General features: G+C 63.1%; 166 protein-coding genes, 3 tRNA genes, 2 rRNA genes and 1 other RNA gene (2 of these 172 cut by a window edge). 84 read left to right on the top strand and 88 right to left on the bottom strand.

Annotated features, from left to right (window positions below; translation table 11 throughout):
- The 4 genes from P7228_RS03740 to P7228_RS03725 form a co-directional block, all read left to right on the top strand.
- A 23S ribosomal RNA gene (locus P7228_RS03740) occupies positions 1-2,382 on the top strand; it begins 406 nt to the left of the window's first position.
- 133 nt (positions 2,383-2,515) lie between these two features.
- Positions 2,516-2,630 (top strand): 5S ribosomal RNA (rrf, locus tag P7228_RS03735).
- Between the two features lie 102 nt (positions 2,631-2,732).
- Positions 2,733-2,809 (top strand) — tRNA-Met (locus P7228_RS03730).
- 193 nt (positions 2,810-3,002) lie between these two features.
- Positions 3,003-4,946 (top strand): S1 family serine peptidase, encoded by a 1,944-nt coding sequence (locus P7228_RS03725; protein ID WP_278016877.1) that lies wholly within the window; start codon positions 3,003-3,005, stop codon positions 4,944-4,946.
- Positions 4,947-4,988: 42 nt separating this feature from the next.
- Here P7228_RS03725 and P7228_RS03720 read toward each other — a convergent pair whose 3' ends face one another.
- The 10 genes from P7228_RS03720 to P7228_RS03675 all read right to left on the bottom strand — a co-directional run bounded on the left by P7228_RS03720 (position 4,989) and on the right by P7228_RS03675 (position 17,599).
- Positions 4,989-5,240 (bottom strand): hypothetical protein, encoded by a 252-nt coding sequence (locus tag P7228_RS03720; protein WP_278016876.1) that lies wholly within the window; start codon positions 5,238-5,240, stop codon positions 4,989-4,991.
- A 78-nt stretch (positions 5,241-5,318) separates the two neighbouring features.
- On the bottom strand, positions 5,319-7,256 hold the full coding sequence (locus P7228_RS03715; RefSeq protein ID WP_278016875.1) for a TIR domain-containing protein: 1,938 nt from the start codon (positions 7,254-7,256) through the stop codon (positions 5,319-5,321).
- A gap of 259 nt (positions 7,257-7,515) precedes the next feature.
- Positions 7,516-9,330 (bottom strand): methyl-accepting chemotaxis protein, encoded by a 1,815-nt coding sequence (locus tag P7228_RS03710; protein WP_278016874.1) that lies wholly within the window; start codon positions 9,328-9,330, stop codon positions 7,516-7,518.
- Positions 9,327-10,775: a putative bifunctional diguanylate cyclase/phosphodiesterase gene (locus P7228_RS03705; RefSeq protein WP_278016873.1), complete on the bottom strand. Its 1,449-nt coding sequence runs from the start codon at positions 10,773-10,775 to the stop codon at positions 9,327-9,329. Before P7228_RS03705 ends, P7228_RS03710 begins: the two co-directional genes overlap by 4 nt.
- 204 nt (positions 10,776-10,979) lie before the next feature.
- Positions 10,980-11,831 carry a CheR family methyltransferase gene (locus tag P7228_RS03700; protein ID WP_278016872.1) on the bottom strand — a complete coding sequence of 284 codons (852 nt, stop codon included), beginning with the start codon at positions 11,829-11,831 and terminating at the stop codon, positions 10,980-10,982.
- Entirely contained in the window at positions 11,822-12,934 is a 1,113-nt protein-coding gene (cheB, locus tag P7228_RS03695; protein ID WP_278016871.1) for a chemotaxis-specific protein-glutamate methyltransferase CheB, read from the bottom strand. Before cheB ends, P7228_RS03700 begins: the two co-directional genes overlap by 10 nt.
- Before the next feature lie 11 nt (positions 12,935-12,945).
- Positions 12,946-13,311, bottom strand: coding sequence for a response regulator (locus tag P7228_RS03690; protein WP_278017701.1), 366 nt, complete (start codon positions 13,309-13,311; stop codon positions 12,946-12,948).
- A 53-nt stretch (positions 13,312-13,364) separates the two neighbouring features.
- A complete protein-coding gene (locus P7228_RS03685) occupies positions 13,365-13,805 on the bottom strand; it encodes a chemotaxis protein CheW (RefSeq protein ID WP_278016870.1) in 441 nt (146 codons plus the stop codon).
- Positions 13,802-16,183, bottom strand: coding sequence for a chemotaxis protein CheA (locus tag P7228_RS03680; RefSeq protein WP_278016869.1), 2,382 nt, complete (start codon positions 16,181-16,183; stop codon positions 13,802-13,804). The genes P7228_RS03685 and P7228_RS03680 overlap by 4 nt, the downstream gene beginning before the upstream one ends.
- Before the next feature lie 72 nt (positions 16,184-16,255).
- The gene (locus P7228_RS03675) at positions 16,256-17,599 is read right to left on the bottom strand and encodes an MATE family efflux transporter (RefSeq protein ID WP_278016868.1); all 1,344 of its coding nucleotides are present in this window, start codon (positions 17,597-17,599) and stop codon (positions 16,256-16,258) included.
- A gap of 147 nt (positions 17,600-17,746) precedes the next feature.
- Here P7228_RS03675 and P7228_RS03670 point away from each other — a divergent pair, with 147 nt between their 5' ends.
- Together P7228_RS03670 and P7228_RS03665 are read left to right on the top strand one after the other, a co-directional pair.
- The gene (locus P7228_RS03670) at positions 17,747-18,511 is read left to right on the top strand and encodes a class II aldolase/adducin family protein (RefSeq protein WP_278016867.1); all 765 of its coding nucleotides are present in this window, start codon (positions 17,747-17,749) and stop codon (positions 18,509-18,511) included.
- 38 nt (positions 18,512-18,549) lie between these two features.
- Positions 18,550-19,119, top strand: coding sequence for a (2Fe-2S)-binding protein (locus tag P7228_RS03665; protein WP_278016866.1), 570 nt, complete (start codon positions 18,550-18,552; stop codon positions 19,117-19,119).
- A 3-nt stretch (positions 19,120-19,122) separates the two neighbouring features.
- On the opposite strand, the gene P7228_RS03660 is transcribed toward P7228_RS03665, so the two are convergent.
- Positions 19,123-21,207: a TonB-dependent receptor gene (locus P7228_RS03660; RefSeq protein ID WP_278016865.1), complete on the bottom strand. Its 2,085-nt coding sequence runs from the start codon at positions 21,205-21,207 to the stop codon at positions 19,123-19,125.
- A gap of 166 nt (positions 21,208-21,373) precedes the next feature.
- Between P7228_RS03660 and P7228_RS03655 the strand changes: the two genes are divergently transcribed.
- Positions 21,374-21,718, top strand: coding sequence for an arsenate reductase family protein (locus tag P7228_RS03655; protein WP_278016864.1), 345 nt, complete (start codon positions 21,374-21,376; stop codon positions 21,716-21,718).
- A gap of 9 nt (positions 21,719-21,727) precedes the next feature.
- Here the strand turns inward: P7228_RS03655 and P7228_RS03650 are convergent, their stop codons facing one another.
- Positions 21,728-23,122, bottom strand: a complete 1,395-nt coding sequence (locus P7228_RS03650; RefSeq protein WP_278016863.1) for an MFS transporter — start codon at positions 23,120-23,122, stop codon at positions 21,728-21,730.
- A 115-nt stretch (positions 23,123-23,237) separates the two neighbouring features.
- Here P7228_RS03650 and P7228_RS03645 point away from each other — a divergent pair, with 115 nt between their 5' ends.
- The gene (locus P7228_RS03645; RefSeq protein WP_278016862.1) at positions 23,238-23,888 is read left to right on the top strand and encodes a class I SAM-dependent methyltransferase; all 651 of its coding nucleotides are present in this window, start codon (positions 23,238-23,240) and stop codon (positions 23,886-23,888) included.
- A 4-nt stretch (positions 23,889-23,892) separates the two neighbouring features.
- On the opposite strand, the gene P7228_RS03640 is transcribed toward P7228_RS03645, so the two are convergent.
- On the bottom strand, positions 23,893-24,720 hold the full coding sequence (locus P7228_RS03640; RefSeq protein WP_278016861.1) for a glycerophosphoryl diester phosphodiesterase membrane domain-containing protein: 828 nt from the start codon (positions 24,718-24,720) through the stop codon (positions 23,893-23,895).
- A gap of 73 nt (positions 24,721-24,793) precedes the next feature.
- On the opposite strand from P7228_RS03640, the gene lipB reads away from it, so the two are divergent.
- Both lipB and P7228_RS03630 read left to right on the top strand, forming a co-directional pair.
- Complete coding sequence (gene lipB / locus P7228_RS03635; protein ID WP_278016860.1) at positions 24,794-25,465, top strand: lipoyl(octanoyl) transferase LipB; 672 nt, start codon at positions 24,794-24,796, stop codon at positions 25,463-25,465.
- Complete coding sequence (locus tag P7228_RS03630) at positions 25,462-25,773, top strand: hypothetical protein (RefSeq protein ID WP_278016859.1); 312 nt, start codon at positions 25,462-25,464, stop codon at positions 25,771-25,773. The genes lipB and P7228_RS03630 overlap by 4 nt, the downstream gene beginning before the upstream one ends.
- A 13-nt stretch (positions 25,774-25,786) precedes the next feature.
- Here the strand turns inward: P7228_RS03630 and P7228_RS03625 are convergent, their stop codons facing one another.
- A complete protein-coding gene (locus tag P7228_RS03625; protein WP_278016858.1) occupies positions 25,787-26,890 on the bottom strand; it encodes an alkene reductase in 1,104 nt (367 codons plus the stop codon).
- A 67-nt stretch (positions 26,891-26,957) separates the two neighbouring features.
- Between P7228_RS03625 and P7228_RS03620 the strand changes: the two genes are divergently transcribed.
- Positions 26,958-27,860, top strand: coding sequence for a DMT family transporter (locus P7228_RS03620; protein WP_278016857.1), 903 nt, complete (start codon positions 26,958-26,960; stop codon positions 27,858-27,860).
- Positions 27,861-27,872: 12 nt separating this feature from the next.
- On the opposite strand, the gene P7228_RS03615 is transcribed toward P7228_RS03620, so the two are convergent.
- The 3 genes from P7228_RS03615 to P7228_RS03605 all read right to left on the bottom strand — a co-directional run bounded on the left by P7228_RS03615 (position 27,873) and on the right by P7228_RS03605 (position 31,101).
- Complete coding sequence (locus P7228_RS03615; protein ID WP_278016856.1) at positions 27,873-29,207, bottom strand: DUF2254 domain-containing protein; 1,335 nt, start codon at positions 29,205-29,207, stop codon at positions 27,873-27,875.
- A gap of 37 nt (positions 29,208-29,244) precedes the next feature.
- Positions 29,245-30,231 (bottom strand): quinolinate synthase NadA, encoded by a 987-nt coding sequence (gene nadA, locus P7228_RS03610; RefSeq protein ID WP_278016855.1) that lies wholly within the window; start codon positions 30,229-30,231, stop codon positions 29,245-29,247.
- A gap of 96 nt (positions 30,232-30,327) precedes the next feature.
- Positions 30,328-31,101 (bottom strand): hypothetical protein, encoded by a 774-nt coding sequence (locus P7228_RS03605; protein WP_278016854.1) that lies wholly within the window; start codon positions 31,099-31,101, stop codon positions 30,328-30,330.
- A 150-nt stretch (positions 31,102-31,251) separates the two neighbouring features.
- Between P7228_RS03605 and P7228_RS03600 the strand changes: the two genes are divergently transcribed.
- Positions 31,252-32,868: a class I adenylate-forming enzyme family protein gene (locus P7228_RS03600; RefSeq protein WP_278016853.1), complete on the top strand. Its 1,617-nt coding sequence runs from the start codon at positions 31,252-31,254 to the stop codon at positions 32,866-32,868.
- Here P7228_RS03600 and P7228_RS03595 read toward each other — a convergent pair.
- Positions 32,865-33,551, bottom strand: a complete 687-nt coding sequence (locus tag P7228_RS03595) for a DUF4230 domain-containing protein (RefSeq protein WP_278016852.1) — start codon at positions 33,549-33,551, stop codon at positions 32,865-32,867. The genes P7228_RS03600 and P7228_RS03595 overlap by 4 nt on opposite strands.
- Positions 33,536-34,405, bottom strand: a complete 870-nt coding sequence (locus P7228_RS03590) for an MBL fold metallo-hydrolase (RefSeq protein WP_430732497.1) — start codon at positions 34,403-34,405, stop codon at positions 33,536-33,538. The genes P7228_RS03595 and P7228_RS03590 overlap by 16 nt, the downstream gene beginning before the upstream one ends.
- Before the next feature lie 68 nt (positions 34,406-34,473).
- On the opposite strand from P7228_RS03590, the gene glpK reads away from it, so the two are divergent.
- A complete protein-coding gene (gene glpK / locus P7228_RS03585; RefSeq protein WP_278016850.1) occupies positions 34,474-35,955 on the top strand; it encodes a glycerol kinase GlpK in 1,482 nt (493 codons plus the stop codon).
- A 2-nt stretch (positions 35,956-35,957) separates the two neighbouring features.
- Here the strand turns inward: glpK and P7228_RS03580 are convergent, their stop codons facing one another.
- Positions 35,958-36,449 carry a DUF1465 family protein gene (locus P7228_RS03580; RefSeq protein WP_278016849.1) on the bottom strand — a complete coding sequence of 164 codons (492 nt, stop codon included), beginning with the start codon at positions 36,447-36,449 and terminating at the stop codon, positions 35,958-35,960.
- A gap of 117 nt (positions 36,450-36,566) precedes the next feature.
- Positions 36,567-36,764 carry a YdcH family protein gene (locus P7228_RS03575; protein WP_278016848.1) on the bottom strand — a complete coding sequence of 66 codons (198 nt, stop codon included), beginning with the start codon at positions 36,762-36,764 and terminating at the stop codon, positions 36,567-36,569.
- A gap of 171 nt (positions 36,765-36,935) precedes the next feature.
- On the opposite strand from P7228_RS03575, the gene P7228_RS03570 reads away from it, so the two are divergent.
- The 5 genes from P7228_RS03570 to tilS all read left to right on the top strand — a co-directional run bounded on the left by P7228_RS03570 (position 36,936) and on the right by tilS (position 42,541).
- A complete protein-coding gene (locus P7228_RS03570; RefSeq protein ID WP_278016847.1) occupies positions 36,936-37,091 on the top strand; it encodes a YdcH family protein in 156 nt (51 codons plus the stop codon).
- 113 nt (positions 37,092-37,204) lie between these two features.
- The gene (gene ptsP, locus P7228_RS03565) at positions 37,205-39,475 is read left to right on the top strand and encodes a phosphoenolpyruvate--protein phosphotransferase (protein WP_278016846.1); all 2,271 of its coding nucleotides are present in this window, start codon (positions 37,205-37,207) and stop codon (positions 39,473-39,475) included.
- Positions 39,476-39,616: 141 nt separating this feature from the next.
- Positions 39,617-40,462, top strand: a complete 846-nt coding sequence (locus tag P7228_RS03560; protein WP_278016845.1) for a helix-turn-helix domain-containing protein — start codon at positions 39,617-39,619, stop codon at positions 40,460-40,462.
- 161 nt (positions 40,463-40,623) lie between these two features.
- On the top strand, positions 40,624-41,580 hold the full coding sequence (locus tag P7228_RS03555) for a tetratricopeptide repeat protein (protein ID WP_278016844.1): 957 nt from the start codon (positions 40,624-40,626) through the stop codon (positions 41,578-41,580).
- Positions 41,581-41,704: 124 nt separating this feature from the next.
- Complete coding sequence (tilS, locus tag P7228_RS03550) at positions 41,705-42,541, top strand: tRNA lysidine(34) synthetase TilS (RefSeq protein WP_347402853.1); 837 nt, start codon at positions 41,705-41,707, stop codon at positions 42,539-42,541.
- Positions 42,542-42,573: 32 nt separating this feature from the next.
- Here the strand turns inward: tilS and P7228_RS03545 are convergent, their stop codons facing one another.
- The 12 genes from P7228_RS03545 to serS form a co-directional block, all read right to left on the bottom strand.
- The gene (locus tag P7228_RS03545; RefSeq protein ID WP_278016843.1) at positions 42,574-43,302 is read right to left on the bottom strand and encodes a L,D-transpeptidase family protein; all 729 of its coding nucleotides are present in this window, start codon (positions 43,300-43,302) and stop codon (positions 42,574-42,576) included.
- 111 nt (positions 43,303-43,413) lie between these two features.
- Complete coding sequence (locus P7228_RS03540) at positions 43,414-46,191, bottom strand: phosphoenolpyruvate carboxylase (protein ID WP_278016842.1); 2,778 nt, start codon at positions 46,189-46,191, stop codon at positions 43,414-43,416.
- Positions 46,191-46,802, bottom strand: a complete 612-nt coding sequence (eda, locus tag P7228_RS03535; protein ID WP_278016841.1) for a bifunctional 4-hydroxy-2-oxoglutarate aldolase/2-dehydro-3-deoxy-phosphogluconate aldolase — start codon at positions 46,800-46,802, stop codon at positions 46,191-46,193. The genes P7228_RS03540 and eda overlap by 1 nt, the downstream gene beginning before the upstream one ends.
- A complete protein-coding gene (gene glk / locus P7228_RS03530) occupies positions 46,799-47,788 on the bottom strand; it encodes a glucokinase (RefSeq protein WP_278016840.1) in 990 nt (329 codons plus the stop codon). The genes eda and glk overlap by 4 nt, the downstream gene beginning before the upstream one ends.
- On the bottom strand, positions 47,785-49,596 hold the full coding sequence (edd, locus tag P7228_RS03525) for a phosphogluconate dehydratase (RefSeq protein WP_278016839.1): 1,812 nt from the start codon (positions 49,594-49,596) through the stop codon (positions 47,785-47,787). The genes glk and edd overlap by 4 nt, the downstream gene beginning before the upstream one ends.
- Entirely contained in the window at positions 49,589-51,031 is a 1,443-nt protein-coding gene (gene zwf, locus P7228_RS03520) for a glucose-6-phosphate dehydrogenase (protein ID WP_278016838.1), read from the bottom strand. Before zwf ends, edd begins: the two co-directional genes overlap by 8 nt.
- Before the next feature lie 142 nt (positions 51,032-51,173).
- A complete protein-coding gene (locus P7228_RS03515) occupies positions 51,174-51,971 on the bottom strand; it encodes a transglutaminase-like domain-containing protein (RefSeq protein WP_278016837.1) in 798 nt (265 codons plus the stop codon).
- A gap of 44 nt (positions 51,972-52,015) precedes the next feature.
- Positions 52,016-52,432, bottom strand: coding sequence for a secondary thiamine-phosphate synthase enzyme YjbQ (locus tag P7228_RS03510; protein WP_278016836.1), 417 nt, complete (start codon positions 52,430-52,432; stop codon positions 52,016-52,018).
- Positions 52,429-53,805, bottom strand: coding sequence for a 30S ribosomal protein S12 methylthiotransferase RimO (rimO, locus tag P7228_RS03505; protein WP_278016835.1), 1,377 nt, complete (start codon positions 53,803-53,805; stop codon positions 52,429-52,431). Before rimO ends, P7228_RS03510 begins: the two co-directional genes overlap by 4 nt.
- An 87-nt stretch (positions 53,806-53,892) precedes the next feature.
- Positions 53,893-54,993: a potassium channel family protein gene (locus P7228_RS03500; RefSeq protein WP_430732496.1), complete on the bottom strand. Its 1,101-nt coding sequence runs from the start codon at positions 54,991-54,993 to the stop codon at positions 53,893-53,895.
- Between the two features lie 13 nt (positions 54,994-55,006).
- On the bottom strand, positions 55,007-55,771 hold the full coding sequence (surE, locus tag P7228_RS03495) for a 5'/3'-nucleotidase SurE (RefSeq protein ID WP_278017698.1): 765 nt from the start codon (positions 55,769-55,771) through the stop codon (positions 55,007-55,009).
- Entirely contained in the window at positions 55,771-57,051 is a 1,281-nt protein-coding gene (gene serS / locus P7228_RS03490) for a serine--tRNA ligase (protein ID WP_278016834.1), read from the bottom strand. Before serS ends, surE begins: the two co-directional genes overlap by 1 nt.
- A gap of 149 nt (positions 57,052-57,200) precedes the next feature.
- Here serS and P7228_RS03485 point away from each other — a divergent pair, with 149 nt between their 5' ends.
- The 4 genes from P7228_RS03485 (at position 57,201) to P7228_RS03470 (ending at position 62,710) form a co-directional block, all read left to right on the top strand.
- Positions 57,201-58,508 (top strand): sulfotransferase family protein, encoded by a 1,308-nt coding sequence (locus P7228_RS03485; RefSeq protein ID WP_278016833.1) that lies wholly within the window; start codon positions 57,201-57,203, stop codon positions 58,506-58,508.
- Positions 58,509-58,578: 70 nt separating this feature from the next.
- The gene (locus P7228_RS03480) at positions 58,579-58,848 is read left to right on the top strand and encodes a hypothetical protein (protein ID WP_278016832.1); all 270 of its coding nucleotides are present in this window, start codon (positions 58,579-58,581) and stop codon (positions 58,846-58,848) included.
- A 186-nt stretch (positions 58,849-59,034) separates the two neighbouring features.
- Complete coding sequence (locus P7228_RS03475) at positions 59,035-61,197, top strand: RNA degradosome polyphosphate kinase (protein WP_278016831.1); 2,163 nt, start codon at positions 59,035-59,037, stop codon at positions 61,195-61,197.
- Between the two features lie 13 nt (positions 61,198-61,210).
- Positions 61,211-62,710 (top strand): Ppx/GppA family phosphatase, encoded by a 1,500-nt coding sequence (locus P7228_RS03470; RefSeq protein ID WP_278016830.1) that lies wholly within the window; start codon positions 61,211-61,213, stop codon positions 62,708-62,710.
- Between the two features lie 9 nt (positions 62,711-62,719).
- Here P7228_RS03470 and P7228_RS03465 read toward each other — a convergent pair.
- A tRNA-Val gene (locus tag P7228_RS03465) sits at positions 62,720-62,794 on the bottom strand.
- A gap of 178 nt (positions 62,795-62,972) precedes the next feature.
- Positions 62,973-65,321: a TonB-dependent receptor gene (locus P7228_RS03460; protein ID WP_278016829.1), complete on the bottom strand. Its 2,349-nt coding sequence runs from the start codon at positions 65,319-65,321 to the stop codon at positions 62,973-62,975.
- 120 nt (positions 65,322-65,441) lie between these two features.
- Here P7228_RS03460 and P7228_RS03455 point away from each other — a divergent pair, with 120 nt between their 5' ends.
- Positions 65,442-66,059 carry a TetR/AcrR family transcriptional regulator gene (locus P7228_RS03455; RefSeq protein WP_278016828.1) on the top strand — a complete coding sequence of 206 codons (618 nt, stop codon included), beginning with the start codon at positions 65,442-65,444 and terminating at the stop codon, positions 66,057-66,059.
- Between the two features lie 7 nt (positions 66,060-66,066).
- On the opposite strand, the gene sppA is transcribed toward P7228_RS03455, so the two are convergent.
- The gene (sppA, locus tag P7228_RS03450; RefSeq protein WP_278016827.1) at positions 66,067-67,959 is read right to left on the bottom strand and encodes a signal peptide peptidase SppA; all 1,893 of its coding nucleotides are present in this window, start codon (positions 67,957-67,959) and stop codon (positions 66,067-66,069) included.
- 120 nt (positions 67,960-68,079) lie between these two features.
- Here sppA and P7228_RS03445 point away from each other — a divergent pair, with 120 nt between their 5' ends.
- The 3 genes from P7228_RS03445 (at position 68,080) to P7228_RS03435 (ending at position 71,223) form a co-directional block, all read left to right on the top strand.
- The gene (locus P7228_RS03445; protein ID WP_278016826.1) at positions 68,080-69,096 is read left to right on the top strand and encodes an aspartate carbamoyltransferase catalytic subunit; all 1,017 of its coding nucleotides are present in this window, start codon (positions 68,080-68,082) and stop codon (positions 69,094-69,096) included.
- Positions 69,093-70,322, top strand: coding sequence for a dihydroorotase (locus P7228_RS03440; RefSeq protein WP_278016825.1), 1,230 nt, complete (start codon positions 69,093-69,095; stop codon positions 70,320-70,322). Before P7228_RS03445 ends, P7228_RS03440 begins: the two co-directional genes overlap by 4 nt.
- Before the next feature lie 82 nt (positions 70,323-70,404).
- Positions 70,405-71,223 (top strand): hypothetical protein, encoded by an 819-nt coding sequence (locus tag P7228_RS03435; protein ID WP_278016824.1) that lies wholly within the window; start codon positions 70,405-70,407, stop codon positions 71,221-71,223.
- Between the two features lie 58 nt (positions 71,224-71,281).
- Here the strand turns inward: P7228_RS03435 and P7228_RS03430 are convergent, their stop codons facing one another.
- The 3 genes from P7228_RS03430 to P7228_RS03420 are packed head-to-tail and all read right to left on the bottom strand — an operon-like array spanning position 71,282 to position 73,884.
- Positions 71,282-72,610 carry an SPOR domain-containing protein gene (locus P7228_RS03430; RefSeq protein WP_278016823.1) on the bottom strand — a complete coding sequence of 443 codons (1,329 nt, stop codon included), beginning with the start codon at positions 72,608-72,610 and terminating at the stop codon, positions 71,282-71,284.
- 32 nt (positions 72,611-72,642) lie between these two features.
- Positions 72,643-73,140 carry a hypothetical protein gene (locus tag P7228_RS03425; RefSeq protein ID WP_278016822.1) on the bottom strand — a complete coding sequence of 166 codons (498 nt, stop codon included), beginning with the start codon at positions 73,138-73,140 and terminating at the stop codon, positions 72,643-72,645.
- Positions 73,141-73,167: 27 nt separating this feature from the next.
- Positions 73,168-73,884 (bottom strand): ParA family protein, encoded by a 717-nt coding sequence (locus tag P7228_RS03420; protein ID WP_278016821.1) that lies wholly within the window; start codon positions 73,882-73,884, stop codon positions 73,168-73,170.
- Between the two features lie 200 nt (positions 73,885-74,084).
- On the opposite strand from P7228_RS03420, the gene P7228_RS03415 reads away from it, so the two are divergent.
- The 5 genes from P7228_RS03415 (at position 74,085) to P7228_RS03395 (ending at position 78,004) form a co-directional block, all read left to right on the top strand.
- Entirely contained in the window at positions 74,085-75,137 is a 1,053-nt protein-coding gene (locus P7228_RS03415) for an SPOR domain-containing protein (protein WP_347402852.1), read from the top strand.
- A 40-nt stretch (positions 75,138-75,177) separates the two neighbouring features.
- Positions 75,178-76,488 carry a DUF418 domain-containing protein gene (locus P7228_RS03410; RefSeq protein ID WP_278016820.1) on the top strand — a complete coding sequence of 437 codons (1,311 nt, stop codon included), beginning with the start codon at positions 75,178-75,180 and terminating at the stop codon, positions 76,486-76,488.
- Positions 76,489-76,556: 68 nt separating this feature from the next.
- Entirely contained in the window at positions 76,557-76,745 is a 189-nt protein-coding gene (locus P7228_RS03405; RefSeq protein WP_278016819.1) for a (2Fe-2S)-binding protein, read from the top strand.
- A gap of 136 nt (positions 76,746-76,881) precedes the next feature.
- Positions 76,882-77,370, top strand: a complete 489-nt coding sequence (gene bfr / locus P7228_RS03400; protein ID WP_278016818.1) for a bacterioferritin — start codon at positions 76,882-76,884, stop codon at positions 77,368-77,370.
- A 166-nt stretch (positions 77,371-77,536) separates the two neighbouring features.
- The gene (locus P7228_RS03395) at positions 77,537-78,004 is read left to right on the top strand and encodes a hypothetical protein (protein ID WP_278016817.1); all 468 of its coding nucleotides are present in this window, start codon (positions 77,537-77,539) and stop codon (positions 78,002-78,004) included.
- Between the two features lie 62 nt (positions 78,005-78,066).
- Here P7228_RS03395 and P7228_RS03390 read toward each other — a convergent pair whose 3' ends face one another.
- The 3 genes from P7228_RS03390 to P7228_RS03380 are packed head-to-tail and all read right to left on the bottom strand — an operon-like array spanning position 78,067 to position 80,293.
- On the bottom strand, positions 78,067-78,561 hold the full coding sequence (locus tag P7228_RS03390; protein ID WP_278016816.1) for a DUF2721 domain-containing protein: 495 nt from the start codon (positions 78,559-78,561) through the stop codon (positions 78,067-78,069).
- Positions 78,562-78,563: 2 nt separating this feature from the next.
- Positions 78,564-79,955: a ribosome biogenesis GTPase Der gene (gene der / locus P7228_RS03385; protein WP_278017696.1), complete on the bottom strand. Its 1,392-nt coding sequence runs from the start codon at positions 79,953-79,955 to the stop codon at positions 78,564-78,566.
- A 53-nt stretch (positions 79,956-80,008) separates the two neighbouring features.
- Positions 80,009-80,293, bottom strand: coding sequence for a DUF3297 family protein (locus tag P7228_RS03380; RefSeq protein WP_278016815.1), 285 nt, complete (start codon positions 80,291-80,293; stop codon positions 80,009-80,011).
- 129 nt (positions 80,294-80,422) lie between these two features.
- On the opposite strand from P7228_RS03380, the gene P7228_RS03375 reads away from it, so the two are divergent.
- Positions 80,423-80,507, top strand: a tRNA-Leu gene (locus tag P7228_RS03375).
- 72 nt (positions 80,508-80,579) lie between these two features.
- Entirely contained in the window at positions 80,580-82,172 is a 1,593-nt protein-coding gene (gene tig / locus P7228_RS03370) for a trigger factor (protein ID WP_278016814.1), read from the top strand.
- Between the two features lie 18 nt (positions 82,173-82,190).
- On the opposite strand, the gene P7228_RS03365 is transcribed toward tig, so the two are convergent.
- The 3 genes from P7228_RS03365 to P7228_RS03355 all read right to left on the bottom strand — a co-directional run bounded on the left by P7228_RS03365 (position 82,191) and on the right by P7228_RS03355 (position 86,621).
- Complete coding sequence (locus P7228_RS03365) at positions 82,191-83,690, bottom strand: amidase (RefSeq protein ID WP_278016813.1); 1,500 nt, start codon at positions 83,688-83,690, stop codon at positions 82,191-82,193.
- Positions 83,691-83,731: 41 nt separating this feature from the next.
- Complete coding sequence (locus P7228_RS03360) at positions 83,732-85,846, bottom strand: TonB-dependent receptor plug domain-containing protein (RefSeq protein WP_278016812.1); 2,115 nt, start codon at positions 85,844-85,846, stop codon at positions 83,732-83,734.
- Between the two features lie 157 nt (positions 85,847-86,003).
- A complete protein-coding gene (locus tag P7228_RS03355) occupies positions 86,004-86,621 on the bottom strand; it encodes an ATP-dependent Clp protease proteolytic subunit (RefSeq protein ID WP_278016811.1) in 618 nt (205 codons plus the stop codon).
- 133 nt (positions 86,622-86,754) lie between these two features.
- On the opposite strand from P7228_RS03355, the gene P7228_RS03350 reads away from it, so the two are divergent.
- The 3 genes from P7228_RS03350 to P7228_RS03340 all read left to right on the top strand — a co-directional run bounded on the left by P7228_RS03350 (position 86,755) and on the right by P7228_RS03340 (position 89,710).
- Entirely contained in the window at positions 86,755-87,429 is a 675-nt protein-coding gene (locus P7228_RS03350) for an ATP-dependent Clp protease proteolytic subunit (RefSeq protein WP_278016810.1), read from the top strand.
- Positions 87,430-87,609: 180 nt separating this feature from the next.
- Positions 87,610-88,881 (top strand): ATP-dependent Clp protease ATP-binding subunit ClpX, encoded by a 1,272-nt coding sequence (gene clpX / locus P7228_RS03345; protein ID WP_278016809.1) that lies wholly within the window; start codon positions 87,610-87,612, stop codon positions 88,879-88,881.
- 136 nt (positions 88,882-89,017) lie between these two features.
- Positions 89,018-89,710, top strand: coding sequence for an aspartate/glutamate racemase family protein (locus P7228_RS03340; protein WP_278016808.1), 693 nt, complete (start codon positions 89,018-89,020; stop codon positions 89,708-89,710).
- Positions 89,711-89,806: 96 nt separating this feature from the next.
- On the opposite strand, the gene P7228_RS03335 is transcribed toward P7228_RS03340, so the two are convergent.
- From P7228_RS03335 to mtgA, 6 genes are all read right to left on the bottom strand, one after another.
- Positions 89,807-90,379, bottom strand: coding sequence for a fasciclin domain-containing protein (locus tag P7228_RS03335; RefSeq protein WP_278016807.1), 573 nt, complete (start codon positions 90,377-90,379; stop codon positions 89,807-89,809).
- An 89-nt stretch (positions 90,380-90,468) separates the two neighbouring features.
- On the bottom strand, positions 90,469-91,206 hold the full coding sequence (locus P7228_RS03330) for an anti-sigma factor (protein ID WP_278016806.1): 738 nt from the start codon (positions 91,204-91,206) through the stop codon (positions 90,469-90,471).
- Positions 91,203-91,772 carry a sigma-70 family RNA polymerase sigma factor gene (locus P7228_RS03325; RefSeq protein WP_278016805.1) on the bottom strand — a complete coding sequence of 190 codons (570 nt, stop codon included), beginning with the start codon at positions 91,770-91,772 and terminating at the stop codon, positions 91,203-91,205. The genes P7228_RS03330 and P7228_RS03325 overlap by 4 nt, the downstream gene beginning before the upstream one ends.
- A gap of 3 nt (positions 91,773-91,775) precedes the next feature.
- Positions 91,776-92,267 (bottom strand): GFA family protein, encoded by a 492-nt coding sequence (locus P7228_RS03320; protein WP_278016804.1) that lies wholly within the window; start codon positions 92,265-92,267, stop codon positions 91,776-91,778.
- 24 nt (positions 92,268-92,291) lie between these two features.
- Complete coding sequence (locus P7228_RS03315) at positions 92,292-93,248, bottom strand: cation diffusion facilitator family transporter (protein WP_430732495.1); 957 nt, start codon at positions 93,246-93,248, stop codon at positions 92,292-92,294.
- A gap of 210 nt (positions 93,249-93,458) precedes the next feature.
- Entirely contained in the window at positions 93,459-94,130 is a 672-nt protein-coding gene (gene mtgA, locus P7228_RS03310; protein ID WP_278016802.1) for a monofunctional biosynthetic peptidoglycan transglycosylase, read from the bottom strand.
- A 92-nt stretch (positions 94,131-94,222) separates the two neighbouring features.
- On the opposite strand from mtgA, the gene P7228_RS03305 reads away from it, so the two are divergent.
- The gene (locus P7228_RS03305) at positions 94,223-94,495 is read left to right on the top strand and encodes a DUF4242 domain-containing protein (protein WP_278016801.1); all 273 of its coding nucleotides are present in this window, start codon (positions 94,223-94,225) and stop codon (positions 94,493-94,495) included.
- Between the two features lie 66 nt (positions 94,496-94,561).
- On the opposite strand, the gene rpoH is transcribed toward P7228_RS03305, so the two are convergent.
- Both rpoH and P7228_RS03295 read right to left on the bottom strand, forming a co-directional pair.
- Positions 94,562-95,521, bottom strand: a complete 960-nt coding sequence (rpoH, locus tag P7228_RS03300) for an RNA polymerase sigma factor RpoH (protein WP_278016800.1) — start codon at positions 95,519-95,521, stop codon at positions 94,562-94,564.
- 68 nt (positions 95,522-95,589) lie between these two features.
- Positions 95,590-96,534 (bottom strand): RluA family pseudouridine synthase, encoded by a 945-nt coding sequence (locus P7228_RS03295; RefSeq protein ID WP_278016799.1) that lies wholly within the window; start codon positions 96,532-96,534, stop codon positions 95,590-95,592.
- Positions 96,535-96,550: 16 nt separating this feature from the next.
- On the opposite strand from P7228_RS03295, the gene P7228_RS03290 reads away from it, so the two are divergent.
- From P7228_RS03290 to rnpB, 5 genes are all read left to right on the top strand, one after another.
- Positions 96,551-96,946: a M67 family metallopeptidase gene (locus P7228_RS03290; RefSeq protein ID WP_278016798.1), complete on the top strand. Its 396-nt coding sequence runs from the start codon at positions 96,551-96,553 to the stop codon at positions 96,944-96,946.
- A 129-nt stretch (positions 96,947-97,075) separates the two neighbouring features.
- On the top strand, positions 97,076-97,735 hold the full coding sequence (locus P7228_RS03285) for a histidine phosphotransferase family protein (protein ID WP_278016797.1): 660 nt from the start codon (positions 97,076-97,078) through the stop codon (positions 97,733-97,735).
- A 70-nt stretch (positions 97,736-97,805) separates the two neighbouring features.
- Positions 97,806-98,444: an N-acetylmuramoyl-L-alanine amidase gene (locus tag P7228_RS03280; protein ID WP_430732511.1), complete on the top strand. Its 639-nt coding sequence runs from the start codon at positions 97,806-97,808 to the stop codon at positions 98,442-98,444.
- Positions 98,445-98,515: 71 nt separating this feature from the next.
- Positions 98,516-99,235, top strand: coding sequence for an aquaporin Z (gene aqpZ, locus P7228_RS03275; protein WP_278016795.1), 720 nt, complete (start codon positions 98,516-98,518; stop codon positions 99,233-99,235).
- A 46-nt stretch (positions 99,236-99,281) separates the two neighbouring features.
- Positions 99,282-99,690: RNase P RNA component class A (rnpB, locus tag P7228_RS03270), an RNA gene on the top strand.
- A 67-nt stretch (positions 99,691-99,757) separates the two neighbouring features.
- Here rnpB and P7228_RS03265 read toward each other — a convergent pair.
- The 3 genes from P7228_RS03265 to P7228_RS03255 form a co-directional block, all read right to left on the bottom strand.
- A complete protein-coding gene (locus P7228_RS03265; RefSeq protein WP_278016794.1) occupies positions 99,758-103,120 on the bottom strand; it encodes an autotransporter domain-containing protein in 3,363 nt (1,120 codons plus the stop codon).
- A gap of 362 nt (positions 103,121-103,482) precedes the next feature.
- A complete protein-coding gene (locus P7228_RS03260) occupies positions 103,483-104,793 on the bottom strand; it encodes a UDP-glucose dehydrogenase family protein (RefSeq protein WP_278016793.1) in 1,311 nt (436 codons plus the stop codon).
- Entirely contained in the window at positions 104,790-105,599 is an 810-nt protein-coding gene (locus P7228_RS03255) for a metallophosphoesterase family protein (RefSeq protein ID WP_347402851.1), read from the bottom strand. Before P7228_RS03255 ends, P7228_RS03260 begins: the two co-directional genes overlap by 4 nt.
- A gap of 261 nt (positions 105,600-105,860) precedes the next feature.
- On the opposite strand from P7228_RS03255, the gene P7228_RS03250 reads away from it, so the two are divergent.
- On the top strand, positions 105,861-106,700 hold the full coding sequence (locus P7228_RS03250) for a TorF family putative porin (protein WP_278016792.1): 840 nt from the start codon (positions 105,861-105,863) through the stop codon (positions 106,698-106,700).
- A 57-nt stretch (positions 106,701-106,757) separates the two neighbouring features.
- Here P7228_RS03250 and P7228_RS03245 read toward each other — a convergent pair whose 3' ends face one another.
- On the bottom strand, positions 106,758-107,513 hold the full coding sequence (locus P7228_RS03245) for an SIMPL domain-containing protein (RefSeq protein WP_278016791.1): 756 nt from the start codon (positions 107,511-107,513) through the stop codon (positions 106,758-106,760).
- An 80-nt stretch (positions 107,514-107,593) separates the two neighbouring features.
- On the opposite strand from P7228_RS03245, the gene P7228_RS03240 reads away from it, so the two are divergent.
- The gene (locus P7228_RS03240; RefSeq protein WP_278016790.1) at positions 107,594-108,031 is read left to right on the top strand and encodes a VOC family protein; all 438 of its coding nucleotides are present in this window, start codon (positions 107,594-107,596) and stop codon (positions 108,029-108,031) included.
- Between the two features lie 9 nt (positions 108,032-108,040).
- Here the strand turns inward: P7228_RS03240 and nhaA are convergent, their stop codons facing one another.
- The gene (gene nhaA / locus P7228_RS03235) at positions 108,041-109,258 is read right to left on the bottom strand and encodes a Na+/H+ antiporter NhaA (protein WP_278016789.1); all 1,218 of its coding nucleotides are present in this window, start codon (positions 109,256-109,258) and stop codon (positions 108,041-108,043) included.
- An 89-nt stretch (positions 109,259-109,347) separates the two neighbouring features.
- Between nhaA and P7228_RS03230 the strand changes: the two genes are divergently transcribed.
- The 5 genes from P7228_RS03230 (at position 109,348) to P7228_RS03210 (ending at position 115,526) form a co-directional block, all read left to right on the top strand.
- Positions 109,348-110,754, top strand: coding sequence for a glycosyl transferase family protein (locus tag P7228_RS03230; protein WP_278016788.1), 1,407 nt, complete (start codon positions 109,348-109,350; stop codon positions 110,752-110,754).
- Positions 110,755-111,122: 368 nt separating this feature from the next.
- Positions 111,123-111,932 (top strand): hypothetical protein, encoded by an 810-nt coding sequence (locus P7228_RS03225; protein WP_278016787.1) that lies wholly within the window; start codon positions 111,123-111,125, stop codon positions 111,930-111,932.
- Positions 111,933-111,999: 67 nt separating this feature from the next.
- Positions 112,000-112,911, top strand: coding sequence for a sulfite exporter TauE/SafE family protein (locus tag P7228_RS03220; RefSeq protein ID WP_278016786.1), 912 nt, complete (start codon positions 112,000-112,002; stop codon positions 112,909-112,911).
- Complete coding sequence (locus P7228_RS03215) at positions 112,908-113,672, top strand: TIGR02186 family protein (RefSeq protein WP_278016785.1); 765 nt, start codon at positions 112,908-112,910, stop codon at positions 113,670-113,672. Before P7228_RS03220 ends, P7228_RS03215 begins: the two co-directional genes overlap by 4 nt.
- A 99-nt stretch (positions 113,673-113,771) precedes the next feature.
- Positions 113,772-115,526 carry an ATP-binding protein gene (locus P7228_RS03210; RefSeq protein ID WP_278016784.1) on the top strand — a complete coding sequence of 585 codons (1,755 nt, stop codon included), beginning with the start codon at positions 113,772-113,774 and terminating at the stop codon, positions 115,524-115,526.
- Here the strand turns inward: P7228_RS03210 and P7228_RS03205 are convergent, their stop codons facing one another.
- Both P7228_RS03205 and P7228_RS03200 read right to left on the bottom strand, forming a co-directional pair.
- Complete coding sequence (locus tag P7228_RS03205) at positions 115,527-116,264, bottom strand: 7-carboxy-7-deazaguanine synthase QueE (protein WP_278016783.1); 738 nt, start codon at positions 116,262-116,264, stop codon at positions 115,527-115,529.
- A gap of 168 nt (positions 116,265-116,432) precedes the next feature.
- Positions 116,433-119,165, bottom strand: coding sequence for a valine--tRNA ligase (locus P7228_RS03200; RefSeq protein ID WP_278016782.1), 2,733 nt, complete (start codon positions 119,163-119,165; stop codon positions 116,433-116,435).
- A 164-nt stretch (positions 119,166-119,329) separates the two neighbouring features.
- Here P7228_RS03200 and P7228_RS03195 point away from each other — a divergent pair, with 164 nt between their 5' ends.
- Genes P7228_RS03195 through P7228_RS03180 form a run of 4 tightly spaced genes read left to right on the top strand, consistent with a single transcriptional unit; the run spans position 119,330 to position 122,862 of the window.
- Positions 119,330-120,442 carry an MlaE family ABC transporter permease gene (locus tag P7228_RS03195; protein ID WP_278016781.1) on the top strand — a complete coding sequence of 371 codons (1,113 nt, stop codon included), beginning with the start codon at positions 119,330-119,332 and terminating at the stop codon, positions 120,440-120,442.
- The gene (locus P7228_RS03190; protein ID WP_278016780.1) at positions 120,439-121,293 is read left to right on the top strand and encodes an ABC transporter ATP-binding protein; all 855 of its coding nucleotides are present in this window, start codon (positions 120,439-120,441) and stop codon (positions 121,291-121,293) included. Before P7228_RS03195 ends, P7228_RS03190 begins: the two co-directional genes overlap by 4 nt.
- A 10-nt stretch (positions 121,294-121,303) precedes the next feature.
- A complete protein-coding gene (locus P7228_RS03185) occupies positions 121,304-122,251 on the top strand; it encodes an MlaD family protein (protein WP_278016779.1) in 948 nt (315 codons plus the stop codon).
- 11 nt (positions 122,252-122,262) lie between these two features.
- Positions 122,263-122,862, top strand: coding sequence for an ABC-type transport auxiliary lipoprotein family protein (locus P7228_RS03180; RefSeq protein ID WP_278016778.1), 600 nt, complete (start codon positions 122,263-122,265; stop codon positions 122,860-122,862).
- Positions 122,863-122,872: 10 nt separating this feature from the next.
- Here the strand turns inward: P7228_RS03180 and P7228_RS03175 are convergent, their stop codons facing one another.
- Genes P7228_RS03175 through crcB form a run of 6 tightly spaced genes read right to left on the bottom strand, consistent with a single transcriptional unit; the run spans position 122,873 to position 126,593 of the window.
- A complete protein-coding gene (locus tag P7228_RS03175; protein ID WP_278016777.1) occupies positions 122,873-123,568 on the bottom strand; it encodes an ATP12 family chaperone protein in 696 nt (231 codons plus the stop codon).
- Positions 123,565-123,783, bottom strand: a complete 219-nt coding sequence (locus P7228_RS03170; protein ID WP_278016776.1) for a hypothetical protein — start codon at positions 123,781-123,783, stop codon at positions 123,565-123,567. The genes P7228_RS03175 and P7228_RS03170 overlap by 4 nt, the downstream gene beginning before the upstream one ends.
- Entirely contained in the window at positions 123,780-124,427 is a 648-nt protein-coding gene (locus tag P7228_RS03165; protein WP_278016775.1) for an HAD-IA family hydrolase, read from the bottom strand. The genes P7228_RS03170 and P7228_RS03165 overlap by 4 nt, the downstream gene beginning before the upstream one ends.
- The gene (locus P7228_RS03160) at positions 124,424-125,026 is read right to left on the bottom strand and encodes an FMN-binding negative transcriptional regulator (RefSeq protein ID WP_278016774.1); all 603 of its coding nucleotides are present in this window, start codon (positions 125,024-125,026) and stop codon (positions 124,424-124,426) included. Before P7228_RS03160 ends, P7228_RS03165 begins: the two co-directional genes overlap by 4 nt.
- Complete coding sequence (locus P7228_RS03155; protein ID WP_278016773.1) at positions 125,026-126,186, bottom strand: RluA family pseudouridine synthase; 1,161 nt, start codon at positions 126,184-126,186, stop codon at positions 125,026-125,028. Before P7228_RS03155 ends, P7228_RS03160 begins: the two co-directional genes overlap by 1 nt.
- On the bottom strand, positions 126,183-126,593 hold the full coding sequence (crcB, locus tag P7228_RS03150; RefSeq protein ID WP_278016772.1) for a fluoride efflux transporter CrcB: 411 nt from the start codon (positions 126,591-126,593) through the stop codon (positions 126,183-126,185). The genes P7228_RS03155 and crcB overlap by 4 nt, the downstream gene beginning before the upstream one ends.
- Before the next feature lie 227 nt (positions 126,594-126,820).
- Here crcB and rpsU point away from each other — a divergent pair, with 227 nt between their 5' ends.
- The 4 genes from rpsU (at position 126,821) to gatA (ending at position 129,577) form a co-directional block, all read left to right on the top strand.
- Positions 126,821-127,027, top strand: coding sequence for a 30S ribosomal protein S21 (rpsU, locus tag P7228_RS03145; RefSeq protein ID WP_066772550.1), 207 nt, complete (start codon positions 126,821-126,823; stop codon positions 127,025-127,027).
- Between the two features lie 114 nt (positions 127,028-127,141).
- Positions 127,142-127,711: an FKBP-type peptidyl-prolyl cis-trans isomerase gene (locus P7228_RS03140; protein ID WP_278016771.1), complete on the top strand. Its 570-nt coding sequence runs from the start codon at positions 127,142-127,144 to the stop codon at positions 127,709-127,711.
- 82 nt (positions 127,712-127,793) lie between these two features.
- Positions 127,794-128,096 (top strand): Asp-tRNA(Asn)/Glu-tRNA(Gln) amidotransferase subunit GatC, encoded by a 303-nt coding sequence (gene gatC, locus P7228_RS03135; protein ID WP_278016770.1) that lies wholly within the window; start codon positions 127,794-127,796, stop codon positions 128,094-128,096.
- Positions 128,096-129,577, top strand: coding sequence for an Asp-tRNA(Asn)/Glu-tRNA(Gln) amidotransferase subunit GatA (gene gatA, locus P7228_RS03130; RefSeq protein ID WP_278016769.1), 1,482 nt, complete (start codon positions 128,096-128,098; stop codon positions 129,575-129,577). Before gatC ends, gatA begins: the two co-directional genes overlap by 1 nt.
- Positions 129,578-129,603: 26 nt before the next feature.
- On the opposite strand, the gene P7228_RS03125 is transcribed toward gatA, so the two are convergent.
- Positions 129,604-130,290 (bottom strand): class I SAM-dependent methyltransferase, encoded by a 687-nt coding sequence (locus P7228_RS03125; protein WP_278016768.1) that lies wholly within the window; start codon positions 130,288-130,290, stop codon positions 129,604-129,606.
- Positions 130,233-131,276 (bottom strand): acyltransferase family protein, encoded by a 1,044-nt coding sequence (locus tag P7228_RS03120; protein ID WP_278016767.1) that lies wholly within the window; start codon positions 131,274-131,276, stop codon positions 130,233-130,235. The genes P7228_RS03125 and P7228_RS03120 overlap by 58 nt, the downstream gene beginning before the upstream one ends.
- A 114-nt stretch (positions 131,277-131,390) precedes the next feature.
- Between P7228_RS03120 and gatB the strand changes: the two genes are divergently transcribed.
- The 6 genes from gatB (at position 131,391) to P7228_RS03090 (ending at position 137,098) form a co-directional block, all read left to right on the top strand.
- Positions 131,391-132,887 (top strand): Asp-tRNA(Asn)/Glu-tRNA(Gln) amidotransferase subunit GatB, encoded by a 1,497-nt coding sequence (gatB, locus tag P7228_RS03115; protein ID WP_278016766.1) that lies wholly within the window; start codon positions 131,391-131,393, stop codon positions 132,885-132,887.
- Positions 132,888-132,900: 13 nt separating this feature from the next.
- Positions 132,901-133,365 (top strand): tRNA (cytidine(34)-2'-O)-methyltransferase, encoded by a 465-nt coding sequence (locus P7228_RS03110; RefSeq protein ID WP_278016765.1) that lies wholly within the window; start codon positions 132,901-132,903, stop codon positions 133,363-133,365.
- A gap of 127 nt (positions 133,366-133,492) precedes the next feature.
- A complete protein-coding gene (locus P7228_RS03105; RefSeq protein WP_278016764.1) occupies positions 133,493-134,335 on the top strand; it encodes a hypothetical protein in 843 nt (280 codons plus the stop codon).
- Positions 134,332-135,534, top strand: coding sequence for a M48 family metallopeptidase (locus P7228_RS03100; protein WP_278016763.1), 1,203 nt, complete (start codon positions 134,332-134,334; stop codon positions 135,532-135,534). Before P7228_RS03105 ends, P7228_RS03100 begins: the two co-directional genes overlap by 4 nt.
- Positions 135,531-136,130: a hypothetical protein gene (locus tag P7228_RS03095; protein ID WP_278016762.1), complete on the top strand. Its 600-nt coding sequence runs from the start codon at positions 135,531-135,533 to the stop codon at positions 136,128-136,130. Before P7228_RS03100 ends, P7228_RS03095 begins: the two co-directional genes overlap by 4 nt.
- A 101-nt stretch (positions 136,131-136,231) precedes the next feature.
- A complete protein-coding gene (locus P7228_RS03090; RefSeq protein WP_278016761.1) occupies positions 136,232-137,098 on the top strand; it encodes a hypothetical protein in 867 nt (288 codons plus the stop codon).
- Between the two features lie 81 nt (positions 137,099-137,179).
- Here the strand turns inward: P7228_RS03090 and P7228_RS03085 are convergent, their stop codons facing one another.
- From P7228_RS03085 to P7228_RS03075, 3 genes are read right to left on the bottom strand one after another with little or no spacing between them, the layout of a single operon-like run.
- Positions 137,180-137,485: a hypothetical protein gene (locus tag P7228_RS03085; RefSeq protein WP_278016760.1), complete on the bottom strand. Its 306-nt coding sequence runs from the start codon at positions 137,483-137,485 to the stop codon at positions 137,180-137,182.
- Positions 137,486-137,523: 38 nt separating this feature from the next.
- Positions 137,524-140,421 (bottom strand): M16 family metallopeptidase, encoded by a 2,898-nt coding sequence (locus P7228_RS03080; RefSeq protein ID WP_278016759.1) that lies wholly within the window; start codon positions 140,419-140,421, stop codon positions 137,524-137,526.
- Between the two features lie 49 nt (positions 140,422-140,470).
- A complete protein-coding gene (locus P7228_RS03075; protein ID WP_278016758.1) occupies positions 140,471-142,672 on the bottom strand; it encodes an acylase in 2,202 nt (733 codons plus the stop codon).
- Between the two features lie 160 nt (positions 142,673-142,832).
- On the opposite strand from P7228_RS03075, the gene P7228_RS03070 reads away from it, so the two are divergent.
- The 3 genes from P7228_RS03070 (at position 142,833) to clpB (ending at position 148,605) form a co-directional block, all read left to right on the top strand.
- Positions 142,833-144,344, top strand: a complete 1,512-nt coding sequence (locus P7228_RS03070; protein WP_278016757.1) for a leucyl aminopeptidase family protein — start codon at positions 142,833-142,835, stop codon at positions 144,342-144,344.
- Between the two features lie 97 nt (positions 144,345-144,441).
- Positions 144,442-145,890: an ATP-binding protein gene (locus tag P7228_RS03065; RefSeq protein ID WP_278016756.1), complete on the top strand. Its 1,449-nt coding sequence runs from the start codon at positions 144,442-144,444 to the stop codon at positions 145,888-145,890.
- A 138-nt stretch (positions 145,891-146,028) separates the two neighbouring features.
- The gene (gene clpB / locus P7228_RS03060) at positions 146,029-148,605 is read left to right on the top strand and encodes an ATP-dependent chaperone ClpB (RefSeq protein ID WP_278016755.1); all 2,577 of its coding nucleotides are present in this window, start codon (positions 146,029-146,031) and stop codon (positions 148,603-148,605) included.
- 73 nt (positions 148,606-148,678) lie between these two features.
- Here clpB and P7228_RS03055 read toward each other — a convergent pair whose 3' ends face one another.
- The 4 genes from P7228_RS03055 to P7228_RS03040 all read right to left on the bottom strand — a co-directional run bounded on the left by P7228_RS03055 (position 148,679) and on the right by P7228_RS03040 (position 160,682).
- Positions 148,679-151,708, bottom strand: coding sequence for a TonB-dependent receptor plug domain-containing protein (locus P7228_RS03055; RefSeq protein WP_278016754.1), 3,030 nt, complete (start codon positions 151,706-151,708; stop codon positions 148,679-148,681).
- 273 nt (positions 151,709-151,981) lie between these two features.
- Positions 151,982-154,024, bottom strand: a complete 2,043-nt coding sequence (locus P7228_RS03050) for a sulfotransferase (RefSeq protein WP_278016753.1) — start codon at positions 154,022-154,024, stop codon at positions 151,982-151,984.
- 101 nt (positions 154,025-154,125) lie between these two features.
- Entirely contained in the window at positions 154,126-157,269 is a 3,144-nt protein-coding gene (locus P7228_RS03045) for a TonB-dependent receptor domain-containing protein (protein WP_278016752.1), read from the bottom strand.
- 398 nt (positions 157,270-157,667) lie between these two features.
- Positions 157,668-160,682: a TonB-dependent receptor domain-containing protein gene (locus P7228_RS03040; protein ID WP_278016751.1), complete on the bottom strand. Its 3,015-nt coding sequence runs from the start codon at positions 160,680-160,682 to the stop codon at positions 157,668-157,670.
- Between the two features lie 378 nt (positions 160,683-161,060).
- Here P7228_RS03040 and P7228_RS03035 point away from each other — a divergent pair, with 378 nt between their 5' ends.
- The 3 genes from P7228_RS03035 to P7228_RS03025 all read left to right on the top strand — a co-directional run bounded on the left by P7228_RS03035 (position 161,061) and on the right by P7228_RS03025 (position 163,780).
- Positions 161,061-161,600: a hypothetical protein gene (locus tag P7228_RS03035; protein ID WP_278016750.1), complete on the top strand. Its 540-nt coding sequence runs from the start codon at positions 161,061-161,063 to the stop codon at positions 161,598-161,600.
- Positions 161,601-161,791: 191 nt separating this feature from the next.
- Entirely contained in the window at positions 161,792-162,964 is a 1,173-nt protein-coding gene (locus P7228_RS03030) for an acetyl-CoA C-acetyltransferase (RefSeq protein ID WP_278016749.1), read from the top strand.
- A gap of 30 nt (positions 162,965-162,994) precedes the next feature.
- On the top strand, positions 162,995-163,780 hold the full coding sequence (locus tag P7228_RS03025; protein ID WP_278016748.1) for an SDR family NAD(P)-dependent oxidoreductase: 786 nt from the start codon (positions 162,995-162,997) through the stop codon (positions 163,778-163,780).
- A gap of 63 nt (positions 163,781-163,843) precedes the next feature.
- Here P7228_RS03025 and P7228_RS03020 read toward each other — a convergent pair whose 3' ends face one another.
- From P7228_RS03020 to P7228_RS03010, 3 genes are read right to left on the bottom strand one after another with little or no spacing between them, the layout of a single operon-like run.
- On the bottom strand, positions 163,844-164,284 hold the full coding sequence (locus P7228_RS03020) for an SRPBCC domain-containing protein (RefSeq protein ID WP_278016747.1): 441 nt from the start codon (positions 164,282-164,284) through the stop codon (positions 163,844-163,846).
- A complete protein-coding gene (locus P7228_RS03015) occupies positions 164,281-165,174 on the bottom strand; it encodes an alpha/beta hydrolase (protein ID WP_278016746.1) in 894 nt (297 codons plus the stop codon). Before P7228_RS03015 ends, P7228_RS03020 begins: the two co-directional genes overlap by 4 nt.
- 5 nt (positions 165,175-165,179) lie before the next feature.
- On the bottom strand, positions 165,180-165,725 hold the full coding sequence (locus P7228_RS03010) for a hypothetical protein (protein WP_278016745.1): 546 nt from the start codon (positions 165,723-165,725) through the stop codon (positions 165,180-165,182).
- Positions 165,726-165,839: 114 nt separating this feature from the next.
- Here P7228_RS03010 and P7228_RS03005 point away from each other — a divergent pair, with 114 nt between their 5' ends.
- The 3 genes from P7228_RS03005 (at position 165,840) to P7228_RS02995 (ending at position 168,179) form a co-directional block, all read left to right on the top strand.
- Positions 165,840-166,424, top strand: a complete 585-nt coding sequence (locus tag P7228_RS03005) for a TetR/AcrR family transcriptional regulator (RefSeq protein ID WP_278016744.1) — start codon at positions 165,840-165,842, stop codon at positions 166,422-166,424.
- A gap of 353 nt (positions 166,425-166,777) precedes the next feature.
- Positions 166,778-167,650 (top strand): crotonase/enoyl-CoA hydratase family protein, encoded by an 873-nt coding sequence (locus P7228_RS03000; RefSeq protein ID WP_278016743.1) that lies wholly within the window; start codon positions 166,778-166,780, stop codon positions 167,648-167,650.
- Positions 167,651-167,702: 52 nt separating this feature from the next.
- A complete protein-coding gene (locus P7228_RS02995; RefSeq protein ID WP_278016742.1) occupies positions 167,703-168,179 on the top strand; it encodes a MarR family winged helix-turn-helix transcriptional regulator in 477 nt (158 codons plus the stop codon).
- Positions 168,180-168,214: 35 nt separating this feature from the next.
- On the opposite strand, the gene P7228_RS02990 is transcribed toward P7228_RS02995, so the two are convergent.
- The 7 genes from P7228_RS02990 to P7228_RS02960 all read right to left on the bottom strand — a co-directional run bounded on the left by P7228_RS02990 (position 168,215) and on the right by P7228_RS02960 (position 175,619).
- Positions 168,215-169,222, bottom strand: a complete 1,008-nt coding sequence (locus tag P7228_RS02990; RefSeq protein WP_278016741.1) for a type II secretion system F family protein — start codon at positions 169,220-169,222, stop codon at positions 168,215-168,217.
- A 17-nt stretch (positions 169,223-169,239) separates the two neighbouring features.
- Positions 169,240-170,211, bottom strand: a complete 972-nt coding sequence (locus P7228_RS02985) for a type II secretion system F family protein (protein WP_278016740.1) — start codon at positions 170,209-170,211, stop codon at positions 169,240-169,242.
- Between the two features lie 94 nt (positions 170,212-170,305).
- Positions 170,306-171,592, bottom strand: coding sequence for a pilus assembly protein CpaE (locus tag P7228_RS02980; protein WP_278016739.1), 1,287 nt, complete (start codon positions 171,590-171,592; stop codon positions 170,306-170,308).
- A 22-nt stretch (positions 171,593-171,614) separates the two neighbouring features.
- A complete protein-coding gene (locus P7228_RS02975; RefSeq protein WP_278016738.1) occupies positions 171,615-172,229 on the bottom strand; it encodes a CpaD family pilus assembly protein in 615 nt (204 codons plus the stop codon).
- An 18-nt stretch (positions 172,230-172,247) separates the two neighbouring features.
- Entirely contained in the window at positions 172,248-173,840 is a 1,593-nt protein-coding gene (locus P7228_RS02970; RefSeq protein WP_278016737.1) for a type II and III secretion system protein family protein, read from the bottom strand.
- Positions 173,841-173,900: 60 nt separating this feature from the next.
- A complete protein-coding gene (gene cpaB / locus P7228_RS02965) occupies positions 173,901-175,040 on the bottom strand; it encodes a Flp pilus assembly protein CpaB (RefSeq protein WP_278016736.1) in 1,140 nt (379 codons plus the stop codon).
- A gap of 87 nt (positions 175,041-175,127) precedes the next feature.
- Positions 175,128-175,619 carry an A24 family peptidase gene (locus tag P7228_RS02960; protein ID WP_278016735.1) on the bottom strand — a complete coding sequence of 164 codons (492 nt, stop codon included), beginning with the start codon at positions 175,617-175,619 and terminating at the stop codon, positions 175,128-175,130.
- A gap of 19 nt (positions 175,620-175,638) precedes the next feature.
- Between P7228_RS02960 and P7228_RS02955 the strand changes: the two genes are divergently transcribed.
- From P7228_RS02955 to P7228_RS02945, 3 genes are all read left to right on the top strand, one after another.
- Positions 175,639-176,682, top strand: a complete 1,044-nt coding sequence (locus tag P7228_RS02955) for an alpha/beta fold hydrolase (protein WP_278016734.1) — start codon at positions 175,639-175,641, stop codon at positions 176,680-176,682.
- Positions 176,679-177,773, top strand: a complete 1,095-nt coding sequence (locus P7228_RS02950; protein ID WP_278016733.1) for an NAD(P)/FAD-dependent oxidoreductase — start codon at positions 176,679-176,681, stop codon at positions 177,771-177,773. The genes P7228_RS02955 and P7228_RS02950 overlap by 4 nt, the downstream gene beginning before the upstream one ends.
- Before the next feature lie 73 nt (positions 177,774-177,846).
- The gene (locus P7228_RS02945) at positions 177,847-178,020 is read left to right on the top strand and encodes a YegP family protein (RefSeq protein ID WP_278016732.1); all 174 of its coding nucleotides are present in this window, start codon (positions 177,847-177,849) and stop codon (positions 178,018-178,020) included.
- Positions 178,021-178,046: 26 nt separating this feature from the next.
- On the opposite strand, the gene rnhA is transcribed toward P7228_RS02945, so the two are convergent.
- From rnhA to ispH, 3 genes are read right to left on the bottom strand one after another with little or no spacing between them, the layout of a single operon-like run.
- Positions 178,047-178,490, bottom strand: coding sequence for a ribonuclease HI (rnhA, locus tag P7228_RS02940; RefSeq protein ID WP_278017694.1), 444 nt, complete (start codon positions 178,488-178,490; stop codon positions 178,047-178,049).
- Between the two features lie 17 nt (positions 178,491-178,507).
- Entirely contained in the window at positions 178,508-179,488 is a 981-nt protein-coding gene (gene thrB, locus P7228_RS02935) for a homoserine kinase (protein WP_278016731.1), read from the bottom strand.
- A gap of 14 nt (positions 179,489-179,502) precedes the next feature.
- Positions 179,503-180,495 (bottom strand): 4-hydroxy-3-methylbut-2-enyl diphosphate reductase, encoded by a 993-nt coding sequence (gene ispH, locus P7228_RS02930; RefSeq protein ID WP_278016730.1) that lies wholly within the window; start codon positions 180,493-180,495, stop codon positions 179,503-179,505.
- Between the two features lie 89 nt (positions 180,496-180,584).
- Here ispH and P7228_RS02925 point away from each other — a divergent pair, with 89 nt between their 5' ends.
- From P7228_RS02925 to tatC, 9 genes are all read left to right on the top strand, one after another.
- A complete protein-coding gene (locus P7228_RS02925; protein ID WP_278016729.1) occupies positions 180,585-181,235 on the top strand; it encodes a hypothetical protein in 651 nt (216 codons plus the stop codon).
- Between the two features lie 62 nt (positions 181,236-181,297).
- Positions 181,298-183,043 (top strand): arginine--tRNA ligase, encoded by a 1,746-nt coding sequence (gene argS, locus P7228_RS02920; RefSeq protein ID WP_278016728.1) that lies wholly within the window; start codon positions 181,298-181,300, stop codon positions 183,041-183,043.
- Between the two features lie 2 nt (positions 183,044-183,045).
- Positions 183,046-183,735, top strand: coding sequence for an SPOR domain-containing protein (locus P7228_RS02915; protein ID WP_278016727.1), 690 nt, complete (start codon positions 183,046-183,048; stop codon positions 183,733-183,735).
- A 108-nt stretch (positions 183,736-183,843) separates the two neighbouring features.
- Positions 183,844-184,863 (top strand): beta-N-acetylhexosaminidase, encoded by a 1,020-nt coding sequence (gene nagZ / locus P7228_RS02910; RefSeq protein ID WP_278016726.1) that lies wholly within the window; start codon positions 183,844-183,846, stop codon positions 184,861-184,863.
- Entirely contained in the window at positions 184,860-185,675 is an 816-nt protein-coding gene (locus P7228_RS02905) for a segregation and condensation protein A (RefSeq protein ID WP_278016725.1), read from the top strand. Before nagZ ends, P7228_RS02905 begins: the two co-directional genes overlap by 4 nt.
- Complete coding sequence (gene scpB / locus P7228_RS02900) at positions 185,672-186,352, top strand: SMC-Scp complex subunit ScpB (protein WP_278016724.1); 681 nt, start codon at positions 185,672-185,674, stop codon at positions 186,350-186,352. The genes P7228_RS02905 and scpB overlap by 4 nt, the downstream gene beginning before the upstream one ends.
- 59 nt (positions 186,353-186,411) lie before the next feature.
- Complete coding sequence (gene tatA, locus P7228_RS02895) at positions 186,412-186,663, top strand: twin-arginine translocase TatA/TatE family subunit (RefSeq protein ID WP_278016723.1); 252 nt, start codon at positions 186,412-186,414, stop codon at positions 186,661-186,663.
- Between the two features lie 24 nt (positions 186,664-186,687).
- On the top strand, positions 186,688-187,137 hold the full coding sequence (gene tatB / locus P7228_RS02890; protein ID WP_278016722.1) for a Sec-independent protein translocase protein TatB: 450 nt from the start codon (positions 186,688-186,690) through the stop codon (positions 187,135-187,137).
- A gap of 6 nt (positions 187,138-187,143) precedes the next feature.
- Positions 187,144-187,179, top strand: partial view of a twin-arginine translocase subunit TatC gene (gene tatC, locus P7228_RS02885; RefSeq protein ID WP_278016721.1) — the beginning only. It continues 789 nt past the right edge of the window; 36 of the gene's 825 nt are visible here — the first part of the coding sequence; its start codon is at positions 187,144-187,146; the stop codon falls past the right edge of the window.

Raw genomic sequence — 187,179 nt, 5'->3', positions numbered from 1 at the left:
GGGACACGTGAAATCCTGTCTGAACATGGGGGGACCACCCTCCAAGCCTAAATACTCGTACATGACCGATAGCGAACACAGTACCGTGAGGGAAAGGTGAAAAGCACCCCGATTAGGGGAGTGAAACAGTACCTGAAACCGGATGCTTACAAGCAGTTGGAGCCCCATAGGGGGTGACAGCGTACCTCTTGCATAATGGGTCAGTGACTTAATCTAGCATGCGAGCTTAAGCCGTTAGGTGTAGGCGAAGCGAAAGCGAGTCTGAATAGGGCGACTGAGTATGTTGGATTAGACCCGAACCCCGGCGATCTAGGCATGGCCAGGTTGAAGGTGCGGTAACACGCACTGGAGGACCGAACCGGTGAATGTTGAAAAATTCTCGGATGAGCTGTGTTTAGGGGTGAAAGGCCAATCAAGCCGGGAAATAGCTGGTTCTCCGCGAAATCTATTGAGGTAGAGCGTCGGATGTATGCCGATGGGGGTAGAGCACTGGATGGGCTAGGGCTGCGCGAGCGGTACCAAACCTAACCAAACTCCGAATACCATCGAGTCTTATCCGGCAGACAGACGGCGGGTGCTAAGGTCCGTCGTCAAAAGGGAAACAGCCCTAACCTACAGCTAAGGTCCCCAAGTCATATCTAAGTGGGAAAGCATGTGGGAATCCCAAAACAACCAGGAGGTTGGCTTAGAAGCAGCCATCCTTTAAAGAAAGCGTAACAGCTCACTGGTCTAAATAAGGGTTCCTGCGGCGAAGATGTAACGGGGCTAAAGATATGCACCGAAGCTTAGGGTTGCAGTTTACTGCAGCGGTAGCGGAGCGTTCCGTAAGCGAGTGAAGGCGAAGGGTAACCGACGCTGGACGTATCGGAAGTGCGAATGCTGACATGAGTAGCGACAAAGAGGGTGAGATGCCCTCTCGCCGAAAGACCAAGGGTTCCTGCGCAACGCTAATCGGCGCAGGGTGAGCCGGCCCCTAAGACGAGCCCGAAGGGGGTAGTCGATGGGAACCACGTTAATATTCGTGGGCCTGGAGATGTGTGACGGATCGTGGAAGTTGTTCGACCTTATTGGATTGGTCGGGCAGCCAAGCGGTTCCAGGAAATAGCCTCTCCGTATAGACCGTACCCGAAACCGACACAGGTGGTCAGGTAGAGTATACCAAGGCGCTTGAGAGAAGTATCCTGAAGGAACTCGGCAAATTGCCTCCGTACCTTCGGAAGAAGGAGGCCCCATCTTAAGGCAACTTTTGGTGGGGGGCACAGGCCAGGGGGTAGCGACTGTTTAGCAAAAACACAGGACTCTGCTAAGTCGGCTTCAAGACGACGTATAGGGTCTGACGCCTGCCCGGTGCTCGAAGGTTAAGAGGAGGAGTGCAAGCTCCGAATTGAAGCCCGAGTAAACGGCGGCCGTAACTATAACGGTCCTAAGGTAGCGAAATTCCTTGTCGGGTAAGTTCCGACCTGCACGAATGGCGTAACGACTTCCCCACTGTCTCCAGGATATGCTCAGCGAAATTGAATTCTCCGTGAAGATGCGGAGTACCCGCGGTTAGACGGAAAGACCCCGTGCACCTTTACTGCAGCTTCAGAGTGGCATTAGGAAAGAGTTGTGTAGCATAGGTGGGAGGCTTTGAATCTTGGGCGCCAGTCCAAGGGGAGCCATAGGTGAAATACCACCCTGCTGTTTTCTGATGTCTAACCAACTACCGTTATCCGGTAGTGGGACCCTCTGTGGCGGGTAGTTTGACTGGGGCGGTCGCCTCCTAAAGAGTAACGGAGGCGCGCGATGGTAGGCTCAGGCCGGTTGGAAACCGGCTGCGAGAGTGCAATGGCATAAGCCTGCCTGACTGCGAGACTGACGAGTCGAGCAGAGACGAAAGTCGGTCATAGTGATCCGGTGGTCCCTCGTGGAAGGGCCATCGCTCAACGGATAAAAGGTACGCCGGGGATAACAGGCTGATGATTCCCAAGAGCTCATATCGACGGAATCGTTTGGCACCTCGATGTCGGCTCATCACATCCTGGGGCTGGAGCAGGTCCCAAGGGTTTGGCTGTTCGCCAATTAAAGTGGTACGTGAGCTGGGTTCAGAACGTCGCGAGACAGTTTGGTCCCTATCTGCCGTGGGCGTCGATTGTTGAGAGGAGTTGCCCCTAGTACGAGAGGACCGGGGTGAACATACCTCTGGTGTACCTGTCATCGCGCCAGCGGTGCCGCAGGGTAGCTATGTATGGACGGGATAACCGCTGAAAGCATCTAAGCGGGAAGCCTCCCTCAAGATAAGCAATCTTCGAACCGTCGTAGACCACGACGTTGATAGGCTGGGTGTGGAAGTGCAGTAATGCATGGAGCTAACCAGTCCTAATAGTTCTGATCGCGCTTGATGAATCCCACCATCAACGACAGTCCTGGAAACAGGCTGGCGTTGAGGAGGAATGACCTCATGCCAGATCTAGCCCACTCTCTCGCAAGAGAGACAAGGTGCATCGATTTAAACCCGCATCCGCCTGCTTCATTGCTTGGTGGCCATAGCGTCTGTGACCCACCCGATCCCATCTCGAACTCGGCCGTGAAACCAGACCGCGCCGATGGTACTAGTGCCTAAGCACTGGAAGAGTAGGTCGCCGCCAGGCATTGCAGCCGGCGGGTGCGCGGAAAAACCCATTCACAAGTCGAAGGGCTGACCCACCAGGGCGGCCCTTTTGGCGTCTCTACGGGACGCTACATAACGGTGCCGCGGGGTGGAGCAGTCCGGTAGCTCGTCAGGCTCATAACCTGAAGGTCGTTGGTTCAAATCCAACCCCCGCAACCACCGAATTTCGAACCGCCTAGCCGCAAGGTCAGGCGGTTTTTTCGTTTCACCATGAGCTTGATCGGCCAGCATCCTCACCGGTCTTCCGCAGTTCGGATTGGCGCTGGAACGTGGTATCACCCGATGCGAGCGTTGGTTTGTGCGTGGGGAGGCGCAGATGGAGCGACAGGATCGGGCTCATACAGCAACCCGGATGGCCACGGGCCTGCTTGCCCTACTGGCGCCGATCCTCGTCTCGCCAGCTGTCGCGCAGGTCCATACACCGGCCGAGGTTCCTTCAAGTCACACGCAAGTGGTGTCCGAGGCGCCGACCACGGCAACAGCTTCCGAGAATCCACCGTACGAACCGGTTTATCACGCGACGCTGCTGCGGCTCTCCCCCGAAATCGGCGAGCGGCGCGCGGAGATTGCGGAGTTCGTCGCCACGATGAAGGGTTGGGCGATCGGCGAACCTGCCGAGTACGAGATCACGCCCAATCCCGAGTTCTTTCAGGACCTGATGTTCGTCCGGATCAAACGGGCCGAAAATGATCCTGTCGCGGCGCGGCAATATCGAACCTTTGTACGCGAGGCGATGGATATCGCCGATATCCTCGACTTCCATTCCGGCCCAAATCGTGGCGAGTTCGCGTGGTCGAGCAACGTACCCTATCCGGTCGACCTGGGCGCAGCAGACGGGGCGGAGCTGTTCGGCCGGATGGCGGCGGCGATGGCACCGGTCGCGCGTCGAAGCGCCTTGCTGAACATAGCGCGAAACAGCGCTCGTGAGCCGCCCGTGACTTGCATTTCCAACGAGGCATCGTCCCCGGGCTGGTGCCCGATGCCGGCAACGTCCGATTGGTCGGCGCTCAGCGCTCACCGTCCGCTTCATATCCAGGTCAAGTTACGCGGTGACAGCGTCGGCGAGTTCACTACCGTGGCAATCGCGCCTGACGGCAGTATCCGCCCGGTGCTCGGCATGCAGGGCGGGCTGTTCCAGGCGGGGACCTATGACAATGGCGATCCCATCATAGAAACCAGCGCGAGCAACAGTTCCGCCGCTGGGGCGCTGGGCGAGCCCGGGATCTATCATTTCATCAGTTTCGTGTCGGCCACGCCCATCGATCCCCGCATCTGGTCGATCCAGCCGCAGCAGTCCATTCCCGCCGACATGTGTCAGACACTCGAGGAGCGGTTGCTCTGCGACGCCATGCAGGGCGAGTTCGATACCAAGAGATATACCGGGTTCGGGATCGCGCTCGATCGCGTGATGCTGAGCGAGCCGGTCTTGCCCGTGGCCCGGATGGTCGGCGGGCAGGTCGCCGGTCGCGCTGATGGCAAGTGGCAGGCCCAGTTGTTCCTGCCCGATGTGGGGCCGCCGCTGGAAACCTCTGGCCGGCCCGGTGTCGGGCGCATCCAGCGGCTCAATTTCGAGAAAGCGCACAAGTGCGGGGGATCCTATATCGCGCCGGGGATCATCCTGACCGCGGCCCATTGCGTTTCGACGCGGGCGCTTAACGATCTCCAGGTCCGGCTTGGAACGCTCGACATCGCGAATGGCGGGAGCAACTTCCCGATCGAATCGATCGTCATTCACGAGGGATATGGCAAGGCCGAGGACAATGCCGACATTGCGATCATTCGAATCCGCACCGATGCCCGGCTCGATCGCCTGCAGAACAAGGGCATGCTGGGGACCATCGCACTGGCGCCGCAAGGCCGGGCGAGGCTGGCGGAGAACACGCCGCTCATGGTCACCGGCTGGGGCTTCACCGGGGCAACCGAGGAGGGCACCAACCCCTTGCTCGACATCCATAACCGGACGCAGCGCAATTCCCAGGACCTCATGAAGCTGACCATCGCCTCGCTCGATCCGGGGACCTGCGCGCGCTATCGCCAATTCTCTTCCTACAATCCGCAAGACATCATCTGTGCCCGGTCGCCCATCGCGGGGCGCGACGCCTGCTACGGTGATAGTGGTGGGCCCTTGTCCCGTCAGGCGGGGCGCAGCCGACAACTGGTCGGGATTGTTGCTGCGGGCATCGGTTGTGCGCAAAGCAATTACCCGGGCGTCTACACCCGGGTTGCCAGCTATCGTGAATGGATCGACCGCGCGATCAGCGCATCGAGGGTGAGGGGGATCCACCGGATACCGTAGATCCCCCGATCACTATCGATTGAGCGACTGCGTCAGTAGCGCTTATTGCGCGATTTCGTCGGGTCCGGTGCGTTCGTCTGGACCAGTGCGTTCCCTCTCGCTCTGCATCGGATCGGCGGCTTCGGCGGCCGAATCTTCCGTCGCAGGTTCATCTGTCGCTTCAGGCTCGGCAGGAGCCGGGTCGGTGTCGGCTGCCGGTGGAGCCTCGTCCTCCTTTGCTTCTTCGTTGGTGCATCCCGCCAATGCCAGCCCGCTTACCAAGCATGCGGCGATCGCTGCCTTTCCAAATTTCATTGCACTACTCCCTCTGTTGCAAGAGCTTCTGCAGACCCCTTTTTCGCAGTCCGGTTGGCCCGAACCTGCGCCTGACTATCAAACAAATCCCATTCGTGCGACCAAATCGCGAAAGGCACTCGTGCGCTCCAGCGGCTTGAGCAAGGGATCGCGATACAGTTGCACCAGCCCGCTGTCGCGCAGGCGCCAGGCTGCGGCGAGCGCGGCGAGCGCTTCCTCGATCCGGCCCCATTGCGCGTAGATCTGCGCATATTGGTAATTGCTCTTGTCGCCCTGTACCTGCTGGAGTTCTTCGAGGTAGCTTTCCGCCTTGGCCTGATTGTCGAGCAGGTGTTCGACGATGGCCCCGCCCGTCAGGCGCCAGACGGGGAAGGATTCCGCCTCGAAATCGGCCTTCGCGCCCTCAAGATCGCCCAGCATCAGCTTGGTCGATCCGACGAAATAGTGATAGCTCGACAGGTTCTCCTGGATCCCCTGCGCCTGTTCGAACGCGGCCAGCGCTTCGTTGTAACTGCCTGCGTCGTAGGCGATGTTGCCCTTGTTGCGGAAAGTTCGGGCGTTGAGCGGGTCGAGCCCGCTGGCGGCTTCGATCGCTGCGCTTGCCTTGGCATCTTCCCCGATGCGGGCCTGGAAACTGGCATAGCGGCTCAAGATGTCGGCATCGCCCTTGCCCAGTTCGTAGGCGTCCTCGTAGGGCTTGCGTGCCGAGCGCATGTCGAGCCGGCCCATGACGATGGCGTAGCCCTTGACCAGATGGGCATCGGCGAACTTGGGAGCGATCCCGGCGGCCGTGTCGGCGGCAGCGATCGCCGTGTCGTAGAGCCCTTTGCGCTCTTCCGGACCGGCGTAGAGGTTTCCGATCAGCGTGAGCACGCGCCCTTTGGCAGCATGCGCCGCCGCATATTGTGGATCGATGCTGATGGCTTCGTCGAACTTGGCCAGTGCCTGGCGGTCGGTCGATTCATCGGTCCCGGAATCGTAGAGCTCCAGCCCCCTCAGATAGGCATCATAGGCGGCTATGCTCGTGGTGCCGCCGACCTGGCCGTTCGCATTCGCGCCGCTATCGTCCATCTGCGCGGACAACTGCCTGACCACCGAGCTGGCGATGGCGCCCTGAATGGCAAAGATATCGTCGAGTTCCTGTTCGTAGGTCTCGGTCCAGGGACTGAACCCGGTCTTGCCGTCGGTCAGTTCGGCCACCACGCGCACGCGGTCGCCGGCAATTCTCACGTTCCCGCCGAGCAGGTATGCGACACCCAATGCACGGCAAATCGACTTTGCATCCTCTTCGGTTTCGGTGAAGCTGTTGGACGAGACCTGCGCCGCCACCCGCAGCAACGGGTTGCGCGCGAGTTGCGCCCTTACTTCCGCGGCGAGACCATCGGCAAAGATCGCCTGTTCCTCATCCACTCCGATCCGGGCGAAGGGCAACACCGCGATACTGTTGCTCACCGTATTCCCGCCAAAGAGGCCGAGCTTCCACCCGGCCAGTCCGACAGCCGCCACCCCTAGCGTCGCACCGCCGACGATCGCGGCGCGGCGATCGACCGTGATCTTGCGCCGGGGCGTGGCCGCCGCACCGAGGGACGCTGCTCCTGCCCCTTCCGCAAGCACTTCGTCTGCCTCGTCGCCGCCTTTCGAAATCCCGTGCAGCCTCTCAAGCGCCCTGACGAGTTCGATGAAGGCGGGGTGCGAGGTATCGTTGCCGGCCCGCGAGACGTCGAGGAATTGCACTTGCCGAAAGCCCAGCGGGGGTTCGGTGCCGTCGATGGAAACCGGGATGAGGCGTTCCTTGTCGCGCCCCCAGGTCGCCTCGTCCTTCACCCAGTGCGACTTGATGGAGCTGGCCGACCACAGCACCACGACCGCCTTTGCCTGCTGCAGCTTTTCTTCGGTTATGTCGCCGAAGCGGGCCCCTCCGCCGATGAGTCCATCCCACCAGACGTTGAAACCGGCTTGCCGAATGATGGCAATAATCTCTTCTGCACGACCACGGTCGGCGTGCGTATAACTCAAGAAGACGGTCTGAAGGCCTGCCGTCTGCGGCTTGTCTGGCGTGTCGCCGACCTCCATACTTCCCCCTACAGAGGCTGATCGGAGCGTGAAGTCTATCCTTCCGCAACCCATCTGTCGAATGCCGTTTTGATTCAGCGACAAGGCCGCGATCACGATGGGGTAGGGCGGCCTGTCGGCAGCCTATCGGCGGCCGGCGCGAGTTGGCACGGATCCGATCGACCGATCGGATCCGTCGCAGCTATTCATCATGGGAAGTGCGTTAGCCGCGCCGCAGCGAGCCGAGGAAGTCCTGCATCTGCGAACGCAGCGTCGAGGCCTGACCTTCGAGTTCGGTTGCCGAGGAGAGCACCTGGGCAGCGGCGGCACCGGTCGAAAGCGACAGCTCGCGCACGTCGTCGATATGGCTCGATACCTTGTCGGTGCTGCGTGCCGCGAGATCGATACTGCGGGCAAGGTCCTGGCCCGCAACCGATTGCTGATCGACCGCGGATGCGATCGACACCGCCGTCGATTCGAGTTGCTGGATCTGGTCGACGATGGTGCGCAGCGCTCCCACGCTGGCCCCGGTTGAATCCTGCATGGCGCGGATCTGCTCGGCGACCTGCTCGGTCGCACGGCTGGTCTGCATCGCCAATTCCTTGACCTCGGAAGCCACAACCGCGAATCCGCGGCCTGCCTCGCCACCACGCGCTGCCTCGATCGAGGCGTTGAGCGCGAGCAGGTTGGTGCGCTGAGCGATGGTCTGGATCAGCTCGACGATCTGGCCGACCTGGTCGGCCGAGGATGACAATGCCGAAATGGTCGTGTCCGCCTCTGTTGCCGAGAGCGTAGCCTTGCGCGCCAGTTCGGCCGACGATGCGGCCTGCCGGCTGATCTCGCCGATCGACATGGCAAATTCATCGCTCGCCGCTGCCGCCGAGGTCGCGCCCGCATTGGCTTCTTCCATCGACCTGGCGACTTCCGCCGTCTGGCGGGTCGACTCTTCGGCCGAGGTCGCCATGCCGGTGGCCGTCATCTGCAACTGGCTCGACGCTGCGGCCACGCCGCCCACGACATCGCCCACGGTGCGTTCGAATTGCTCGGCAAGGTCCATCAGGATCCGCCGCCGCTCGGCCTCGCGTTCTTCGTGCGCCTTGAGATCGCCCTGGGCCACTTCGGCGCGTTCTTCGGCCCATTTTTCGAGCCGGATATTCGCGCGCTTGAACAGCTCAAGCGCCTTGAGCATCTCGCCGATCTCGTCCTTGCGCTCGATCCCCTCGATCTCGAAGTGACGGTCGCCCTGGGCCAGCCGGGTCATGCCAGCAGTGATCTCGCCGATCTTCTTGAGCAGGTTGCCGCCGATGTAGCGAAGGCTGAAGAACATGATGGCCGCGACCAGGATGGTAAGGACCAGCAGGATGTTCACCATGTTGAAGAAGTAAGCGAGCCCGGCCTGTTCGTCGGAATCGACCAGGGCACGCAAGTCCGTTTCGAACTGGTCTACCTCGACGAAGAGGGCGTCACCCCGCTCCGACAATTCGTAGGCCAGCGAGACGCTGCGCTCATCGCGACCGTTGGTGTCAAGATTGGCGCGCAATTCCTCGAACTTGGCGTTGTAGGCCTGGACGTCGGTCCGCAAAGTGTCGATATCTTCCGAGAATTGCGGGGCAAATCGATCGATCGTGCGCTCGATGCTTTCGATTTCCGTGGTGACGTCCGCCTGGGTCGCTCTGACGCGTTCGAGTGCGGCCTGTTCGCTGCCGAGGATATAACGAACGGTGTTGTACCGAAGCGAACCCCATTCGCCCTTGAGGTCGGCGGCGCTGATCACGGTGTTCTTGAGCTCGCCGTTGACCGTGGTCTTGCCATAGAGGCTCGACAGTCCGACTGCGACGATAATGCCCATCAGCACGAAGGTGCCCAGCAGGCTGGTCAGGATCGTGCGCATCTTGCCTGCAAGCGACAGGTCCTGGAACCAGTTGCTGACAAGATGCCATGGCGCAGACGACTTCACGGCATCACCGGGTGCTTGCGCATCGGCCTGGCCGTCGACTTCGAACTGCAGCTGGTTGGCAATATCTTCGATCGCACTCATGCGGCATTCCCCCGGCCCGCCCGCTGGCGGCCCATCATGTCATTCTGGGCACCGATCAGTGCCTCTACTTCGCCAAAGGGCATCGCCTTGTAGAAAAGCCAGCCCTGGATCTGGTCGCAGCCCGCGGTTCGCACCAGCGTAGCCTGATCTTCCGTCTCGACGCCTTCAGCGGTGACGCCCATCTTGAGCGCGCGGGCCATGGCAATGCTCGACAGCATCATGGCGCGCGATCCATCGTCCATCCCCGCTTGCACGACGAGCGAGCGGTCGAGCTTGAGTTTCTCGAAACGGAACTGGCGCAGGAATCCGATCGATGCGTAACCGGTCCCAAAGTCGTCGAGCGAGACATTGACGCCGAACTCGCGGATCACGTTGAGGCTACGCTCTGCGACCACAGGGTCGAGCACGAGGCAGGTTTCCGTCACCTCGAGATCGAGGCGATGCGGCGGGAAGTTGGTCTCTTCGAGGATGTAGCCGAGCTGCACCGGGAATTCGGGATTCCGCAACTGGGCCGCCGAGATGTTTACTGACAGCGTGATGTCGCCCCAGGCCATGGCATCGGTACAGGCGCGGCGCAGAACCCACAGGCCGATGGCATTGATCAGCCCCGATTCCTCGGCGACGGGAATGAAGATGTTGGGCCCGATCGGCTCGCCATCCGGGCGATCCCAGCGCAGGAGAGCTTCGACAGCCACGATCTTGTGCGTGTCCGCGTCAACCAGCGGCTGGTAGAATACCCTGAACTCCTCGTTCGCCAGGGCTGAACGCAACTCGTTGTCGAGCTCGCGCACAGCCTCGCGGTCGCGATCGAAATCCTCGCTGAACCAGGTGCAACGCATCCGGCCGCCACGCTTCGAGGCATACATGGCGACGTCGCTGCGACGGAGCAGTTCGGACGAGGAAATCCCGTCGCGCCCGGAACTGCGCGACAGCCCGATGCTGACTCCGACAGCGATGCTGCGTTCTTCCATGCTGATGGGCTTGGAAAGCTGTTCGATGATCTTGCGGCAGATGCTTTCGACGATGGTCCCGGCAACGGGGCCTACCTTCATGATCGCGAATTCGTCTCCGCCAAGGCGATAGCAGTGCGCTTCCTGGCCGCACAGTTCCTTCAGGATCTTGGCGCACGCATCGATCAACTGGTCGCCGAACAGATGCCCGAAGTGATCGTTGACCTGCTTGAAACTGTCGAGATCAAGCAGCGCCAGGGCGACTTCCTCGCCCGGCGTGGCATGTTCGGAGAAATCGGTATGAAGTGCGCGGCGGTTGGGAAGGCCAGTCAGCGAGTCCACCAGGCCGGCAGTCTTGGCCTCGCGGATATCTTCGACACCGGCGCGGCCCAGGCCGAAGATGGTTGCCGCATACAGTAGCACGCCAGCGATGATCATCGGCTGGGGCGAGACAACGCGGGTCGTGTCGCTGATCCAGACGGCAAGCGCAAACAAGCCGAATATGACCGTTAGAATAGCCAACGGGGCAACCACCAACGATGCCGATGTCAATTGTGAAGGCGCCTGCCTTTGAGCCACAAATTCCCCCCGTTGAACGCGCAAATTTACCTTCTGTAGAGCGGCATAACCGGCATTCGCTAAGGAAGGGTAAACCCAATCTTTACCTTCATCCGCGCCGCTCTGCCGCCCTTCCCGGCGCTACCCGGCCAGCGCCTGCTGGACGCTGCGCATCGCCGAAACCGGCTCGTAGATACTTGGCCTGCGGGCCGCGGATTCGAACATTTGGGTCTGCCCGACCACGGTTTCGCCGGCGCCCAGCATCAGGAAGCCGTCCGGGGCCAAGGCCTGGTGCAGTCGGTCGAATGCCTGGGTACGGGTCGGACCGTCGAAATACAGCAGGACATTGCGACACAGGATCAGGTCGAACGGCTGGCGACAGGGCGCCGGATCGAGGATGTTGTGCTGCTGGAACCGCACGATCGATCGGGTCGACGAATGCATCTGCCATCCGGAGGCGGTCTCATCGAAATAGTTCAGCATCTGCGACACACTGAGCCCGCGCTGGACCTCGAACTGGCTGTAGTGCCCACTGCGCGCGACGCTGATGGCCTTCTGCGAAATATCGGTGCCGAGAATGTCGATCGACCAGCCTTCCCATTGGGCCGCCTGCTCGGCGAACTGGATTGCCAGCGAATGGGCTTCTTGCCCGGTCGAACATCCGGCACACCAGATCTGCAGCCGCCGCTTGGCCGAACGTCGCTCGGCCAGGATCGGGAAGATTTCAGCGGGCAGTTGATCGAAGGTCGGCTTGTCGCGGAAGAAATAGGTCTCGTTGTTGAGCAACGCCTCGACCACATCCTGCACCAGCTGCGTTTCGCCGGGCATGGTGAGCAGGCACACGAGCTGATCGACATTGGTTATCCCGCGCTCGCGGAAGATGCTCGAAAGCGAGGTTCCGATACGCCAGCGGCGTCCTTCTGTCAGTTGCTGCCCGGTCCGGGCGGCGAGCAGTTCGGCGATGATCTGGTAGGAGGCTTCGCTTATTTCCACGCGTCGACTCCCGTCTCGGCCAGGATCGACTGGACCAGCTGTTCGGGCGGTTGAATGACGCTGGCGAGACCAGCCTTGGCGACCGCGCCGGGCATTCCCCACACGGCCGAACTGTCCTTGTCCTGCGCGAGCACGGTCCCGCCGCGCTCGACCAGTCGGGCAGCGCCGATCACGCCATCGCGCCCCATTCCCGACAGGATCACGGCCAGCGCATGCCCATCGACAGCATCAGCGAGGCTTTCGAGCATCGGATCGACAGACGGTCGGCATCCGCTGGGTGCAGGCGCGGAGGAGATGGCCGTCACCAGCGCTGCGGTGCGCCGCTCGACGATCATGTGTCCGATGCCGCTCGCCAGCATGATCTCGCCGGTGCCGATTTCGGCTCCGTCTTCAGCGATCACGGTCTTGCGGGCCGAAACGAGTTCGAGCTGGCGCGCAAAGACCGGGATGAACGCTGCCGGAAGGTGCTGCGTCACGAGGATAGGCAGGTCGAAGCTGCGGGGCAGGGCGCGCAACAGGATGTTGAGCGCGTGAATGCCGCCGGTCGACGCCCCGATCGCGACCACTTCGGGGCGCTTGTGGCGGTGCGTGCGTACCGGCCGCGCAGTGGGCTTGCCGCCGTCGGGTTCGGCTGCAAACCTAGCCGCCGGATCGCGTCCGCCGAGCGCCCTGATCTTGCCGAGCAGGGCAGCGCGGTAGCCTTCGTCGAAGCCGCCCGGTCGCGGCTTGGGCATGGTATCGGCTGCGCCCATGGACAGGGCCGCCATGGTGTGTTCGGCGCCATCCTCGGTCAGCGAGGAAACCACCAGGACCTGCGCGGTCTGGGCCTTTTCCAGGATCTTGGGCAGGGCCTCCAGCCCGCCCATTCCGGGCATCTCTAGGTCGAGCAGGATCACGTCCACCGGCAGGCTCGAGAGCTTGGCGATGGCGCGCTCGGCATTGCTCACCGTCGCGGCCACGGTCAAGTCGCGGTCGGCCTCGACCATCCGCGCAAAGACTGTGCGAACGGTGATCGAATCGTCGATGATCATGACCCGGATAGGGCCGTTGGCATCCCTGCCGCCTTTCGGCGTTGCTTTGCCGGAGCCCTCGCGCGGTTCCATGTGCGCGACCCTTAGGCGAAGCCGACGAGCTGTAGCTTTATCTGCAAAGTCTCGTGATCGAACGGCTTCATGACGTATTCGTCGGCGCCGGCGTCGATCGCCTCGCGAATATGCGCGACATCGTTCTCGGTCGTGCAGAACACCACCTTGGGCTTGTCCCCGCCAGGCCGCTGGCGCAGCTGGATGATGAACTCGATGCCGGTCATGACAGGCATGTTCCAGTCGAGCAGGATTACATCGGGCATGGATTCTTCGCAGCGTTCCAGCCCGTCCTGCCCGTGCTCGGCTTCAGCGACCTCAAACCCCAGGGTTTCGAGAATATGTCTCGAAACCTTTCGGATGACCCGCGAATCATCGACTATCAGACACGTTTTCATTTCGACCCCTGTCATTTTGTCATTTCCTGTAAAGAAGAGCCGTAACCAAGCGATTAAGCCGCCCGCTGGTCTTCCATCGGTGATCCCATCAAGGCTTTGAAATCGAACAGTAACGCGGGGCCCTCGGCCGTCTCTATCAGGCCCTTGGAAACACCCTTCCACCTCTCGCCATAGCCGCCCAGCACTTCTTCGGCGTCGCTGATGGCTTCGGCGACATCTTCGACCTGGTCGACGAGGAGCGCGTAATTGTGGCCTGCGATGTGGACGATCGGCGCGCGGATATCGGTCGCAAAATCGGCCGGATCGAACCCGATCGCCTGGCGGCAATCGACCACGGTCAGGGCCTGGCTGCGCAGGGTGGTGAGCCCGGCAATATGCTCAGGAGCGCGCGGGATCGGCGTGATCGTGCCGACCTCGATTACCGAGTGCACGTCGTTTGCGCCGAGCGCGCAGCGGCGACCGGCGATATGCACGATGAGCAGAAGTTCGTTCATGCTGCCACTCCCTTGCGGAATTGGCTGAGCGCCTTCAGCAGCCCGTCGCGATCGTAGCGATAGATCGAGGCCGCGCGCTCATTCTCGGGCACCTCGCTGTCGGGTAGGCTGCGCAGGCGAATTGTCGGAACCGCAGGCTCGCCGCTCGAATCCTCAAAATCGCGGTCGATCGTGATGACGACATCGCTCTTGTCGGCGGAAGCTTCGGCAATCGTATAACCGGCATTGACTAGCAGCGGGCCGAGGATCCGGCGCGCCCAGGGATCGTCGGGCAACAGACACGTAATCGAGGCGGATTTCTTTGGTGCGACACCGTGGCGCGCGAACAGCTTGTGGCCGTCGATAAGCGCGATCGATTCGCTTTCGTGCAGGGTAACGGCCTGGACGAAGGATGCGTCATCGACCGCCACCAGATCGCCTTCGAGGAGAACCGCGTCGTCCACTTCACTTACGGCGTAGAGCAGGTCGCAAGCGCCATCGGACAGCCGCAGCATGCGCAGCTTGTCCCCGGCCGGCATCTCGTCCGGCAGGCCGATCAACGGCAAGATCTGTTCGTCGACGACAACGCGATCGACTTCGCCCGAGCGATCGACGGCTTCCGGTCGGACCGTCTCGATCCGGTGGACCAGTGCGAGCGCAATGGCCTGTTTCCGGCCGTTGAGGCCGATGAAGGTCATTGCGCGGACGCCCTTGGCGACTTCATGTTCTTCGGACTGCTCGATCTGGCGGTTCTTCAGGCTCCGCACATCCGAGACGAGCCCGCGGTTGTAAGCGATAAGCGGGATGTCCAGCAGCAGGACCGGGCTACCATCGTCGAGGAGCGTCGAACCGCCATAGAGGTCGGTGGCCATCACCGCCGGCGGGAGCGGTTTCACCACCAGGTCGGCGATGCCGTGAATCTTGTCGACCGCGAGTGCGATCATGTCGCCACTGGCGAGCCGGATGAGGACCATCGAACGCTTGGTCGGGTCGATCCGATCCTCGAGGCCGAGCACTTCGGCCAAGGAAAGGCAGGGTGTGCGACGCCCGCGGAAGTCGATCAGGATCGAACCGCCGACCTTGGAGTATTCGATGCCATTGCTGCCGAAATGGACGATCTCCTCGACATAGGATTGCGGGATGGCAAAGCGCTGTCCCGAAACTTCTACCGTGAGGCCGGAGATGATGCTGAGGGTCAGCGGAATCTGGAGATAGAAATAGGTCCCTTCGCCCTCGTTGGTCGAAACCCGGATCGAGCCGCCGATCTTCTCAAGGTTCTCGCGCACGACGTCGAGGCCGACGCCGCGGCCAGATACCGCGCTCACGGTCTCGGCGGTCGACAGGCCGGGTTCGAAGATGAACTGGAGGATTTCGTCGCGGCTCGCCCGCTCACGCTCCTCAGCGCTCAGCAGCCCGACCGCCACCGCCTTGGCCGCGATCTTCTTCTCGTCGAGGCCGCGACCATCGTCGCTGATGACGATGGAAATCTTGTTGCCGGATTGGCGTGCTGCGATGCCAAGAATCCCCATCTCGCGCTTGCCGGCCTTGAGCCGCTCGGCTGGAGGTTCGATGCCATGATCGATCGCGTTGCGAATGATGTGGATCATCGGATCGCGGATCATCTCGACCATTTCACGGTCGATCTCGACGTCACCGCCTTCGAGGTCGATCAGGACCTGCTTGCCGAGCTCTGCGGAAAGGTCGCGGACCAGCCGCGGGAACGCGCCGAACAGCAGTTCGATGCGCTGCATGCGCATGCGTGTGACCGCCTCGCGCACATCATTGAGGATCGAGGTCAGCCGTTCGAACGGACCGTCGATAGTCGGCTGGGTCCCCGCCGCACGGAGGCGATGAGCGAGGTCGTTCCGCGCGAGGACAATGTCGGAAACGCCGCTCATCACGCGGTCGAGCAGGTCGACCGGCAGGCGGATGGTGCGTGGCGCGCCGTTGCCGGCGTCGGCCTTGCGGTCGCCTGGCTTGGCCGGATCCTGGGGATCGGCGGCCGAGACGTCGGCTTCGACGAGATCGGTCTCCCCCGCATCCAGCGCGGCGATCAGGCTATCGTCGCCGCCTTCGGGGAATTCCTCACCAGCTTCGATGGCGTCGGCCATCTGTCCGATACGATCGATTATGGCGAGGACGGCGGTCACCAGCGGGGCGTCGGGCGCGCGGCGACCCGCCCGCACTTCGGCGAGCGCGTCTTCCGCGGCATGGCTGAGTTTCTCCAGGCGGGGAAAGTCGAAGAAGCCGCAATTGCCCTTCACAGTATGGACAAAGCGGAAAATCGCATCGAGGCGCGCGCGATCCGCCGGATTTGCTTCCCAGGCGATCAGTTCGCCTTCGCTAGCCTCCAGCATCTCTTTGGTTTCTGCGACGAAATCCGCCAGCAGGTCGTCCATCGATCACCGCCCCCAATAGGTTGAGGACCCTCTATGACCGAAGATGGTTAACGAATGATCACCCCTGTAAAATCAGGCTTTCGGATCTCGCTTGAGCACGCGCCACACGATCACCGATGCCAGTGCGCCGCCAGCGAGGTTGGCGGCCAGTTCCGCCGCGAAGATCGCATCGGAACCCCATTGCCCGCGAAGCACAATGGCAATCGGCATCATCACGAGGAAGACGCGGGCGAAGCTTTGCATCAGCGCGAACTTGGCCTTGTCGACCGCGTTCAGTGCGCCATTGGCGACGATCAGCAGGCCGAACCCGGCATAGCCCCAGGCCGCGATCGAAAGATAGCGGGCGAACTGCTGCATGACGGCGGGGTCTTCCGTGAACAGGTCCGCGAACCAGCCACCGCCGAATGACAGGATGGCCGCGATGACAAGGCCATATCCGAGGCAGAATATCCCGGCGAGCAGCATGGCCTCGCGCGATCGTTCGGGCTTTCGCGCGCCCCAGTTCTGCCCGACGATCGCCCCAATGGCGCCCGACAGGGCGAGGAGTGGCACGACGGCAAAGCTCTGAATCCGCCCTGCCGCACCGAAGCCGGCCACCGCCGCTTCGCCCTCGCTTGCAAGCAGGGCGGTCAGGACGGCCAGCCCGATGGGATTGATCGAGTTCGAAACCGCGGCAGGCGCGGCAACCTTGATGATGGCGAACAACGGCTCGGCTGGGTGGCAATTGCGCAACTTCGCCAGGCCAAGTTCGAGCGGCGCACGCCGGACCAGGCGCAACCCCACGAGGATGCCGAGCGCCCAGCCGATCAGCGTGGCATAGGCGGCCCCGACGATGCCCAGTCCCTCGAAGCCGAATGCGCCGGTGATCAGGATGGGGTCGAGCACCCAGTTGGCCGCCGAATAGGTGATCGAGACCAGCGAGGTCTTGCGCGCCTCGCCCTGGCCGCGCAGCACCCCGTTGATCCCCATGATCGTCATTTGCAGCGGATAGCCCAGGGCAAAGGGCCGCATGTAGGTCTGGATGATGGCCTGGAGATCGTCCGGCGCCTGCATCAGGCGGAACAGGGGGCCCAGCAGCGCGAACAGTGCCAGTCCCACCACAATGCCGCTGATCACCGCAAATATCAGCCCCAGCGTGCCGCGCCGCTCGGCTTTCTCATCATCGCCCTCGCCGAGCGCACGCGCAACCACCGAGTTGATCCCGACCATGATCCCGACGCCCATGCTGCCGAGCGCGATGGTCACGGGAAAGACGAAGGAAATAGCTGCAAGTTCGGCGCTGCCGAGCTGGCCGATGAAATAGGCATCGACGAGGCCGATGGACATGATCGCCGCGACGCCAACGATCATGGGAAGTGTTTGCGACACCAGGTGGGAGCGGATCGACCCGCGCGTTAGTTTGGCGTTTTCGCTCATTTGCGCGAGGCCGTAAGCACGCCATGCCAAAGCGCAAGTAAAATGACCGCTGGTGCCGGTACGCAGCGCGCGCCGCTACAGCCTTGTGTGGTGGGGCGTCCCCGTGCGATAGGTTTCATAAAGCAAGGAATCGATGAGGAGAGCGCCATGGCGACCCAGTTGAAACCCAATGTCGAATGCAGCAGCGAAGAGTGGCAGGCCCGTCTCGATCTCGCCGCATGCTATCGCATCTTCGACCATCTCGGTTGGGGCGAGAGCATCTACAACCATATTTCGGTGGCAGTGCCGGGAGAGGCAGACACCTTTCTGATCAATCCGTTCGGATTGCTTTATGACGAGGTGACCGCGTCGAACCTCGTCAAGATCGATGTCGAAGGCAACAATGTCGGCCAGTCGCAGTACATGGTGAACAAAGCGGGCTTCACCCAGCATGCCTACTTCCACAAGCATCTGGGCGAGAAGGCGACCGCCATCTGCCACGTGCACACCACCGCGACCATGGCGGTGTGCAGCCACAAGGGCGGGCTGCTGCCGACCAATTTCTATGCCTGCAATTTCCAGGGCCAGATCGGCTATCACGATTTCGAAGGCGTAACGGTCCGTCCCGAAGAGGGCGAGCGGTTGGTCGAGAACCTCGGCGACCATTCGATCCTCATGCTGCGCAACCACGGACCGGTGGTGATGGACCGGACCATTCCGGGCATGTTCGTGAAGATGTGGGCACTGCAACGCGCGTGCGAAATCCAGGTCGCGACGCTGAGCCAGGGCGAGGCCAATGTGATCTCGCAGGAAGTCGTCGACGTCCACCAGCGCGACCTCTCGGTCATGGCATCGCAGGGCGGAGCAGGCGTGTTCGATTTCGAAGCGTGGAAACGCCGCATCGACAAGATCGATTCGAGCTGGCGCAACTGATAGGCACACAGCGGAACTGAAGTAGGAGCCGCGCGCCGATGTCGCGCATGACCGTAAACGACCGTCCGGTCCAGTTCGATATGGACCCGGAAACCCCGCTCTTGTGGGCGCTGCGCGATGCAGCGAACCTCACCGGGACGAAGTATGGCTGCGGCAATGGCGACTGCCACGCATGCACCGTGATCGTCGATGGCGCTGCGCTGCGCGCCTGCCTGATCACCATCGCCGAGGCCGAGGGTCGCTTCATCACCACGATCGAGGGCCTGTCGAACGATCGCTCGCATGCGGTCCAGCAGGCGATGGTGGCCGAGCAGGCGATCCAGTGCGGGTTCTGCACGCCGGGCATCGTCATGGCGGCGGCTGCGCTGCTTCAGCGCAATAGCGCGCCGAGCGAGGCCGAGATCAAGGCGGCGCTTCCCAATATCTGCCGCTGCGGGGTCTATCCGCGGCTCGTTCGCGCCGTGCAGCGAGCCGGACGGGTGGCGCGGCGGAGCGAGACGATTAGTGCCGCTCCCGCCCCCGGCATCAGTGCCGAGGACGCAGCGCGCGCCGTACCGGCGATGCGGCCGCTCCCCCGCGACGATGCGCCGGGGAGCGAGCCGGACTAGGCATCACAGCTTGAGGCGGACACCCACGCGGGCGCTGAACGGGTCGCCCGGCTGGATGTTGTTGTCGCCGTGCGCGCTGGGATAGTAGTTCTCGTCGAACAGGTTCTCGATGTTGAGTTGCAGCGACAGCCGCTCGCTCACGTCGTAGAAGAGGGCCGCATCGACGCGGACGTAATCGGGCAGGGTCACATTCTGCGAGAAGCTCGCGAACTGCTCGCCCTGGTAGAGCAAGCCCAGCCCGAGGCCGAAGGCTTCGGTCAGGTCATATCGCGTCCAGGCGCTGAACTGGTGCCGCGGCAACTGCTGCAGGCGCGTGCCGGCGCTGGCGAAGTCGCTGTCGGAAGTCACTTTGCCGTCGAGATAGGTGTAGCCGATATTGGCGTGCCACTGCGGGGTAATCTCGCCAGCCAGGTTGAATTCGAACCCTTCGACGCGGCTCTCGCCGGTCAGCACGGTTTCGAAGGTAACCGGATCGTCGGCCTTGGTGTTCGTACGATCGAGCCGGAAGATTGCGGCGGTCAGGAACAGGTCCCGGGCCGGTGCCCACTTAAGGCCGAGCTCGTAATTGGTGAACTTCTCCGGTTCGAACGCCGAATCGCCAGGCGACAGCAGCAGGAACTGGTCCCCGGCCTGCGGCAGGAAGCTTTCGGCGTAGCTGGCGTAAACCGAGAGTGCCGGCGATGCCTTGACCACGGCACCGAAGCGCGGGCTCACCATCTCGTCGACGCGGTCGCCGGTAACGCCGTTGAGCACGTTGACCGTGTCGAGATCGAAGCGTTCCCACCGCAAGCCAGCGATCAGTTCGAGATGCTCGCCGATTTCGATCTGGTCCTGGATGTATGCAGACAGGACGGTAAGATTGCTATCGCGTTCGCGCGAAAGCGCCCCGAGCGTGGCGGTCGGATAGGCGAATTCCTCGGTCAGCGGGACGCTGGTTTCACTAAGCACGATGTTGAAGCGCCCGTTCCTGGTATCCTGGTCGAGCGCCTCGACACCTGCCAGAAGCTTGTGCCCGATTCCGCCGGTCGCGGCCTGCCACACCAGGTTTGCCTGGCCGATCAGGTTCTGGCGCTCGGTGAAATCGGCATAGCCGCTGAGCGAGACGTTCACCCCATCGGTGCCGTTGGGTAGCGCGTTGGCATAATACTTGTCGTAATCGGCATACTGGACCGAGGCGTTTGCCGAGAGCGAGTCGGAGAATTCATGCTCCAGCCGCGCGCGGGCGATGTGTACTTCGGCGGTCGCTTCGTTGAACCCAGGGACGCCGAAAAAGGTGCTGTCGAAGCCGCGCAGCGGGCCGCCATTGAGGCTCGGCAGGCCGCGGTCTGTGACGCGCTTGTCGTCATCATAGGAATAGGTCGCGATCAGGCGAGTCGCCTCGCCAAGTTCAACCGTCGCGGTGGGCGAAAAGCCGATGAAACGTCCGTCGTAAGTGTCGCGGTCGTTGTTGAACTCCTCATATACCGCGTTGATGCGCAGCGCCGCGGGCTCGGAAAGCCTGGTGTTGACGTCGCCGGCAATGGCGAAGGCGCCAAAGCTGTCGACCGAAGCGTCGAACTCGGCCGAGAAGCCATTGAGCCGGGCGGTCTTGCTCACGCGGTTGACCACCCCGCCACCGCCGCCGCGCCCGAAGATCAGCGCGTTGGCGCCCTTGAGGACCTCGACGCGCTCGACATTGTAGAGCGGCCGGTAATACTGCGCATCGTCGCGCAGACCGTCGAGATAGAAATCGGCCGTGGTTTCCTGGCCGCGCACGAAGATCTCGTCGCGATGCCCTTCGCCGGTTTCGATGCTGATGCCAGGGACATAGCGGAGCGCCTCGCCAAGTTGGCGGATCGACTGGTCTTCAAGCTGGTCTGCGGTCACGAAGGTGATGGTCTGCGGAACCTCGATCAGCGGGGTGGGAGTCTTGGTCCCGCTCGACCCGTCATCCTCGCCATAGCCCTGCCGCTCACCGGTTACGATAATGTCGCTGGGCAGGTAATCGCGATCCTCCGCGGCGGCTGCGGCATTCGCGCTGGCGACGGAGGGGACGAGGAACAGCGCAGCGGAAGAGAGGAGGGCTGCGCGACGGAAAACAGATGTCATGAAGTCACTTTCTTGCGAATCATTCTCGATTGGGATTGATGCGCTATTGAGAATAAGTCGCAATTGCAAGCGCTCGATCACGCTTGGCGGAAAAATCGATCATTGCTAGTCGCGCAGCCAAGGCAGGCGATTATGCAGGCCGGATCAAACTGCAGGAGATTCGAGAGTGAAAGCGACTATCTGGCACAATCCCAAATGTGGAACCTCGCGCAAGACGCTCGCCATCCTCGAGAACCTCTCCTCGGTCGAAGTCAGCGTCATCGAATATCTCCAGGACCCGCCAAGCCGTGAGAAACTCGAGCAGCTCTACCGTGATGCGGCGATTACGCCGCAACAGGGCCTGCGCACGCGCGGCACAGATGCGGTCGAGCGCGGATTGCCGGACGCCGATGCGGACACGGTGATCGCTGCGATGGCGGCCGACCCGATCCTGATCGAACGACCGTTGGTGGAAACCGACAAGGGCGTGCGGCTCTGCCGACCGCAGGACAAGGTGCTCGAAATCCTCTGACGCAACGGGCTAGCGCCGCTCGCGCGTGAGTTCCTCGTCGGGCGTCAGCTGCTTCCAGCCGAGAACGAATACGGCGAGGCACAGCGCCACGATTGTGGCGAAACCGATCACCTCGTGGTGGCCGTAGAGCCAGACCCCGATTGCTGGCGCCACGACATAGGCCGCGCCATTGACAGAGGCGACGATCCCGCCGACTTGGCCCTGCTCCACGCGCGTGACCGCCAAGGACGAACCCGCCGTGAAGCCAGGACGGTAGAGGCCGAAGCCGAGCGAGGCGATGGCGAAGCCCACCGCAATTGCGTGCAGGTCGCGAGCCACGGCGAAGGTGACAGTGCCCAGCGCAGCAAGGGCAACGCCCCACATGGTCGAAGATCGTGGGCCGAGCTTGAGCATGGGAATAAGGCCCCACTGCGCCAGCAGGGTGGCAATGGCCCCCGACATCAGCACGATGCCGATTGGGCCGGTCCCCGCACTTGGATCGCCCCTTAGCCCAAGCCGATCGAGAATGAAGAAGCCGATTATGCCGAGCATCGCGGCTTGGGCATGGCCGCCCAACAGGCCGGCGACCAGCCATGGACGCAGTCGCCGGTCGCGCCAGCTGAGGTCGGGTATGTGATCGGCGGGAGCCGACATGCCGCCCTGCAGGCCCTCACGCGGATCCACTTCCTCATCGTCTTCGTCCCGGCGCATGCGCGAGTTCGAACTGGCGCTGAAGGGCGCCGCGACGACATCGCCACGCGCGGCGAAGCTTGGGTCGTCGTCCGGCAGACGAAAGCGCAAGGCCACGAGAACGATCACCGCGATCATCGCGAAGGCGAAGAAAGGCCCGACCAGCCCAGTCGCCGGGAATATCAGCAGCGGAGCAAGCGCCGGGCCAATCACAGTGCCGAGGCCAAAGCTCGATGCGATCAATGCCAGCGCCTGGGTGCGCTCGCTGCGCGGTGTGCGGCTGGCGACATAGGCCTGGACCGCCGGCGGCGCGGCAGAACCGAAACCACCATAGAGACTGCGGGCCGCGGCGAAGAACAGCAATGTCGCGGCAGCGGAAATCAGCCCGTGCAGTCCGAACCAAAGCACCAACCCGCACAGGGTCATCGACGCGATGAAGCCGACCAGTCCCACCGCCATCATCGACTTGCGGCCCCTCCGATCCGACCGCCTCGCCCAGATCGGTGCGCAGATGACCCACAGCAGCGCCGACCAGGTATAGGCGAGGCTGATCCAGACGTCCGCGACCCCCAACTCGGTGCCGATCGAGGGCATGACCGACTGCATGGCGGTGTTGCCGGCTGCCGTGACGAGCATGACGAGAAACAGCAATACCATGCGCCCGCGCGAGATCGCGCGGCGGGGCGCGTGTACGAGAGGCGTGGGCAAAGGCGAATTCGGATCGGCTTCCGACATGACCTTCCTGCCGCTAGGCCAGCGCGAGCGCGCTTGCAATGCGGGGCCGCATCTGCGAGGTGCGCCAATTGCGCGCAGAGCCTGCGCCACCGATCAATCGGAGACAGTCAAACCCATGGAATCAGACGGAATCGCCCTCGGGTCGCGCGGCGGATTACGCGATCGGCTGGCACTCTACGGGGCTCAATGTTCGGTCTTCTTCCGCGGGTTCCTCGAACACCCGCGCATGGTCGGCTCGATCATTCCGTCCTCGCGCTTCACCGTGCGCAGCATGCTGGCGCCGGTCGACTGGGGCAGTTGCCGCCTGTTCGTGGAATATGGCCCAGGCATCGGCACCTTCTGCCGCCCCGTGCTGGAAAAGCTGCGCGGCGATGGAATGCTGATCGTGATCGACACCAACCCGATCTATATCGAGTATTTGCAGAAGACGATCCGCGACAAGCGGTTCCGAGCGGTGCTCGGCTCGGCTGCGGACGTCGAACAGATCGTGCGCGATCACGGTTTCGATCACGCCGATTACGTGCTGTCGGGCTTGCCTTTCTCTACGCTGCCCGCCGGCGTTGCCCCCGCGATCGCCGCCGCAACTCACCGGGTCCTGCGCCCCGGCGGAGCCTTCCTCGTCTATCAGTTCACTGCGGCTTGCCGCGAGTACATGCGCCCGCATTTCGCCCGGATCGATGCCGGGTTCGAGTGGCTCAACATACTGCCCTGCAAGCTCTTCTGGGGATGGAAGACGGCTGACGAAGGCGAGCCGGTCGCAGCCTGACGCCCTATTCGAAGGTCTCGCTCAAATTGGCGGGATTGTCGCCCGCCAATTGCTGGTGCATCGCGACCACGATCCCCGAGACCAGCATGGCGACCAGGCCGCCGACGATCCCGTTCACGATGCCCATGACGAGCAGCGATCCGGTCGAAGTCGCGGCCATCGCGCCCATCAGGCTCATCACGCCGAAGACCAGCATCGCGATCACGAAATAGGCCACGATCAAGAGTGCCCAGAACCCGAGGATCGACCACTGGCTGGGGTGGGTGATCTGCCACGACCGCTTCATCGCCGTAATCGGATTGAGCGTGTCTTCGAGCATGACGACCGGCATCACGACGCAGAAACGTGTCATGAGAAAGAGCGCCACGAAGAGAACACCAATCATCGTCAGCACCGCACCGAGCGGCCCGATCAGCGTCCCCAGCAATGCCAGCGGGACGGCGATGACCAATGCCAGGATGGCATAGGCAATCATGAACAGGATCAGGGTGCCGATCATGGTTGGGAGCGATTTTGCACCCTGCGCCAAGGCCTCCCCCACGGTCGGGCGCGCCTTGCCCATCAGGGCGACCATCGCGAGATAGCCGACAAACTGGAAGATCATGGCGAGCGCGGACCAGCCGAATATCTTGCCCATCATCCCTTCCATCATGGCAGCCATCTTTTCCGGATCGGCTGTGGGATCCATGAAGGCCGCCATATCGGGCACCGCGAGGTAGATCACGACGGCAGGCAGGAACAGGAAAACACCTGCGACCACCGCCAGCAGGCTGAAATTCGCGCCGACGAGCGAAGTCGCCTTCGACCATGTCGCATTCATGTTGAAAGCCATTCGCGTCCCCCGTCCTACCGGCAATTCGATTATGCCTCTTGATAAGCGCGTTCATTGTCCCCACGCAATCGCCATGTCAGGCGAAGCCACAACTGAGATCGAATGGAGGCGCGAATACAATCGCGTCGGTTATCGCGATGCCCTGGCCGAGATGGAGCGGCGCAATGCGGCCATCTCTGCGGGAGACGAACGCGAACTGATCTGGCTGCTCGAACATCCGCCGGTCTACACCGCGGGAACCAGCGCGGCGTCGGACGAGTTGCTCGACCCGCGGTTCGAGGTGATCGAGGCGGGGCGCGGCGGTCGCTACACCTATCACGGACCCGGACAGCGGGTCGGCTATGTGCTGCTCGACCTCAACCGGCGCGGCAAGGACGTGCGCTGCTTCGTCCATTCGATCGAGCAATGGGTGATCGCCACGCTCGCCGACTTCGGCGTCGAGAGCTGGGCAGCCGATGGTCGGGTAGGCATCTGGTGCAAGGATGTAGACGGTAGTGAGGCTAAGATAGGCGCAATCGGGGTTCGTGTACGCCGCTGGGTGACGATGCATGGTTTCTCGGTAAACCTCGCGCCCGATCTCTCCCATTTCGGGGGCATCGTGCCTTGCGGGATCGAGGAATTCGGCATTACCAGCCTCGCCAAGCTGGGCCTCGACATTTCGCCCGAACAATGGGACGAGGCGCTGATCGGCAAGGCCGATGATTTTTTCGCCATGCTCGCGAAGGAGAAGGGAACTTGCGGATGAATCCTGTCGCCGTTGGCGGCCTGTCGTTGGCACTGCTGCTGGCCGCCTGCGGAAGCGAAGCCGATGTGGCGCGCGAATCCGGCGACGCGAAGGAAGCCGAGGGCGAGATCCTCGGCGGCGCGATCAGCGACGACATGCTGCCGCTCGACAAGCTCAAGTCGCAATCGCCTCCGCTCAAACAGGAGCTTGCCGCCGGAGGCGATGCCGCGCCTGCCAGCGAGGGCGAGGATACTGACGCGGCCGAGGACGCGCCAGCCGAGGACGCCGAATCGGATCCTGACGCCGAGGCACCAGCCGACGAGGGCTAATCCCCGGTTCGGCTCAGGCGGCCTTCTCTTCCTCCATGGTCGGATAATCGATGTAGCCTGCCGGACCCGGCAGGTACCAGCTTTTGGGTATGTTGGTGTTCGGCGCCCATCCCGCCCCAACGCGGATGCGTTCGGCCAGGTCGGGGTTCGAGATATAGGGGCGACCGAAGCTGACTGCATCGCAGCGCCCGGCCTCGATATCGGCAACCGCCGTGGCGGCATCATAGTCCGAATTCAGGATCAGCGGGCCCGAGTAGATCTGACGGATCATCGGGCTTTGCTTGGGCACATCGGTCGCACCAAATGTGCCATCGGGACCGGCCTCGCGCAGTTCGAGGAAACCGAGGCCGAGTTCCTCGATCACGCGCGCGGCGGCACCGAAGGTCGCGGCCGGGTCGCTGTCATCGCACCCCTGCGTTTCGCCATTGGGCGACAGGCGGATGCCGACGCGATCCGCGCCCCACACATCGATCAGCGCTTCGAGCACTTCGCGCATGAAGCGGGTCCGGTTTTCGGGGCTTCCGCCATATTCGTCATCGCGCAGATTGGTGCTGTCGCGCAGGAACTGGTCGACCAGATAGCCATTCGCGCCGTGCAACTGGACGCCGTCGAAGCCCGCCTTCTTCGCGTTCTCGGCAGCGCGGCGATAGTCTTCGACCACGCGCGGAATCTCGTCCTTGTCCAGTCCACGCGCCGGTTCGTGCGGCTTGCGGCCATTCGGAGTGTGGGCATGATCGGGTGCCTTGGTGGCGCTGGCCGATACGGGCGGTTCGCCGCCCAGGAAGTCCGGATGGACCAGCCGGCCCATGTGCCACAATTGCAGTACGATCTTGCCGCCAGCCTCGTGCACGGCTTCGGTCGTGAGCTTCCAGCCTTCAGTCTGCGCGTCGCTCCACACACCTGGAGCCGCAAACCAGCCCGAGCCTTCGACACTGATCCCGGTCGCTTCGCTGATGATCAGGCCGGCACCGGAACGCTGTCCGTAATAGGTCGCCATCATCTCGTTCGGGATAGATCCCGGCTGGGTCGAGCGACCGCGCGTAAGCGGTGCCATGAAAATACGGTTCTTCGCCTCGATCGCACCGAGCTTGAGCGGCTGGAACAGCGTGTCATGCATGGGCAAATATTCCCCTGTTGCCTCGTTTGATCTTCGCACTTGGGGATTTGGTGGCTAGGGCGCAACCATGGAAAAAGAGGGGGATCAAAAAGCGGATCTTTCTGCGCCGCGGAGCTGGCTGCTGCTCGCGGCGCTCCTGACAGGCAATGCCGCGCTCGCGCTGGGACCATGGTTCGTGCGGCTGGCAGACACCGGCCCGGTATCTGCGGCCTTCTGGCGGCTTTTCCTGGCGCTACCGTTCCTTGCCCTGTTCGCCAGATTCTCAGGTCAGGCGCTGACCGGGATCCCCCGCCGCACGCTAATGTTTGTCGCGATCGGAGCGCTGGCGTTCGGGCTCGATCTGGCCAGCTGGCATGTCGGGATCGGGTTCACGCGGCTCAGCAATGCGACGCTGTTCGGCAATGCCGGATCGATCATCCTGCTGTTCTGGGGCTTCTTCGTCGCTCGAATGCTGCCCAAGGGCAAGGAATGGCTGGCGATCCTGTTTGCGCTTTCGGGTGCCGGGATCCTGTTGGGGCGCAGCCTCGAAATTTCCTTCGCCTCGCTTGTCGGCGACCTGTTCTGCCTAACGGCTGGCGTGCTTTACGCGGTCTATCTCATCACCTTGCAGGATGCGCGGCGCGGGATCGGCTCGTGGAGCCTGCTGACCTGGGTGAGCATCTTCGCCAGCCCTGTCATTCTCGCTCTCGCCATCGCGCTGGGGGAACCGGTCTGGCCGACCGACTGGACTCCGATCCTGATCCTGTTCGTCACCAGCCAACTCATCGGCCAGGGATTGATGGTGTTCTCGCTGCGCCATTTCCCGCCGCTGGTGATCGGCATGGCGCTGCTTACCCAACCGGCGATCGGGGCGCTGGTCGGCTATCTCGTCTTCGGCGAGATCCTGGTGCCGCTCGACATCGTCGGCATGGTGCTGCTCGGCAGCGCGCTGGTCGTGTCGCGCACTGCGACGCCGCGCGTCAGGGCCTGACCGCCGGGAAGATCATTGCGCTGACGCGTCGTCCCAGAAATCGCGTCCGAACTTGCGCGCATGGTCCTCGAACCGGGTAAGGTCGGGGCCGACCAACACGGTGCGTGCCTGCGCCACCAGCAACTCGCCCTCGCGCCGCAATATGCCCTGACGCAGGTTGTCGCCGATCGGCGTGGCGGCATTGGCAAGAGTGTCGAGCATGACCTCGGCGGCGATGGGTGACGTCGCCACCGCGCTGCGGATCGAGCCGAAGCCGCGATCGACATAGTGCTGGAAATCGTCGGGCAGTGGGATCACCGGGCAATCGTCTGCATCTTCCCCGCAGATATCCTTCCGCAGGTCGCGGCGGCCGATCTCGGAGGTGGCGGCGCCGAGCCAATGCAAGGCGGTGATCGCGGTGAAGGGATCGTTGATGCCGGGGGACAGGGCGCGCAGGCCGATCTCGACCAGCTCGTCGATCAGGAATTGCGGATCCTGCTCGGGCGTGCGCGACGGGCCGAGCGTGAAGCACTTGCGTACGCGGTCTTCGATAGTGTCAGGCGCGCACCCTTCGACTTCCATCAGCGTGAGGTCCCGGTGCAGGAAATCGCCGGTCCGCACCTTGAGCGAGAAGATACAGCCGCAATCGCGCGCGATCTTCGCGAGGTCCTCGAAATCGATCATCTGGACATAGCCGGTACCCCAGGCTTTGAGCGGTTCGCCACCTGGCTGGTCGAGCGCTTCGGAAAAACGGTCCTCAATCGGGTAGGTTTTGCGGATCGCCCCCAGCAGGCGTTCGCCGATACCTTCGAGCACCTTGTTGATACGGATCGAGGAGGGGATGTGATTGAGGAAAAACACCAGCACCGCCACGCACACCGCCATCAAAAGATAGGCGACGAGCAGTGAAAGCTGGGGCGTGAAGCCGGGCAGGGCAGTTGCCGCGGCATCGGCGCCTGATGCGGGCGTTTCGTCCTCGGCACGCACGCTGCGCAACACGATCAGGGCATAAACGAAGCTGCCGATGAAGGTCGCCAGGCTGAACTGGTTGCCGCGATCCTCCATGAAGTTGGTGAGCAGGCGCGGGCCGTAATTGCCGCTGGCATAGGCGACCGCTGCGATGGTGATCGAGAACACGGTCGAGGCGACCCCGATCATGCTGCCGGCCATTACGGTGAGCATGTCGGCCGCGCCCTTGGGCCGGGCAGGCACCAGCCAATCGACGTCGTTGACCCACTCGGCCGATCCCGACCGGTCGAGCCAGATCATGGTGAAGGCGAGGAGCGCCGCTATCAGCGAGAACAGCGCCGGATAGAACCAGTAGTTGGCGTTGAGGCGCGCCCAGAGAAACTTAATTTCAGCGGTCATCCAGGGCTAAACGCGCGGATGCGGGGTTGGTTGCGAGTCAAACCTTGCCCAGGTCGCCCTTGCCAATCGTGCCGCTGGCCATCTCCAGCATGCGGTCTAGGCTCTGCTTGGCCTTGAGGCGCAGTCCCTCCTCGATCTCGATCCGCGGCTCGAGGTCGCGCAGCGCGGCGTAGAGCTTCTCCATCGTGTTGAGCGCCATGTAGGGGCAGATGTTGCAGCTGCAGTTGCCGTCCGCTCCCGGCGCACCGATGAAGTTCTTCTCCGGCAGCGCCTTTTCCATCTGGTGGATGATGTGCGGCTCGGTCGCGACGATCAGCGTGTCGCCTTCGAAAGTCTTGGCGAATTGCAGGATGCCGCTGGTCGAGCCGACATAGTCGGCATGGTCGACGATGGTCGGCGGGCATTCGGGATGCGCCGCGATGGGCGCACCCGGATACTGTTCCTTGAGCTTGAGCAGCTCGGTCTCGCTGAAAGCCTCGTGCACGATGCACACGCCGGGCCACAGCAGCATTTCGCGGTCGAATTTGCGGCTGAGATAGCCGCCGAGGTGCCGGTCGGGGCCGAAGATGATCTTTTGGTCCTTGGGGATCTGCTGCAGGATCGTTTCCGCGCTCGAACTGGTGACGATCACGTCGCTGAGCGCTTTCACCTCGGTCGAACAGTTGATGTAGGTCAGCGCGATGTGATCGGGGTGCGCCTCGCGGAATGCCTTGAACTTATCGGGTGGGCACGAATCCTCGAGTGAGCAGCCCGCGTCCATGTCGGGCAGGACCACGATCTTTTCAGGGCTGAGGATCTTGGCCGTATCGGCCATGAACTTGACCCCGCAAAAGGCGATGACATCGGCGTCAGTTTCCGCCGCCATCTGGCTGAGTTGGAGCGAATCCCCCACGAAATCGGCGATGTCCTGGATATCGGGCGTCTGGTAGTAATGCGCCAGGATCACCGCGTTGCGCTCCTTGCGCAGGCGATCGATCTCGGCGAGCAGGTCCTCGCCGGTGGGGATTTTGGTCTCGACGCTCATTCACATTTTCCCGTCAGCTTATGGGGATTTGCACCCCTCTATAGAACCAACACATGGGAAGGCGAGTGCGTTCCGTCAAACAGTCGGTGCGCCGGATCACATGCTGAAGCCGGGCGGCAGGAAGGCCTCCATCGGTCGTTCGGCTCCTGGCGTGCCGGCGATCACCTGTTCGGTGAGTGAGATTCCGAGCGGGCTGTAAGCGATAAGGTCGGCAATGATCTGTCCACCAAGGATAAGCCCTACGCCCCAGAACCAGGCGGGGTGGATCTTGCCGCTCCGGCGGTAATCGGCAATCATCCCAATTACAGGGAACAGTATCGTCACCAGCACCATGATCCGCCACGCATGCGGAATTAGCAGTGGCATCGGCAGGAGGCGCCCGAGACCCGGTCCGGTGAGGATGGCCATGGCGCAAAACATCAGGCGGCGGTGCCAGCCCGAATAGCGCCGCGCGCGCAGGGCGGCGAGGCCCAGCCCGCCAAAGATCAGCAGTTGCAATGTGTTGCTTATCATGAATTCGTTGACGTCGAAGAAGAACGGTCCTCCGGTCCGGCGCATGACCACGAACATGATCGTAAAGCCCATCACCACCATCAGCGGAATCCAGAGATAGGCGATCTGGCCAAGCCGTTTGTGCAGCGCGATATTGCCCCCGGCGATGAAAGTGTTCTGGGCAAGGTAGATTCCGACCCAGGCGAAGAACACCATCCCGTGGACGTGGAATTGCCATGGCACGGCGAAGGTCGAACGGCCCATCGCCAGATTGACCACGAAGCCCGCCGTTATGATGGTGCACATGACCCAGGCCATGATGCGGAAAAAGCGCGTGTCGTCGGTCGCGCTATGCGGTTTCTCAGCCATCGTGGCCATCTGCTTGTCTCCTCCCCCCAAAGTTCCAAGCGACCGGATTTTCTCTTTCGGCGAAAATACTTGCGCACCTAATCAGCGTCAATCGCCCTGTCGCGCTCGTCCTATTGTATGGAAACGACATGCGTAAACTGTCGCGCGGGAGAGGCAGTAATGTATGACGTTCAACTGAGCGAAGCGCATTTTGCGGCTCAGTCCGGCACGCCCCTACGCGAATTGACCATCGGCGGCTTGCTGCGCCAGCAGGCGCAGGAGCGCGGCGATCAGCTCGCGCTGCGCGAACTCTGTCCCGATGGCACCATGGGCCGCGAGTGGTCCTTCACCGAGCTGCTGGCCGATTGCGAGAAGCTCGGCCGCGCGCTGGCCTCGCGCCATGCGCCCGGCGCGCGGATCGCGATCTATGCGATGAATTGCCCCGAGTGGGTGCTGACGCAATTCGGCGCCGCGCTGGCCGGCTTGACGGTGGTGACGGTCAATCCCGCCTATATCGCCAAGGAACTGCGCTACGTGCTCAAACAGTCCGGAGCGGTGGCGATCTACCACGGCAACCAGGCCCGCGGGACACCGCTGGCGCCGGTGGTGGCCGAGGCTTGCGCGGATCTGCCGCAGGTCGCGACAAGGATGGATTTCACGGTCCTCAACGATCTTTTCGCCGGCCACGAAGCGGGCGAACTCGCGGAGCTCGACCCGCACGGCGTGCTCCAGATCCAGTATACCTCGGGCACGACCGGATTTCCCAAGGGAGTCCAGATCCGTCACTGGTCGGTGCTGCAGAACAACACCGACATGATGCGGCGCTGGGGCTGCGAGCCGGGCGACGCCAATCTGACCCCCACGCCCCTGTTCCACGCCGGGTCCTCGTGCTTCCTGTTCGGCTGTCTGGGAATGGGCATGACTTTCATCCCGATGCCGCATTTCGATCCCGCCATGCAGATCGAGACGATCGAGCGCGAGAAGGTGCAATATACCGGTGGCGTTCCCACCATGCTGACGATGATCGTCGACGAGCTGGAGCGCAATCCGCGCGACGTCTCCTCGGTCCGTGCGCTGATGTCGGGGGCGGCGATGGTCGCACCGGAACTGGCGCGCAAGGCCGAAAGGCTGTTCGGCGCCCCGCTGGTCGTGATCTACGGCCAGACGGAAAGCGCAGTCGCAATCACGCTCGGCCAATTGACCGACAGCGATCCAGACCGCCGCGAGACGATCGGCCAGCCCATGCCGCACCTGGAGGTTTCGATCCGGAGCGTCGACGACAATTCGACTTGCGCAGTGGGCGAGCAGGGCGAGATCTGCGCGCGCGGTTACAACATCATGATCGGCTACAACGACAATGCCGAAGCGACCGCACAGACCATCGACTCCGACGGCTGGCTCCACACCGGCGATCTCGGCACGATGGACGAGCGGGGCTATGTGAAGATCACCGGGCGGGTGAAGGAAATGATCATTCGCGGCGGCGAGAACCTGTTTCCGGCCGAAATCGAAAACGCCATGCTCGAACACCCAGCCGTGTTCGAAGTCGCTGTGGTGGGCATTCCCGACGAGAAATGGGGCGAGATCGTCGCCTGCTTCATGCGGAAGGCCGAAGGGCATGAGCGTCCCGACGAAGCCGAGCTGAGGGCGTTCATCCGCGAGCGTCTATCGCCGCAAAAGACCCCGAGCATCTGGATCTGGGTCGAGCAATATCCGATGACCGGATCGGGCAAGATCCAGAAGTTCGCACTGCGAAACGCCTATTTGTCGGGCAAGTACGAGGAAGAACCCGCCTAGTTCGGGGCGGCTTGACCTTCGAACATCACTTCAACCTTGGCATCGTCAAACCCTGCCACCTGGAGCGGGATGGCGAGGTTCTGGCGCACCGCCTCCTTGGCCGCCACCCGCGCCAGGCCCAGCACCTCCGGGTTCTTGGCGAAGGCGCTCGCCCGCTCTTCAGCGATCTTGGAATTGTTGCGCGACAGGTCGGCACTCGCGTCGCGCGTGACATAGGTGCCTTCGGTAAAGACCCGCGCCTTCGCCTCGTCGAGATTGGGGCGCGAAATGCGCAGCGGGGGCAGGGTGACCTGCAGCGTGTCGCTGGCCTCGTCCCAGGCGAACCGGTCGCGATCCATGCTCGCCAGGTCGAGCCGGTATTCGACTGTCGCGGGAATTATCGCTGCCTGGCGCGACTTAAGCAGGTCAAACCCGGCGATGCCGCGCGTATCGACGCTTTCGGCGACCACTTCGAACCGCGACGAGAAAACGGTCAGTGAGTTCTGCTTCTGAAAGGCCAGCATGGCGCTGCCGACCGGATCTCCTTCCTCCTGTTCGAAGAAGGCCTTCCAGCCCAGCCATGCGGTTGCAGCGATCAGCAGGATGACGATCAGCCACGGCACCGCCTGGACGCGCGCGAGCGACTGTTCACGATGGACTTCAGGTTGAACCGTCGGTTCGCGGGTTTTCAGATCGTCTTCCATACATGTTCAGAACGAGCGACCAGCCCGCGGCGTTCCAAATCGATCAAATGCGCTTCGACGCTCATCTGCGCGGCCTTGTTGAGGCGCGGGTCGAGCCCCTTGTACATCTCGGGGATGAAATCGGGGATCGGTCGTGCGCGTTCGCCCAGCAAGCGCAGGATCTGGTTCTCGCGCTGGCGACGATGGCCGATCATCCCGCGAACGAGTTGCTGCGGCTTGGTGATCGGTTCGCCATGGGCGGAATAATAGACCGTGTCCCCGCGCGATTGCAGGCGTTCGAGGCTCTTCATGTAGTGGCCCATGTCACCGTCGGGTGGGATCACCACGCTGGTGGACCAGCCCATGACGTGATCGCCGGTGAAGAGCGCGCCGCTCTCCTCGAGCGCGAAACACAAGTGGTTCGAGGTGTGCCCGGGCGTATGGACTGCGCGCAGTGTCCAGCCGGGCCCGGTCATTGCCTCCCCGTCCTCGAGCACGCGATCGGGCGCATAGGTCGGATCGAACGCCTCGTCCGAGCGCGGCAGGTCGCTCTCGATGACCAGGGGTGCACAGCCGACGATCGGCGCGCCGGTGCGTTCGGCCAGTGGCGCGGCGGCGGGCGAATGGTCGCGGTGGGTGTGCGTACACATTATCGCGGTGACTTGGGCATCGCCTACCGCCGCAAGGATCGCTTCGATGTGCGCCTCGTCGGCGGGTCCGGGATCGATCACTGCGACCTTGTCCTCCGCCCCGACGATGTAGGTTTGCGTTCCGGTGAAAGTATAGGGCGAAGGATTGGGCGCGAGGACGCGCCGCACCAGCGGCTCGAGCTGCTCGGCAATGCCGGTGGGCCAGGGTTCGGGAGGCAGGGCCATGACTTGCATATGGAGATGAAGCTGGCAGAAGTCACGCCTGCGCCTTTTCCAGGCCAAGAGGAGAGAGAATGTCCGAACTTATCCTGGTCCTCGACGAGGGAACGACCTCGACGCGCGCGATGTTGTTCGGGCTCGACGGGAAATTCCACGGCAGTGCGCAGCAGGAAATCACCCAGCATTACCCCAAGGCGGGCTGGGTCGAACACGACGCCGGCGAGATCTGGGAACGGACGCTCGCCTGCGCGCGGGAGGTGGTCGAGCAAGCCGGGGGCGCCGACCGGATAGCCTGCATCGGCATCACCAATCAGCGTGAAACCGTGGTCGCCTGGGACAGAAATACCGGTATGCCGCTCGCCCGAGCGATCGTTTGGCAGGATCGCCGGACCGCGGAGTTTTGCGCCCAGTTGCGGGATGACGGACACGAGGACGATGTCCAGCGCCGCACCGGCTTGCTTCTCGACCCCTATTTCTCCGGTACGAAAATGCGCTGGCTGCTCGACAACGAACCTGCCGTCCGCAGTGCAGCGAAGGCCGGAACGTTGGCCTTCGGAACGATCGAGAGCTGGCTGACCTACAAGCTGACCGGCGGCCCGGATTCAGGAGCGCACGTCACTGATGCCAGCAACGCCAGCCGCACCTTGCTGCTGGAACTGGGCGGGGCCGATTTCGACGATGGGCTTTGCGAACTGCTCGGCGTGCCGCGAGCGGCGCTGCCGCGGGTGATCGATAATGCCGGCGAACTCGGCGTGGCGAGGGAGGACATGCTCGGGGCCGCGATCCCCATCACCGGTATGGCGGGCGACCAGCAGGCGGCGACCATCGGCCAGGCCTGCCTTACGCCGGGCGAGACCAAGGCGACTTACGGCACCGGTGCGTTCGTCCTTACCAACAAGGGCGGCGAAATTCCCACTTCCGACAACCGGCTGCTCGGCACGGTGCTCTACCAGCTTGCGGGCGCGCGGACTTACGCGATCGAAGGCTCGGTGTTCGTCGCGGGCAGCCTTGTTCAATGGCTCAGGGACTCGCTCGGGATCGTCGAGGTCGCCTCGCAGACCGAGGAACTCGCGCGCTCGGTCGAAGACACCGGCGGCGTCACCATCGTCCCGGCGCTTGCAGGGCTAGGGGCGCCGCATTGGAACGCGGAAGCGCGCGGGGTCATCACCGGGCTAAGCTTCCACAGCGGCAAGGCGGAACTCGCGCGCGCGGCGCTGGAGGCAATGGCGCATCAGACGCACGATTTGGCGACAGCCTTTGCCGCCGACGGCGCCCGCTGGGAAACGCTCAAGATCGACGGCGGGATGAGCGCCAACGACTGGATGGCGCAAGACCTCGCCGATGTTCTCAACCTGCCGGTCGAGCGCCCCGAGTTCGTCGAGACGACAGCACTGGGCGCGGCGATGCTGGCGGCGGTCGGGGCGGGACTGCATCCCGATCTCGCAACTGCAGGCAAGGAGATGCGCGGCACATTGAGCCGGTTCTCTCCGAACATGGAGGACGGGGTGCGGCAGGAACGGCTGGCGCGCTGGCGCAAGGCGCTCAGCGCAGCATAGCGCTATCCGCCGAGGCGGTGTTCCCCGGCGCGCACTTCGCGCGCCATCATCTCGCGCCCGATCCGCTCGTGCAGCTTGCGCACGGTCGGCTGCACTTCGAAGCCGTCGCGCCATGCCTTGTCGAGCCGCGCAATCCGGCTGTGCAGCCGGACTGTCTCGTCGATCAGTTCGCGGGTCGGGATCTCGAGCAGGGCGAGATCCTCGGCGCGCGACGGGCGATCTTCCGGCAGGCGGCTGTGCTTGCGCAATTGGGTCTCGGTCAATTCACCCGAGAAATAGGCCCGCTGGTTGAGCAGCCAGGCCAGCACATGCATCATGCGCGTGGTCGCCTTGAGCCCTTCGCTCGAGAGCGCGAGGCGCAGCAGATCGCTCGCTTCCGGGTCGACCTCGTGCATCCCGAGCGCGAAGACGGCGCGAACTTCGTCCGCGAGCATCAGCGCTTCGGTGTAAAGCGTCTCGATAATCGGACGCGACAGGTCGCTCGAATGTGACATCGGTGTAAAATCGCTACGCCTGCGACATGAACCGCGCCAGTACGGCAACCATATTTTCCTTCGCTAAAACAAAGTCGTCCCGACCTGGCACAGAATTCGCCAGCGGCGCCCGGCCGCCTAGGCGATAATATCGGGCAGAAGGCTGTCCTCGATCAGCGAAATCTGGTCCTTGAGTCGCAATTTGCGCTTCTTGAGCCGGGCGATCTGGAGCTGGTCGGTCGACCCCGCTTCGGTCAGCGCGGCAATTGCGGCGTCGAGGTCGCGATGCTCTGTTCGAAGCAATTCCAACCGCTTACGCAGCTCTTCTTCACTCACCTCGGGTGGTCCTCGCTATGCCATTTGCCGCGTAATGGAACGCAGGCGTCGATTCACTAGCTGCAAATCTCTTTACCTCAATAGGGTTGATGTGTTTTGATGACAATTCGCGGTTCGTCCGCGTTGGACGAGTCGCTTCTCGGGGGTCGCAACCTCGCAAGGAGAACGCTTATGGCATCGTCCCACGTCACCGCGCTGCAGTCCAAACATGCCGGCCTCGAAGCTCAGCTTCGCCTGGAAATGGCCCGCCCTGCGCCTGACGCTGCGATGATTCAAATGCTCAAGAAGCGCAAGCTGCGAATTAAGGAAGAACTCGCCCAAGCCTGAGCGAGGCGAACCCTATCGCTTGAGCGGCGCGGCCTTCGCGGCCGCGCTATTGGGCTGCACCGGATGCAGTTCCATTTTGCATTTACATGTCTGTGCTATAGGCGAATGACGTGATGTCCGCCGCCGCCTCCGCTCGCCAGATTCTCACCCGCCTGCACGAAGTGATGGCGTCGCGCATGCACGCCCAGGGCAAGCTCGACCGCGTGGTCGAGATCATCGGGGAGAGCCTCGATAGCGAGGTTTGCTCGATCTACCTCCTGCGCGAAGGCATGCTGGAACTTTTCGCTACGCGCGGCCTCAACCAGAGCGCCGTTCACGTCACCCGCATGGCGATCGGCGAAGGCCTTACCGGGACGATTGCGCAGAACGTCGAGACGTTGAACCTGGCCGAGGCGAAGGCGCATCCCGACTTCCAGTATCGGCCTGAAACGGGCGAGGACAAGTTTCACTCCTTCGCCGGCGTGCCGATCGTCTATCGCGAGCGCGCGGTCGGCGCGCTCAACGTCCAGCACGTCGAGCCGCGCCGCTACGAGGATATCGAGATCGAGGCGCTGCAGACCACCGCGATGGTGCTGAGCGAACTGATCGCCAATGCCGGCCTGATCGACGAGGAAGAGGCGGGCAGCCTGTCCGAGGGGCTGTCGGGCACCCAGACGGTGGAAGGGCTTACGCTGGTCAAGGGGCTGGCCGCCGGGCACGCCGTGTTTCACCAGCCACGGGTCGAGATCGTCCAGGTCATGGCCGAGGACATCGAAGCCGAACGCCAGCGGGTCTACCGCGCCTTCGACAAGATGCGCGAGCAGATCGACAACATGGCGAACCAGGCCGAGTTCGGCGGGGGCGGCGAGCACGAGGAGGTGCTCGAGACCTACAAGATGTTCGCCTATGACGAAGGGTGGTCGCGCCGCATCAACGAGGCGATCGACAGCGGTCTGACGGCCGAGGCGGCGATCGAGCGGGTCCAGCAACGCACTCGAATGCGCATGCGTGAAATCGACGATCCGCTGCTGGCCGATCGGATGCACGATCTCGAGGACCTGGCGAACCGCCTGCTGCGGATCGTTTCGGGCCAGCTCGGCACCGCCGCGACCCAGGGATTGCGGCGCGACACGATCCTCATCGCCAAGAATCTCGGACCGGCCGAATTGCTCGAATACGACCGGCGCAAGCTCAAAGGCGTGATCCTGGAGGAAGGTTCGCTCACCGCGCATGTGGTGATTGTCGCGCGGGCGATGGGCGTCCCCGTGCTGGGCCGGGCGCGCGGCATTCGCGGCATGGTGCGCGAGGGCGACGAGATCCTGCTCGACGCCGATCGCGCAACCGCGACGATGCGCCCTTCGGGGCAAGTCGCCGAAGCGTTCGACACGCGCTTCGCCAAGTCGCGCGAGAAACAGGCCGCCTATGCCGAATTGCGCGATGTCGAGCCCTTCACCCGCTGCGGTACGCGCATCCAGGTGATGATGAATGCCGGGCTGCGCGACGACATGAGCTCGCTCGCCATGACAGGGGCCGACGGGGTCGGGCTGTTCCGGACCGAATTCCAGTTTCTCGTATCGGCCACCATGCCCCAGCGCGAGCGCCAGACCCGGCTCTATCGCGATGTGCTCGAGGCAGCGGGCGACAAGCCGGTTATCTTCCGAACGGTCGATATCGGGGGCGACAAGGCCGTCCCTTACCTGCGCGAGGAGAATGCCGAGTTCGACGAGAACCCGGCAATGGGCTGGCGGGCCCTGCGCCTGGCGCTAGAGCGCGAGGGTCTGCTCAAGGCCCAGGCCCGCTCGCTTCTCGAGGCGTCGGCGGGACGTCCGCTCTATGTCATGTTCCCGATGGTGTCCGAGCCGTGGGAGTTCGATGCTGCGAAGCTGGTGTTCGTCGAACAGCTGGAGTTCCTCAAGAAGCAGAAAAAGCTGCTGCCGGATGCGATCTATTACGGCGCCATGCTCGAAGTGCCTGCCCTGGCCGAGGTGCTAGATGATCTGATCCCCCGGCTCAGCTTTCTCTCGGTCGGGACCAATGACCTGACGCAGTTCCTGTTTGCTGCCGATCGCGCCAACCCCAAGCTGGCCGAGCGCTACGACTGGCTCAGCCATTCGATCCTGCGCTTCCTGCGACGGATCTGCCAGGCGACCGTCGGGCAGGACGTCGATCTGGGGATTTGCGGCGAGATGGGCGGTCGCCGGCTCGAAGCGCTTGCCTTGCTCGGCATAGGTTTCCGCCGCTTCTCGATCACGCCGGCCGCAGTCGGTCCTATCAAGGAATTGATCCGCAAGGTCGACCTCAAGGAAATTTCGGAAGCGATGAACGATTGGCTGCTCGATCCGAGCATTTCGATCCGCACGGAGCTTGAAGCATGGGCGCGCGAACGCGGCATGGATCTCGACTAACTCACGCTAACGCCGCATTTCTGCCGCGCGTGCGGCGCGGCTCGTCGAATTGCGGAGGTTCCACGGAGTCGCACCGCTTGACAGTCAGAGGCGCTCATTATCTTGTGCGCCGCAACAATAAACGGTCGCTAGGTCGGGGTCATGGAACAAGAAGATATGGGTGAAGCCGCTACGCAGCAGCGTAGCGGCGTGGGTGATACGTTGCGCAAGGCGCGCGAGGCACAGGGGTTGACGTTGGCCCAGGTGGCCTCGGATTCGCGCATTCCCATAAGGCACCTCGAACTTATCGAAAGCGGAAGGTTCTCTGACTTGCCGGCGCGTACCTACGCGATCGGATTTTCGCGGACCTATGCCAAGCTTGTCGGCCTCGACGACAGAGAGATCGCGGATTTGGTTCGCGGCGAGTTGTCGATGGAAAGCGGGCTCGATCGCGGCGACCGCGTCTCCAGCTTCGAACCGGGCGATCCTGCCAAGGTTCCGTCGGCGGGCCTCGCCTGGGCGGGCGGCATTGCCGCGATTCTGCTGATCGGCGGCGCGATCGCCTTCTATTCCTCCTATTATGCCGCTGGCACCGGCCCCGATCCGCTCCAGCCCGCTCAGAGCGAGATGCTCGCGGGCGAGAATGGTCCGGCTGGCGCGACCGCTGCCGCTGCCCAGGGGCCGGCACAGTCGGTCGTCAAGCGCGACGGGCAGGTCGTGTTCACCGCGCTCGAGGACGGGGTGTGGGTCCGCTTCTACGACGCCAACGGCGCCAAGCTGCTCGAAAAGCAGATGGCCTCGGGCGAGCGGTTCGAGATTCCGGCCGATGCGCAAGAACCCCGGATTAACACCGGGCGGCCCGATGCCTTCGCCATCACGATCGGCGGTCAGCAGGTTCCCAAACTGGCCGATCAACCGATGGTGATCGGTGATGCCCCAGTTTCGGCTGCTGCGTTGCTGGCGCGGGCCGAGACTTCGGCCAATCCCTCGCCGACCGCACTAAACTAGAATTTACGCGGATAAGGCCGGGCGCACGCTCGACTTGGAGCGCGCGCTTGGGCAATCATTCGCCCCGCGTTCAGCCACGCACCCATAGTCCAGTTGCTCAATTGCAAGGCTGGACGTGGTTTTGCGTCGCCGAACGATGAAGTTTGAGGAGCGTAAGCAAGATGCCATCCCCTATCGTCCGTCTGTTTGCCCCGGCGCTCGCCGCCAGCGTGGTACTGACCAGTCCGATCCCGGCTGCGGCGCAGGACCGCGAGAGCGAGGCTCGGCTGCGCAAGATCGAGGCCGAAGTTCGCGCACTGCAACGCAAGGTGTTTCCGGGCGGCGACGGCAAGTTCTTCCAGCCCGAGATCGATGCGGGCCAGCAGTCCTCGACCACTTCGACGACGTCGCCTCCGTCGACCACGGCCGTGACCGACATCCTTGCGCGGCTCGACGCGATCGAGGGCCAGCTGCAGCAGCTCACGGCACGGTCCGAAGAGAACACCAATGCGATTTCTCAGCTTGGCACCCGGCTTGCGGCGCTGGAAGGTCCCGCACCCGAGCCGATTGCGCCTGCCGGGCCGAGCGCCGCCGAGTCCAATCTCAGTGCGATGACGGGCGGAGCCTCGCAGGTTGCGACGACGCCAGCGGCGGCAGCGACGAGGCCGGCGGCCAAGCCCGCCGAAGCCGCAGGGCCCAGCGCCGAACGGCTGGCCGCGGTGCAGGCGATCCTGAAGCCGCAATCCGACGACGCGGGCGACGATGAGTATTCCTATGGCTTCCGCCTGTGGGATGCCGGCTTCTACCCGGAGGCGCGCCAGCAGCTGTCGATATTCCTCGAGAAATATCCCGGCCACCCGATGGCAACCTATGGCCGCAACCTGATGGGCCGCGCCTATCTCGACGATGGTAATCCGCGCGAGGCGGCGCCGTGGTTCCTCAAGAACTATCAGACCGACAAGGAAGGCCGCCGTGCTGGCGACAGCCTGCTCTTCCTGGCGGAATCGATGATCGCGCTGAAAGACACCAATCGCGCCTGCATCGCGTTGGCGGAGTTTGGCGAAACCTATCCGGCGCTTGCGACAGGCCGCCTGAAGGACCAGTATGAGGCAAACCGCCGCAAGGTGAATTGCAGCTGAGAGGCCCGGCCCCATTGATAGGACAATCGATCCCGAACTGATCGAGCGATTTCGCAGCGGGCTCGACCGGCTCGTCCCTGCGAATGCGCGGCTGGGGGTAGCGGTCTCGGGTGGCCCCGACAGCTTGGCCCTGCTGTTGCTTGCCCACGCCGCGCGTCCGGGATCACTTGAAGCGGCCACCGTCGATCACGGCTTGCGCCCCGAAAGCGCGGATGAGGCGCGAATGGTTGCGGATCTTTGCGCAGAAATCGGCGTCCCGCACGCAATACTGCGCGTTGAGGTCGCTGAGGGCAATCTCCAGGCCAATGCCCGCGCCGCGCGCTACGCGGCCTTGGGCCGATGGATGGACGATCACGCTCTCGATGCCTTGCTGACGGCCCATCACGCCGACGATCAGGCCGAGACGCTAGTGATGCGGCTCAATCGGGGAAGCGGTTTGGCCGGGCTCGCAGGCGTGCGCGCACTGGGCGAGATTCCTGGCCATGGAGGCATACTCGCCCGGCCCCTGCTCGATTGGCGCAAGGCAGAGTTGGAGCGACTGGTGAGCGCTGCCGGAATTGCGGCGGTTCTCGACCCCTCCAACGAGAACGACGAATTCGATCGCGTGCGCATGCGAAAGGCGCTGGCCGAAGCCGACTGGCTCGACCAGCTTGCGTTGGCACGCAGCGCCTCGCACCTCTCCGATGCGCTGGCGGCGCTGGAGCGGTATGCCACTGATGAATGGGAAAATTGCGTCGAGCAGGGGACGGACGGGATCGTCTACCGGCCTGCCGCGCCGCGAATGGTGCGCCTGATGGTGCTGCAGCGCGCATTCGCAGAGCTAGGCGGTGAGCCGCGCGGCGGCGCGCTGTCCGAATTGCTCGATGCGCTCGAAGCGGGGCGTGGCGGAAATCTTGCCGGCATTCTGGCGACTGCGGAAAAAACGGGATGGGTGCTGCGGCGCGAACCCCCAAGGCGTTAGCCTGCCAACGCGCCGCAGCCCTCCCTGCGGGCCTAGATGATCTTGTCCCCCAGACTCATCATCTTGCCGCGCGTAATCACTACCTTGTCACCCTTGCGTGCGGTGTCGAACAGCCGCGAGGCGAACTCGTCCGGCACTGCGATACAGCCGTGGCTGGCATAGCCGTTGAGGATCTGCGAGCCGCCGTGGATGGCAATGCCGTCCCAGGTCAGGCGCAGCGTCCAGGGCATGGGCGCATTGTCGTATTTCTCGGAAACGTTGTGCCGCTCCTTGGTCAGGATGGGAAAGGTGCCGAGCGGGGTCGGATGCTCGTCGGTGCCGAGCAGGACGGCGGTTGCCCCGATCTCGTAACCGTCGCGGAAAACCGACAGGACGCGAGCGTCGAGGTCGACCGTCATGACCAGCTTGCCTGGCGGCACGCCTTCCTCGTCCCAGAACCATTCACCGTACTTGATCGGCCCGTCGATCGGGAGGATCCGCTTGATAACGAAGCGATCGTCGTTCTTCTTGCTAGCGGGCGCGGGCTTCGGTTCGGGTTGTTCGGGGACCGGCTGAACCACCGCTTCGCTGACCATCTCGGGCTCGGCGGCAGCGGTGGGCGATTCGTCGACTGAAGATAGAGCGAGCGCTTGCGGATCGACGGCGATAACGCCGTCTTCCATGGTTTCGGCATCCGATTGGGCTCCGGCCATCGACCCGCCGCCGACCAGGAGAAGTGCGGCGGCGAGAAGGGCTCGGGAAGAGGTGGGTACCAAAACCATGAACATGCTTATGCCGTAAAACGCGGTGAGTCGCCAGTTCGCTAACGCCCGCGTCCCTTGGCGAGACGCGTTCGTGACAAAAGTTAACACGCGGATTTTACGAGTTTTACCCTAGCCGTGGGCGCCGAACTCGTTGGCAATGGCGGTCGAAAGCCGCAGGACGAGACCGTAGGCGCGTTCGATCGGATCGATGAAGTCGCGCTGGATCGCGGTGTAGCCCTCTCCGTCGCCATCGGGGTAGTCGCTTGGCGCGTCGACCGCGAAGTCGGTGATCTGCGGGTAATTGGTCGGATAGGCCCGACGCATCTGCGCCAGCGCGTCCTCGACCCTCAGGCTGAACACCATTTCGAGTACGTCGTCGCGGCTGATGTCGTTGGCGCGACTGAAAGTCGGGATCGACACGGCCTTGATGAACATATGTTGCAGCAGCGCCAGCCGCAGTGCCTGGGCCGCGCCGATCGTGCGGCGGATGTTCTCGCGATCCTCAAGCGGGTTCTCATTCGGAATGAGCGCGAGCAGCCGGTGAAGCTTGAGCGCGTCGACCCTTAGGCGCGAGGCGAGGCGGCGGAAAACGCCGGTGCGGTCGTCCTTGGTGAGATACTCTGCCAGCACCTCGCAGGCATCGGAGAGGTGGCTTTCGGTCCCGCGATAGGGTCGGCTCGCCCAATAGGCGCTGTTGAACAGTTCGCCATAGGCCGCGACCGTCTTGATGCTGGCCAGCGCGTTCGAACTGCGCGCGAGGCGCAGCAATTGCAGCCCGCGCTCGCTTTCCATCAGCAAGGCGGCGACTTCCTCGTAATTGCCGTCGGCGGCGCTGCCGATCCCGGCAATGACGTTCACCGGATAGCCGAGCTGCTGGAGGATGGCGTTGTGCGGAATCGCGCGAATCTGCCGCAGGCTCATGTCCCGGTCGGCGGAAAGGTCGCTCTGGCGGCGCGAAACGCGGCTGCCGGTCGAATTGAGCAATCCGAGACCAAAAGCCGTCACCGCGCGCGAGTAGGTCTTGCTTTCGAGGTGCTCGCGCTGGTGCGCACGGATCGCGCGGTAGAAGTCGAGGCTGATGTCGGTGCGGCGGTAGAACGGATCGACCGGGGCGTTGATATCGGTTTCGGCCGGGCGGTGCTCGACGATGCGGCCGAGCGTCGCGCGCGCGAGTTCGGGCGTCGCGAAGAACAGATAGCCGTCGCCGCCCTGGAAGCTGACCTCTGGCTCGAGCCTGATCCCGGCCCGGGCGAAGCGACGCTTGGCCCAGGAACTGAGCGGCCAGGTCAAGCGGTCGGCGAAACTGTCGGGATGGGCGCCGCGGCCCATGCTCTCGCCGTGGGTGTTGAAGATCAGTGCGGCGACGTCGGTCAGGCCGTTGGTCTCCATCGCCTCGCTGAGACGCCCCTGCAGGCGCTCGATTGCAAGGCTCGCTGGGATCTGCCCGACGAACCGGCCCGCATCGGAAAAGCCGGTCTGGATGCACAGCCGGCCGCGCAACCGGGCGTAGTGCTGGTAGGCTTCCTCCGCCAGCAGCGCGTCGAGAAACCGGCCGCCATGTTCGAGCGCGCTTTCGGTCTCGAACAGCGGCGAGACGTCGACCTTGTCCTCGATCCCGAACAGCTTGGCGAAATAGAGCGCGGCGAGAATGGTCGAGGGCTGCTCGCACTCGGCAATCAGCATGCGGATCGGTGCGTCGGCATCCACATGCGCGAGGATCTGCGCCATCGCCAGGAACTGGCGGATCGCGGTCGAGCTCTCGATCGCCAAGGCGGCGAAGTTGCTGCGCAGCGGCTTCACCCGGGCGAGCAGTTCGCGTAGCGTTGCCATGGCGCCCTTGCTCGACAGATCGAGCGCATTGTCGGGGTCGATCCGGCGGCGGATAGCGTTGTGGAGCTGGCTGGAATTCACCCGGAAGTGGATCCAGCCCATGCCGAGGCCGTCGGCGCGCATAGCGGCGGCGAGGGTCTTCAACTTGATCGCGCGCTCGGTCGCAGCTTCGCGCGCCTCGCTCTCGAGTGCGTCGATCAGCGGCGTGAGGCTCAACAATTTGTGCGGGTCGTCGGCGGTCAGGCGATTGGCCGCTTCCGACATGGCCTCGGGTACGGTCAGGTCTTCGCCGAAGTCAGCGGCGCGCGACCTGGCATAGGCGAGGGCGGGGCGCAGGACATCGAGGAGCGCGTGATCGGCGTCGATTGCCTCGAGACTGGCGGTATAGTGTTCGAGCCGTTCGGCCTTTTCGCCGAGCCGGAAGCCGATTGAATCGTACCACTTGATATCGGTCCGCCCGTCCATGTCGTATCCGACCCAGCTGGCGAAGCGGAACGGCAGGGGCTGGATTGCATGCCACTCGTCAGGCCATTTGCCTGCTGCATGCGCCAGCGCCTCGGCGACGATCCCATCGCGCGCTATCTGCGCGTGCGAGATGGCGCGCATCGCCCGCGCATGCTCGTATTCGAGCGTCACCTGCGGACGGCTGGCCCCGGTAATGCACACCTCTGCGCCGATATCGTCCTGCTTGCTGGCAGCCTGCGCAACCGCATTGGACTGATCGGGCGTGAGCAGGAAAGTGGGGTGCGCGGTGAACACGGCGTGGAGTTGCGGGCGTTCCCACTGCGCCTTGAACTCGGCGATATCGTCCGCCTGAAACGTGTCTTCGAGGGCTGCGCTGTTGGTTGCCGGATCGACCGGGGCGACGAGGCGGCGCAACCGCTTCGAGCGGCTTTGCATGCTTTCGCATTCGAGTTCGGACACCAGCCCTTCGAGCGCGTTCAGATCGATCTCGCCCGCTTCCAAGGCGCGCGATAGGTCGAGACCCAATTGGAACACCGGATTGAACAGCGGGGTTTCGCGCGTGCGTTGGTGCAGCTCGCCCAGCCGTTCGATCAATCCGGATACATCTTCCATCAACGCAGCTCCATCGCCTCGCGCGCCAGCCGTTCCACTTCGGCGGTATCGGGCGCGCCGCGCGGGGCGACCCAGCTGCCGCCTACACACAGGACGGGATCGAAAGCCAGCCATTCCGCCGCATTGTCGGGGCCGATTCCGCCGGTCGGGCAGAACAGGCACTGGCCGAAAGGCGCGGCCAAAGCCTTGAGCGCCGGGAGCCCGCCCGCGGCCATGGCCGGGAAGAACTTGAAGTGTGTCAGGCCCAGGTCGAGGCCGCGCATGATGTCGCCGGCATTGGCGATGCCGGGCAGAAAGGGAATGCCAGCGCCGATCGCCGCCTTGCCGAGTGGCTCGGTCAGGCCCGGCGAGACGATGAACTCGCTCCCCGCGTTTATTGCTGCGTTGAGCTCTGTCTCATTGGTCACGGTTCCCGCACCGACGATGGCACCGTCTACTTCGGACATTGCGCGGATCGCGTCGAGTGCGGCAGGCGTGCGCAGGGTGACCTCCAGTACGCGCAGGCCGCCTGCCACCAGCGCCTTGGCCAGCGGCACCGCATGTTCGACTTCATCGACCACGATTACCGGGATGACCGGCGCGGTGCGCATGATGGAACCAATATCGCTCATGACAAATGCTCTCTGGCAAAGGCAGCCGCTGCACCGAACAGGCCGGGTTGCGGGTGCGTGATAAGTTTGACCGGGATCGAGGCCATTAGCTGCTCGTAGCGGCCCTTGTGACGGAATCGCTCGGCAAAGCCCGACCGCGGCAGGATGTCGCGCAGGCGGTAGCCGAGGCCGCCAGCTATCGCGACGCCGCCGAAGCCGCCCTGTACGAGCGCGATATCGCCAGCGACGCTGCCCAGCGAAAGGCAGAACCGGTCGACCGCAGCGGCGGCGAGGCTGTCTTCGCCCGCCATGCCGCGGGTCCAGATCTCGACATCGTCGATCTCGGGCAGCGCACGCTTTTCCATCGCGCCGAGCGCCTGGTAGATCTCGACGATGCCGGGGCCGGACACCACGCGCTCGGCGGAAACGCGATTATGCCGCTTGCGCAGCCGCGCGAGGATCAGGTCGTCGATCGAATCGACTGGCGCGAAATCGACATGGCCGCCCTCGGTCGCCTGCACGTGATAGTGGTCGGCACTGCGGCGGAGATGGGCCACGCCGAGCCCGGTGCCCGGGCCGATCACGCTGAGCGTGCCGGTCGCCGCCAGCGGCTGGTCCGGGCCGGTCAGATGCAGGAACTGCTCCTCGGGAGCGCGCGCGACGGCATGCGCCACCGCCTCGAAATCATTGACGATCGAATAGCGCGTTACGCCCAGCTTCTCTTTCACCAGCGACGGGCGAATGACCCACGGATTGTTGGTGAAGCGGATGACCTCGCCGGTAATCGGACCCGCGATCGCGAGCGACACGGCATCGGGGATCGAGCCCCCCTTTTGCGCGCGAAAGTCCTCCCACGCGGTCTGGAAGCTCGCATGATCGTCGGTGTGGAGCGTGATCGGGTCTTCGACCGTGATCGTGCCGTCTTGCCCGACCGTGGCGAGAGCGAAACGCGCGTGGGTGCCGCCGATATCGACGCTGACCAGTTCGGTCGCGCTTGCCTGCGTCACAGCCCCGCTGCAGCGAGCATCGCGCTGCCCCCTTGTTCCGCGCCGTCCGCGCCAAGGCGGAACATGGCGAATAGTTCGCGTCCGACACCCAGCTCGGCGCGCGGATCGGGCGCGGCCTCGCGGCTGTCGAGATCGGCCGTTGTCGATAGCTCGCCGGTGCTGGCGCAGAGCTTCACCACGTCGCCGTCGCGCAGCTTGGCGAGCGGACCGCCGCCGAGGGCCTCGGGCGTCACATGGATCGCCGCCGGAACCTTGCCCGATGCGCCCGACATGCGGCCGTCGGTCACCAGCGCGACGCGATAGCCGCGATCCTGCAGCACGCCCAAGGGCGGGGTGAGCTTGTGCAATTCGGGCATGCCGTTGGCGCGCGGACCCTGGAAGCGGACCACGACAATGACGTCGCGGTCCAGTTCGCCCGCCTTGAAGGCCGCGGCGACCGAGGGTTGGTCCTCGAACACACGACAGGGAGCCTCGATCGTCCAGCGTTCCTGATCGACCGCGGAGCTCTTGAAGCAGCCACGCCCGAGATTGCCCTGGACAAGGCGCATGCCGCCGTCGGGTTGGAACGGCGCAGAGGCCGGACGCAGCATCTCTCGGTCGCCGCTCTCGCCCACGTCGCGCCAGACCAGCGCTTCGTCGTTGCCCAGTCCCGGCTCGCGGGCATAGTCGGCAAGATCGCCCTCGCTCACCGTCGCAATATCGTGGTGGGCGAGGCCCTCGTCGAGCAAGGTGCCGATCACGTAGCCCATGCCGCCCGCATCGTGGAAATGGTTCACATCGCCCGAACCATTGGGATAGACCCGCGCCACCAGCGGCACGGCGGAGGACAGCTCCGAAAGATCGTCCCAATCGAAAATCACGCCTGCTGCGCGCGCCATGGCCGGGATGTGGATGGCGTGATTGGTCGATCCGCCGGTCGCCAGCAGGCCGATTGCGGCGTTGACGATCGCCTTCTCGTCGACGCATTTCGCCATGGTCTTTTCGCGCGTGCTTGCAAGCTCGGCGAGCCGATGCACTGCCTTGCGGTCGAGCGCCTGGCGCAGCTTGGTGCCGGGCTGGATGAAGGCGCTGCCCGGAATGTGCAGCCCCATCATCTCCATCATCATCTGGTTGGAATTGGCAGTGCCGTAAAAGGTGCAGGTGCCGGGCGAGTGATAGCTGCCCATCTCGCTTGCGAGCAGTTCGTCGCGGCCCACCTTGCCCTCGGCGTAGAGCTGCCGCGTGCGCTGCTTTTCCTTGTTGGCGATCCCGCTCGGCATCGGGCCCGAGGGCACAAAGACGCAGGGGAGGTGGCCGAAGCGCAGCGCGCCGATCACCAGGCCGGGGACGATCTTGTCGCAGATGCCCAGCGCCGCGACGCCATCGTACATGGCATGGCTCAACGCGACCCCGGTCGAGAGCGCGATCACGTCGCGGCTGAACAGCGACAACTCCATCCCGTCTTCGCCCTGCGTCACGCCGTCGCACATGGCAGGGGTGGCGCCCGCAACCTGGGCGGTGGCGCCGACTTCGCGGGCATAGATCTTCATCCGCTCGGGGTAACGGCCATAGGGCTGATGCGCCGAGAGCATGTCGTTGTAGGCGCTGACGATCCCGATATTGGGCCCGCGAGCGGCCTTGAGCGCTTCCTGGTCCTCGGTCGCACCGGCAAAGGCATGCGCGAGGTTGGAACAGGATACCTGGCTGCGATCGGGCGCCCGGTCGGCCTCGCGCTCCATCAGTTCGAGATAGGCGCTGCGGCTGGCGCGCGACCGCTCGATCACGCGCTGCGTCACGCGATGAATGGTGTCGTTCAGCGGCTTACTCATCGTGCCAGCTCACTCCATCGCGTTCGGCCAGCGCGATTGCCGCACTCGGCCCCCAGGTGCCGGAGGTGTAGGTCTTGGGCTTGAGCTCCTCCTCGGCCCATTCTTCGCGGATCGCATCGATCCAGTGCCATTGCGCCTCGACCTCGTCGCGGCGCAAGAACAGCGTCTGGTCGCCTTCGATGAGGTCGAGCAGCAGGCGTTCGTAGGCGATCCGGCGCACCGCGCCCGAGAAGGCATCGGGCATGGCGATGTCGAGCGGGACCTGGCGCAGGCGGATGCCCTCGCGGTCCAGCCCCGGCACTTTCGACATCAGCGAGAGCGTGATGTTCTCTTCGGGCTGGATGCCGATGACGAGCCGGTTGGGCTGCATCGTCGCACCCTTGCCGGCGAAGATCGAATGCGGGACGCAGCGGAACTGGACGACGATTTCGGTCACGCGTTCGGGCAGGCGCTTGCCGGTGCGCAGGTAGAAGGGCACGCCCTTCCAGCGCCAGTTGTCGACATGACCCTTGATCGCGACAAAGGTTTCGGTGTTCGAATCCTTGCCCAATTCATCGTCGTAGCCGGGCACGGCCTCGCCCTTGATCGCTCCTGCGCGATACTGACCGGTGACGGTATCTCCCTTGGCCACCCGGCGCAGCGCGCGCAGCACCTTGACCTTCTCGTCGCGCACTGCAGTGGAATCGAAGCTTGTCGGCGGCTCCATCGCAACCAGCGCGAGCAGCTGGAGCATGTGGTTCTGGACCATGTCGCGCAGTGCGCCGGCGTCGTCGTAAAAGGCTACGCGGCCTTCGAGGCCGACCGTCTCGGCGACGGTGATCTGGACGTGGTCGATGTAGTTGCAGTTCCAGATCGGCTCGAACAGGACATTGGCAAAGCGCAAGGCCAGCAGGTTCTGGACAGTCTCCTTGCCCAGGTAGTGGTCGATCCGGAAAATCCGGTCCTCTGGAAAGGCCGCGGCAACCGCGTCGTTGATCTCGCAGCTGGAGCCTAGATCGGTACCGAGCGGCTTTTCGAGGCACATGCGGACGTTGGGTCCGTCAAGCCCGGCGTGCTGTAGGCCCTTGATGGTCGGGCCGAACAGGCTGGGCGCGGTAGAGAGGAAGATCGCCACGCCATGGTTCGGATCGCCGACCTTGGCGGCCAGCTCCTCATAACCCTCCAGCGTGGTCGCATCGAGCTGCTGGTAGGACAGGCGATTGAGGAAATCGGCCATGCCACAGCGGCGATCCTTGGGGAGGAATTTCTCCAGCGCCTCGCGCGCAAAATTGCGGAACTCGCTATCGCTCAATTGCGAGCGTGCCGTGCCGACAATCTTGAGGTCATCGTGCAGCAGGTCGTCCGCATCGAGCGCGCAGAGCGACGGCAGCAGCATGCGCTGCGACAGGTCGCCGGTGGCCCCGAACAACAGCAGGCGGTCAGCGGTAAAGCTCATGGCGCTTTGGCCCTCTCCTATTTTCGCCAGCGCTGGAGGACGGTTGCGGCCGGTCCGGCTGGCGAGCCTTGCCTATCAGCGCCCGCGTGCGCCCGCCATACCCGCCGACGGGCTGCATAGCTATTCATATGGCTTTCGGCGGCTAGGTGGCCTCGACCGAGACGCTGGAACGGAGAAAATTGTTGGCGCCGAAGCTTGTCAGGAAGCTGACATCGGCGGCATCGCGCCCGATGCCGATCTTCACCGTCTGGGCAGGCTCGGCCATGCCCGTCGCATCGACCAGGTGCCATGCGCCGCCGCCTGGCGTCGTGGGATCGTTGAGAAATACCTCGGCAATTGCGTGGAAGTCGGGTGGTTCCACGCCAGGGGCGTAGCAGGCGACATAGCGCGCCGGGATAGTCGAGGCGCGCGCCAGCGTGACCAGGACGTGGGCATAATCGCGGCAAATGCCGCGCCGCCCAATGAAGCTTTCGACCGCGCCGGTACGCGCATCCGAAGTGCCCGGCTGGTAGGTGAAGTGGCTCGCGATCCATTCGCGGATCGCGGCGACGCGCTCGCCCCCGGTGGTGCCGCCGAATTCGGCTTCGACGAAGGGCTGGAACTGGTCGGCAGGGCAATAGCGGCTGTCGAACAGATACTGCACCGCTTCGCCCGGCATGTCGTGCGGCGCCAACATCTCGAGCGAGGCGATCTCGGGCAGCAATCGCTCGGGTTCGACCTCGGCGCGATAATCGACCTCGAACAGCCCTTCCGCGCGGATCCAGATACGTTCGCCAATGTCATCCTGCGCTGGAACCCGCGCGCAATGCTCGGCCTCGCTCAGTATCGTATCGGATGAGAGGATACGCTGCTCGGGTATCTTCGCCGCTTCGAACTGCAGCAACACGTCGGTCGGCCGGTCGAGTTCGAAGGCGAAACTTGATTTTATGGTTATGGGCATTGCCCTACCAACGGCAGGGCGCGCGATTGTTCCCGGGACGGCGGTTATTCGCCGATCAGATGCAGCGCAACTTCGCGCGTGTGCGGGCGGGTGCGATGCTCGACCAGGTAGAGACCCTGCCAGGTACCCAAGAGCATTCGACCGCCAGCGACCGGGACCGAGAGGTTGGCCCCGGTCAGGGCGGATTTGAGATGGGCGGGCATGTCGTCGGGCCCTTCGTCGTCATGCTCGTAATGTGATCCTTGCGGTGCCATTGCATCGAGCCAGCGCACCATGTCGCGCTTGACGGCAGGTGCCGCATTCTCGTTGATCATCAGACTGGCTGAGGTGTGCCGGCACAGAGCCGTCAGCAGGCCTTCGCCAATGCCCGTTTCCGCGATCCAGTCTGCAACGCCTTGCGTAACTTCGACGAGGCCCGGGCCCTCCGTTCGAAGGCTGAGGATCGTCGTCGCCTGCCTCATCCCGCTTCGATCACGCCGAACAGGTCGTGGGCATCGGCATCCTCGATTGCGACGTCGACGATATCGCCCTCGGCCAGATTTTCCGGGACATTGCGCAGGTAGACCGCACCGTCGATCTCGGGAGCATCGGCCTGGCTGCGACCGGTCGCGCCGATGTCGCCGTCCTCGTCCGGCTTGCCGACTTCGTCGATGATCACCGGGATGGTGGAGCCCACTTTCTTCGCGAGCTTCGCGGCGCTGATCCGCTCGGTCACTTCCATGACGCGTGCATAACGCTCCTCCTTGACCTCTTCCGGGACCGGATCGGGCAGGGCGTTGGCCTGCGCGCCTTCGACCGGTTCGAAGCGGAAGGCACCGACACGGTCGAGTTGCGCTTCCTCGAGCCAGTCCAGCAGATAGCTGAAATCATCCTCGGTCTCGCCGGGGAAGCCGACCACGAAGCTCGAACGCACTGCGATTTCGGGGCAGGTCTCGCGCCAGCTCCTGAGCCGGTCGAGTACCTTGGCCTCGTTCGCCGGTCGCTTCATGGCGCGCAGCACGGCGGGTGAAGCATGCTGGAATGGGATATCGAGATAGGGCGTCAACAAGCCCTCCGCCATCAGCGGGATCACCGCATCGACATGCGGATAGGGATAGACGTAGTGCAGGCGCACCCACGGTACCTTGCCTTCTGGCGTGCGGAGCTGACCCAGCTCACGCGCCAGGTCGGTCATATGCGCGCGGACCGCATGGCCCTTCCACTCGCGTTCCTCATGCCGGATATCGACGCCATAGGCGCTGGTGTCCTGGCTGATGACGAGCAGTTCCTTCGTGCCCGCAGCGACCAGTTTTTCCGCTTCGCGCAGGACTGCATCGACCCGGCGGCTGGCCAGCTTGCCGCGCAACTGCGGAATGATGCAGAAGGCGCAGGAGTGATTGCAACCCTCTGAAATCTTGAGGTAGCTGTAATGTCGCGGCGTAAGTTTGACGTCAGGCTGCGGGATCAGGTCGACAAACGGGCCTTGGCTCGGCGGTGCGTGCAGGTGCACCGCTTCCACCACCTGCTCGTACTGGTGAGCGCCGGTTACGGCGAGCACAGCCGGATGAGCCGCACGGATTGCATCGGCCTCTTCGCCCATGCAGCCAGTCACGATTACGCGGCCGTTCTCTGCAATGGCTTCGCCAATCGCGGCGAGGCTTTCTTCCTTGGCGCTGTCGAGGAAGCCGCAGGTATTGACCAGTACGACGTCTGCACCGGCGTAATCGGGGCTCATCGCATAGCCATCGGCGCGCAGCCGGGTGAGGATACGCTCGCTATCGACCAGCGCCTTTGGGCAGCCAAGACTGACCATGCCGACCTTCTTCTGGTCGGGGAGTTTCGTGGTGGTGTTCATGCCAATTAATCCAGGATCGGGCGGCCCTCTACACCCGCCGCACCGATTAGGCCAGTGCGAGCTTCGCCCGGAGAATGGAGCGGAACGTCAAGGCTCGCGGCTGTGTCCGTCCCCGCGGGAGCTGCCACTCTCGGTCGGGACGATCTCGACCACGATGTCGCCTGGCTGCAGCGTCTCGCACTCGTCCTCCCAGAATCCGAGCACCTTGCCGCCGCGATAGACCCTGAGGCCGCGACCGCCCGACTTGAGCGAAGTGATCGAGCAGCCGCATTCCTCCTCGGTGATTTCGCGCTCGACCAGTTGAACCCGACCGGTGACCGAAGCCAGGTCCGCGAGATAATCGGCGATATGCGCGCCCTTGGCGCTGCCGGCGAGCAGCAGCCCGGTGAAGCGCACCGGATTGATCACATTGTTGGCACCGGCCTGGCGAGCGAGAAACTCGTTGTCGTCGGCGCGCACGACGACGCTGATCGGGACATCGGGCGCGAGGTGCCGCACGGTCAGGACGATGAGGATCGAGGTGTCGTCGCGACCGGCCGAAACCAGCACGTTCTTGGCCTCGCGGATCCGAACCGCCTCGAGCGTCGAGTCGCGCGTCGCATCGGCGGCAATGACATTGCAGCCCAGCGCCTCGGCTTCGGCGAGCCGTTCGTCGCTCGGATCGACCACGACGATACAGCTCGGATCGGTCCCGCGCTCGATCAGTTCCTGGACGCTTTCCGAACCGGACACGCCGTAACCCAGCACCACGATATGGTCGGTGAGGTTTCCCTGGATGCGTGCCATGCGCCACTTCTCCCAGCTGCGTTTGATGATGAAATTATAGGCCGTTCCGACGAAAATGAAGAATACGGCGAAACGGATGGGCGTCACGATGACCGCTTCGACCAGCCGCGCGCGGTCGCTGATCGGCGCAATGTCGCCGAAGCCCGTCGTCGTAATCGAGATCATGGTGAAGTAGACGACGTCGAGGAAGCTGACCTCGCCGTCGAGATTGTCGATCAGTCCTTCGCGGTCCCACCAGTGGACCATGATGACGATGAAGATCAGCAGCAGTGCGAGGCCGAGCCTGATCCCCAGGTCGCCCCAGACCGGTATGCGCACGGCGCGGCGCAGGGGCTTGAATCGCGGCCCGCGAAAACGCTTCGGTGGGCGACTGGGCGCGATGCGGTCGACTTGATCGGTCACAAGCGCCTGTTTGTCATTGCTTTATGCGTTGGGCAAGCGCGGCCATCGACGCCTCGTGCGTCAGATCGAGCTGCAGTGGCGTGATCGAGATGTGGTTGTCGGCGATCGCCTCGAGGTCGGTTCCATGGTCGGGCGTATGCTCGATCGCATCGAGACCGAACCAATAATAACGGCCACCGCGCGGGTCGCGCGCCTCGACCACCGAGGCGCGGGCGTAATCGTGGAAGCCCTGGCGGACGACCCGCATGCCTGCGACCCGGTCGGCATCGAGGGCCGGGAAATTGACGCTCACCAGCGTGCGGGGCTGGCGCGGCGTATCCAGCAAGGGCTCGATCACTTTCCGGCCCCAATGACGCGCGGCCGAAAACCGATCGCCCGATGGCGGGCGTTCCTGGGTCATCACCTGGCTCAGCGCGATCGAGCGGATGCCCGCAAGTGCGCCCTCCATTGCGGCGGAAACCGTGCCCGAATAGGTGATGTCGTCGCCGAGGTTGGCACCCGCATTCACGCCCGAAAGCACCAGGTCGGGCGGGTTGTCCATCACCTGCTTGAGCCCCATCGAGACTGCATCGGTCGGCGTGCCGGTGACTGAAAAACGGCGCTCGCCGTGCTTGCGCAGCCGCACCGGCATGGCCAGCGTCAACGAGTGGCCCGCTCCGGTCTGGTTATCCGAAGGGGCGCAGACCCACACATCGTCCGAGAACTCGCGCGCGATGGCTTCGAGAACCTCGAGCCCGGGGGCATGGATGCCGTCGTCGTTGGTGACGAGAATGCGCATCACGCAGCAGGCATTAGGCGCGAAATCCCGCCCATGTAGCCGAGCAGCGCCTCGGGCACATCGACGCTGCCGTCTTCCAGCTGATAGTTCTCCAGCACCGCCACCAGCGTGCGCCCGACCGCCAGGCCCGATCCGTTGAGGGTATGGACGAAGGCGGTCTTCTTCTCGCCCTCCGGCCGGTAACGCGAATTCATCCGCCGGGCCTGGAAGTCGCCGGTGTTCGAGCAGGAGCTGATCTCGCGATAGGCGCCCTGTCCCGGCAGCCAGACTTCGAGGTCGTAGGTCTTGCGAGCGCCAAAGCCCATGTCGCCGGTACACAGCAATACCTTGCGATAGGGCAGGCCGAGCGCCTGCAGGATGCCTTCGGCGCAAGCGGTCATGCGCTCGTGTTCGGCCTCGCTGTCTTCGGGGCGCGTGATCGAAACCAGTTCGACCTTCTCGAACTGGTGCTGGCGGATGAAGCCGCGGGTGTCCTTGCCCGCCGCGCCTGCTTCGCTGCGGAAGCAAGGGGTCAGCGCCGTCAGCCGGATCGGCAGAATGTCGTTGTCGATTATCTGTCCCATCACCGAAGCCGTCAGGCTGACTTCCGAAGTCGGGATAAGCCAGCGTCCGTCGGTCGTGCGGAAACTATCTTCCGCAAACTTGGGCAGCTTGTCGGTACCATACATGGCGGCATCATTGACGAGTACCGGCGGATTGCACTCGGTATAGCCGTTCTCGCCCGTCTGGCGGTCGAGCATGAACTGCGCGAGAGCGCGGTGAAGCCGCGCCATGCCGCCGCGCAGGAAGGTGAAGCGAGCGCCCGAGATATTGGCCCCGGTCTCGAAATCCATGCCCAGCGCCGGGCCAATGTCGGCGTGTTCCTTCGGCTCGAAGGCAAAGCTGCGCTTCTCGCCCCAGGTGGATACTTCGACATTGTCGTCTTCGTCCTCACCGACCGGAACATCCTCTGCGGGCAGGTTGGGGATGACGGCGAGCAGGTCTTCGAGCTGCCTGTCGGCGGCACGCGCGGTCTCTTCCAGTGCGGGAAGAATTTCCTTGAGTTCACCCACCTCAGCCTTGAGCGCCTCGGCGGTCTCCGTGTCGCCCCTGCCCATGGCCTGGCCGATCAGTTTCGAGGCTTCGTTGCGGCGGTTCTGCGCCTCCTGCAGACGTGTCGCGGAGGCCCGGCGAACCTCGTCGGCCGAGATCAATTCGGCCGCCATCGGCTCTGCCCCGCGCTTCGCCAGCGCGGCGTCGAAAGCTTCGGGATTATCCCTGATTGTGCGGATGTCGTGCATGGCAAGCGCCTATGCCCGCTCGCCGTTTCAATTGCCAGTAGCCAGGAACAGAAATCCCATCCAAGCCTTGCATGATGGCGCCTGACAGGTAAACAGGCGCGAGGCCGCGGGCAAAAACCGCCATAAATGAAAGGCTTGGGGGCAGGGCATTGGCAAGTATTGCAGCACAGCCTCCCGCTCGAACTCCGTTCGTTTCATTCGTCGACGGGGCGATCCGCGCCGGGCGAAGGGTTGGGCTGGTCGATCCTGCCATTCTCGACAAGCAATCGCTGCTCGAATCGGCGGTCGCGGCAACCGGTCTCGACGATTTCGGCGATCGCTGGTTCGAGCGCCCGATGGATGTCCTGCTCGACAGCATTCGCGAGGAGGCGCGGCTCAACGCGGCGGGCGATTTCTCTGCTGCGAAACAGTTCCATCATGTGCTGCGCGACCGGCTGCACACCCAGATGTGGTTCAAACGCCACCCCGAGATTCTCGAGCGCGCCATCGCCCGGCCGGTGGTGATCGTCGGACCGATGCGGTCGGGCACGACGCGACTCCATCGGCTGCTGGCGAGCGATCGCCGCTTCAGCCACATGCGCAGCTTCGAGACGATCAGCCCGGTGCCGCGGCCCGGTTTCGAAGAGGTCATGGCAGGGCGGACAAGGGATTTTCGCCCGGTGCTGGCAAGCCGGATCATGAAGGTCGCCCGACTCGCCAATCCGCGCACCCTCTCAATCCATCCTACCGGCCCTTATGAGCCTGAAGAAGAACTCGGCCTGCTCGTGGCGAGCATGTGGGGCATGAAACACGAGGCGCAGTGGCACGTACCGAGCTATGCGCGCTGGAGTGAAGGCGAGGACGCGACGCCGGCCTATGAGCATCTCGCCAATCTCCTGCGCCTGGTCGGCTGGTCGCAGCAGGTCTCCTCCATTCGTCCGTGGATCCTCAAGACGCCGCAGCACATGATGGACCTGCCGGCCTTGCTGAAGGTGTTCCCCGACGCGCGCCTGATCTTCACCCATCGCGATCCGCAGGCGGTCGTCGGCAGCGCTGCCTCGCTCGCCTGGAACCAGACGATCCTCTATTCCGACAACGTCTCCCCGCAGCGGATCGGCAGGGAGTGGCTGACGAAGACCGAAACCATGATAGCGCGCATGCGCAAGGCGCGCGATGCCATACCGGCCGAGCGCATGATCGATGTCCAGTATGAGGAGATGGAACGCGACTGGAGCGGCACGATGGAACGGGTCTATGGTTTCCTCGGCCTCGACATGGAGCCCGCCCTGGCAGGGATGGAAAGCTATCTCGACCAGGCCAAGGCGCTCAAACGAACGCCGCATCGCTATAGCCTTGAGCAGTTCGGGCTGAGCCAGGGGGAAGTCTCGGAACGGCTCGGCGATTACGTCCGGGCATATGAAATCCCGAGCGAAGCCGATTTGGGCCATCTCGCCGCGCGGCGCCGAGGCGTGCGCTAGCTGCGCCGTTTGCACCGACGCCACGGAACCAGATCACGGCCAATCCGTTGATCTCCCAAAGGAGATTACGATGATTGGCAAGATTATCGGCGCCGGAATGGGCGCCAAGGCGGCAGAGCATACGAGCAAGATCGGCGGCCCGCTGGGCGCCGTGCTTGGTGCGACGGCTCCCGTCCTGCTGCGCCGGATGAGCATTCCGGCGATGATCGCGATTGGCGCAGGCGGCTACCTCGTCAAGAAGCTGATCGACAAGCAGGAAGAAGAGAAGGCTGCGCCCGCCAAGAAAACAGCTACCAAGCGCAAACCGCCACGCACGTCGAAGGCACCTGCTGCAGCCTGACCTGGCTGTTCAAAATTCCCCTCCAAGCGGGGGCGAGCGCCTGCACCCTCCCATGAGAGTGCAGGCGTTTTTCGTATCCGGCTCGATTCCTTGGGCAAAATGCTTACATTCGGGGCTAGCCACGCTGTAATCCAGCCGTAACAGGGGCGAGCCATGCGCAATTCCCATCTCCGGAAACCACCCAGGATGACGATTGTGCACGATTCCGACGATATGCCGAGCGACCTGACGTCGGCGCCCGAACGCTACGTCAATCGCGAATTGTCCTGGCTTTCCTTCAATCGCCGGGTCCTCGCCGAGGCGGAGAACCTGCGTTATCCGCTGCTCGAGCGTCTGCGGTTCCTGTCGATTTCGGCCAGCAATCTCGACGAGTTCACGATGATCCGCATCGCGGGGCTCGAAGGCCAGGCGAGCCGGGGGATCGAGACCACGGCGATCGACGGTACTTCCCCGCGCCAACAGCTGGATGCCATCCGCGACGACCTGCTGGTGATCGAAGCGCGCCAGCAGGAGGCACTGGAGACGCTGCGCGAGCTACTGTTTCGCGAGGGCGTCCGGATTGCCAATATCGACCAGCTCGATAATGCCGAAATCGACTGGCTGCGCGAATATTTCGCCACCGAGATCGTGCCGCTGATTACCCCGCAGGCGATCGATCCGTCGCACCCCTTCCCCTTTGTCGCCAACATGGGGATGGGGGCGATTTTCCGGCTCAAGCGCGGCAAGCGCAAGGGCGATCTCGTCGAAATGGTGCTCATCCCCAGCGGCGTACCGCGGTTCGTCCGCGTACCCGGGGATCCGGTCGCCTATGTCGCGATCGAGCAGCTCATCACTCGCTTTGCCGACGTGCTCTTCCCCGGCTTCAAGATCCTCGGCGACGGGCTCTTCCGCGTATTGCGCGACAGCGACATCGAAGTGGAAGAAGAGGCCGAGGACCTCGTCCGTTTCTTCCGCACCGCGATCCAGCGCCGCCGACGGGGGCGGGCCGTCCTCCTCGAACTCGACAGCGATTGCGATGCAGCCGCCGAAGCATTGCTGCGTGAGCAATTCGACGTCGATCCGGCGATGATCGTCAAGACCGAGGGTATGCTGAGCCTGCGGCACCTTGATTCAATCTGCAACGAGCCGCGCCCCGACCTCAAGTTCGCGCCGTTCGATCCGCGCTATCCCGAACGCATCCTGGCGCATGACGGCGACTGCTTTTCCGCAATTCGCGAGAAGGACATCGTGATCCATCACCCCTACGAAAGCTTCGAGGTGGTGGTCGACTTCCTTCATCAGGCGGCCAATGATCCGGCGGTAGTCTCGATCAAGCAGACGCTCTACCGTGCGGGAGACCAGTCGCCGGTTATCGCGGCGCTGATTGAGGGGGCGCAGAACGGCAAGGCCGTTACGGCGGTGGTCGAGCTCAAGGCGCGCTTCGACGAGGAGCGCAATATCCATTGGGCAAGCGAGCTTGAACGCGCAGGCGTGCAGGTGATCTACGGCTTCACCGACCTCAAGACCCACGCCAAGGTCAGCCTGATCGTGCGCCGCGAGGAAGAGGGCTATCGCACGTATTGCCACTTCGGTACCGGGAACTACCACCCGGTCAACGCGCGCATCTACACCGACCTCAGCTTCTTTACTGCCGATCCGGCATTGGGGCGCGATGCGGCCAAGCTGTTCAACTATGTCACCGGATACGTCGAACCGAGCACGCTTGAAGCGCTGGCGATTTCGCCGCTCGGCTTGCGCGAACGCCTGGAGCAATTGATCGATCGTGAGATGGCCAATGTCGCTGAAGGCAAGCCAGCGGGGATTTGGTGCAAGCTCAATGCGATTACCGACCGGCGCATGATCGACAAGCTCTACGAGGCGAGCGACGCCGGAGTGCCGATCTACATGATCGTGCGCGGAATCTGCTCGCTGCGGGCGGGCGTGCCGGGCCTGTCGGAGAACATCCGTGTCAAATCGGTGATCGGGCGGTTCCTCGAACACGGCCGCATCTGGGCCTTTGCCAATGGCCACGAATTGCCTAGCCGCAAGGCGGAAGTCTACCTGACCAGCGCCGACGCCATGTCGCGCAACCTCGACCGGCGGGTCGAGGTGCTGGTACCGATCACCAACAAGACCGTGCATGATCAGGTGCTCGGCCAGGTACTGCTCGCCAGCATCCTCGATACCGAACAAAGCTGGGCACTGGGGCCGGACGGCGAGTATTATCGCATGCGCGTGGGTGAAGGCGGGTTCAATTGTCACGAATACTTCATGAGCAACCCGTCGCTCTCGGGGCGCGGATCGGCCCTCAAGAGCCAGGAGGTGCCGCATCTGTCGCTGGGCGGTGCGGCGCAGGGGAAACCTTCTTAGTGGGCCCTGCGCTTTGAACGGCAGGACGCGTCAGACGCGCCGGGCGGTGATCGACATTGGCTCGAACACGGTCCGTCTCGTGATCTACGAGGGGCCGCAGCGCGCGCCCGAAGTCTTCTGGAACGAGAAGGTTGCAGCGCGCTTGGGGCAGAACCTCTCGACCACCGGGGAAATCCCGGAGGCTGCCGCAGAGGAGGCGCTCGGCGCGCTCGCTCGCTATGAACTCATCATCCGCGACCTTGGTGTCGAGGACGTCCAGACTGTCGCGACCGCCGCCGCGCGCGAAGCGACGAATGGTGCCGAGTTTCTCGGCAGAGTGGCCGCGCTCGGCCTTGAGCCGCGCCTGCTTGCCGGCGAGGAAGAAGCGCGGTTTTCGGCGATGGGCGCCATCGGGGCCTTTCCCGGCGCGCATGGCGTGGTAGCCGACCTTGGCGGTGGCAGTCTGGAACTCGTCTCGATCGCCGACGGCGATAGCCATCACGGATCGAGCCTGCCACTCGGCACCCTGCGATTACCGGCGCTGCGCAAGAAGAAGGGTTTCGGCAAGAGCATCCGCAAGGCCTTCGCCTCGGTTGGTTGGGCCCATGCGCATGAAGGCCCGCTCTACATGGTGGGAGGCACCTGGCGCGCACTTGCTCGGTTTGCGATGAACCGGATCGACTATCCGCTGACCGATCCGCATGGCTTCGAGCTCGAAGTCGACGAGGCGATGGAACTGTGCGGCAAGCTCGCCCGCGCCAAGCCGGAAAAGCTGGCGAGCATGGGCGGGATCACCCCGATGCGCGCCGGATACCTGCCAGACGCCGGCGCACTGCTCAAGGTGATGCTGGACGAATTCCAGCCGGAGAAGCTGGTGTTCTCGTCCTGGGGTATTCGCGAGGGCTTGTTGTTCGACCGGCTCGATCCATTGCGCAAGACGCAGGATCCCTTGCTGGCAGGCGTCAATGCTTTCTGTGAGATCCGCGAAGCGACGATCACCCATGCAACGCGGGTCGCCGGGTGGACCGTGGAAATCGCCGGGGGGCCGAGCGGTGGTAACGGGACAAGCAATGGCAACGAGCGGCTGCGTCTGGCTGCGGCACAGCTTGCCAATGCGTTGCAACGGGTTGAACCCAACCTGCGCATCAACCACGCCACCGAATGGGCGCTCGACAAGCGCTGGATCAATTGCGACGCCCGCGACCGGGCAATGATATGCGCGGCGCTGTTCGGCAGTCTGGGCCGCACCGCATTGCCCGACAGTTTCCGTCGCCTTGCCGAAGATGATGACTTGCGCCGGGGGATCGCTTGGGGCCTTGGCATCCGTCTTGCGCGGCGAATGAGTGCGGGAGCGCGCGAATCCATCGCAATGAGTTCGCTCAGCCGCAAGAAGAACAAGCTGGTGCTGACGCTCGAACCCAGTCGCGCCGCTCTGGCGCATTATCCGTTGACGTTCGACCTCGAAGTGCTCGCCAACTGGCTCGACCTCAAGCCGGAAATCAAGATCGGGGAAGTGGCTCCGGCGGAGATCTAAACGGGAGAATGGTGGGCGCGGCAAGGATTGAACTTGCGACCCCACCCGTGTGAAGGGTGTGCTCTACCACTGAGCTACGCGCCCGTCCGGTCGTCTAGGCGGCCCTTGGCCTGCCGGACAGGGGCGCGCAATTGCCACGGGTACTGCCGCTTGGCAAGTGCCGACTTTGGCCGAAACCGGATTACGCAAATGAAACGGCCGGGGCCGGGCGCTGGCCCTTGCACACCGACCGTTTCAGGCGCTGACCCCTGGGAGGAGCGGGTCAGTATTCGATGGTTGCGGTCAGGAATACCTGCCGTGGATTGCCGTAGAACGCGGTCAGCGTTCCTTCCGGGCCAAGCGTCGGGATCGGCTGGCCATTGGCGCCGGGAATGATGGCACCCGTCGTCGGATTGGTGGCGACGAAGGTGTAGCCGCTGGTCTTGTATTCCTTGTCGAACAGGTTCTTGCCGTAGAGACCAATCGACCAACGGTTGCCCGGCGCCTTGTAGATCACGCTGGCATCGACCAGCGCATAGCCATCCTGGTCGATATAGGGATTGGGAATCTCGAATTGGTAGGTCTTGCTGCGGTAGCTGACGCCGGTGCCCAGGTAGAGATCGCCCTCGCCGACGGGGAGAGTGTAGCTGAGATTGGCCGACCCGGTGAATTCCGGGGTGTTCTGGACCTCGCGAAACTCGGCGACGTCGGTCGGGGTGTTGCCGATATTGGTGATGTACTCGTCATACTCGGCGTCGATCCAGCCTGCCGAAAGCGCGAGGTTGAAGCCGCTGCCGAGCCGGACATTACCTTCGAATTCGAGGCCCTTGAAGGTCGCCTTGCCTGCATTCGAGACCACGCCGCAGAAGGTCGGCAGACCGCCGACGGTGCAGGCGACCGAACCCGGAATCTGGACGTCGGTGTAGTCGGCATAGAAGGCAGCCAGCGCGAGATTGACCGCGCCGCCGGCAAGCGAAGCCTTGTAGCCCAGCTCGTAGCTGTCGACCTCTTCGGGTCGGAAGCTGAGGAAGGCAGAGACTTCCGCATCAGAGCGGCTGCCATTGCCGTCGAGATCGGGGGCATTGGCACCGACCCCGCGGGGGTCGAAGCCACCGCCCTTGAAGCCCTTGGAATAGCTGGCGTAGATATTGTGATCGGGCGTCGGCATGAAGCTGACCGAGGCGCGTGGCGTGAATTTCTTGAACTCGCGGCTACCTGAGAAATCGGTGCTCGGCGCGCCGAAGGGAACGCCGGCGCCACCGAAGATTGGTGACCCGCCGCCGAGATAGTTCTGGCGCAGGATCGAGGCGGAACGCTCGTCCCAGGTGTAGCGCCCGCCGACCGAGAGCGAGATCTGCTCAGTCACGTCGAAGGTGAAGTCTCCGAAAACGGCATAGGTTTCGGTATCGACATCGGCTTCGGTGAAGGCGGTCAGTCCGGGGAACGTAGTGAAGATCCGGACGTCGAACAGCGTGTCCGCCTTGGCGTCGAGGTAATAGAACCCGACCAGGCCGCTGAACGCGCCGCCATCGTCCCACAGCAGCTGCACTTCCTGGCTCAGCTGCTCGTTGAAGTAGCTCCCCGGAACATCGAGATCGACCGCCGGCAGCGCGTCGAAGTCGATCGGCGTATCGGTGCTGTCCTTGCGGAAGGCCGAGATCGACCTCAGCGTGAGGGCATCGGACAGTTCGATCTCAGCGTTCATCATCACGCCATAGGCTTCGACTTCCTGTTCCGGATCGTTCAGCCCACCGCGCGTGTCGAAGACGTTGTCTAGCACAGGGGCTCCCGAGACGAGGCCGGGTATCAGGCGGTGGCCGCCTCGCGGATTGCTTTTGTCCTTGGTGTAGTCGCCCTGGATGCGCAGGAATACCGGCTCGCCATAACCGCCCATTTCGAGGCTCGCACGGCCGGCCCAGATATCCTTGTTGTAGTTCTCAATTCCCAGCGTGAGATTGTCGCCAAAGCCGCCGCGCGAAAGGCGGGCGAGAGAACCGCCGACACGGACGAGATCACCCAGGGGCGCACCGACCGTCACGACCCCTTCGGCCTGGTCGTAGGTGCCGTAGGTAGCACGTGCCTTGAGATAGAAGTCCTGCGGCAGACGCTTGGTCACGTATTTGACCGCGCCGCCGATCGTGTTGCGACCGTATAGCGTCCCCTGCGGGCCGCGCAGGACTTCGATCCGTTCGACGTCGTAGATGTCGAGGACGGCCGCCTGCGGTCGATTGAGATAAACGTCGTCGAGGTAGATGCCGACGCCTTGCTCGAAGCCGGAAACGGGATCCTGCTGCCCGATCCCGCGAATGAAGGCGGAGAGCGTCGAGTTAGTCGCGCGCGAGCTCTCCAGCGTGACGTTGGGCGCGAAATTGCCGACATCGGTGAGATCGAGCGCCCCCTGGTTCGCCAGTTGCTCGCCCGAGATAGCGGTGACAGCGATCGGAACATCGATGGCGCGCTCTTCGCGGCGGCGGGCAGTCACGACGATGACGTTGCCATTGGCCTCCCCTTCCACGCCGGTGCCCGCGTTGTCTTGCGCGGCGACGCCCGACGGCGCGAGTGCGATTGCCAGCGCTGCACCGGCGCAGCCGGTCAACCAAGCGTGAGTAGGAATTCGAGCCGAACAAGCCATCAAACACTCTCCCTGAGTCCAAGTCCGGTCTCCAATATTGAAAGTTGAACCAACTTTCAAGTTCAGACTTGCGCGGCGTGATCGCACCGCTTAGTTTCCGGGGCGGGGGAGAGAATTTCGATGGACCAGCCAGCTGCTGCGAGCGACAAGACACCGCGCACTTCGCGCGGACGACGCACCCTGCGCAAACTGCTCGATGCGGCGGCGGTGGAATTCGGTGAAAAGGGGTTTCACGAGGCTTCGATCAGCTCGATTACCGGGCGCGCCAATGTCGCGCTGGGCACGTTTTACACCTATTTCGACAGCAAGGACGCGCTGTTCCGGGCCCTCGTTGCGGATATGAGCGAGGCGGTGAAGGCCAGCGCGCGCGAGGCCATCCACGAAGGCATGGGGGCGTTGGAGGTCGAGCGCGCGGCCCTGGCCGACTTTCTCAAGTTTGCGCGCGAACATCGCGAGATCTACCGGATCATCGATGAAGCGGAATTCGTCGATCCCGCCAGCTATCGCCGCCACTACGAAACTATTGCCGATCGCTTTGTCGAACGCCTCAAGGGTGGTGGCAACAGTGGCGAGCTGCGCGGCGGGCTGGGCGAGGTGCACGCCTGGGCCCTGATGGGAATGAACGTTTTTGTTGGCCTCCGCTACGCCGTATGGGGCGAAGGCCGGGAGGACCTCGACAGGATTGCCGAGGAGGTCAACCTCTTGATTGCGCGCGGCATCGAAGCCACAGAGGGCTAAGCGCGGGCTATTTGGCGAAGAAGCCCAGCACGCTCTCCAACCAGCTCGACCCGACGCCTCCTTGCGCAGGGGCGGCCACGCGACCGGACTTCGGGCATTCGAGACAATAGGCTTGCACCCCGCGCGCGCCAAGCAGTCGGTCGAGATCGAGCGCCAGTCGCGCCGAAAATTCCTGCTGGCCCTGGGCGATGACGCCAAAGAGATCGGCGCCTGCCTTATGTGCCTGCTTGGCATCGTCGCTTAGCATGCGACGGATCAGCGTTTCGTAAGGATCGGCTGAAGAACCGAGACGGACAAGGTGCCAGTCGCCTTCTTTGAGCCCGGCCTCCTTCGCCGCCCATTCGGCCGCGTCGTCGAGACCGCCGAACTGGCTGACAAGGCCAAGTTGGCGCGCGCTGCCGCCGTCCCAGACGCGGCCCTGCGCCACCTCGTCGACCCGGGCGGGCGTCATCCCGCGCGCTTTCGCGACATACGCAACGAACTTGGTGTAGATGTTGTCGACCGAGCCCTGGAGGATGGTATCGACCTCGGGCGTGAAGCCGGCGACGAGGTCGGGCTGGCCCGACAGCGGGGTGGTACGGAAACCGTCGGGATTGACCCCGATCTTGGCTGCGGTCTGTTCAAATGTCGGGATCACGGCAAACACGCCGATCGAGCCGGTAATGGTTTCCGGCTGGGCAAAAATCTGATCCCCCGCGGTCGCGACCCAATAGCCGCCGCTCGCCGCGACATTGGCGAAGGAGATCGCGACGGGAATGTCGTTGGCCTTGTGACGCATGATCGCGCGTCGGATTTCCTCCGAGGCCAGCACCGATCCACCGGGCGAATCTACTCGCACCACCAAGGCCGCCAGATCGTCGTCGAGCGCGTCGTCGAGCAACTGCGCGATGCGGTCGCCACCCGCCGAGCCGGGGCCGGCATCGCCATCGACGATATCGCCGGCGACGGTGACGACGCCGATCGCCTTGCCTGGCTTCTTGTCGCCAATATCGGCCAGAAAGGGCTTGAGCCCGGTGGAAGCATAGGAACCCGGTGCGTCATCCCAATCGTCCTTGCCAGCGAGTTCCGCCATGCGCTTGCCGAAATCGATGCGGCTGCCAAGCTTGTCGACCAGCTTCGCCGAAAGCGCGGCCTGCGCCAGATCACCCTTTGCCGCCGCGACCCATTCAGCGGGCTGGCCGGTGACCCGGGCGAGATCGAGCGCCGGGCGGGCCTTCTTCACATTTGCCTGCCACTCTTCCCACAGAGCGCCGTAAAGGCTGGTGTAGTTTTCGCGCGATTCCTCCGACATCGAGTTGCGCGAATAGGGCTCGACGGCCGACTTGTAGGTGCCGACCTTGTAGACATGGGCGTTGATGCCGAGCTTCTCGATCAGCTCGCCGTAATAGAGATTGCTGCCTCCAGGTCCGGCGATCATCGCTCCGCCCATCGGATCGAGCCACACCTCGCTTGCATGCGCCGCCAGCATCATGCCGTCGTCCATATAGCCGACGGCATAGGTCAGGACCGGCTTGTTTGCCCCGCGCACGCGGTCCATCGCTTCGCCCACTTCCTGCAGGTGCACTTGTCCGCCGCCAAGGAACCGGGTGAGATCGATCGCCACCGCCTTGATACGGTCGTCGGTGGCTGCCGCTTCCAAGGCTGCGACCAATTCGTGGACCGGGTATTCGCCGACCGGCGCCTCTTGCGCCAGCAATGCCTGCAGCGGATCGACTTCGCTGCGCTCCTCCACCACATAGCCGTCCAGTTCCAGCAGCAGCGCGCCGTCGCGAACGAGGCCAGGGCTGGGGCGGGCGGATAGGATCGCGAAGAGCAGCGCAAAAAACAGCAACAGGAACAGCAGGGCCAGCCCGTCCTTAATGCCAACCAGCAGCCGCCAAATCTTGCCTGCGAAACTCATATGCGCCCCAAATTGCCTAATGTCGGGGCTAATCTAGGGGTTGTGCCTGAAACTTCCAATGGAAAGCGGCCAAGGAAAAGGTTGAGCGGTCGACACCCTTCGACTAAGGGCGTGGCTTTAATGACATCGACGGACACCACCTCGCACAGCGCCCGCTATCCTGCGGGTTCGCTGGCCTATCCGCACCGCGACCTGCTTGGCATCGCACAGCTTGAACGGCACGAAATCCTCTATCTGCTGGACGAGGCCGAGCCTTGGGTCGAGCTCAACCGGCAAAGCTCGAAGCATGTCGACCGGCTCGCCGGGCTGACGATCATCAATGCCTTCTTCGAAAATTCGACCCGAACGCTGCTGAGCTTCGAGATTGCTGGCAAGCGGTTGGGTGCCGACGTAGTCAATATGCATGCCGCGCAATCCTCGGTGAAGAAGGGCGAAACGCTGATCGATACCGCGATCACGCTCAACGCCATGCGTGCAGATGCCATCGTCATCCGACACGGTTCGAGTGGGGCGGTCGACCTGATCGCGAGCAAGGTCGATTGCCCGGTCCTCAACGCAGGCGACGGGCAACACGAGCATCCGACGCAGGCCCTTCTCGATGCGCTTGCACTTCGCCATGCTCTGCGTGGACGCGGCGAGGCGGCCGAAGACTTCACCGGGCTGACGGTCACGATCTGCGGCGACATCCTGCATAGCCGCGTCGCGCGTTCGAATATCCTGTGCCTGCAGGCGCTCGGTGCTTCGGTCCGTCTGTGCGCGCCGCCAGCGCTGATGCCGGTGGGAGTCGAAGCGATGGGGGCGCAAACGTTCCACGATTTCGACGCCGCGCTCGATGGTAGCGATGTGGTGATGATGCTGCGGCTCCAGAACGAGCGGATGCAGGGCCAGTTCATTCCGTCGGAGCGCGAGTATCATCACCTTTACGGCCTCACCAGGGAACGGTTGAAGCGCGCCGCGCCTGACGCTTTGGTCATGCACCCGGGCCCTATGAATCGCGGGGTCGAGATCGACAGCGAAGTGGCCGACATGCTCGACCGCTCGATTATCACGCGGCAGGTCGAGATGGGGGTCGCGATCAGGATGGCTTGCCTCGACATATTGACCCGCAAGGCGCGCGGTGTGGAGGGCTGGGCATGAAACAGCAACGCCCCCTCACGATCGTCAATGGCCGCGTCGTCACTCCCGACGGCCTCGTCGATGGCGGACTAAGGCTGGTCGATGGCGCAATTGCCTCGGTCGGTTCGATCGAGGCGCAGGACGGCGACGAAACCCTCGACGCCAGGGGCCAGGTCATTGCGCCTGGCCTGGTCGATCTGGGCGTCTTCGCGATCGACAAGCCCGCGTTCCACTTCGGCGGGATCACGCGCGCGGCCTTGATGCCCGACCAGTCTCCCCCGCTCGACTATCCGAGCCGGGTGAACCTGATGGCAAAGAGCGGCAAGCCGGACTTGTGGGTCCATCCGCTTGCCGCTGCGACCTGCGATCTCAAGGGCGCGCAATTGGCCGAGATAGCGCTGATGAAGGACGCAGGCGCGCGCGGCGTTGCGACCGGGCGCCGCTGGGTCGCCGACAGCGGGGTGATGCTGCGCTTGCTGCAATATGCCGCCATGCTCGACCTGGTGGTTGTAACCCATGCCGAAGACGGTGGACTGGTGGGCAGCGCGGCTGCAACCGCAGGCGAAATGGCTACCCGTCTGGGTTTGCCGAGCGCCCCGGCAGAGGCCGAAGCACTCGCGGTGGCACGCGATCTCGCACTGGCCGAAATCTCGGGCGCGCGGCTGCATTTTCGCCAGGTGACGACGCGGGCCTCGCTCGAACTGGTGCGGTCGGCCAAGGCACGCGGGGTCAATGTCACGGCGGGCGTTACGCCTGCGCATTTCATGCTCTCCGATCTGGCAACCGCGGACTTCCGGACCTTCGCCCGGCTGTCGCCGCCGCTGCGGCTCGATGCGGATCGCAAGGCGGTGATCGAGGCGATCGGAGACGGGACGATCGACGTCATCGCGTCGGGCCACGATCCGCGCGGGGCGGAGGATAAGCGCTTGCCCTATGCCGATGCGGCCGAAGGCATGGCCGGGGCGGAAACATTGCTGGCGATGACGCTGACGCTGGTGCGGGACGAAGTCATCGACCTGCCGCGGGCGTTCGACCTCCTCGCGCGCAATCCGGCCCGGTTGCTTGGGGTGAATGCCGGTGAACTGCGCATGGGATTTGAAGCCGATGTTGCACTGATCGATCCCGAAAAACCTTGGATCATCGACCGCCGGGAAATGAAATCGACCGCCGATAACACGCCGTTCGATGGCCAGCCGACGCAAGGCCGGGTGACCGCTTTGTTCAAGGGCGGCGTTTCGGTCGACTAATCCTATCTGGCCGATTTCCATCAGGGTCGGAAAGGTGTAGAGTCCGGCGCAGGGCCGCGTTCCTCATGGTGGGGAGGGGGGCTTGGCTACTCACGCAGAATCGAATGCGTCGCACGTGCACGCGCCGGTCGAGGGAACGCTGACCGCGTTCATCGATCGTTGGATTTACGTTTTCATGGCGGTGTTCCTGATCGCCATCGTCTTGGTCGGTTTTATCCCGGACTCGCTGATGAAGATGGATGCGGTGGCGCAGGGGCAACGACCACCCTTTCCGATGGTCATGCATGTTCACGCAGTCCTGATGGGCAGTTGGATGTTGCTGTTGCTGGCGCAAACCACGCTGATGGCGACCGGGCGCAGAGGGATGCATATGCAGCTGGGCATACTTGGCATGATCCTGGCGCCCGCCCTGGTGCTGGCAGGCGTGGTCCTGGTGCCTGTGAACCTTAGGCTGGTGGTTGCCTTCTCCGAAGGAGCGCCGCCGGCAGCTATCGAGCAGACGCAGCAATTTCTACACTTCATGACCAATATCGCGATCGCGCAGTTTCGGATCGGGGTGTGTTTCCTACTGATGGTGTTCATTGCACTGCGCGCGCGCCGGAACGATTCCGAATTGCACAAGCGGATGATCATCCTCGCTACGATTGCACCCTTGCCGGCCGCGTTCGACAGGATGACTTTCCTGCCGCACACGCTGCCGGATTCTCCGCTGACGATGGATTTCTGGCCCTTGTTGGCAATCTTGCCGATGCTGGTGTGGGACATCTATCGCGGGCGCGGGGTCCACAAGGCCTACCTGATCTACGCCGCGATCATGGTGCCCTCGGCGATCATCGTGAATCTCCTGTGGAATTCGGCCTGGTGGCACTCGGTCATGCCCGGAATTCTCTACGGCGCATAAAAATGGCCCCCGGAACCTTGCGGTGCCGGGGGCAGTCTCGCTGAAATAGTGAGTTGGCTTATCGGGCGGCCAAGCGGCGCTGGCTCGCTACCGTACCCGGCATGGGGCTGCTTTCCGCATAGGCGAAGCAACCCTTGCCGGTCGCCTTGACCGTCGAGCACATCGCCCGGGCGCTGGCAGCGCCGAAACCGGCGGCGGCAACGCGGTAGTAGGTCTTGCCCTTGACCTTGGCCTCGGTGATCACAGCTTCGCGACCCGAGAGCTGCGAATAGCGCTTCTGGTAGATCGACCAGGCGCGTTCGGCGCCAGCCCGGCTCGAGAAGCTGCCCAGTTGCACCAGATGCGTGCCTTCGGTCTGATCGACCGTGGCCGCCATACGGCGCTGCGTGCTGTTGGCGGCAACGCGCGAAACCGGTGCCGGCCGCGCTTCGACATAGCCTGCCGGGAGCGCCTGCACGACCTCGTTGGAGACGTAGCGCGATGCAGGTTCTGCGCTGGCAACCGGAGTGTAGTATTCTTCGGCGACCGCGAACTGGCCCGGCACATCTGCTGCCGGCAGCTCTTCGCCATCGACATCGCCATATGCCAGCATCGTGGCGTCTTCGGCCGGGATTTCGGCAGCGGCTTCGGCCACCATCATGCCGTGGCTGGGGAAGTTGGCGAGCGCAAGGTGCGTCGGCTGGCCACCATCGGCGGCGGGAGCGACGTTGAGCAGGCTCGCGACCCGGCGCTGGTAGTCTTCCGGACGCGCGCTTTCAGCCCAGTCGCTGAGGCGCTGGTCGAGTTGGTCGGCCGGGACATCTTCTGCCGCCATGACGCGGGCGGCGCGCCAATTGCCTTGGAGCGCGTAGGCATAGGCCAGGTTCTGGCGAACCTTGGCGCTTTCGTCGCCAGCGCGAACCGCATTGCCCAGGATGTGGACACCGCGGTCAGTCTCGCCTGCAAGCGCCAGTGCGAGGCCGAGGTCGGCGCCGCCGATTTCGTCCTGCCACTGGTTGAGCATGTCGACCGCTGCAGCATTATTGCCGAGCGCGACTTCGGCGAGCGCGTAGCTCAGCACGGTGCGCGGGTCGCTGTCGCCCAGTTCGATCGCATCGCTGAAGCTGGTGGCTGCCGAGGCGAACCGACCGGCTTCGAGATAGGCTGCGCCGAGCAGCGCGCGATAACCGGAATTGCGCGGTTCGGAGAGAACCGCAGCTTCGGCATGCGCGATGGCCTTGTCGACCTGCCCCTTCTCCAGCGCGACCTGTGCCTTCTGGAACGAGGTCTCGGCCAGCGGTGCAGCATTGGTGCTGCAGCCTGCCAGCGCGACACTGGCCAATGCCGTGGTAACGGCAAGGCTCATCTTGGGGCCAATCATCGGCTTCTTCTTGGCGGTACGACTCATCGTCTATCCCCCTCTTTCAGCGCATCCATCCTTCAGTTCCGCTTCATCCGAGCGGCCAAGGATTCGAGATCATCAATTTCGTCGAGCAGGGCGTCGAGCGCGGCGGTCACAAGCGATTGCGCGCTCTTTCCCTGCATGGTTGCGGCAAGCCGCAGTTTCAAATGGCGGTCGGCGTCGAGGCGCAGCGTGAAGGCGGCGCGCTTGCCCTGCTTGATCGCGCTCTTGCGCGCTTTGGCAGGCTTGGCCGGGGTCACCGAATTGTCCTGTTCAATGCTCTTGGCGAGTTGTTCGACCTGCTTGCGGACGATTGGCTGGTCGGCCTGGCTGTCCGAATTCGCCGGCTTGAGTTGGACGACTTCGGCGGTCCGTGCCTCGTCGTCGTCATGGCCCATGTCGTTCCAGCCCAGATCCTCGAGACTATCGGCGGTCGGGTTAGGAATCGGACCGAGCTGCGGACGCATTGCAGGCTTGGCGCCACCCTTGCGTGCGAGAAGGGTGGGGCTGAGAGAGGCAAAGCTGGCTTCGGTCATGGCGATGCGCGCTCCTTGCTTTGCCCGTTACTGGGCGACGCGGCGGCCGAAGCCACCACCGGGGCGGTTGGCACCCGGGATCTGCGACTGCGAATTCGGAGCCGCGAAAACGGTACGACGGAAGTTCTTCTCAAGACGATCCGAGATATACTTCCAGAGCGCGGTAACCTCGGCGGCGCTGCGGCCATCGGGGTCGACCTCCATCACCGTACGGCCGTCGATCATCGAGGCGGCAAAATCGGTGCGGTGGTGAAGCGTGATCGGAGCGACCGTGCCGTGCTGCGAAAGTGCAACGGCTGCTTCCGAAGTGATCTTGGCCTTGGGCGTCGCCGCGTTGACGACGAACACCAGCGGCTTGCCGGCGCGTTCGCACAGGTCGACCGTGGCACCCACGGCGCGCAGGTCGTGCGGGCTGGGGCGGGTCGGAACGACGATAAGCTCGGCGACACCGATCACCGACTGGATCGCCATGGTGATGGCTGGCGGCGTATCGATGACTGCCAGCTTGAAGCCCTGCTGACGCAGGACCTGGAGGTCGTTCGCGAGGCGAGCGACGGTGGTCTGGGCGAATGCCGGATATTCGGCCTCGCGTTCGTTCCACCAGTCGGCGAGCGAGCCCTGCGGGTCGATGTCGATAAGTACAACCGGGCCTGCGCCTGCGCGCTGAGCCTGGACGGCCAAGTGACCGGAAAGAGTAGTCTTCCCCGATCCGCCTTTTTGCGATGCCAATGCTAGTACACGCAAAGCCTGGGTCCCCCTGGTTAGCCCCAATGATCTTCAAGCCTATGACGGCTTCATTTGTGGGGGATCGCAGGATACCCCTAATATTGGGTTAACGAGGGTCTCTTCGCGCGCTCCGAAAGCGGGCGCGGTTTTGCTAACGTGGTATTTACCATGAAGCCGTAGAACCGGCATTTCGATGCGCGTGAGAGAAGGGGATTGCAGTGCAGACCATCGGACCGAAATCGAGCCTGTTGCTTGCAGGGGTCGCAGCGTCGCTATGCCTCGCCGCGCCGCTTGCTGCCAGCGTCAAGGACGGCGTCGATGCGTGGTCGCGCGGCGATTACGAGGCCGCCGTCGCCGAATGGCAGGGGCCAGCCACACAGGGCGATCCCGATGCGCAATTCAACCTTGCCCAAGCCTATCGCCTGGGGCGGGGGGTACCTACCGACATGGATCGCGCCCGCGAAATGTATCGCGCAGCGGCCGCCAATGGCCATGTGAAAGCCGCCGACAACTACGGCATGTTGCTGTTCCAGGAGGGCAAGCGCGAGGATGCGATGCCCTATATACGCGATGCCGCCGACCGTGGCGATCCGCGCGCGCAGTACATTCTGGGGCTCGCCCACTTCAACGCTGACCTGGCGCCCAAGGATTGGGTCCGCGCCTATGCACTGATGACGCTCTCCCACGCCGCCGGCCTGCCGCAGGCAGCATCGGCGCTGACACAGATGGACAGCTTTATCCCGACCGAACAGCGCCAGATGGCGCAGTCGCTGGCAGCAGAGATCAAGACCGCAAGTGATGCGCGCCGGACCGCCGTGCTGGCCCAGGCCGACCTCGCCCAACCGGCCACTCCGGTCGAAGACGCGACACCGCGAGTGCCGCGCAGGGTGGCAACTGCACCGATCGCGCCCTCGAATGCGAGCGGGCCCAGCTACATGCCCGCAACCGCCGGGGCCGATTTCGTTGCGACGCCCGCGTCGAGCAGCGCCACCCAAACTGCACCTGCGCCGGTTCCTGCCGTGAGACAGGCGGCCGCTGGAACTGGCCCATGGGCAATCCAGCTCGGGGCATTCGGCGTGCCCGGCAATGCGGAGAAGCTCTGGAGCAAGCTCTCGGGCCGCCCCGAACTTGCAGGCGCGAAGAAGATATTCAAGCCCAGCGGCAAGGTTACAGTCGTGCTTGCGGGCGGGTTCGACAGCCGAGACGCGGCCGGCACTGCGTGCCAGAAACTGAAGGCCTCGGGTCAAGACTGTCTTGTGACGCGTAACTGATTGATGCACACCCCCGCGGCAAGAGACGGTGGGGCAATGGATGAGCGAGATAGAAGCGCAGGCGCAAGATGCGCCTGGTTCAAGCGAAGAATTGGCTGAACACGTAGCGACGCCGGATCAGCCCGTTGGCGGCGGCGAGCGCATAGCTTCGCTCGATTTCATTCGCGGGGTTGCTGTCATGGGTATCCTCGCGGCCAATATCGTTGCCTTCGGGCAACCCTTTGCCGCCTACATGTGGCCCGACGGTTTCCTCGTTCCGCATGGCGACGAGGGCGGCTGGATGTGGATCGCGCAATTCGTGCTGATCGACGGCAAGATGCGCGGGCTTTTCACCCTCCTGTTTGGCGCGGGAATAATCCTGTTCCTCGAAAGAGCCTGGGTGCGTGGTTCAGGCCGTTGGCTGCAATTTCGGCGGCTCGTCTGGTTGATGCTGTTCGGCCTCGTCCATTTCTACCTGATCTGGTTCGGCGATATTCTCTTCTCCTACGCCATATCGGGGATGATCCTGTTGTTATGCGTGAGATGGCGCGGAAAGACCCAATTGAAAGTCGGCTTGCTCGGCTATCTGGCAGGGGCAATCATCTATGCTGCGATCATGGTCCCGACCCACTTCGTTGCCGACACTCCCTTGGGTGAACAAGCGGCATTTGCCGAGATGAGCGATGACCTTGAAGGAGGGAAACAATACGCGATTGATGATGGTGCGACGGAAAACGAGATAAAGAGCTCGGGCGATTACGGTGCTTTCGTCGAGCATCGGATGAGCGAACACGGCACTGACCCCTACACCAATGTTCTGCTGTTCTTCCCTGAAAGTCTGCCGTTAATGCTACTTGGTATGGCGCTCTTCAAACTTGGCTTGTTCAGTGGAGGCTTTGACCCTGCGAGGCAACGCTTGTGGGGCTGGACGGGCCTGCTTGTCGGCGGTGCGCTTCACCTCGCTATCGCACTTTGGACCAAGTCTGTCGGCTTCACGTATTACGGCACGCTTGCGGCATTCATGGGCATCACACCAATCCCGCGCCTGATTATGGTGCTGGGCCTTGCGGCATTGCTGTCGCTCTATGGTCCCAGAGCAACCGGCTGGCTTGGCCAGCGGATCTCGGCGGCTGGCCGCGCGGCGTTCACCAATTATCTCGGGACCTCGATCGTGATGCTGTTCGTCTTTCACGGCTGGGCCTTGGGATTGTTCGGAGAGCTCAATCGCCCGCAGCTTTACCTCGTGGTCCTGTTGTCTTGGGTGATGATGCTGGCGTGGTCGAAACCCTGGCTCGAGCGGTTCCGGTACGGCCCGCTCGAATGGTTGTGGCGGTGCCTGACCTACGGAAAAGTTTTCCCGCTGAAGCGCTAAATCACTTGCTATTGCGAATTGTTCGCATAAATATGCTCTTGCGAATCACTCGCAGGAGAAGCGCAAACATGTATGTCTGCATCTGCAATGCGATCAGGGAGACGGAGCTCCGCCGTGTGGCGCGCCATGTTTCCGGCGATGCGGAAGCGGCCTATGCCGCGTTGGGCAAGCAGCCCAATTGCGGTCAGTGCCTGTGCGATGCAGACGCGATCCTGTTCGAGGAACGCGAGGCCGGCTTCCAGGCCGTGGCCGCCTAAAACCCACCGCTCGAAACGCTACTGAAAATCGCTCGCAAATGGCGGAATTCCGCCATTTTTGCGCTGTTCGCCCCTTGCCTCGCCAAGGCATCGGGCGCATAGATCAGCGACTTCCAATCCAGCCAGGAGACTTGCAGTGAAGGGCGACGAGAAAGTCATCGAGTTCCTCAACAAGGCGCTTACCAACGAACTCACTGCGATCAACCAGTACTGGCTGCATTACCGCGTCCTCGCCGATTGGGGCGTCTCGCGCCTCGCCGAATACGAACGCCATGAATCGATCGACGAGATGAAGCACGCCGATGTCCTGGCGGAGCGCATCCTGTTCTTGGGAGGGCTCCCCAATTTCCAGGCGATCCACAAGCTCAAGGTTGGCGAAACTGTCGAGGAAATTCTCAAGGCCGATCTTGCAGTCGAGATGGAAGCGATCCCGCTGCTAAAAGATGCGATCGAGCATTGCGAGAGCGTGCGCGACTACGTCAGCCGCGAGGTCTTCGAACGCATTCTCGAAAGCGAAGAGGAGCATGTCGATTTCCTCGAAACACAGTTCGACATGATCGAACGGATGGGCCTCCAGAACTACGTCCAGTTGCAGAGCAAGCCTGCGGGGGATGAGGAAGGCTAGTCCCCCAACTGCTGTCGATTTTTTCCAATAAGGGGCGATTAAGGTTTGACTCGCTTGGCTTTCACGCTCAGCCTTATGGGGCGGAAGGCAAAGAGAAACTGACTGGGCCGTTCTCCTTCCCAAGTGCGTGGGTCGCATTGCAACCAACGACACAAGGGGGAAATACGTGAAATCCTATCTCAAGCAAATCGGCATCGCCTGCGTTGCCGCGTCGGCACTTTCGATGGCAACACCGGCTGCCGCCCAGCTCAATGTCTGGGAAGACTACACTCCACAGAAAGAGATCATCGAACTCACCTACGTCAAGGTCGATGAAGGCCAGCTCGATACCTACCTCGAAGGCCTCAAGGAGACTTGGGTCAAGGGTAACGAAATCGGCAAGCAACTGGGTCAGGTGACCTCTTACGGCATCTATGCGGTGCCCTATGGCAGCAACGAGGTGAACCTGGTGCTGCGGATCACCTATCCGGACATGGCCTCGCAAGACGCCAGCAAGGCCGAATACGACAAGTTCATGGCCGCCTGGGGCAAGGAAAACAGCGACAAGGCGAACAAGACCGTGATCGAGCTGTACAACAAGATCCGCAAGATCAAGGGCACTTACCTGCTGCGCGAGCTCAAGATGAACCCGTAATCCGGTTCTCTCGACGATCAGGGGGCGGGGCCAATGGCTCCGCCCCTTTCGTTTGCTCCCGGCTAGCTTCCCTCGTCGGGGGCCGCATCCTCGCTGCGCTGCCCGCTCGCTGCAACGAAGGTTTCCATTACGAATAGCACCAGCGCGGCAATCATCAGCAGCATGGTCGCGATCCAGGCAATGGCAGTAAGCGTGCCGATCTGCGGTTTGATGAAGGCACTGACGAACAACAGCAGGATCACGAGAGAAATCGTCAAGGCCGCAGCAGTTGCAAACATCACCGCGCGCTGGGCGAGGCGGCGACGACGGCGCAGGCGCAGGAGTTCGCGGCGCTCCTTGGGTGATTGGTCGTCTTCCATCCGTGCCTCTAGCCGCTCGATCCGGTCCGCAACCCAGATCAGCCGCGCCATCATTACGTTCATCACGGCGCCGATCGCGGCAAGCAGGAAGGCCGGCGCAAGGCTTAGCCGGACAATCTCCTGCACCCTGAGGGTGCTTGACGTCCGTTCGAGCAATTCCGACGCGAGCGTGTGATCGGTGGCGAGCAGATCGAGCATGCTCAATCCTTCTTGTCGTAAGGGTTCTTGGGGCTCTTGAGCACGACCCGCACGGGCACGGCGTCGAAGCCGAGCTTCGCGCGGATGCCGTTGACCAGATAACGCTCGTAGCTCTTGGGCAGCATGTCGAGCCGCGTCCCGAACACCACGAACCGCGGCGGCCGGGTGCCGGCCTGGGTGATGTAACGCAGCTTGATCCGCTTGCCCTTGGGCGCGGGCGGCGGGTTGGCTTCGAGTGCATCGTCGAACCAGCGGTTGAGCGCAGCCGTCGGGACGCGCTTCGACCACGCCTCGCGCAGTTCAAAGGCGGCGCCGAGCATCTGGTCGAGCCCCTTTCCGGTCTTCGCGCTGACCGCGATCAGAGGCAGCCCGCGGACCTGCGCCAGCCCGTCATCTAGCGCGGCGCGAATGCCGTTGAACAGCGACGAGGCGTTCTCCGCCACATCCCACTTGTTGATCGCGACCATCAGTGCGCGGCCTTCCTGCAGCACCATGTCGGCGATTTTGAGATCCTGGTGTTCGAGCCCTTGCGTCGCATCGAGCAGCAGCACAACGACTTCGGCGAAATCGATCGCCCGCCGTGCGTCGGCGACGCTGAGCTTCTCGAGCTTCTCGACGACATTCCGCTTCTTGCGCATGCCCGCTGTGTCAATCAGCCGGATGTCGCGCACCTCGCCTGATTTGGGGTCGGTCCACCTCCAGTCGACCGCGATCGAATCGCGCGTGATACCGGCCTCGGGTCCGGTCAGCAGTCGGTCTTCGCCCAGGAGCTGGTTGATCAGGGTCGACTTGCCCGCATTGGGCCTGCCGACGATCGCGAGCTTCAGCGGACCGAGAACCAGGTCGTCGGGCTCGGCCGGTTCGCCAGCGCGCTCGGCTGCGGCCCGTTCTTCCTCTGCAGCGCCGATCAACGGCCAAAGCGCTCCGAACAGGTCAGCGACGCCTTCGCCATGTTCTGCCGACAAGGGAACCGGCTCTCCGAAACCGAGCGAGTAGCTTTCGAACACGCCGCTTTCGCCCGCCTTGCCTTCGGCCTTGTTGGCCACCAGCACGACCGGAATTTCCTGGCTGCGCAGCCAGCGCCCGATCTCCTCGTCGAGCGGCGTAATCCCCGCCCGCGCATCGATCACGAACATCGCCGCATCGGCACCTTCGAGGCTGACTTCGGTTTGCTTGCGCATCCGACCCGGCAGCGTATCGGGGTCCTCGTCTTCCCATCCGGCGGTATCGACCACCGTGAATTCCAGCCCGGCGAGCTCCGCGTCGCCCAGGCGGCGGTCGCGCGTCACCCCTGGCTGGTCGTCGACCAGCGCAAGCTTCTTGCCCACCAGCCGGTTGAACAGCGTGGACTTGCCGACATTGGGCCGGCCGATGATGATGACCTGCGGTTTCATGCTTGCCATGCCAAGTGGCCCCTTACCTGCCACTTGGCAAGCGGGGCGACCGATTAGCCCTTCTTGGCGACCGGGGGGTTTTCGCCCAGGTCTTCGTACCAGGCTTCGACCGGGCCGGTCAGCCTGATGGTCAGCGGCTGGCCCTTGCGGTCCATGGTCTTGCCCGCCTGGACGCGTACCCAACCTTCGGAGATGCAATACTCCTCGATATCGGTGCGGACCCGGTCCTTGAAACGGATGCCCACGCCGCGCTGCAGCTTGTCGGCATCGAAGTACTCCGAACGCGGGCTTACCGAGAGGCGATCGGGCGGGGTGTCGTTTTGTGTCTCTTCAGTCATGACGCGCGCCTTTAGAGCCGAGTAGTGTGATGAACAAGCCAGTTACGCTTGCCCTTTTGCGCAGGCCCGACTAATGGCGCACCCCTACACGCGTGGAGGCTGCGCCCGACGCGCGGCTTCGTTCGGGTTGCGGGCGTGGCGGAACTGGTAGACGCGCTGGTTTTAGGTACCAGTATCGAAAGATGTGGGGGTTCGAGTCCCTTCGCCCGCACCAACCCGCTCGCCAGTCCGCTCGTGCGTGGCTCGACCATGACGAAATTCTTGAAAAGGCTTAAGTTTTAATCCCATGCAGATCAAGGAAACCACCAACAAGGGCCTCAAGCGCGCCTATCAAGTCACCATTCCCGCGAGCGAAATCGCCGGGAAGATCGAAGCCGAGGTGAAGAAGATCGCGCCGCAGGTGAAAATGCCGGGCTTCCGTCCGGGCAAGGTGCCGGCGAATCTCATCAAGAAGATGCATGGCGAACAGCTGCACGCGCAGACCGTCAACGACATTATCCGCGATTCGGTCGACCGGCTGATGAAGGACAAGGAACTGCGTCCAGCGATGCAGCCCAAGATCGAGCTGGGAGAAGGCTACGAGGAAGGCAAGGACGCCGAACTGTCGGTCGAGCTCGAAGTGCTCCCCACGGTCGAAGCGCCTAAGGTCGATGGCCTCAAGCTCGAAAAGCTGGTCGTTCCGGTCGAGGACAAGGCGGTCGACGAAGCGATCGAGAGCATTGCCGGCCAGAACAAGGCTTACAAGGACGCGCCCAAGACCAAAAAGGCCGGTGAAGGCGACCAGCTGATCATCGATTTCGTCGGCCGCGTCGACGGCGTCGAATTCGAAGGCGGCAAGGCCGAAGGCGCGCCGCTGGTGATCGGTTCGGGCCAGTTCATTCCCGGCTTCGAAGAGCAGCTGACCGGCGTCAAGACCGGCGATGAGAAGACCATCAAGGTCACCTTCCCGGAAGATTATCCGGCTGAAAACCTGGCGGGCAAGGAAGCCGAGTTCGACGTCACGGTCCAGCAGGTGAAGGTCGAAACCGAAACCAAGGTTGACGAGGAATTCGCCAAGAACCTAGGGCTCGACAGCCTCGACAAGCTCAAGGAACTGATCCGCGGCCAGCTCGAACAGCAGACCGCCGGACTGACCCGCACCCAGATGAAGCGCCAGCTGCTCGACACGCTGGCAGCCGGCCACGACTTCGAGGTGCCCGAGGGCATGGTCAACGCCGAATTCCAGCAGATCTGGGCGCAGCTCCAGCAGGAAGCCTCGCGTGAGGAAAACCCGCAGGACGCGCTCAAGGAAATCCAGAACGAGCGTGACGAGTACTTCGCAATCGCCGAACGCCGCGTGCGTCTCGGTCTGCTGCTCTCCGAGATCGGTCAGGCCAATGGCGTCGAAGTGACCGGCCAGGAAATGTCGATGCTGATCCAGCAGGCAGCGCAGCAATACAAGCCGGAAGACCGCGAACGGTTCGTCCAGTACATCCAGTCCGAGCCGATGGCCGCAGCCCAGCTGCGCGCGCCGCTCTACGAGGACAAGGTGGTCGACTTCCTGTTCGACAAGGCCGAGGTCACCGAGCGTGAAGTGACGCAGGAAGAGCTTGAGGCCGCGATTGAGGCGGAGGAAGCCGCCCAGGCCAAGCCCGCCACGAAGAAGGCTCCGGCCAAGAAGAAAGCGGCTGCTAAGAAGGACGACGATAAGGCAGAGAAGAAGCCTGCCGCCAAGAAGGCTCCAGCCAAGAAGGAAGCCGCAAAGAAGGCTGACGACAAGGCCGAGAAAAAGCCGGCTGCCAAGAAGGCTCCGGCCAAGAAAGCGCCTTCCAAGAAGGCCGACGAGAAGAAGCCTGCGGCGAAGAAGGCGCCTGCCAAGAAGGCAGCAGCCAAGAAGTAATCAGCCGGCGACGGGCGGTTAGTCCGCCGGTCGCCAGGGCTTGAACGAGGGCGCGGGCAGCACGGCTGTTCGCGCCCTTTCGTATGCAGCGCCGGCCTTGAGCACCGCGTGGTCCTGCCACTTTCCGCCGATGATGCTGAGCCCGATCGGCAAGGTTTCGACTGCGCCCATCGGCACCGTCAGGTGCGGATAGCCTGCTATCGCGGCGGGGCTGCCAAGGCCGATGCCGCCGATCGAATAGTCGCCATGGACGAGATCGGTAGTCCAGGTCGGCCCCCGCGTCGGTGCGACCAGGAACTGCACGTCATGATCGGCAAGGAGCTTGTCGAGCGTTTCCTCGCCCGCGATCCGCACCGCGTTTGCTCGCGCTGTCTCATAGGCCTCGCGGTCGGCCTCCTGATCGGCCTCTTCGAACACGTTCTGGCCGAACCAGCGCATCTCGGTGTCGGCATGCGCCTTGTTGAAGGCAATCAGGTCGGTCAGCGTGCGCGGCAGGCCGGTCCCCGGCAGCGACTGTAGGTACTTGGCCATTTCCTCGCGCAGCTCGAACTTCAGAACTGTATAGCTGTCCCGATACATGTCGCGGTTGGGATCGAACTCGATATCGACCAGCACCGCGCCGGCTCGACCGAGATCGGCAAGCGCCGTCTCGAACACCGCCTCGACATCGGCTAGCCGGCCGACCTGCTTGCGCATCACCCCGATCCGCACTCCTTCGAGCGAGAATTGGGCGAGGCCCTCGGTGTAATCCGCGCGCCGGTTCGGCACTGTCTGCGTTGCCGGGTCGGCCGAATCTTCGCCCGCGATCGCGCCGAGCAGCAGCGCCGCGTCGAATACCGTCTGCGTCATCGGACCGGCGGTGTCCTGAGTGCTCGAGATTGGCACCACATGCGTGCGGCTGACGAGGCCGACGCTCGGCTTGAAGCCGACCACGCCGTTGATGCTGGCCGGACAGGTTATCGATCCATTGGTTTCCGTGCCGATAGCCGCCCAGGCGAAACCCGCGGCAACAGCGGCTCCGCTGCCCGATGACGAGCCGCAGCTATTTCGGTCGGTCGCATGCGGGTTGCGCGTCAGCCCGCCGACCGCACTCCACCCGCTGGTCGAATCGTCGCTGCGGATATTGGCCCATTCGCTGAGGTTGGTCTTGCCCAGAACCACGCCGCCATGCTCGCGCAGCTTGGCGATCATCGGCGCATCGCGCGCCGTGCGATTATCGGCCAGCGCCAGCGATCCTGCTGTGGTCGGCCACTCATAGGTTTCGATATTGTCCTTCACCAGCACGGTACGTCCGGCCAGTGGCAAGCCTTTGCGCTCAGCTTCTGCGGCCAATGCGGGCGCGCCTGGGTTGTAGACGATCACCGCATTGAGCATCGGCCCGGCGTCATCAAGTGAGGCGATCCGATCGATATGCGCTTTTGCCGCTTCGGCTGCAGGACTGGGCGGGGCGGCCTCGTCATTCGCAGCAAGGGGTGAGCACACGAGCGCGAGAGCGAGCAGGGAGGTTGCTGTCTTCATTGGAGAAGACTGCCACGCCTCTCCAGCAATGCAAGCCAGTACTAGAAACTCCCGCTGACGATGAAGCGAAAGATCGGGCCGATGCGGCGATTGGCATCTTCGTGGAACAGGATCGGCGCATCGGGACGCGGGCCGTCATAGACCGTCCGACGGAAATGGTTGCGCGCGCCGAGCAAATTCCCCGCCCGCGCCTGAACGGTCAGCCCGAACACATCCTTGTGTTCGACGAACAACGTTCCAAAGAACGGCCCCTCCCAATCGCGCCCCTCTTCCGAGCGGCGGGCATAGGGCGCGGAATCGAAATGGCTCAGCCGCGCACCCCAGGCCCAATCGCTTGATGGAATGTCGTGCCGGAAGTCGATCTCGAGTGCGCCCTCCTGATCGAAGGAGAAGCCACGCTCCTCGCCGGTGAAGGGATCGGTCACATTCATGTAGCGCTTGACCGCCTGGATATCGAATCGCGCACCCTTCCACCCGAGTGGATCCATGTTGAGCGTCAAGTTCGCTTCCAGGTGGAGGCGATCGGCATCGCCGATGTTGCCGCGCGCCTCGCCGCCATTGGGCAGCGGAAACCAGTCGATGAAGTCCTCGAACCACGCCTGCCTGGCCTCGAGCTTGATCGAACCCCACGGGCCAAGCGTCTTGTTGGCCTCTACTTCGAGATTCCAGCTCTGATAGGGGACCAGCTCGTTGTTGCCGCCGTTCTGATTGTCATTGTTCAAGTTCACGCTGGCGAGAAAATCACCGAACGAGAGCTGGCTTACGCGTCGCGCAACGGTGACCGAGAGGTCGAAGCCATCGGCCGGTTTCCATGTCGCCGCGAACGAGCCCTTGGGCCGCTTGAAGCTGCGCGAATTGGCGGCCGAGCCGGTCTGCTCGATCTTGGAGAATTCCATCGAGCCGATCGCCTGGATCGAGAGGCTGGAAGACAGCGAGCGCGAAAAGCTGAGGCTGGTTTCGTAGCGATCCTCGGTCACACCACCATTGCCCTGGGGGAAATCGAGCCTGACGAACTCGCCAGCCGGATCGAGAGTAAACAGCGAGGACGTACGGTCGAGCCGATTGAAGGCTGCCTCGCCAGACAACTGCCAATCGCCGCCCAGCATGCCCCACCCGTATTCGAACCTTCCGATTCGTTCACCGATCCCGTTGGTCTGCTTGAATCGCGAGCCGGTCGACGGAGAGCCATCGTCGAAACTATCGACGAGCCTTGCGGTGAAATTGTCACGCTCGAAACGCTCGAGTCCGATCAGCTTAAGCGTGCCGGGCCCGAGCGGGAACTGAAGGTCGGCGCCGATTTCATATTGCGGTCCGTTCTCGCTCACTTTCGATTCACGAGTACGGACCGGACCCGAAACCGGGGATCCGACCTCCGGTTCGTCGCGCTTGAAGTAGTCGAGGCCGTAGCTGAGGTTGAGGTTGGCGAGCACATCGTTGCCGAAATCGTACGCGAAAGCCGTCGCGAGCTTGGGATTGTCGAACTTGCCTGAGAACTTCTGTCGCTGTGCTTCGATCAAGCCGCCGCTGCCATCCGTGATCAGGATTGGCCCGTCCGCGCCGAAACGGTCGTTATCGTTACTAAGCGAGACAGTGAAGTCGAGTGCGCCGCTGGTCCCGGTGATCGAGGCCTCGCCCCCGTAGAGTTGCGCCTCGGTGTTGTGCGGGCGGAAGCCGGTGTTCCAGCGAAATTGACCCGAGGCACCGCTATTCTGGTAGATTACGTTGGCCACTTGTCCGGTAAGGCCCGGAATATTGAGCGAATTGCCGTCGACGATCTCGATCCGCACAACGTCGGCCGCAGGAATGCGGCGCAACTGATCCTCGAGCGAATCCGATTTGCTGGAAAAGCGCTCGCCATTGACGATGACGTTCTGGTTCGCCTGGCCCAGTCCGCGCTGCCCGTTATCGTTGCCGCCAGAGATCGAGAAGCCTGGAATCCGCTCGACCATGTCCAACGCGCTGCGCGGCGCGAACTGGCTGAAGTAGGCAGGCTCAAAGACTTGCGCACCCGCCGTGACCGGCACGGTTTCGGTCGCCGCTTCGGTCATGTCGTCTTCAGCGTAGGCCGGTGCGACAAGGCCCGATGCTGCGAGGCACACCCCCACTGCGAAGTAGGAAACGCTGCGAGCCCAGCCAGCGATGACAGTTGTTTTCATACCGCCTTGTTACGCCTGCGCGGCGGCGGTGGGAGAATGGCTCGACTGTCCGCTCGTCGCTGGCGATTAACGGCGTCACGAGCCGACGAACGACATTTACCAGCCGACCAGCGGCAAGATCAGCGCCGCCAGTTTGAACAAGTCGCCCTTCGTCGGGTTAGAACTTCACGTCGCGCGCGTTCTCGATGACCGTTCCCAGGATACCGTATTCCTTGGCCTCGTCGGTGCTCAGCCAGTAGTCGCGGTCGATATCCTTGAGCACCTTCTCGTAGGGCTGGCCAGTCGCATCGGCAATCTTGCGGGCAATCCGCTCCCGCATCTTGACGATTTCCTGCGCCTGGATCGCGATGTCCGACGCCTTGCCACCCGCACCGCCCGAGGGCTGATGGATCAGGAAGCGGGTGTTGGGCAGGCAGAATCGGCGCTCGTGCGGCACGCTCAGGAAAATATGCGTCGCGATGCTCGCCACCCAGCCGGTACCGATAATGGCGACCTTGGAGCCGATGTAGGAGATCAGGTCGTGGATCGTGTCGCCCGATTCGACATGGCCACCGGGCGAATTGACGATCAGCTTGATCGGTTCGTTCGAGATGTGGTCGAGATAGAGCAACTGCATCGAAACACGCTCGGCCAGCTTCTGATCGACCCCGCCGAACAGCAGCACGGTCCGCGCTTCGAGGAACTTCGTCATCATGGCCGCCGCCATGCTCGAGGGCTTGCCTTCCTCGTCGTCCTCGTCCGCGAAGGCAGGTCCAAGTGCAAATGGCTGGGTCATTCCGGGGTTCCTTGTCATTGTGTGCGGCAGAGTTAGCGTTGCGCTTACCAGTTCGCAACGATATCCGCCCAATCAACCCTTGAACGAACACGCGGCAGGCCAGATATAGCGCCTGAGCAAAAAAGGACCCTTCATGAATCCCTTCGACAATGGTGACTTTCTTTCGCCGATCACCGATGCGCTCGTGCCCGTCGTGGTCGAGCAGACCAGCCGCGGCGAACGCAGCTTCGACATCTTTAGCCGGTTGCTGCGCGAACGGATCGTGTTCGTGACGGGCCAGGTCGAAGATAACATGGCTTCGCTGATCGTCGCCCAGTTGCTGTTCCTCGAAAGCGAAAATCCGTCGAAGCCGATCAGCATGTACATCAACTCGCCGGGCGGCGTGGTGACCGCCGGCATGGCGATCCACGACACCATGCAGTACATCAAGCCGCGCGTCTCGACCGTTTGCGTCGGCCAGGCGGCGTCGATGGGCAGCTTCCTGTTGGCGGCGGGCGAGCCGGGCATGCGCATTGCCCTTCCCAATGCGCGGATCATGGTTCACCAGCCCTCGGGCGGCGCCCGCGGCATGGCTTCCGACATCGAGATCCAGGCACGCGAAATCCTGCGGATTCGCCAGCGAATGAACGATCTTTATGTCAAATATTCCGGCCAGAGCCTTACCGAAATCGAGCGCGCGATGGACCGCGACACCTTCCTTGATGCGGAAGAAGCGATGAAATTCGGCATCGTCGACAAGGTTTTCGAGACCCGTCCGGAGAGCGAAAGCGATGGCGACGACAGCGGTTCGGGCGGTGCGCCGGAGTAATTTTTCGCGCGTTTCCGGCCCCTTATGGGACAATTGGCTCTTAGGACGCTGTTCACGCTACAGCTTCAGCTAGCGGCAAGCCGGAAAAGCTACACCTATATATTGATTCATAATCATGCCGAATTAGACTCGGCGAATCCCCTTGGACGGGAATCTGTGGGGATTCGAAAGCGTTAGGAAATGACCAAATTGAGCGGAACTGACAGCAAAAGCACTCTCTACTGCAGCTTCTGCGGCAAGTCGCAGCATGAAGTTCGCAAGCTCATCGCAGGACCAACCGTGTTCATCTGCGACGAGTGCGTGGAGCTGTGCAATGACATCATCCGCGAGGAAACCAAGGCAGGGATCGCCGGCCGCAAGGAAGGCGAAGTCCCTACGCCGATGGATATTTTCCAGACGCTCAACGACTATGTGATCGGCCAGGATCGCGCCAAGCGCGTGCTCTCGGTCGCGGTGCACAACCACTACAAGCGGCTCAAGCACAGCGGCAAGGGCAACGACGTCGAACTGGCGAAGTCGAACATCCTGCTAGTCGGTCCGACCGGTTCGGGCAAGACGCTGCTGGCGCAGACGCTGGCGCGAACTTTCGACGTGCCCTTCACCATGGCAGATGCCACCACGCTGACCGAAGCCGGTTACGTGGGCGAGGACGTCGAGAACATCATCCTCAAGCTGTTGCAATCGTCCGACTACAATGTCGAGAAGGCGCAGCACGGCATCGTCTACATCGACGAGATCGACAAGATTACCCGCAAGGCGGAAAATCCCTCGATCACGCGCGACGTGTCGGGCGAGGGCGTCCAGCAGGCGCTGCTCAAGCTGATGGAAGGCACCACCGCCTCTGTCCCGCCGCAGGGCGGTCGCAAGCACCCGCAGCAGGAATTCCTGCAGGTCGACACGACCAACATCCTGTTCATCTGCGGCGGTGCGTTCGCGGGGCTCGACAAGATTATCGCCGACCGCTTGCAGAAGCGCTCGATCGGCTTTGGCGCGCATGTCGCGGATCCGGACAAGCGCCGCGTCGGCGAGCTGCTCGAAAAGAGCGAGCCGGAAGATCTGCTCAAGTTCGGCCTGATCCCCGAGTTCGTCGGCCGCCTGCCGGTGATCGCCACGCTGCACGACCTCGATGTCGATGCGCTGGTGACGATCCTCAAGGAACCGAAGAACGCGCTGGTGAAGCAGTATCACAAGCTGTTCGAGCTCGAGGATGTCGAACTGACCTTCACCGACGATGCGCTCCAGGCGATCGCCGAGCGGGCCATTACCCGCAAGACCGGCGCGCGCGGACTGCGCTCGATCGTGGAAGGCATCCTGCTCGACACGATGTTCGACCTGCCCGATATGGAAGGCGTGAGCGAAATCGTGATCGACAAGGACGTGGTCGAGGGTCGCAAGGCGCCCGTGCAAGTGATGCACGGCAAGAAGGGCGGCGAGAAGGAAGCTGCGGCGTAATCAGATGCGCCGTTGAGCGCCAGGCGGGCACATCCGCGCGCTTGGCTCCTTCGCACAGCTTCACCCGGTCGTTAATGCGGATCGCTTGTCGCGACCTGGCATTGCGCCATTCCGCAACCTCGCTATTCGCTATCGCATGAAAACCATTGGCCTTATCGGCGGGATGAGCTGGGAAAGCTCCGCCCAATACTACGCCATCATCAACCGCGCGGTGCGCGACCGGCTGGGTGCGCCGCATAGCGCGCGCGTGCTGATGCACAGCCTCGATTTTGGCGAGGTAGAGCGGCTCCAGCACGACGGGCAGTGGGATGCGTTGGGCGCAATGATGGCCGATGGTGCGCGCGCCCTCGAAGCGGGCGGGGCGGATGTGATCGTGCTTTGCACCAACACCATGCACAAGCTCAGCGATCATATCGAGCAGGCGAGCAAGCTGCCGTTTCTCCATATCGCCGATCCCACCGCGGCGGCGATAAAGGCGCAAGGGATCACCCGTATCGGACTGCTCGGCACTGCCTTCACGATGGAGCAGGACTTCTATCGCGGGCGGCTCGAACACGAACATGGCCTCGAGGTTCTGATCCCCGGGGAAATCGACCGCGCCGAAGTTCATCGTGCGATCTACGAGGAACTGGTCGCTGGCGTGGTGAAGGATAGCTCGCGCGCTGCCTATCGCGAGGTGATCGCGCGCCTGGTCGAACGTGGCGCGCAAGGGGTGATCCTCGGCTGCACCGAGATCATGCTGCTGGTCGGCGAGGATGACAGCGGGGTACGCCTGTTCGATACGACCACGCTCCATGCGATGGCTGCGGTCGACTTCGCCCTAAGATAGAAACCCCGCCCGGCATGCCAAACACGCCGAACGGGGTCAGGAATGCGCTGCCGATATGGGGAATAAGATCCCGCAACGCATGGAGGAACGCTGCAATCAGCCCGGGAGGAACACCCCGTCGGTAACGTGGATCACTCCATTGGTGGTCTTCACATCGGCCTGCGCCACCTTGCTGGTTCGACCGGAACCGTCGGTGATGACGATCGCCCCGTGGCTGTCGAAGCTTGCGGTCAGGCTTTCACCGGCAATAGTGTCGAAGCTGTAGCTCCCGCCGCTGCGGCGAATAGCTTGGCTCAGCGCGGCGGAGGGGACGCGACCGGATACGACATGATAGGTCAGGACCGTCGTCAGTTGGTCCTTGGCCTCCGGTTCAAGCAGGCCGGCGACCGTCCCATCGGGCAGCGCTGCAAAGGCATCATCGGTCGGCGCGAACACGGTGAACGGCCCCGGACCTGACAGCGTGTCGACCAGATCGGCCGCCTTGACGGCGGTCACCAGCGTATCGTGCACGCCAGTCGACATTGCCGCTTCGACGATGTTGGGCTGTGCCTTCTCAGCCTTGGCGGCGTGATGGTTCGCCATGGCCGGTGTCCCGGTCGAGATGGCAAAGGTTCCCATTGCGGCAACTGCGGCAAAGGCTGCGACTTTGAACTTGTTCGAATTTGGCATTTGAACTCCTTTCAGACCAAGCCCCGTCCTGCTTGCGAGTGGAGTTACGAAAGCCGATGCGCTGCGGATGCACGCGCGACGAATTATTTTCAGATGGTGGTGAGGCGGCCTTCGGCGACGACCGGACCGGCGTCCTGTCCCTCTGGCTTCCCGCCGAGCGGCTCGCGGGTAAGCACGAGCTGTGCGCCGTCCGACATATCCGTGCTGAATTCTTCCGGCACGCTGTGCGCGCGGATTTCGCCGGGCGTGACCACGCCGAGCGATTCCACGGCCCCTTCCTGACGCACGAGCCACAACTCGTGATCGTGGACGCCATCGTGGGTGAGGCCGGCAGCGGCGACGAGCAGGCTACGCTCTTCCGGAATATAGGTGAGGTCGATCCCTAGCGGGGTTCCCTCGATCGGGACATAGGCGACCAGCGTCTGTTGCGGCGTCGCCGCGCCCGGCTGAGGAGCGGTGGAAGTCTGCGGCCACAGGACGACCGCCAGGAGGAGCACTGCGGCGGCGCTGCTGATCCAGGTCGCTAGCTGCCATTTGCGCAATCGCGGATCGATCGAGACGACCCTGGTTTCGACCTGGCTTGCCTCTGCGTCCAGCGCTGCGCGGATTCGCTGCCAGACCTCATCGCCCGGCGCGGCGCCGACGATCTCGTCTATGAGAGGGGCGAGGCGATCCTGCCAGAATGCCACCTTGTCGCCCAGCTCCGGTTCTCGGGCCAGCCGGCTGCGCGCCATCAGCAATTCTTCGCCCTCGAGCAAGTCGAGCGCGAATTCGGCCGCCAGCAAGTCGTCGCCGGACAGTTCGGTCGGATCGGTCGTGTCGCTCATTCGCCCGCCTCCAGGCACGTCTTGAGTTTGAGCAAGCCGCGCCGAATCCAGCTCTTCATCGTGCCCAGCGGTACGCCCGCGGCATTGGCCAACTCGGCATAGGTACTTCCACCGAAAAAGGCGCCCTTGATATTCTCGCGCTGATTATCCTCGAGCGTCTCGATACAATGATGGATGCGGGTGCTGCGTTCGGCGTCGATAAGGAGTTCTTCGGCCAGAGGCGCCTCGTCGGCAAGAGCGGCCGCATGCTCGATCGGCACGGCCCCGCCGCGTACCTTGCCACGGCGCAAGCGATCGACCGCGCGATTGCGGGCGAAGGTGGCGAGCCAGCTGATGGGGCTCGCGCGCTCGGCATCGTAGCGGTCGGCACGTTGCCATAGATTGACATAGACGTCCTGCAAGGCGTCCTCGGCCTCCTTTCGATCGCCCAAGATACGCAGGCAGATACCGAAAAGCTTCACCCGGGTTGCGCGATAGATATCCTCCAGCGCGGAACGATCGCCGGCGGCCAGCCGCGCCATATCCGCCTTGAGCCGTTCGCGGGCCTTATGGGCGTCGTCGGTCATCCTCTACTGTCCGGCATTCCTGCACTTTACCAGGGCGTCGATCCGGGCGAAACGATCGGGCGGAAGGACTTCCGACTGATCGTAGTAAGCCTCGAAATGCGGAATTCCCTGGGGCAAGGCGACCCACGGCATCTTCTCGGCGATGAAGATCACCGCGTCGGGCGTCAGGCTTGCTGGCTCGTCAAGCGTGCCGACCCGGAAGCCGACCCCGAGATCACCGACGCGGGGGTAATGGCTGTAGATCGCGGTTCCGCATTGGGTGCAGCGGTGGATGGTGTGGGGCCCGCCGCTGCCGGCTTTGACCGTGTTCCTCGTAATCTCGCCTTTGAGCAGTTCGAAGCGGTCCGCCTCGATGAAGGCGTTGACGACCGAGGTCGACCCGGTTTGCTGCTGGCATTGGCGGCAATGACAATTGTTCACATAGATCGGCTCGCCGTGGACGCGATAGCGCACTTTGCCGCAGGCGCAGCCTCCCTCGCGTACCGTTTCGGTCACCTTGAATGTTCCACTTGCAAACCCTCAGCAGCCGGATTGACAACTGCGTTCCTGCTCCACCTGGATGGTGGCATGGCCGATACCGTAGTCGTGCTCAAGGTCATGTGCCAGTGCGCTGAGGAAAGCGTCGCCGGGATGCCCGCCGGGCATGATGAGATGCGCGGTCAGCGCGGTCTCGGTAGTCGACATCGGCCAGATGTGCAGGTCGTGCACGGCTTCGACCCCGCTAAGCCCGGCGAGATGCGCGCGGACCTTGGCTTCGTCGATGTTGTCCGGCACGGCGAGCAGGCCCAGCTTGATGCTGTCCTTGGCCAGCTCCCAGGTGCCCCAGGCGATCACCGCAACGATCACCAGGCTGGTAACCGGATCGATCCACAATTGCCCGGTCATCAGGATGGCTATGCCGGCGACGACCACGCCCACCGAGACCAGGGCATCGGCCGCCATGTGGAGGAAGGCGCCGCGGATATTGAGGTCGTCGTGGCGCCCCTTGAGGAAAAGCAGGGCGGTGCCGGTGTTGATCAGGATCCCGATCCCGGCGACGATCACCATCGTCATGCCTTCGACCGGGGCGGGCTCGATCATGCGGTGCACTGTCTCGTACAGGATCGCGCCGATGGCGATCGCCAGCAGCAAGGCATTGGCGAGTGCGGCAAGGATGGTCGAGCTCTTGTAGCCATAGGTGAAGCGCGCGCTGGCCGGCTTCCTGGCGGCCACGCTGGCACCCCAGGCGAGCAACAGCGCCAGCACGTCCGAGAGATTGTGCCCGGCATCCGCGACGAGCGCCATGGAGCCGGAGAGGTAACCGTAAACCGCCTCGACGATGACAAAGGCCGTATTTAGCACCACCCCGATCGCGAAGGCGCGCCCGAAATCGGCCGGGGCGTGGCTGTGGCCATGCCCATGCCCATCGGCGTGGCGATGGCCGTGCGACCCTTCAGCTTGAGAGTGAGCGTGACCCAAATCCGTCCCCTGCGGCATGTCGCGCGGTATCCGCGCCCGGCACCATTAAGCTCTCTCGATATTGCGCCTCTGTTGAAGAATGCAAGAAAAATGCAACAAAATCAGTATGATATAAAATATCTATCAAGCGAATGAGATAACATTATACAGGCGCATGGCGGAAGCAAGGCATTGAATTGCTTGGAGGCAGTGCCCGGCCAGCTTGGCGCGAACGGACGCGATGAGACGCTAGTTGTAGACGCAGGCGTCGAGCCGGTCGCCGCGCACCACGCGCATGCGGCTCTGTATCGTGTTGCCATGGCGGCGGAGCCAGCCGCTCGGGCTGACGACCGCGCGCTGCTTGGGCAGGGGAAGCGCTGCTGCCATGCGCGCTGCCTCGCTGGTGCTCAGTCGCGCAGCGGAGTGCTGGAAATAGCGCTGGGCGCCCGCCTCGGCCCCATAGGTGCCAATCCCGGTCTCGGCCACGTTGAGATAGACTTCCATGATCCGCCGCTTGCCCCAGATCTGTTCGATCAGGAAGGCGAACCAGGCCTCGAAGCCCTTGCGGACGTAGCCGCCGCCCTGCCACAGGAAGACGTTCTTGGCGGTTTGCTGCGTAATGGTCGACCCGCCGCGGATCCGCCCGCCTTGTGCATTCTGCGCAGCGGCCTTGGCGATGGCTTCGGCATCGAAGCCGTTGTGCTCGCAGAACTTTCCGTCTTCCGCCGCGATCACTGCGCTGACGAGGTTGCGGTCGATGTTGTCGAGCGACTCCCAATCTTTGGTGATACCGTGCGAATCCATCAGCATGGTCGCGGTGACCGGCACCGGCACCCATTTGAACAGCAGCACCAGCACCAGGCTGAGGCCTACGAACCACAGGATCAGCTTGGCCAGAAAGCGGGCGATACCGACGAACATGTTTCGCGCCTAGCGCGCTGACGCGGAATTACAATCCTTCGCGTGGTTGCGGGTCTAATCTGCATTCAGGGCCGCTCTGGGAGTTACCAATCATGCCTCAATTCGTGATCGAGAGAGAGATGCCCGGTGCCGGATCGCTGTCCCCGGCCGAACTGCAGGGCGCGTCTCAGCAGTCTTGCTCGGTGCTGCGCGACCTTGGGCCGCAGATCCAATGGGTCCACAGCTATGTCACGGACGACAAGATCTACTGCATCTATCGCGCGCCCGATGCCCAACTGATTCAGCAGCATGCGGAAACTGCCGGTTTCCCGGCCAATTCGATCAGCGAGGTGCGGTCGGTGATCGACCCGACCACCGCCGAATAGGCGCTCGGCACAAACGAAAAGGGGCAGCACCAGGCTGCCCCTCGTCAATTCCAATTTGGTGCGCTGTTACGCGATGCCCGGCAGCAGTCTTTCGCCGGCGATGCGCTGCATCGCCTTCTGCAGCTTCTCGAAGGCGCGCACTTCGATCTGGCGGATGCGTTCGCGGCTCACGTCATAGACCTGGCTGAGCTCTTCCAGCGTCTGCGGATTGTCCGTCAGTCGCCGCTCGGTCAGGATGTGCCGCTCGCGCTCGTTGAGGCTGTCCATCGCCTCGGCCAGCATTTCATGCCGTACCTGCGCTTCTTCGGCTTCGGCGACCGTCTCGTCCTGCAAGGGACGATCGTCGGTCAGCCAGTCCATCCACTCGCCCGAGCCTTCTTCGCCATTGCGCATGGGGACGTTGAGCGAGCCGTCGCCGCCCATCATCATGCGCCGGTTCATGTTGATGACTTCCTGCTCCGGCACGCCGAGGTCTGTGGCGATCTTCGCCACGTCGTCGGGGTGCAGATCGGTGTCCTCGTAGGCGTCGAGCTGCTTCTTCATCCGGCGAAGGTTGAAGAACAGCTTCTTCTGCGCGGCAGTGGTCCCCATCTTCACCAGCGACCAGCTGCGCAGGATGAATTCCTGCATCGAAGCCTTGATCCACCACATCGCGTAGGTCGCTAGGCGGAAGCCGCGATCGGGTTCGAACTTCTTGACACCCTGCATCAGGCCGACATTGCCTTCCGAAATCAGGTCGGAGACGGGCAAGCCATAGCCGCGGTATCCCATGGCGATCTTCGCCACGAGCCGCAGGTGGCTGGTCACGAGCTGCGCCGCCGCTTCGGGGTCCTCATGTTCCTGGTAACGCTTGGCGAGCATGTATTCCTGCTCTGCCGTCAGCACGGGGAACTTCTTGATCTCTGCGAGATAGCGGTTGAGGCTCTGCTCTCCGCCCAGCGCGGGGACCGTCAAATTCTTGTTGTTGCTCACTACTTCCCAAACCTTTCTAGCGTCGACCCTGCGGTCAGGACCCCTGATGGGCATCCGTTGGTGCGGGCCACGTGGTTACATATAGGCGAATTTTGCGCGGATTGCAGCGCTTTTCATCGATTTCAACGAGCGGTTTCGTCGATCAGTTCCCGCATGTCGGCGGGCAGTTCGGAGGCGAATTCGAGCCATTTTCCGGTCACCGGATGCTCGAATCCGAGCGTGGCCGCATGAAGGGCCTGTCGTTCGAAGCCCAACTCCTTGAGAATGGGCCGTAATCTGGCTGGAGTCCTGCCATAAACTGGGTCTCCTAATAGCGCATGGCCGATTGATGCGCAGTGAACGCGAACCTGGTGGGTCCGACCGGTCTCTAGCCGGCATTCGATCAAGGCGCACGAATCGAGCCGCTTGAGCACTTTATAATGCGTGACCGCGTGTTTCCCGCGCGAGGAATTCTTGTCGAGCACGGCCATTTTCTTGCGATTCGTCTCGCTGCGTCCGATCCGCTCTTCGATCGTCCCTTCGGCTGGAGTGGGGTGCCCGGCGCAGACCGCGAGATAGCGGCGTTCCAGCGAGTGATCCTTGAATTGTCGGGCCAGCCCCTCGTGTGCCTTGTCGCTCTTGGCCACGACCAGCAGGCCCGAAGTGTCCTTGTCGATCCGGTGGACGATGCCCGGTCGGGCAACGCCCCCGATCCCGGACAGCTGACCCTGACAATGGTGGAGCAGTGCATTGACCAGCGTTCCGTCGGGATTGCCCGCGGCAGGGTGGACGACCAGTCCGGCGGGTTTGTCGACGACGATCAGGTGTTCGTCTTCGAAGACGACTTCGAGCGGAATGTCCTGCGGCTGTGCCTCCGCTTCGGTGGCAGGCGGAACGGTGATACGAAACGCCGCGCCCCCCGCAACCTTGGTCTTGGCACTGGTGACCGTTCGTCCGTCTACTTCCACCTGACCTTCGGCCAGAAGCGCCTGGATCCGCGCGCGCGACAGGTCGGTCGCGTCGGCCAGCGCCTTGTCGAGGCGGGCGGGGGCGAGGATCGAACCGGTGATGACTTCGGCTGCGGCCATGCTAGGGCCATGCGCGATGCAAATCGAGGTGACAAGGGATGTGATCGCGCAGCTTAAGGCGGCGGCCCGGCAAGCCCATCCGCACGAATGCTGCGGGATCCTGTATGGAGAAGGGCGGCAGATCACGCACGCGCAGCCCGCTCGCAACGTCCACCCGACGCCAGACACCCATTTCGAGATCGATCCCCAGGCGCTGATCGATGTCCATCGCGCTGCGCGCGCGGGCGGGCCTCAAGTGCTGGGATACTATCACTCGCATCCCGAGAGCGCGCCGCACCCTTCCCGGACCGACCAGGAGATGGCGACAGGCGATCGCCGCATCTGGGCGATCATCGGCATGAACGAGGTCATGTTCTGGCTGGATGACCCCGCTGGGTTCCAGGCACTTTCCTACGAAATCGTCGCGGCGTAGGAACGTGGGATGAACTCACTCTGCCGCGCTTCGCCAACAGCTTTCGACATGGCGGGTGGCGGGGGGCGGTTTTTCTTCTTATGAACCCTGTTCCATGTGTTCCATCCAGTTGGATTTGCCTCACCTAGCATGACCAAGACTTCTGCCACCGAACTCGCCAGCCTGCTTTGTTCGAAGCTGTGCCATGACATGCTTTCGCCTGTCGGGGCGCTCTCCAACGGGCTTGAATTGCTGGCTGGCGAAAGCGATCCGGAAATGCGCGCCAAGTGCATCGAACTGATGGAGCAGAGTGCACGTATCAGCACCGGCAAGCTCAAGTTCTTCCGGCTGGCATTCGGCGCAGCGGGCGGATTTGGCGATGCAGTCCCGGTCGATGAAGTGCGCGATGTGATCAATGCGCTGGTAGCAGAAAACAAGCGCGTCACCGTCAACTGGGCGATCGAGGCCGCCAACCTGCCAAAGCCTGCGGTCAAGGTCATGCTCAACTTTGCGCATATCGCGCTCGACGCGCTGATCCGTGGCGGCACGCTCGATATTGGCGCCGAAATGCGCGACGGGAATGCCGAGATCGTGGTGCGCGCGACCGGCGACCGGATCGCCTTCGACGACAATATTGGACGGGCAATAGAGGGCGACTTGCCGCCCAGCGAACTCTCGAGCCGGACCGCGGCCGCGCATATGATCGCGGTATTGGCAGAGGAATCAGGTGGTGGGTTGCAGTTCAAGCGTGACGAAAAGGCACTGGTGCTGGGGGCGGTGTTGCCGCAGCCGGAAGGCATGATCGGTTAAGGTGGCGGACGAACTCGTCCACCGCGAGGTGCTCTCGCCCAATTGCAACGAGCGATCGTTGCCGATCAGCATGGTCGTGCTGCACTACACCGAAATGAAGCCTGTAGAGACCGCCATCGAGAAGATGTGCGATCCCGAATCCAAGGTTTCCGCACACTACTGCATCACCGAAGAGGGGGAAGTTATCCGCCTCGTCCCGGAAGAAAAGCGCGCCTGGCACGCGGGCGTTTCATACTGGCGTGGGCACAAGGACGTGAATTCCGCGAGCATCGGGATCGAGCTCGATCACCCGGGCCATGAGCTGGGATATCGCGAGTTTTCCGACGCGCAGTTCGAAGCGCTCGTCCCCTTGCTGGCGCGGATGGTCGAGGCGCACGATATACCGCGCGCCAATGTGGTCGGCCATTCCGACGTGGCCCCGGCGCGCAAGATCGATCCGGGTGAGCTGTTCCCGTGGGAGCGCCTCGCCGATTACGGACTGTGCCTGCCGATACCGAAGAAGCTCGAACTGGGCGATCCATTCGACAATGACGGCTCGTTCTACCTCGCGCTCGAGCGGTTCGGGTACGACATCACCGATGGCCACAAGGCGGTCGAGGCGTTCCAGAGACGCTGGCGACCCGAGAAGATCGACGGCCAGATCGACGGTCAGATCAGGGCAATCCTGTTCCAGCTCCTGCTCGACCGCGACCGTGGCGTAACACGATAATTTACAATTCCGCTGTTTCGGTGCCGGACGAATTACGGCACTCTCCGCCCGAGTGGGTGGGGAGGTAAATGATGCTTCGTAAGCTTTTCGCCGAGTTTTTCGGCACGTTCTGGCTGGTTTTCGGTGGTTGCGGCTCAGCCGTATTGGCCGCAGCCTATCCCGAGCTGGGGATCGGTTTTGCCGGCGTCTCGCTGGCCTTCGGCCTGACGGTCCTCACGATGGCCTATGCGGTCGGCGGGATTTCGGGCGGCCATTTCAACCCGGCGGTTTCGCTGGGGCTGGCGGCGGCCAAGCGCTTTTCATGGGGTGAACTTGCCCCTTACTGGGCCGCGCAACTGGTCGGTGCCTTTTGCGCCGCCGGCACGCTGTTTCTGATCGCTTCGGGCGCGGACGGCTGGTCGCCGGGAGGCTTCGCTTCGAACGGCTTTGGCGATCTCTCGCCGGGTGGGTACTCGATGCAGGCCGCGTTGCTGATCGAAATCGTGCTGACGGCCGGCTTCCTCATCGTGATCCTCGGATCGACCTCGGCCAAGGTGCCTGGAGGATTCGCCCCGATCGCGATCGGGCTTGCGCTGACCTTGATCCACCTGATCTCGATCCCCGTGACCAACACGTCGGTCAATCCGGCGCGTTCGACCGGTGTAGCCTTCTATGCCGAAACGGGCGCGACCGGGCAGTTGTGGCTGTTCTGGGTCGCACCGCTGGTTGGCGCGGCGATCGGCGCGCTCGTCTGGCGCTACCTGCTGTCGCCCGACGAATCGCTCGAAGGCATCGGTGGCGAGGGCGAATAAACCCGCACCTTTCCTAAATCCATGCGCGCTCCTATATGGAGCGCGCCAGGAGGTCCGGGCAGCCGCGGGTGCAAATCCGAGGAAAGTCCGGGCTCCACGAAACAAGGGTGGCGGGTAACGCCCGCCGGGCGAAGGATTTCGGTCCGAAGCCCAGGGAAAGTGCCACAGAGAGTATACCGCCGATGGCCCCTAAAGGGCACAGGCAAGGGTGAAAGGGTGCGGCAAGAGCGCACCGGGGTTCTGGCAACAGCGCCCGCATGGCAAACCCCACCCGGAGCAAGGCCAAATAGGGGCCTCGCGCCGTAACAGGCAGGGGCGTTTCGTCCCGAGAGGCCCGGGTTGGCTGCTTGAGCCATGGAGCGATCCATGGCCTAGATGAATGGCTGCCCCTGCGGGGCTGGTGTGCAAGCATACCGCTCGCAGGACAGAACCCGGCTTACAGGGCCTCCTGGCAACTACCGCACCGATAGAAAAAGGGCCCTCCCGAAGGAGAGCCCTTTTCCCTCATGCGGGTGCTTCGCCTTAGAAGGCCCAGAGCAACGTCAGGTTGGCCTGGTGGCTGCTCAGCACGCCGCGCCCCATATCAGAGGTGAGGCTCATCTCGGTCGTCAGTCGATCCGACAAGCTCAGTTTCGCGCCGGCATTGACCGAAACCCATTCGGGGTCGAGCTGCCGCGAGATGTTGAACGGAAGGTCCTCGGCCCCGACGAAATGGGCCGTCACGACATCCCGGGCGCTGCCGAGTTCACGGGCGTAAGCGACCGATCCAAACGCGGTGACAGTGCCTGCATTCCCGAGCTTTAGGTCGGCCGATGCCATGCCGCCAAGCTTGGCGCCGATCGAAGTGAAGGTCCGATCCTGCACCCGGAGGCCGAAGGATCCCGCACCGAACTCCTCGTAACCGCCAAGATCCGAACGCACGTAGTCGACGGAAGCGACTGGGCCCAAGGTGACACCGGCAGCCGGTTCGAACCCATAGCCGAGCCTGAGCCCGGCAAGCGTCTGGGTGCCATCTGCAACACCGAGTGCATTGCGGAATTCCTCTTCGAGGACACCCTGTGCGCCACGGGCAAGGCCAAAGCGCTGTTCGCTGAAGCCGACATACATGTCGGCAAAACCCTTGCCGAAACTGACTGCGCCATAACCTGCAACCGAAAGGCTCCGATTGCCGGAGAGGTTGAAGTCACCCACGCTGGATGAACCGTCAAGGATGTTGCTCACCGCCATGCCGAAACTGACATTGTCGTTGAGCTTGTAATCGGCGCCGATAGTCAGCTCTCCCGCCTCGGTGAAGGCGGCTTCCTCGAATGCCTTGGCGCCCGTATTGCGAGCATTGGCATCTTTCAGGAATGAGCCACTAACCGAACCGAAGAAGCTCAGGCTCTTGACGTCAGATGGCGCCGCTCCAGCCTGGGCGAAGCTGGCCGAACCGAAGTTCGAGAAGCCAGCCGCCGCATCATTTGCGCCGCGCAGGGCCAATGTCCGTTGCGAGATGTGCCCGGTGAACCGTGTCGCGAAGTTGGTCGCAGAGGCACTTTGCGCAAAGCCGCTCGTCGGTGTCAGACTGAGCAGGGTCTGGCCGAAATTGGCGAACCCGGCCGTGTCGACCACGTCGAAGATAGCCTGGAAGTCGGTATAGCGACCACCAAAGCGCAGCGAGTCGAGCGTTGTAGCAAGCGAAGCGAGATCGCTGCCCTGGCCGACCACGTCCTTGATCGCCCGGGCATTAATCTGAACGATCACCTTCTTGTTGGCGTAGGTCACCCCGGCAGTGAGGACCGGCGAATCGGTCAGGAAGACGACGTCAGAGAACTCACCGTCAAGCTCGCCTGCAGTGAGTGCAGTAAAGGCCGTGCCGAAGCGCAGCTTGTCGTCGAGGTTCGAGACCACGAGGAACCCGTCGAGGATTGCCGTTCCAGTAATATCGTAATAGTCGAACGATACCTGGTTGCGACGGCCCCCGACAAAATCGACCCACATGGCACCGCCGCTTGTTTGCACGTAGTTGCCGTCGATCGTGAGCGATCCGAATTCTCCGATGCCCCCTGCACTGAGCAGGCCGTTCACGTTGAACAGGACGTCGGTCCGAATGGTACCGCCATCACCCGCGAGCTCTCCGCCGGCGAGCAGGTAAAGCGGCGTGGTGAGGACACCGTCGACCACTGCAAGCCCCGAAAACTGCTCGACCCCGATCAGGCTATCGAACGATTGTCCCTGCTGTAGCACGAAACCAGCATCGACATTGTCGATGACCAGCTTGTCGATTTCGACGTCGATGTCGACAGACGTGGTGCCTGCGCGATTCAGGTGAACCTCGAAATACTGTGCCGGGGCTGCGAAGGCTACGCCTGGGGTACCGTCGGTATTGTTAGGGACGAATCCCGTCGAGCCGGGCCCGAGAAGAGCCGAGCTTTCGGGCAGGTTTCCGCCAAAGTTCGGTGTGCCTTCGGGTGGCAGGAACGGCGAGACCGGGCTGCCTGCCCCGGTGACATCGTTGCCGAGGATCGTGCCGATCGTGGGGTCGGTGGTGTAGACCCCTGTTTCGGATCCCTCAGGAATGCCATTGACCAGGGTTCCCGTCCCATCGTCGATAAAGAAGCCGGGATCGAGGTCCTGCGTCCAGTGGCTCGGATCGGACCAATCGCCATCGCCAGACAAGGCCGAGACATATTTGTACGACGTGTTCTCGGTGATGAATTCGAAGAAGGGGAACAGCGGATTGTAGAAGCTGACATCGCCATAGGCGTTGCCGATATCGAAGAAGTCATAGCCCCCGCTCAGAACGCCGGCGACGACGGGAAATCCGTAGAGCTCGTCGACGATCAATGCAGAGCCGCTGTCTCCCGGTGCAGTCGCAACTTCATTGGGCAGGGCGTCACCATCGAACCAATCGATGGCCTTTACCGCATCGATATCTGCACAGCTAATCCCGAAGCCGTTGAATTCGCAGGCTGCCTGTTGTTCCGGGGTGCGGTTCGGATTGTCGAAGTCGGTGAAATACATCGTCTGCGTTTCGACGCCAAAATTCACCGAGGTAGGCGCGAAGCCAAAGAAGATCTGGTCGATGAATGTGGCATTGGATGCGATTGCCCCGAGCATGTTCTCGCCGACAAGTCGGAGGAAGCCGATGCCCTGATCGCCGGTATCGCCCGTACCGAAAGTGCCATAGCCATTGAGAACGACATGCGTGAGCTGATCGAGCGGCGTAAGCAGGATCGGGGCTGAAGGCGTGTCGGTGATTGGCGTATCAAGCGCAATGAAAGCGACGTCAGCCCATGGGAATTCCAGACCGCCATTGTCGATATTCGCAGAGGGGTGAATGACCACATCGGTCGACCTGGCAATGCCGCCGCTGGCATAGTCGGTTGCGCCGCCGATATAGTTGAAGAGGCGCACAGCGCTGTCGATGCCGGTCGAGATCAGCATTGTATTGTCGGCAGCACCAGGCAGGCCGTAGGCTTCCGATGACCGGCTGTTCACGCAGTGCGCCGCCGTCAGGATCGTACGCGGATTGATAAGGGTGCCGGTGCAGTTGAAGAAGATACCGCCCGTCAAATTGTTCTGACGGAAGATCTGCACCGAATAGGGCACCGTATCGTTCACATCGACACTGCCGGGGAGCCCGACATCGTCGCGAACGATGATCTCTGGATGTGGCGCGACCGGTTGAGCGGAGATCGCGCGAGAATCACGTGTGATCACAGGTAGGTCGAGCGATGTTTCCAGTCGGCGCATCTCGATCGATGCGATGTCGAAGCTCGAATTGATTCCAGTTAGACTGCCTTGCGCTTCGGCGGCGACGCCGGTCTCCGCGTCGTTCGCTGCATTGGCGGGCGCCTGTGCGAGCAGCATGCCCAGGCCAATTACACCTACGGTCGTAAGCAAATGCCTCTTCATCATATCCAGTCCCCAGTTTTCGTTTTTTTGCGCCCGAAGCGCGGCCATGCGGAAGGATTCCCTACGCCCGAATCGAACGTAGAAACTTCACAGCTGAGACTGGTTTCGGGGCGGGCATCACGGTTAGTCAACACGTGAACTCGAAATTCCCAAAGATTGCCGTGCAATTAACACTTTTGGTGCAATTCGGATTACTGGCCCGCCATTAATCGAAGATTTGCAGATGCTTGCATTTGCTGCACGGGCCTACACCGGAAGCTGGCATCGGCAAATGGCACCGCGCTGCCGCCACCGTGCAGCAACATCAATCGGTCTTGCAAAGTGACGTGTTGGGAGCGTGCCGCTTGGGGCTAGCTTCGCCCGATGCTTTCATAGGTGAAGCCGACGGCGCGGACGTCTTCCGGCTTGTAGATGTTGCGCAGGTCGACCAGCACCGGGTGCCTGACGAGTTCCTTGACCCGGCCAAGGTCGAGCGCACGAAACGCGTCCCATTCGGTCACGATGGCAATCGCATCGGCGCCCTCGACTGCGTCATAGGAGCTGTCGCACATCGTGACGTCGGGCATCAGCGGGCGCGCTTGCTCCATGCCTTCGGGATCGAATGCGGACACTATCACGCCCGCATCGGTCAGCGCCTGGGCAATAGCGATGGCCGGCGAATCGCGCATGTCGTCAGTGTTGGGCTTGAAGGTCAGGCCGAGCAGCGCGACCTTCTTGCCGCGCGCCGCCTCCATCCCGCCCAGCGCGTCGAGCACCTTGCGGCCCATGGCGCGCTTGCGGCTGTCGTTGACCTTGACCACCGCCTCGACGATCCGCGTCGGGCTGTCGTAATCCTCGGCCGTCTTGAGAAGCGCCAGCGTGTCCTTGGGAAAGCACGAGCCGCCATAGCCCGGGCCGGCATGGAGGAACTTCGAACCGATCCGGTTGTCCATGCCGATGCCGCGGCTGACGTCCTGCACATCCGCGCCGACCCGCTCGCAAAGATCGGCCATCTCGTTGATGAAGGTGATCTTGGTCGCGAGGAAGGCGTTGGCTGCGTATTTGATCAGCTCGCTGGTGCGGCGGCCGGTAAACAGGATCGGCGATTCGTTGAGGAACAGCGGGCGATACACCTCGCTCATGACCTCGCGGCCGAACTCGTCTTCTGCACCGATCACGATCCGGTCGGGACGCTTGAAGTCGCCGATGGCGGCGCCCTCGCGCAGGAATTCGGGATTGGAAACGACCGAGAACCTGTGGCTCGTACAGCTGTCGCCGATGATCCGCTCGACCTCGTCGCCTGTGCCGACCGGGACGGTGGACTTGGTCACGATCACCGCATCGTTCGAAAGGCTTTGGCCGACTTCGCGCGCCACTGCGTAGACGAATGACAGGTCTGCGTGGCCGTCACCGCGGCGGCTTGGAGTGCCGACCGCGATGAAGATGGCCGATGCGTCCTTGATCCCTTCGGCAAGGTCGGTGGTGAAGGACAGGCGGCCAGCGTTGACGTTGCTTTCGACCAGTGCTTCCAGACCCGGCTCGTAGATCGGCATGATCCCGTCAAGCAACTTGTCGATCTTGGCCGGATCCTTGTCGATGCAAACCACATCGTGGCCGAAATCCGCAAAGCACGCGCCAGACACCAGGCCAACATAGCCCGATCCCACCATTGCAATCTTCACGCAGCAACTCCCTCGTTCTCGATGACGATCCGGTCTTCCACCTCGACCGACTGGATCGTGCGCCGCCTGTCACCTTCGAGCACGAGCGCCGTCAATATTCCCGAACGGAATGCGCCCGTGTCTATTCCAATACGGTTGCCGCAATCGTGCACTTCGTCGAAAATCGTGTGCCCATGGACAATGACCTTAGGCAAGGCACCTTCGTGGCGCAGGAAGCGGTCGCGGATCCAAAGCATGTCGCGCCGCTTCTGCTGGTCGAGCGGACGCGTGGGATCAATGCCGGCATGGACGAAGGCGTAGTCGCCCGCGACGATCAGCTCTTCGAACCCCATCATGAAATCACGGTCGATTTGCGGGACGAGCTCGGGGAGCTTCTCGAACAGCTCATCCATCGACAGCCCGTTGAATTCGCTGCGCGGAATGCCGTAGCTGAGGATGGTTTCGCGGCCGCCATGCTTGAGGAAATGGCGCAGGACTTCCTGGTCGACAAAGCTCTCAAGGAACATTTCCTCGTGATTGCCGGCAAGAATCCGGACCAATCTGCGCGCCTGCCATTCGCGCGCGAAGCGGAGCACGCCCGCGCTTTCGGGCCCCCGGTCGACGAGATCGCCAAGAAGCACGACCGTCGTTTCGGCAGTGCCTGCCCTGCGGTCGTCATCCTCGATCGCGTCCGCCAGTTTCTCGAGCAGGTCGAGCCGGCCGTGGATATCGCCAACGACATAGTACCGCTGCCCGTCGGGCACGCATGGCATGTCCGCCTGCGGGGCGGTGCTGCGGAAGATCTTGCGGAGGGGTTCGAATATCATGGTCAGAAACAGGTCAATCTGGGCCGCGCCTTAAGCGAAGCGGGGCTGAACGGCAACTGAGCGGTTGTGTGCAACCGGCGACAAAGGTGGTGCGTAAACCCCACACTTTCCAGCCTGCATTCCATCGCGCGCAATTTTCCTTGTGCAGTGCAGCAAAAACCTGCACGATCATTGCGAATCCGGTCGAGATTGCACGAATTCGAAAAGTGCGGCCGCCGGATACGCAGGCGGGACGAAGCGAACACAACAAAGGAAGTTGTCATGCTCACGTCCATTCGCGGCCTCGCGGCCGCGACCATAACTGCCGGTTTTGCTCTCTCCGCAGCTCCGGCCCTGGCTGAAGAATTCGCTCCGGCCAGTCCTCTCATCATCACCGCCGATGTCTCGCAAGCCGACATTGCGAAAGCTGTCGAGGTCATCGAAAGCGAACAAGCGAGCCCGCTTGGGGCAGAAAGCGGCTGGGATTTCTCGGCCAATGTTGCGCTGGTATCCGAATATCGCTTCCGCGGGGTCGACCTGTCCGGGGGCGACCCGGCCATCCAGGGCGGTCTGGACCTGGCCCACAGCTCGGGATTCTACGTCGGTACCTGGGCCTCCACGATCGACGACGACACCGTCGGCTATGGCGATTGGGAACTCGACGTTTATGCCGGTTGGAGCGGCGATGTCGGCCCTGGTTTGACCTTCGATCTCGGTGGTATCTTCTACCTCTACCCGGACGCGGGTGCCGGGGATTTCGATTATTGGGAGCTGTACAGCTCTCTCGCCTTCGATCTTGGTCCGGCGGGCGCGACCGTAGGTATCGCCTATGCGCCCGAGCAGGACTCGCTCGGCGGTGACGACAATCTCTATGTCTACACCGATCTCTCCGTCGGCATTCCGAACAGCCCAGTCACACTGACGGGGCACCTTGGCTACACCGACGGGTTTCTGACCTTCACCGACGATGGCGATGCCTTCGATTGGTCGCTTGGTGCGGAAGTCTCGTTCGGGCCGGCCACGCTCGGTGTCGCCTATGTCGACGCTGAGGGCGACCATCTTCCGGGAGACTACAAGTTCACGGATGCCGCGATCGTGGCAACGCTTAGCGCCAGCTTCTGAACTGGCCGCAGGGGGTGGGGCGCGAGCGTAGTGCTTGCGCCCCAAGTCCATGCGCGATCACACCAATGAGAAGTCGACCGTCGTAACGACGCGCACCTTCTTGTAGGGGCTGTCGATGACGCCCCAACCGCCACTGTCACCATCGCGGGCTTCGATCGAGAAATAGCCCTGCGTCGCGTCGCGGATGGCGCCGACATCGGCGCCGCTATCCTTGGCGAACTGTTCGGCCGAGGCGCGTGCGTCACGGGTCGCTTCCGCCACCATCTCGGGCTTGATGTCGTTGAGCTTGGTAAAGCTGTAGCTCATCGCTGACCCTTCTTCGAGGAAGACGCCTCGGCCAACCAGGTCGAATTGGCGGGCCACGGCTTTCTGCGCGCGTTCGATGTCGTTCGTGCGCAGCGAGAGCCGCTGGCGAACGGTGTAACTGGTGATCCCGTTGTTGGTGTAGCTCGAGACATTGGCGCCGGTCGGCTGCAAGGCCTCGGCCGGAAAACCCAGGTCGGCGAAAAACTGCTCGATCGATGCAGTATCGCGGCGAACTTTGGCCTGCGCTTCGCCAAGGTTGGTGGAGGTTGCAGAGTAGGAGATGGTCCAGGTCGCGAGGTCGGCAGTGACGTCGCGTTCGGCCAAACCGCGCACCGTAACCGAGCGCTCGGCCTCTTTGGCTCGCAGCAACCCGTCGCCGAGCAGGTAACCTCCGACCACCAGCCCAAGGGCGGCGATGGCCGCTGTGCCGAACCACCTCGCCGTTTTCGTATCACGCGGAAATCCGCGCTCATCGTGGTCTGCCGCTTGCACTGCATGGTCGTTCATCGCATCATCCTTCCTGAACCGGGTGTGCGACGAGTTGTGCATTCCTGTCGATGAACCGTTTTTGAATGAGGCGCTACCCTGTGACCAAATATCTCCACAGCATGATCCGAGTGACCGATCCCGAAGCGACCGTCGCCTTCTTCAAGCTCATCGGTCTGGAAGAGGTGCGGCGTTTCGATGTCGAGGCGGGCCGCTTCACGCTGATCTTCCTTGCGGCTCCGGGGCAGGAGGGCGTGGCCGAGGTCGAGCTGACCTACAATTGGCCGCCAGCGGATGGCAGCGCGCCGGAAGAATATGATGGCGGGCGCAACTTTGGCCATCTCGCCTACCGGGTCGATGACATTTACGAGACCTGCCAGCGCCTGATGGATGCGGGCCACACGATCCACCGTCCGCCGCGCGACGGTCACATGGCCTTCGTCAAGTCGCCTGACGGGATATCGGTCGAGCTGCTCCAGCAGGGCAACCTGCCGCCGCAGGAGCCATGGGCAAGCATGGAAAACAGCGGCAGCTGGTAGGTCCGCCCCCTAGGCTGCGTAGGGCGATTTCTCGTCGTCGGGGTGGTCCGTCGTCATTCGCAGCAGCGAATAGCCGATAACGGCAGAAATCAGCGATCCCATCAAGATGCCGATCTTGGCTTCCTCGATGAGGAGGTTGTTTCCTTCGAAAGCCAGGCTGCTGATAAAGAGCGACATGGTGAAGCCGATCCCGCACAGGATCGATACGCCCCAGATCTCCGTCCAGCTCGCCCCTTCGGGACGGTTGGCGAAACCGACCTTGTCGGCTGCAAAGATCGCGGCGAAAATGCCAACCTGCTTGCCGATGAACAGACCGGCGGCGATTGCCAGCGGCAGCGGTGCCAGCACCCCTTCCATGCCGAGATCGGCTAGCTCGACCCCTGCGTTGGCAAAGCCGAACACCGGCACAATCAGATAGGCGCTCCATGGCGCCAGATTGTGCTCGAGATGTTCGAGCATCGTATCATCGTCTTTCCCCCGCATAGGGATCGTCAGCGCGGCAACGACGCCGGCGATGGTCGCGTGAACCCCCGAATTGAGAACGCAGAACCACAGCACCAACGCCAGCAGGATGAACGGCCAGTAGGCGGCGACGCGCATCCGGTTCAACATCAGCATCAGCCCGGTCACAACGATCGCAGCGACCAGCCACGCGAGCTTGATGTTGGCAGTATAGAACAGCGCGATGACCATCACTGCCCCGATGTCGTCGACGATTGCCACGGTAAGCAGGAACAGGCGGAGCGAGGCCGGAACCCTGCTGCCGAGCAGGCCGAGAACGCCCATTGCGAAGGCAATGTCGGTCGCCGCGGGAATGGCCCAGCCGCGCGTCAGATCGGCGGTCCCTTCGGCATTGACGAAGAAGAGGTAGACGAGCGCGGGAATCGCCATGCCCGCGATCGCCGCCAGCACCGGCAGGCGCCGCTGGTCGGCCGATGATAACTGACCCTCGATCCATTCGCGCTTCACTTCCAGCCCGACGACAAAGAAGAAAATCGCCATCAGGCCATCGTTGATCCACAGGTGCAACGTATTGAGTTTGAACAGCGAACTGTCGAACAAACTGCCGTGGAAAAGCTGGTGGTACTCGTGTGCCAACGGCGAATTGGCTGCCAGCATGGCAGCGATGGCGACGAAGATGAGCAGGATACCGGCAGAGGCGTCGCTAACAAAGAGCGCGCGGACTGGGGCGAAAACGTTGCGAAGTGGTCTATTGCTATCTGACATGTGTGCGCCCCCTTTTTCGAAAAGTTACATCGGTTGCAAGGGGTGATCGTTGGCCTTAGTGTTATTTCACAAAACCAAACGGGGGTCGCTTGGAAATTTGGGACTGGGGTGCCTGGCAATGGCTGGCGCTGTTGCAGCACGAGCTCCTGCTGTTCGCGGGAGTTTTTTTTCTTGTCGGTGCGCTGGACGATCTCGCAGTAGATGCGACCTGGTTGTGGCTGCGGATGACGGGGCGAATACGTACGCCGCGCCTTGATACCCGGTCGCTCGCTACTCGCCCGTTGAAGGGGCAGGCCGCGATCTTCATCCCGACCTGGAACGAACATGAAGTGATCGGCGATACCATCGCCTATCTGCTCAACGCCTGGCCGCAGGAGGAGCTGAGGCTCTACGTCGGCTGCTACCGCAATGATCCTGACACGATCGCCGCGGCGATGGCGGCGGCGCGGGGCGATGGCCGGCTTCGACTGGTGATCCACGACCGGGCGGGGCCGAGTACCAAGGCGGATTGCCTCAACCGGCTCTACCGGGCGCTTTGCGATGACGAGATGCGGTGGGGCGAGAAGGCCCGTATGGTGGTGTTCCACGATGCCGAGGATATGGTCGATCCGGCCGCGCTTGCCCTGCTAGACGAGGCGATCGAAGCAGCCGAATTCGTCCAGCTTCCCGTTCTGCCCTTGCCGCAAGTTCACAGCCGCTGGGTCGGCAGCCACTATTGCGAAGAGTTCGCCGAGGCCCATGCCAAGGCGATGGTCGTGCGCGATGCATTGGGCGCGGCCATACCGGCGGCGGGCGTGGGTTGTGCCGTCGAGCGGACGGCGCTCGCTCGCCTGGCAACCCGGCATGGCGGGGTTGCTCCCTTCGCCGCGGACTCGCTTACCGAGGACTACGAGCTGGGCATCGGCATCGCCAATAGCGGGGGACGTTGCCGTTTCGTTCGGGCGCGACACCCCGATGGCGAACTGGTGGCGACGCGGGCCTATTTCCCCGCGCAGCTCGACCATGTCGTGCGGCAGAAGACGCGCTGGGTGCACGGGATCGCCCTGCAAGGTTGGGACCGGCTGGGGTGGTCGATGCGTCCGGTCGAAATCTGGATGCGGCTGCGCGACCGACGCGGTCCGCTGACCGCGCTTGTCCTGCTCGCGGGTTATCTCCTCCTGGCATTGTCGACGCTCGGCTGGGGCGCGGAGATGCTGGGGTATGGCGCGGGCATGGAACTTTCCCGGCCGGTCAAGGTCCTGCTGGCATTGAATTTCTTCTTTTTCGTCTGGCGCGCAGCGCTCCGGTTCGGCTTTACCGCGCGCGAATTCGGCGCGATCGAGGGATTGCGGGCAGTCCTTCGCATCCCCCTCACGAATGTCATCGCGATCATGGCCGGTCGCCGCGCGCTGTTTGCCTATGCGCGTACACTCGCCGGAGAGCGGATCGTGTGGGACAAGACGCCGCACTTTTCGCATCCGGCGCGCGGTCCGCAGGAAAAGGCAGAAGTGATATGAGCGCGGGTATGGAGCGACGCGCTTCACTCGGCCATCGGCGTGGACGACCATTGATGATGCTGGCCGCACTCGCTTTTTCCTGGGTCGGCATGCGAGCCATTCTGTGGGAGCCGCCGTTCGCGACATCCCACGACAACGGTTCGCTGCAGAATGAAGGCTTGGCCATGGCCATTGCGCCCGACGGTTCAAGGAATGGCCCCGCTGCAGGCACGCCCAGAGTATACGGCGAAGGTGGCAATGCTGCTCTACCTGCGCGACCAATTGGGGCTTTAGGCGCTGCCCGACAGATCCTTCCTCCAGCGGCGCCATTGGCATGGGGCGAGGGCAAAGCGCTTCCATTGGCGCGGCCTCCGTTACCCTTGGCGCCATTGCCATCGAGGAACCCGCGCACCGCAGCGGCTCACCAGCTTCTCTACCTTGCTGCGATGTCGAACCTCCCGGTGCCCAAGTTCCTCGGGCAAGGTCCTATTACTCCAACTGGTCCACAAGCGCAGCCTGCGAAACTGGAGCCACGCCCACGCGCCGATCGGTGGTCGCTCGACGCCTGGGTTTTCTGGCGCGAAGGTTCGAAGGCTGCCCTCGCGAGTGCGGGACGTATCCCAAGCTACGGCGCGAGCCAGACGGCAGGCGTGCTGCGCTATCGCCTGGCGCCCGCCAGCAAGCATGATCCGCGGGGCTATTTCCGCGCCTATCGCGCCCTGGTTGAAGGCGGCGAGGGGGAATTGGCGCTGGGCCTGTCGGCTCGTCCGATCGGCGCGATACCGGTGCGGGCCCATGCCGAAGTTCGAGCGACCAGGTTCGATCGTGATTGGGAAGCGCGCCCTGCGGCTTTCGCGACAACCGAGCTGGCTCCCGTCGTTTTGACGCGTTCGCTCCGCGCCGAGACCTATTTGCAGGGCGGATTTGTAGGGGGCAGGAATTCGACCCCCTTCGCCGATGGCCAGGTGCATGTCATCGGCGACGTCGTAGAATCCGAAACGGCACGGTTCAGCCTGGGGGCGGCGGCCTGGGGCGGCGCGCAGGACGGGACGGAGCGGCTCGACGTCGGCCCCTCGTTGCGACTGGATCTCACGATTGGCGAAGCTCCGGCGCGTTTCTCGCTCGATTGGCGTGAGCGGATCGCGGGTGACGCCATGCCGGATTCGGGTGTTGCCTTGACGCTTTCGACGCGTTTCTAGCAGCAATATTTGCGCACAGGGCGCCAGCCGCCTTTAAACCCTTGCCCGGCTAAGCTAGTCGCAGGGAATGGACGTCTACCTGCCCATCGCGAATCTGTCGGTGAACGGCCTGCTGATCGTAGCGCTGGGCGCGCTTACCGGCGTGCTGTCGGGGCTGTTCGGCGTTGGCGGTGGCTTCCTGACGACGCCGCTGCTGATCTTCTACGGCATCCCGCCGACGGTCGCGGCCGCATCCGCCGCGACGCAGGTGACCGGCGCCAGCGTTTCGGGCGTCCTCGCGCATGGGCGCCGCGATGGCGTCGATTACCGCATGGGCATGGTGATGGTTGCCGGCGGCATATTCGGGGCGATGATCGGCGCGCTGCTATTCCGATTATTGCAGGCGCTCGGCCAGATCGACGTCGTCATCAGCATCCTCTACGTGATCATGCTTGGAACTATCGGCACGCTGATGCTGCGCGAAGCGCTCGAGGTGATCCGGCCTAGCGGGAAGAAGTCGAACCAGCCGCGCAAGCGCCGCCACCATCCCATCGTTGCCGGCCTACCCTGGCGGACGAGATTCTATCGCTCGGGCCTCTACATCTCGCCCCTTGCGCCGCTGATCCTGGGCGCGCTGGTTGGCGTCCTCACCATGCTGATGGGCGTTGGCGGCGGCTTCATGCTGGTTCCGGCGATGCTCTACATCCTGGGTATGAGCGGCAATGTCGTGGTCGGCACCTCGCTGTTCCAGATCTTGTTCGTGACCATGGCGACCACGATGACGCACGCCCTGACGACCAAGGCAGTCGACGTGGTCCTGGCGGGGCTGCTGTTGCTCGGCTCGGTGATGGGCGCGCAATTCGGCACACAGATCGCGCTCAAGGCGCGGCCCGAAATCCTGCGGCTGGTGCTCGCCTCCATTGTACTCCTGGTGGCGCTGAGAATGGCCGTGGGCCTCGGCTACCAGCCCGACGAGATCTACACGGTCGCCCCGCTATGACGCGCGCGCTGCAAGCCGGCTTCCTGCTGCTCGCGGCGCTGTTTCTCTCGGCCCAGCGCGACGCGATCCTGGTGCCGGAGGTCTCGCAGAACGAGGTGCAGGTCCGACAGGGATTCACCGGTACCGAATTGCTGCTCTATGGCGCCATCCTCGATCCGGCAGGTCGCCGGGCCGGAGCAGAGTACGACATCGTGGTGGTCCTCAAGGGACCGACCCAGCCGATCCGCATGCGCGAGAAAGAGCGTATTCTCGGCATCTGGATGAATGCGGAATCGTCCGATTTCCGTTCTGCGCCATCCTTCTTCGCGGTGGCGGCTTCGCGACCGGTGGAGGAGATCGTCGACGAGCGAACCGCGGCGATCTACGAGCTTGGCACGCGCTTCATCCAGCTCTCGCCCTCGGGGCAGATCGATCCGGTCAAGCAGGCACGGTTCGCCGCAGGGCTGGTCGAGCAGCGCGAACGCAAGGGCCTCTACAAGCAGAACATGAAGGGCGTCCAGATCACTGAAGGCGTGCTCTACAAGGCGAGGATCAAGCTACCGTCGAACGTCGTGACCGGTCGGTACACCGCCGAAACCTTCGCCATTACCAACGGCCGCGTGATTGCCTCGGCTATCGCCGATGTCGAAGTGAAAAAGGTGGGATTCGAACGGTTTGTGGAGATTGCGGCCCAGAACTGGTCGCTGGTTTATGGTCTCGTGGCCGTGGCGCTGTCGATCGGCATGGGCTTCTTCGCCGGGCGACTGTTCGCCCGCCTCTAGGTCGCGCCCGACGCCTCTCAGGCCCATCAGCGTTGACGCGATTTTAACCCCGATCTGCCAAGCCGAACCCCGACATTTAACGAGGGTTTGGGGCATTCCATGACCGATATGGGCAATCAGAATTTCGATCAGTTCCAGGATGCTAAGCCTGTCGACGTGCCCGAGCGGCCCGCCGAGGCTTCTCCGCAGCCTGCAGCGCAGGCCGCCCAGTCTGCGCCGCAACCCGCCGCTGCCGCGAAATCCGCCGATGCAGACAACGCCCGCCTGCCGATTGGCGTCGTGCTCGAAATCGCCGGCTCGGGCTCGCAGATCGCGCTCGATCTGGAACGCCTCAACGAATGCATGGAAGATGAGGACCCTTCGATCGCGCTTGCCGGGCAGGTCGGCAGTCAGATCAAGATCCGGGTCGGCAATAGCTGGCTGCTCGCCAGCGTGCGCAACCAGCGCAAGGATCGCCGTGCCAACGGCGGGATTCTCGCCAATATCGACTTCCTCGGCGAAGGCGTCGAAGAAAAGCTGACCGGCCGCCTCCACGGTTTCCGCCGCGGTGTCACGCGCTATCCAATCCCGGGTGCGCTGATCTATCCGGCGACCACCGCCGACCTCAAGCAGGTCTATGCCAGCGATGGGCGCGCCAATGTCGAGATCGGCACGGTCTATCCGACCAAGGACATTCGCGCCGGCCTCTATATTGACGCCATGCTTGGCAAGCACTTCGCTCTGCTCGGTTCGACCGGTACCGGTAAATCGACCAGCGCCGCGCTGATCCTGCACCGTATCTGTCAGGCCGCGCCCGAAGGGCACATCGTGATGGTCGACCCGCACGGCGAGTATTCCGCAGCATTCCGCCAGACCGGCATGATCCTCGACGTTTCGAACCTGCAGATGCCGTACTGGCTGATGAACTTCGAGGAGCACTGCGAAGTGCTGCTCACCAGCGATGGCAACGAACGCCAGGTCGATGCCGACATTCTCGCCAAGTGCCTGCTGCGTTCGCGCCAGAAGAACCGTCTTGCCGAAACCATGGGCAAGATCACCGTGGACTCGCCGGTTCCCTACCTGTTGTCGGACCTGTCGAACGCGATCCAGGACGAGATGGGCAAGCTCGACAAGGCGACGTCTTCAGCGCCCTACATGCGGATCAAGAACAAGCTTGAAGAGATCAAGGCCGACCCGCGCTATCAGTTCATGTTCTCGGGCATGCTGGTGGGCGACACCATGACCGACTTCATCGGCAAGGTGTTCCGCATGCCATCGGGCGGCAAGCCGATTTCGATCATCGACGTGTCGGGCGTGCCGTCGGACATCACCTCGACCGTGGTCGCGGTGCTCAGCCGCCTGGTGTTCGACTTTGCGATCTGGGGGCGCGAGGACCAGACGCGTCCGATCCTGCTCGTGTGCGAAGAGGCGCACCGATACGTCCCGAGCGAGAAATTCGCCGATGATTCCTCGGTCGGCCGGATCCTCAGCCGGATCGCGAAGGAAGGTCGTAAGTACGGGATCTCGCTCGGCCTGATCACACAGCGTCCGTCCGACCTCGCCGAAGGCGTACTTTCGCAGTGCGGCACGATCATCTCGATGCGATTGAACAACGACCGCGACCAGGCCTTCGTGCGGGCAGCCATGCCCGAGGGCGCGCGCGGCTTCCTTGATTCGATCCCGGCGCTCCGCAACCGCGAGTGCATCGTCTGCGGCGAGGGTGTCGCGATCCCGGTACGTGTGGCCTTCGATACGCTCGAGGAAAACAAGCGCCCGGCCTCGGAAGACCCGAGCTTTGTCGAAGCCTGGAACACCAGCGGCGGCGAGGAAGAGACCGTCGAGCGTGTCGTCCAGCGCTGGCGCTCGCAGGGCTGATCAGGTCCCGCGCGTATCGCCGTACAGGTGGATATGCAGGCGGTCGCTCATCCGAAATCCGTGTTCGAGGCATAGCGGCGCCAGCCAGGCTTCACGCTGGCGCAGCGTCGCGCTGTCGGTCCCTTCAGGCATCAGGAAAACGTGGCCCGGCTTGAAGCGATAGCGGCGCTGGAGTGCGAGCACCTCGTTGACATCTTCAGGTGACGCCACGACAAATTTGAAGAAAGCGCGCGGATCGGTCGCATAGGTATCGAGCCGTTCGGGGATCAACGCTAGCTCCGCCTCGTTGCCCGAATGCGCCAGCTTGGGGCTGACGTTGTACTGGTCTACCCGGATATCGAGCCGCACGGGCGCCTTGGTCGTCCCGTTGGTTTCGATTTCGATCGACATGTCCGGCAGCGCTTCGGCCAGTTCAGCCAGCGCATTGCCCTGCATCAATGGCTCGCCCCCGGTGATGACGAGCCGTTTTTGCCCCAGCGCGAGGATAAGCGCGGCGACTTCGGCCACCTCCAGCGTCACCTGGTTGGCCTTGCGATCAAAGGCTCTGCCATCGCGGTGCGGGCGATTGTCGCCTTCGAAATGCCAGGTGTAGGCAGTGTCGCACCAGGTGCAGGCGAGGTTGCAGCGCGACAGGCGGACGAAGGCGACCGGCATGCCCACGCTCGGACCCTCACCCTGCAGCGAAGCGAAGATTTCCGGCCCCCCGATGTCGTCCGTGGCGAGGACTAGCGCAGCCATCCGTTCATCCTTTTCAAACCTAGCCTGAACCGATGGAACACATGGAACACGGTCCATGAGCTGGAAAAAAGCTCGCGGATCAGCTTGTCCAAAGCGCAAGTGGAAGGGGCGGAAACCTGCAACATCCGCTCCTTATTGCATGTCGCGCGGAGGTAGGAAATCGGGGCCCTACCCCAGCCGCGCCAGCGCCGCTGTGAGCCGCTCTATCTCTGCAGCATGATGTGCAAGGTCGGCGCGGGCCTTCTCGACCGCTTCGGGCTTGGCGCGTTCGACGAAATTGGCATTGGAAAGCCGCCCTTCGAGCGATTTTGCTTCCTTGCTCGAAGCTTCGAGTGCCTTTTGCAGACGCGCTTTCTCGGCGTCGATATCGATCACGCCCGCAAGCGGAACGATGAAGACGTCCGAACCCGCGGTGACCTGCATTGCAGGGCCGGAAGGAGCTTCGCCAACCGTCACCGGCGTCAGGCGAGCGAGCCGTTCGATTGCCGCTGCGCTGCGCTCGATCGTGCGTTCCGCGACTTCCGACGGCTGGGGCAGGAAGGCCGCCAGTTTCGCGCCCGGCGCGATGCCGAGCTCGTTCTTGGCGCTACGGACGTTGCTGGTGAGCTCGATCACCCAGTCGATCGCATCGGTCGCTTCCTTGCTCACGCTCGCACGCGGGTCGGGCCATTTGGCGGTGATCAGGGGATAGCTGGCGCGATCGCCCTGCTTCGACCACAGCTCTTCGGTGATGAAGGGCATGAAGGGGTGGAGCATGACCAGGATCTGGTCGAGCGCCCAGCCGGCGACTTCGCGCGTTTCCATCGCTGCCGGGCTATCCGCATCACCGGCGAACACGGGCTTGATCAGTTCGAGATACCAGTCGCAGAACCTGTCCCAGGTGAAGTGATAGATCGTGTTGGCGGCAGCGTCGAAACGCAGTTCCGCCATCGCCTTGTCGAGCGCCTCGACGGTCTGCTGGACCTCGCCGATGATCCACTGGTTGGCGGCGAGGCGCGCCTCTGGCGCCTTTGTCGTCGAGGACGCGCCGATGCCGTTCGATTGACAGAAACGCGTGGCATTCCAGAGCTTTGTCGCAAAATTGCGATAGCCCTCGACCCGCTTCTCGTCCATCTTGATGTCGCGGCCCTGGCTTTCCATCGCCGCCATGAAGAAGCGCAGCGCGTCGGCGCCGTACTGGTCGATAAGGCCGAGCGGGTCGACAACATTGCCCTTGGACTTGGACATCTTGGCGCCGTCCGCCGCGCGGACGAGGCCGTGGAGGTAAAGCTTGTTCCAGGGCCTTTCTTGCATGTTGAAATAGCCCGCCATCATCATCCGTGCGTCCCAGAAAAACAGGATGTCGAAGCCGCTGATCAGCAGGTCATTGGGATAGTGCTTCTTGAGCAGGTCGGTCTGCTCTGGCCAGCCGAGTGTGGCGAAGGGCCACAGCGCTGACGAGAACCATGTGTCGAGGACGTCCTCGTCGCGGGTGAGCGCAACGCCAACGCCAGCCTGGGCGTGCGCTTCCTCCTCGGTCATTGCGACGAAAACCTGGCCATCCTGCGTGTACCAAGCCGGTATCCGGTGCCCCCACCATAGCTGTCGGCTAACGCACCACGGCTGGATGTTCTCCATCCAGTTGAAGAAGGTCTTTTCCCAGCTCTTGGGGACGATCTCGATCTCGCCCGACTTGACCGCCGCGATCGGTTTCTTCGCCAGTTCCTCGGCATTCACGTACCATTGGTCGGTCAGCCAGGGTTCGATCACCACGCCGCCGCGATCGCCGAAGGGGGTCGCGATCTGGCGCGGCTCGGCGTCGTTCTCGACTTCCTCGCCATTCTTGTTGGTGGTGACGTGCGGGATAAGGAATCCCTGTTCCTTGAGCCGCTTGACCACCAGCTCGCGCGCACCGTCCACGCCATCCCGCTTGAAGCGGTGGAGGCCGAGGTACTCGTCCGGCACCAGTCCATCCGCGGTCTGGCAGACGTTCGCTTCCGCATCGAGCATGTTGAGCATCTCGGACGGGGCAATGCCTGCACGCTTGCCGACCTCGAAGTCGTTGAAATCATGCCCTGGCGTGATCTTCACCGCGCCCGAACCAAGCTCGGGATCGGCGTGCTCATCGGCGACAATCGGCACGCGCCGACCGGTGAGCGGCAGCACGACATGCTTGCCGACGACGCTCCTGTAGCGCTCGTCGTCGGGATGCACCGCCACCGCCATGTCGGCCAGCATGGTCTCGGGACGGGTGGTTGCAACTTCGATGAAATCCGCGCCGCTATCGAGCGTTACTCCATCGGCGAGCGGGTACTTGAGGTGCCAGAAGCCGCCCGGGATGGTCTGCTGCTCGACCTCGAGGTCGGAAATCGCGGTCTTGAGCTTGGGGTCCCAGTTCACCAGCCGCTTGTCGCGATAGATCAGCCCGTCGTTGTAGAGATCGACGAAGACCTTGAGCACTGCCGTGGTGAAGTGCTCGTCCATGGTGAACTGCTCGCGCGACCAGTCCATCGAACAGCCGAGGCGGCGGAGTTGGCGGGTAATCGTGCCGCCGCTTTCTTCCTTCCACTGCCAGACCTTCTCGATGAAGTCCTCGCGCGAGTAATTGGTGCGCTTGTCCTGCTTCTCCTCGAGCTGGCGCTCGACCACCATCTGCGTCGCGATACCCGCATGGTCCGTCCCGACGACCCACAGCGCGTCCTTGCCCCTCAGCCGCTCGTAGCGGATCACGATGTCCTGCAGCGTATTGTCGAGCGCGTGGCCGATGTGGAGGCTGCCCGTCACGTTCGGCGGCGGGTTGACGATGGTGAAGGGCTCGGCATCGGGGCGCTCGGGCCTGAACAGGCCGTTCTCCTCCCAATGCGCGTACCAGCGCGCCTCGATCTGGGCCGGGTCGAAAGTGGTGTCTAGATTGCTGTTCATCGTATTGTTTTGTTCGCTTACGCTCGGGCTGGTGCCGATAAATTGGTAGCCAGCGCCTTTGCCAGTGCTGCGACTGCGAAGCAACGTTGAACCGCCCCTCACGCCCGGCAGCGGCGAACTGACAGCTTGTTCTGGCAGGATTTTGCCCGCATAGCCTTGGGCTTATGAGCGAAGGGGCGCAATTTTCGATCGAGCAGGGGGAAGGCGGCGAGCAGGTTCTCGCGCTTTCCGGACCCTACCTCGTTTCATCGATCGGTGCGATCGATAACGCGCTCGATTCGATTGCCGAACCCTTTACGCGGATCGATCTATCGGGCGTGACCGAGATCGACACGGTCGGCGCTTGGATCGCCTGCCGCCTGTCATCGCACCACGGTGCCGAGATAGTGGGCGCCAACGATCGGGCCGAGCGCCTGATCCGCGCGATCAGGGGCACCGGCGAGGGCGTTCAGCTGACGCCGGAACGTGCCTGGGTGTGGGAACGTGTGCCCGAGCAACTGGGCAAGATGGTCTTCAACGGGCGCAACGGCGTGATCGGGGTGGTCGGCTTCCTCGGCCAGGTGCTGATCGCCTGCGGTAGCCTGATCCGCCATCCCTCGCGCTTTCGGGTCAAGGCGCTTGTGCGACAACTCGAGCTCGTCGGGGTCGACGCGCTGCCGATCATCGGCTTGATGAGTTTCCTCATCGGCATCGTTATTGCGCAGCAGGGCGCGGTTCAGCTGGCCCAGTTCGGGGCCGAAACGCTGACCGTAAATCTCGTCGGCCGGATCACCCTGCGCGAACTGGGCGTGCTGATGACCGCGATCATGGTTGCCGGCCGGTCCGGTTCAGCCTTCGCCGCGCAGCTCGGCACGATGAGGCTCACCGAAGAAGTCGACGCCATGCGCACCATCGGCATTTCGCCGATCGAGGCGCTGGTGATCCCGCGCCTCATCGCCTGCACCTTCATGATGATCCTGCTGGGCTTCTATAGCTCGGTCGTTGCCATCATCGGCGGCGCGGTGGTGGGCGACGTGATGCTCGGCATCCCCTTCTGGACCTTCCTCGAGCGAATCAAGGATGTCGTCCCGACCTATGACCTGTGGGTCGGGCTGATCAAGGCGCCGGTATTCGGCCTGATCGTGGCCCTGGCGGGTTGCTACAACGGCATGCAGGTCCGCGGCAATTCGGAGGAAGTCGGCCTCAGGACAACGATGGCGGTGGTCTCGGCAATCTTTGCGGTAATCGTGCTCGATGCCTTCTTTGCCGTGTTCTTCACGGAGATCGGTTGGGGATGAGCGATCTCGAACAACCGACACCGGACCGGCACGAGCGGTTTCGCGGCGATCACCCGATCGTGGTCAAGGGGCTGAAGACCCAGTTCGGCGAGCATGTCGTCCACGAAGATCTGTCGTTGACGGTAAATCGCGGTGAAATCATCGGCGTGGTCGGCGGATCGGGGACTGGCAAGTCGGTGCTGATGCGCGCCATTATCGGCCTGCAGACCCCGACAGAGGGCGAGATCGAGGTGTTCGGGCGCTCGATCACCAGGGCCGAGCCGGACGAACAGATTGGCGTCCGGAGCCGCTGGGGGGTCCTGTTCCAGGGCGGCGCGCTCTTCTCGACCTTGACCGTGGGTGAGAATGTCGAGGTGCCGCTCAAGCAATTCTACCCGGACATTGACGACGAATTGCGCCGCGAGATCGCGCGTTACAAGGTGATCCTGTCGGGATTGCCGGAAGACGCGGCGAGCAAGTATCCCTCGGAGCTTTCGGGCGGGATGAAGAAGCGCGCCGGGCTGGCCCGCGCACTCGCGCTCGATCCCGAACTGCTGTTCCTCGACGAACCGACCGCAGGTCTCGACCCGATCGGTGCCGCCAAGTTCGACCAGTTGACCAGGGAGTTGAAGGAAACGCTGGGGCTGACGGTGTTCCTCATCACGCACGATCTCGACACGCTCTACGAGATTTGCGACCGGGTCGCCGTGCTGGCCGACCAGAAGGTCATCGCCGTCGGCACGATCCCCGAACTGCTCGAAACCGACCACCCGTGGATCGACGAATATTTCAACGGTCCGCGCGGTCGCGCCGCGCAGGCGAGCAAAGAGCGCGCCAAATACATGGACAAGCGCGCGCAGGACGGGGCATAGGGGCAAGCGCATGGAAACACGGGCCAATCATCTCTGGGTCGGGGCAGTCACGCTGGTCCTGCTCGCCCTCCTTGCCGGCTTCATCGTCTGGCTCGCCCGATTGGGCCAGGGGGAGCAGAAGGAATACGACATCCTGTTCCAGCAGTCGGTGTCTGGTCTGGCCAACGGTTCGGAAGTTTCCTTCGCCGGTGTCCCGGTCGGCCAGGTGCGTGAAATCCGCCTGTACGAACGCGATCCGGAGTTCGTCCGCGTTCGCATCGCGGTCAAGGAAGAGGTCCCGATCCTGGTCGGAACCACCGCCACCATCCAGGGGTCGTTCACCGGCGTGTCGACTATCCTCCTCGATGGCGCGCGAGCCGGAGCTCCGCCGATCACCTGTGAAACCACTGCCTGCCCTGAGGGAATGCCGGTCATCCCGCCCAAGGACGGCGGCCTCAACGCCCTGCTGTCCGACGCGCCGCTGTTGCTTGAGCGCCTCGCAACCCTGACGGAACGGCTGACCGAACTCCTGTCCGACGAGAACCAGGCGTCGATCGCGGGTATCTTGCGCAACACCGACAAGATGACGGCAAGCCTCGCCGAAGCTTCGCCACAACTCGAGCGGACCATGGCGGAGCTGCAAGTCACGCTGCGCGAGGCGAGCGAGGCGCTGGACGCGTTCGAAAAGGTTACCCTGTCGACCGACAAGATGCTCAACAAGGAAGGCGCCAACCTGGCGGACCAACTGCGCGAGACGCTCAAGTCCGCGAACTCGGCCGCCAAATCGCTCTCCCTGACGCTTGAGGATACCCGTCCGGCGGCGCGCCAATTGTCCGATAGCACGCTTCCAGCGGCCGAGGCGGCGCTGCAGGACCTGCGCGCGACCAGCAAGGCGCTGCGCAACGTGACCGAGAAGCTCGAGAACCAGGGGGCCGGCAGCTTGCTCAAGGGCCAGACCTTGCCCGACTACGAACCATGAGGACGATCGACGTGACATACGCAGCAAGGACCGCCCGGCTGGCATATCTGGCACCGCTCGTCATGCTGGCGGGTTGCATCAGCCTGGGCGAGGATCCGCCCGACCGCCTGCTGACCTTGACCTCGCAGGCGACCACTTCGGCCGGTACGGCCCAGAGCGCGCAGCGGTCCGAAACGATCATCATTCACGAGCCCGGAGTTCCCGCGTCGCTCGACGTCACCCGCGTACCCGTCCAGGTCAACTCGACCGAAATCGCCTACCTCAAAGACGCGCTATGGGTCGAAAAACCTTCGCGGCTGTTCCGCCGCCTGCTGGCCGAAACCATGCGGGCGAAGACCGGGCGCGTGGTGCTCGACGGTGACGATCCTGCCTTCTCGGGCGGGGAGAACCTGCGCGGGACGCTCCGCGCCTTCGGCTATGATGCGTCGAATTCCAGCGTCGTCGTCCAGTTCGATGCGATCCGTCAGGGCGATGGCGGAAGGGTCGAAACCCGGCGGTTCGAAGCGGTCGAGCAGGGCGTCTTGGCGGAAGCCGCGCCCGTCGGAGATGCGCTCAATCGCGCCGCAAACAGGGTCGCTGAAGAAGTGGCAGACTGGGTTTCCGGCAGCTAGGGCCGGGGGCTCAGGCTCTCGCCAGCCGCAACCATTCGACCGCGGCGAGGAAATCTTGCGCGCGCCGGGCTCGGCGTTCTTCGGCCTGGGCATCGCGCCCCCATAGATCAGCCTGCCATTCCTCTTCCAGGCTGGCGGCGGCCCACAGCTTCTCGACATCGGCATCGGGCTCGGCGGCTTCGAGCGCGATGCACAGCGAGGCGGCCAAAGAGGCGAGCGTGAAGAGGCCGGCGAGGGTAAAGGGGTCGAGCGTCTCGAGATGCCGACGCAGCACTGCCATGCTCGCTTCCGGCTGGGCGCGATGCATGATCCCACTGATCCGGTGGAGGCGGATTGCGTGGCGGCTCTCAAGGGCGCCGATCACCGGCTCCCATTCCTCCTGCTGGCGCTTGAACAACGCGTCCTCGGGATCGGCCCGGTAGCACAGCGTGTCGGTCTCGGCGAAGCCAACCAGCTTGTCGATCGTTTCGGAGGGATCGGAGGCAACATGGTCGATCGCGTAGTCGGTCTGGTCGCGCAGGCGGAAGCTCTTGGGGTCGATCTCTTCACCTTGAGCTGCCCATTCGGCAGCGAGTTCTTCTGCCAGGTCGCGCGACGGCACCACCTGCGGGCGGCCGCCCTGCGTCTTGATGCCGCGCCCGTCGAGCATGACTTGCCAGCCGCCAGCAGCTTCGCCGACCGTCGCTTCGCGATAGAACCGCTTCACTGGTCGTCGCTCCTCCAGCGCCGGGCGAGCAGGTTGGGGCCGAAGAAGAATCCGAACAGGCCGATGATCGCCAGCGCGATACCGGGCATTCTCGGGAAGTCGACTGCGCCCTGCGAGGCGGCAATGCCGAAAAGAACACAGCCGAGGGAGATGAGGCGCACGAGGTTGAGCACCATGAACCGGCGGCGCGCCACCGCTTCGGCTTCGTCGATCACAGAAGTTTCTCCAATGCCTCGATATCGCTGGCCACTGCCGTGGCGCCCGCCTGCAACAATTCGTCGGGGGCGTGGTATCCCCACGCGACTCCGATCGCGCGCACGTTGGCGTCACAGGCCATGACCACGTCGAAGGTCGTGTCGCCGATCATCACCGCGTCGGCAGGCGTGACGCCTGCTTCGAACAGTGCCGCCTCGAGCATTGCGGGATGCGGCTTCGAAGGATGGCGGTCGGCAGTCTGCAGCGAGACGAACAGGTCAATGATACCATGCGTTTCGAGGCAGGCGGTGAGCCCACGATCCGATTTGCCGGTTGCGACGGCCAATTGCCAGCCCGCGGCGTGCAGGCCGGTCAGCAATTCGCGCATCCCATCGTAGAGTGGCTCGTGCAGCCGCCCCGACTGGCGCCGCGCATAGAACGCGTCCTTGTAGTTCTGGACCAGCTCCGCCTGTCGGTTCTCCGGGAGGTCGGGCACCAATCGGCGCATCGCCACCGGCAGGCTCAGCCCGACCATGCGCCGTACCTCGTTCATGTCGGGTGCCTGCTCGCCCGCGAGCACGAAGGCATCCACCATCGCCGCGCAGACGTCAGCCTGCCCATCGACCAGGGTTCCGTCGCAATCGAAGACGGCCAGGCGAGTCATGCTGGCAAGTCCCGCATCAGCCCTGCCATCGCCGCATCGCCCTGCCGTTCAAGGCCCGCGATCACGGGCGCGCGAACTTCGGCCGGCTTGTTCTGCGACAGCTTGGCGGTCTCACGCCAGTTTTCGACGGTCATCTCGAAGCCGACGATGGCGTTGAGCAATCCTTCGCGATGTTTGTCGGACAGCTTGTCCATCGTCCACGGCGTTCCGTCCAGGATGCGCGCCTCGTGGCGCGCGCTCAATGCTGCGAGCAATTCGACGAGCCCCTCGCGGTCGATCCGCTCGACAGTCCCTTCTGCCTCGACAGCGAGGTAGTTCCAAGTCGGCACCTGGTTCGGGTCCTCGTACCATCGCGCGGAGATATAGGCGTCGGGACCGTTGACGATGATCAGCGCCCGGCAATCGGCAAGGTGCTTCGTCAACGCGTTGCCACGCGCCAGGTGGAAGCGGATCTTGCCGGTTTCAGTCTGAAGCATGGGCGTGTGCGCCACGCGTGGGCCGTCGGGGGTTTCGCAGAATACCATCCCGAAACCGATCCTATCGATCAAGGACTTATGAAACGATTGATCTTCATGGCGAAAATGCTGGTTAGGATGCATCAGCGCTTCCTGCCCTTGGCCGGCCCCTTGGGTTTGCCCTTCTTGGTGGGGGCCGTGCTGCGCGAGCGGCGCTCCCCGCGGCGCGACTTGCGATATTGCTTCGCATGGGCGCGCGCGGCCTGCTTCTTCTCCGCCTTGGTGCGCTCGGGCGCCTCATCGCCCTTAAGCGGCTCGGCATTGCTCAGCGCCTGATCGAAGCCGAGCGCCTCCATCGTCGCGGCAAAATGCTCGGGCAGTTCGGCCGTGACGTCGAGTTTGCCGCCGCTCTTGCTGTTGGCGGAAGGCTCGCCAATCACCAGCCGCCGTGCGTGGAGGTGCATCTTGCGGCTGATCGCTCCGGTGAGGAAGGCATCCTGCCCGCCGTATTTGCCGTCGCCGACGATCGGATGACCGATCGCCGCCAGATGGACGCGCAACTGGTGGGTGCGACCGGTCAGCGGCTCAAGCTCGACCCAGGCGGCGCGATTCCCGGCCTTGTCGACCACGCGGTAGCGCGTGACGGCGCGCTGGCCGTTCTCCTCGTCGACATGCATCTTCTCGCCGCCGGTGCCCGGTTGCTTGGCCAGCGGGGCATCAATCGTGCCTTCGTGGATGTCGGGAACGCCGACCACCAGCGCCCAGTAGACCTTGCGCGCGCTGCGGCCCGAGAAACGCTTGGAATAGCTCGCTGCGCTGCCCGGAGTGCGCGCGATCAGCAGGACACCCGAAGTATCCTTGTCGAGCCGGTGGACGAGGCGCGGACGCGGTTCATCATCCGAATGAAAGGCGTCGAGCAGGCCGTCGACATGCTTGAACGTTTTGCTGCCGCCCTGCGTGGCGAGCCCGGGCGGCTTGTTGAGGACGATGGCGGACTTGGTCTGGGCGATGACCATCGCCTGCGCTTCGGCGATCTCTTCATCGCTCAGCTCGCGGCGCTTGGGCGGCTTGCGGTCCTTCTGCTCGCCGCCTGGGGGCACGCGGAGCAACTGGCCGGCTTCCAGCCGATCCTCCGGCTTCACCCGCTTCCCATCGACCCGAATCTGCCCGGTTCGCGCCCATTTCGAGACTGTCGCAAAGCCGATCTGGGGCAGGTTGCGCTTGAACCAGCGGTCGAGCCGAATGCCGTTGTCGTCTTCTGCGACGGTAAACTGGCGCACTTCCATGGAGGCTTCACTGGTCATGCCGCGATCCGCATCACGATCAGGCCGACATAGAGCGCAGTCAGGCCGGCCAGCACAGAAACCAGCGCGTAGCCCAGGGCGAGCGCCGCATCGCCGCGCTCGATCAGCACCATCAGTTCGAGGCTGAAGGCGCTGAAGGTGGTAAAGCCGCCTAGCAGGCCGACCCCGATGAACAGGCGCAACTGGTCGCTGCCCATGTCGCCGTGGCGGGCGAGCCAGCCGGCAATAATCCCCATCGCCAGGCTCCCGATCACGTTGACAGCCAGCGTCGCCCACGGAAACTGGCCGATCGTCGCCGGTCCGAGCCATGCAGTCATGCCGCGCCCGACCTGATACCGGGCGAGCGCGCCGAGCGCGCCCCCGATGGCGACGTGCATCGAGGCGACGAAGGGGGAGGTGACGGACATTGCGCGCCTCTTAGCTGCCGCGGAGCGATATTCCTAGGCGGGATCGTCGGCCCGGGATGGCGTGCGAGAAATCCCTGCTTTCGCTTGCCAATCCGCGCTCGTTTGACTATGTGCGCCCCAGTTCGAGCCGATCCGAAAGGGATTCGGCGCAATTTTCTTTGACTTATCAAGGCGCATCCCCGCGCTGCATGCGGGCTCTACGCTTTTGTAGTGAGGTGTTGGATTTTATGCAGATCATCGTTCGCGATAACAATGTCGACCAGGCTCTCCGCGCGCTCAAGAAGAAGCTGCAGCGGGAAGGGGTGTATCGCGAAATGAAGCTGCGTCGCCACTACGAAAAGCCGAGCGAAAAGCGCGCTCGTGAAAAGGCTGCTGCCGTTCGCCGCGCGCGCAAGCTCGAGCGCAAGCGGATGGAACGCGACGGCGTCAAGTAAGTCGTCTATCGAGCGCTTTCGCGCTTGAACGCACTCTCACGATAAGCCATCAGGGCGCGGACCAAATCCGCGCCCTTTTGCTTGGGCGCCAGCCAATCATTTCAGGACCGCTTTATGGCCGAAGTTACCCGCGTACCGCTCCAGCCGATCGAGAAGGGCTCGCTTACCAAGCTGTGGCTGGGCATCGTCCTCGCCATCCTCGTCGGCGCCGGCATTGCCTGGGCGGCAGTGCCCAAGGGTGTGACCGTCGATGTCATCGCCGAGGGTACCGGCCCGAACCCCGGTCCCGAGGACGTGGTGTTCGTCAAATATGTCGGCAAGCTTGCCGACGGGACCGAGTTCGATCGCTCGCAGGATGTCCCGCTGCCGGTTCCGGGGATCTTCCCCGAAGGCAATCCGCTGCCGCTCGACGGCATGGTCCCGGGTTTCCGCGACGGCGCGATGCAGATGCAGAAGGGCGGCAAGTACGAGCTCTTCATTCCGGCCGAGCTCGGCTATGGAGCGACGCCGCCGCAGGGCGCCCCGATCCCGCCCAATTCCGACCTGCTGTTCGAAGTCGAGCTGGTCGACTTCATGAGCCGCGAGGATTTCCAGCGCCGTATCGGCGTGCTGCAGCAGATGATGCAGCAGGAAGGCGCGGCGATGCAACAACAGGGCCAGCAACCGCAGCCGGAGGGGCAATAGCCTACGCGCTCGCTTGAAGCGCGCTCGCGGCGCTGCTAGCGCGCCATTGCAAATCGAACCCCTATGACGAAGGGCAATCGGCATGTCCGTTGACAAGGCTACCGTGGCGAAGATCGCTGCGCTGGCACGCATCAAGATGAACGACGAAGAGCTGGAGCGCATGGTGCCCGAGCTCAACAATATCCTCGATTGGGTCGAGCAATTGGGCGAGGTCGACACCTCCTCGATCGAGCCGATGACCGCCGTCATCCCCAACAAGCTGCGCCTGCGCGACGACGTGGTGAATGCCGACGCCAAGACCGGCGGCGACCGGCGCGAAGACGTGCTGGCGAATGCCCCCGCTGCCGAACATGGCTTCTTCGGCGTGCCCAAGGTGATCGAATAATGAGCGATCTCACTCAGCTTGGCGTCAAGGCCATTCGCGACGGCGTTGCCGGCGGGAGCTTCACTGCGCGCGAAGTGGCCGAAGCCTTCAACACCGCCGTGGCCGAGGCGACCAGCCTCAACGCCTTCATCGTCGCCACGCCAGAACAGGCGCTTGCCGCGGCCGAGACCGTGGATGCCAAGCGGGCCAAGGGCGAAACGCTGGGCAAGATGGGCGGCGTTCCCATCGGCATGAAGGACTTGTTCGCGACCAGGGGCGTGCAGACCACCGCCGCGAGCCACATCCTTGAAGGGTTCAAGCCCGAGTACGAAAGCACCGTGTCGCAGAACCTGTGGGATGCGGGCGCAGGCATGCTCGGCAAGCTCAACCTCGACCAGTTCGCGATGGGTTCGTCCAACGAAACCTCTTACTTCGGCAACGTATCGTCGCCGTGGCGCAAGGCGGGCAGCAATGCCGCGATGAGCCCGGGCGGATCGTCGGGCGGTTCATCCTCCGCCGTGGCCGCGCGCATCGCGCCCGCCGCTACCGGCACCGACACGGGGGGCTCGATTCGCCAGCCCGCCGCCTTCACCGGCATCTGCGGGATCAAGCCGACCTATGGCCGTTGCAGCCGCTGGGGCGTCGTCGCCTTCGCCAGCAGCCTCGACCAGGCCGGTCCGATGGCGCGCAGCGTGGAAGATTGCGCGATCATGCTCGAGGCGATGGCGGGCTTCGACCCGAAGGATTCGACCTCGCTCGACATGCCGGTGCCCGAATGGGAGGCTGGGCTAAACGCCGACCTCAAGGGCAAGAAGGTCGGTATTCCGCGCGAATACCGGATGGAGGGCACCGACGAGGCGATCCTGAAGAGCTGGGAGCAGGGCAAGGAATGGCTGCGCGATGCGGGCGCCGAGATCGTCGATATCTCGCTGCCGCACACCAAGTATGCGCTGCCCGCCTATTACATCATCGCCCCGGCAGAAGCTTCGTCCAACCTCGCGCGCTACGACGGTGTGCGTTACGGCCTGCGCGAGCTGCCCGATGGGGCCGGCCTGCAGGACATGTATGCCGCGACCCGCGCTGCCGGGTTCGGCGACGAGGTCAAGCGCCGCATTCTGATCGGCACCTATGTGCTCTCGGCGGGCTTCTACGACGCCTATTACAACCAGGCGCAGAAGATCCGGGCGCTGGTCGCGCGCGATTTCGAACGGGCCTGGTCGGAGTGCGACGTGATCCTCGCGCCGACGACGCCGACCGCCAGCTTCCCGCTCGGTTCGCTCAATGACGATCCGCTGACGATGTATCTCAACGACGTGTTCGCGGTTCCAGCCTCGCTTGCGGGACTCCCTGCGATGAGCGTTCCCGCGACCATGACCGAAGATGGCTTGCCGCTCGGCCTTCAGCTGGTGGGCAAGGCGTTCGACGAGCAGGGCGTGCTCGATGCGGGCCTCGCGATCCAGCAGAGCGCCAACTTCACCGCGCAGCCGGAGAAGTGGTGGTAGCCTAGCGGCGGCGATCCGGGGCGGCGCTATTGCGCCGTCTTGCGCACCCGCAGGCGATATTGCGAGGCAAGGAAGCGCTCGAACAGGCCGAAGGTCACGAGGTTGATCGCTGTCTTCAGCCGCCCGGGAACATGGGCCTCCACAGCTTCGACCCGCATGCCCGGCAAGCTGACCAGTTCGATCATCGAGTGCCGGGTGAACCAGCGCAGGTGGGTGCGGTCGAGCACCCCCGCGTCGACGTAATCGAACCGGCCGCGCATCACCAGCGGGCCGACCAGACCGATGTAGTTGGCATTGGGCAGGCTAATGATCATGGCACCGCCCGGTTCGAGCGCTCCGGTAAGCAATTGCACCGTGCGCCACGGATCGCGCAGGTGCTCGAGTATGTCGAGGCAGAGGATCGTATCGAACGGCCCCAGCTGCTCCAGCAAGGCGGCGATGGTATCGAAATCCTCGAGATCGGCCTGCTCCGCGATGTCGATCCCCGCCGCGGCATCTCCTGCCACCCGGTCGAACAGCACCGTGGCGGTTGTGCCATCCCATGCCCTCAGCGCCGCTGCGGTGGCTCCAATGCCCCCGCCGAAATCGAGCACGCGCCCTGCCGGGCGGTCGACCAGCGGGAAGACGTCGGCGCGAACGCGGTCGTGATAGGCCTCTATCGTGGCGATGGCTTGCGTCCGTACTTGAGGGCGGGCCGTTCGACCACCAGCCATGACAAGAGGCCCGCGAATGCGGCAAGGGGCAGGGCCAGCAGCGCGTTGCCGAGCCAGGGCAGGGCAAATGTCAACGACAGGGGCACGAACATCTGCTGGATCGGAAAGGCGTAGACATAGACGCCGTAGGAGATGTCGCCTTTCGCGGTGAGCTTGCGGAATCGCTTGCCGCACAGATAGGCGAAACTCACCATGGCGTAGGCTCCGGCTGTCGCCGCGACTTCCTCGAACAGCGGAGTGAAGGCCGCAGCGATCATCAGTGCCAGAGCGTACCATGCCCAATCCCGGCGGATCACGACCCGGTCGGCGAACAGGTAGAGCAGCATTCCGGTGCCGTAGAAGCGAAACAATCCTGCCCCAAGGTCTAACACATAGGCTGCCCCTCGGGCACCATCGGGAATGGCCCAGGCGACAGCGAAACTCGCCAGCCATGCGGCGATAACCGCGGGTTTGCGCCAGCGCGCTGCTGCCAGCGCGATCGGCACGAAGACATAGCAGGCCATCTCATATTTGAGGCTCCACAGGCTGCCATTCACCGCGCGCATCGGATGGTCGAGAAACACGCCCGGCAAATCGTATCCCACCGGTAGAAACAGCGCATTGCCGAGGAAGCGGAGCGTCTCGGGATGTACCAAGAATTCACCCAGCGGCAGGCTCGAAAAAATCGAACCGAACACAAACGCCGAGATTGCTACGGAAACGACCAGCCCGGGCATGATGCGTCGCAACCTGCGATCGGCATAACGGGCGAGGCTTCCCCGGTCGAAGCTGGCCGATACCAGCAGTCCGCTGATCAGGAAGAAGGCGGCTACCGCCAGGTCGCCCAGTGTCGCTTGCCCCGTCAACGCCATGAGCGGTTCGTGGCGGCCAGTCAGCGGGAAGGAATGGCTGAAGATCACCGCGCAGGCGGCGAGAAGTCGGATCGTGTCGAAGCCGTTCTTCTCACCGGCGAGCGAAGATAGTGTCCTGCCTTGCAACGATTCCACCAGGCTGCCGAGAGCAGTGCGTGCGTCCCGCACCAGCGAATGGCAGGCATGGTTTGGCCTCACAAGGCAAAAAAGCCACTTTTCAGGCGCGCCGCGCCACCCTATCGCACCGCCATGAGCAACTACCGTATCCAGGGCGCCACCGGCGAGTGGGAGGTCGTCATCGGCCTCGAAGTGCACGCGCAGGTCACTTCCAATGCCAAGCTGTTTTCGGGCGCTTCGACCGAGTTCGGAGCCGAGCCCAATTGCAACGTTTCGCTGGTCGACGCGGCGATGCCCGGCATGCTGCCGGTGCCCAATCGCGAATGCATCCGCCAGGCGGTGCGCACCGGCATGGCGATCGAGGCGCAGATCAATAAGTACTCGCGGTTCGACCGCAAGAACTACTTCTACGCCGACCTGCCGCAGGGCTACCAGATCAGCCAGCTCTACCACCCGATCGTGGGTGAGGGCTCGCTCACCATCGACGCCGACGAGAAGGCCGGGATCGCCGAAGACAAGGTCATCGGCATCGAGCGGATCCACGTCGAGCAGGACGCAGGCAAGCTGATGCACGACCAGCATCCGACCATGTCCTATGTCGACCTCAACCGGTGCGGGGTCGCGCTGATGGAGATCGTCTCCAAGCCTGACATGCGCTCGCCTGCCGAGGCCGGGGCCTATGTCCGCAAGCTGCGCTCGATCCTGCGCTATGTCGGATCGTGCGATGGCAATATGGAAGAAGGCTCGATGCGTGCCGACGTCAATGTCAGCGTCCGCCGTCCGGGCGAGGAATTCGGCACGCGGACCGAGACGAAGAACGTCAACTCGGTGCGCTTCGTCATGCAGACGATCGAGCATGAAGCGAACCGCCAGGTCGATTTGATCGAAGGCGGCGGCACGGTGGTGCAGGAAACGCGACTGTTCGACCCGAACACCGGCACGACACGCTCGATGCGCTCCAAGGAAGACGCGCATGACTATCGCTACTTCCCCGATCCGGACCTGCTGCCGCTCGAACTGGAAGACAGCTTCCTCGAGGATTGCCGTGCGAGCCTGCCCGAACTGCCCGATGCCAAGCGCGCGCGGTACGAGAATGAGCTGGGCCTCACGCCCTACAACGCGCGCGAACTGACCGCCGAAGTCGAGACCTTCGCGCGGTTCGAAACCCTGCTCGGCGCCACCGCCAAGGCGATCGGCAAGGACGAGAAGGCGGTGGCCACGCAGGTCGCCAACTGGTCGCTCTCGGTCGCCCCGGGCGTCATCAAGTCGCTGGGTGACGAAGCCGATCCGGCCAACGCGACCGCCGAAGCGCAGGCAGCAATCCTCGCGATGCAGGACAAGGGCGAGATTTCGGGCGGGCAGGCGAAGGAGATCTTCGAGATCGTGCTCAAAACCGGCCGCGCGCCTGACGAGATCGCCGATAGCGAGGGCTTGAAGCAGGTCAGCGACACGGGCGCCATCGAGGCCGCGATCGACGACATCATCGCGAACAATGGCGACAAGGTCGAGGAGTACCGCGGCGGCAAGGACAAATTGTTCGGCTTCTTCGTCGGCCAGACGATGAAGGCGATGCAGGGCAAGGCGAACCCGGCAGTGGTAAACCAGATCCTGAAGGACAAGCTGGGCTAGCTGACGCGGGCCGATGACCTCCATCGTCCTTGTCCAGCCCGAGATTCCCGGCAACACCGGCGCGGTGGGGCGCACCTGCGTCGCGCTCGACATGGAACTGGTGCTGATCCACCCGCTCGGCTTCGATATCTCGGACAAGCGGGTCAAGCGTTCCGGCCTCGACTACTGGTCCCACATCAGGCTGGTCGAGTTTGCCAGCTGGGAGGCTTTCCTCGCCGAACGCACGCCGCGTGACGACCAGCTCTACCTGTTCGAGGAGTATGCCAACCGCAGCTTCTACGAGCCCGACTATCCCGAAGATGCCTATCTGGTGTTCGGGCGCGAAACCAAGGGCATTCCGGCGGAAATTGTCGCCGCGCACCGAGACCAACTGGTCAGCCTGCCGATGCGCTCGGACAAGGTTCGCTCGCTCAATCTCGCCAACACCGTCGCCGCGGCGGCCTATCAGGCGTTGAGGTCGCACCTCCCTAAACCCTGAAGCCCGGTCGGGCCAGGTCGGAGGCCCTGGGTCCGGCAAGCTGAATGCGTGGAACAAAACCGTTTCACGGACGGTTCATGCAAATGATGCAATATCAGGGACTTCCATACATAGGGGGTCTTGACCCATGAGACGCGTGCTAGGCGCCCTGGCTGCCGCTGCGCTGCTGGTCGTGCCGGTTGGCGCAGCCCAGGCGCAACTCGGCGGGCTGGAGCGCACCGAAGTCAAGGAAGGTTACCAGCTCAAGCCGGGCGAGGTCAGGATCCTCGTCTTTCGGCCGGACGTGCGCGTGGGCGCGCAGACGACCGGCGGCATGCACGAACCCAATGCCGAATGGACCGAGCAGGCCAAGGCCAATCTGATGGCCGCGCTCGAGAAAGAGCACCAGTTGCGCGGCACGCAGCTGGTAATGGTGGGCGACCAGGACGGGGAGAATACCGAGCTGGTCGAAGATTACACCGCACTGTTCACGACCGTCGCCAATGCCGTCCTCAATCACAAGATGGTGCCCAGCAACCGGCTCCCGACGAAGCGCGACAAGTTCGACTGGACGCTGGGTGACGGCGCTGCCCGCCTCAAGCCGCTGGGCGGCGACTATGGGCTCTTCTTCTACACCTATGACAGCTACGGCTCGACCGGGCGCAAGGTCATCCAGGGGCTGGCGCTGCTGCTTGGCGGAGGGTTCGTCCCGAGCGGCGTCCACATCGGTTACGCGGGCCTGGTCGACCTCGACACGGGCGATCTCGTGTGGCTCAACGTCGACACTTCGATGGGCGGCGATCCGCGCACCGTCGATGGCGCCGAGAAGCGGGTGAAGCAGCTGATGGAGGACTTCCCGGTCAAGGCAGAGGGTGTCGCGGCGCCCGAGGGCACGATCTTCTTCGAACCCGCACTGCCTCCCGATCCGGAAATGGAAAATTCGGCCGAGGCCGCGGAAACGCCCGAAGAGAGCCCGGAGGTCGACCAGTGAAGAGCATCCTCACCGCTTTGCTGGCCGGTACGCTGCTCTGCTCCCCGCTCGCTGCGCAAGACGCGGACGGTGCAAGCAAGCCTTTGCCAAGCGCACACAACTACGAGCCGCAGGACGATCTCGAACGCGGGCTCTGGTACGAGATGGACGAAGCCGAGCGGTGGCTGAAGCAATCGAAATTCCTGATCGAGGACCCCGAGCTCAACGATTATGTGCGCGGCGTGCTGTGCCGCACGGTCGGTGACGATCGGTGTGCCGCGACGCGCCTCTACATCGTGCGCACGCCCTACTTCAACGCGAGCATGGCACCCAATGGCGTTATGCTCGTCTACAGCGGGCTATTGCTGCGCATGCGCAGCGAAGCGCAACTGGCGGCGGTGCTGGGACACGAATTCACCCATTTCGAGAAGCAGCACTCGCTCCGTCTGTTCCGCAACATGCGCTCGAAGACCGACCTGCTCAGCTGGCTTTATGTCGTGCCTGTCCGCGTGCCCTATGCCGCGGCCGTCGGTACGCAGATGGCGATCATGGGCAGCCTCTTCTCGTTCGGGCGCGACATGGAGCGCGAAGCCGATGCAGGCTCGGTAACCGAGCTTGCGCGCGCCGGTTACGATCCGCGCGCAGCCTCGGCGATATGGTCGCAGCTCGGCGCCGAGATGGACGCTACCGCCAAGGAACGCGGTCATCGCAGCGACAAGAACCGCAACGGCGGGCTGTTCGCCACGCACCCGCGCTCGACGGAGCGGATGGGGACGCTCGCAAAGCTGGCGCAAGAAGCGCAGGTAGAGGGAAAAGGCATTGATAACGCAGCGGAATATCGCGCGGCATTGGCTAATTGGTGGCCGCGCCTGATCGAAGACCAGATTGCGCTGAAGGATTTTGGCGGAACCGAATATCTGCTCGCGACCCTGGCCGGCACCGACCCGCTCGGCTGGACCGGCGATCTGCTCTATGCCCGCGGTGAACTCTACCGCGCGCGCGGTGAAGCGGGTGATTTCGCCCAGGCGGCTGAATTCTTCCGTCAGGCGATCGCGGCCGGCAATGCCCCGAGTGAAAGCTGGCGCGGGCTGGGCCTGTCGCTGTTGCGCGATGGGCAGGCAACCGAAGGCAAGGCTGCGCTCCGCCAGTATCTCGAACTGGCGCCGGATGCGCCGGATGCCGCATTGCTCGCCTCCATGGCCGGGGAGGAAATCCAATGAAGTTTCGCATCGCCCTGATCGCCGCAGTATTGGCCGCCGGCATGGTCGCCGCACCCGCGCAGGCCGGGTGGCGGCTCGTCAAGAAGGACGAACCGCGTGAAGTCGCCCGATCGAATGTGATCGTGACGCCGACCGAGGACTGGAACCGCTCGACCCAGCGGCCTACCAAGCGCGCCGAGCTGTGGACCCGCGAGGGCATGCAGCTGACCGATCTCGGCTTCTATATGGGCATCAAGGATGGCGAGGCGCTGTTCAAGCGCCGCCAGGAAAAGCGCAATCCCATGCCGGAATTCGATTCCGACATGCTCCCGACCGACATCGTCGAATGGTACGAGGACACTGCCAATGTCGTTCTGGGCGGCTCGCTGTTCGAGATTACCGAGGTCCGACCCGCCAAGTTCGCAGGCTATGACGGCGTCCACTTCGCCTTCTCCTACACGGGCGGCGACAATGTCGAACGGCTCGGAGAAGTGCGCGCCGCCATCATCGACGAGCGCCTCTACCTGATCAGTTTCGACGCGCCGAAACTCTATTATTTCGACCGCTATATCTCGGGCGTCCGTGTGCTGATGGACAGCGCGCAAATAAAGCGATGAAATAACTGCCCAGCCTTCTAGGCTGTTAGGACAACTGCGTTTACAGACACTTCCATCTGGCCTGCACGGGTCGGGGGTGCGAAAACAAGCAGGGGTCGATCATGAATTGGAAGGTTATCCTGGGCGCGGGGGCATTGGCCTTCGCTGCGCCTGCCAGCGCAGAAACGCTCGACAATGAAACCGTTGTCATGCTGACGGAGGTCGGCCTCGGCGAGGAAGCCATCGTCGCCAAGATCCAGCAAACTCCGGGCAGCTACGACGTCACGACGGACGCGCTGATTGCGCTCAAGCAGAAGGGTGTTTCATCTGTCGTGATCGCGGCGATGATCGAGGCATCCAATTCGACCGGCGCCTCGATGTCGGCAGCGGCGTCGATCGACAGCCCTGACCCGCTTGTGCCGCACCCGCCCGGCGTCTACCTGCTCGCCGACTGGTCGGACGAGCCGAGAATGCACCTCATCGATGCGACGACCAGCAACCAGACCAAGACCGGCGGGTTCCTGGGCTACGCGCTCACCGGCGGCATTGCTTCGATGAGCTTCAAGACGGTGGTCCCTAACAGCTCGGCGCGTATCGCGGCTAAGGCCGCGCGCCCGACCTTCTATTTCTACTTCGACCAGGCGAGCAGTTCGCTTTCGAACCGCGGCGGGGCCAGCTTCTGGGACGCAGGTGCAGTCACCTCGCCGGCCGAATTCAGCCTCGTGCGCTTCAAGGTCAGGAGCGGACGCCGCGAAGCCAAGGTGGGCAAGTTCAATCTTGGCGGCGCCAAGGCGGGAGTAATGGAAAAGGACCAGATCCCGTTCGATTACGAGCGGGTGGCGCCCGGCGTCTTCAAGGTGCGCCCGCAAGTCGAGCTCGAGCGCGGGGAGTACGGATTCATCTACTCGACCGCAGCAGGTGGGGGCCCAGGCATTTCCGGCGTCGGCGCGACAACTTCGCGGATTTTCGACTTCTCGGTGGGTGGCTGAGCCGAGGTTAGCCGACCTTGCAGAAAGCAAAAGGGCCGCCGGATCGCTCCGACGGCCCTTTCGATTCTGTAAGGTGCTGGTTCAGCCCTGGCGCTGGCCTGTCAGAGCCATGTCGCCGAATGCGCCGGCGTTGACGGTGCCGGTCAGCTGGTCGCCGTCTACGGTGGCGGTGCAGTTGAGCGTCATCGGCATCGGCACGGTCATGTTCATCTTCCAGCTCAGCGTGTTGCCGTCGATGGTGCCATCGGCCACGTCCATCGAGCCCATGCCGCCGGCCATCGAGCCGGTGAAGCTGTTGCCGTCGTCACCGGGGACGACGGTGAAGGTGCCCTTCTGATCGCCCATCGGGCTTTTGACGACGGTATCGTAGGTTCCGGCAACAGACATGCAAATTTCCTCTCTTTGGGGATTGAAAGACGGGTGGTTTAATCCGCGCTACTGACATCAGAGTCAACTACTTCTCCGGTTTCCGGATCGAGGTAGGTGACCGGTAGGCCGAGCCCGGCAATCTGGCTGTCGATCTGCCCGCGGTCGCCGACGACGATGATGGCCATCTGGTCGGGTCGGAGATAGCGGGTCGCGGCCTGTTCGAGCGAGGCAGCGTCGATCGCACGATAGAGGTCGGGCAGTTTCGACTGGTAGTCGGCGGGGCGTCCCAGCCGTTGGTTATCGAGCAATGCGCCCAAGACCTGCGCATTGGTCTGATACCGGTTCGGCAGGTTGCGGATATTGCCATCGGTCACCCGCTGGAGTTCGACCGCATCGACCCCGCGTGTCGACGGGAAAGCGCGCATTTCGTCGAGGATCAGTTGGATCGAATCCCCGGTCCGGTCGGACTGAACCCGGGTAAACACGGTCAGGGCGCGCGGCCCAAGCGGATCGCTGATGTTGCTGCGAGCGCCATAGGACCAGCCTTTTTCTTCGCGCAGGTTCATGTTGATGCGCGACAGGAAGCCATTGCCGATGACTTCGTTGGCAAGTTCGAGCGCCTCCAGGCCCTGGTCGCGCCCGGTGAGGGGCAGCGCCCTGCCAAACAGCAGCACCGATTGCGGCGAGTTGGGCCGGTCGAGAACGTAGATCGCCGGACCCGTCTGCGCGACAGGGGCATCGAGCTGCTTTGCCGGGGGAGCGCCCGCAGGAGCCTGCCAGTCGCCGAAGGCGGCCTCGAGCGCTGGGAGCAGATTGGCCATCTCGACATCGCCCACGACCGTCACCCGCATGTTATCCGGGCGCAGCCAGGTGCGGTGCGCATCCGCCAAGCTCGCAGTGGTGACGGAGGATACGACATCGCGCTCTCCTGATGCGCCGACCGAGCCGTAGGGATGATCGCGGCCGTAGACGATCGGGCCGAACACGCGCTGCGCGAGGCCGATCGGCGAAGCGATCTGCTGTGCGATCGCAGCCAGGCGCTGGTCGCGAACGCGAGCAACATCGGTTTCGTTGAAGGCGGGGTTGCGCACGATGTCGGCGACGAGCTCCAGCGATGGGGCCAGATTGGCCGACAGCGTGTCGAGCGTCACCGTGCTGCGATCGACCGAGGTGCCGGTCGAGATCGATGCGCCCAGCAGTTCCTGTTCTTCTGCGATGTCATCGACGCTGCGCGTGGTGGTGCCCTGTTCGAGCATTTCCATCATCAGCGACTGCGTGCCTGCCCTGGCCGCACCGTCTGCAGCAAGGCCGGCATCGAATTCGATCGACATGAGGACCTTCGGAACTGCGGTGCGCCTTGCGAGCGTGACCTCAACACCGTTGGAGAGCCTGGCGCTCTGCGTAGTGGGGAAGGTGAGCGCCCCTACCGGCTCGACCGGAGGCATCTCGCGCGCTTCTCCCGAGGCCGTTTGGACGACACCGGCATTGGTCGAAGGCTCGGGCGGAACGGTGGCTTCGTCACCCCAGCCCCCCATGGTCGCCCCATCTTCGGTCCGTTCGCCCGGGACGATGGCCAGCTTGAATACGGGGCGCGTCAGCCACCGCTGCAGCGCTTCGCGCACCTGGCCGGGGGTCGTGGCAGCCGTTTCCCGCAGATCATCGAGATAATGGCCGGGATCATCGTTGAACAGCGCGCCTTCGGCAAATACGATTCCCTTGCCGCCGAAATCGCCAACCGCCTCCAGCTGGTTCACCGCTTGCGCGATCAACGAGGTGGCGGCGCGCTTGAGTTCCTCCTCTTCTGGTCCCGACTCCACGAGTTCGGCAATCAGAGCATCGAGGCGCGCTTCAGCCGTAGCGCGGTCGACGCCCGGCTTGACGTCCATCTGCGCGACCATGATCGACACGTCCTCGGCCAGCAGGTTGAATGCGCCGACGGAAACGGCCAGCTGTTCCTCGCGAACGAGGGCCTTGTCGAGCCGCGAGCTATTGAGGCTGCCGAGCAATTCGAAGCCAAGCGCCAGCGGGATTGCGTCCGGATGATCTTGCGCCGGCCCTGACCAGGCGCGGTAGACCCGCGGCAGGGGAACCTGGTCGGCGATCTCGCGCGACTTGTCGGCCGCCAGGGTTACCGGACCACCTTCGACCTTGCGGACTTCGGGTCCGGCCGGGATGCTGCCGAACCAGCGTTCGACCTTGGGGCGCGCGGTCGCGGCATCGATATCACCGGTCAGCACCAGCACTACATTGTTGGGGCCGTAGTTGTCCTTGAACCACTGGTGGACGTCGCCGAGCGAGGCCGCGTCGAGATCCGCCATCGAACCGATCACCGAATGGCGATAGGGGTGGCCGACAGGGAACAGGCCTTCGAGCAGGGCATAGAAGGTGAGGCCATAGGGCTGGTTGTCGCCCTGACGCTTCTCGTTCTGGACAACGCCCCGCTGTTTGTCGAGCTTGGCCTGGTCGACCGCGCCAAGCAGGTAGCCCATGCGGTCGCTTTCCATCATCAGCGCAAGATCGAGTGCCCCGGTCGGAACGGTTTCGACGTAATTGGTGCGATCGAAATTGGTGCTGCCGTTCGTGCTGGTCGAGCCTGCGGCCTCGAGCGGAATGTCGAAATTGTCGACGTTCTCCGACCCGGTGAACATGATGTGTTCGAACAGGTGGGCAAAACCAGTGCGCCCGCGCGGCTCGTGCTTCGAACCGACACGATAATAGGTTGTGACGCCCACGATCGGCGCCTTGCGGTCGGTGTGGACCACAACTTCCAGCCCGTTGTCGAGGGTGAAGGTCTCGTAGTCGAGCTTGACGTCCTCGATCATCTCCCCGAGCGGAGCGACGGCTACTTCGGCGCTATTCGTCGCGGCCGTATCGGTTGCACTTTCGGCGGCAGGTACGGTTGCACATCCGGCGAGAGCCAACGCAAGGGCAGAGGTAAGCATCAGATTTCGCATGGGTTCTCCTTGGGGGCTGCGAGATGTCTGTCTTGAAGGAAGCGGAAGTCTAGCGGTTGCGGACCGTATATCTCCGCGCCGCATTGGCAAGTACGTCGTCACGCCAGAAATGGACCGGTTTCAACTTGTGCTCGACAAAGAGCTGCATCTGGTCGGTGTAGTGCGGGCTGTCGGGCCGGGTGCTGGCCGAACCGAACGGCTGGATCGAGCGCGACAAGACCCGCTCGCCCTCGGCCCATTCGACCCACTGGATGAAGCTGTCGCCATGGACCAGGCCGAGGCGGCCGTCTTCGTCGATGCGCCAGGTCGTGGAAGCGCGCAGGGTGTCCGAGCCACCATCGAGCGGCAGGTCGACGTCGCCCTGCCGTAGCCGCAAGAGCTCGGACATGGGCGGGTCGATCCGGCCGAAGTGATCTTCGAGATGTCCTACGGCCCATTCCAGCTTGTCGCGCACATCGGGCAGCGGCTTGTTCTGGTACTCGGCCGACATGAAATCCTTGATCATGAGCAGGGCAAGAGCGTCCGCGCCGCCCCTGCTGTCGGCGGTGAAATCCCACTGCAGCAGAAGATCGCGGGCCTTGGCGAGCTCGCTACCGTTTGGCAGATCGAGCCGTTCGAGAGCGTCCCACAGGTCGCCGACATAGCCCTCGCGTTCATAGGCGGTGTCGTACTTGATCCGTCGCAGCGTCTCGCGGTTGAGCAGGCTCGCCTCGCTCAGCAGCTTCCACGCCCGACGCGAGCGGTTGGTCTGCTTCTCCTCGATGCCCAGGATCGGTGCGAAGTCATCGGGGTCGAGATCGCTGCCCGGACCGGCGGCGGTGTAAGGTTCGTTGTTTGAGTTGTAGAGCCAGCCCGACGCCGGATTGATCAGCTTGGGCAGGGCGGCATAGTCCACCGTCTCCCGCCAGATCGCCTTGCTGTCATCGCCGGGCAGGACGCCGCGCCAGTTGTAGCCCTCGGGTCGGTCGGGGATCGCGGCATTGTAGACATAGGCGATGTTGCCGGCCTTGTCGGCGTAGATGAAGTTGGTGGAAGGGACGTCGAGACGCGCGAGTTGCGCCTGCCATTCGTCGAGGTTCTTCGCCTTGTTGAGCCGGTAGTAGGCATCGAGCTGGTCGATATTGTCGATCCCGCCATATCGGATCGCATAGACGCCGGTGTGGTTGAAGATAACCGGCCCATGCACGCTGCGGTGAACGGTGCGGCGGATCGGAAGCGTGATCGGGCCGAGCTTTACCGGCAGCGTCACGGTAGTGCTCTCAAGCGCGCGCCATTCGCCGTCGAGCCGATACTTCGTCCCGCTTTCGTCCATCTCGAGCCGATAGACGTCGGTCAGGTCGGGCCGATTGACCGTGTTGGTCCAGCCGAGATTCTCGTTGTGCCCGAGGAAGGGATAGGGCGATCCGGGGAAATTGGCCCCGGCATAGTGCCAGCCTTCCCCGCTCTCGACGACGAGCTCGTACCATGCCACGCCGCCGCGCAGCGGCTGGTGCGAGTTGGAGATGAGCACGGTCGGGCCGCCAGATTTCTCGGGTGCGACGGCAAAGGCGTTCGAACCCGACAGCGCGCCATCAGCACCGAAGGGCGAATAAGCGAGATCGTCGTCCGCCTCCGCTTGCACCTCGACCACTTCGCCCGCCTCGTTGCGCGGATAACCGGGAATGTCGGGCCCGAATTCGCGCCGCATCGGTTCGCCTGTAACGAGCGGCTGGATCACGCCGTTGAGGCCGAAGAAGAAGGGTTGCCGGAGCGCAAATCCCGCGGCGACATCTGGCCCATTGACCGGGAAGAGGTTGGCGAGTTTCAGTTCCCCCGGATGATCCTCGGCATATTGGTTGAGCCCGCTGGCATAGGCATCGAACAGGGCCTGCGTGTCCGCCGGCAGGTTGGGGTAGTGCCTTTCGGCGGTCCCCCGCGCGTCGAGCAAGTGATAGACGAAGTCGATCGCTGCGCCGTCTTGTCCCGCAATTGCGCCGTAGCGACCTTTCGCCATCGCGATGACGTCCTGCAGAGTCGAAAAATCGTCCTCCGAATGGGCGATAGCGACCCCGAAGGCGACATCGGCATCGGTCTCGCCATAGATGTGCGGCACGCCATATGAGTCGCGGATGATCTCGGCCTGGTATTCACGTTCGGGTGGCGGCGCGCTTTGGCGAGCCAGGAACGGTTCCCACGTCGCGAGGGCGACGAAAGCCGCAATAAACAGGATCAGGAGCGCAAAACCGATGCGCGAAAGCCATTTGCGGAACACAGGGCGCCTCTTGTCGATTGGACGCTTGAAGATTGCGGTGTGGCTGGGCCAAGGTCAACCGCACAAAACACGAAATAACGGGGGCATAGCCATCAAACACCATCTCAAACTTGCCGCCGGCGTTGCGCTGGTTGCATTCGCTTGCGGCCAGCCGGTTGGCTTGGCTGCGCAGGACGTACCCGGCTCGGGTATCGCGCCCGGGACGCGCGAGAACAGCTCCGCCCGTTCGCTCGGCTTCTCGGAAGAGATGGCCCAGGCAGGCGTCGTGGTAGCGGTTGTCTCCGGGACTGATCTGCCAACGGATCTGACGCTCGATTCAAGTGCGCGCGAACGCGTGGCGAAGGCGGTGAGCGATGCGAAGTTCGAGGGCAAGCTGGGCCAATCGGTCAATGTCTATGCGGTAGGCGATATCGAGCATCTGCTGATCGTCGGCGCGGCGCGCGACGAGGGCCAGGCCCCCGACTGGCGCAGTGCCGCCGGGAGCGCGATCCAGGCGCTCTCGTCCAGCAAGGCTGCCATCGCGCTGGTGGGTGCTCCCGATGTCGCGGCGATGGCGGATATGGCCTTCGGCGTGACGCTCGGGCAATATCGCTTCGACCGCTACAAGAGCGACGCGAAGCCGACCGAGGCCGGCCCGGTCACGATCGTTGGCGGGCAGGCTGCCGCCGCGAGCGCGCTGTGGCAATCGCGCCATCAGCCGCTCGCCGAGGGTGTCGCTTTCGCCCGCGACCTCGTGAACGAACCTGCCAATGTCGTCTATCCGGAGAGCTTTATTGCGCGGGCGCGCGAGAAGCTGGCCGGGGTCGACCGCATCTCGATCGAGGTGCTGGATCAGGCCGACATGCGGCGGCTGGGCATGGGGGCGATTGCCGGGGTCGGGCAGGGCAGCCCTCGCGGCGCGCGGCTGATGATGATCACCTACCGCGGCGCAGGCGGTCCACCACTGGCGCTAGCCGGCAAGGGCATCACCTTCGACAGCGGCGGGATCTCAATCAAGCCCAACACCAATATGTGGGAAATGAAGGGCGACATGTCGGGTGCGGCCGCAGTGACGGGCGCGATGCTTTCGCTCGCCAAGTCGAAGGCGCCGGTCCATGTCGTTGCGGCTGTGGCGCTGGCCGAAAATATGCCGGGTGGAAATGCGCAGCGTCCCGGCGACGTGGTCCGTACCCTATCGGGCAAGACAATCGAGATCCGCTCGACCGACGCCGAGGGGCGCCTCGTTCTGTCGGACGCCATCGAATATGCGGTCCAGCAGAAGAAGCCTTTCGCGCTCGTCGACATCGCCACGCTGACCGGATCGGTCGGCGTCGCCCTCGGGCCGGAATTCGCCGGGGTGTTTGCGCGCAAGGACGAGTATGCGAACAGGGCCATCGCTGCCGGGCGCGCGACGGGCGAGCACCTGTGGGCGCTGCCGCTGCATCCCAACTACCGCGACGCCGTGAAGTCCGACATTGCGGATGTGAAGAACAGCGATGCCAGCCCTGCACCAGGAGCGAGCGCCGGGGCGCACTTCATCGAGTATTTCGTCCCGGAAGACCTCCCCTGGGTTCACATCGACATGGCTTCGGTCGACCGGGCGGCGACCAACCTGCCGCTCGTTCCGGCTGGATCGAGGGGGTTCGGCGTGATGCTGCTCGACGAACTGGTACGGAACTGGCGGCCGCAATAGCCTGATACGCGGCGCAAGAGCGCGGCACCTAGTTGGCTCGGGATAAGTCACCGGCAGGGGTTTCGCTTGCCGGATTCGTCTGGCTACCCAAGCGGTTGTGAAGACGCGCATTACCATCGGCCACGAGGCATCCGGCAAGCCGGTCGAGTTCGACGTCGAGGAACTGCTCGCGACGCGCCTTCTCGTGCAGGGCAATTCGGGTAGCGGAAAGTCGCACCTGCTGCGCCGCTTGCTCGAAGAGAGCGCGGGCATGGTCCAGCAGGTCGTGATCGACCCGGAAGGCGACTTCCCTTCGCTGGCCAAGGAATTCGGTCATGTCGTGATCGATGGTGCGGCCTATGCTCCGGCAGAGATCGAGGCGCTTGCCCGCCGCATCCGCGAGCATCGCGCGAGCGTGGTGCTCGACCTCGACGGGCTCGAGGTCGAACAGCAGATCCGCTGCGCCGCGCAGTTTCTTACCGCGCTGTTCGATGCCCCGCGCGAGCACTGGTATCCCGCGCTGGTGGTGGTCGACGAGGCGCAGATGTTCGCGCCCGCTGTCGCGGGCGAGATTGCCGAGGATACGCGCCGGATGACGCTCTCGGCGATGACCAATCTGATGTGCCGCGGGCGCAAGCGCGGCCTTGCCGGGATCGTCGCGACCCAGCGGCTGGCCAAGCTGGCCAAGAATGTCGCGGCGGAAGCCTCGAACTTCCTGATGGGGCGCACCTTCCTCGATATCGACATGGTCCGCGCAGCCGACTTGCTCGGCATGGAGCGGCGCCAGGCCGAGCGCATCCGCGAGCTCGAACGTGGGCATTTCCTCGCGCTCGGCCCGGCAATCACGCGCCTGCCGCTGGCGGTGAAGATCGGGCCGGTGCGCTCGGGCATGAAAGCTCGTGCCGAAGGTTTAATGGCGCTGCCGGAAACTGCGCCGGCCGATATGGCGGCCTTGCTGACAACCGGACTTGCGTCGGAAGCAGCCAAGGCTGCTCCACCTCCGCCGCCGCCGCCCGCACCTCGCATCGAAGAGGTGGAGGAAAGCATTGCTGCGGCCGAGGAACGCCATGCGCCGCAACCGGGCGCCTCCATCGGCACCAGCGCGGTGGGCGAGCAGATCGAGGCGATTATCGGCGATCTCGCGCAAGTAGATGGGATCGCCTTCCAGTCGGCGAGCGCGCAGTACCAGACGTTTCTCACGCGTTGTCGCCGCGAGCGGCTGATCGGTCCCATGCCCGACATGCAGGCGTTCAAACGCCGCTTTGCGGTCGCGGGTGCGGGGCTGGATGGTCTGGCCGAGAATATACAGGATCAGATCATGCAATTGTCAGAGGGGGTCGAGGAAGACCTTCTCGCCCCCTTCCTCGTGATCGCCAAGGCCGCGCACGCGGGCGAGACGCAGGTCGATGAGGACGCCTTGGCGCGGGCCTATGGCACCGCTTCTCCCGGACGCATTCGGCGCCTGCTCGACCATCTCGAGCGACAGGGGCTGATCGTCGTGCGCGAGGATTTCGGCGGAACGCGAACCGTGCTCGTCCCCGGACTGGCAGGCGAACCAGCCGAATAATTTACCTTGGAGCCCTCGCAAGTTATGAGGGCACCCCTATATGCGAGTAACACACCTCGGAAAATTCTCGGGGCAGGGCTTGTGTTGCCAATATGCAACACCATATCGAGGCGGCAATTCAATGAGGGATAGTCCTAGATGAATCTCGAAAAATTCACCGATCGCGCCAAGGGTTTCCTGCAGAGCGCGCAGACCGTCGCGATCCGCATGAACCATCAACGGATCACGCCGACGCATCTGCTCAAGGCCTTGCTCGAGGACAATGAAGGGATGGCGGCCGGCCTGATCCAGCGTGCCGGCGGCCAGCCCGGTCTCGCAGTCAGTGCGGTCGACGCCGATCTCGCCAAGATTCCGGCGGTTTCTGGCGGCGGCGCGCAAGCAACGCCGGGCCTCGACAACGACGCCGTGCGCGTGCTCGACCAGGCCGAACAGATGGCGGAGAAGTCGGGCGATTCTTACGTTACCGTCGAACGCCTGCTTGGCGCGCTCGCGATCTCCAAGACCAAGGCGGGCGAGGCGCTGGCGGCGGCCAGCATCACTCCGCAATCGCTCGAAGCGGCGATCGGCGAGCTCCGCAAGGGCAAGACCGCCGACAGCGCCAATGCCGAAAGCGCCTATGAAGCGATGAAGAAGTTTGCCCGCGACCTGACCGAGGCGGCGCGTGCGGGCAAACTCGACCCGGTCATCGGCCGCGATGAGGAAATCCGCCGGACGATCCAGATCCTCGCTCGCCGCACCAAGAACAACCCGGCGCTGATCGGCGAACCCGGTACCGGCAAGACCGCCATCGCCGAAGGCCTCGCGCTGCGCATCGCCAATGGCGACGTGCCCGATAGCCTCAAGGGTCGCACGCTGATGTCGCTCGACATGGGCGCGCTGATTGCCGGGGCGAAGTATCGCGGCGAGTTCGAGGAACGGCTGAAGACCGTGCTCGACGAGGTGAAGGGTTCGGATGGGCAGATCATCCTGTTCATCGACGAGATGCACACGCTGATCGGCGCCGGCGCGTCCGAAGGTAGCATGGATGCCTCGAACCTGCTCAAGCCTGCATTGTCGCGCGGCGAACTGCACTGCATCGGTGCGACCACGCTCGACGAGTATCAGAAGTACGTCGAGAAGGACCCCGCGCTCCAGCGGCGGTTCCAGCCGGTCTATATCGAGGAGCCGAGCGTCGAGGACACGATTTCGATCCTGCGCGGGCTCAAGGAAAAATACGAGCTGCACCACGGGGTGAACATTACCGATGCGGCGCTGGTCGCGGCCGCGCAGCTCAGCAATCGCTATATTTCCAATCGCTTCCTGCCCGACAAGGCGATCGATCTGATGGACGAGGCGGCCTCGCGCATCCGCATGGAAGTGGAATCGAAGCCCGAGGAGATCGAGAAGCTCGATCGCCGGATCATCCAGCTCAAGATCGAGGAACAGGCGCTGTCCAAGGAGAGCGACGATGCTTCCAAGGATCGGCTCAAGGCGCTGCGCGAGGAACTTGCCAATCTCGAGCAGGAATCGTCAGAGCTCACCACGCGCTGGCAGAACGAGCGCGACAAGATCCATGCCGAAAGCAAGATCAAGGAAGAGCTCGACTCCGCGCGGATAGAGCTCGAGCAAGCCCAGCGCGAGGGCGACCTCGCCAAGGCTGGCGAGCTTTCCTATGGCAAGATCCCCGAACTCGAGAAGAAGCTCGAGGAAGCGCGCGGCGCCTCCGAGAACGCGCTGCTGCGCGAGGAAGTGACCGAGGAGGATATTGCCTCGGTCGTCAGCCGCTGGACCGGTATCCCGATCGACAAGATGATGGAGGGCGAGCGCGACAAGCTGCTCCAGATGGAGCAACTGCTTGGCAAGCGCGTCATCGGCCAGGCACAGGCGATCGAAGCGGTCAGCAAGGCCGTACGCCGTGCGCGCGCCGGGCTGCAGGACCCGAACCGTCCGCTCGGCAGCTTCCTCTTCCTCGGCCCAACGGGGGTCGGCAAGACCGAGCTGACCAAGGCGCTCGCCGAATTCCTGTTCGATGATGACACCGCGATGGTGCGCATCGACATGTCCGAGTTCATGGAGAAGCACGCGGTCGCCCGGCTGATCGGCGCGCCTCCGGGCTATGTCGGATATGAGGAAGGCGGGGTGCTGACCGAAGCCGTGCGGCGCAGGCCCTACCAGGTCGTGCTGTTCGACGAGGTGGAGAAGGCGCATAACGACGTCTTCAACGTGTTGCTGCAGGTGCTCGACGATGGCCGCCTGACAGACGGGCAGGGCAGGGTGGTCGATTTCTCGAACACGCTGATCATCCTCACTTCGAACCTCGGTAGCCAGTTCCTCAGCCAGATGAGCGACGAGCAGAAGGTCGAGGATGTCGAGCCGCAGGTGATGGACGTGGTGCGCGGTCACTTCCGCCCAGAGTTCCTCAACCGACTGGACGAGATCATCCTGTTCCACCGGCTCGGGCAAGAACACATGGCGCCGATCGTCGAAATCCAGGTCAAGCGCGTGCAGAAACTGCTCAAGGATCGCAAGATCGTACTCGACCTAACCGACGCGGCGCTGCGCTGGCTCGGGCGGGTCGGTTACGACCCTGTCTATGGCGCGCGGCCGCTCAAGCGGGCGGTGCAGCGCTATCTGCAGGATCCGCTGGCGGAGAAGCTCCTTCAGGGCGAAGTGCCCGATGGTTCGACCGTCAGGATCGACGAAGGCGACGGCGCACTCCAGATCGAAGTGGCATAAGCGCCAGCGCCAACCCTTCACAAAAAAAGGGCGGCCGATTGGCCGCCCTTTTCGTTTGCCCTTGGGCGTTCGCTTAGAAGCCGGGGAGACCCGCAAGCTTCACGCGAAGACCGGCGAAGTAGTAACGACCGCGCCAACCTGTTGGCGTGTCGACGAGGCCAAGCACCGGCTGTTCGTTGGTGAAGTTGTTGATGCCGAAGTAGATCGACGCACCCGTATCGGCGATGTCCATCTCGCCACGGATGTCGTGCATGAAGCGCGAACCGATTGTGATGAACTCAGGCGCCGCACGGTCGGGGTTGGCCGCAAGGACGTCCTTCTCGTAGCGGAGCTGTTCACCAATATACTGAACGCCGTAGTTGAGGCTGAAGTTGCCACGCGTGAAGGTCACGTCGGCACTGCCGTTCCACTTCGGAGCACCGGCTTCACCACGGTCGTCGTCAACCGTACCGCCGTTCGACGGCAGGAAGTTGAGCTTGTCGAGGTAACCGACAGTACCGCGCAGCTGGATCTGGCTCGAATCGCCCAGATCGAACTGGTAGCTCATCGTGACGTCCAGGCCCGCAGTTTCGAAGAACGCAACGTTGACCGGGGCCAGACGGAAGCCGTTGACGAAGCCGGTGCCGGGAGCGCGGTCGACGAGGTCGCAGAACTGGTTGTCCAGAGTCGGCGAATCGACGCAGAATTCCGCGAGTTCCGTCAGGGTCGTGGTGTTGATCGCCTGCGAAAGGTCAATGTCGAACCAGTCGGCGCTGAATGCGAAGCCGGGCAGGAAGCGCGGCTGCACGACGACACCGGCGGTCCAGGTCGTTGCTTCTTCAGGTTCGAGGTTCGGGTTGCCCGACACGAAACCAGGGATACTGGCGCTCGAGGCAATGTCCGAACCGTAGTCGTAGGTGTCGAAGTCAGCACCCAGACCTTCGATCAGGGTCCGGCAGTTGGCAGCGCGAACCGGGGCACCGCTCGTCACGTTGGCTGGATCGCAAGGATCCGCGATAAACGAGAAGGTACCCGTGCCTGGCGCGAACAACTCGGTGATGTTCGGTGCGCGAGTCGATTTGGAGTAGCTGCCGCGGAAGCGGACGTCGGTTACCGGCGCCCAGACGCCCGAGACCGACCAGCTGTCCGTGTAGCCCGAGGTCGAATAGTCGGACAGGCGGACAGCCGCACGCAATTCGAGCAGGTCGGCGAACGGCATGTCGGCAAGCAGCGGGAGCGCGAGCTCGGCGAAGCCTTCGATCACGTCGAACGAACCGGTTTCGTCATCAAGCAGAGCGAGGTCGGCCAGGACGCCGCGGTCAGGATCGAAATCCGTCACCTGCTTGGCCAACGGATCGACACGCGAAATGCTTTTCTCCTTGCGGTACTCGCCGCCGACCACGAAGCCGATCGGGCCGCCCGGCAATTCGAACAGCGCGCCGAAGTCACCTGAAACGAAGCCGCTCACGACGTTCTGCGTTAGCGTGAACTTGTTCTGCAAGTCGGCATTGATGAAGTCCAGTGCGGCCTGGCTGGCAACGCCTTCACCAAACACGTTGAGCGGAACGCACTCGTTCGGGCTGAAGGTTTGCGGTGCTTCGCCGTAGTTGAAGTTGAACGAGTCAACTAGGCCGCTGCCGTCCACCGAAACGCGGCAAACCACGTTGCCATTCGGCGTGCCGGTCAGGAACGCTCCCTCGTCCACGGCATCGAGCGCCGCGAAGTAGCGGTCTTCGATACGGTAGTTTTCGGAGATGTAGCGCGTTTCGTTGCGACCATAGACATAGCTCACTTCGAAGCGGGCATTGTCCGAAATGTCACCATCGAAGCCGATGACGCCGCGATAAAGATCACGCTTGAGGATCTCGTTGCGGGTGCCGAGGTCGAAGTTGTCGCGGTTGAACAGCAGACCGTCGAAGAATCCGCCGGTGTTCGCGATGATGTCGCGAATGTTCTGCGGGATGAACGGGTTCTCACCGCCGACATAGGTGAAGAAGTCGAAGGAGGGCTGCGATACCGAGAAGTTCTCGGAGTTCACATACTTCCCTTCGGCGAAGAAGTTCAACGAAGGCGAAATTTCGTAGTTCGCGAACAGGTTGACCGAGTGGTGTTCGGTACGTGCCTGGAGGTCGCCCTGGTAGCTGGCGACTGGCGTGTCGTCGGTGTCAGCAGTACCGGCCGAGCGGAAGCCCGAGTTCGGGAGGAAGACCCCGGCGTTGTAGGGCTGACCGTCACCGCGGAAGGTCGCCACGAAGCTGTTGTCGAGAACCAAGGCGCCGCCCGGTGCACTATCGGCCCAGCCGATGAAGGGCAGCGGGATAAAATCGAACACGTTGGGATCGTCCGGAATGTCGTCCGGGTTGCGGACGAGCAGCGGTGCATCGAAACGGCCATTCGGACGGTCGCCATATGCGACGCGGCCGTCCTTGCGGTATTCGTAAGCGGCCGTGATATTGCCACGACCGTCGGCGAAGTTGGTCCCGGCGGCAATCGAGCCGAAGTAGCTGTCGGCGTCGCCATATTCGGAGAAACCGCGCTGAAGGCGCATGTCGAGGCCTTCGAAGTCCTTCTTCATGACGAAGTTGACCACGCCGGACACGCCGTCCGCCCCGTAAACCGACGATACACCACCGGTAAGCACGTCGATCCGTTCGACCAGAGCGGTCGGGATCGTATTGACGTCGACCGCGGCTTCACCCGAGATGCCAGCGATGTGTCGGCGACCGTCGACGAGAACCAAGGTGCGTTGCGGACCGAGGTTCCGAAGATCGAGCAGGTTGACACCGGTACCGCCGAAGCGGGCCTGCGAACCGGCTGCGTCGAAGTTGTCTTCCGAATTGAACAGTGCGGGCGTCTGGCTCAGAAGCTCGGTCAGGTTCACTTCGCCCGACTGCTCGATGTTGGCAGCGTCGACGGTGACGACCGGATTGGGCCCGGCAACTTCGGGGTTCGTCGCGAGACGAGTACCCGTAACGACGATGGCGGTTTCAGTCTGCGGCGCTTCCGCTTCCGACAGAACGTCGTCCTGTGCGATGGCGGGCGCATTTGCCATGACGGCGGCGATGCCCACGCTGGTATACAGCTTCATGCGGCCAGAATTGGCCATGCGACTCGAAATTTTCATGATCAAAAGTCCCCTTTAGGCTGTCCAGTCAGCCTTCAGTCCGTAAATAACTGCAATCTACGCCCCCGCAGATGCATCAGGCTTCAATGCAAATCTCGTAACCCGGGGGCAACCCTCGCGCCGTGAACGCGGAGCTTTGGGCCGCGCTGTGTAGCACGGATGCAACATCATGGAGTTGCCACAAGTTCTATCTTGTAAAATCAACGTCTAACGCAACTTTGCATTTCAAAGTTCAGCAACAATGCTGCAGGATTCGCGTGACTTCCTTGCTGATTAGTCGCCCGAGCTTGCGCGACCTGATTGGCGCGGATCTTCATAACCGAATTCCTCGCACCATGGCGCGAGTTGGTCGAGTATGGGATCGAGGTGCTCGCGATACCGCAGCCAACGACCAGACGCCCGTTTGTAGATCGGCTCAGTGACCTGAGAATAGCTGGCGGTTGTGATGAGGCCTCTCGACCTCGCCGTAGCAGTGTGATCGAGTAGGCTATCGTCCCACTCCAGTCCCAGCCAGTCGATCAGCGGACGAACCTCCCTCTCGACATCGTCGACTAGCCGCTCATAGCAGATGCTGTGGACCTCGGCACCGAACAAGGCGCGGGAGGTCTTCCAGTGCGTGAAACAGAGATCGTAGAACCGGGCTGCATCCTCGAGCCGCAGGAAGTTCGACATCGCGGGATTGAGGCGGAAATTGCTCATGAAGCAACTCAGCACGACATCGCAGGGATGTCGAAGTGCGAGGATGATCTTTGAGTTCGGGAAGAGGCGCCTGATGAGGGGTAAACGGTAGAGAAACAGCGGCGACTTATCGACGAGCATCTTGCCCGGCGCGAACTCGGCAACTTTCCCAACCTCTTCGTAGTATCGATTGCGTGCCTGTTCGATTTCCCGGTCGCCCATCTGCCCTAACGCGGCCGACCCGCCGATCAATCCCTCCACGATGTTGAGCGGCGGCTGCTCTTCCATCACCACGGTGTCGCGATGCCCCATGACGATCGTGTCGAGCAAAGTGGTGCCCGAACGCGGGAAACCCATCAGGAACACTGGATCGGGGCGCGCATCCTCTATGGAGACCGGTTGCCAACTCTCGCGCCATTCCGGCGTTAGTAGTGCAAGATCGTCTTCGAGCTTCTGTCGCAGTTCTGCGGCACGCTCGAGCGGCTCGCTAGGCGATTCCTCCATTAGCCGATTGGCATGGAGGTAGGCGGCAAACGCCTCGTCGGTCCGGCCCAGGCGGTCTAGCAATGTCGCCCGAATGTGGGCGGTGCGGATCGGTTCGACCTCAGGATCGACATCCTCTACCTTCGACAGGGCTTCTTCAAATTGCTTGAGTCGTCGAAATTCCAGGGCCTCGATGAAGGCGAGCGCATCCTGGGCGATGCCGTTCGCCCTCGCTTCCTCGATCAGCGGGGCGAACATCTCCTCTCGATTGGTATGCTCGTACTGAACGGCCAGACCCAGGTACGCATCGAGCTCCAGCGGGTTGAGGGCGATGCTGCGGCGGTACGCCCGTTCGGAATCCTCTGTCCGGCGCAACACGCCATACTCGATGCCAAGCTTCAGCTGAATATCAGCCGCGTCGGGATTTCGCGCTGCGGCCTCTTCGATGGCGGCAACTGCCTCGTCCTGCTTTTGCTGCGACTTGTACAGTACGTATAGCTGGTAGGGTGCCCGGGAATCGGCGGGGAATTCGTCGCTCGCTGCGGTTAGTTCACGCTCCGCTTCTTCCTCCCGACCGAGCGCGATGAGCGCCGCTATGAGGTTCATGCGGGTGGGGGCGGCGGCTGGCTCGAGGGCGATCGCGCGGCGAAGCACTTCCAATGCGCGTTCGTGTTGATCGCAACCGGCCAGCGCATTGCCAAGATTGTTCAGGCACTCGAAATCGTTGGGTTCACTCGCCAGAATGTATTCGTAGGCTTCCACCGCTTCCGGAAAAGCCTCCAGCTTCTGCGCCAGGAAGGCGCGCAATCTGGCGACTCGCAAGCTTGCGTCGTCGCGCATCAATTCTTCCGAGGCGACGGCCAGCCCTTCACTGTCTTCGCCAAGGTCCATCAGGACGGTAATCAAGTTGCAGGCGATGGTAACGTCGCCGGGACGAGCTTCGTGGGCCTGGCGGAGTTGACCGGCGGCAGCAGCCAAATCGCCGCGGCGTGCTTCGACCATGCCAAGAAAGGCGTGGAACGGTGCCGCTTCGTCCGGATGATTGGCAATCGCATCTTCTGCAATAGCGCGCGCGCCGTCGAAGTTCCCGCCTTGCGCGGCCCTGATAGCCTCGCCGAGCAAGGATTTGGGATCGGATTGAATAGGGGTATCCATCGGCGCTCGTCGTATCACAGCAATCTGGCCAAGCGAATTGGCACATAAAAAACGGAGGGTCTCCATCGGAGACCCTCCGTCTTTATTAGGCAGACTCGGCTTTAGAAGTCGAGCGTAACACCGGCGAAGATGTAACGCCCAAGTGCGTCCCAGGTTGCCGGGTAAGTGTTGCCGTTACACGGACCGGTCGGGCACAGGTTTGTGCCGGCACGGGCGGAGCTGCCCGAAGTGACCAGCGGCGGTTCCTTATCGAACAGGTTGTTTACGCCGATGCGGAAGTTGTAGCGGTCGCCGATGTCGAACGACACAACCGTATCGATGTAGTTGAACGCGCCGATGCGAAGGCCGGGATCGAAGGTGTTGGCCGAAGAGAGCGCATCGTCCGACGAAAGCGTTTCAGCCCGCACCTTACCCACGTGGCGCCACAGCACCGAGAAGCTGAGACCCGAATCGAGGCCCAGGCTTGCGCGGAGCTTGTGCCGCCATTTGGGCAGCGGAGCACCGGCATCGGTACCACCGCCAAGGCTACAGGTCGGACCGTAGAAGCCCGCGCAGTCGTAGATAACCGGGCTACCGTCTGCGTTGGTCAGGCCGTTCTGGACTTCATACTTGTCCAGGTACGTACCCGTGAACGAGAGACCGATTCTTCCGATGCCCGTCGAGCGGGTATAGTTCATCGTGCCTTCGAAGCCGGCAGTCTGGACGCGTCCGACATTGTTCGGAAGGTCTTCGGTGAAGCCGCCCGGGGTCAGCCACAGCGAGCCGGCAGCATCACGGTTGACCAGCCCGCAAGAGGCCGGCGTGAACGTAGCCGAAGCGTTGTCGACGCAGTTCTGGAGGATCGCATCGGGGCCGAACTGCCGGATGGCGTCGTCGATCTCGATGTTGAAATAGTCCAGAGTTGCGGTGAAGCCCGGCAGGAATACCGGATCGAACACCACACCTGCGGTCCAGGTCGAAGCCTTTTCCGGCTGCAGATCGGGATTGCCGCCGAGCAGCGCATTGTACTGGCCAGCCGGGTTACCGGTCACGCCCTGTCCAACGCTGAGGCCCTGAGCGAGACACCCGAAGTCAGTCGCCGTGATGGTGATGCCTGCGCACGGGTCGTTCGAACCGTTGAGGCCGACGGCCGCGGTCCGGAACAGCTCTTCGATGTTCGGAGCCCGTACCGCGCGGTTGTACATCACGCGGAAACGGACGTCTTCGATCGGGGCGATTTCGGCACCCAGCTTGTAGGTATTCGTACCGTAGCTCTTGCCTGCGCTGGTGTCGTAGTCGGAACGACGATAGCCAGCGCTGATCGCGAACAGATCAATGAAGCTGTCCTGAATCACGGGGATCGAACCTTCGGCGAAGAACTCGAGCACCTTGAATTCGCCCGCGATCGGCAGCGTAGCACCGCCCTGACCGGTCAGGTCGCCGGTGGCAAATGCCTGGTCGACCCGCAGTTCGAGCTGTTCCTTGCGCCATTCGGCACCGACGTTGATCACGATACCATCATCGGCCCAAGGCAGGACCGCGCCATATTGACCAAGGTCGCCGGTGAACGAAATGTTGGCGACCTGCTCGATGGTTTCGCCGGACTGGAAGCCAGCCGCGTCGAGATATGCAAGAGCTGCTGCGCTTGCGCCGCCAGCACCTGCAAACACGTCATAAGGTACGCAGTTCGGATCGGCACCAGTGATCACCGAGCGGCAGACAATCTGGCCGTTGGTGGCGCTGCCTGCACGATTATCGACCACAGCATCGAGCGCGTTGTTAAGGCGTGCGATCGAGAATTCGTTCTCGTAGACCTGTGAGAAGTCGACCCGGCCGTACTGGTAGTAGGCATCGTACGACCATGCTGGTCCGAGGTCGCCGGTTGCACCAAGCACGCCGCGATAGGTCGTGTGGCCGAGCTGAGCGCGACGCGGACCACCTTCGATGTTACGACGAAGGAGCAGGAGGTAACCCTGGTTGTAGGTACCGCCCTGGCCATCGGCAAAGTCGATCACGGGTGCGCCGGGATTCGGGTTGTAGCTGGCACCAACAGCAAGCGGGAAGGTCCCGAGGAAGCCGTTGATCAGGTTTTCCGGGCTACAGATCACCGCAAGCTGGTCTGCACCAAGCAGCGGGTTGTCACAGTTGACAGTCAGAGTGTTGCCGAAGTCGCCCGACGGCGCGATCTGCGCGGTCGTCTGGTCATCCATGAACTGGAATTCCATGTACGGACGGAAAACATCGCTCACTTCGTAATCGACAAAGGCGCCCGCAGTGAAGCGTTCGTCGTTGCGCTGGAAGAAGTTGAACGGTGCGAAGTTGAAGCGGTCGAGGCCGTTCACGAATCCGCGGTTCGGAGCGAAGGTGTAGAACGTCGAGGTGCCGACCGTTACGTCGTCATCGAACACCAACGCGTTACCGTTCGGGGTTGTCGCCGAACCGCCGCACTGATTGGCACCGCTGCTCGTGTTCTGGATCACGCAGGAGCTAAAGTCGCGCCGCGACTGAGTGACCGGCTGGATCTTGCGATAGCCACCATACATCATGAAGTGGCCGCGGTCGTCAGCGAAGTTTGACCCGAAGGCTACGGTCGCATCGAAAGTACCGCCGTCGGTCGTATTGCCGTCGGGAAAAGGGAAGCCGCGCGCGTCAAGGAACGGGCGAACGAACTTGTTGTTGTTGTTGTGCTGGTAGAAGCCATAGTTGGCATCGACCCGGAAGCCTTCGAAATCGTCATCCATGATGAAGTTGACGACGCCGGCCACAGCATCTGCACCATAGACCGACGAGGCGCCGCCCGTAAGCACTTCAACGCGCTTGAGCAGAGCTGCCGGGATGATGTTGATGTCGGCTGCGGAACCGCTGCCCGGCTGGGGGTCACCAGGGACAATTCGGCGACCGTTGATCAGCGCGAGCGTACGGCTTGTGCCAAGTGCGCGAAGGTCGACCGTGGCGGTGCCGCTAGCACCGTTGGCATAGGACGAATCCTGACTGGCAGCGACCGAAGGCAGGGAGTTGAGGATGTCCTCAATGCGGGTGGTGCCTTCGAGCTTGATATCTTCGCTGCCGACCACCGTCACAGGTGATGGGGATTCGATGTCGGGGCGTGCGATACGCGAGCCGGTGACGATGATGGGCGCTTCGTCTCCTTCAGTACTTGTCGCGCTATCGAGCTCGCCATCCTGGGCGAATGCTGGTGCACTCAGCGCTGATACTGCCACCATGGCAGTCGTCACGCAGAGGCCATTAAGGAATGACTTTTTCATCCTTGGATTTCCCTCTCTAAAAGTTCAACTTCTCAGGTGCCAGAAACAAGACCAAGTAACTTTGCGCCCAACGGAAAATCCCGCAATTGTTACTCACACGGCACCTAGAGGGCCTTTGGGCTATTTCACCGTCCTATGGCTGTAAAGCAGTGAGAGCCTTCACATAAGACGAGGACGGGGCACCTGTGGCGCGGCGGTTACACTTGAAACCGGTCTCGGGGGCGTGCCGGAAGCCTCGCACGCTCCGTAAGAGTCTAAGATATAAGCCAAACTTTCATCAGGATGAGAATGGGAGGCCGGTTGGCAGGGTCTCGATGTCGCCGAAAAACGACCAGATGCCCAAAAGCAAAGGGCCCCGGGTTTCCCCGAGGCCCTCAAATTTGTGGTTCTGCTTCGAATTAGAAGCGGAAACGTACACCTGCGTAGTAGCGGCGACCGAACGGATCGTAGACGTCCGCTGCGGTATCCGTACCCGTCACGTTGAAGGACGTACCCGACAGAAGGTTGGGTGCATCCGTGTCGAGCAGGTTGTCGACGCCGAAGTAGAACTCAGCCTGATCCGTGACATAGAACGAAGCGTTCATGTCGAGGTAGAAGATCGCCGGTACGGTCGGGCAAGAGCCACCACGTGCCGGATCAAGGGCTGCAAACGCGGCGCAGAAGCCGTCATCTTCAGACGACTTGCCGATGTAGGTACCGGTGAAGCCGAGTTTGAAGAGATCGGTCTGATAGTTCAGGTTCGCGGTGAAGCGATCCTTAGCCGTGCCAATTTCTCCAGCCGAGGGATCCGGATCTTCCGTCGGAAGCGAGAAGAAGTCGTTCTCGATGACGTGGGTGTAAGCCACACGCATGGAGAGACGATCATTCTCGGTCACGCCGAGCGGAGCCCACCAGTTCGCCGTCACGTCGACGCCGGAAGTCTTGGTGACTGCCGCGTTGACCTGAAGCGCATTGATGAACTGCAGCGAACCAGCGCTATTCACGGCGGTTGCCGCCGGACGACGGGTAATCAGGCCGCAGAAGGTCTGGTTGCCCTGGTTATAGCACTGATCGAGAGTGTCCGCCCGGGGGAAGCCCGAGATAACGTCTTCGATCTCGATGTTGTAGTAGTCGGCAGTAAGCGTCAGGCGCTCGAAAACACCGCCCAGCGAACGCGGGGCGATGACCGCACCAACCGTCCAGGAGTCGGCAGTTTCTTCGAACAGGTTGGGGTTACCACCGTTGAAGCCACTGATGCCCTGAAGGTCAGCCTGGTTAAGCGTGAACGTTCCGTTCGCCGCGATATTCGCTGCGACACCAGCGTCGGCACGACAGTTGTCGCCCGTTGCGCCACCGCCGGTTGCACCAATGCCAGCGCACGGATCGCTCAGGCCAGCCGGGAAGGTCTGCGAAAGACCGGCGAAGAGTTCGCCGATGTTCGGAGCGCGAACCGCACGTGCCCAGGTACCGCGAATGCGGATGTCGTCGATCGGCTGCCACGTACCAGTGACGTTCCAGCTGTAGACGGTTCCAACAGTCGAGTAATCGGCCACCCGGACAGCACCGCCGACTTCGAGCAGTTCGAAGCCAGGGGTGTTAGCGAGGATCGGCACGCGGACTTCGACAAAGCCTTCGACGACGTCGAACTTGCCCGAAGTGTCTGGCAAGACGTTACCGGCGTTGAGGCCCTGGTTGGTGAGCGCATCGTTGTCCGAGAAGGACGATTCACGACGATACTCGACGCCTGCTGCAACACCCAGAGGTCCGGCCGGCAGGTCGAACAGCGAGCCAGAGATGTTGCCCTGTACGACATGCTGCTTGAGGCCAGTCTGGAACGTGCCTTGCGCCTGGATGTAACCAACCGCCGCCTGCGAAATGTTGCCCGCACCGAAAATGTTGGCGGGGGCACAGCCATTGGCGCGTGCCTCGGCGTCGAGACAGATTACGTCAGTGGTAAGGCCGTCACCGTCGAGGTCGTTCACGTCCACGATCGCTGCGAGAGCGTCGCGGAAGTTTACAACATTGACCTGACCGGTCGAGATCTGGTTCTCGCTGACCTGGCCGTAGTTGTAGCTCACATCCCAACGGAAACGATCATCTGCCAGGGTGCCGTCGAAGCCGACAACCATGCGGTAGAAGTCGCGCTCGGTCGAGCCGAGGCGCGATCCGAACTCAACCAGACGGCGGACGAAACCGATATCACGGAGACCGTCACCATCGGTATCGGTAGCCGCTGCCGCAATTGCCGCAGGCACATACGGGTTGGCAACGATCGTGTTGGTACCCGGAAGGTAGTTTTCGATCGGCATCTGGCCCGAACCCGGATAGATCCCGGTCGTGCCCGAGGACGACAGTGCGAACGGTTCGATCTCACGAGCCGACGAAGTTTTGTTGAACGTACCTTCGAAGAAGAAGTTGATGTCGTCGTTCAGGGCATACTCGCCCGAAGCGGCGAACAGGTAACGCTCGACAGGAACAGCGATGGTACGGAAGTTCTGCCGGTTAAAGCCATTCGGGCCGGTGCCAGAACCGATGGTTGCAGCACACGTTGGACCGTTGGTGGTGAAGCAGTTCTGCAGGTTTCCGTTCGGATCGTACGTGAAGGTACGGGTCGGCGTGATGAAGCGGCCCTGGGGAGGGAAGCTCGAGAAGAACGGGATAGATTCGGTACCGAAATCATCCCGATTGCCGGTCAGGCGGAACAGATCGAAATCGTCGACCGCGGTGTTCGCGCGCTTGCGCGAAAGCAGGCCTTCTTCGTTCGAATAGCCGAAGTGGACCATGATGTTGCCATCGCCATCGGCGAAGTTGGTGCCGATCGTGGTGTTCAGCTGGTAGCGAGCATCGTCTCCGTGTTCGGTAATGCCGTACTGACCATTGGCTTCGATGCCTTCGAAGTCGCGCTTGTAAACGAAGTTCACAACGCCGGCGACAGCGTCCGAACCGTAAAGCGACGAAGCGCCGCCGGTCAGGATGTCGATGCGCTCGACGAACTGGGTCGGGATGACGTTAAGGTCGACGATCGGCGAGTTAGCGACCGAACCCACCACGCGACGACCGTTGATCAGGACCAGCGTACGAGCCGAACCGATGTCGCGAAGGTCGACGGTTGCAGTACCGGTGCCCGAGGTAAGAAACGCCGAGTTGGTGCGGCTGAGGGCCGGAGTACCGAACACGGGGTTTTCGAGCAGCAGTTCCTGGACGTTGGTAACGCCGGCATCGTCGATAGCGGCGTCGTCAAGGATCTGGAGTGGAGCGGGCGACTCGACGGTCGGCGACGCAATGCGCGAACCGGTGACGATAATCAGATCGCCGACTTCTTCAGCTTCAGTTTCGTCAACAGCCTCATCCTGGGCGAACGACGGAGTCGAAGCCAGGACAAGTCCGACCGCAAACGAACCAGCGCTCAGTCGAAGTTTGGTGGATGTCTTCATTTGGTTTCATACCCTTATGAATTTGCGTCACTCGACAAATGCGAGAAAACGCGTTGCCGGCAATGACACCACCAGCCCCCCTGTTTGAAGTGCTGGAACGTCTTGCCAAGTTCATCGGGCGAAGCAAACGACGCCAAGTTTCATCACAAATGGATTCAACAAACGTCGATTAGCCAGTCCCTGAGTGCGGCTCTGTATGAACAGGGGCTGCAAGTGAAGCGGCCCGGGTGGATCAAGTAAAATTCGCACACATGGTGTAGCTCTGTTGCAACACCGTGAATCTTGCAGGATCGGCGCGATTCGGCCATTCTTGGAAACCATCGCAACATCCGGCTTGCACAATTTGTGTTGGGCGAAGCACACGAGGAAATTCCAATAATGAAAGCAGTCCTTCGAGGTATTCTGGTTCTCGGCGCCGTCCAGATTGCGCTGCCGGTAGCGGCGGAAGAAAGAGATCTGCCCGAGGTGGCGTCACCCGACGTGGTCGAGAAGCTGTTTCAGTGCCGAACGATCGAGGACCCAACTGATCGGCTGGCCTGCTTCGACCGGCAGGTGGCCGAAGTCTACCAGGCGAAAGAATCCAAGGATCTTGTGATCGCCGATCGCGAGCAGATGAGAGAAACCCGCAAGGGCCTGTTCGGATTCTCTCTTCCCAAGATCGGTCTGTTCGGTGGAGGCGATGACAAGGAGGACGAGATCAAGGAGATATCTTCCCAGCTCGCCAGGGTCGGTCGAGCTTCCAACGGCCGCCTGACCTTTACAGTGGCGGGCGGTGCGCGCTGGATTCAGACCGACAACGTCCCTGTTCTGGGAGAGCCGAAAGAAGGGGACGAGGTCACCATCGAAAGTGCAGCACTCGGCAGCTACATGGCGAAGATCGGTAAGCGCCGTCCGTTCCGCGTCAGGCGCGTCGACTAGGCGCGCGCCACCGGAGTAGCGGACCGATTGGGAACCCCTCTCCAAGGGTGTCGGCGCATCTGACGTTGTGCTGCCCGATACAGCGCGCTTGCGGTGTATCGATAGAAGGACGACGATCAGAAACGCGGTTGACGTTAACGTAAGGTCGGCCTAGGCCGGTGGCGATTTGCAACCATATCCGGAGTCCCGCCATGTCCACTGCCTATATCGTCGAAGCCGTTCGTACTGCCGGGGGGCGTCGCGGCGGACGACTTGCGGGGGTTCATCCGGTTGATCTTGCGGCCAAGTCGCTCGACGCGATCATCGAGCGTAGCGGTATCGATCCCAAGGCGATCGACGACGTGGTGATGGGTTGCGTCAGCCAGGGCGGCGAGCAGGCGATGCAGGTCGGCCGCAACGCGGTCCTTGCGACCAAGCATCTCGGCGAGGGCACGCCGGCCGTCACGATCGATCGCCAGTGCGGGTCTTCGCAGCAAGCGATCCAGTTTGCCGCGCAAGCGGTGATGAGCGGAACGCAGGACGCGGTGATCGCCGCGGGCGTTGAAAGCATGAGCCGCGTGCCGATGGGTTCGACCGCCATGTTCCACATGAAGGAAGGCCTCGGGAACTACAAATCGCCTGGCCTCGAGGAAAAGTATCCGGGCATCCAGTGGTCGCAGTTCATGGGCGCCGAAATGATCGTTCGGAAGCATGGCTTCAGCAAGGACGACCTCGACCGTTTCGCGCTCTCGAGCCATGAGAAGGCGATTGCCGCGACCAAGGCCGGCGCCTTCGACAATGAAATCGTGCCGGTCGAGATCGAGACTCCCGAGGGCACCGAAATGCACACGGTGGACGAGGGTATTCGGTTCGATGCGACGCTCGAAGGAATCGCGGGCGTCAAGCTGCTCAGCCCCGAAGGCACGATTACCGCCGCGAGCAGCAGCCAGATTTGCGATGGTTCCTCGGCAGTGCTGGTCGTCAACGAGGAAACGCTCAAGACCCACGGCCTGACTCCGCTGGCGCGCATCCACAATCTGACGGTAACCGCGGGCGACCCGGTGATCATGCTGGAGGAACCGCTATTCGCCACCGACCGCGCGCTCGAACGTGCGGGTATGAAGATCGGCGATATCGACCTGTTCGAAGTCAACGAGGCCTTCGCGCCGGTGCCGTTGGCCTGGCTCAGGCACACCGGTGCCGACCCCGAACGACTGAACGTCCACGGCGGTGCGATCGCGCTCGGCCACCCGCTCGGCGCGTCCGGCACCAAGCTGATGGCGACGCTGGTCCATGCGCTTCACCGCCATGGCAAGAAATATGGCCTGCAGACGATGTGCGAAGGCGGCGGCGTCGCCAACGTCACGATCATCGAGGCGGTCTGATCCCATATCTGATTGAGAGGAAATGAAATAATGGAAGTTTCTGCCAATACCCCCGCAGTCGTGACCGGCGGCGCATCGGGCCTGGGTGCCGCGACCGCGCGCGCACTCGCCGCCAAGGGCGCGAAGGTCGCGATCTTCGACATGAACGAGGAGAAGGGCGAGGCGCTAGCAGCCGAGATCGGCGGCGTGTTCTGCAAGGTCAATGTGACCAGCGACGATGAGGTTGACGCCGGATTTGCCAAGGCGCGCGAAGCCCACGGGCAGGAACGCATCCTCGTCAACTGCGCCGGTATCGGGAATGCGATCAAGACCGCCAGCCGCGACAAGCAGACCGGCGAGATCAAGCACTTCCCGATCAGCGCCTTCGATTTCGTGATCCAGGTGAACCTGATCGGCACCTTCCGCTGCATCGCCAAGTCCGCCGCCGGCATGATGACGCTCGATCCGATCAATGACGACGGCGCGCGCGGCGCGATCGTCAACACTGCTTCGGTTGCGGCCGAGGACGGCCAGATGGGCCAGGCGGCCTACTCGGCGTCGAAGGGAGGCGTCGTGGGCATGACGCTCCCCATCGCGCGCGACCTGATGCGCGAAGGCATCCGCGTGAACACCATTCTGCCGGGCATCTTCAACACTCCGCTGATGAACGCTGCGCCGCCGCAGGTGAAGGAAGCGCTGGCCGCCAGCGTGCCGTTCCCGCAGCGCCTCGGCAATCCGGAGGAATATGCCAAGCTCGCCATGTGCATGATCGAGACCGGCTATTTCAACGGCGAGGACGTGCGCCTCGACGGCGCGATCCGAATGGCGCCGCGCTGAGTCCCTACCGGGGGAGCTTTGGCTCCCCCGCTATTCCGCTTGGCGGATCGAACTGGCGGACGGTTATCTGGCATTCTCCGCGCGCTGCTTCAGTGCCGCATTCATCGCATTGAAGCCGGTCCTGATCTGCTCTTTTGCAAACAGATACAGCAATGGCGCCGCCAGGCCGTAAATCCGCTCGTCATGATCGAGCCGAACGCGCCCGCCCCCAAGTTCGGTGAGCTGAAAAGTGTGATCGCCCAGCCCGATCCAGCGGAAATAAAATGCGCCGGTCCAGGTAAACTCGCGGTGCTCCTGATAGTCGGTCACCTGCGGCACGAAGACATGCCGCTTGCCGCTATCGGTGCGCGGGCGCACTTCGAAAGTCGCCCCGGGCGCGATCCGGCCCGTGGCATTGGCGATGAACGGGTTCCACTCGTGATAGCGGTCGAGATCGACCAGGATTTCCCAGATGCGTTCTACCGGCGCGGCGATCTCGATTTGGGTGCGGATGGTGTAGCTCATTGCGTGCTCTCCGGAATGCGGCGGTGAAGGAAGTCGAGTTGCTCGGCCACGACAGCTGCAAAGCACTCGCCAAGATAGACGTCGAAATGGTCGCAATCATGCGCGCGGAACTCGCAGTCAGGCATGCGCGCGGCGGCCCGCCGGGCGGGCTCGAAAGGCGTGGTGCGATCCCGCCGTCCGGCTTGCAGCAGCACCGGACAAGTGATCTCCGCGGCGCGCTTGCCAGGCGAGTAGCGCAGCGTTTCGAGAAGGCTCAGCGCAGTGACACGGTTGTGCTCATCGAAATAGTCGCGCCACTCCGACCCCGGCAGCATCGCCACCAGCGCGTCGTAAGCGCCAGGAGTCGACATGGCACCGAATTCGCCAGGCGGAGCGAATGCCTTGATCATGTGACGCTTGCCGAACAGGCTGAGTAAAGCATCTGCGACTATTGCCCCAGCAACGCGCGGCAATTTGCCCAACGGAACCGCCAAGGAAGTGGCCAGCGCGCTGATATGCGGGACCTGTGCAATCACCCCTGCAAGGTCATCATATTCCGCGGCGATGTGCAGCACATGCCCGCCCGCGAATGAGGAGCCCCACAGCACGATCTGCCTGTATCCGAGCGAGCGGGCGTGTGCGATGGCGGCGCGCCAGTCCGCATGCTGCAAGCTGACCTTGAGCAGCCCGCGCGGGTTCCCCTCGCTCTCGCCGAAATGGCGATAGTCGAACAACAGCACGTCATGGCCCGCTGCCTGAAACGCGCTGGCATAGGCATCGAGCCCATAATGCCGCGTGCCGCCAAAGCCGTGCGCCATCACGATGCAGGTGGCGGATGGCGCGGCCTCGCTAGTGTAGAGCCATGCCGCGCAACGCTCAGCGCCAGAAAGGAAGGTGATATCCCGCCGCATGCGGATCAGCCTTTGGAGCCGAGGCGCGAGAGCTGGATGCCGACGATCAGGAAGATCGCAGCGAAGGCGAATAGCCATTTGATGATCGAGGCTGTGGTGCTGATCGCGGTGAGCGGCTGCATCACCATCTGATAATCCTCGCCGCTCAGGAACATGTGCTGCAGTCCGTTCTCGAACCAGTCGCAGATTCCGGCGATGAGCGGGAATGTGAGCACGGTGTTCCAGCGGTCGGAAAGCCGCGCAGCATCCAGGGTCATCGCGAGCGCAACGCTGAGGAAGATCGTGTACCAGACCCAGTGGATATCGTCGAAGATCAGATGCCCGTGGTAGAAGCCCATCACGCCTTCGGCTTCCCACGCGGAAAAGGTCGCGAGGTAATCGGCGGGGCTAAAGCCGGTCACCTGCAAGCCAATCATCCGCTCGGTCACCAGCGGGTGGAGCGTGACGGCGATGATCACCTGCGAGACAAGATAGATGCCGCCGAACAGAGCCAGCAGCCCCCTGTGCGAAAGGAATTCGCGCGTCGATTTCAAGCTTGGCATTTGCGCCATGAAAGCCTCCCATTCGTTGCATGCGCGACAGTCGCGCATCCGGAACTACTACAGATGTAGTGAGATATGCGATTCGCCTTGCGCAGTCAACTACATTTGTAGTAACGAGGCAGCATGAGCAGCGAAACACCCTCCAGTCGCGCCGAACAGGCCGTGCGCGCAGCGGTCGAAGTGCTGGGTGAAAAGGGCGCGGCGGGCCTGACCCACCGCGCGGTCGATCGCCACGCCGGACTGCCAGAAGGATCGACCAGCAATCACTTCCGCACCCGTGGGGCGCTGGTGTTGGCGATTTGCCAATATCTGACCGAGCACGACCTCCGGGCACTCTATCAGGCGTCGCAGAGGTTCCGGGGCGATGGCGAGTTGACGCCCGATGCAGCTGCCAAACGCCTGGTGGAAATTATCCAGCGCTGGACGAACACCGAGGCGGTGCTCACAGCCGCGCGCCTGGAACTGTTCCTGATCGCGCATCGCGATCCGGCAGTCGCGGAGAAGTTGGCCGCGGTGCGCCGAACCTTTGCGGCGCGTTCGCGCGAATGGCTTGAACAAATGGCCCCGGGGTCAGGGGAACATACGCTCACGGTCATGGCGCTGGTGGAGGGACTGACATCCAACCAGCTGCTCCATCAGTCAGGACGCATGCCGAAACGCGAGGTGGAAGCGGCAATTCGGCTTGTGCTGGAGTCGATCAAGGGCTGAACGATCCTCGGCGCGCTCGGCAGTCCGCGCGCCTTTCCTACCGGTCGCACCTCACGGTATGATCGCATGATGCAGGTGTTCGGAACCTGGTTCGATTTATGGAAAGTCACAATTCGCAATCGTGCTCTCGAAGCAAATATCTGAGAATCAGCGGTTTTCCTGGAACGTCACACTTTTCAATTGCGCGTTCCGTGTTCCATGTGTTCCATCCAGTAGGATTGCCAAGGAGGGATTCTCGGCGCCGAAGGCGTCGCAAGGGCGACTGCCCGCCCGCAGCGAAGCGACCTTCAGGTCGCGTGAGCAAGGAAAGCCAAGGCTGCGGAGGCAGCCGCCGGCGTTTGAGGAGATGAAAAGTGCCCGAATTCACCCAGATCAAGCTCGACAAGGCAGATGGAATTGCGACGATCACGCTTCATCGCCCCGAGAAGATGAACGCCTTCACGCGCACGATGATGGACGAGCTGATCGCGGCGGTGGACGACACCGATGCAGACGACAGCGTGCGCGCGGTGATCGTGACGGGGCATGGGGACCGGGCTTTCTGCGCCGGGGCCGACCTGACGCCTGAGGGCGGGGGGCATGTGTTCTCGGATCCCAATCCGGTAGACGACCTGTCGGACACACGGGTCCGCGACGGGGGCGGGCGGCTGACGCTGCGCCTGTTCAATTCGCAGAAGCCGCTGATCGGGGCGTGCAACGGGGTCGCGGTCGGCGTCGGGGCGACGATGCAACTGCCCTTCGACATCCGTCTCGCCAGCGACAATGCGCGCTTCGGCTTCGTCTTTGCGCGGCGCGGGATCACGCCCGAGGCGGCGTCGAGCTGGTTCCTCCCGCGCCTCGTCGGCATGCAGAAGGCCCTCGAATGGTGCATGACCGGACGGATCTTCGATGCGGCAGAAGCGCTCGATGCCGGGCTGGTGCGCTCGGTCCACCCGCAGGGCGAGTTGATGGATGTCGCGCTGGGGCTGGCGCGCGAGATCGCCGACAACACCTCGGCCGTGTCGGTGGCGATGACCCGCGCGATGCTGTGGCGGCTGTCCGCCACCGAACATCCGATGATGGCGCACCGGGTCGACAGCCGCGCGATCTATCGCCTCAGCCGTAGTGCCGATGCCAGGGAAGGCGTCGCCAGTTTCCTCGAGAAGCGGGCGCCGCAATATCCCGACAAGGTCAGCGACAACATGCCCGACTTCTATCCGTGGTGGCACGAGCCCGACTATCGCTAGGTAAATCGCCGGTGCCCTTGCCAAGGGGCATGGTTGCATTAGAAACCATCGCATGACTGCCCGGGGAAACACCAATGGACGCGGCCGATTGGCCGATTTTCTGCCCTACCAGCTATCGGTGACATCGAACGCGGTCAGCAGCCTGATTGCCCAGCGCTACCGCGCGCGATTCGGTCTCAAGATCACCGAATGGCGGGTCATGGCGATCCTGGGCGATGCGGGCGAGGCGACCCAGCGCGAGCTGACCGAGGCGACGCTGATGGACAAGGTCGCGGTCAACCGAGCGTGCAAGATGCTCGAGGAGCGCGGCCTGGTGGCCCGTCAGCCCAACAGCGCGGACGGTCGCTCGCACCATCTCGTGCTGACCGGCGAGGGCAGGGCGATCCACGGCGAGATCATGCCGCTGGCGCTCGAGATCGAACGCGAGATCTTCTCGGCGCTCGAACCTGACGAGCGCGAGAAGTTCCGCGCGATGCTGCGCCGCATTTTCGACCAGGCCGAGAATACGGAACCCGCCTCGCGCGGCTAGGCGCGAAGCGGGTCTCGTTCGATGGTCGTCCGGGCCTAGCGGCCGGGATTTTTCGAGAAGGCGTCGGCGATCGAGCAGGCCGCCGGGCCGAGAATGACGATGAACAGCACCGGCAGGATGAACATGATCAGCGGCACCGTCATGATCGCCGGCAGGCGCGCGGCCTTTTCCTCGGCGCGCATCATGCGCTCGTTGCGGAACTCGGCCGACAGGACGCGCAGCGCAGAGGCGAGCGGCGTACCGTAGCGTTCGGTCTGGATCATCGTGGTGACGACGCCGCGGACCGCCTCGAGATCGACGCGATAGGCGAGGTTGTCGAAGGCTTTCTTGCGCTCGTTGAGGAACGAGAGCTCGATTGCGGTCAACGCGAATTCGTCACCCAGTTCGGGATAGGCGCGGCCCAGTTCCTTGGCGACGCGGTTGAAGGCGGAGTCGACGGTCAGACCGGCCTCGGCGCAGATCACGAGCAGGTCGAGCGCGTCGGGCAGGCCCTTGCGGATTTCGTTGGTGCGCTTGTCCGCCTTGTTCTTGAGGAACGTCTCCGGACCCTTGTAGCCGGCGTAGAGCAGCAGGCCCATGGCGCCAATGCGCTTCATCGAACCCCAGTCCGGGAAATAGTCGACGACATAGATCATCAGCACGCCGACCAGGCCGAGGATGATCGGCAGGACCATGCGCAGCGCGATGACGTAGACCGCCAGCTCCTTGTTGCGAATGCCGGCATGCGCCAGCTTCTGCTGGATGTCTTCGATCTGGCTCTGCTGGAGGACCTTCATGTCCGCCAGCTGCTGCTTGATCTTGTCGGTGCCTTCGGTCTTGCGAACCAGGCTGACGCGCTTCTTCGCGCTCGAGGTCACGATCCCGGCCTTAAGCTCTTCGCGCCGCTCGTTGAGCGACTTGACGCGTTTCGCCATCGGGTCCTTGATGGTGACCGCGGTATAGATCGCGAACAGCACGGCAAAGGCGGCCAGGCCGGCAAGCAGCGTGCCGACGAGGATAACGTCGAAACCGAGTAGGGTAGGTCCGGCAGGCTGGTTCAACATGGCTTGTCAGTCCTCACTCAGATCTCGAAGTTGACCATCTTGGCCATGATGAAGCCGCCGATCGACATCCACACCATGCCGCCGAGACCGGCGACGATCAGGCGATCGTCGGTGAAGAAGCCGCCGATGTAGGACGGGTTGATCCACCAGATCAGCGTGAACACGATGAAGGGCAGCGAGCCGACGATGTAGGCCGAGGCCTTGGACTCCGAGCTCATCGCCTTGATCTTGAGCTTCATCTGGGCGCGCTTGCGCAGCACGTCCGCAAGGTTGGACAAGGTCTCGGCCAGGTTACCACCGGTTTCGCGCTGGATCGCGAGCGTAATGCAGAAGAAGTTGAACTCGGGGATGCCGAGGCGATCTGCGGTTTCCTGCAGCGACTCTTCCATCGTGCGGCCGATCTTGATGCGTTCGACCACGCCCTTGAATTCCTCGCCAACCGAGCCAGGAACTTCCTGCGCGACGACGCCGAGCGTTTCGGTCACCGGAAGGCCCGAGCGAAGGCCGCGAACGAGCAGTTCGATCGCATCGGGAAACTTGGTGTTGAAGTCGTTGGTGCGCTTCTTGATGAGAAAGCCGACCACCATGTGCGGGATGCCCGCGCCAACCAGCATGCCGACACCTGCCGACATCAGGAATGCGCCGGTCCGCAGGAACACGATCAGGGTGACGACGATCGCGACGCCGAGCGAGGCGTAGAGATACTGCGAGATCGTCCATTTCTTGCCGGTGCGGTCGAGCCGCATGGCAAGGGCCTCGGCTCGCGAACCGGAACCGGCCTGCTTGAACTGCTTCGGCTTGCGCGCCGCGATGGCCTTCTTGAGCTGGGATTCGACCTTGGTGTCGGTGCTTTCGGAATGGCGATACCGCACAGCCTGGAGGCGGCGCTGGCTTTCCTTCGCGGCATTGGGGCCGGCCACCAGCATATATCCGCCGGCCAGCACGCTCATCACGACGCCTACGATGAGGAGAAGCTGCAAAATGCTCATGCGAACTGTCCCGCCTTTCCACTACCGGGCCTGGACCCGGGAACACGAGCCTCGCGCGGGGCCGGAAGGAATTCCGGCGACCCGCCCGTGGCGATTACTCGGCCGGCTCTACCGCCGACTCTTTCTTTTCCTTCTTCGCAAGCAGCGATTTCAGGTCGAAGCCGCCGAGAAGCGACTTCTTCTCGGGTCCGGCGCTATCGAGATCTTCTTCGCTCGCGCCCATGACGCGCTCGGCCACCTGCTTGATCACGTTCGAAGCCTTGCTCGACTTGTTGGCCGCGACAAAGGTCTGGCCAAGCTTGGCGGCATTGGCCGCCGCCTTGACGTCGTAAGGGATCGAGAAGTCGATCTTGCGTTCGATCGAGGCTTCGAAATCGGCCTTGCTGATCTCGGCCACACCCGATTGTATCTTGTTGGCGACAATCATCGTGTGCGCATGCGCTGCATTGGTCTTGAGCCAGCTGAGGATCCGGATGGTGTCGCGCGCCGAAGCGAGCGTCATCTCGGTCGTCAGCAGGATCAGGTTCACGTCGGCCAGCACATGCGGGAAGTTGATCAGCATGTTGCGCGGCAGGTCGATCACCGTCATTTCGAACGCCTGGCGGAACTCTTCCTCCAGCTGGACGAAGGCTGCGCCGTCGGTCATCAACGGCTGGCTGATCGGTGCCTCTGCCGACAGGATCGACAGATTGTCGTTGGCGCGGATCATCGCGCGTTCGATGAACAGTCCGTCGATGCGGCTCGGATTGTCGATGGCATCGGTCAGGCCGCGGCCCGGCTCGAGGTCGAGCGCCAGCGCGCCCGTGCCGAAGTGGACATCGAGGTCGAACAAGGCGGTTGGCGACTTGTGCTCCTCGCTGAACTGCCAGGCGAGCGAGGTGGCGAGGGTGGATGCACCCACACCGCCGCGTGCGCCGACCACAGCCGTCGAGATGTGACGCTTGACCGCTTCGCCATCGGCGTTGCGCGGTGCGGTGAACACGGCCTGGGCCTGGTTCAGCGCATCGCGCAGCGATCCGGCGGAAAGCGGCTTGAGCAGATAGTCGTGGATGCCGCTCGCGAGCAGGTCGCGATAGAGGCGCACGTCGTTCACCTGGCCGATCGCGATCACCACCGTGCCGGGTTCGCAAACCTCGGCGAGGGCGTTGATGTCGTTAAGCGGATCGCCGCTTTCCGACAGGTCGACGAGCAGGATGTTGGGACTGGCGCTGACGCTCAGCGACTGGATCGCGTTGCGCAGGCCGCCTTTGTTGCACTTTTCCGGCTGCCAACCCAATTCGATGACGACCGGGCGCAGCACGTCGAGTGCGGCATCGTCGCAAATATAGGCGGCGAACGGATCGCGATTGCCGGGCATTCCGGATTTCCAGGGCGCGTTCATGACTTAGTTCCCTCCGCCTTCATTAGTTGCCACTGCCCGGCTTGCGCGAGCGGTATGCGTCGATAGCTTTGTTCGAATTCATGATGACGGTTTCACCCGTCCCCTTCTGACCTTCGATCAAATCCTCGGGATTGGCGACCATCGCAGCCAGGTTGCCATTGGTGGCGCAGCCGTAGCCGGGCGAGGTCGCGTTGCGATAATTCATGTCGGACTTGGCCGACCAGTTCGGGCAGTTCGGAACCGTTGCCTTGCTACGCGTCAGCACGATCCGGGCCTGGCCCGGCTGGACAAAACCCGAAGTGACGGGCGCCGTTTCATCGACCAGAATACCGTGACGACCGGCAAGCTTGGCCACCGCTTCGCGGGTCGCGTCGCTGGCCATCGGGTCTTCGATCGAGACCCGGTCGCCGTAGCCGAGATCCATCGCTTCGAACCAGCCAGCGACACGCTGCTGTTCCGGGATGGTCAGCCCACCCTGTCCGGTCTGGACGTCGAGGGAGTAGTTGGTCCGCTCGACGACCGGTTGATTGACGCTGTACACGGTCTTGTTGGTCGGCATGCCGCCGCAGCCGCCCAGCGCGAGGCCAAGCGAAAGGGCAAGGGCACCGGCGATCTTGCTGTGTTTTGCAATAGGCATTGGTCTCACCTTTCCCGATTAGAGGCTGAAGCCGGGCGCCGCAGAATCTGCGCGACGCTCCTTCTTGCGTTTCTTGCCTTCAGCCTGACGCTCTGTGCTCGACTGGCTCGTGGGCACGATCGCGGCCGGATCGACTTCGCTGACCGCAGGCGGCGGGGCGTCCTCGTTGACCGCGCGTGGGGTCGGCCTGCTGCCACCCGAAACGCCGTCATGGTACTGGAAGCCGAGCAGTTGCTGGAGCTCGTCCGATGCCTGGTAGCCATCGGTCGGCAGCTTGATGTCGGCTGCGTTGACCGGTTCGACCAGGTAAGGCGTCACAACGATGACCAGTTCGGTCTCGCCCTTACGGAAGCTGCGCGAGCGGAACAGGTTGCCAAGGATCGGCACGTCGCCAAGACCCGGGGTCTTGTCGATCGAATTCTGGGCATTGTTGCTCATCAGGCCGGCGATCATGAAGCTCTGGCCGGAGCCGAGCTCGATCGAGGTCTCCGCGCGGCGGATTGTCAGTGCCGGGATCTGGAAACCGTTGACGGTTACAGCGCCCTGGCTCGACAGTTCCGACACTTCAGGCCGCACACGGAGCGAAATGCGTCCGTTGGCGAGAACAGTCGGAGTGTACGACAGGCTGACACCGAACTTGCGATAGTCGATCGACGTCGTGCCGAGGCCCTGGCTGATCGGAATCGGGAACTCGCCGCCTGCAAGGAATTCGGCGGTTTCGCCCGAAAGTGCCGTCAGGTTGGGCTGCGAAAGCGTGCTGATCAGGCCGATACGTTCGGCAAGATCGAAGGCGCTGATGACATCGAGCCCGAACAGACGGCCGAGGCCAGCGATCGTCGAGCCGGTACCCGTGGTACCGATGCCCGGACCAGTGAGCCTAGACCCATCGGGGAAGGTAATGCTGGGGTTCTGCACTCCGCGTCCCACGGCCACCGGGCCAGCCGGATCGAAGGATCCAGTACCAAGTGCGCGGCCATTGCCGATGCCGAAGCGGAAGCCTTGGCCGAAATCCGACGTCGTAAGGTTGCCGTTGATTTCGCGTACGAGCGAGCGGCTGACCTCGGCGAAGCGGACCTGCAGGTTGACTTGCAGCGGCGTCGCCATCTTGAGGCGGCTGATGACATTGGTGTTGTCGCCGACGAAGGCCTGGACGAGGCGCTCGGCCTCGGCCGCATCTTCGGGAGCGGCGACAGTGCCGGTCAAGAGAACGGTGTTCGAACCCATGGTCGCGACGCCGATCTTCGCTTCGGGCATCGCCAGCGCCAGCATCTGGTCGATGCTGTCGAGGTTGGAACCGACGCGAACATTGGCCGACCAGATGATGTCGCCCGCGGCATTGCTGGCATAGATCGTGGTCAGGCCGCCGGACTTGCCGAAAACGTAGAGCTGGCGCTGCGACTTGATCTGAACATCGGCAATCGAGTCGTTGGCGATGAAGACGTCGGCCATTGCGCCGGGCACGGTCACGAGCTCGCCGCTACCGATCGAGATCACGATCTCGCTCGAAGGATTGCGGACCGACTGGGCGACCGCGGTTTCGACCGGCATGCTAGCCAGCGGCGCCACGGCGCAAGCCGCAATCAGCGCTGTTTTCAAAAGGCGGCGTTTCATGATCTTGCCCCTCACTTTGTTTCCCTGATGGAAAGCCTGGTTTCCGACACTCAGCATGACTTATTGTCCTTCCGTGCCGGTGATGGATCCGATGGTGGATCCGGTGTTCGACATGCCCTGCGACTGTGCCTGCATGGCTGCGCCGATCATCTGTTCGAACATCGACGGCTGGCTTTCCTTGCCTTTCACGACCTGGCCATTGGCGCCGATCGGAACCGACTTGGTGCTGTTGCCACGCGTCACGTTGATGACGGGGCCGGTCCGCGCCGGGCCGGTCGGGCGGAACATGTCGCCCGGGTTGAAATCGGCACGCGTCGGAGCGCGCGGCGGAACCGTCGAACGCTCGAAGCGCGAGACGTCGCCGCCGGTCGAGAAGGTGGTGGTCGTCTCGATCGGACGATTCATTGCCGCACGCAGCAGCGCCTCTTCTTCTTCCGGGGTCGCATCGGACGGGATCACGACGTCACCCGTCGCGATGGCCTTCTCGAGTTCGGCCTGGTTGTCGGCGATCGAGCGCAGCACGAGGCTGATCTGTCCCAGCGTCTGGGCGACGAGCACGCGTTCGGCGAGCTTCGGCGTCACTTCGAGCGTGACGGTCCGCGAAGTCTTGGCGACGCTCTGGCCCTTCTTGTTGGTCTTGCCTTCGACGCGCTGGTCGGTGGCGAGGACGCGAAGGTTGCGGAAGATGGTTTCGGCAGCCTTCAGCGGAGTGCCTTCGCCGCCGCCCTTGATGGTCTGCGTCAGAACGAGGTCGACGCGGTCACCCGGGAAGACGAAGCCGGCAACACCGGTCTTGACCGACACCGGAACGGTGACGGCACGCATGCCCGGGCCAAGCGCCGCAGCTAGGAAGCCGCGGTCGCCGGGCTTGACGAGCGAGCCCTGCGTAACCGGCTCACCGGCCGTGATCTGGTGACGGACAACGGTGCCGACCAGCTGGCTGACATCGGACTCGCCGTCGATGAAGTAGGCGTCCTGCACGAGCTCTTCCGGCCACTGCTGGAAATTCAGCGCGTCCGGAGTGATGATCGTGCCGATCGGCAGGGCGCGTTGTGCAACAAGCACTTTCGGACCCTTGGGAACCGGGGCAGCTTCGGCCTCGGGCGCACCAGCGCCGGCAAACATGCTACGAGCTGCGAGTGCGGTGCCGATGGCAATCACCAGCGCGCCGAGCAGCAATACCAGCTTCTTCTTATCCATGGCTAATCTAGCCCCCTCGTGTCGGCCCTGATCAAACTTGGGCAGGTATGGTTTAAGTCCCTAAGTCCAGACTGGTTAAAATCGGGTTCATCCCAAACCGGCGGCCTTGCCGGCTTGCGGAAAGTAATGTGCGCTCAGTACCCACAGCCCGCCGATCGCGATGGCGACGCCATATGGTACGGCGATCCGGTCGCGCTCGCGGCGCATGATGTGCCAGGCGCCGACCACGACGGTCAGCACGCCGCCTACCAGCGCCATGACGATGAGCAGTTTCAGGAACCACGTCGGCTCGATCCAGAGCGCGAGCGCGGTAAGCAGTTTGACGTCGCCGCCGCCCATCATCTTCATTGCGAAGAGCGCGGCAAGAATGGCGAAGGCGCCAATCGCAACACCGATCTGCAGGACGACGCCGGGGTAGAGATCGAGTCCGCTCGACCACCAGAACAGCGGGGCCGCAAGCGCGATACCGGCGTTCAGCCAATTGGATATCTGGCGGCTGCGGATGTCGGTAAAGGCGGCAACCAGCAGGGCGATTGCCAAGCCTACGAGCAATCCGTAGTGAAGATATGCGCTGAACATTCGGCCCCCAAATTCCCCTATGGGTGCCGGTGCTACAGGTTATCACTTACCAAAAAGTAACCAGTGTCGGAGGCTTGCCATTAGCGATAGCAGCAAAGGTCCAGCTTACCATATCGATCGCCGGGCAATCCCGCCCGCTGCAAGAGAGTCGATCTGGCAGGCCGGTGACGGGCATGAACTGCGCCGGATCGACTGGCCGGGTGCCCGCGATGCGGACGGCGAGCCGATTGCGCGGGGCTCGATCCTGTTCCTTCCCGGTCGCGGCGACAATTACGAGAAATATCTCGAAACGCTCGAGCAATGGCATCGCGCGGGATGGCAGGTCACGGCGGCCGACTGGCGCGGGCAGGCAGGCTCGGGCCGATTGGGCAAGGATCCCGTGACCGGCCACGTTGACGATTTCGCGCTGTGGGTCGAGGATCTCGGTGCCTTCTGGTCGAAATGGAAGAGCGAGCGGCCCGGGCCCTATATCCTAGCCGGACACTCGATGGGCGGTCATCTGGTGTTGCGGACCGTGGCCGACGGCGTGACCGATCCCGATGCGCTGGTCCTGTCCGCTCCGATGCTGGGCTTCGTCGGACCGCTCCCAGCTGCTGTCGGCCACACGGCCGCCAAGCTTATGAACAAGATCGGCGATCCGATGCGTCCGGCGTGGAAATGGAGCGAGAAGCCGGGCGCCATTCCGGCGTCGCGCCAGTCTCTCCTCACGCATGACGATGATCGCTATCAGGACGAATTGTGGTGGCGCGAACACCGCCCAGAACTGGTCATGGGTCCGGGCAGTTGGGGGTGGGTCGAGCAGGCCTATGCCTCGATGCGGGGGCTGTTTGCGCCCGGCAGGCTCGAAAGCGTGACCACGCCCGTGCTGCTGGTGGCGACATCGAATGACAAGCTGGTGTCGTATCCCGCAACCGAACAGGCGGCGGCGCGGCTGCCGAATGCCGAACTTGTCGGCTTCGGCGAAGAAGCCCACCACGAGATACTGCGCGAGATCGATGCGGTGCGAGACCGCGCAATGGATGCGATTTCCGAATTCCTGGGCCGGGTGGCGCCGCCCCAGTGAATCCTCGCTACGATATTGCCGTAATTGGTGCCGGGATTGCCGGCGCAAGCATCGCTGCCGAAATCGGCGATGCGGCGAGCGTGGTCGTGCTCGAAGCCGAAGACGTACCGGGTTACCATTCCACCGGTCGCTCCGCCGCCTTCTGGGAAGAATGCTATGGCGGGCCCGATCTGGTTCCGCTGACGCTGGCCTCCGGCGACTACCTGCGCGAGCAAGGTTTCCTGTCGCAGCGCGGCGCCCTTTATCTCGGGCGCGAGGTGGACGATAGCCTCCTCGCGGACTTCGAGCGACGGTTTGCAGGCACGGGCGCGCACTTCGAACGGATCGGCCGCGATCGGCTGGAACAGATCGTACCCGGCTTGCTCCCGGCCTGGGACCGCGCGATCTGGGAACCGGGCTGCGCCGATATCGATGTTGCTGCGCTTCATGCGCATTACCTGTCGCTGGCCAAGAGAGGCGGCGCGGAGCTGGTTTGCCGTGCACGGGTCGCGGCAATCGAGCCGGGAGGCGACTGGGCGTTGCGCCTGGCGGACGGTCGCGAAGTGCGCGCGGGGACCATGGTCAATGCAGCGGGGGCCTGGGCCGATACCATCGCCACCATGGCAGGCGTGGTGCCGATCGGCATACAGCCCTACCGCCGGACCGTGGCTCAGTTGAGGGTGGATCCGGCAACCAGCGACGACCTGCCTCTATGCCTCGACATCTCGGGCACCTTCTATTTCAAGCCGGAGAGCGGCAGGCTGTGGCTCAGCCCGCACGACGAAACGCCGACCGATCCGGTCGATGCGGCCCCGGAAGAGCTCGATATTGCGATCGCGATCGATCGGCTGGAGGGCGTGGCCGGCTGGCAGGTCCAGGCGGTAGAACGGAAATGGGCAGGGCTGCGCAGCTTCGCGCCCGATCGGTTGCCGGTGTATGGGCGCGATCCAGACGAACCGGGGTTCTTCTGGTTCGCCGGCCAGGGCGGGTACGGAATCCAGACCGCTCCCGCGGCTGCACGGCTCGCCGCGCAGCTCCTGCTGGAGCGGGATCGCGACGCGATGACATGTAAAATCGACGCGCAAAAATACGCGCCCGGTCGGTTCCGCTAGATTTTTGACTTTTGCCGGTTAGGTTGGCCCGGCGAAATCCAAACTCAAGAGGCCACCACAAAGGGAGGACTGAATGGCGCACCACTTCAAGATCAAGCAGAACAAGAAGGGCGAATACGTCGCTTACTTCATGTACAACAAGGAACCGATCTTCTGGACCGAGGGCTACAAGTCCAAGGCCAGCGCCAAGAACGCCATTGCCTCCGTCCAGAAAAACGGCCCGGGCGCCGAAACGGTCGAAGAGTAAAGTCGAGTGAAGGATCGGCGCTGCGGCTACTTCGCCGCGCCGATCCTCTCCGCTGCCTCACTAGCAAGTTGGTCGACCCGCTCGTTTTCGGGATGGCCATTGTGTCCCCTGACCCAGTGCCAGGTGACGTCGTGACGTCCCACGGCGTCGATCAATTCGTGCCATAGATCGGCATTCTTGACCGGCTTCTTGCTGGCGTTGACCCAGCCACGCTTCTTCCAGCCTTCGACCCACTTGGTGATGCCGTCGATCACGTATTTGCTGTCAGAATAGAGATCGACCGAGCATGGCTCGATCAGGGCGTTGAGCCCGCGGATGACAGCCGTCATCTCCATCCGGTTGTTGGTGGTGTCGACCTCGCTACCCGACATTTCCTTTTCATGGCGCCCCATGCGCAGGAGCACCCCCCACCCGCCGGGGCCGGGATTGCCCTTGCAGGCCCCATCGGTGAAAATCTCGACCTGCTTCATCGCACGCAGTTGCCCGATCATCGCGGCCTCTCGAAAGCGCCCGATCCGGCATCGGCATAGAATTGCAGGCGCCGCGCGAAGTCCATCGGATCCTTGCGCGTCACCAGGGCATCGGCGGGTGTATTGAGCCAATCTTCGGCCCGGCTGGCAACGAAGCGCAGGCAGGCGCCCTGCGCCAGCAGCGGCAATTGCTCGCGCTCCGAAGGCTCGAGCGGGCGAGTCTCCTCATATCCCGCGACCAGCGCTTGCCCGACATCCGGCAAGTAGCGATGGCCGCCGTCCTCGAAGCACCACGACGCGTGGGTCACGGCCAGATCGTAGGCCATCGAATCCTCGGCGGCGAAATAGAAGTCGATCAGGGCGCTGACGCGGTCGCCGAGCATTAGCACGTTGTCGGGGAACAGGTCGGTGTGACAGATCGCCCTGGGCAGGTCCACCGGCCAAAGATCGCGCAATTGCGCGGCGCGATCGATGTAGGTCGGCAGTTCGGAGTCAATCCCCGACAGCGCAGCTTCGCCGCAATGCTCGAGGGTGCGGTGCGACATCGAAATATCGAGGCCGTTGGCGCGGCTCATGGCGAAGTCCTGGGAAGCCAGATGCATTTGCGCCAGGGCGCGGCCGACCGCACGTGCCTGCCCGACGGTTGGTCTGTCGACCGAAACGCCTGGGAGGAATTCGATCAGCGCAACTGCCTTGTCCCCGATCATGCGGTAATAGGCGCCGCTGCGGTCGTGGATCGTGCGCGGGACGGGGCAGCCCTTCGCCGCCAGGTGGTCGAGCAGGCCGAGGAAGAAGGGTAGGTCGCTCGTTTCGATGCGCCGTTCGTACATCGTCAGAATATAGCGTGCGCCCTTTCCATCGGGGCCACTGGTCTCCACCAGCCAATTGGAGTTCGAGACGCCTTCGGCAATCCCCTTGGCCGAAATGAGGCTGCCAACCTCGTAATGCGCGATCAGCTGCGCCAGATCTTCTGCGCCGAGATGGGTATAGACAGCCACGCCCAGCGCCCGCCTTAGTCGACAAGCTGGCGCGGCAGCTTGAACACCATCTTCTCTTCGGCCGCGACGAGGGTTCTTTCCTCAACGTCGCGCCATTCGTTGAGCCGCGCAACGACCTCGCGCACGAGCATTTCGGGTGCCGATGCACCGGCGGTGAGGCCGATGGTGCCGACGCCGTCGAGCCAGCTGGGATCGATGTCTGATGCGCGCTGGATCAGCTTGGCACTGGTGCCCATGCGCTCGGCCACTTCAACGAGGCGGAGCGAGTTGGAGGAATTGGGCGCGCCGATCACCAGCACCAGGTCACTCGCCGGCGCGATCCGCTTTACCGCTGCCTGCCGATTGGAGGTCGCATAGCAGATGTCCTCGGCCTTGGGTCCGACGATCTGGGGATAGCGCTCCGTAAGCGCCTCGATCACTTCGGCGGTGTCATCGACCGACAGCGTCGTCTGGGTGAGGTAGGACAGGCTGTCTTCGGTCGTGAACGGCAGTTGCTGCACATCCTCGATGGTCTCGACCAGCGTGATCTGGCCGTCCTCGACCTGGCCCATGGTGCCGATCACCTCGGGATGGCCGGCATGGCCGATGAAGATGATGTGCTGGCCCTTTTCGATCTGCCGTTCTGCCTGGCGATGCACCTTGCTCACCAGCGGACAGGTCGCATCGACATAGATCATCTGGCGTCGCTGAGCCTCGGCCGGAACCGATTTCGGTACACCGTGCGCGCTGAAGACTACCGGAGCATCATCGGGGACTTCATCAAGCTCCTCGACGAATACCGCGCCTTTCGCTTTCAGCGCGTCGACCACGAACTTGTTGTGCACGATTTCGTGACGGACGTAGACCGGTGCGCCATAGCGCTCGAGCGACTTCTCGACGATCTCGATCGCGCGGTCGACCCCCGCGCAGAAGCCGCGCGGGGCGGCGATCAGCAGGGTCAGGCTGGGCTTCTTGGTCATCTCGTCTGAGATGTCCCCGGTTTCTCTCGACTGCAAGGGAGCGTTCATGCGCCGCCCTCTAGCGCTTTGCGGCGCGCGCCGCTAGGGCGTGCAAACGCAAGCGAAGCACGCGAAGAATTTCGAAGGACCGACAACACATGATCCCCCGCAATCGCATCCTTACTGCCGTTGCCTTGGCCGCAGCGCTGGCCGGCTGTTCCAAAGAGGGCGAACTGGTCGTCGACCAGGGCGTCGGGATTCGCGCGATTCTGTCATCCTGCCCCGCCGTGGGCATTCCGGACTACACCGGGGACGTCACCACCTTCCGCACTGCGGGCGATCGGAGCGCGGCCAATCTCGACGTTGCTGCTTCGATCACCAACCTGCGCCACACCTGCGACGAGAGCGGCGAGCGCGTCTATGCCAACGCGACCTTCGACGTCCTCGCCCGCCGTACCGATACGCGCGGCGCGCGCCAGGTGACACTGCCCTATTTCGCGACTGTCCTGCGCGGCGGGTCGGCGGTGCAGAGCAAGCGACTGGGCACTGTGACGCTCAATTTTGCCGACGGGCAGGAGCGGGCACAAGCGAGCGCGCAGGCCGGTGCCTTCATCGACCGGGCCGAGGCGACCCTTCCTGCGGATGTTCGCGAGCGGATCACGCGCAAACGCCGCGCGGGCGATATCGATGCCGCGCTCGATCCGCTGGCAGATCCCGAAGTGCGCGCCGCCGTGCGCCGCGTTTCGTTCGAGCTGCTGGTAGGCTTCCAGCTGACCGAGCAGCAGCTGGCCTATAACGCGACCCGCTGATTCGGCAGGTCAGACAGCCTTCCAAGCTTGCGATTCTGCGCAATTCGGCTAGGCGCGCGCCTATGTCGAATACCGAAACTCTCTACGCTGCCTTCGGCGCGAAAATGGATGCCGTGCTTGCCGCATTGGAAGCGGAGGGTGCGCTGCCGCCCGATACGCCGCGCGGCAATGTGACGGTCGAACCGCCGCGCGATCCTGCGCATGGCGATCTGGCGACCAATGCCGCCATGGTGCTGGCGAAGGCGGCCGGGACCAATCCGCGCGAACTGGCAGGCAAAATCGTCGAGAAGCTCGAGGCAGACGCCTCGGTTACGAGCGCCGAGATAGCGGGGCCCGGCTTCATCAACTTGCGACTCGATGCGCAGGCTTGGCTCGCCGAACTCAATGCGATCGCCGCAAGGGGCGACGACTACGGCCGCTCGACCATCGGCGCCGGTTCACGCGTCAATGTCGAATATGTCAGCGCCAACCCGACCGGGCCAATGCACATGGGGCACTGCCGCGGTGCGGTTGTCGGGGATGCGCTTGCCAGCCTGCTCGAACATGCCGGGCACGAGGTCACGCGCGAATATTACATCAACGATGCTGGTGGGCAGGTCGATGTCCTGGCCCGATCGGCACACCTTCGCTACCGCGAGGCGCTAGGCGAAGATATCGGTGAAATCCCCGAAGGCCTCTACCCGGGCGACTATCTGGTGCCTGTCGGCCAGCATCTCGCCAGCGAATTCGGCGAAAAATATGCCGCAGCACCCGAAGCGGAATGGCTTGCCATCTTCCGCGCGGAGGCGGTCGCTCAGATGATGGAACTGATCAAGGCGGACCTTGCGCTGCTCGGCATCCACCATGACCTGTTCTCTTCGGAGGCGGCGCTGCATGCAGCCGGCAAGCCTGACGAGGCAGAGGCGTGGCTGCGGCAGCATGACCTTGTCTATGATGGCATTCTCGAGGCGCCGAAGGGCAAGACTCCCGAGGATTGGGAGCCGGTTGAACTGCCCCTGTTCCGCTCCACGCAATTCGGTGACGATCAGGATCGCCCGATCAGGAAGTCCGACGGGAGCTGGACCTATTTCGGTGCTGATCTCGCCTATCACTTCCAGAAGGCCGCCGAGGCCGATGCGCTGATCGATATCTGGGGCGCAGACCACGCCGGCACGGTCAAGCGGATCAAGGCGGCGGTCGCCGCGCTGACCAAGGGTGCCGGACGTCAGATCCCCTTCGACGTCAAGCTTGTGCAGATGGTGCAGCTGCTGCGCGGCGGCGAACCGGTCAAGATGTCCAAGCGGGCAGGGACCTTCGTCACGCTGGCCGACGTCGTACGCGAGGTGGGCAAGGACGTCGTGCGGTTCACCATGCTAACCCGCAAGCCCGAAGCGCAGATGGATTTCGACTTCGCCAAGGTCGTCGAGGCATCGAAGGACAATCCCGTCTTTTACGTGCAATATGCACACGCCCGGATCAGCTCCACCCTGCGCAAGGGGGCTGCCGAGGGTTTCGCACCGTCGGCCGATCATCTCGACCTGCTGGGCGACGAGGAACTGGCACTGGTCAAGCTTGCGGCGCAGTTTCCGCGCGAGGTGGAAGCCGCTGCCAAAGCACGGGAACCGCACCGGATCGCGTTCTATCTCTATGAACTGGCAGGAGCATTCCACGCCTACTGGAACCTGGGCAACGACCGCCCCGACAAGCGCTTCATCGTGGCACAGGATGGTGATTTATCCGGCGCACGTCTTTTCCTCGGGCTCCAGTTAGGGCAAGTTATTCGGAACGGCTTACGTATTCTGGGCGTGGAAGCTGTCGAGGAGATGTGACGATGATGGCTCCGGCCTCCGAGGGAACCGGCGCACACGCTGAACTGGCACTGGGCGAGGACGAAAGCCTGCCCTGGCTCGAGGCAGACGAATATGAGGACGCTGGCGGTGTCGACACTGCCCGTATCATCGGCTTCGCGGTCGTGCTCCTTGCCTTGCTGGCAGCAATCATTGGCGGGGTCTGGTGGTTCACCAGTCGCGATGGAGACGTTGCGAGGGTGGCCGATGGCAGCACGATCGAGGCACCTGACCAGCCCTATAAGGAGAAGCCTGCTGATGCCGGCGGTAAGCAGTTTGCCGGCACGGGCAATGTCGCCCCCGGCGTAGGCGAGGGCAAGGTCCGCGAAGGCAAGCTCAAGGAAATCAAGGCGGCGCCGACTCCGTCGCCTGAGGCAACTGGGCCTTCGATTGCCGTTCGCACGACCAAGGACAAGATCGAGGCCAAACCGGTGCCCAGCGGTGTTGGGGTCCAGGTCGGCGCCTATGGTTCGAAAGCGCGCGCCGAAGAAGGCTGGGTGACGCTCCAGCGCCAGACCGAGGCGCTTCAGGGGGTCAGCCACAGGGTGGTGAAGGGTGAAGCGGATATCGGCACGGTCTATCGCCTCCAGGCGGTCGCGGGCGACCTGGCCGCCGCCCGCGCCCTGTGTTCGCGGCTCAAGACGGACGGCGTGGCCTGCCAGGTCAAGCGGTAGGTCACCGATTGGCAAAATGAGCCGAAACGGCGCGGATTTGCGCCGTTTTCCCCCGCGTTAACCCTAGGAAAACTTGCCTTTTCGCCTCGTGGAGCGAATCTTTCCCCTATGACGCCTGCCATTTTCGGGGTCGCCGGGCCTGAGCTTACGGCGGACGAGCGTGCCTTCTTCAATGAGGCCGACCCAGCAGGCTATATCCTGTTTGCGCGCAATTGCATCGATCGTGAGCAATTGCGCCGCCTGACCGACACCCTGCGCGAGATCCACGGCCGCCCGCGCCTGCTGGTCTCGATTGATCAGGAAGGCGGCAGGGTGGCCCGGTTGCGCCCGCCGCACTGGAGCGATTTTCCCAGCGGCGAGGCCTTCGACCACCTCTATCGCCTTGCCCCGGCCAGCGCGATCGAGGCGGCGCGGGTGAATGCGCATGCCATGGCGCTCGAGCTTGGCGAGATGGGTATCACGGTCGACTATCATCCGCCGCTCGATGTCCGGCAGGAGGGCGCGCATGACGTGATCGGCGACCGTGCACTAGGCAGCGATCCGCAGCAGATCGCGGCCATCGGTCGCGCAATCCTCGACGGCCTCGCGCGCGGCGGAGTGGCGGGGTGCATCAAGCATATGCCGGGGCACGGCCGCAGCATGTGCGACAGCCACAAGGAGATGCCACGCGTCACGGCGAGCGAGGAAGAGCTCGAGATCGACCTTGCGCCCTTTCGGGCACTAAGAGACGCACCGATCGGGATGACCGGACACCTGCTGTTCACCGCATGGGATGCGGATAATCCGGCTACGCTGTCGCCGCGCATCATTGCCGAGATCATTCGCGGGCGGATCGGGTTCGACGGATTGCTGCTGACCGACGATATCGACATGGAGGCGCTCGACGGCTCTGTCCCTGAACGCGCCGAACGCGCGATCGCGGCCGGTTGCGACGTGGTGTTGAATTGCTGGGCGAAGATGGATGACCAGCTGGGTATCGCCAAGGTGCTTCCCCGGATTTCCGACGCTGCCGCAGATCGGCTTGATCGCGCGCTGGCGGGGACCGAGATCCGTAGCGAGGGGGGCGACAAGGCAGAGCTACTGGCCAAGCGCGACGCCCTGCTGGCGCTGACGGGAGAGGCGGCATGAGCGTGACCGAGGACGGCCTCATGTTCGACGCGCCAGCCCTCGAAGGGGCGGACGAAGCCTGGATCGCCCCGGCCAATGAACGATCAGACGATAGCGCACTCTATCTCGAACTGGACGGGTGGGAAGGGCCGCTCGATCTGCTGCTCGATCTCGCGCGGCGGCAGAAGGTTGACCTGCGGCAGATCTCGATCCTCGCTCTGGTCGACCAATATCTGACCTATATCGAGCGGGCCGAGGCGCTGCGGCTTGAACTGGCTGCCGACTATCTCGTGATGGCGGCATGGCTGGCCTACCTCAAGTCCGCGCTGCTGTTGCCGAAGGAAGAGCAGGAGGACCCGAGCCCCGAAGAACTCGCGCTGCGGCTGCAATTGCGGCTCCAGCGGCTCGGCGCCATGCGCGAGGCGGCCGCCCGACTGATGGCGCGCGACCGCATCGGTCGCGACGTGTTCCTGCGCGCTGCCCCGGAAGGTCTGCGGATCGATCGCAAGACGCAGTGGAAGTGCGACAGCTATTCGCTGATCCAGGCCTATGGGCAGGTCAAGGCGCGCACCGCACCGCGCATCTACCATGTGTTCGACCGCCCGGTGATGACGCTCGATAGCGCGATCGACCGGGTCTCGGCCATGCTCGGCGTAACGCTCGACTGGATGGACCTGCGCGATTTCCTGCCGCCGCATGCCGAACCGCGCTTGCGGCGATCGGCGCTCGCATCGAGCTTCGTGGCGGCGCTCGAGCTTGCGCGCATGGGCAAGGCGGAAATCGATCAGGAGGAAATCTTCGGTGCCATGCGGATTCGGAGGATTGTTCAATGAGCGAGGCTCCTGACGAGATCGTCCGTGCGCTCGAGGCGACCCTCTTCGCCTCGGAAGAACCGATGAGCGTCGAAGCGCTGGCGAGCCATCTCGGCGGGCTTGAGAACTCAGCCGTGCGCGAAGGGTTGCGCGAATTGGCCGATCACTACGACAGGCGCGGGGTGCAACTGGTCGAGCGGGGCAAGCGCTGGCATTTCGAGACCGCACCCGATCTCGCTCACCTGCTGCGCAAGGAACGTGAGCAGGTTCGCCGGCTCAGCCGCGCAGCGACCGAGGTCTTGGCGATCGTTGCCTATCACGAGCCCGTCAGCCGCGCGGAGATCGAGTCGATCCGTGGGGTTCAGACCGCCAAGGGTACGCTCGACGTGCTGATGGAGGCTGGGTGGATCAAGCTGGCCGGGCGCCGCGAGGTACCAGGTCGCCCGGTGATCTACGCGACCACGCCCGAGTTCCTCGAACACTTCGGCCTCTCGAGCCGGCGCGACCTGCCCGGAATCGACGAACTGCGCGCTGCCGGTTTGCTCGACCCGGTCGATGATGCGTTCGAGGCGGCGATGGAGCCCGCCGAAGCCGACTCGGACGAGACCGAAGAAGAGGTCGAGGACGATCTGGACCACATGGAAGAGGCTGCAGGCGACAGTGATTGGGACGATATTTCCGTCGAATCCTCCGCCTGACTGGCGCTTGCCCCGCGCCGAGCCTATATTGGTTCTACTGATCCTTAGAGAGAACACCCATGAGTCTTGGTCCCTGGCAACTTATCATCATCGCGATCGTCATCCTCGTGTTGTTCGGCCGTGGCCGCATTTCCGAGATGATGGGCGATTTCGGCAAAGGCATTAACAGCTTCAAGAAGGGCATGAACGAAGGCGACGAGAAGCCCGGCCAGCCGTCGCCACGGATCGAGGGTCCCGCGCATGAAGCGAAGCCGGCCACCGAAGCCGCCAAGGAGCCGGTCCCGTCCGATCGGGGCGATAGCGCCAACTGACGCGGCGGAGCGTCGCGGGAAGACATGTTCGATATCGGCGCAAGCGAATTACTGGTCATCGTGATCGTGGCGGTGCTCGTCATCGGTCCGAAGGACATGCCCATGGCGCTGCGCACCGCGGGGCGCTGGATCGGCAAGGTCCGCCGGGTGTCCTCGCATTTCCGAACCGGCATCGACGCCATGATCCGCGAAGCCGAGCTCGAGGACATGGAGAAGAAGTGGAAGGCGCAGAACGAGCAGATCATGGCTCGGACCCCTGCCGCAGATGGCACCGGCCTGCCTGCCGATGAGCCCGCGATGACGGGACCTCCCGTCGAGGGCGACGCGCAGGCAGCAAGCGCAGAAAGCCGGCTGCCAAGCATCGAGCACGATCCTGATACCGACGACCCTGCGCCTGCCAGCAAGGCCGGGTCGAACGCAAAGGGCGACAGCGAACCGGAACTCCCGCTCGGCACCTCGGCGCCGAAGAGCTGATCCGCGATGGCCTTCAAGCTCAGCGATATCGACGACACGCAG

The sequence above is a fragment of the Altererythrobacter sp. CAU 1644 genome, assembly GCF_029623755.1.
In the GTDB taxonomy this organism is placed as follows: Bacteria; Pseudomonadota; Alphaproteobacteria; order Sphingomonadales; family Sphingomonadaceae; genus Erythrobacter; species Erythrobacter arenosus.
The sequence above is the reverse complement of the archived record's forward strand: the minus strand, read 5'-3'. Positions and strand labels throughout refer to the sequence as shown.

Coding starts and splice junctions, on each gene's coding strand:
- P7228_RS03725 (WP_278016877.1), top strand. CDS start 3,003: ATGGCCACGGGCCTGCTTGCCCTACTGGCGCCGATCCTCGTCTCGCCA.
- P7228_RS03720 (WP_278016876.1), bottom strand. CDS start 5,240: ATGAAATTTGGAAAGGCAGCGATCGCCGCATGCTTGGTAAGCGGGCTG.
- P7228_RS03710 (WP_278016874.1), bottom strand. CDS start 9,330: ATGAGTGCGATCGAAGATATTGCCAACCAGCTGCAGTTCGAAGTCGAC.
- cheB (WP_278016871.1), bottom strand. CDS start 12,934: ATGGAACCGCGCGAGGGCTCCGGCAAAGCAACGCCGAAAGGCGGCAGG.
- P7228_RS03690 (WP_278017701.1), bottom strand. CDS start 13,311: ATGAAAACGTGTCTGATAGTCGATGATTCGCGGGTCATCCGAAAGGTT.
- P7228_RS03685 (WP_278016870.1), bottom strand. CDS start 13,805: ATGAACGAACTTCTGCTCATCGTGCATATCGCCGGTCGCCGCTGCGCG.
- P7228_RS03680 (WP_278016869.1), bottom strand. CDS start 16,183: ATGGACGACCTGCTGGCGGATTTCGTCGCAGAAACCAAAGAGATGCTG.
- P7228_RS03675 (WP_278016868.1), bottom strand. CDS start 17,599: ATGAGCGAAAACGCCAAACTAACGCGCGGGTCGATCCGCTCCCACCTG.
- P7228_RS03670 (WP_278016867.1), top strand. CDS start 17,747: ATGGCGACCCAGTTGAAACCCAATGTCGAATGCAGCAGCGAAGAGTGG.
- P7228_RS03665 (WP_278016866.1), top strand. CDS start 18,550: ATGTCGCGCATGACCGTAAACGACCGTCCGGTCCAGTTCGATATGGAC.
- P7228_RS03660 (WP_278016865.1), bottom strand. CDS start 21,207: ATGACATCTGTTTTCCGTCGCGCAGCCCTCCTCTCTTCCGCTGCGCTG.
- P7228_RS03650 (WP_278016863.1), bottom strand. CDS start 23,122: ATGTCGGAAGCCGATCCGAATTCGCCTTTGCCCACGCCTCTCGTACAC.
- P7228_RS03645 (WP_278016862.1), top strand. CDS start 23,238: ATGGAATCAGACGGAATCGCCCTCGGGTCGCGCGGCGGATTACGCGAT.
- P7228_RS03640 (WP_278016861.1), bottom strand. CDS start 24,720: ATGGCTTTCAACATGAATGCGACATGGTCGAAGGCGACTTCGCTCGTC.
- lipB (WP_278016860.1), top strand. CDS start 24,794: ATGTCAGGCGAAGCCACAACTGAGATCGAATGGAGGCGCGAATACAAT.
- P7228_RS03630 (WP_278016859.1), top strand. CDS start 25,462: ATGAATCCTGTCGCCGTTGGCGGCCTGTCGTTGGCACTGCTGCTGGCC.
- P7228_RS03625 (WP_278016858.1), bottom strand. CDS start 26,890: ATGCATGACACGCTGTTCCAGCCGCTCAAGCTCGGTGCGATCGAGGCG.
- P7228_RS03620 (WP_278016857.1), top strand. CDS start 26,958: ATGGAAAAAGAGGGGGATCAAAAAGCGGATCTTTCTGCGCCGCGGAGC.
- P7228_RS03615 (WP_278016856.1), bottom strand. CDS start 29,207: ATGACCGCTGAAATTAAGTTTCTCTGGGCGCGCCTCAACGCCAACTAC.
- nadA (WP_278016855.1), bottom strand. CDS start 30,231: ATGAGCGTCGAGACCAAAATCCCCACCGGCGAGGACCTGCTCGCCGAG.
- P7228_RS03605 (WP_278016854.1), bottom strand. CDS start 31,101: ATGGCCACGATGGCTGAGAAACCGCATAGCGCGACCGACGACACGCGC.
- P7228_RS03600 (WP_278016853.1), top strand. CDS start 31,252: ATGTATGACGTTCAACTGAGCGAAGCGCATTTTGCGGCTCAGTCCGGC.
- P7228_RS03595 (WP_278016852.1), bottom strand. CDS start 33,551: ATGGAAGACGATCTGAAAACCCGCGAACCGACGGTTCAACCTGAAGTC.
- P7228_RS03590 (WP_430732497.1), bottom strand. CDS start 34,405: ATGGCCCTGCCTCCCGAACCCTGGCCCACCGGCATTGCCGAGCAGCTC.
- glpK (WP_278016850.1), top strand. CDS start 34,474: ATGTCCGAACTTATCCTGGTCCTCGACGAGGGAACGACCTCGACGCGC.
- P7228_RS03580 (WP_278016849.1), bottom strand. CDS start 36,449: ATGTCACATTCGAGCGACCTGTCGCGTCCGATTATCGAGACGCTTTAC.
- P7228_RS03570 (WP_278016847.1), top strand. CDS start 36,936: ATGGCATCGTCCCACGTCACCGCGCTGCAGTCCAAACATGCCGGCCTC.
- ptsP (WP_278016846.1), top strand. CDS start 37,205: ATGTCCGCCGCCGCCTCCGCTCGCCAGATTCTCACCCGCCTGCACGAA.
- P7228_RS03560 (WP_278016845.1), top strand. CDS start 39,617: ATGGAACAAGAAGATATGGGTGAAGCCGCTACGCAGCAGCGTAGCGGC.
- P7228_RS03555 (WP_278016844.1), top strand. CDS start 40,624: ATGCCATCCCCTATCGTCCGTCTGTTTGCCCCGGCGCTCGCCGCCAGC.
- P7228_RS03545 (WP_278016843.1), bottom strand. CDS start 43,302: ATGGTTTTGGTACCCACCTCTTCCCGAGCCCTTCTCGCCGCCGCACTT.
- P7228_RS03540 (WP_278016842.1), bottom strand. CDS start 46,191: ATGGAAGATGTATCCGGATTGATCGAACGGCTGGGCGAGCTGCACCAA.
- eda (WP_278016841.1), bottom strand. CDS start 46,802: ATGAGCGATATTGGTTCCATCATGCGCACCGCGCCGGTCATCCCGGTA.
- edd (WP_278016839.1), bottom strand. CDS start 49,596: ATGAGTAAGCCGCTGAACGACACCATTCATCGCGTGACGCAGCGCGTG.
- zwf (WP_278016838.1), bottom strand. CDS start 51,031: ATGAGCTTTACCGCTGACCGCCTGCTGTTGTTCGGGGCCACCGGCGAC.
- P7228_RS03515 (WP_278016837.1), bottom strand. CDS start 51,971: ATGCCCATAACCATAAAATCAAGTTTCGCCTTCGAACTCGACCGGCCG.
- P7228_RS03510 (WP_278016836.1), bottom strand. CDS start 52,432: ATGAGGCAGGCGACGACGATCCTCAGCCTTCGAACGGAGGGCCCGGGC.
- rimO (WP_278016835.1), bottom strand. CDS start 53,805: ATGAACACCACCACGAAACTCCCCGACCAGAAGAAGGTCGGCATGGTC.
- surE (WP_278017698.1), bottom strand. CDS start 55,771: ATGCGCATTCTCGTCACCAACGACGACGGCATCCATGCCCCCGGGCTC.
- serS (WP_278016834.1), bottom strand. CDS start 57,051: ATGCACGACATCCGCACAATCAGGGATAATCCCGAAGCTTTCGACGCC.
- P7228_RS03480 (WP_278016832.1), top strand. CDS start 58,579: ATGATTGGCAAGATTATCGGCGCCGGAATGGGCGCCAAGGCGGCAGAG.
- P7228_RS03475 (WP_278016831.1), top strand. CDS start 59,035: ATGACGATTGTGCACGATTCCGACGATATGCCGAGCGACCTGACGTCG.
- P7228_RS03460 (WP_278016829.1), bottom strand. CDS start 65,321: ATGGCTTGTTCGGCTCGAATTCCTACTCACGCTTGGTTGACCGGCTGC.
- P7228_RS03455 (WP_278016828.1), top strand. CDS start 65,442: ATGGACCAGCCAGCTGCTGCGAGCGACAAGACACCGCGCACTTCGCGC.
- sppA (WP_278016827.1), bottom strand. CDS start 67,959: ATGAGTTTCGCAGGCAAGATTTGGCGGCTGCTGGTTGGCATTAAGGAC.
- P7228_RS03445 (WP_278016826.1), top strand. CDS start 68,080: ATGACATCGACGGACACCACCTCGCACAGCGCCCGCTATCCTGCGGGT.
- P7228_RS03440 (WP_278016825.1), top strand. CDS start 69,093: ATGAAACAGCAACGCCCCCTCACGATCGTCAATGGCCGCGTCGTCACT.
- P7228_RS03430 (WP_278016823.1), bottom strand. CDS start 72,610: ATGAGTCGTACCGCCAAGAAGAAGCCGATGATTGGCCCCAAGATGAGC.
- P7228_RS03425 (WP_278016822.1), bottom strand. CDS start 73,140: ATGACCGAAGCCAGCTTTGCCTCTCTCAGCCCCACCCTTCTCGCACGC.
- P7228_RS03410 (WP_278016820.1), top strand. CDS start 75,178: ATGAGCGAGATAGAAGCGCAGGCGCAAGATGCGCCTGGTTCAAGCGAA.
- P7228_RS03405 (WP_278016819.1), top strand. CDS start 76,557: ATGTATGTCTGCATCTGCAATGCGATCAGGGAGACGGAGCTCCGCCGT.
- P7228_RS03390 (WP_278016816.1), bottom strand. CDS start 78,561: ATGCTCGATCTGCTCGCCACCGATCACACGCTCGCGTCGGAATTGCTC.
- der (WP_278017696.1), bottom strand. CDS start 79,955: ATGAAACCGCAGGTCATCATCATCGGCCGGCCCAATGTCGGCAAGTCC.
- P7228_RS03380 (WP_278016815.1), bottom strand. CDS start 80,293: ATGACTGAAGAGACACAAAACGACACCCCGCCCGATCGCCTCTCGGTA.
- tig (WP_278016814.1), top strand. CDS start 80,580: ATGCAGATCAAGGAAACCACCAACAAGGGCCTCAAGCGCGCCTATCAA.
- P7228_RS03365 (WP_278016813.1), bottom strand. CDS start 83,690: ATGAAGACAGCAACCTCCCTGCTCGCTCTCGCGCTCGTGTGCTCACCC.
- P7228_RS03360 (WP_278016812.1), bottom strand. CDS start 85,846: ATGAAAACAACTGTCATCGCTGGCTGGGCTCGCAGCGTTTCCTACTTC.
- P7228_RS03355 (WP_278016811.1), bottom strand. CDS start 86,621: ATGACCCAGCCATTTGCACTTGGACCTGCCTTCGCGGACGAGGACGAC.
- P7228_RS03350 (WP_278016810.1), top strand. CDS start 86,755: ATGAATCCCTTCGACAATGGTGACTTTCTTTCGCCGATCACCGATGCG.
- clpX (WP_278016809.1), top strand. CDS start 87,610: ATGACCAAATTGAGCGGAACTGACAGCAAAAGCACTCTCTACTGCAGC.
- P7228_RS03340 (WP_278016808.1), top strand. CDS start 89,018: ATGAAAACCATTGGCCTTATCGGCGGGATGAGCTGGGAAAGCTCCGCC.
- P7228_RS03335 (WP_278016807.1), bottom strand. CDS start 90,379: ATGCCAAATTCGAACAAGTTCAAAGTCGCAGCCTTTGCCGCAGTTGCC.
- P7228_RS03330 (WP_278016806.1), bottom strand. CDS start 91,206: ATGAGCGACACGACCGATCCGACCGAACTGTCCGGCGACGACTTGCTG.
- P7228_RS03325 (WP_278016805.1), bottom strand. CDS start 91,772: ATGACCGACGACGCCCATAAGGCCCGCGAACGGCTCAAGGCGGATATG.
- P7228_RS03315 (WP_430732495.1), bottom strand. CDS start 93,248: ATGCCGCAGGGGACGGATTTGGGTCACGCTCACTCTCAAGCTGAAGGG.
- mtgA (WP_278016802.1), bottom strand. CDS start 94,130: ATGTTCGTCGGTATCGCCCGCTTTCTGGCCAAGCTGATCCTGTGGTTC.
- P7228_RS03305 (WP_278016801.1), top strand. CDS start 94,223: ATGCCTCAATTCGTGATCGAGAGAGAGATGCCCGGTGCCGGATCGCTG.
- rpoH (WP_278016800.1), bottom strand. CDS start 95,521: ATGCCCATCAGGGGTCCTGACCGCAGGGTCGACGCTAGAAAGGTTTGG.
- P7228_RS03295 (WP_278016799.1), bottom strand. CDS start 96,534: ATGGCCGCAGCCGAAGTCATCACCGGTTCGATCCTCGCCCCCGCCCGC.
- P7228_RS03290 (WP_278016798.1), top strand. CDS start 96,551: ATGCAAATCGAGGTGACAAGGGATGTGATCGCGCAGCTTAAGGCGGCG.
- P7228_RS03285 (WP_278016797.1), top strand. CDS start 97,076: ATGACCAAGACTTCTGCCACCGAACTCGCCAGCCTGCTTTGTTCGAAG.
- P7228_RS03280 (WP_430732511.1), top strand. CDS start 97,806: ATGGTCGTGCTGCACTACACCGAAATGAAGCCTGTAGAGACCGCCATC.
- aqpZ (WP_278016795.1), top strand. CDS start 98,516: ATGCTTCGTAAGCTTTTCGCCGAGTTTTTCGGCACGTTCTGGCTGGTT.
- P7228_RS03255 (WP_347402851.1), bottom strand. CDS start 105,599: ATGATATTCGAACCCCTCCGCAAGATCTTCCGCAGCACCGCCCCGCAG.
- P7228_RS03250 (WP_278016792.1), top strand. CDS start 105,861: ATGCTCACGTCCATTCGCGGCCTCGCGGCCGCGACCATAACTGCCGGT.
- P7228_RS03245 (WP_278016791.1), bottom strand. CDS start 107,513: ATGAACGACCATGCAGTGCAAGCGGCAGACCACGATGAGCGCGGATTT.
- nhaA (WP_278016789.1), bottom strand. CDS start 109,258: ATGTCAGATAGCAATAGACCACTTCGCAACGTTTTCGCCCCAGTCCGC.
- P7228_RS03220 (WP_278016786.1), top strand. CDS start 112,000: ATGGACGTCTACCTGCCCATCGCGAATCTGTCGGTGAACGGCCTGCTG.
- P7228_RS03215 (WP_278016785.1), top strand. CDS start 112,908: ATGACGCGCGCGCTGCAAGCCGGCTTCCTGCTGCTCGCGGCGCTGTTT.
- P7228_RS03210 (WP_278016784.1), top strand. CDS start 113,772: ATGACCGATATGGGCAATCAGAATTTCGATCAGTTCCAGGATGCTAAG.
- P7228_RS03205 (WP_278016783.1), bottom strand. CDS start 116,264: ATGGCTGCGCTAGTCCTCGCCACGGACGACATCGGGGGGCCGGAAATC.
- P7228_RS03200 (WP_278016782.1), bottom strand. CDS start 119,165: ATGAACAGCAATCTAGACACCACTTTCGACCCGGCCCAGATCGAGGCG.
- P7228_RS03195 (WP_278016781.1), top strand. CDS start 119,330: ATGAGCGAAGGGGCGCAATTTTCGATCGAGCAGGGGGAAGGCGGCGAG.
- P7228_RS03190 (WP_278016780.1), top strand. CDS start 120,439: ATGAGCGATCTCGAACAACCGACACCGGACCGGCACGAGCGGTTTCGC.
- P7228_RS03185 (WP_278016779.1), top strand. CDS start 121,304: ATGGAAACACGGGCCAATCATCTCTGGGTCGGGGCAGTCACGCTGGTC.
- P7228_RS03165 (WP_278016775.1), bottom strand. CDS start 124,427: ATGACTCGCCTGGCCGTCTTCGATTGCGACGGAACCCTGGTCGATGGG.
- P7228_RS03160 (WP_278016774.1), bottom strand. CDS start 125,026: ATGCATCCTAACCAGCATTTTCGCCATGAAGATCAATCGTTTCATAAG.
- P7228_RS03155 (WP_278016773.1), bottom strand. CDS start 126,186: ATGACCAGTGAAGCCTCCATGGAAGTGCGCCAGTTTACCGTCGCAGAA.
- crcB (WP_278016772.1), bottom strand. CDS start 126,593: ATGTCCGTCACCTCCCCCTTCGTCGCCTCGATGCACGTCGCCATCGGG.
- rpsU (WP_066772550.1), top strand. CDS start 126,821: ATGCAGATCATCGTTCGCGATAACAATGTCGACCAGGCTCTCCGCGCG.
- P7228_RS03140 (WP_278016771.1), top strand. CDS start 127,142: ATGGCCGAAGTTACCCGCGTACCGCTCCAGCCGATCGAGAAGGGCTCG.
- gatC (WP_278016770.1), top strand. CDS start 127,794: ATGTCCGTTGACAAGGCTACCGTGGCGAAGATCGCTGCGCTGGCACGC.
- gatA (WP_278016769.1), top strand. CDS start 128,096: ATGAGCGATCTCACTCAGCTTGGCGTCAAGGCCATTCGCGACGGCGTT.
- P7228_RS03125 (WP_278016768.1), bottom strand. CDS start 130,290: ATGGCTGGTGGTCGAACGGCCCGCCCTCAAGTACGGACGCAAGCCATC.
- gatB (WP_278016766.1), top strand. CDS start 131,391: ATGAGCAACTACCGTATCCAGGGCGCCACCGGCGAGTGGGAGGTCGTC.
- P7228_RS03110 (WP_278016765.1), top strand. CDS start 132,901: ATGACCTCCATCGTCCTTGTCCAGCCCGAGATTCCCGGCAACACCGGC.
- P7228_RS03105 (WP_278016764.1), top strand. CDS start 133,493: ATGAGACGCGTGCTAGGCGCCCTGGCTGCCGCTGCGCTGCTGGTCGTG.
- P7228_RS03095 (WP_278016762.1), top strand. CDS start 135,531: ATGAAGTTTCGCATCGCCCTGATCGCCGCAGTATTGGCCGCCGGCATG.
- P7228_RS03090 (WP_278016761.1), top strand. CDS start 136,232: ATGAATTGGAAGGTTATCCTGGGCGCGGGGGCATTGGCCTTCGCTGCG.
- P7228_RS03085 (WP_278016760.1), bottom strand. CDS start 137,485: ATGTCTGTTGCCGGAACCTACGATACCGTCGTCAAAAGCCCGATGGGC.
- P7228_RS03080 (WP_278016759.1), bottom strand. CDS start 140,421: ATGCGAAATCTGATGCTTACCTCTGCCCTTGCGTTGGCTCTCGCCGGA.
- clpB (WP_278016755.1), top strand. CDS start 146,029: ATGAATCTCGAAAAATTCACCGATCGCGCCAAGGGTTTCCTGCAGAGC.
- P7228_RS03055 (WP_278016754.1), bottom strand. CDS start 151,708: ATGAAAATTTCGAGTCGCATGGCCAATTCTGGCCGCATGAAGCTGTAT.
- P7228_RS03050 (WP_278016753.1), bottom strand. CDS start 154,024: ATGGATACCCCTATTCAATCCGATCCCAAATCCTTGCTCGGCGAGGCT.
- P7228_RS03045 (WP_278016752.1), bottom strand. CDS start 157,269: ATGAAAAAGTCATTCCTTAATGGCCTCTGCGTGACGACTGCCATGGTG.
- P7228_RS03040 (WP_278016751.1), bottom strand. CDS start 160,682: ATGAAGACATCCACCAAACTTCGACTGAGCGCTGGTTCGTTTGCGGTC.
- P7228_RS03035 (WP_278016750.1), top strand. CDS start 161,061: ATGAAAGCAGTCCTTCGAGGTATTCTGGTTCTCGGCGCCGTCCAGATT.
- P7228_RS03030 (WP_278016749.1), top strand. CDS start 161,792: ATGTCCACTGCCTATATCGTCGAAGCCGTTCGTACTGCCGGGGGGCGT.
- P7228_RS03025 (WP_278016748.1), top strand. CDS start 162,995: ATGGAAGTTTCTGCCAATACCCCCGCAGTCGTGACCGGCGGCGCATCG.
- P7228_RS03020 (WP_278016747.1), bottom strand. CDS start 164,284: ATGAGCTACACCATCCGCACCCAAATCGAGATCGCCGCGCCGGTAGAA.
- P7228_RS03015 (WP_278016746.1), bottom strand. CDS start 165,174: ATGCGGCGGGATATCACCTTCCTTTCTGGCGCTGAGCGTTGCGCGGCA.
- P7228_RS03010 (WP_278016745.1), bottom strand. CDS start 165,725: ATGGCGCAAATGCCAAGCTTGAAATCGACGCGCGAATTCCTTTCGCAC.
- P7228_RS03005 (WP_278016744.1), top strand. CDS start 165,840: ATGAGCAGCGAAACACCCTCCAGTCGCGCCGAACAGGCCGTGCGCGCA.
- P7228_RS02995 (WP_278016742.1), top strand. CDS start 167,703: ATGACTGCCCGGGGAAACACCAATGGACGCGGCCGATTGGCCGATTTT.
- P7228_RS02990 (WP_278016741.1), bottom strand. CDS start 169,222: ATGTTGAACCAGCCTGCCGGACCTACCCTACTCGGTTTCGACGTTATC.
- P7228_RS02985 (WP_278016740.1), bottom strand. CDS start 170,211: ATGAGCATTTTGCAGCTTCTCCTCATCGTAGGCGTCGTGATGAGCGTG.
- P7228_RS02980 (WP_278016739.1), bottom strand. CDS start 171,592: ATGAACGCGCCCTGGAAATCCGGAATGCCCGGCAATCGCGATCCGTTC.
- P7228_RS02975 (WP_278016738.1), bottom strand. CDS start 172,229: ATGCCTATTGCAAAACACAGCAAGATCGCCGGTGCCCTTGCCCTTTCG.
- P7228_RS02970 (WP_278016737.1), bottom strand. CDS start 173,840: ATGAAACGCCGCCTTTTGAAAACAGCGCTGATTGCGGCTTGCGCCGTG.
- cpaB (WP_278016736.1), bottom strand. CDS start 175,040: ATGGATAAGAAGAAGCTGGTATTGCTGCTCGGCGCGCTGGTGATTGCC.
- P7228_RS02960 (WP_278016735.1), bottom strand. CDS start 175,619: ATGTTCAGCGCATATCTTCACTACGGATTGCTCGTAGGCTTGGCAATC.
- P7228_RS02955 (WP_278016734.1), top strand. CDS start 175,639: ATGGGTGCCGGTGCTACAGGTTATCACTTACCAAAAAGTAACCAGTGT.
- P7228_RS02945 (WP_278016732.1), top strand. CDS start 177,847: ATGGCGCACCACTTCAAGATCAAGCAGAACAAGAAGGGCGAATACGTC.
- rnhA (WP_278017694.1), bottom strand. CDS start 178,490: ATGAAGCAGGTCGAGATTTTCACCGATGGGGCCTGCAAGGGCAATCCC.
- ispH (WP_278016730.1), bottom strand. CDS start 180,495: ATGAACGCTCCCTTGCAGTCGAGAGAAACCGGGGACATCTCAGACGAG.
- P7228_RS02925 (WP_278016729.1), top strand. CDS start 180,585: ATGATCCCCCGCAATCGCATCCTTACTGCCGTTGCCTTGGCCGCAGCG.
- argS (WP_278016728.1), top strand. CDS start 181,298: ATGTCGAATACCGAAACTCTCTACGCTGCCTTCGGCGCGAAAATGGAT.
- P7228_RS02915 (WP_278016727.1), top strand. CDS start 183,046: ATGATGGCTCCGGCCTCCGAGGGAACCGGCGCACACGCTGAACTGGCA.
- nagZ (WP_278016726.1), top strand. CDS start 183,844: ATGACGCCTGCCATTTTCGGGGTCGCCGGGCCTGAGCTTACGGCGGAC.
- P7228_RS02905 (WP_278016725.1), top strand. CDS start 184,860: ATGAGCGTGACCGAGGACGGCCTCATGTTCGACGCGCCAGCCCTCGAA.
- scpB (WP_278016724.1), top strand. CDS start 185,672: ATGAGCGAGGCTCCTGACGAGATCGTCCGTGCGCTCGAGGCGACCCTC.
- tatA (WP_278016723.1), top strand. CDS start 186,412: ATGAGTCTTGGTCCCTGGCAACTTATCATCATCGCGATCGTCATCCTC.
- tatB (WP_278016722.1), top strand. CDS start 186,688: ATGTTCGATATCGGCGCAAGCGAATTACTGGTCATCGTGATCGTGGCG.